The organism is Infirmifilum sp. NZ, from assembly GCF_022693705.1.
Taxonomy (GTDB): Archaea; Thermoproteota; Thermoprotei; order Thermofilales; family Thermofilaceae; genus Thermofilum.
This window is the reverse complement of the sequence record NZ_CP094288.1, coordinates 861865-1081104: the sequence shown is the minus strand read 5'-3', so window position 1 is coordinate 1081104 and position 219240 is coordinate 861865. Positions and strand designations below refer to the sequence as shown.

The following is a 219240-nucleotide window of genomic DNA, read 5'->3' as shown; positions in this document are numbered from 1 at the left end:
TTTATCACCCTCCGAACAAGCTCGCGGGCTTTGTCGGGATCAGCGTCCACCGATACGAAAGTCCTCCTCTCTAGGCGCTCGCGTATGCGAACATACTTATAAAGCACTCCGAGCGCTGCCATAGCCTTCTCAGGTGACTCGTAGCACGGTACACCGCTCTCGGTCAGCTGGCTACAGGCCTGACTGACCTCTTCACCACCTATAAATGAGGCCACGACTGTCTTACTTACTCCCGTTTCCCTTATCGCCCTAATTATGGCTTGAGCTATTTCTGAGGGGTTTGTTATAGCTGTATGGCAGTAGAGAACTGCAATCGCGTCAACGCGGGGGTCGAGAAGGAGATCCTTCATAGCTCCCATGTACTGCTCAGCGTCAGCCATTCCCGTTAGATCCACGGGGTTGAACACACTCCCGAAGGGGGGCATGTGTTTCCTGAGCTTCTCGGCGAGGTCACTGGGTATATCCATGAGCCTTATGCCCCATTTTTCAGCGGCATCTGTGGCCATTATCCCGGCGCCGCCGCCGTTCGTGAGAATTACTGTGTTTTCACCTGAGGGTAGCTGGCTTTTCGCGAGAGCTACAGCCCAGTCGAAGAGATCGATAAAGCTGTCAGCGAGAATAACACCGCTTTGCTTGAAGGCAGCTTCGTAAGCGGCGAAGCTACCCGCAAGAGACCCTGTGTGCGATTTTATCGCCCCAGCGGTTCTCGCCCCTCTTCCAGCCTTGAGAACTATGATCGGCTTTTTCCGCGCAACACGCCTAGCTACCTCCATGAAGCGCGGTCCGTTACTTATGCCTTCAAGGTAAGCGGTTATGACGCGCGTACTGTTATCCTCCTCGAAAAACTCGAGAAGGTCGACCTCGTCAACATCTGCTTTGTTGCCGAGGCTCACCAAGTCAGAGAGCCCTATGCCCTTAAGCTTGGTCCATCCGACAAGTGCTATTCCTAGCGCGCCGCTCTGAGTTATGAACGCCACTTCGCCGGGGTTGGGCAACCCCTGGCAAAAGCTGGCATTTACCTTCTTGACGGTATCGCATATCCCAACGATGTTCGGGCCCAGGAGGCGCATCCCGTATCTTTTCGCTATCTCAACAAGCTTGCTTTCGAGCTCGTAGTTACCTATCTCCTTGAAGCCGCTAGTTATCACTGCTACTGCCTTAACGCCTTTTTTCCCCGCCTCCTCTAGCACAGAGGGAACCGCAGGAGCGGGGACAACCACTACTGCCAGATCCACATCGTATGGAACATCAAGTATGGATGGGTAGCATTTCAAACCAAGTATCTCGTCCGCGTGGGGGTTGATTGGGTAGATCCGCTCCTTGGGGAAACCCCCCTCCAGTAGGTTCCTTACAACCTGATAGCCTATTTTTTCGGGATTTCGGGATGCACCGATGACGGCAACGGAGCGGGGACGTAGCAGGTACTCTAAGCCTTTTGACACTTAGCTTCACCAGCCATGCAATCGTTAAGTAACTTAAAGATTTTTATAAGCAAAGCCGGATAATTACTTTAACTTCTCAATTATGTTTTTTCAACAATCGTCGAAAAACAAACTGCTACTCCTTCCGAACGGTGAGAGGAGGTTTTTCTGGAACCAACCCTCCGGGGCGCCACATCACAACGAGTATAAGCAACGTTCCGAAGATGATGTACGAGAAGTAGTTCACGTCAAACGGTAACAGTACCTGTTGCTTAGCGAAAGTTATCGCTCTGTCGAGCGCGATGTACACGCCTGCACCTACGAGTGGACCGAATGGGTTTCCCCTGCCCCCAATTACGACCATGAGGATGACAATGAAAGTCTTCATTATTGTGAAGTCATCCGGGTTGACGGAGCCGACATAGAATGCATAGAGCACACCTGCAATCGCGGCCAGCATGGACCCGAGCATTAATACTGTGGCTCGGATCTTAACTATGTTCCTGCCAAGGCTCTGGGCTGCGACTTCATTATCCCTTATCGCGCGCAGGACTCTCCCAAAGGGAGATGTCGTCAGTTTGTAGTAAGACAGCCAAATTACAGCTAAGAACGTCACGGCTATTAAAAGCAGTGTAATGCTTCTAAGCTGAACAGGGAGAAATGCCAGAAAGTTCGGAATCCCAGCTCCAAATGTGCCGCCCACGAGCGGTTCATAGTTTCTCGCAAAGACTCTGACGAGCTCGCTGAACGCTATGAGAGTTATACCAAGGTAATCCTCGCGAAGGCGTAAGGCGGGATATGATGCTATGAGACCCAATAAGGCGGCTACAGGTATCGCTACAAGGAGAGGTACTACGAATACTATGATGCCTAACATTGGATTCAAAGCTATCTTCTCAGACACCATGGTCGCGTAAATCCAGCTTGTACTCTTGAAGTCTCCTTCCCACGTGGCCCCAATGAGCCATACACCGATGCGCGTGGCTAGCGCACCGACGGAGAAGGCGCCAACGGCATACATAGCAGACTTGGCAAAGTTAGGTATTCCTAGTTCTCCGTACTCTATTTCGACGGAGATTGCGAGTATGGCATAGACGGAGTACAGGACGCCGAGATCCATTAGAAACATGAGCAGGTCCACAGATGTCACCTCTTTCTACTCCACAACGAGGCAACTCCGCTGGGAGCGAGCAGTAAAGTCACTATTATGGCTATGAAGGAGACGGCAGGGCGGTAGGCCGTGCTCAACCCCAGGCTTGACAGGGCATACGTGAACAAAGTCTCGGAAAAGCCTATAATGTATGCACCGACAACACTCCCAGTAAGGCTTGTCAAGCCACCAACTGTAGCAGATGCGAATATCGAAAGAAGTAGCGTAAAACCAGTGTCAGGGTTAACGGGTATTCGGAACGGTAAAAACACTCCTGCCACAGCTCCCAATCCGCCTGAGAGCGCCCAACCCAGCGCGAACACCCTCCTAACATTTATTCCAAGAGTTTCCGCGAGCTGAGGATTTTCGATTGCAGCTCTCATCGCTATTCCTATCCTTGTCTTAAAGAGAAGGGTATACAGGGTCAGCAAGAGGAGCATTGTGGTTAGAGTTGATAGGACCAGTACCCCGGCGAGAGAAAAGCCCGCAAAGTCAAGTGTTACGTCCTTGAATATAAACCCCCTAGAGTACACCCGTAACGTGAGCTGGAGGAAATCCGCGTAAAGCTGCATTGATGCTCTTAGAATCATGTCGATAGCCATCGAAACTATCATCAGGGTGACGAGAGTTGATCGACCCCTCAGCTTGTCGAACACTAGAAAGTAGATGGCGGCGGCCACGGAGGCGCCTGCCGCGAAGGCAAGTGGGATGTGAACATAGGGGGAGAGTTGGGTCAAAACGCTGGCGGTGTAAGCCGAGTAAATACCTATAATCGCAAAGTCCCCCTGAGCGAAGTTCGAGACCTTAGAAGTTAAAAGAGCTAGAGCAAGCCCGATGGACAGGAGGGCAAGTAGGTTGCTGTATACCAACCCGTTAATAAAAACCTCTAGGAGCACCTGCACATTCAACCACCAAAAGACGCCTACAGCCCCAAGTAGAGTTTCCCCAACTCTCTGTTTTCCAACAACTCCGACGCTGCACCGTAGAACCTAGGCTGGCCTGAGACCAGCAGGAGAGCTCTGTCGCCGATCTCCAGCGCCTTCAAGGCATTTTGCTCTACAAGCACAATCGTGAGACCGTGCTCGTTTCTAAGAGCTTGTATCTGATTGAAAACCTGAGCCGCCAGCTTTGGTGAGAGAGCGGCCGTTGGTTCATCCATCATCAAGGCATGCGGATTTCTGAGGAGGTTCATAGCTAACGCCAGCATCTGGCGCTCACCCCCGCTGAGCGTTTTTGCTTTCCGTTTAAGGAGGCCTCGCAGAGCCGGAAGCATCTCTAGAACGTTCTCGAGGCGCTTCTCGAACTCCTCGCGAGGAAGGTTGTGAGCCGCCAGGACAAGGTTCTCGTAAACGGATAAGCTCTCGAATGTGTTTCCGAGCTGCGGAAGGTACGCGAGGCCCATGGTGGAGCGCTTGTGAGGTGGCAAACTGGTGATTTCGGCGCCGCTCAGCAACACTCGCCCTTTAAACACCCTCGCTAGGCCGAAAAGACCTTTGAGAAGCGTGCTTTTACCGCTCCCATTAGGACCCACAATTACGAAAATCTCCTTTTTGTGAACACTGAAGGAAACCCCGCTCACAATCTCCATTTTTCCATATCCAACCGCTAGATCCTCGACGTCCAGCAGGCTCAATCTCACCCACCTAGGTAGGCTTCGATAACCGCGGGGTTCTTGATGACTGTGTCGGGAGAGCCTTCGGCTATTACTTGACCCTGGTGCATCGCATAGACATAGTCTACGAATTTAAGAGCTATGTCTAGCCTGTGCTCCACGACAAGGAATGTAACCCCGAGCTCGTCACGCAACGTTCTGAGGTAACTCATAATCTCGTTAGCCAACGAGGGGTTCACTCCCGCAAGGGGTTCGTCTAAGATTATGAGCTGGGGGTCGCTCATGAGCACCCGCGCGAGCTCAAGGAGCTTCATCTGACCACCGCTTAGGTCGGATGCTGGAGCATCCCATAGGTGATCCAGGTTTAGAAGCTTCAGCACCTGAAACGCTCTGCCCACGTATTTCTTCTCCCTAAGCCTCCAGCTGTCGCTTAACAGTATCTCTAGCACTCGCTCCTCGTAGTACTCTCTCATCGGTACGAGAACGTTTTCCAAGACGCTTAGGCTTGTGAATAGTTGCGGTGTTTGGAACGTCCTAGCAAGGCCCAGACGGAACCTCTCGTGGGGTGACAGCCTCGTGATATCTTTCCCGTTGAAGTACACGCGGCCATCATCCGGCTGCAGTAATCCACCTATTACGTTTATCAGGGTGGACTTCCCGCTGCCATTCGGGCCAATAATCAGGGACAGATTTTTCGGCCCTACGCGGATGCTCACGTTGCTGAGAGCTGTAACACCGCCAAACCTCTTAGAGATATTACGCGTGGAAAGAATAGGAGAAATAAGCATCTTTAAAAGTCACCCGCCGCTCGCAATAGGGGTCCAGCTGTCTGTAGCACTGCTGTAAGTTGCCGCTAGCACCCACGTGTATCCGGTGTCCGTCTTAACGACCTTCCAGGCGGCGTAGTCTCCCGCTGACCTGTCTCCTGTTTGGTCTAGTGCTGTGTTTCCTGTTACTCCGTAGTAGTGCTGCGCCACTGTGGGGAGGGCTTTGGCGATGGCTTCCCCGCTGTACTGGCCTGCAGCCATCACCGAGAGGGCCACGAGCCAAGCAGCATCGTAACTATTCATGGAGTAAGCGTCTGGATCCTCCCCGAAGCGGGACCTGAACTTGGATATAAAGCTGCTCTGAAGCGGGTTCACGCCGGGCTGGAAAACGGTGCTGGTCAACCCGCCGAGAGAGACAAGCTGGGCCCCTATCTGCTGCGCCATCTTCGAAGCCCTCGCTGTGCCGTCTGTTCCGAACCACTTGAGCTTTGAGAGTGTGGGGTTTTGGGCGGCTGCCTGGATTACTTTTATGCCGTCGTCCTCGAAGCTGATGAGCACTACTGCGGTGGAGGGGCCGAGCTTGGAGGCGGCTTCGGCGAGCCTAGCGACCTCGCCCGAGACGTCCTGGGCGTTGGGGTCGAAGGCGACGGCCTCGACGCTGCCGCCGAGCTCCCGGAACCTGGCGGCGAACGCCTCGAACAGCCCCTTACCCCACGCGTCGTTCCTGTAGATCACCGCAGCCCCCCGGAAGCCGCTGCTGAACACCAGCCTAGCCAGCGCCCGCCCCTGGTACACGTCGCTAGGCACAACCCTAAACACGTAGTCGCCAGCAACAGCAAGCGAGGGTGCTGTGGAAGACTGGCTTATCACGACTATCTTGTTTGCGTCTGCGAACTGCTTGACTTGGCTTACTTCGCTGCTCGCCATGGGCCCTATGACGGCTTGTACTCCTTGGGCTGCGAGGGCCTGTATCTTGGCTCTAGCCTGCTCGGGGTTCGTGCCGGTGTCCTCGACGAGGAGCCTGAACCTGAAAGGCGACCCAACCTGCTCCGCGAAGGCATTAATATCCTCCACAGCAAGCTCGAGCGCGTGCTGGTTTCTTTTCCCGAAGGATGAGAGGTCACCGGTGAGGGGGAGGAGCGCACCGATCGGGACGGTTATAGTCTGCTGCGCGGCTGGGGTGGTGGGTCTTGGGGCGAGGAGGAAGCCTATGGCGGTTCCGATGATGAGCCCTATGATCAGCAGCGTTGCAAGTTTTATGGCTTCGCTCCTTTTTGAGGATTGTTGGGCCTGAGCCATTGAGCGTGTCTGAAAACTATATTTTTTAAGTTTTTTGATACGTTTGCCGAAAAGATGTTTGCTTGTCTTTATTTCATTAAAAAACTTTTCGTGATAATTGATATTTATATGCCTTAAATTCCTTAAAAGGGATTCACGGGAGAAGCGATATTCTTGTCTGGACATAACGCATAAATCTCCCCTAGCGTGGATCTAGTGCGGTGTTGTCTTGCTAGTTGATAGGTTTGGTCGCCCCCTGACGAACCTTCGAATATCGGTCACCGGCAGGTGCAACTACTCCTGCGTTTTTTGCCACAGGGAGGGGGAGGGGGAGGACCCCGATAAGCTCTCGGTTGAAGACATTGAACTCGTTTCACGGGCAGCGTACTCCTTAGGGGTGAAAACCTTCAAGCTAACAGGGGGAGAGCCCCTCGTCAGACCTGACATCGGCGAAATCGTCTCGAGAGTAAAGAGCTTAGGCGGCGACGTTGAGGTTTCCGCCACAACAAACGGTTTCTTTCTCCTCGAGCGTGCTGGAAAACTCCAGGAAGCGGGTCTCGACAGGCTGAACGTCAGTTTGCACGCTCTAAGCCCCCAAAGCTACAACCTGATGACCGGCGTAAACGGGAGCGAGAAGGTTTTCAAGGGGCTTAGCCTTGTGCACGACCTTGGACTGCCCGTGAAAATCAACTTCGTTATAACAAAGTACAACTTCGGCGAGCTACCGGGTGTTCTGGACTATGCCTCCAAGATGGGTTTCAACGTGAACGTCATAGAGCTCATCCCTGAGGGTAGAGGCAGGGAGAACTTCCAAGCGCTCTACTACCCCGTTGAGAAGCTATTACCCATGCTACGCGAGAGGGCCTCGAGGATTGAGAGGAAGCAGCTTCACAACAGGCCGGTCTTCGTCCTCGAGAGCGGTATAAGGGTAGAGGTGATAGCGAACTACTGTAACCCCTACTTCTGCATGGGGTGCACGCGGGTAAGGCTCACCCACGACGCGAAGCTTAAGCCCTGCCTCAACAGAAGCGACAACCTCGTCGACATCGATAGCATACTACACCACGAGGGGCTGAGCCAGGAGGAGAAGCTGGACAGGCTAGTGGAGGCCCTAAAGGCTGTTAACATGCTTCGCGAGCCCTTCTTTAGGATTGAGAACGGAAACTGCGTTTCTTATGATGGCAGAATATTGGGTAAATCTAGGGAAGTGTAGAATAGGTATAGGTGTCAAGGGAAAAAGCAGAAAAATACCTATTCGAGGTTCTCCGATAGGAATTCTGAAAGCATTTTCAGCTTTACGTTCACGCCGTATGCCTGTGTGGTCATGCTTAACGTGTGCATGCACCCAACGCAGGACGTGACGACCACCGAGGCCCCACTCTCCCTTATTTCGTCCACCTTGGCCTTGCCGGCCACAAGCATATCCTTGTAGAGCTTATCCAGGAACGCTTTCTCGGTTCCGCTTATGGGAATGCTTGTTCCCATAACTTTCTCCATCATCTGCTGCGTGGGCGGAACGATGCAGGCTATCGAACTCCCACCTCCACAGCACTTGCCGAAACTCCCGTGGCTTTTCAGCTTCACGAAGTCGCTTGATGCTTCGCTCAGCACGCGCACAGGCTCCTCGAGCAGGCCTCCGAAGCGCCCCATCTTGCAGGGGCTGTGCCAGGTGACTTTCCCCGCGGCCTTCTTGAACTTGAGCTTGCCCTGCTTAAGGGCCTCTTCGACCAGCTCCACTACGTGAACCACCTTGAATGTAGGCTTCTCGCCGATGATCCTGGGTAAGTCGAACCTGAAGAATGTGTAGGGGTAGCCGCCGTCGCTGAGGACGACGTACTCGGGGTTAATCTCCCTGATGTAATCGTAGATCCTCCTGGCGACGATAGCTGTGGCTTCGTCATCGCCAGCTAGGGAGCCGATCGGAGCCCTCATGGAAAGGGGTTTGTCGGGCATCGTCCAGTCGAGGTTCAGCTTCTTGAAGAGCTTGACAGCTCCGAAGACGGAGCCCGGAGTCATCATGACTTCCGCTAGGGAGGTTATGTACAGGTACTTGGCGTTCTTCTTGTTGAACTCGACCCCCTCTTCCTTCAGCTTACTCACGGCGTCCTCCCATATCCCCCGGAGACCCGCGTTCTCGAGCAGGGTGTTTGAGGCCTCTGCGTCGACCATGAGCTTCAGTAACGTCGGTATCCTGCCGGATTTAGCGAGGTACCCTCTCAGGACCTTTATCATCTCGCCGCTATGGATGCCGAAGGGGCACGTCGTGTAGCATAGACCGCAGTTAGTGCACCTGTATGCTTTTTCAACCCATTTGTCGAGCTCCTCCTTGCTCTTAGGAGCACCGGCGCCGAAGAGCCACGGGAACAGCTTCGGTACGATCTGCGCGTGCCGCCTGTAGATCTTCCTCAGGGGCTCCGCCTTCTCGACGGGGCCGTACTCTTCACCGGCAGCGGTGTAGGGGCAGTTGATCTCGCAGAGGCCGCAGTTAACGCAGTCCTCGAAGAAGTGGAGCATCACGGAGTCCAGGTGCCTGAGCGCGTAGGCCTCGGCGCTTCTAACCTTCTCCGCGTTAAACTCCTCCCAGCTCATAACGATCCCCTACTGAACTTGAGGTCGTACCACTCGTGGAGCTTGCCGTACCAGTAGCCGAAGACAAAGTGCCAGAACTTCGTGAATGGCAGAGTTGCTACCAGCAGTTCAGCTAGGGTGATGTGAACGCCGAGGACCGTCCTGTAGGTCCCTATCTCGCCAGAGGGTAGGTGGTGCGTGGCCATGAACCCCGAAACTAGGATTGCGAGGAGGAGTGCGAGGGCATACCAGTCGCCGACGCGGGCGTTGCCGAGCCTGTGGACTAGTCGGACGATCTTGTCGCCTATCTTGTAGCTGACACCAAGTATGGCCAGTATCGCCAGCAGGTCCCCGTTCAGTATGACTACAAGCGGCCCCCAGAGCGTGTTAACGAACCCCCAAGACATGTCGGAGGCTGGTATCACGCCTGAGGCAACTGTCAGGCTGGAGGAGGTTATGGACGAGGGTATGGCCAGCGGGCGTAGCACCGAGTAAAAGGGTATCCAGTACGAGAACATGGCCACGTGCTGCCCAAGCAGGAAGATTAGCGGTATCACCCCGAGGATGTGGAGTGCAACTAGCGCGCCAACGAAGTCCCCCTTCCTGTGCTTGAGCGTCTGGATCAGCGGGTCGACGAAGGCCATTACTAGCCCTACAGCCAGTTTCGTCAGCGGGCGCTGCCTCCTTGGAGCTGAGGGTCTCCTCTTCCAGAAGAACAGGTACCTGCCGAGCCTGTAGCCGACACCAAGTAGGAAGATCGCTACCACGATCGGGGGCGCGACGTAGATCGCGAAGTCTAGAATATCCATTGGGGCCTTTCACCTCACGATCATTTTCTTGATTGACTTCACCTTGCCCACTTGGATATGCACGGCGCACGCGATGCAGGGGTCGAAGCTCCTGATGGCCCTGACGAAGTCCAGGCCCTCCCACTGGTCGGGTGGGACCTCCTCCGTTACGACGCTGTTGGCGACGCTCTGCTCGAAGGGCGACATACCCCACTGGTCATGCGGAGAGACGTTCCCTGTTGTCGGTGCGTGTATCTGGTAGTTGACGATTCTCCCGCCTTCCTGGACGACCCAGTGCCTGACCGTGCCTCTTGGGGCCTCTGTGAAACCTACTCCGAATGTTCTGCGAGACGGCGCGGTCCATGGCCGGGACGTCTTGGTCCTCCCGCTTCTCACTAGCTCAACCGCCTTTAGCACGTTTTGCCACGCCGCGGCTGCATCGATTACGACGTTGAACGCTCTTGCTAGGACTCTCTGGAGCGTGGTCGAGTAGGGTGGGGCTTTCCACTCGAGCGTCATCTCCTCCACAACGCTAGGTGGCAGGTCGTCTGCCCCACCGCTCCTCGGCAGCGTCACTCTGAGCACACCGTTGCCACTGCCGAAGTCGCTGGGCTGGTAAGCCGTGGCCATGAGCCTCGCTATCGGGCCGACCTCGAAGGGTGTGACGGTGCCGTCCTTCCACACGAAGCGGACGGCGGCGGCCCAGTTGTACTTCCCATTCCAGTCCCTAGCCCCTGGCTTGGGTATCGTCACCTTGTTCCACGGGTGGTATGCTGGATCCTGCTTGCCCCACAGTAGCTTGTTGCCCTCGGGATCCGTCTCCGTGTAGAGTGGGAACTTTCCTTTCCAGTCGTCGTAGAAGGAGGCATTGACGTGCTCCATTATGCTCAGGTTGATCTCCTTGTAGCTCTTTGTCACGAGCTCGCCGTTCACGAACGCCCCCGGCTTGACGCTGCGCTTCTGCGCGGCCTTGTCGATGTTCTTGTAAACGTCTTCGGGGGTTTCCCCTAGCGACGAGTACTCTTCGGGGTCGTCGAAGAACCCGCTGCTTACCATGTTGTGCTTGCGGTAAGTGAGTCCCTGCTCCTTGTAGTTCTCCATCTCCTCGTAGAACCAAACTATGTCCTGCCACACTGCGTAAAGGAACTTCGCCCATGCTGTTAGCTTTGTGAGCCTGTAGGTGTAGCCTACCAGCAGGTACTCCGCGTTGGAGAGATCCGTCGAGATGCCGCCGGGGATGATCGTGCTCGGGTGGCTGTGCCTGCCGTAGATCAGCACGCCGCCCTCGCGGGCTATCCTCTGGTACTTCACGGTCAGCTGCCAGATCTTGCCCTCGATCGGGTTCAAGGCACGCATTATATCCGATATCTTGGCGAAGCCGTGAATGTCCCTGTGGGGCGCATCGGTCATCTGGGCGTCTGCCCAGACCTTCGGCGTTAGCTTCTTCACGACGAGCTCGCTGTAGTCCGGGCCTCCTAGCATGTTGAGGATAAGGGGGTGGTCGTAGAGGGGATCCGTCATCGCGAAAGCCATGTTTCGCAGAACCACTCCGAGCGGCTCTGGGACAACACCGTAGGCCATGTCCACCGCGTGCATCGAGGCATTAGCGTGGCTCGCCCCGCATACACCGCATATCCTAGACGTTATGTGGATGGCGTCCTCCGGCGGCCTCCCCCTTAGGAAAACCTCGAAGCCTCTGAACATCGTGGCGTATACCCATACGTTCTGGGGTTTCCTGGTCGTCGTGTCGACAAGCGCCCTGAGAGCAAGGTGCCCCTCAATCCGTGTGATGGGGTCTATAAATACCTCCTTAACGCTCATGGGATCTCACCCTTTCACCTCTTTACTAGCCTCCTCCTTCTTCTTCTCGATACTCTTAGAGACGCCGTAAGCCAGGCCCACCCCCGCGAGCAAGGCTGCTACAGCTGCCGCACTCTCAAGCCCCGTGGGCACACGCGGCGCCTGGAGAGGCTTGTAGAATGGCTCGTAGGCGTCGGTGAAGCCTGGCATCGTACAGCCTATGCAGACGCCCCCAGTCCTCGTAGGCCCACCGATTCCATTGACCCAGCCCAGCTTGTTCCACGGGCAGTTCGAGATCGGGCCCTTGCAGCCAACTGCATATAGGCACCTGTAGCTGTTCTCCCCAGGGTACTGCCTGAAGTCACCAGCTGCGTAGGAGCCAGCCCTGGGGCACTGCTCGTGAACGGTCTGACCGTATATGAACTTCGGCCTCCAGTACCTGTCGAGCTCGGGTAAGGGTAGCAGACCCTTAGCCCAAAGCACTAGACTCGCAAGAGCCCTCAGCTGTCCGTTCCCGTTTGCAGGGCACCCAGGCACCGCGACTGCTGGTCTGCAGTCCTGCCGTATCTCACCAGGCTTGAGAGTGCACTGGCCCGAGATGAACCTTCGGAACGGCTCAGCCTCAGGTAGGAGGTTTACGAGGCCCTTTATTCCCCTAATGGGGTCGTCGAAGAAGCCGACAGCGCCCGTCGGGCTATCGCTCCAGCTCGAAGAGGGCAAGCCTTGCACGCGATCGAGGACTTTGTTAGCTACCAGACCCCCGTACGACGCGCAGTTACCGACCGCGACGACAGCAACCGCGCGGGGTAGCAGCCTTCTCATCCACTCAACGCAAGATATCGGCTTCCCGTTTTCCTCGCCTATAAAGCAGTAGTAGTCGCTACCGGGCGGCCCTCCCGCTTTCTCATCTTGCGGGAAGCTCCCCTCGAGGACTAGGACGAAGGGATCGAGCTTGCCATTCGCCGCAGCGCGCGCGATGTCTAAAGCGCCCTCACCCCACTCCGGCATGACTGTTTCGTGAAAAGCGAGCTTCACGTTCCCTGGGCCCACGAGGTGGAAGGACCCTCCGAGGACGTCTATTAGGTCAGGCTCCGTTGCCTGTATCAGAGCAGTGGTGTTTCCGGCGCAGTCCTGCGCCTCGAACCACACAATGTTTATCGCACCGCTCTGTGCTTGGGCTGCGGCGAGCTTCACCAGTTCGTTCCAGTTAAGGGAAGCCAGGAGCGCTGTTGCCCCAGTTACTTTCAGGAAATCCCTACGGTTTAGGCTGAAACTGTTTAGCGGCATTTTACCGCCTTGCAAACTCAACTGAATAAAATCAATTATAAATCTTTGCAATCTGAAAAAATCTAATAAAGATTCCTTTGTTCGTATATCTACAAATGCTATTTTTTTAAAAAACAGAAATTAATCTAAAAATTGTTAAAAATCAAAAATGAAAATATATGTTAATTATATAACATATTAATTTAATTACTTGCGAGGTTTTTATGAGGGCTTGCCGGGATAACAATGGATGAGAAGAAGCAACATGCTTAATCTACTCGCTGAAACCGTTAAGGCTTTGAGGGCTCTGGACGACTCTATACGATCTGCGTTAGCCCAACCGGTTCTCGGTGCTGTAACCGAGCCGTTATACAGGCGGTTGACAACTTTCCCGGAGAAATCCCCGAACATTGAGGAGGAGAGAAAAGCTCTTGCTGAAAGTGGGTACGCTGAGCTTGTTCAGAAAATTTCGGAGTCGGGGTTTAAGGTTCTTTTAGGGTTCCTGTTTTACTACGGTGAAGACGGGGAGTCCGTGTATAAGGCCTTTGAAATTGCAACGAAGCTCCCAGAGTGCAGTCACGTCATAGTGGAGGATTTCTCAACAGATAGCCTTACGGTGTCTTTCATGCTTGAAAAGCACAGCCCAAACCTCGTGGAGATCTTAACCCTTAAGAGGAGGGGTAGAGCTCCGGGTGTTTACAGGTACACCGTAAGCTTGCAGAGGCCTAATGCAGATGAAGCGCCAGACGCTATCAGAGCGTCGCTGGAGGGCTCGCTCGACGTTGACCACTTGATAGAGGGCTTAAGAGCCTTCGCGCCTGTAAGGGAAGTGGTGATCATCGAGTGCGACCCAGGGGGGCAGGAGGCATCGTTCTGCACAGAAAAACTCCTCGAGGTTGTCAAGGAAGAGCGCAGAAAACGGTGCAACTCGCTTGACTAAACCTTACCTAGTGATAGGTATTGGAAACGAGATCTTTGGTGACGATGCGATAGGTCCTCTTCTGGCAGACGCGCTAGCAGAGTGCGGCGTTAACGCTATAGCCGCTGGGCTCGACGCTTTCACCACGGCTTCATACCTTGAGGGGGTTCCTCGAGTGGTTTTCATAGATGTTCTAGATGAGAGCTTCGGCTCTAAGGGAGAGGTTGTGAAGATAAGGCTCGACCCTCGCAGGCTCTCAGCATATGATATCGTCGACGCTGTAAACTGGGAGATAAGCGCGCACGTGGTTTCCCCTGCCCATATCGTAGCTCTAGGATATGCTTCGGGAAAATTCACAGGAGAAGCCTGGGTTATCGGCCCCGTTTCCGGAAACATTGATTTCGGGAGCCCCCCCTCTGAGGATGTGATCATAGCCGCAGAAAAAGTGGTCTCAGAGCTCGAGTCTTTGATCGGTGAAAGAATAGATAGGGGATGCCTACGGGAGAAGCTCGAAAGAAAGCTTGCCGAGCTTAAATCTCGCTTATTCGACTTCGTCAACCCTGCGCGCGAACTTCGGTAGGCCTCTTCTCTCGCGTCGCATCGGCCACCCTAGATCCTCTTCAATCCTCTCGACTCCGAGAGCCTTCTCCAGGATTATCCTGTGCTCGATGGAGGCTACGAGCTCCCTAGTGCGAACCACAACGTCGGGGTTCACGCTTATGCTATCTATGCCGTGCCTCACAAGGAACTCTGAGAACTCGGGGTAAACGCTAGGAGCCTGTCCGCATATCGAGACCGTACGGTAGCCGTAGGGCGAGTTGTGTGCTTTCTCGATGAGCATGGCTATGGCTGTGCGCACCGCTGGGTCTCTCTCGTCGAAGTACCTGGGATCTATCTTTGGAAGGATCGCAGAGTCCCTGTCCGTACCCAAGGTGAGCTGCGTCAGGTCGTTGCTTCCGATGGAGAAGCCGTCGAAGTACCTGGAGAACTCCTCCGCTAGGAAGATTATGCTCGGGACCTCCGCCATAGCCCATATCTTGAAGTCTTTGCTGCTCTCAAGCCCTTCCTCGGCAAGCAGCTTGATGAATTTCTCGGCTTCCCACAGTGTTCTGACGAAAGGCGCCATGACCCAGACGTTGCCAAGACCCATCTCGTCCCTGACCTTCTTGATTGCCTTAACCTCAAGCCTGAAGGCTTTCTCGTACTGAGGACTGATGTACCTACTTACGCCGCGCCAGCCGAGCATCGGGTTGTCCTCCTGAGGTTCGTACTTCTCCCCGCCTTTCAGCTGCCGGTACTCGTTAGTCTTGAAGTCGCTGAAGCGCACGACGACAGGTCTCGGGTAGATTTCACGTGCAACGAGAGCTATGCCCTCTGCCATCTTGTTTACTAAGACGTCGCCTCGACCTGATTCGAGGAGGTACAGCGGGTGCTCTCCCACGTAGCTTGCCATGATGAACTCTACCCTCATTAGACCAATGCCGTCGAAGGGCAGGTCCTTGTACTCCTTGATCTTCTCGGGAACACCCAGGTTCATGTATATCTTAGTACCGGTAATCGGCTTCCATACTATCTCGATGGGCGCGGCCGCCGCAGCTGCCTTCTCCTCCTTCTTCCCGCCCAGCAGTTCTTCTACTCTACCCTCGTAGACGACGCCGGTCCTTGCGTCTACGGTGTAATCCTTGCCGTCGACCATCAGCTTTGTAGCCTCTCTGGTCCCCACTATCGCGGGGATGCCCAGCTCCCTGCTCACTATCGCAGCGTGAGCGGTCATTCCGCCTTCATCCGTCACTATCGCGGCTGCGATTTTCATGTAAGGCACCCAGTCGGGGTCCGTCATTTTAGTGACCAGTATGTCTCCGGGTTGCATCTTGGCTTTAGCGTCCTCGAGAGTCAAGCAGATCTTAGCTCGCCCATACGCGACACCCGGGCTAGCGGCCAGCCCTTTAACCACGGGTTTAGCCTCGGCGACGCTCTTGACAGATACTGTGCCAGCGCCAGCGGCCTCCTTTACGCTCCAAACAGTCTCGGGCCTTGCCTGCACAATGAATACATTGTCCGGGAACGGGAGATCCCTGTCAACCGCCCACTCAATATCCATGGGCCTGCCGTAGTGCTGCTCGATCTTCAGTGCGAGTTCCGCGAGCCTCAGGACCTCCTCGTCAGTTAGCGAGGGCGCATTCCTCCTTTCCGGCTCAATCTCGCGCTCCACAGTCTTGCCAGTCTGAGGGTCTCTAACTAGCTCAACCTTCTTCTCGACAATGTTACGCTGAATGATCTGCATCGTCTTCTTGTCCACAACCCACTCGTCAGGCGTCACCTTCCCGCTGACCACGGCTTCTCCCAGCCCCCAGTGGCCCTCAATAACGATCTTGTCCCTGTCGCCGGTGACGGGGTGCAGCGTGAACATCACACCGGCAGACTTTGAGTTCACCATCTTCTGCACAGCCACGCTGATCAGGACTTTCTCGTGCTCGAACCCCTTGGACTCCCTGTAGAAAATAGCCCTTGGTGTGAAGAGGCTGGACCAGCACTTCCTGACCTTGTCGATGACGTCATCTTCGCCTCGTACGTTCAGGTACGTCTCCTGCTGGCCCGCAAAACTGGCGTCAGGTAAGTCCTCGGCAGTCGCGCTGCTCCTTACGGCTACGAACTCCTCCTTCTTGCCGACGCGCCGGCTGAGCTCGCGGTAAGCCCTCCTGATCTCCTCCTCAATGTCCTTAGGCATAGAAACGCTTTCAATGAGCTTTCTTATCTCCTTGCTAGCCTCCATGTAGTCCTCTGGCTTAGCGGCACCTGCGGGAACGCGGCTGCGCAGTATCTCGTAGATCTTGTCGCGAATCCCGGTCTCTTCAATAAACCTCTTGTAAGCGTATGCCGTCACCGCGAAGCCTGGAGGCACGGGTATTCCAGCGTTTATCATCTCACCGAGGTTAGCGTTCTTGCCGCCTACAATTGGTACATCCTCTTTGGACAGCTCCTCAAACCACAAAATTATCTTCGTTTTCTTCTCACTCATGTTCTCGTAAGTAGAAAGTTCATGACGATAAAAACCCAGCGTCATAAGTAGCAATACTATCCCTTTATCCTCACAAATAGTGCTTTTTAGATTTACAAGCATAGATGCCTTAAGGGATAGTGTGGTGCCTTTAAGGCTAGAAAATGCTAAAATAGTCGAGCAGAAAGGGTGTATATGCCCCCAATGACCGAAAGAGCCCCGAGAGGGGCAGGTGGGAGGGGGCATTTTTCAAGCGCTTGGCACCAGGCATTCGCAGAGCTTCTAACCATTAATTAGAGACAAGAGCCGGCACGCCCTTTTGAACCACCGACCTCGGGGTTATGAGCCCCGCGGGATACCTGGCTTCCCCACCCCGCTCCTGGTAGCGGGGGGTGGACTTTCAGGGCGTGCCGGCAGTATAGTTAATGCTAACTCCCAATTTAAATTTTTCAGTCGGGCTATCTCCGAGGAATAAAGCCGGTGACGGGCTCAAGGCAGATAAACAGTCGCTGTGAGGCGCCGGGGCCGGGATTCGAACCCGGGTTCCCTTTCGGGAAGCGGATTAGCAATCCGCCGCCTTGGGCCGCTCGGCCACCCCGGCTGATGATACGATAGACTCAACGTTAATAAATTTTCTCTTGTCGTATCGGGATCTCTTGTTGCTTCAAATTCCTACTATAAGAGTGCAAAACGGAGATATGCCTAGTGTCTAGGTTCCCAGGTTAGGTTAAATCGGGTAGAATCTGCACGGCGCGGCACTAAAGGAGAGGCGAGATTACCGGTGTTTTTCCGAACATACCGAGGTCTATCTCCTCGCCCTCGTCGGCCGGTGCCAGGATTAATCGCAAACCGATAGACTTCCTCTTAAGCTGGTGTACGCTCCAGAGGTCTCTTAGCGTGCCTAGCAGGACTGCGTCCTCGGAGGTTTCGGGGATCACTACCATGTCTAGCCCAGCGACACAGTACGTGGTGTAATTCAGTAGGTGGCTGAATCTGAGTTGACCCGTTCTCGCGAGCTCCTTTAGGCGGTTGTCCTCCGCAAGCGGAAGCATAACCTCGTTGAACCCGGTGGCTCTGACGTGGGATGTTAAAGTTTCCAGCCTCGCATTCAGCTCTCGTATTGCGGCAACTGTCCCCGGCAAAGTGAAAGTGACTCCGGATACCTCCTCGATGAGCGATGCCACGCTTCGATCCATCCAGGGTGAGAGCGAGAGATCTATGCCTGTAAAGTTATCGAAGCTTTCTTCTGCTTGTTTTTGCAACTCTAACAGCTCCGCTACTAGCTGGTCGCTCGGAGCCTCCCTTCTGAACTCCTCCACATAGAGTAGACTCATGGTAACCCCTCTTTTCACGCTTTGAGTGGCAGGGAAGTAGGGCGTTTGGAGCCGCGGTCCGAAGCTTACCGCAAAATGCGTTGCGAGGAGGTATGATTTCCCAGATATCTGCCTTAAAACCCCCACTATCTTCTGATCTTGGCCTGGAGCGTACTCCACCGAGAGGAAAAGCTTCGGGTACTCTTGCAAGGCTTCGGCTACTGTTGCGGGGTCCCAGTCGGTTAAGGGTACTCCCACGTAGTTTATGCTGGCGTTTTCCGCGAGTTCAACAACGACGTGCAGGGAGCGCTCTAATTCCCGCCGGGATACAGGAGGCAGGACGACCCTCCTGCTTAGGACCTTGTAGCTCCTTGTCTTGGTAAATGTATCGGTACTTTCGGCGAACCCGGTGATCGCTTGCTCGGCTTTATCCCTGGAGGCGAGGTCTTCTTCTATGAGGTGTAGCGCTACGGCGCGAATATCTATACTCGTCAAAGCGCCCCAACCTCGCGCAGGTGGTCTAGAAGAGCGTCCACGTCTTTAAATAGCCTGGTGGTGTAGTACTCGAAGAAGGGGCTGGATTCCTCGAAGGGGAATATGGCGTAGACATTCTTGTTGTGAGTATAACCGTACTTTATCTCGCTGAGAACCCCAGGTGACAGAACCTTCGTCGGGTAGAACACTATAATCATATCGCTCTGGTTTATCAGTTGGTAATCCCTCACTACAATTTGGTCTTTTATGTCGCCCACAGCGTCTAGTATCTCCTTCACCTTAATCTCCCCAACGCGCCCGTCAACTTCCACTTCAACCGTTTCTTTACCTTTAGCGACGGCTTCATAAGCCCAATCGATCAGAACAGAGTCCTCGATCGATATAGGGTCGAATACTACCACGCCGCTGTCTTTCAGCTTCTGCTTAACTTCGTCCTTCTCTTTCCACACCTCCGGGTTACCCTTTACGTGCGTGATCGGGTAGCTAAGATAGGCCTTCGGCAAGGGTTTACTCCCCGACTTACGCGCAGCCTCGACTTTGAATAGTATTCTTTCAAGCATGGATGGATCCTCACGGCGCGGAAATAGGTAGAAAGGCTTCCGCTGATATTCCGCAAGCATCCTAGTGATGAAAGCCTCCTCGTCCCTCCAGACAAGCACCTCCTTCAACGTGAGCCTTCCGCTCCAAGCGCTGTCGTGGAGAAGGTTCAGGTACACATTATGCGCATTATCGATCACGTTTATGTACACATCTGGGTTCAGAGCGTTCACGTAATGGAAGTTGAACGCGTGCATTAGGTGCTTTTTCCACCGAAAGCAGACGTGGGTACTTATGCTCACAGCACTCCCCGCTGAGCGGAGACCTTCAACCTCTTTCAGGATGTCCTCGAACGTCGCGGCCCTTAGGTAGTCTAACGCGAGGGGATCCATGTCAAGAATCTTACCGTCTGGAATCTGAATTCCCAGATCGCTGGATTTTTTATACATCCTTGTCCCCACGTCTATTATCTTCAACGCGTCGTTTCTCGACTGAACTTCTTTGAGTAGACTGAGGCGGCCGCTACCGCTAATGCCCGTTACGAACGAAACTAAGGCTTCACCGCTCATTCCCCGGCACCTCTCCCCTATTTGAGATTGAGCTTTTTAACTAAGGCTTCTCCCTCATTAGACAACCTGTAGCCTATCGTGGGTCTCCCTTCCACGTAAATTAGAGTAGGTATAATGAGTCGCTTTCCGCTCAGGTCCCCTACGGCCTTCACGAACGCGTCCTTTGGGAGGGAAGTAAGTGAGAGAACCGAGGCGTGATCTCCTTCACCCCCGAGGATCGCGAGAGCCCTCAGCACGGCCATGCTCTCGTTGCTGATGTTTAAAGCTATATCGACGGCTGGCTTTTCGTTGCTTGCCTCTGAGAGGGGCCGCTGTATGGTAGAGGGCGGCTTTGCAATCACGGGCGGGGCGCTAACTGCCGTGGGTCTTGGGGCGACCTCGACCTCCACCTTGGGTGCGACTCTAATGGGCTGAGGCAGTGCGTTGATCTCTTTTAGTTCGGTGTAAGCTGTTGAGTAGACCTCTTCGGGGTAGGTGTAGTACTTATTAATGTACGTGAAAACCTCCTTCGTCTCCTTTATACCCTTAACCTGCATCCACCGTAGCACTACACGCCTACGCTCAATCTCCCTGTAGAGATCCTCTACTCTCTTGCCTGTCCTCTCCGCGATGAGGCGCAGATGGTAGCTCTCCGCGACAACCCTATGGACATCCTTAGTCGGATCCCACCTCACAACCTCCCTGTACTTCTCGTAGTCCTCCACCTCCCAAACATGCTTTACTCTCCTGGCAAACCCCCCACTTGGGAGGATGGTCCTTTCGGTCATTATAGCGATATTCAGGGAGGGGATGTACGCCGGGGACACGTTCATGGGCGGGCTAGTGAGCCGTTTAACCGCTCGGTCGAGTGAGTCCGCGTGCATCGTGGACATGCCGCCGTGCCCCGTGCTCATGGCCTGGAAGAGCACGAAGGCTTCTTCGCCTCTCACCTCCCCCACGATGATGTAGTCTGGTCTGTACCTCAGTGACACCTTCACGAGGTCATAGAGCGATATCTCCCCCACTTTGGACTCCCCAAGCCCGTAGCTCTCCCTGCTGACCAGCTGAACCCAGTTCTCGTGTGGTAGGTTGAGCTCGGGGGTCTCTTCAATGGTCACGATCTTGAAACCTGGCTTGAAGAAGTTTGCGATCGCGTTCAGCAAAGTCGTCTTGCCAGCGGCGGTGGCGCCTATAACCATTAACGTCATTCTGTTCTCGAGCATAACCCAAAGGTAGGCCGCAGTCCAGTCGTCGAGGTTACCGCTCTCAATCATCTCTACGATGGAAAGCGGCTTCTCGCGGAACTTCCTTATTGTGAAGGTGCTCCCCCTCGGTGAGACCTCCTCGCCGTACGTCGCGGCCAGCCTGTGCCTACCGGGAAGCATGGCGTCAACTATGGGGAATGCCGCTGAAATGTGCTTCCCAGACATGTGCGCCAGTTTAACTATGAACTCACGGAGGTAGTCCCTGCTCCTGAAAACAATGTTGGTTGGTATGCTCTCGTAGTCCCTGTGCCACACATGTATGGCCCTGTCGACGCCGTCGCAGCTAATGTCCTCGAGCTTGTAGTCCCTCATGAGAACCTCTATCGGACCGTAGCCTACCAGGTCTCGCTCTATGTAGTACAGGATCTTACCCCAGCTCTCCTCGCTGATGCCCCTGAGCGACCCCTTGTATTTCTCGGCGAGCCTCCTGGCCTCTTCCACGACGTGCTGCCTAAGGTCGACGTCGAACGATGCGGGTGGTTCCAGCTCAACGCTGAGGATATCTATCAGCTTTTCCACGGCCTTCCTCTCCTCCTCTGTCAGCTGAACCTCTTCTACGAAGTAGGCCCGCTGGTTGCCTGCTTCGGGTATCTCCACGATCTTAACTTTAGCGAAGGGCTCCACCACCCAGTACTCGTCGATGACTTTGTAATCCTCCCTTACGGGCAAGTAGATTACGTTCTCCTCGACTTTTTCTTCAGCCGAGCCCCTGCTCTTAGCCTTCTTAGCTTTGCTTTTAGGCATTCTATCTCTTTTCCGCGTGGAACAGTATATATTACTAACCTTACCGGCTCCGCGCGAGCAGTAAACATTAATTTCAAGGGTTTCCCAGTATCATGATAGTATGGTTTCGCTAGACGGCTTTGCATATAGTGTTTTCGGCTGGGCTGGAGAGGCGCTCCTTAAGATGATGCCGAGCTTGAAGAACGACATCGCATCAGCGGACATGAAAGTCTACCCTCCAGCCTATGCCGCTAGGTGTATCCTGGTCTCGCTTATAGCTCTAGTATTAGGCTTCGCGTTTGATGCGCCGCTTGTCGTGATAATGAGCAGGTTAGGGGCGGGTGTGTTTCAGGTTGTCTCCCTCTCGATCATGGTCCCTCTACTCATCGCGTCCTTGACCTTCATTTTTCTCCTGTTCTATCCGAGGATTAAGGTCTCCTCCCGTCAGTCCAGGTTTGACCTTGAGATACCTTACCTCTCCGTGTATATCACGGTGATGGCTACCGGTGGGATCTCCCCGTACACGAGCTTCGAGAGGCTCGCGAAAGCGCCTAAGGTGCTTTTCCAGGAGATAAAAAAGGAGGCCACGCGCTTCTTCATAAGCGTGAAGGCGATGGGTATCGACCCTCTGACGGCTATAGAGGAGAGCGCTAAGAGAGTCCCCCACAACGGCTACAAGCAGCTCATGCTCGGCTACGCCGCAACACTTAGAGCAGGCGGGGATGTGATACACTATCTTCAGAGGCAGACCGAGGTCATGCTTCGAGAAAGGGTCGCCCAGGTCAAGACCGTTGGGGAGAGGATCGGGGCCCTTATGGAGTCCTACATGGCTGTCGTTCTCCTGAGCTCAATGACCCTGTACGTGCTCTATGTTGTGAACATGGCCCTGTCGCAGGCTGGGCTCGGGCTTCAGCAGGGAGCCTTCCAGTTCGTACTCGTCTCGTACATAGTGATGCCTATGCTCTCAGGGCTCTTCATCTACCTCGCTGACCTAATGCAACCTAAGTACCCTGTGTACGATAGCACCCCCTACTTGGTGTTCTTCGCAGCGGGTGTCCCGCTGACCGCCTTCCTTTTTGTCGCCACGACACTCCCGTTCCTTGCTCCTCCACCCCTGTCCACCGCCCTAAAAAGCGCCTTCGCGCCATTTACAGCGCTTGTGGAGGGGCTCACGAGGGCTCTGGGCATGGAAAAAGGGTATGAGGCCGGCGTGGGGATGGTGATCTCCCTCGGGATAGGTCTCCTCCCAGGCATGGTCGCCGACAACCTGTCGACGTTGAAGTTCGGTGGTATACAGTACGGCCTCACGAGATTCCTTCGGGACCTCGTGGAAGTGAGGAAAACCGGAATGGCCCCCGAGAGGTGCATCATAAACCTGAAGGACCGTGATTACGGGAGGTTCAGCCCGTACCTCAAAGAGATGGCTACACAGGTTGGCTGGGGGGTTTCTCTGAGCAAGATATTTCAGAGGTTCTCACGGGGGATGAAGAATTGGTTTGCGCTGATCTCAATGTTCCTGCTTGTTGAAAGCATCGAGGTTGGTGGCGGTACCCCGCAGACGCTCGAAGCACTGGCGAGCTACGCTGAGACGCTAGAGCAAGTGGAGAAGGAGAAACGGGCAGCTCTGAGGCCACTTATGCTAATGCCGTATGTTGGTGCTTTGATAATCACGGTAGTCGTGCTTATACTCATAAGCTTCATGGGATCGATGCTTAAGTTCGCCGGTCAGAGCATATCTACCGAGCAACTTATATCCATGTTCCTCCCGCCCGTGATCATCAACAGCTACATGATGGGCCTGGCAGCCGGCAAAATAGGCTCCGAGAGGGTTTCGGCAGGCTTCCTTCACGCGTTCCTGCTCCTCTTGGCGAACCTGGTGGCCATGATCATAGCACCGCAGATCACTGTGGGGTTGATGCCAAAAATTTAGCTGAGGGTTGTTGTGCCTTGGCAATAGTTATCGCGGGAACTCCCGGTGTTGGAAAGACTACCGTGGCTCGTCTCCTAGCCGAGCGCACCGGGAAGCCCTACGTTGATCTTGCAGAGGTTGTCAAGCGCGAGAAGTTCTACACCGCATACGATGCCGTGCGGGAATCGTACATCGTGGATGTCGAAAGACTAAGAGGATACTTAGAGAAGACGTTAACTTGCAACGAGATCATCGACACGCATGTGGTCGAGGCGCTCCCACCGAGCAAGGTGTCGGTAGCCATAGTCCTTAGATTGGATCCCCTAGTTCTTCGCGAGCGCTTGATTAAAAGGGGGTATCCTGACCTGAAGGTCCGCGAGAATGTTGAAGCCGAAATCCTTGACGCCGTGTTGATCTCCGCGGTGCAGAGCATAGGTGAGGAGAGAGTCTACGAGGTGGATACTACGGGGAAGTCCATTGCAGAAGTTACTGAAATAATTACACAAATTTTAACTAAAAACGGTAATTTATACAGACCTGGAGGCGTTAATTGGCTAGAAAAGTACTATTTTCTCATCGGGAAAGAGGGGGAATTATTTAAATTTTGAGAGTTGATGTGGATTTCGTAGGGAGATGACGGGGAGAAATCGCGGGGTGAGAGGAGGAGGCGTCGGCCGCCACCTGATAGTGGAGATGTTCGAATGCGACCCTGTGGCACTGGACAGTATCGATGTGATAAAGACGGCGCTGCTCGACTCAGCAGTGGCTTCAAATAGTACAGTTGTGAGCTTTGACTTCTACAGGTTCAAGCCTCACGGTGTCAGTGGGTACGTTCTCATAGCCGAGTCGCACATCTCCATACATACATGGCCTGAGTACGGTTATGCGGCCATTGACGTTTTCACATGCGGTGAGCACACAGACCCGTGGAAAGGTTTAGACATGCTGAGGGACCGGCTCAAGGCTAAAAAAATGACTGTGCTAGAAATAGTTCGGGGTGTAGGCATTGAGAGCTACGAGGGATACTGGGTACCACCCGAGAAGCGGAAAGAAGAGAGAGTAGTTGCCACAGCCCCTTAAAACGTCAAACATCATGTTTTCTTTCCCATATCTCCATGGCCCCTAGCCACTCCAGCACAGGGGGTTTCTTCACTTTTCGGTCCACGGCGAGGAAGAGATAATCCCCAGCGGGCAAAGCTTAGCGGGACCCCCCGTTTTGTTCCGACGAATAGCAGCCCGGCGAGTGACCTGTGCGGAGCGAGAAGAGAATGCGTCCGCGTCGCCGCTGACTAAAGACTTCTTAGGAGGACTATGTTCATTCTGCAAGGAAACTCCGACCAGTGAAGGGAGCAGATGAGCTAAGCACCGCCTGGGATAGCGAACGCATAACATTTTTATTGACCGTGAATTTTTCTTCAGGGAGAGAGTTATGAGAAAGTCTAAGGAGAAAGGCCGCTCAGGTTCGAAGAGGCCTCCAGAGTTGAAGAAGCCCGATTGGGTTGACGCTAGCCCAGAGCAGGTTGAGGGTCTCGTCGTCTCGCTCTACAGGAAGGGTTATCCCCCATCGATGATCGGCCTGATTTTACGCGATCAATATGGTATCCCTCTCGTTAAAGCCGTGACGGGTAAGAGCATTCTTCAGATCCTGCGTGAGCGTGGACTCGCCCCGGAGGTGCCGGAGGATTTAATGAACCTAATTAGGAAGGCTATCAGGATCAGGAAGCACCTAGAGGAGCACCCGAAGGATTATCACTCGAAAAGAGGTCTACAGCTGGTAGAGAGTAAAATCCACAGGCTTGCTAAGTACTACAAGAGGGAGGGGGTACTCCCACCTGACTGGAGATACGAGCCAGAAAAGATCGCTCTCTACACCTAGGTGAGTGTAAAATCTCTGGTCATCCTGCATGCTCAGTCATCTTGAGGTGTTCCTAAGCCATTCTCGCGAGTTTTTAATGTACTTGAGAGAAGCTGGAGAGCCAACGCTAGTAGTCTCGCACTACGATGCTGATGGACTCTCCTCAGCCTCCATCTTCGCCTGGGTGCTCCTGCAACTGGACGTGCCTTTCCAGCTAGTATTTGTCGAGCAGACGTACCCGGAGACCCTGGAGCAACTCCCCTTCAAGGATTATCCATCAATAATCTTTCTCGACTTGGGCAGCGGGTATAAGGGGCTGCTCAGAGAGCTTGCACCTAACAAGAGGATTATGATAGTCGACCATCATGTCCCCTCAACCCCAGACAGATGGAGGCAGCTCGTAGAGGTAAACCCCTACCTGGTAGGTGTTGAAGCCTCGACGCAAACGAGCTCCTCAACGCTCTCCTATGTTATAGCCTCTCGCACTCTCAACGCCGACGAGCGCCTAATTCCTGTTGCCATCGCTGGCGCGCTAGGCGATAGGCTGGATGTTGGGGAAAAATCGTCGCTAACTGGGCTCAACAGGGAGGTTTTAGAGGAGGGGAAACGCAAGGGGGTTATCGGCGAAACAGTATCCCTCAGACTTTTCGGGTCTAAGAGGAGGATACTCGTCGACGCGCTAGCCTCCACCCTTGACCCGTATATCCCTGGCTTATCGGGAAACCCTACAGCCTGCATAAAGTTCCTTGAGAGCATAGGAATCAATCCGCGGGATGGAGACACAGCGCGGCAGGTCGGCTCCTTAAGTCATAGTGAAATCAAACACCTGGCTTCAGAGCTCGTAAAGTACATGATAAGTCAGGGGGTTAACGTAAAAGAGGCCGAGAAAATTTTCGGGTATAACTACTATCTCCTCCGAGAGGCCGACTCAAGCCCCCTCAAGGATTTGAGGGAGTACGCGTACGTGCTCAATGCCTTAGGTAGACTGGATCAATACGGCACTGCGTTATCGTTGAACTTCGGACACCGGGGGATCTTCATCGTGAGGGCAGAAGAAAGTATAAAAGAGTACAGGAGAATTCTTGCAAGACAGCTGAGCAAAATTCTGGAACAGAAAGACTCCCCGTTCAGCTCCGGCCAAAATAGCGTAGTGTACCTGATTGATGAAGATCTGCCGAAAATCACAGGCCCCGTGAGTTCCATAATAGCCAGCGAGTTTGCTAATACGCTACGCGCAGCGGGTAAGAAAATTGTGGGCGTAGCCTCCCTGCTGAAAAGCGGGAAAGTTAAGATCTCGTTTAGGCGACTCGACGAATCGATCGATCTGGGTTCTCTACTGCAGAAGCTCGCAAAGGAGATGAACTTTACGGGTGGAGGCCACCCGGCTGCTGGAGGAGCGCTTGTCGATGAAAAGCTATTCGGAGAGCTGATCAAAAGGCTGTAGCACAGATGATCAGGAGGATAAAGCTCAAACTGATGCTCCCCCTATCTCTTGAGGCTTTCAGAGCCCTGCGACTAGACGATTTTAGTACCCCGTTAGTGCGGATAAACTCTAGGCACCACAATGGGAAAACCCTTTACGCCATATACTCTCACCCACGCAAGGTAGGCGAGGTTAAAGGGATAGTCAATGAAATCCTGCGCCTTTCCCGAATTCTCGAGACAATGGAGGCGGGCCCGCCGGGACTCGAACCCGGGACCTACGGCTCCGGAGGCCGCCACGCTTCCTAGCTACGCCACGGGCCCTCATGTAAACTTTTGGCCGGAGTCTTAAGTTTTTCACCCATTTTTGACCGTCCCGACACAATCACGGAGACGCGCTCTCTGCTCGAAATGATTGATAGCTTATAGAGTATTCTTGCTATAGCCCTAAAATTTTTTAACCGGTGTTACAACACTATATTTGGCGAAAAGTTATGAGCGAGCAGGTTTCAGAAGTCAAGCTAGATCACATTGATAAAAAAATACTTGAAATGCTTCAAGACAACGCTAAGACACCGTATTCGCAAATCGCGAGTCAGCTCGGAATATCTGAGGCGACTGTTCACCTTAGAATTAGGAAACTGGTCAACGCTGGTATTATAAAGAGGTTTCAAGCCGTCGTAGACCCTGAGAAAGTTGGGAAGAAAGTCACGGCCATTATAGCCGTGATAGCTATACCACAAAAGTACAACCAAGTTTTAAAGCAGCTCGAACGGATGCCCGAGGTCTACGAAATATACGATGTCACAGGAGAGTACTCGACGATACTGAAAGTAAGGGTGAGGAACAAGGAGGATCTGGCGAAGCTAATAGACGAGATAGGTGGCATCGACGGTGTCGAGAGCACGAAGACCATGTACGTGCTACGAGTGATTAAGGAGGATACTAGGATTAAAATAGACTGAGAGAGGCCGGAAAAACTAAAAAGTACCATTCCTCTCCTCTTACCTGTGGCTGAAGACGTCAAGAAAGCGATGAGTAGCATAGCCGAGTACATAGCTAAGGCCGCGAACGAGATAGATGGCGAAATGACCAACAGATTCCTCAAATTACTGACTTCAGCTTTAGCCAACAAAAACAAGATCTTGGTCGTGGGAGCGGGGCGAAGCGGGCTTGTTGCACGAGCTTTCGCCATGAGGCTCATGCACCTAGGCTTCGACGTCTACGTTGTGGGAGAGACCATTACCCCATCCGTTCGTGAAGGCGATATCCTGATCGCCGTTTCGGGTTCAGGAAGCACGCAGATCGTGCTCTCCGTAGCGTCCGCCGCTAAGAAGGCTAAGGCCTTAGTCGTCGCCGTAACATCGTTTGAGGACTCCCCCCTTGGTAAGCTGAGCGACTTCATAGTCAAGGTACCCGGGAGAACTAAGGTGGCTACAGAGACAGACTATTTCGCTAGGCAAGTTATGGGGCTCTACGAACCGCTGGCGCCACTGGGAACCTTATTCGAAGACACCGCAATGGTATTTTTCGACGGCGTGATATATGCGTTGATGAACCTTCTAGGTGTACGCGAGGAGGACTTGAAGAAAAGGCACGCGAACGTTGAAGGGCTATAATCCGCGTAATCATCATTTGCGCCCGCGCCGAGTAAGAACTAGTGGGTTTATGCCGTAAAGCTCGAAGAAGCTTCTCGCCTCCGGCTCTGCAGCTCTTTCGTCAAGGAGGAAAACTCTCACTCTGTCATGCTCAGATCTCACGCCTCTACCAATTATCTGGATGACTTTCATCAAGCCCGGGTACAAGAACACCTGCTTCCAGGCCCACTCTCTGTTTCCTGTGGAGGCTTCGAGGATCCTGACCAGGCGCTGATTAACAGGGGAAGGTGTCGGAACGGGTAAGCCGGCAATAACTATCGTGTCTACTAAGCTCTGCTTCATCAACTTAAACTCGACCCCCTCCGAAAACTTCCCCCAGGCAACAATCATCAGGAGGCACTTCTCGTTCTCGATCAGGAACTCCACCATTTCATCTAGGGTTGTATCGTGTCTCTCCATCAGTCTCGGTTTAGCCTTCAGGTACGGGAGCACCTCAATCATGAAAGAGTACGACGGAAAAACCACGAGCACATGTCTAGCATCGGGATCCTCGAAAACGGCTTCAATAGCTTGAGCGTAGCGCCTGTAAAGCTCGGCAGTTCTGAGGACATACCTGGACGATAACCCTGGTACGATTACTAATGTGACGTTTTCCCCCCAAGTAAACGGGTATGTTGCTTCAACGACGCGCTCCTTTTCGACACCAAGTAGCGCCGCGTAGTATTCCGCGGGAGGGAGCGTGGCAGACAGGAAGACGGCAGCCCTTACGCTATGAAAAACCCTCCTAGCGATCTTCGGTACGTTGTAGAAATACACTTTGAAGGCTTTACCCTCGCTGTCGTTTAACGCTAAGAGCACAGAATCACTTGGAAGGTTCTCGACACTTTTTATGAACTCCGCTACCTGCCACGTAGCGGACAACACTCCTATTTTTCTCTCAACGCTCAAGGCGAGCCTACTTAGGCTTGCTGAAGCCGGAGCTATCTCCAGGAACTTCTCAGCAGGGATTTCTGCCCCCTCGTCCGTCGCTGTCCTATCAAGAAGCGCCATCAGGGATTTTAAAGCCTCCCTGGTTTCCGCAACCTCGTCCCCGCCAAATCTCTGAACCTCTCCTATCGCAGAAGCTAAAACAGAGCCATTAAGTCTGCTACTTAAGCTATCCGAGATAAACGTAGGTAAGTTGTGGGCCTCGTCAATGACCAAAAGAGTCTCCGAGAGATTTACATGGCCTCTTTCCACTATAAGGTTAAAGAGCGCCGGGTTGAAAAAATACGAGTAGGAGGCTACGATCAATCTGGCTTTCTCCAAAGCCCTCAAGGCTATCTCGTATGGGCAGATGCCGCTTTCGCGCCCCATCCTCCTCATGAGTGGCGGCGTAAGAACCTGCGGTAGCTCGAGATTAGACGCGCCTTCACCATATGGGCACTCACCACTTGCTCGCTTCAACGAGCAAAACTTCATGAAGCGATTGTAATCCATGTCCGCTACAAGCTTGCTGGGGAAAAGGCAGAGATCCTTCCTGCTGACCAAAGCAACAGCAGTGATATCCACGCCTCTATCGGTAAGCCTCAGAGCCTCACGGATGGGAGCTTGAAACTGACTCTTCGTGTGCGCCAAGTACGCTATGCGTGGGACACCAGAGGCCAGAGCCCCAGCTAGTACTGCAGCGGTTTTTCCAAAGCCTACCGGGTAGCGGGCAATCAGCACTTTAGAAGCTGAGACGCTTTCGTAAACTAGTCTCGCTAGCTCTAGCTGACCGCTGCGCGGATGATCGTATGGAAAGACCTCCTTTATTCTCGCTATCACTTCTTCCATGAACTTGGAATGAGAATAGCTAACCTATGCCTTAAAACTTCTGCTCCAATCGTGATCTCCGCAGATATTGAGCCACGCGAAAATTATTGAAACACAGCTAGGATATAGCTCGAGGGGCAAGCTTGCTCCAGTCTCTCGTTCTTGCTTTAGTTAAAGCTGTCTTGAAGCACACCACGTTAGAGGGCTGTGAGCGGAGATTATATATTTGTGACGCACAATAGAGGTTTTTCGAAGAATGTATGGATGAGAAGCTCCTCAGGTATTTCAGGGAAATCTTGGGGGCTGTAACGTTAGCTGTACTTATAGCCAGCGCCTACTACTCCTACAAGGTCCTTGCGTATGTTCTGAACTGGGAGCCAGGCACACAGCAGATGTACACGTCCTACATGACCACATTAATTTACCTTCTTTTCACGTTAACGTCGCTCTTTCTGTTCTACGAAACTCTCAAGCGAGCGGCTGAGCAACGTGCTTAGAGAAGATGTCATCGTCGACTGGATAACGTCTGCTTTTAGAATTGAAAAAAGCGATGCTGTTGCGGTAGAAACCTCGGGTGCCGGAAGCTTAATCGTGAACGTCGACGCATTTGACTCAGAAATCCACTGGCCACCTCTTTTGAGCGCGTATATGGCTGGCCGCAGAGCCTACATAGCCTCAACGAGCGACGTGATCGTAAAAGGGGGTAAGCCTGTAGCCGTTCTCGTCTCCTTGAGAATACCCTTATCGTTCAGCATAAACACTGTGAAGAGTTTCGTTCTCGGCCTTGAGAGCGCCGCGTCCGAGCTTGGCGCGCGCTATCTAGGCGGTGATACCGACGTGGCTCAGGGTGGGTCATTCAGAGCTGAAGTGATTAGCATAGGGGTGCCTGCTGGCAAGATCCTTCACCGTAAAGGGGCTAAGCCCGGCGACCTACTCGCGATCTCGGGCTGCGTGGGCACTTCGAGTGTAGTGTTCAAAGCGCTAGCCGGTGAGCTGGACAGTCAGCTCCTAGAGAGCGCTCTAAGCGACTGGATGAGTCCGCAGTGGCCTCGCCTAGAGGCATGGTTCGAGGTAACCCGCTTCTTAAGCGCTTCGATCGATAACAGCGATGGTCTAGCTCTCACCCTGCACTACCTCGCCGAGAACTCCGGCGTGAGACTTGTACTCGACGAGATACCCATTTGCAGCATGCCTCTCGAGGTTTTAGGCAAGAGGGACGCCCTCGAAAGCTCCTTGTACCAAAGCGGAGAGGAGTACAACTTCGTCTTTACCTTCCCCAAAGAGTATGAATGGGTTGCCGAGACGCTTGGCGCCAAGATTGTAGGTAGGGTTGTGGAGGGGCGTGGGGTTTACTTGAACGGGTACGGTGAGGTTGTTAAAGCAGGCTGGATCAGCGGAGAGGGGTATTCTAGGAGAGCATGACGATTGCGGTGCTTATAGACGGGTACACGGATGAGCCTGCGGGCCTCGGCGTCCCACCCTATATCGACGTATACCCTCGATACGTTGCGGGCGCGATCTGGCACGCCGACAAAAACGCGAAGCTCTACTACTTCACGATCGACGCATACCGCTCAAACGAGACGAGCATCTCCAGCATAATCGCCAAAGCAGACCTCCTCATAGTTATCGGCGGTGTTGTCGTCCCTGGGCGATACCTCGGCGGCAAACCCATAACTCCCCAAGAGATAATCTCAATACCAAAGAAATACGAAAATCCCCTCAAGGTTCTCTGCGGCCCAGTAGCCCGCTTCGGGACCGCGTTGCGGGGTGGGGAAAGAGCAGTTCACCCGAAGGCTCTCGAGGAAGCATACGACCTCATCATCAGGGGGGATCCAGCGCATGTCATTTACGAACTACTCGTCGAGAAGAGTGTTGAAAAAGTGAATCCGTTCAAACTACCTTCTGACTACCGCTTGACGGATATATTCGCGGTGAAGGGGGCAAGAGTGGTGCTACAGCACCCCAACCTAGGGTTTAACTTGACGGCGGAGATAGAGACTTTCAGGGGCTGCCCTCGGTGGCTATCCGGCGGATGCTCGTTCTGCATCGAGCCACGCCTAGGTCGAGTAGTGTGGCGCGAGCAGGAAGCTATAGCCTCAGAAATCAGAGCTCTCTACGAGCTAGGTGTCCGAGCCTTTCGGCTCGGAAGGCAGAGCGACTTCCTGGCATACAAGGCTAAAGGCGTGAATGAGGTGGAGTACCCGGAGCCGGCCCCTGAGGAGCTCGAGAAGCTCCTCCAGGCGGTGAGGAGGGTCGCACCAAGCCTGGAAACATTACACATTGACAACGTGAATCCGATGACGATAGCTCTCCACGAGGAGAAGGCCGAGAGAGCAATCAAGATCATCATTAAGTATCACACTCCCGGTGACGTCGCGGCTTTTGGACTAGAGAGCGCTGACCCGATAGTATCTAGGGAGAATAACCTCGGGAACAGTGCGGAGGACGTTCTGAAGGCCGTCGAGGTCGTGAACCGCCTAGGTAAACGGAGGGGTTGGAACGGGCTGCCGGAGCTCTTACCTGGGTTAAACTTCGTGTTAGGCCTGAAGGGAGAAACGAAGAAGACCTTCGAGTACAATAGGGAGTTTCTTGAAGAAATCCTCAGGAGGGGGCTACTGGTGAGAAGGGTCAACATAAGGGAGGTCCTTCCCTTACCGGGCACGCCGATGTGGAATATAGGGGACAAGATAGCTAAGAGGCACAAGAAGTTCATTCTAAGCTTCAAGAGATGGGTTCGCGAGTACTTCGATGTTGAAATGATGCAAAGGCTTTTTCCAAAGGGAACAGTGATCAGGAGGTGCTGCATCGAGGCGATTGTTAATGGAAAATTCGTTGCGAGACCTACTGGGAGCTACCCGGTAACGGTATTTCTCGAGGAAGGGAAAGTAGGCTCAAGAGTGGACTGCGTTGTATACGACCATAAGGCTAGGAGCCTACTCGGCGCGAAAATGCCTCTGACTACGCGCAACAGGCGAGTGCTGGAGAAACTCTTCGGACGGGAGCTGGCTGAGAGAATCATTTCAGAAGGACTGGAAAAAACAAGCGATAACGTCAAATTCTACTTCATGAGAGCCACCCTAGCTAGGTGGTCCCCACTTGTGAGGTCCTCAGACCAGTGAAGGGAGCAGAGGAGCCAAGTGCGGTCACGAAGGCGGGAAGAGCACCCTCTGGATCTGCATGAGCTCGTGACCAGTTGTCTCGTTTCCGACCAGCGCACCCTTCGTGTTGGCAATTATCCCTGATCTAAGAAACATCCTCCCCCTGTTAACCGTGAGCAATCCCGCCTGGACTTTCAGTATTGACTGAAGCTCGGACACCTCCTCATCTGTCACGAACGGGGGTAGGGCTAGGGCCTTATTTGTCACGACTGCAAGGGAGCCCACGAAGGGACTTTCTCCAAGATACCTCGCCTCGCACTCGACGCTCAGCGTTTCTTCCACGGACTTGACAGCTTTCTCGGGCAAGAGTGGACTTACGACGCAACCCTTGTCGTTGACCAGAACGAGGTTCCCGATGCCCGTCTCTCTAACCTCTTCCAGGACGACTACGTTTAGCCCCATCTGCTTTATGGAGCTGAGCTCCGACTCGAGGACTGTGCGCGGCAGCACGACGCCGTTATTGTTGCCGCAAAGCAACACGCCGAGCAACCGGGAGCCGGCAACGGTTGCTCTAAGAGCCTCGACTTTGAGCGTTTCGACGACTTTCTCCTCGAACTTGCTTGGCGCATCAAAAGGTATCAGTGCGAACTCATCGTTGATGAAGACGAAGACGCCGATCTGAGGCGTTCCAAAAATTTCGGCGAGATCCACCGACATATCAAACGCTACTCTTTATGCTCTTCTTTGGCTTGCGATGGCAGGTCGACTTCGGCCTCTACAACCTCCCCTTCTTCAACACTGACTCTCACGTTTACCGTGACGCGCCTTGGAGGCTTCTCGATGCTCCTGCTCCAAATGAGCTCGTTCAGCCTGTTACCAACCTTCACACCACCCTTCACGTGGAAGTGCCTAGCAACCCACTCCCTAACAAGCCGCACTGCAACTTTGGCTCTCTTCTTCCTAGGCGCCCTATACGCGTCGCGTAAAGGAATGGTCGCCGTGAATACGTTCTCCCCTTCCGCTAACTTAGGCATACGGATACCACCTCGCTACAGTTGCATCCTGCTTCTACGCCAGTTACGACGGGGTTTCCTTCGCACTCTACCCAGGGTCTTAGCAATAACCCATATTGGAACTTGCTGGTTCTCCCGTACAGCCGCCGCCAGCCGTATTTTCTTCCCGAGTGGTTTATTGTGAGCCATGAGCCGACGCCCGATTCATAGAGATAGTTGCTAATAAAAGCTTTATCCAAAACCGACTCGGAAGCGTATCTCCTGTCTTGTCTCTGAGAGCCTTGACAGAATCCGCTTTAACGTTTCATCGTCAATCGGTAATCTGACGGAGCCGCTCTGTGCGAGCTGAATGAGCTGTATCTCAAGGGCCTCTACGAGTTCAGGTTTTACGAGCTTCAAGTTAGAGAGCCTTGAGCGCGCCTCCGGGGTCAGAATCCTCCGGAGGATCTCTTGGCGCTTAGCCTCCTCCGCCGCGCGCTGAGCCTCTGCTCTCTGAGCTTCAGCGAGCTTTTTCTGGTACTCCAGCATCTTCCTCTTCTTGATCTCCTCCAGCTCCGTGGATTCCTCGAACTCGCTCATAGCCACCAACAGTAGATGACTACAACAAGCTAAAAACTATTCTGAAACTACTACTCGACGTATTTCTTAAGCTCGGGCCTTTGCTCAGCTAACTTCTTGAACAGCGAAATGGCGATTCGGTCCACGAGCGAGCGCCCCTTATCCGTTACAACTCTGCCCCTAGGCGTCTTCGCGACGAGCCCCGCCGCCTCTAGCTGTTGCAGAGCCTTCCTTATAGCAGAGCCTCCGCCCTTCCTGAAGTGTTTACGCTTAACCGTGTTCTTACTCCTACCGCCGTACGCCGTGCGTAGCCGCTCAATGCCTACAGGACCGTATATGTAGACCTTTCTGAGGAGGGCGGCACACCTTTTATACCACCACTCAGGGTCGCTAGGAACCCTTTCGCGGCTAGGACCTGTCTTAGCATAGAAGGCCCACTCCGGCGGCTGCACCTCTTTCACGTTTTCTTTGAGGTACTTTGCGAGCTCCTCCACCAGCATGTTGGGCGGCACGAACTTCGCGTTAACCAGTTAAACCACCTTCTGTGTTCTCCTGGTGCTAGTCTTATAAAGTTATCCCCGAGCTCCAGTCAAACCTTTTAAACAGCGATACAACGCTTGATCGCGGTGCGTGACTGTGGATACTATCAGGGAGGGCGAGTGGGTACTCCTTTACTACGACGAGAGGAAAAGCTACGTGGTCCGCGTTGAGAGAGGTAAAGTTTTCCATACGACGCACGGTTCCATCGACCTTTCTACGCTCATTGGACTGCCTTACGGAGCTACCGTTGAAACTAACGTGGGCGAGAAGCTAATAGTTAGCAGGACCAGGTTCGTCGATAGGCTTGAGGGGCTGCAGCGCGTAACGCAGGTGATATACCCTAAAGACCTCGGCTATATACTGCTCGAAGCTGGTGTGGGTCCCGGTAGCAGGGTGGTCGAGGCGGGCACCGGTACCGGCTTCCTAGCCGCAACGCTGGCGTGGTACGTGCGGCCCAGCGGGCGCGTGTACACATACGAGGTGCGAAGGGACTTCTACGAGATTGCGCTTAAGAATTTCGAGGTCTTGGGGGTTCTCCCGTACATCACACCGAGAAACAAAGACATCAGAGACGGTATAGAGGAGAACGATCTGGACGCCGTTGTACTGGACATGCCGTCCCCCTGGGAAGTCGTAGAGGAGGCCGCCTCAAAGCTACTCAATGGAGGAACGCTCATCGCGTTTGTCCCAACAACTTCACAGGTTGAGAGAACGCTGCATAGCCTCAAAAAAACCGGTTTAAGGATGGTGGAGGTGACTGAAATAATGATGAGAAAGTACCAGCCGAAACCCGGCGAACTCCGTCCACAGAGTCTTGGCGTAACTCACACGGGTTACATTATAAGCTCCCGGAAGCTTTAAGCAAGCAGCGTTCGACGCCACAAAACCCTTTGTACCGCCCATTGTACCTAAGCTAGGTCGAAGAGAGGCGAGCTGAGCTCCGCCGGGGTAGTTGCCCTTAGAGCCAGGACGATGACCTAGGAGAAAACTGCAAGGATATGCTGGAACTTCAAGAAACAGCCTCTTTCCTGACGCTAAAGTCTAGGAAGAACCTGCTTTTCCATCCCGCTTTCTCCAGCTGACTACTCATGCGCAGAAGCACGCCTGGAGTAAAGGAGGCCAGAGCGGCATAGACCACGCGGCCTTTCTTCGTGAGCGTTACCAGTAGCACTGTTGATGTTCTTCCAGACCCTCCCGGCGGCTGCATGTGCACCACGTAGTTTGATGCAGCATACTCTTCGGGGGCTATACCGTATTCTCGAAGCCACCTGTAAACCTCATCAAAAAACGCTGCGTAGCGTTCACCGCTCCGCACCTTGCGGTAACCCGCAAGGGAGAGGTCGAGCCAGAATACCTCAGAGTCCTTGTTGACAGAGTACACCGCTAAGCTCTTGAGGCCTCGCACCCGCACAACAACACCTGCGCTCGAAAGCCCCCTGGACTAAATAAATCTATCCCGGTCCAACCTGGAAGAATAGCGATGGTAGCCCGGCGGGGATTCGAACCCCGGATCTGCGGGGCCAGAGCCCGCCATGCTTGACCGCTACACCACCGGGCTTTCGGGACTCAATAGCATAAACCTGGATTTAAACTTAGCTTTAGGAGCCGAGTGTTTCAGGGCACAACGTGATCTACCTTCCCCTATGTTTGCTGAGCAGTCAATGCTTCCTGCCGCGCTAACCTTGAAAAAGCGTGCCTCTAGCACTAGCTCATGCCAGTGGAAAACGTAGGGCGCCCACCACGCGGGTGTAAGTGAGGTGGAGTGGTTGGCTCAAAGTGCAGCAACTGAAAATGCGTTGCCGAAATTTCAAGCTAAAGCTTTTAAGTCCACCACGACTCATCACTAACGTCCAGGGCCCGTGGTCTAGCGGTTAGGATGTCGCCCTTACAAGGCGTCAAGCCTAGGAGCGGCGGAGGCCCCGGGTTCGAATCCCGGCGGGCCCACTTTTATAAGATTCAGTCCACGTTCTTACAGCAGGCGATGACGAGCCTTTGCGAGGTCTGAGGAGTGACGAGTCGAGCCCCGCGGAGCCAGTTTATCAGACGACGTGGGCTATTCCTTCACGGCCACAATTCCATATCCTCTCTCGACGCGAACTACCCTGAAACCAGCTTCCCGAAGCCTTGCGATAACTCCTCGCTGCAAGTCTACTCCCCTATGCTTGCCGGGGGCTCCCGTGTAGTGAAAGAGGCGCCCACCTCTCTTCAGAACCCTGCTCAACTTCCTGTAGAAATCCCGGCTGTAGAGCTCGGGGGCAAAGGGAAAAACAGGCGGATCGTGTAGGACAAAGTCAAACTCCCCCTCTGGCATCTCATCCAAAACATCAAAAGCGTCGCCTAATATCACCTCGACGTCTTCTAAATGCCTTGAGAAAGGATTGTGCTCGGCGATGTAGAGAACGTTAACGTCGACCTCCACAGTCTTTACCGAGGCACCGCGCCGCCAAGCCTCTATAGCGGTGTACCCTAGACCCGTGCATATGTCCAGACCCTTCTCACCCCGCTTAACTCTGAGCAAGCTGACCTTCCTTGCCGCATCCCTTGTTGGCGTAGTACCAACAATGTTGTGCATGTGCACTCCGTCGATCTCGAGCGTTGGAGCCACCCCCTCGCCCAGGTACCTCAGCTTGTAGTAATGCGCGCCTCTAACCTCGACCACATAAGGCTTCCCCGACGCGGGGAGGAATAGCAAACGGTCGCTCTCAGCAAGGAACGAAAGCGCGTCAACCCCCACGCGGAAAAGCCCGATTTCGGTCTCGAATACAGCCTCGCCTCCTTCAAGCCGAACGAGGGCCTTTCGCAGGCCGAAGTCGACTCTGACTGCACTTTCCCCGCGCAACACATCTGCTGCGGTGGCTGGAGTAACCGTAATACCAACCCGGGACCTGAATCTGTACAGAGCCATCTATTTTTCATAAAAGTGATGGAAAAGTTAATATTCCGTCTTTGGCAGAAAGAGTAGGAGCGGGGGTGCCCGAGCTAGGTCAAAGGGGGCGGACTGAGGCTCCGCTGGCGTCGGCCTGCCCGGGTTCGAATCCCGGCCCCCGCACTTTCTTCCGTAGCTAGTAACGAAGCTTTATATCCACTGTGCATGTGATCCCGAATAGGTGTCTGAGCGTGAGCGTATCGGGGCGGTTGCCCGTACCAGTTGACCCTGAACGGCTGGGAATAGTGGTGGGGCGCGACGGGTTGAACAAGAGGAAGGTAGAAGAGGCGTTTAACGTAAAGCTGCATGTTGATAGCGAAAAGGGTTTGGTTTTCGTGGAGCCCGGCGAGGGGGCTTCGATGTACAATGTCTTTAGAGCCAGGAAGGCCGTGGAGGCTCTCGCTCTGGGTTTCCCTCTTGAAGATGTTCTGCTGTTGGCTGACGACCTTTACGACTTCGAAGTTATAGACTTAAGCGAGGCTGCCAGGAACCAGTCGGATTTGAGTAGAATAAAGTCCCGCATTATAGGGGCCGAGGGCAAGTTCAAGAAAACCCTCGAGGAGGTTGTCGGCGTAAAAGTGGTTGTAGGCGACAAGGTCGTTGGACTTATAGGGGACTTCGAGCAGCTCAGGCTGGCTAAGGAGGCCATCTCGAGACTAGTCCGAGGCCAGTCGCACCAGACCGTGGTTAAATTCCTCGAAAGGGAGAGGTACGGGTTGAAGAGGCGCCGTGTTGACCTGTGGGAAAAGTGGAGCCAGGTTTGATTTATGAGCTACAAAAGGCCTGAGAAAGATTCAGAGCTCAGGGAGGTTCTCGAGGATGTCTTCGACTTCAGGACGGTCATGGCTGTATACAGGTTGATGAACAGGGGAATTCTCTCTAAGCTCTACGGCACCGTGTCCACTGGGAAAGAGGCCCGCGTTTATTGGGGGAAGACTCCGAGGGGGGAGGACGTTGCCGTGAAGATATACATGGTGTGGACAGCAGAGTTTAGGAAAAGCCGGATGAAATACATTCTCGGCGACCCGCGGTTCGAGAACGCTCCCCGTGACCCTGTAAAGCTCATTAGTACTTGGTGCAGGAAGGAGTTTAGGAACCTTAAGCGTGCACGCGAGGCGGGGCTTCCAGTTCCACGGCCGATAGCTTTTGAGGAAAATGTTCTCGTAATGGAATTCATTGGCAAGGATGGTGTACCATACCCCTTGCTCAAAGACCACCCACCGATCAATCCAGAGAAAGTGCTGAACTCTCTGAAGGAGTTTATAGCTAGGCTCTACTGGGATGCCGAGCTAGTTCACGCGGATCTCTCAGAATACAATGTGATGATCAGAGAAAATGATGAAATCGTCGTTATAGACTTCGGCTCCGCTGTTCTTAGGTCTCACCCGAACGCCTTAGACTTCCTGAGGAACGATATAAGAAACGTATATCGCTATGTGAGTGAGCTGGGCGTGAACCCCGGAGACCCCGACGAGTTCTTCAAGAAGGTTGTTTCAGGCTCCTTCTCCTAGCAGAGACGTAGCGTCCTCTCATCCTTATATCCTGCACCCTCTCAAGGACGCGCATCGTGAACTCCTCGCCTGCCACTGATCGGTAGCCCTGGAGGAAGTACTCTAGGAGCCGTGACGCGATCAGCGGGTGTGTGCTTTCGAAGACGCGTAAGAGAAGGTGTATATCGGTGCCGCGGTCCTCATCGCGATGGGAGAAGTATCCTAGCCCGAAGTCTATGAGCCACACATTGTCGCCTTGCACTATCAAGTTGCTGGTAGTGAGGTCTCCGTGAATGATTCCGTTAACGTGGAGTTTAGCGACCATTGAGCCTGCCTGCCTCATCAGCTCGTGCACTACCTCGTCATTGACACTCTCGTTGAGAATGTCCTTCAGCCTCCTCCCTTCCACGAAGCTGGTTACAAGGATTCCGTTAGAGGCATCCATGTAGACCACGTGCGGGACATTAACGCTCAGCAGTCCCGCTTTCGCGAGTAGACGCGCCTCGAGACTAGTCCTAGCTACCCGTAACCTAGCATCCAGCTGGGGGTGCCGGTAAGGCTTCGCGACGCGGTACTTCACCATTACCTTCTCGCCCGCGATTTCCCCTCTAACGAGAACCGCCTCAGCCCCCACAGCAACAACTGAGGCGTTCTCAAGCCCAAGCATTTCCCCTAATGTGCGGATCACTTCCTCCACGGTATTTCCACCTCGTCTAAACGCCAGAGAGGTCTAATCCTGCTCTCGTCCACATCGATGGTCACCCCGCTAGCGTATGCCAGCGCGCCCGTGTAGGCTATCATGGCCCCGTTGTCGCCGGCCAGCTCTCCGAGCACCCTGGCGAATCTAACGCCTCTCGACTCCGCCATGCTGCTCAGCTTTTTCGACAGAAGCTCGCTTCTGGCAACACCGCCTGTCAGAACGACCTCCTTTTTCCCCGTGTGAGCAAGGGCCCTCTCCGTCACCTCAACCAGCATCGAGTAAGCAGTCTCTACAAGGCTGAAGCACACATCCTCTAGCGGGTACCTCTTCTCCTTGTACAGCTTAATCGCGTAGGTTAAAAGCCCGCTGTACGAGAGATCCTGACCCTTAACCACGTAGGGCATCTCGATGTACTTAGAGCCGCGCTTCGCCAGCTCCTCTACTCTCGGCACACCCGGGAAACCTAGTCCGACCTCCCTCGCGAACGCGTCCAGGCAGTTCCCAAGAGGTATGTCCAATGTTTCCCCGAATACCCTGTATCTCCCCTCATTGAAGGCGGTAATTATGGTGTTTCCCCCAGCCACGTACACTACTACCGGGTCCCTTGTGCCTGTCGACAGCAGAGCGATCTCCACGTGCGCAACGGCGTGGTTGACGGGAACTAGGGGCTTCGCGAGCTTCAGAGCTAGGTACCTTGCAAGCGTTGCGCCAACCCTCAGGCAGGGACCCATGCCGGGACCAAGCGCCACGGCGACTGCGTCCAGGTCGCGGAGGCTCAGCCCGGCTTCTGCTAGAGCGCGGCGAAGAACGTCGACGGCGACCTTGCTGTGATGCTCCGCCGCATCGCTGGGTTTTATACCCCCGCTGGGTGGTACGTAGGTTCTGTTGACGTTAGCCAGAATGTCCCCGTTCTCCGAGGCTATGCCGACCCCAAATGTGTGAGCCGTCGATTCGATGCCTAGAACGAGGACCATCGAGAATCCACTAAACGAACTCCGTGTAGCCGCATTTCCCGCATGCCCAGCGCTCGACGGGCTTGAGGTGGTGGGCCATTATCGAGCCGCAACGTGGACATTTTTTGTTCTTTAACCTTATCGTCCCGGTTTTGTAATCGTACTCGTAAAGCTTGTGTACGTTCGCCAAAGCCCTCACCCTTGCTTCGGCTGGGGCTGCTCTTCCTTTAGGAGGCCGTTCCTCTTGAGTATGTATCTCGGTTCGAAGGCTCGGGCTCTGTCATCCGAGTTGTATATGTGCACGTAGGCTCGAGTTACGCAGGACCCATAGCTTGTGACAATCTTACGCACCACAACGACGTTAGTGCTGGGTAGCCCCAGTGTGTTTCGAAGCAAGTCCGCAATGTAGTGTCTCGTAGGGGTTCCCTGACCCCAATGCTCGACTTCGACCACGAGCTCTCTCCTAGGTATGACCGCGTTCGTTTTATCACTAACCACCTTTAGGGTACCTTGAGACATGCGAACTCCTCCGGCACATAACCACTCGATATTATAAAAGTTTTCCTGGACTGCCTTGTCGGCACCCCGACCGAAATCTTTTAATCTTCACTCTTAGAAATACACAGACGGTGGACCATATGAGCGAGTTTGACGAGTGGTTTAGGCGTGTCCGGAAACTGATGGACGAGTTCGACAAGATGTTTGAGGAGATGATTCGAGAACCCTTCATCGAGGGACGTGGCGGCAGCCGTGTAATAGGTCCCTACTACTACGGCTTCTCGGTGGAAATAGGTCCAGATGGCGTGCCGAAAGTCAGAGAGTGGGGGAACATTCGGCCGGGGCCGGTGAAGCCCGTAATCAGGGATGCAATTGAGCCGTTCACCGATGTGTTCGACGAGGGAGATTATTACCGCGTCATTGTTGACATCCCTGGTGTTGAGAAAGACCAAATAAACATCGAAGCAACGGAAAACTCGATGATCATCTCTACTAGCGGAGACCGGAAGTACTACAAGGAGATTACTTTCAAGGATGCCATTAAACCGGATACCGCTAAGGCACAGTACAAGAATGGTGTACTGACAATCACCGTGGAAAAGAAAGTTAAAAAAGAGAGGGAGAAGGGCGTCAAGATCAAGGTTGAATAACAGTATATTCTATTAACAGTATATTCTATATCTCTATTTCTACTTCTTCGCCAAGCGCTGGCATTAAGGCCTCCCGACCCTGCTCTTCCACGTAGTTTTTCATAGCCCTCTCTGCCTCAGCTTCCCCGTGCACTAAGAGAAATTTAGCGTTACTCTTGGAAATCTTTACAGTTTCGATCAGCTCACTTTTTCCGCAATGGGCTGAGAAGTCGAACCACTCAACCCTAGCCTTCACCATGCCTTTCTTTGTGGGCGACGCGAAGACCCCTGTCTCCAGCACTTGTCTCGCTGGCGTCTCCGGTATTGCAAAGCTAACGAATATGACGGCGTTCTTCTCTTTCTCCATGATCTTCTCCATGTAATACTCGCTGGGCCCGCCTTGCAGCATGCCCGCGGGGGACACTATGACCGAAGCTTCCTCAACGGCTTTTTTGCGGTCGTTCCAGTCCCTAACTTTAGTCGCCATGCCCACAGCTTTCTCGAAGAGCCCCGGATCCCGTAAGAGGTGACTGTCCTCGAGAATGAGATCATTTGCGGCTTTCGCCATTCCATCAACGTAAACTTTGTACGGGAAGTTATACTTGGCTAGAACGCAGAGTATTTCCTGGGCTCTACCCACGGCAAAAGCCGGAATGAGAACAGTACCACCCCCCTCGATGACTTCTGTGACTGTAGCGATGAACTCCCGTTCCACCCAATCCCTAGGGGGGTGATCAAACTCCGCGTAGGTGGATTCCGTAACCACGAGGTCGGCTTTCGAGAGAGCGGACTTATCACCCATCCTAAGCAGGCACGTATCGTGCAACGCATAGTCACCCGTGTAGACCACAGTGTAGCTACCCGTGTCGATACTGATCATTGCGCTACCCGGGATGTGGCCAGCATCCACTAGGCTGACTGTAACGCCGCCAAACTCGTATGACTCGTTAAACCCCTTAAGCACGGCGTTCTCCATCATTCCCTTAACTTCCGAGTACTCGTACGGCACGTAGTACTTTGATAGCTTAAGGAAATCTCTTATCAGGAGGTCTGAAAGGCTTAGGGTCAATGGCGTCGTCACTAACGGCGGGGAAGCCGAGACGTAGAGCAGGGGGAGCGCTCCGCTGTGATCTAAGTGCGCGTGGGAAAGGGACACGAAGCTAATCTCTTTCGGCTTCACTGGTAACGGGAACTGGGGCTCCTCTCCTTCAAGGCTTACGCCGTAATCCAGCAGTATCCTACTACCATCGTCGAGGGTGAGCAGGATCCCAGATCTACCCACCTCTTGCGCAGCTCCCAGTAGTTTTACTTTCAACAATCACCACCATCCGTTCCTAAACTTCGAATAGTGAATTAAAACTTTAGGCTCTAAGTCGCATGAGGTACGTTAATAAGACAACGCTTCCAGCACAATAGTGCTCGAGAGTCATGTCGTGCTTAGAAATATACTCCTCGCTTGAACTGCTCACAGCAACGGTCTATGAAAGCAGAGACTTTTTTGGACAGCCTGTCAGAGCCTTCGAGCTCGGTCTCAAGGAGTACCCTCCCGTTGTCTTAATCGGGGACTTCTACGGTTGCACTCGGGCCTCGGAGGTAATCGCCGACACTCTTTTGAAGTATATTGGAGACACACATGTCGTGGCTGTTCCATGCGTTTTTCCATCAATTAGCCAGGGACTGCTTTTTTTCTCGAGACTCCTCCTAGGTAGGGAGACTTCTTCGGTTGACGAATTCCTGAGGGATCTCGGGGATTTTAAACCGGTCTTTGAGGGGCAGGGAACCAGAGTACTTGAGCTTGGCAACCTCGTGTTAGTTGCGACCCACAGCGTCCAAGAACTCGAGCATATCAAGCGCCTCCAGCTTGGCGAGGATCGGGTGATCGTGGCTTTATTCCACGATGGATCCACGATGCTCGTCAAAGCTCCAGAGGAAGCTCTCCTCCGGCCGCTGAGGTCGCTACTCATAGATCAAATGGCCTTAGACCCTCTACTCGTCGTACACATGTCATGCTGGTCCGATGAGCTAATCTGCTTTGCCCTGAGCGAGAGGTGGTACGCTTCAGTAAGCGAGTTGCTCGAGATAGCTGTTAGTCAAGTAAACAGCGATGTGCTCTGTGACCCCTCAGTACCTGGGTATTACTCGCCGCGTAGAGGCGTCATCCTAACATCAGCAGTCTTTTCTGAGCAGTTGTTTCCTGGAGTACCAGCCATCGAGATCAGAGTTGGCACGAAAAATTACCTCGAGGCCTCGAAGTCACTATCCGCTATACTGAGCTCAGTTTACCTTCTCAGGGGGGTTTTAGATTCTTCATCTTAAAATTTATTTAACTTTAACCGGAAATGAATAGACGGAAGCATCTTGATCCCGTACGAATTTGAGGTAAAAGAATTGATCAGGAGAAGCGGGATACTCGTAGAGCCGCACTGCGTAGTTGATAAATCTAAACCCGAGAGCCTCAGTAATTGCTTGAGTTCAACAGATCCTCCCTACGTCGTCAAGGCGCAGGTGAGGGGCTGGGGGAGAGCCAAGGCAGGCTTAGTGAAATTTGTAGACAGCAGGGAAGAGGCGGAGAGAGCGGTGTTAGAGCTAATGTCGAGGGCTTTTGGAGGGAGCTCGATAAGGTATGTCGTTGTGTCTAAGAGGATGAATGTTCAGAAAGAGTTATACCTGTCGATGATGGTGGACTATACCCCTCCATATCTGCTACTTTTAGCCTCTAGAAGTGGCGGCATCGATGTGGAGACACAGGCTCTCGCAAGCGGCGTTTTGAAGATGAGGATTAACCCGTTCGAAGGGGTAAGGGAGTACATGGCGCGCCGTGTCGCCAAGTTTCTTGAGCTATCAGTCGATGAAACCCGTACAATCCTAGAGGGCATGTACTCCGCCGTATGGGAGTACAACCTGCACCTCCTAGAGCTTAACCCGCTCGCTCTAACCGATGAAGGGGTTGTGGCCCTGGACGCGAAGGCAATCGTGGATGACGATGCGCTTGACCTCAACCCTCGGCTCAGCGAAATCAGGGCTCGCTATGAGTCCGAGCTCTCTCTCGAAGAAAACACCGCTAGGAAAATGGGCTTTTCCCTAATCTTGCTGGACGGAGACATTGCGGTAATAGGGAACGGCGCGGGGCTGACCATGGCCACTATGGATGCTGTTGCGGCTCTCGGTGGTCGCCCAGGCGTGTTTCTTGATCTCGGCGGCGGCGCTAGCTCCGAGAGGGTCAAAACTGCTTTGATGCTTGTTCTCAACAGGGTGAACATTAAACGCGTGATCGTAAACATACTCGGCGGTATTACCCGTTGCGATGAAGTTGCACGTGGAGCCGTGGAAGCACTTAGAGAATCCGGAAGAAGAGATGTGAAGGTGGTTTTCAGGCTGTCGGGCTTCATGGAGGATGAAGGCAGAAAGATCCTCGAGGAGCAAGGTATTCGTGCTTTCAGGAACTTTGAAGAGGCTGTACGCGAGGTGGTTGGGTGATGGGCATCATCGTTGGCGAGAATACTAGGGTCCTTGTACAGGGTATAACTGGGCGACAAGGTGCACTCCACACAGGCGAAATGCTGAAGTACGGAACACGAGTGGTTGCAGGGGTTACACCCGGGAGGGGTGGTGGCGAGGTCCACGGTGTCCCGGTATACGACAGCGTGCAAGAGGCAGTTGAGCATCACCCTGAGGTAGATGTGTCCATAATCTTCGTCCCGGCCCCTGCCGCGCCGGACGCCGTGTACGAGGCCGTGGATGCCGGTTTGAGGAAGATCGTTGTGATCACGGAGCACATACCGGTGCACGAGACCCTCCGCTTTGTGCTGTACGCGCGCAGCCACGGCGCTCTGATCGTGGGGCCCAATACACCGGGTGTTATCACACCCCCTAAATGCAAGGTAGGAATAATGCCGGGCGAATACTTCAAGCCTGGCAACATCGGTCTCGTCTCGAGGAGCGGAACTCTCACCTACGAAGTCTCGCTTCACCTGATCGAGAGGGGGCTGGGGGTCTCGACGGCGGTGGGGATAGGCGGAGATCCCGTGACCGGCATAACATTCGAGGATGCATACAAACTCTTTGCTAATGATCCTGCCACAAAGGCCGTTGTTCTCGTCGGGGAGATAGGGGGCGACAAGGAGGAGCGATTCGCGGAGTTCTACTCAAAGCTACCCAGCAAAAAACCCGTCGTGGCTTTCATAGCCGGCAAGTACGCACCTCCAGGGAAGAAAATGGGGCACGCAGGTGCAATAGTCTACGGGGCTGCGGGAAGCTACACGAGCAAGGTTGAGGCTCTTACACGCGCGGGTATAAAGGTCGCCTCTTCACTCGAAGATCTCGCTGACATCGTCAAGGAAATACTATAAGCGTGCCGACTCTCTGCCCCTCCAGCGCCCTTTTTATGTTTTCTGGCGGGTAGCCGTTAAGCACTCTCGTTTCAATCCTGGACCGCTTTATTATTTGCAGTGTGAGGAGGTCGAAGAGCCTGTACTCGCCGGCCTTCTGGGGGTTAGCGAACATCTCGATAAGCCAGTCGACGTCCACTTCCTCGAGCAACTTCGCGCTAGGATCCTTCTTCGGGTCGGCTGTGAAGACGCCGTCGACGTCTGTGGCGATGATGAGGCGCGAGCGTGTAGCCTCCGCTACCAACGCTGAGACAGTTGTGGTGGACTGACCGGGCTGCAATCCTCCCGTAAATATTACGGGTAGGTCCGAGTAGTAGAGTTTCATGAGCTCCTCCAGCGAGGATGGCACAAGAGGAGGCTTGCCATAGTACATCGTGAAGAGAAGCGAGGCGTTCAGACGGGAAGCAATTATTCCCAACTGGTCCAATGCCGACTCATTGCTGCACACTTCGCGGGCAACCGTAATGTACCTTCTAGCAGTCGCGCCTCCTCCCACAACCACTATCTTTTTTGAGTCCCCCGTGTCTACCTCACTGAGAACCCTCAGAAAGGCTTTCAGGTAATCTGCTTTAAGCCTGCCAGTCTCATCGAAGAGAAGGCTTCCTCCGAGTTTTATAACCGTTCCTGTCATCCTTCCCACAAAGTACATCCCACGCTAAGACAAATAAAAACTTATTAATTCTCAACACTCCTCCCTTGATACGCTGGAAATTGAGTGATATCGAATGCGCGAAGATGTGGAACGCTACAAGCTCGAAAAACTGGTCGAGGAACTGAAGAAGAAGGAGGGGCGCGGCACAGAACTCGTCTCGCTGTACATCCCAGCGGGCCGTCCGATAGCCGATGTAATTAATACACTGAACTACGAGTACGCCACGGCGTCCAACATCAAAGACCGCACAACAAGGCACCACGTTCTCGACGCTCTAGCCACAATAATAAACCGCCTGAAGCTATTCCGCGAGACACCTCCAAACGGCTTAGTCGTCTTTGCAGGCTACACTGCTAGCGACGTGCCTGGCCGTGAAAAGATGGAGGTCTACCTTCTTGAGCCTCCCCAAAAGTTGAAGGTCTGGCTTTACCGATGCGACTCGCGGTTTTACACAGAAATACTCGAGGACATGATAAAGGTAAAAGACGTATATGCTTTAATACTTATTGAGAGAGATGAAGCCGCCATTGCACTTCTAAGAGGCAAGAGCCTCGAGATAGTCGACGAGCTTACTGCGGGAGTTCCGGGGAAGCACAGGGCAGGTGGCCAGTCCGCAAGGAGGTTCGAGAGGATAATAGAGCAGCTTGTACACGAGTTCTACAAACGGGTCGGTGAGCACGCGAATAAAATACTGCTACCTATAAAGGACGAGTTGAGGGGGATAATCATCGGGGGTCCAGGCCTCTCGAAGCAAGAGTTCGCCGAAGGCGATTACCTGCACTACGAGCTTAAGCAGAAGATAATAGGCATCTTCGACGTCGGCTATGGCGGCGCAGCTGGGGTGTACGAGCTCGTCGAGAGAGCTAAAGATCTACTCCGAGATGTTCAGTTCATGAAGGAGCGAGAGGCGGTGAACGAGTTTCTTTATCACTTATCGCGGGACACCGGCTTAGTCACATACGGTGAAGATGAGGTTCGTGAGGCACTGAAGGCCAACGCTGTGGAAAAGCTACTCATATCCGAGGGGCTTAACAAGATCCGGATCCATGCCGTATGCAAGGCCTGTAAGCACGAGTTCACAGTCACGGTTCAGAGAGACGCGCAGACGAGCATTAAGTGCCCCAAATGCGGTGGAGAAGTGGAAGTTATCGATGAAAAGGATCTCGTTGAGGAGCTCGCAGAGCTTGCGGAGCAAGGTGGGGCTGAGGTCGTCATTGTCTCGACGCAGTCGAGTGAAGGAAAGGAGTTCGTGAGAACATTTGGCGGGATAGGTGCGATTCTCCGCTACAGGTTACAGAAGTGAGAAAAGAGCTACCTGGTTTCTACGTGAGACGCAAGCGTGAGCTTGAATTAGCCTTGAACACGATACCGCCTCATCCTCGGCCACGGGTTGAGCTAGAGCAGTACGCAACTCCCTCCACTCTAGCTTCCACCCTCCTCTGGATCGCCGAGTTCCACTTCGGCGACATTTCGGGAAAAAAGGTGTTAGACCTTGGCTCGGGGACCGGTCGTCTCGGGATCGGGGCAGTCCTCCTAGGAGCCAGCGTCGCAACTCTACTCGATATCGACCCGGACTCCCTCGAGGTTGCTAAGAAGTGGTCTCAGGATGCTGGAGTGTACGCGTTCTTGGATCTCGTCGCAGCAGATGTTAACGAATTACCGTTTAGGGAAAACTTCTCGTTTGAAACGGTGATTCAAAACCCGCCTTTCGGAGTCCATAGAAAGGGTTCAGACGTGGCGTTTCTACGGTCTGCACTACGCTGTGCCCATGTCGTGTACTCTATCCACAAGGAGACGTCTCTCGAATACATTTTAAGTGTGGTGAGGCGTTGGGGGGCCCAAGCAACGGTCCTACACCGGGACCGAATTTGTCTCCCTCCGATGTTCGAGTGGCATCGGAAGCGTGTATACTGCTTTCGAGTTGCCGTCATAAGAGTAGAACGCTCTACGTGAGAAAGAAAACCAGCCTCGCCTTCGCATATGGAAGTCGAGGATAGAGCTTTTTCCAGTTTTAGTCCGCGAGGCCGGGCGCGGCCGGTGTAGCAACCTCCATCTGTGTAACAAAAACAACAACTTTAAGGGTGTGGATGTGAGAGAAAAGGGGAAAATATATGTCTTCAGGCGATGTTGTGGTTCCTGGCGACATCCTGGGAGTCGAGGAGGAGTACCTTGCTGGGAGCGGCGTGTATCTAGGCGAGGACGGATACTTAAAGTCGAAGCTGCTTGGTCGCGTGCACATGGATCAGCTTCACCACTTAATCGAAGTTAAGCCAAGCAAGGAGAGCCCACTACCTCTAAGGACGGGAGATGTTGTCTATGCGACGGTGGACCTCATACGGGACCCGGTTGCTTACCTAAAGATTTTCTACGTCGAGAATAGAGGCTCCGAGATTTACCCCCCGGTTTCCGGTGTTTTAACCATCTCGAACGTATCCACTAGTAGGGTAAAAACTCTCTATGAGGTGATTGGGTACGGCGACGTGCTTCGAGCCAGAGTTGACGAGCCTGGGGGTCCCCCTTACCTTCTCTCGATTAAAGGAAGGGAGTTCGGCGTGATAATAGCGCGATGCCCTAAGTGCCTTACGCCTCTGCGCCTCCGGGGCCTGCACCTAGTGTGTCCTTCTTGCCGGAGCCGGGCTAAGAGGAAGGTGAGCTCCAAGTACGTACTAAGAGGTTAGATGGTGGTGAGGGGTCGCACTCTTACACTAGTCTTCTCGACTCCCGAGGAGGCGGTTCAGTTTCTCAAAACTCTTGAAAGACTCCTGCCGGGCAGGAGCTTTCTGGGTGAATTAAAGGTTAACAAGGTAAAGATATTTGTTCCTGAGTCCGATGAAGCTGAAAAAACTATACATAAAATTAAGCAGCTCTACAACCAGCAAAGACACACGTACTCCTACGGTGTTGTCAAAAGCTACGACCTGTCCTCCGTGCTCACCTTAGCTAGGCTTGAGGCACCTATCCCTGCAACCCTCATCGTTGAGGCTCTCAAGATCCAGGGCTTTAAGGCCGCTCTCTCCGGTGATATTCTCAAGACGGACGCCACGCTCGACGGGATCATAAAAACCGTTGAGAGGCTCTCCGCGATATACAAGGAGACGCTCACCCTCACTGCGACTGCACAGACTCGACGCCTGATCTCCCTTTACGCTTTCGCCAAAGGCTTGCGAGTTGAAGATGCGGTAGATGATCTCTACAAGCTAGGTCTGTTGACAGAGACCTCCGGGAAAGTCACACTTAAGGTAAACTACTCGTCGGCGCTAAGCGCGCTACTTGGCTCACTAAAGAATTCGGCTTAACCCTCTGTCAAACAGCCTGTAGCGGAGCCTATCGTTGAAGCTTCTACGGAATTCCCGGACTGTGATCAGCTTCAGCCTGCGTTTGGATGGTTTTACAACAACTGTGCTCGAGTACTCCAAGCTCGTCGCGGTCTGGCCGTCGACTACGAGCAGTGATGGCCACGTCACAACCTGAATTTCCACAGGAGATTTGTATACCACAAGAGGCCGGATTAGCGGCGAGAGCGCTCCTGCAAACACAACTTCCAAAAGAGGGACGTCTAGCGGAGTGACAGCAGGGGCCCCATAGGAGAGCGCGTGCCCGGTGCTACCTGCTGGGGTTGAAACGATCACCCCGTCTGCTCTTAGATGATACAGCCTTTCACCAGCTACGGATATTTCAAGCTCGACGAGTCTGCCGGTGTGAGCCCACACTGCGACCTCGTTGAGAAAGACCGAGTTGATCCCCTTGACCTCGTACTCGCCAAGCTGGACTTCCTCCACTTGATAGTTGTTCTCGAAGAGCTGGGTGAATACCTTCTCGTAGTCCGCTACGTCGTGAAGCAGAAGAAAACCCACACTATCCTTGGTGAAACCCACTATGGGGGGCAGGTTACCGCTACTCTTATGAACAGTTCTGAGAAGCGTTCCATCACCTCCAACAATGACGGCCAAATCGGCTTTGTATGCCTCGCTTTCAGGTAGACTTTCCAGGCGAACGACGTGGCCGAGCACGGGATCTACAAAGACTTCAACATTGTTTTCTGATAGATATGAAATTATCCTTCTAACCCATGTCAGAAGCTCGGAGTCTGTGCCCCGCGACTTCAACCAGATTTTCATAATGTGATGTTTTGCATCCCGCCGGCAAAAATAATTGTTTAGGCGGTTTTTATCCTGAAGCTGTGCGGCTTATCCTCTTTATGTATTCGCTGAGAGGCTCCCGTATCACTATGCCTTTACCAGAGACTATGTCGAAAATGTACTTGCTCGGCTTCACGGGTGCCCATCTCGCCTTTCTAATGTACATTACTCGTTCGACGTTCCCGTATATTTCCTCTATACCGAGTACTATGATTCCAGATGCGAGAAATTCCTCTACTCCGAACCTACTCAGCTTCGTGCTTCCAGTCGGTATTTCGCTTGTCATTATTGTCGTGAGCTCGCCAGTTTTCTCGATGGCGAAAACCATCTCTCTTAAAAACTCCCTGGCATACAAGACATCCTCCTCTCTGCCCCCGTAAACGAGAGGGGCTATGGGGTCGATAACGAGCCTTTTAGCCCCTATCTTCTTGGCGGCAGCCAGTATCTGCTCTATTATGTAGCGCGGCTCGATGTGCTTTCTTTCCTCCCTCATGTATATCTTGCTGAAGTGCGTCCTCATATCGAGGAACATGAGCTTCCTTGAAGATATCAGGTCGCCGAGGTCCCAACCAAACAGTTTTAACCCCCTGAGAAGCTGGTTCGTCGGCTCGTCGATCGCGATGTACAGGCCCGGCTCCCCCCTTAAAGCGCCGTGAATCAGGAACTGTATCGAAAGTATTGTCTTTCCGCAGCCTGCTTCGCCGGCCACCAGATAGGTTTTTCCCCTTAGAAAACCCCCCGCCAGTATTTCATCGAGACCTGGGACACCCGTGGGGGCAAAAAGGTCAAGCCTCTGGGCTACAAGTCCGGGTGACGACAACGCGACATCATCCGAGTAAGGTTCCGAGTCATAGTATGGCATCTCCTGCGCGGGTTGCGGGAGAGCGGCCTGGGCGTACACGGGTTGCGCTACAGGGGTTTCAACCACGCTTTGCTGAGCAGCCTGAGTCGCAGGTGCCTCCGTTACGGGGGCTTTGTATACCTGGGGTTCACCGAACCTGCATGGAGGGTTGTACGGGTCCTGAACCTTGGTCTTCAGCTTTAAGCAGTACGACCGCGAAGCTATGTACAGCGGGCAGTTCAAACACGAACTTGGTTTACGTATACCGTTAGCCACGGCAGATCCCACGTTCTAGAATTTAGAAAACCCATCATATATATGTGTGTTTTTTAAATTTACTGTTCAATAGCGAGAAGCATTGAAAGAATACGCAGGAAAGTGTTCATGGTGGCCCTGAAGGATGATATAGTGCGGCTTTTAATGCATATTTTCAAAATCCCGCCCTCCAGCTTGATCGCAACCCGAGACTTATACCTGGAACCCCCTTGTTTTTCTGGGTATAGCACCCTTAAAAGAATCCCAATTTCGTCAGCAGAGCCCTCAACCTCGATGCATCCTCTGTACAAGACCCGCTCCCCCCTTCTTAACGTGTTTTACCAAAAGCTTGGGTCCAAGCTCTTCTCCTCGGTCCAGGAACTTGACCACTGCAATGAAGTCTCTACGTTTGACAGGTTCAAGCGCTACTACCCGTCTGTACGTGGAAAAACCCCTTATATCTTCGACTGTGTGGGCTCCTAGGTACACGGTGTTAAGGGCTAAGGCAAGTTCCTCTGCAAGCTCATCCTCAGCTCCCAGAGAAACCACAGGAGGCTTGACTTCAGGCAATGGAGGTCTGGCTTTAAGTCCCGCGAAAACAACTCCCCTGAGCACTAACGCCAACGCAGATATGGCCCCCTCCGCTGCGTCCACAATTAGTACTGCCCCAGGGTTCCCGTGTAAGCCACGCCACACTATAATCACCCGCTCCGCGTTCCTCGACCTCGCTAGCTCAACTACTTCCTCGAAGCTCATCCTCCCCCGATTGACCCTCACGGCTAAACCCAGACTCCAAGCTATCTCACGCGCCAGCCTGCGCACAGGAGGGGTTGCATGCCTGCTTGTCGTGACCAGATACACAGCTCCCTATTGCTCCTAGCAAGATCCTCTAGAAAAATTTATCAACTAAGAGGCCGGGTTGTAGCAGGGGCCCGTGGCGCAGTTAGGAAGCGCGGCGGCCACGCCGTAAGGCGCCGCAGTTCTAAGCGCTGGCGCGAAGCCAGCCGCAGGTCCCGGGTTCAAATCCCGGCGGGCCCGCTAGAATAATGATGTTGAACAAGCCATGGGCGATTGGTTCTATTTACACTAAGCAGGTTGATAATTGGGCGGAAGGTTCACTCTTGGTGCCCCACAACGGTGTGAAAGGTGTTCATCCTGCACGCCGGGCAGTAGATATACACTTTCTTGAACTCATAGAGATTGAAGCCAACGTCGATTACTTTTTCGGTCCCGCACACATCGCATCTTAAAGCCCACTTGGTCACACGCCTTCTCACACGTTTTCGTATTTTAAGGTTTCCCTCGATTTTTGACAGGAAAGTCAGTGGCTGCTCGCTATGCTCACCCTGTCGCCACGTTTCTATTTCATCATCCTTTTCCTCAACTCCTACCTGATGCTAATAAACTCTCCGCATGGTTTAGGCAGTGTGTCGCAACTCTTCGCCCCTGAATTGACACACGTAAGTTGTCGGCTCACGCTCTGAGTCTAAACACCTTAACCAATCCCGCTACACGCTATTTCCTCGGACCTATGGCATTTGCATGTCAGGAAGCTGAGGCATAAAGACTATGGGATCACCTCTACTTAAGGTAGTTTTACTACGTTAACACCTTCTAACTCCTTAACTGCCTCCTCAGCTTGAGTCGTGAGAATTACCTGGTCTATGCCTAGGGCCTTCGAGAGAGACTTCAGGAAAGTAACCTTTATCCTTTCGTCAACGTTCGGAAGAGGCTCATCAAGCATTATGAAGTCCACATTCCTTCGTATTTGGGAGTACACAGCTAGCAGAAGAGAGAGCACGACTAAGGTCTTCTGCCCGTCGCTTAACAGGTCGTTAAACCTGTACTTGGTCCCGCCAACTTCTACGAAGAGCTCGTAGTAGCTGGTTGGCATTAAACCCTTCCTTCTGCTTCTCTCAACAACCTCCAGCCTTACGCTTTTAACGATCTCCGACGAATAAACTGCACTTATTATCGCGTTCATCCTCCTGTTCAGCTCCTCTATCCGCTCACGCCTCAGCGCAGTCAGCACCTCGCGTGTCGCAGACTTCACCTTCTCGAGACGCTGGTAAAGTGCTTCAAGCCGGGCTACGCGGGCCTCGAGGCTACTGAGCCTCTCTTGTAGCCACCTAACCTGGTCTTGGATGCTTGACTCATCTAAGGCCCTGAGCTGAGCCTCAAGCTCATTTTTTCGCGAGAGCATTTTGCTGATTTTGTCCCTGATATCCAGGTACTCTCTGTACTTTGGCTCGTACCTAGCGAGCTCCTCTTCGAGCTTCCTTATCCTATCTTCCACTTTCGCGATCTCTGCAACAGCCTCTAGCTCAACCAGCCTCCGCCTCAGGTCCCGTACTCTCTCGTCTATTTTCGTAAGAACGGCCGAGAGCTCCCTGTAACCCCTCTCCTCCTCCTTAAGCTTCACTTCATCCTCCCTTATCTCTTCGCTTAAAGACTCCTTACGCTCTAGGTACTCCCTATACTTCTCGTACTCCAACTCGCGACTGACTAGCAGGACCTTAAGCGAGCGTATGTCGTCAAGCGCCTCCCGAAGCTCCTTCAACCTTTTCTCGTTCTCTGAGAGCTTCTTCTCGAGTTCAATAATCGATTTTGCAAGCTGCTCCATATCTGCCTTAATGCCCTCAACACCCTTCAAGTCGACCTGATGACCACATACAGGGCACTGAGCACTTCCTTTCCTCCCCGCGTCCTCAATCAAAGATTTCTTCAGCTGAAGCACGCTCCGGTATGTCTGAATTTTTCTCGATATTTCCTTGACATCCTGCTCCAACGACCTTACCCTTTCCTCAATTTCACTGAGCTCTCCGTACCTGCTCTCAAGCTCCTGGATCCTCTCTTCAGCCTCCTCGTACTCGGAAACACTTGGTTCGAGCTCTACGATAACTTTCTCAAGGGCTTCGAGCTCCGCTTTCTTCAGTTGCACTTCCCGGACCGACTCTTGGAAGTCCTCCCAAACCTTATCGTAATGATTCCACGCGGCGTCCACGATTTTCTCGAGGCTTAAGATCGCCTCTCCTACCTTCTCGCTGCTAACGGCGACAGACTCCAGCATGCTGAGGATGCTCTGCGGGGCTTTCAGTTTCTCCAGGACCTCTCCGAGCATCAACCTCAGATTCTCAGCCTCCTCAATGATTTTGTACAAGTCCACCTCTGAGGGCGGGTGCTTTACCCTCTCCTTGAGCTTGGAAAGATACGACCTCTCGTTCTCGAGCTCCTTCGCAAGGCTCTCGTACCTTTCAGCCTCCGCCCGAAGGCTCTCCGCCTTAGCAGAGAGCTCTTCTATCTGCCTCTCGATCCCCCTCAGCTCCTCCGAAATACTAGCCCTCCTCTCATTGAACGCTGAAAGACTCTTGACCGCTTCCTCGTATTCAGCCTGAACCGCCGAAAGCTCAGCCTTCGCCTGCTCCAGCGAGCTTCTAACCGTCCTCAAGGGTATGGACTCGAGAAATCTCCTGACGGCGTTAACTCCTAGCAGAATGTCCAAGGCCCTGCTGCGGGTCAGCGGCCTACCATACGCTAGCATGTGCACAAGCACATAGCTCACGGAAACTGAGCGAACGAACTCGTTGAAGTCTAACCCTAGCACTTCCTCTATGATTCCTTCGACCTTGCTCGCCCCCTCGAAAACATCCCCGCCCGGCGTCTCTAGGGCAACGCTCTCGGTGAGCCTGCCGTCCGATACGCTCAAACGCCTCCTCAAGCTGTAAACCCCTTCTCCAGCGACCTCGAAGGACAACTGCACAGAGGCCTCAGCACATCCGACGTTTACCAGGCTCTCTTTACGGCTAACCCCGAATCCGACGTAGAAGTCAGCGCCGAACAGTGCGAACTGAATGGCAGACAGGATGCTCGTCTTTCCGGCACCCACAGGACCCACGATAAGCGTAACCCCATCTTGGAAGTCAAAGACTCTTCGGCCCGAAAAACCGCGGAAACACTCTACTTCAAGCCTCCTCAGCTTCACTCCCAACGCTATCCTCCTCCAAGAGTTCCTGTATGATTCTCCGAACGCCAGCGCGCCCTTCCTTGGCGTATGCGTCAAGCAACCTCAGGGCTAACCTCAAGGCCTCTTGATCGCCAGCCAGCACTTTCTTGTACTCGTCGCGCAAAGCGTCCTCAATCCCGCGCCCCAGGTACCTCACTGACATGCTTCACTCCTGCTTGGCGCGCGCGCCTCTCATCCCCAGAACACTTAACCACGGGTTGTTTCTAACGAAATCGGGTAAATCCTCGCTCTTCACCGTCGGCTGCTGATCCACGCCCGGCAACGGCTCTGCCCCTGCGGGCCCAGGAGTCCCTGCTCTAGACACACTACTTTCGCCCATTGACCCAAGTGAGGTCTCCAGAGGCCTCCGAACTTCCTGAGCGGCTCGGCGGGCGGAAAGGACTGGAAGACTGTCGCTGCCTTGCGGTCTCACGGGCTTCCGCAACCTCGGGGTTCTCACCTCGATAACCTCACCTTGGTCCCTGACTCCGAGCAACCCCACGTTCATCTCCGAAACTATCTGCAAGGTGCGCCTGTTGACATGCACCAGCCTTTTACCAGGTAGGGCTATGTACACGTAGCTTGCATCGATCGACTCGCTCTCGTGCACCTCGTGAGTAACCTCTGCGTCGACTGCGCTCAGCGGGATCTTCGTCCCAATGTACTTTACCATGATCCTTTCGCCGCCCGGACCGGTGGCTGTGATCTCAGCTTTCCCGTCCGCGAATAGGATGTTATCCACACGTGCCCCCATATTCTTTTCAATGTAACTTTTAATGTAGTCAACATACATTATATCGTCTCGGCGCGCCATCACTCTACAGGTGAAAGACTCTTCGGGAACGTAAAAGGGTTTCGATCAGCTAGTAGTGAACCCCACGCCTGTACCAACCTTCCCTAGTTTTCCAGTCCCACTCAACCTCCTCGGGTAAAGCGATGCTGTAGACGATAGCACCCTTCCACACCGAGTACAGAGGATCTGAAACGAGGTGAACCCTGGAGCTGATGCCGACTTTGGCGAGCTCGAGCCTCAGCTTCTCCGCGCTGTCGACCGCTACATCCTCCAGGCCCTTGGGGACCTTCCATGAGAAGTTGCCCCCGCTGAGTATGAAGTCATTGTACAGGCTCGGCAGGAGCTCGACAGAAACCCTGCTGAGCGACACCTGGATCGCCTCTACGAGAGACGTGTCCCCGTGAACAATAGTCTCACCCACCACGGTGTCCTTCGGCCTAGGCATTCCCCGCTTGTAGTAGCTCTCAAACACCTCATGGCCAGGGTTGAACACTATCTCCCCTATTAGGAACCTCATCCAGCCGTTTCTCTCCAAATCAATCTGAAGCGTTGTGCCTGGGACCCTAAAAACCGTTCTAAACCTCTCAGGACTCGACTTCGCGACCTTGATGGCCTCGTCAAGGTCCCTTGGGACCAACCCAACAGCCTCCTTAAACATGCGCACGAACTTCTCTTCCCGTGCTCGGTCCCCGAACCCCAGGTCCTTGAGGATCTCCGCCGCCATAGCATCCGCCTCAGCCCCACCCCTGTTTAGGGCGACGATGGCGCTGCGGATCGGGTAAGCTGAGATCGGGGTTATCTGCGTGTTCCCGTGACCACTCTCAATGACCACGCACGTCACAGATTTCTCGGCGATGGCCACGGCTAGGGGCTGCGGGATTATTGTCACAGCCTTAACGAAGCGCCCCTCCTCGTCGAGCTTAGCGTGTATCTCAAAGAGCCTTTCATACATGTAGTCCGGGGCGATTGCCGACAGCGCCGCCGTGACGTAGAAGCCGTCGAAATCCCTGGCCTGAGGCCTCGAAACAATAAAGCCGTAGCGGGTAACCTCCTCTATTACCCTCCACGCCCGCTCGTCGCTCTTGTCCACGAGCCCGTCACGCATCGGGTAGACGAGATACCGAGACACGTCCTCGAGGCTACCAAGATACTTAACCACGTCAGGTCCCACGACAACCTCCTTCTCAATCCCGTAGATGCGCAACAGGGTTTTCGACTCGCTGAGGAAAAGCCCCCTGTTGTCTATAACCTGCGGCCTCTCGGCTAGAGGCCCAAACTTGAACTGGCTGGTCCCGTAGTCCTCCCCGTACGCGAACCTCTGCTTGTACATGCTAGTGCCCACAGCAACCCCTCAAGCTACTCCGCGCAACCCTTAAATAAATTCGCACATCTCAAGCCCCCGTGAGCGAGATACTGAAGGTAGAGTTCCGGAAGTTCGCCTCACAGATAGCGGAGGGAGAGATTCGCCGGGACCTAGCACCGCTGAATTTCGAGAACTTGAAGAAAGTCGGGAAAACTATAACCACCGCGATCAACAGAGGCGAATACATCATCTTAAACATCCCAGCAAAGCTAACTAACGAGGGGAGCCTTTACTCGGAGTTCAAGGAGGGAGACCTCCTCTTGGCCCCAGCCGCCTCCTCCATTATCATAGTCCTGAGGCCGTTCAGTGAGGCCAGGTTCAGAATGTACAAGGCAGGCGAGGTGAAGACCGGCATGAATGCGTTACGGCTTTTGAAGACTGGTGAAAGCGTCACAGTAGTGATAACCGAGGCGACACAGAATGTCTGAGTACACCACTGAGCAGATGCTACCTGTCAGACTCACAGCTATATCAGATCTGGCCCGGCTAGCAAGCAGCACAAGTGCCTTAGGGCACGTGACGTACATAGTTCACTTCGAGCGCGGAGGCAAGCACTACTACGGAGTCTTCGTAGTCTTCCGGGATTACTACAAGCTCTACGGGCTTCCAATGTTCTACTACGTGGAGCTCGACAAAGAGCTACCTGGAAACTACCTGCTCTTCCGCTCCGACGAAGCCGGCGAAGTGGTTGAGATAGCTAGAGGGACAAAACCCGGGTGGATAGCACTACCAATCGTAAACCTTGCACCTGAAAATCCCCAGTTCTCCAAGCTCCTCCCAATGCTTTAAATCGCCACTATTTAAGCAAACCGAGATCTGTAAAACGGAATGAGAAGCCAGAGAACAAGGCAGACTGCCAGCAACGACACCCTCCTCGCTACCTACAACTTATTCGACAAAACCTCGAGAGCGCTCATTGCAAGCCTTGAACTCCTGGAGCGCGACCTGACAAACTACGCGGTTGCGGCAATAAGCCTTCTCCTGATAAGCGCTCTACGCCTCAGCATAAGAAACCTACGCCTCTCGCTTAGGAAGGCGGACTGCGACAGGTCCCTAGCCGAGAGGATTACTTACGGCTACATTGCGCGCTACGTAGACCTCACATCGCATATCAAGGACGCGAGATCGGAAGCCCGAGCGAGAAAGCCTCAGATGGTCTTCGCACTCCTCGACGACGGGTTAAGGGACGTCGAGAGAGAACTCGCAGACTTTAATACAGAGATTGACTACATCATCGAGAAGAAAATCAAAGAAAACCAGCGCAGTGAATGATACTTATTTCTTGCGGGCGAGGACTATCTCGATGGTGGAGATCGTCCTCTTCTTGTCGCCTTCCCCGACCTGCTCGCTGCCGATCTTGATGGTCTCAACGTCAACCTCGTCCTTGAGGAACCTGCTCTTCACTATCTCAGCGACGTCGACTGCGCGGCTTATCGCACGGCCCCTGGCCTTTATCGCAACCCTCTTAGCACCCTGATTGAACTGTATCACGGCGGCAAGGACGTAGTTCATGACGTTCTTGTTCCCTATCAGCACGCTTCCTTCTTGGACGCTCATTTGCTTCACCGTTTTGGCAGAAGTCCCAATCAGCAGTGCATTAATAAACGTTACGCAATCTAGAACGAAGGCTTGAGCTCGAGCTCGTATCCGTACCGCCTAGCTATCCTCTCCAGCTTCCGGCGCGGCTTCCCCGCAAGGTAGTTGTAGTACTCCGCAGAGACCTGTATAACGACGATGGATGAGCTCGGATCGACCGTGATCTGGTACCCGTCATCACCGAGCATCTTGTAGAGAGCTCTCTCCATCGCCGACTTCATCTTATACTCCTCCATGCTGACCCTCGTAGCCGTCTTTTTGATCGGGACCACGAACGTCCTCTCACCGAACACGTAAAGCTCGTACTCAGGGTCGCCCGTCATGAAGTCCCGGACGACGACGACCGGACGCGCCAGATCCTCCTCCTTCAGGCCGTGAGGAATCTTAACCGTCGTCTCGAGCGAGTACACCTTTTCCACCTGCCCGTTCTTAATGTAAATAACCGTGTCGACGATCGACGGGATCATCCCGAGCTCGACCCTACCTATGAACCTTTGAACCGCGTCGATCGGGCTGGTGGCGTGCACGACGCCCACCATCCCCACTCCTGCGAGCCTTAGGTCAGCGTAGAGCTGGAAGTCCCGCGTGTCCCTCATCTCATCGAAGAACGTGTAGTCCGGCCTAGATAGGAGCAGGACGTCGTGTATCTCCTCAGACGTAGCGTAGTTTTTAGAGTACTGTGTTATCTCCACGGGGAGATGCATGTCCCTAGGAGACTCTATCGTCTTGACAACCTTACCCTTCCTGTAGTAGTACTCAGCCAGGGCCTGAGCGAAAGTCGTCTTGCCCATACCCGGTGCGCCAGCTATCAGGATCCCCTCGGCCTGCTTCTCGAGTCTCTCGACGAGCTTCCGCGGCAGGTTGTAGTCCTCCAGGCGGAGCCTCGCTACAGGCCTAACAGCCGTTATTTCAATCCCGTCGGAGAACGGCGGCTTCGTGATGACGATACGGTAAGTGTCCAGCTGCACGATCACAACACCCGTGCCTTCGTACTCCACGAACGCGGACTGGCTCTCGTTGCGCACCCTCTCAAAGATCTGCCTGACATAGTCCTCCAGCTCCTCCCTGCTCAGCGGCTCGTCTCGCAGCTCCACGAAGACCCATCTACCGGGCAAACCCCTCTTCGCGTAAGGCTTAGCCCCCTCCTTCAGGTGGACGGACATCGTGTCATTGTCGAAGAGCACATCAAGGAAGAACTTCTCAGCGCGGCTAGAGGGCAGGTGCAGAACCTTGACGCCCATAGCTGCGGCCGCCTTAGCCGAAACGTCGTCGCACGTCACTAGCGTCCCGCCATTCTCGAACGCCAGGAGCCTCGCCACAATATCCGGGTTCAGGTCCCTAGACGCTCGCAAGCCCTGCGGCAGGTCGTAGGAGTACTCAAGCTCGACAACCTCCTGAAGGTTGTCCACCGCCTCGCGCAGCAGACCGAGCTCCTTTAGGCCAGAGAGACCGCTACTCGCGCCTTTCCTAGCGAGCTCCTCGAAGTAGTTCAGAAGGCTTACGTGGATGATGATACGGCCAGCTAGCTTGCCCTCCGCGACGGCCTCGCGGAGAACCCCGCTAAGTATAGCTGACGTGTCCGGTATGTAGACCTCCTGCAGTGCCATTACTTATACTCGAAAACGTGACCAGCAGAGGGGTTTTAAAGATTTCGGTATACGGGAATGACAGTACCCCTTGACTTCCACTGGAAAACACTCCATCAAATCACCTAACTTGGAATAAACGAAGAAACCCCAACTCTTAATTCTTATACAAACACTCCACTGGAAATGAAGGGGTCTGAGAACGTTATACAGCGCTCAAGCTAAATATACATTTATACACGTCCAGTGCCGGGAGAATAAGGGGGTTTAAATAACCCCTCGATTTCCACTGGAGCCACTGGATCAAAAAGAATTATGTCAATAAAGCAATCATAGCGTATAATGAATCTCTGTTCACAATCAAGCGTACAATTCATACTGTTAATCTTAAAAAGAGGATTATTCTTCGTTATACAGCACGACCTCGAGGCGTATAATTTCAGGGTTTATGTTAAATAGACCCTTGAAGGCTGATTATACAGAGCATAATGGCGCCTAAGATCAAGATCGAAGACACCCTGAGCTCAGGCGAAAAGATCTCGCTCACCATCGAGGGTGGAGAGATCGACGAGCAGAAGATCCTCCAGATACTATCGATGCTCAAGAGCCTTAAAGAGACGCAGGAAGGCGCCATCGAGCAACCCGAGGAGGGCTCACTCAAGCAGAGGCTCTGGGGCCTGATAGTCGAGAATTTCGGCGACGGGACCTGGTTCTCGCTACGGGACCTGTACAACCTCGCCGTCCGCGAAATCCCGGATCTGCGTATAACCTCAGTCTCAACGTATGTTACGAGGCTGGTCCACGAGGGCAAGCTTCTGAAGCGCGGGACCAAACCCAATACCCGCTACAGGATAAAGGCCTTGGTGGTCGAGAAGGCCTAAAGCCTCTTCAGGAGCAGCTTAGCGATATCGCTCTTAGTTATGATCCCCACGACCTCCATGCCCTGCTCGACGAGAACCGCCGGCACACCCCGGCTGAGCATCCTCGCAACAACTCTCACCTTGGTCCCGCAGGGCACGAGCGGAAGAGGGTCAGACATCACGTCGCTCACCGTCAGGCGAGAAGCCCTCGCGTTCTCGCGTATGAACGCGCTCAGGACGTCGTCGTCGAAGAGCGTTCCCACGTTCTCGCGAGTATCGGGCTTAATGACCGGGAGTTGGCTGAACCCCCGCTCCCACATGATCCTCGTCGCCTCAACGAGCTCTGTGTCGGGAGTCACGTAGACGACAGGGGACGACATTATGTCGCAAGCCGTGAGCTCATCCTCAAGGTAGCTCTCCAGAGCCCTGTAGATCCTCAGGAGCGTCGAGACGCGTGGGTTCACCTTGCCTGACTCAATCCTCGCGATCAGGCTCTGGCTTACACCAGCGCGCTTCGCCACTTCGCTCTGAGTTAACCCGGCCTTCAGCCTCAGCAGCCGGAGCTCCTCGGGCGACGGGATGGGCATAGCAGAAACGAAATAATAGTCATAACTCATATGCATTTCGTCTCACCGCTCGCGGTTAGGTAGCTGAGTAAAGTTTATGAGCTTCGCAGAAAAAGTTGTGGGTGAAGGGCCGGTAGCTCAGCCAGGTAGAGCACCCGGCTCATAACCGGGGGGTCCCGGGTTCAAGTCCCGGCCGGCCCACGTGAGACTAGCCTTTTTCAGTTGGTTTGCCGGAAAAGAATGAAAGACAACAATCATGAGATGTGGGGGAGGGGACCTGGGAGATCCTCAGCCAACTGTTCTCAGTGCTTTCTTGAGCGAGTCGCTGAGTATCTCCAGCCCGACGTCTATCTCTTCCTTGGTGATGATGAGCGGGGGTGCTATGCGGATGGTGCTGACTCCGGCGCCGATCACGAGTAGCCCCGACTTGAAGGCGTTCTCCAGCGTGGCTTTGAGGAGCTCGGGGTTCGGGGAGCCGTCGGGCTTGACGAGCTCGACCCCGATCATCAGCCCCTTGCCCCTGACGTCGCCGATGGCCGGGACCTCCTCTTTGAGCTCGTTTAGCCTCCTCATCGCGTCCTCGCCGACGCGCGCCGCGTTCTCGAGGAGGCGCTCCTCCTCTATCACCTCTAGCGTCGCTATCGCGGCCGCGCAGCTGACGGGGTTCCCGCCGAACGTGCTGGCGTGGCTGCCCGGCGGCAGGTCCATGACGTCTTTCCTGCCCACGAGGACGCCTAGGGGGAGGCCTGAGGCGATCCCCTTTGCGATGGCCACCAGGTCGGGCTCGACGCCCCAGTGCTCGATGGCGAACCACTTGCCCGTGCGTCCTATGCCGGCCTGGACCTCGTCGTCGACGAGGAGTATGCCGTACTTGTCGGCGAGCTCCTTCAGCCGTTTGAAGAAGTCGGGCGGCGGGACTATGTAGCCGCCCTCGCCCGCGATGGGCTCGAAGACTATAGCCGCGACCTCCTCGGGTGGCACGTACTTCTTGAGTACCCACTCCTCGATGTAGTCCACGCACCAGAGGTTGCAGTCGGGGTACTTCTGCCTGAAGGGGCACCGGTAGCAGTACGGGTACGGCACGTGGACTACGCCCGGGACCAGCGGCGCGAACCCCCTCCTCTGGACGGGCTTGCTCGCCGTGAGCGAGAGGGCTCCCATAGTCCGCCCGTGGAAGGAGCCCGCGAACGCTATGATGTAGGGTCTGGTCCCCCTGAAGTGGCCGCGCGCAACCTTTATGGCGGCCTCGATCGCCTCGGCGCCGCTGTTCGCGTAGAATACCTTCTTCGGGAACGAGCCGGGGGTGATTTTCACGAGTTTTTCAGCTAGCTGGACCGGCGTCTCGTAGAGGAAGTCTGTGAGGGAGTAGTGTAGGAGGCGCTCGGCCTGCTCCTTTATGGCTTTCACGACCTTCGGGTGGGCGTGGCCCACGTTGGTGACACCGATGCCGGAGTTGAAGTCCAGGTACTTGTTACCGTCAACGTCCTCGAGCCAGACACCCTGGCCTCTCTTCGCGACGAAGGGGTACCAGCGTGCGAAGCTCTGCATTATCAGCTCGCTGTCCTTGGACGCCACCTCCCGGGCTTTGGGTCCAGGAGGTGTGATCCTGATCTCTGGTCTGGACACGGATTTAAGCGTTGATAGAAAAATATAAACTCTTCTGCAGTTTTATTGAATCGAATGTGAAATGGATGTATCATTTGACGTAATCTGGCTCGGGAGGGGCGGGCAGGGCGCTGTAACAGCTGCGATGCTGCTGGCGCAGGCCGCGGTCAACAGGGGGTTGTACGCGCTCGCAATACCCTTTTTCGGGGCGGAGAGGCGCGGAGCTCCTGTTTTCGCGTACAACAGGGTCTCCGGCGGGACGATCCACGTTAGGTCCCGCGTTGAACGGGGGGATGTTGTCGCGGTGCTGGACCCCTCGCTGGTCAAAATGTACAGCTTGGAGAGGTTAGCGAAGCCCGGGGGGAGCGTCGTGGTCAACGCCACCGGGTGTGAAGGCGTGAAGGGGGGCTTTAAAGGGTACTGGGTCGACGCTACGGGGATCGCGGAGGACCTGGGGCTCAGGGTCGCGGGGTGGGCGCTCGTCAACATGCCAATGCTCGGTGCCGTTGCCAGGGTCTCCAACCTTGTGGGGGAGTCTGAGCTCGAGGAAGCTGTCAAACAGCTCATTAAGGTCCACGTGGATAAGAACATTGAAGCCGTAAGGAGGGGGTGGAACGGTGTCGGGCAGTGTTGAGAGCCTGCTGAGCAGGCCTACTGTGGGCGCTGTGCCCGCCGGGACGTGGCGCACCGAGAGGCCTGTCGTCGACCAGTCCAAGTGCACGCGGTGCGGTATATGCTGGCTCTACTGCCCCGACGGCGTCATAGAGATCACGGAGCAGGGCGCTGTGATCGACTACGAGTACTGCAAGGGGTGCGGGATCTGCGCCGCCGAGTGCCCGGTTAAGGCGATCAGGATGGTGAGGGAGGTATGAGCAGGCTCCTGCTCACAGGTAACTACGCGGCGGCCTACGCCGTGCGGGACGCGGAGCCGGACGTGGTTTCAGCCTACCCGATAACGCCCCAGACGCCGATCATCGAGAAGATCGCGGAGTTCATCGAGAGCGGTGAGCTCAGCGCGAAGTTCGTGCGCGTGGAGTCCGAGCACAGCGCGATGGCCGCGCTCATCGGGGCGGCCAGCGTGGGGGCGCGGACCTACACTGCGACGTCTTCGCAGGGCCTCTTTTACATGTACGAGGTCGTGTGGTGGGCGTCGGGCGCCCGCTTACCCATCGTGATGGGTGTGGTGACCCGGGCGCTCGGGCCGCCCTGGAGCATCTGGACCGAGCACTCCGACTTCTACGCCCTCAGGGACAGTGGGTGGAATATGTTTTTCGCGTCCTCTGCGCAGGAGGTCTACGATTTCACGCTCATCTCCTACCGTGTGGCTGAGGACAGCAGGGTTCTGCTGCCGACCCTGGTCGGCTGGGACGCGTTCGAGGTCTCGCACACCTACGAGCCCGTAGCGCTCGCGGACATGGACAAGCTCAGGTCGTTTCTGCCGCCGAAGGGCTCCTGGAAACCCCTGCTGGAGGCCAGCGAGCCTGGGAGTCTCGGCAACTTGGCGTACCCGGACGAGTACATCAAGGTCAGGCTTGAGATGAGGAGGGCTAGCGAGAGGGCGAAAAACGCGGTTGAGGAGGCCCTGCGCCTGTACAGCTCCGTGACAGGGAGGAGCTACTGGTTCTTCGACTGCATCCTCTGCGAGGATGCCGACACGGTGTTCGTCGTTCAGGGCTCGGTGTTCGGCGAAGCTCTTCGCGCCGTTGAGGAGCTGCGCAGTCGAGGCGAGAAGGTGGGGCTCGTGAAGCTTTGGGTCTACAGGCCCTTCCCGTTCGGGGAGCTCGGCAGGGCCCTTGAGGGCGCGAAGAGGGTCGTCGTCCTGGCCAGAGCGTCCGTCTTCGGTAGCCTCAGCCCGCTGGGCGCTGACGTCGCGTCGGCGCTGAAGCTACGGGAAACTCAAGCCAAACTTTTCGACGTGGTGTTGGGTGTGGGTGGTGTGGACGTGAAGGCCGAGGACATCTTGGGAGTATACAGAAAAGTGCTCGATGATGGAGAAAGGAGCTTCTGGTGGGTGAGATAGGTTGGCGCACAGGGTTTTCCCACGTGAGGAGTACTTGCTTAAGGGGCACGCAGCCTGCCCGGGTTGCGGAGCAACCCTGCTGCTACGCCACGTGTTGAAGGCACTCGGCCCAGACACCTACCTCGTTATCCCGGCCTGTTGTACATCTGTTATAGCTGGTCCCCACCCGAGGAGCGCCTTTAAGGTTCCCGTCTTGCATATAGCCTTCGCCGCGAGTGCCGCCGCTGCCTCGGGGATGGTTGAGGCGTTGGACAGGCTCGGGAAGCCCGGCAACGTGGTCGTGTGGGCTGGTGACGGCGGGACGGTTGACATCGGCCTGCAGGCCCTGAGCGGTGCCGCGGAGAGGGGGCACAACATAATTTACATCTGCTACGATAACGAGGCCTACATGAACACCGGGATCCAGAAGTCAGGCTCGACGCCGTACAAGGCTTGGACGACAACGACGCCTCTCGGGAACCCCGGCTTCAAGAAGGATCTCCCCTCTATAATGGCCGCGCACAGGATTCCCTACGTCGCGACTATAAACCCCGCGTACCCTAACGACATACTCTACAAACTGAGAAAGGCCAGCGGCATCAAAGGAGGCTTGAAGTACATACACGCTTTCTCGCCGTGCCCACCGGGCTGGCGCTACGACCCATCGCTCACCGTAAAGATAGCGAGGCTTGCTGTGGAGACGGGCATATGGGTTCTCTACGAGGTTGAAGACGGCCGTTTCTCCCTGACGGGACCAAGCAGGAGCCTGATAAAGAAGGAGAACAGGAAGCCCGTTTCGGAGTACCTGAGAGTACAGGGGAGGTTTTCCCACCTGACTCAGGAAGACGTGGACGAAATACAGAGGCTTGTGGACGAGCAGTGGGAGAGGATTGAGGAGCTGATAAGCGAAGAGAAAAAGTAAATAAGCATCTTTCTCTCCTTCAAGAACCATGTCCAGTGGCGAAAAGATATACAGGTGCGTGAGGTGCGGGAGGGAGTTCAGCAGGGAAGAGCTGTTGATCCTCCCGGGTTTACGTTGCCCTTACTGCGGCTTCAGGGTGATTGAAAAGACCAGGCCGCCTATCCCGAAGCGTGTACGGGCTGTTTAGGGCGTAAAGAATAAAAGGTGGACCTGCGCGTAAATCCCCGCTAAACGGGTTGAAATGAGCGCGGAAATACTTGATAACATATTGAAAGGCGTTTTCAAGGAGCAGCAGGTAATCAAGATCAGAGTCGAGAAGCGCAAGGGTCACCGGGAAGTGACTGTTATCACGGGCCTCGACACTAAAGACCCGGATCTGCGTAAAATGGTTTCAGAGCTTAAGTCGCTGCTGGCCTGCGGGGGGACAATAAAAGACGACCACGTGGAGCTTCAGGGAGACCACAGGCACAAGGTCAAGGAGTTCTTGATCGCTAGGGGGTTCGCCGAAAGCAACATCATCGTCGAGTAACGCAACCTTAGTTTTTTATATTCGTTATTTTCACTTAAACTTGTATGAGTGATTCCGGTAAAATAGCAGAGGAGCTGGCAGAGGCTGTTGCGCGCCTCCAGAAGGAGCTCAATGATGCTTTGCGTAGTGTGTGGGCGAAGTACTCCTCGCTCTACCCCGATAGGCTCAGAGTTTACGATCCGCTCTACGACATTGAAGATAGAGGTGACAGCATCGCCGTCTACGTTGACGTGCCGGGCTTCAGGAAGAACGAGATTAAGATTCGCGTTACCGAAGACACGCTGGAGGTTATAGCTGATAAGTCGGAGGAGCGGGTTAAGGAAGAGAACGACAGGAAGTACATTCAGAGGGAGAGGCTCTATAAATCGATTTACAAGAAAATTCTCCTGCCCGTTAAGGTTAGACCCGAACAGGCGCGGGCGAGGCTCGAGGACGGTGTTCTAGTCGTTTTGCTGCCCAAGAGCGGCGCTGAGCGAGAGGTCGAGGTAAAGCTCGAGTAGCAAAAACCTTTTAAATTTACATGGAAGAAAAGCTGGGAGCTAGCATGCCTAAAGTATTCGACGTTGGGAGGATCTGCGTTAAAACCGCTGGGAGAGAAGCGGGCAGGAAGTGCGTAGTTGTCGACATTGTTGACGAGAACTTCGTGGTCGTCACGGGGCCCAAGTCCCTAACGGGAGTTAAGAGAAGGAGGGTCAACGTGAAGCACCTGGAACCCTTGCAGCATAAAATCGTTATAAACAAAGGAGCTACTGATGAGGAAGTGATAGCCGCACTCGAGAAGGCGGGCTTAAAGGACTTCATGAGAGAGATGATCAAGCCTGAAGTCGCGCCGGGCATAGTTTGATGTTACGTGGTGTTGTGTGGAAAAGTACCTCGGCTCGCCTAAACCGCGCGGGCTTCTTGTGAGGGGCGAGTCCCGCACAGACCCCAGCTACGGGTTCCAGTACGACCAGAGGCCCGTTGACGTCCTTCTGAAGTACTCTGTGATTAACCTGGACAAGCCTGTGGGACCTAGTAGCCATGAGGTAGTAGCGTGGATTCGTAAGATCCTAGGCATTGAGCGTGTGGCGCACGCAGGGACACTGGACCCGAAGGTCTCGGGGATTCTACCGATCACGTTGAACAACGCTATAAGGGTTCTACCGGTTCTCCTCCGAGAGGATAAGGAATACGTGTGTGTTATGCGCCTTCACGGGGACGTTGACCGCGAGAAGCTGGAGAGGACTGTAAAGATGTTCGTGGGGCCGATCTACCAGCGACCCCCGCTCAGATCCGCTGTGAAAAGGTCGCTTCGCATAAGGAGGATCTACGGCATCCGTCTCCTAGAAGTCGACGGTAGGAACGTCCTCCTGCAGGTCTGGTGCGAGGCTGGGACCTACATGCGGAAGCTCTGCCACGATATCGGCGAGGTTTTAGGCGTAGGGGCCCACATGCAGGAGCTCAGGCGCATAAGGTCCGGTAGCCTGACAGAGGAGAAGAACCTAGCCACGCTCCACGATGTCGTGGACTCATTTATTCTGTGGAAGGAGCACGGCATCGAGGAATATCTGAGGAGGGTCTTCATACCTGTTGAGGAAGCGGTGCAGCATCTCCCAAAGGTCTGGGTGCGTGACACCGCGGTTGACGCGCTCTGTCACGGAGCTCCGCTAACGGTTCCCGGGATCGTCAAACTCGAGGACGGTATACGCGTTGGCGATCACGTTGGGATCTTCACGCTTAAAGGTGAGCTGGTGGCTATAGGAACAGCGAGTATGACCAGTAGCCAGATGATGTCCAGCAGGAGCGGCGTCGCGGTAGAGGTGGATCATGTAGTTATGGAGCCAGGAACATACCCGAAGGCCTGGAAAAGCTCAAAGGCCTCCCAGTAGACCTCATCGAGAAGGCCACTTTTGGCCTCTGCTTTTCAAGGTGTAGTTTGCAGAACCCGCTCGCAGAGTAGCGCCAGCGTCCCCCTGGGAAAAACGCGATGCTATTGGCCGCAAAGCCTGTCCAGTTTAATATTGAGGATCGCGATCGTTACGTCGACCGGCTTTGGCAAGGCTGTGATGGTTATACTCGGAGCACCCACGGTTAAGGCTAGCTTGTGCGGGATGAGCACCGTGAGGGTCTCCGGACATCCGCGCAGCGCGGTTTCGAGCGGTGAGCCGTTACGCGCCACGACATAGTCCACGCGTTCTTCAAAGGTCGAGGTGCGCTCTAGAAAAACTCCGTCGTGTAACCGGGATTTCTTCACCCCACGCTCCACGGCGACCTCAATTTTTTTGATTAATCCCAGCAGTGAGCGCTCATCTACGTGCACGTGCCTTAACTTTTCCCCTAAAAACGTTACCAGATAGTCCCCATTGTCTAAGTGGATGGCGAGAGTGACGTTTCGACGTATACCGTGTGAAAGGTAAAACGCGGACGAGATAGTCCTGGCGAGTAGCGGCTTTTCATCGCGAAGGATCGAGCTGGGTGCCGAAACAACGATCCGTCTCTTCAGGCTGGGAACCCCGCTATGCGTCTTCGAGACCTGTAGAGTTGCCTCATCAGCTTCTTCATCTGATTATAAGACTCAAGTAGCCTTTTGACATCTCTGACCGTGGTTCCTGATCCGCGGGCGATCCTAAGCATGCGGGACCTGTCTATTATCTCGGGTCTGAGAAGCTCCTCCTCGGTCATTGAGTTCATGATGGCTATCCATTTACCCAGTTCCTCCTCACCGCCCTCGAGTGAGCCCTTGACCGGTAAAGGCGGTCCGCCGAACATCTCCAAGACCTTTGAAAGCGGCCCCAGTTTTCTGAGCTCGAGGAGCTGTTCGCGAAGGTCTAGTAGTGTGATCTTACCTGTTGCGATCAATTTAGCTCTCTCCCTTTCCCGCTCTTCAGCCGCTTTGAACCTTCTGAGGATACCCTCTAGGTCGGGCATTCCTAGTAGCCTGGCTACGAACTTGTGGGGGTCGAACGCCTCGAAATCATCTAGCTTCTCGCCGGTGCCGATAAAGGCCACGCGGGCGCCCGTTTGCGCCACAGCCGAAAGCGCGCCGCCGCCCTTGGCCGAGCCATCTAGCTTTGTTACAATGACGTGCCCCAGAGGTACTACCTCCTTGAAAGCTCTGGCCTGCTTGGCCACGTCCTTTCCTTGAGTCGCGTCGACAACCAAAATTACGTCGTCAGGCCTGAGCTTACTGTATATTTCGGAGACCTCTTGCATAAGAGCTTCCTCGTCCTTGTGGCGCCCCGCCGTGTCTATTACGAAAACCTGGATATTCTTCTCCGCGAGCAGCTTCACCCCCTCTTCTACTACGCGGACGGGGTCCTTGGACTGCGGGTCACCGTAGAACTCGACGCCTATCGCGTCAGCAAGCTGCCGGAGCTGATCGTAGGCACCGGGCCTGTACGTGTCAGCGGCAATTAAACCAACCTTATACCCACTTTCCTTCAGGTACTTGGCTAGCTTCGCTGCCGTCGTCGTCTTCCCGGAACCCTCGATACCGACCAGCATGATTCTGAACGGGACTCTCTCGACGGTGTAGGGGGTAGCGGCCTCGCCTCCCAGAAGCGACACGAGCTCGTCGTAGAGGATCTTTATTAGCACCTCGCGCTTGCTGAAGCCCGGAGGCACCTCCTGGGAGAAAAACTTCTTCTTGACCCGTTCAGATACTTCGAGCACGAGTTTAACATCCACGTCAGCCCTGAGGAGAACTCTCTGTAGCTCCCGGATTATAGCGTCGACCTCTTTAGTGTCCAGGAGAACAGAGTTCTTTATCTTCTCGAGCACGCCTAAAAGACCGCTACGCAACGACTCCATTACCTTTCTCCTCGAAAACAGCCAGATTAATTTTTAGGTATTACGCCCTTCGTTGTTTTTAGGTGAGTTTCGACAGCGAATCCCGGATTCTGCCGGCCACTTGGTCGGTGAGCCTGCCCTCCCACTCTACAAACTCCACCGTCGTGAAGCCGTAGGATCGGAGACGCTCCGCAATCTTCTTACCGGCAACGCCTCCCCACCCGTACGGTGAGAGCACAAGGAAGGGGAGATTCTTCCGGTAGGACAGCTTTTCGCCGATCAGATCCACCAGGAACCTCATCAGCGGCTGTGCATCGGACTCGTAGGTGGCGGCCCCGAGAACCACTAGCCTCGACTGAGCCATGCTCGCTAAGGCCTCGGCAATACTGTCTCGGGTCTCGTCGGAGAACCGGTATACCGCGACCTCCACGCCTCTCTCCCTGAGCGCTTGCTTTACGGCCTCGACGGCCGGCTCAGTGCCGCCGTACATGGTCACATAGGTGATCGTTACTCTATTCCCCAGTTGATCACCACTGAGCCTAGCGTACAGGCTTAGTACCCAGTTGATGTTACGCCGCCATATTGTCCCGTGGCCCGGAGCAATCACGCGAGGGCTAATCGATAGCTCCTCCATTTTTCTAAGCGCGCGGCCAACGAAGGGAGCATAGTGGCCAATCACTGTGACGAAGTACTTGGTTATCGCCTGCTCGAGTGCGGCGAGGTCAGCATCGTCGTCGAAGAGGGGTGGTAGAGAGTAGCTCCCGAACGCATCGCATGTCAGGAGAACGCCCTCCTCCTCCAAGAACGTCGCGGATGTTTCGGGCCAGTGTAGCCAGGGGATGTGAATGAACCTGGCTTTTGTTCCTAGATCGAGAGGGGAGTTGTCAGGTATTGGCCTAAACCTGCTCACGCCGTAGAAGCTGGAGAGCATTTTGCCTGCTAGGGGGTGTCCCATGAAGACCGCCTTCTCGTTAACTCTAAGTAGCGCTGGGATGCTTCCCGAGTGGTCAGGCTCGAGGTGGTGCACCACCACCTCCGTTATGTCGCGTGGGCTCACGATTTTTTCGATACTTTCAAGAAGCAGGGTGGAGTAGCTGGACTTCCACCCGTCGAAAAGAACCACGTGATCGCCCTTAAGGAGAAGGTAAGCGTTGTAGGATATACGCTCCGGGATCTCCCATAGAGCTTCGAAGTACCGGATCTTCTCATCGTCCACGCGGAGAACGTAGAGATCGCGCGTGACCTCAGCAACGTGGGTTCTTACGCTCATTGTGAGTATTTAGCAAGACGTTCGTAATATTTGTTGCCGAGGGGGTGAAGGCTGGGTCTATGTACCGTAAGGCGCTGGTAGCTCGAGCGGTCTAGCAGACTGCGAGGGCACGAGCGCTTCGTGGGGTTCAAGGAGGCAAAGGCGGCAGGGTATGCTACCCTAACCCGTGCTGGGGCAATAAGGTTATATCCTCAAGCGGGCTATGGGGGTTGGGTGGGGGTATGGCTCAGGAGATGCCTCCTCAGATAAGGAATGCCATTGAAATTCTCAAGCAGATTGCTGATGACAGGGGGGTTCCGAGAAACATCAGGAGAGTGGCCACAGAGTCTATAGAGATCCTTATGGATCCGAAAATGTCCACTGGGCTCAGAGCGGCAACGGTTATCTCGAAGCTGGATGAGATATCAACCGACCCTAACATGCCGCTGTTCGCGCGCACTAAAATCTGGCAGGTAACATCCCTGCTCGAGCAGGTTAAGGATTAATGAGGATTCGCCGGTTACGTAGCGGAAGCATCGTATACGGGGAGTTGCCGGCGGGTTGCAAGCTCTGCCAAGAGGGCTTAAAAACCGTTGTTTTTTTAACAGGTATGTGCCCGCTCCGTTGCTTTTACTGCCCCCTCAGCACTGAGCGGAAAAACAGGGACATTGTGTACGTTAATGAGGTTCAAACGGGGGAGGACATGCTTGAGAAAACCCTGAGGGCCGAGGTTCTCAGATCCGCCTCGAGAGGAGCAAGCCTCACGGGCGGGGAGCCGCTGTCGCGCCTCAAGAGAGCTGTGAGTGTGATAAATTACTTAAAAAGCGTTTTCGGTGCGGGCTTCCACGTGCACCTGTACACAAGCGGGGTCCTGCTCACGCGGGAGAACTTAAGGAGCCTTGTTGACGCGGGCCTCGACGAGCTGAGGATCCACGCCCCCCTTGAAGTGCTAGAGGAGAAGATCAAGCTGGCGAAGGAGTACGCCGATCAGCTTGATCTCGGGCTCGAATACCCCGCTCTCCCGGGTGGCGATGAAAGCCTCTTAAAGGTGGTGGATCTGGCAGAGAAGCACGAGCTGCAGTTTGTGAACTTAAACGAGCTTGAATTCACCGAAACCAACTACTCTTCTCTCCTGTTAAGAGGCTTCAGGATGTCGAAGGACTACAGGAGCGCCGAGGGCAGCAGTGCCACCGCTCTGAAAGTAATAGCCGCTGTGGAGGAGAAAGGCTACAGCGTAACGGTCCACTTCTGCCCCGTGGCGGTGAAGGACTACCAGCAGACGGGCCTCAGGTACTACCGAACAGCCACCATGATCGCGAGACCCTACCAACTCGTGACCGATGAGGGAACCACGCTTGAGGTCGAGTACCACGAGCTTAAACCCGGGTTTAGTGAGATTGCGAGCATGTACCCGAGGGGTGTTCTGCACTTCTTCCTAGGCGACCTCGTAAACAGGGGGAAAGTGATCGAGAGAAGCCCCCTTCTCAACGGCATGATTATAGAGGAAACGCCCCTCGGGAAATAGTAGCAGTTAAGAGCAGTGGTGCCGGGGCCGGGATTTGAACCCGGGACCTCTCGGTTTCTGCAGGCGGGAGACTTCAGCCGAGCGCTCTCCCAGCTGAGCTACCCCGGCTTGTCTACAAGGTTGTTGCAACCGGGGAATAAATGGGTTTCGCCGACGGTGTTCCACCTCTCCTTGAGTTCGTTAGGTGGACCAAAACCCTCGCAAACTTTTAAGTTACTGTGAGGATTCGGTGAGCTCGATGGCTATTATCTCACCGTTCGACTACCTCAAGGAGAAAGTCAGAGAGTACGTCGCAAGGTTGGGTGATGCGGCGGAAATACCAGTGAGTCTAAGCGCCGTGGAGGTTACTAGGCCGCTTAAGCGTTACGGCGATCTGTCTGTCCCACTTTTCAGACTGTACAAGGAGGTTGGCCTGCCAGCAGACCTTGTGCGCAGTAAGCTCGGAGAGGCCTTGAATAGAGTGGAGCACCCCCTGCTTGCCCCAAGGGGGATCGTCGGAGACTTCCTAAATCTGAACGTTAACGTCAAGGAGTACGCCCCAGTGGTTCTGGATCCCATCTTAGAGCTTGGTCCCCGGTACGGGGAGCTTCCGAGCGAGAAAACTGAGAGGATAATTGTCGAGTTTGTGAGCGCTAACCCGATTCATCCGCTTCACATTGGTCATCTGAGGAACGCTGTTCTGGGGGACTCATTGGTTAGGTTGCTGAGATCCCGCGGCCACGAGGTTCGGGCGCACTTCTACGTTGATGACGTGGGGCTTCAGGTGGCGTACGCCGTTTACGGCTTCCGGTATGTGAAGGATCTTAGGTACACGGAGAAACCGGACTACTTCGTTGGCGCGGTATACACCATGGTGAACCTGATGATCGAGGTGCGGAAACTTAGGGAAGAGGTTTCGCGGGAGGAAGACCCCAAGCGCGTGGCAGAGCTTAACAGCAAGATAGACGAGTACGTGGCAAGGCTCCAGGAATACAGCGAAAAGTACCCTGATGCTTTCAATAGACTCGCAGAAGCCATCAAATCGAGCACAGAGCCTGAGGGAGAGATAAGGGCTATTAACAGAGGCTATGAGGAAGGAGAACCTTGGGCTGTAAAGCTTACACGAGAGACGATCAACACCTGCTTGGAGGGCATCAGGCAGACGCTCAATAGGCTCGGCGTGGTGTTCGACAGCTGGGACTGGGAGAGCGAAATAACCGTATGGAGCGGCGCCACGGAGGAGGTTATCAGAAAACTGAGCGAGACGGGGCTCGTTGATAGGAAGGACGGAGCCTTGGTGTTCCGGGCAGACAAGCTGGCCGAGTCCACAGAGGTCCGCGATGCCGCCGCGATACCTCAGGGCTTTGTTGTCACGCCTCTAACTCTTAAAAGGTCGGATGGGACAACCCTCTACACGACAAGAGATATCGCCTACTCCATCTGGAAGCTATCGAGGGCTGACAGGGTCATAAACGTTATAGCGACCCAGCAGAGCCTAGCGCAGGCCCAGCTGAGGCTTGCACTTTACGCGCTGGGATACAGGGATATCGGGAGGAGGCTGATACACTACGCCTACGAGATGGTTGTACTGCCGGGGGTGAGGATGACCAGCAGAAGGGGTGTCTACGTGACTGCAGACGAGATCATAACAGAAGCCGTTAACAGAGCACGCGATGAGATACGTAAGAGAGGGCTAGGTAGCGAGAGAGACGCTGAGAAGATAGGTATAGGGGCTTTGAAGTTCTTCTTCCTAAGCCAAACGCCCAACCGCACGATCACCTTCAATTGGGAGCGTGTCCTGGACTTTGAACAGAACAGCGGGCCCTTTGTGCAGTACTCGTATGTGCGGGCATTAAGTATACTCAGGAAGGCAGAGGAGCAGGGGATGCCCAGCCCGAAGGGCGACCCGAGGCTTCTCGGAGAGGAGGAGAAAAGCGTGGTGCTGGCGCTTGGAGAGTTTCCATCTGTGGTGAGAGAGGCCGCCGACAGTCTGAGACCTGATCTGGTAACACTTTACCTCAACAACCTCGCTGCCGAGTTCAACAAGTACTACGACACAACTCCCGTGCTGAAGGCTCCGGAGGGGAAGCGCGAGGCAAGGCTGGTGCTCGTGAAATCGGTCGCCCAGGTTCTCTACAATGGAATGAGCCTCCTCGGCATCGAGCCACCAGAGCGTATGTGAAATCGGTCGCTCCCAGCTCCACGCTGGAGTCTTCCACAGTTACTGTGACTACAAGGTCCCGATCCCCCGCTCGAGCGCCCACCCGCGATTTCTCCTCCAGAGCCGCGGGAGGCAAGGGGAAGCATGGATCGAAAGATGCCAGAGAGAATGTAATATAAACTCGCGGCGACTGAAAGCATGGGTGTCGTCATGGATAAGGAGTTCGAGGAGGCTATCAAGAGGCAACCTCTCGTGAACATAGGCACCGCCGGTCACGTAGACCACGGTAAGACAACGCTCATCCAGGCCCTCACCGGCATCTGGGCGTCGCAGCACTCAGAGGAGCTGAAGAGAGGCATTACTTTGAAAATAGGGTACGCCGACACCGCAATATACCAGTGCCCTAAGTGCCCACCACCCCAGAAGTATTACACTTCGGCAAATCTACCTGAGGACATGAAGTGTAAATACTGTGGGACGCCGCTAGAGTACGTCAGAAAGGTTTCATTCGTAGACGTTCCAGGGCACGAGATGCTCATGTCTATAATGCTCGCAGGCTCCGCGATGATGGACGCGGCTCTTCTGGTAATAGACGCGACCAAGGAGTGTCCTCAACCACAAACCAGGGAGCACTTCACCGCACTTGACATTATAGGAGTACGGAGGCTAATCGTCGTCCAGAACAAGATAGACGTCGTCAGCAAGGAGAGAGCCCGGGAGAGTTACCAGGAGATAAAAAGATTCCTAGAGGGTACATGGGCTGAAGATGCCCCGATTATCCCGATCTCAGCGCTGCACAAAGTTAACATAGACGCGCTGGTGTGGGCTCTCGAAAAGTACGTACCGATCCCTAAGCGCGATCCCACACTCCCGCCGAGGATGCTTGTGGCTAGGTCGTTCGATGTGAATAAACCGGGTACGCCCGTGAAAGATCTTGTAGGCGGTGTCCTAGGCGGAACAATAGTCCAGGGAAAATTCAGGGTCGGAGATGAGGTTGAGATACGGCCAGGCCTGAAGGTGAAGAAGGGGAACCAGGAGATCTACCAGCCCCTCTACACGACCATAACCTCGCTGAAGTCCGGAAACGAGCCGCTTGAAGTCGCATACCCAGGCGGGCTCATAGCCATAGGGACCGAACTTGATCCAAGCATAACAAAGGCGGACAACCTCATCGGGAACGTTGTGGGCAAACCTGGAACACTTCCAGAGCCCCTTTACGACGTGGAGGTAGAGGTTCACCTGCTCGAGAGAGTCGTGGGCACGGACCAGCCCCTCAAAGTCGAACCCCTAAAAACAAACGAGGCTGTTATGTTGAACGTGGGGACTTCCCTATCGGTCGGCCTTGTGACCTCGGCGCGGTCCGACAGCGCCCACATAAAACTCAAAATCCCCATTGTAGCCGACAAGGGTGCACGCGTAGCGATATCAAGGCAGATAGCTGGGAGGTGGAGGCTCATAGGCTATGGTTTCATTCGCTAGCACAACTCTCCGCGCCTGCGAACACCTCGCGGAACTTAACTAGCCTCTGGTAAGTGTCGTTGAGCGCCTCCGGTATCACCTTCGTATCGGCTATTATTGGCATGAAGTTCGTATCTCCGTTCCACCGCGGGACTATGTGGATGTGCACGTGCGTCTCAAGGCCAGCTCCAGCAGTCCTGCCTAGGTTCACACCTATGTTAAACCCGTCAGGCGCCAGCGCCTTTTTGAGCATCTCTACAGACAGCTTCACCGCCTTCATTAAAACGCACAGCTCGCGGTCGTTGAGAAGGCTGAAGTCCGGCACGTGCTTCGTCGGGGCTACGAGTAGGTGCCCAGTGTTGTAGGGAAAACTGTTCATCAGAACGATCACATCCTTGTTCTTGTAAACCACTAGGCTCCCACCATCCTCGCGGGAAGCCTTGCAGATGAAGCACTCCCTATCGCGCTCAAGCTTCGCGTACTCAATGTACTTCATCCGCCACGGTGCCCACAGTACGTCCACCACCTGACACCTCTCTTAGCTTATCAAGCACCAGCCCAGCATATTTTTCTGTAACGCCTCCCCAGATCTCCCTCTGAACATCGAGGAGGAGAGCTGGAGACGAGAGAAGCCTTTCAGACCCCTCACTCAGAATCCTCGCTAGCCTTTCAGCGGCAACGCGGTACATTTCGAGACGCGCGTTTGGGAACCTGTCTAAGCGCCTCAGCTCCTCAAACACCTCCAGGTCTACGACCCCCCTGGCCCCACTCTCAGGCGTCCAGACAACGTCCACGTGCACGTCAAGGTACCAAAGAGAAGGGGGTGACAGCGTGGCGTCAAGAGGCGTATTCAGGTTCACGTAGATTCCTTTGAGCTTTTCCGACGCACTGAAGTACTGGTGCACAAGGAACCTCGAAAACGGGAACGTGAGTGTCACCACGAGATCTCCCGTTTCCTTCTTCACACCCAGCCCGTCGTAGAAACCTTCAGACTGTATCCTCCTCTCGAGCTGTAAGAAGCCGTCGCCACGCACCCGAACCGCTGCGTACCACGTGAAGCCCCGACTTGCGGGTTTCTCGTGGACGACCTTAACCTGCCCGCGAGAGATCAAGCTTAACAGACTCTCAAGGTACAGCACAAACGCGTCTTCCGATGATCCGCGAGCCTCCACCTCATCGATCGCTCTGCTCAGCGCCTCGTCCCCTAGGGATTTCACTATGTGGTGCCCCCTGGCTGTCCGAAGCACAGCGTTACGCAGGCTATCCGCCGCAAACGTGTCCTCAGGCTCGAAGTACACGAAAGCTATGGCCTCACCCTCCCTGACGAGCCTCGGCTCCTGAATCTCCTCGACGGCGGCCTTCAGCCTCCTCGCTTCCTCTACAAGCCTCTCCAGCTCCTCCGCAACAGCAAGCACGCCCGCGTCCTTAGCAGCGCTCCTGAACCTAACACCCCAGCCCTCAGGTGCCGTCCGGGAGGCGAGAGACAGTAGTTCCAGTGCGAGCTCAGGATCCCTTATGTGCTCGCTCAGCGAGTGGTGGGACCCTTCAATCACACGCACGTACCGACCTGAAACGGCGACCCCCTCCTCGAGGAGCGGGCTAGAGGGGCTCGGCTTAACGACGTGAGCTGTAACAAGGTCACCTGTCCTGTGGCCGCGCCTGCTCCTAAGGAACCCCCTCACCCCATAGGGGAGCTCGACCAAGTATCCGCCGCCTGCTTGCTCAATCACTCTCACCCGGTAGAGTGTGAAGGGACCATGCTCAATGACAACAGCGAGTGCACCTCGAAAGTACGCCTTGATAAGCGAGTAAACCTGCATCGCTAGACCATGCTCGCCGACAACAATGAGCCCCTTGTGGTGCTCCATATCCTTCACCGTGACCAATGTGCCGTTTCTCGAGAACCTGAGCCAAGGTATCCTGCTCTTTATCTGCTCTGTGACGTCGCTGAACGTATAGCCGGCGTTGTCCAGCAAGCCAGCGAGAGCGGTCGAGTAGATACCCCTCAGCCTTATCATTCCTCTAGAGTGAAGGCGCGGCTGGGATAAATGTTATGTTTTACTTCCGATATCGTATAAAATGCGCCAAGGCTTGTGAAGGCGCGGGTTTCTGCCGAGCGGGTACCTGCGAGTGTAGCCGCACTTAAGGCACGTGACAGCTATGTATTTCATCTTCCCCTTGCGCTTCACCCTAACGCGCATCGTGGTTCCCGGGACTAGGAAGGCGCCGCATTTCCTGCAGACTCTCGCCTTCAAAAACTCTGGGTACCTCAGCCTTGCCTTACGGGCAATAGCGAGCGCCAGCTCACCGTATCTGTCTGCGAGCTCCGGCTCCACAACATAGACCTTGCCCGCAAACTCAAGTAGCCGCGAGATGCGCTGGAGTGCCAAATCTTTTAACTCGCCGCGCCTCTTCATCGCGGTTTTTAGAATGAAGAGGATAAGTCTTATACTTGGCGACGCGGCGCTGGAGCTCGTGCCTCCCGAGATCAGAAATCACCCAGCAGTGCTCAACAACGCGAGGAGGAGGGGGAAGAGCCCTGCGGAGATCCTGCTCGACAAGTCAATCCACTACCACGCCATGAAGAAGCTCAAGAACCACGAGAAGCGAGGGCGTCCCGACATCGTGCACACGTGTCTCCTCAACGCGCACAGCAGCCGCCTGAACGAGGCGGGGTTGCTTGAAGTACTGATACACACAGTGAACGGAGAGGTTACAGAGATTAACCCCGCGACGAGGATCCCGCGCAACTACCTCCGTTTCACGGGCGTTATGGAGCAGCTGCTCGTGTACGGGAGGGTCCCGCCTAAAGGGGATATTGTACTTATGCGTAAGCTGGACACGGGCCTCAGCGATGCGCTTAGGGAGAGAGGTGTTAGCTACGTCGCGCTTTTGAGTGAGAAAGGGTCCCCCACCACTCCAAGGAAGCTATCCGAGCTACTGATGCAGTTCGAGAGGCCTGCCCTCATAGTGGGCGCTTTCCCGCACGGCGACTTCTCCGAGGATCTATACCGGGTAGCAAACGAGTCGTTCTCGTTGGGCGGTAAGGCTTACGACGCATGGTACATTGTAGCCCGCACGATCGCAAGCCTGGAAGATGCGCTGGGGCTGTGGGAATGAGGGTTATCGAGATAGACGAGAAGCGTAGCAGGCTTCGGCTTGTCGTAGAGACCACCGAGGATCTGTACTACCTGCTTCTTCTGATTAGGAGGGGTGACGTCGTGTACGCGTGGACTACACGCCAGCTTCGCATAGAGCGCGAAACAGGAGTCGAGAAGGGGGAACGCGTAAAGGTATACGTGGGGATCGAGGCTGAGAAGGTGAGCTACAGCAAGTTCACGAAGTCTATGAGGTTGACAGGAAGAGTCACGGATGCTCCTGAGGACGTCCACATGAAGGGTAGCTACCACACCCTGAGTTTAAGCGTCGGGGACGAGGTCCTCATAGTTAAAAAGAACGGAATAGGGGCTTTCGACAGAGACGTTCTAAGAAGGGCGTCATCACTCATAAAAAAAGTCCTGGTAATATCGGTAGGGGACGACGAGATAACCGTGGGCATCTTGTCCCCGGTAGGCGTCGAGGTACGAAGCAACATACCTTACTACTCCAGGCGCGGCGACAGAGAAACGAGCATTAGGGAATCCGTGCTCCCCGCGCTGACAAGGCAGATGGAGCTTTTGAAGAGCCACTATCGAGTAGAGGAGTACGACGAGGTAGTGGTTCTAACCACCGAGAGGTTGCTGAGCTCCGTAGAAGAGGCTCTTGAGGAGGCAGGCATCAAGGCTAGAGTGATCAAAGTGAGCGAGGGGGGTGAGGCTGGCGTGTACGAGCTACTGAGAAGACAGGACTTGAGGCCGTTGTTCACCGAGATCCGTTCCGTCGTAGAGGCCGAGGAGGCGGAAAAGCTGATAGATGAATTATTCAAGGGCTCCGGAAGGGTCATCGTGGGGCTGGAGGCAGTGGAAAAGGTGAGCGAATGGGGTGTCGTCGAAGAAGTGGTAATCGTGGATGAGCTCTTCTTCGACGACACCTCAAGGGAAAGGGTTTTCGGGCTTCTAGACAAGCTATCATCGGCCAGGTTCATCCTAGTGGACTCCGAGAGCGAGGTGGGCAGGATGCTGAAAAAGCTTGGGGGAGTGATGGCCCGGCTGTACTATGCTTTAGAAAAAACGTAGATCCACGAGGTCAGACCACCCTCGTTTATCTCGATGCACTTCTCAGCATTCAACCTGCTAAATCTTTGAATAAGCTCTCTGTGAGGTGTGAGAACCACCAATCGACCCCCCTCCGCGAGCACCTTCTCGGCTAAGCTGAAGAGAGCCGCGTATACTCTCTCTAGCCCGCCTACAGGCCTCTCGCGGAGCCCGAACGGCGGATTTGTGACTATCGCATTCACTGCCACGTTTTCCCGTAGAGCGGGGCTCGCTACGTCTTGGGCGTAGAGGTGAGGGGTAAGTCCTACGGCCAGCGCGTTCTCCCTGGCACCGAGAAGCGACGCAACGCTGATGTCAGCACAGATGGCCTCCCTGTGGGTGTTAAGGCTGAGGCACTCCAGCACTATGGTTCCGCTCCCGCAGAACGGGTCAACCAGCATACCTGTAGACCCGGCGAGGCGGCACATGGCGTAGGCTATTATCGGGTTCAAAGCAGACCTATGGATCCACCTGCGGTAAGGCCGATCCCTCAAGCTCGAGAAGGGCGTTAGATCTACACCGACCCTGTAGGTCCCCATCTCGTACTCGGCATAGAAAACGATGTCTGGTACGTCGAGCTGAACTTGTAGTCCCAGCTTTTCCGAGAGCAACGTGCCCAAATCGCGCGCAAGGTCTAGCGAGGTAAAAGGTGCTTCTTTCGTCACGCGCTCGGCACGAACAGCGAAGGTCTTCAGACCCTTTGATAGCTCCTTCATTGCGTCCAGAGAAGCCTCGGCCGTTGCCCTAAGGGTGTCGCCCTCCCCGAGAATGAGCCTCACATTCTCGATCGAGCGCATCGACAGTATCCTGGCGAGAGGCTCCTCAATTTCCGCGAAGACTCTACCAGACAGAGGGGTATAAGCCGTCTCAACCTGTCCGAGTAGTTCTGCTAGCTCCTCCCGCACTATGAACTCGAGACCGGGCACCGTGGTGAGGAGTAGTTTCATGACGAACCCTTACTCAACGCGACGAGTGCTTTAAAGAAGTGCTTCCTGGCGAGCTCCTTTGCACGGGTGGAATCGCTGACGCCGAACGTGTTCCAGTACGAGAGGTAGAACACGCCCGCGAGGATCCTGTAGACCATGTTGTCGAGCGTGGATTTCTCAACGATTAGCGTGTTCGAGGCTGGATCCACATCGAGACCCTCCATAAAGCCCAGTTTCGGCTTGTAAAGGCGGTCTACGACGACTACCAGAGTGTTGGGTGGGGACAGACCCTCCTGCGATGCTATAGACTCCGCCAACTCTACGATCCGCGAAGCGAGCGATTTCTGCTCGCGGGACATCGTTTCTTCAACGATAGTAGGGGAGGGCGGCCATAATAGCGTTATGCGAGCGCTCTCGGCGCTAACTTTTCAACGACTTCGTCTAGATCTTCAAGACCTCTGATGGTCACTTTCTCGTAGTTCTTTGCGAGGATCCAAAGCGGGCTCTCACGGGTAACGGAGAATTTCACACCGTGTTTCGTTCGCCCAACCTCCTGTATGTAGCCTCTCTCTTTCAGCCTCTCGAGAACGTCCTTTATCAAAGTGAGCACTACCGGATGCGACTCTATCCCGGCTAGTACCGCTATCTTCTTCGAGTTGAAGGTGATCATACCTCCTTTTGTGCGCCTGATCATGTCGATGACTGTTAGAATCACTCTTCGACTGAATTCCTCATAGTCTCGGTAAATAGTTGGTGCGACCACGCTGAAAAGGAGGCATGATCCTATTTTTTCACCGTACATTTAAAAAAGGGACTAATTCGAAAGTATTCCTTTTAGAGTACGGTATCCTTACTTGGGAAGAGCGAAAGGCTGAGTTCCTGTTTTTGCTCCAATCAGAGTAAAGTGAGTTCACGAAACTCTGGGGCAATGTAATTTAGCAGGTTTAACTGGTTAACGGTTAGGTATGGGTAGACGAGGGAGAAAATCCGAGGATGTTAGCAGGATCTTAGACGCGCTCGCGAGCCCAGTGAGGGTGGAGATTTTAAAGCTGCTGGAAAGGTCTCCCATGCGGTACAACGACATAGCTAGGAGTGTGGGGGCGACGCCGGCCGGGCTAGCTTACCATATGAAGAAGCTTGAGCAGGGAAAGCTTATCGAGCACAATGGTGATGTCTACGAGATTACTCCACTGGGGAAAAGCGCGCTTTCGATTATCGGGAACATCGAGATAGCAGCTGCTAGTGATGTGAGTGTTTTAGTGAGGCAAGGGTACGCTCTCCCCCTTCGGCACTACGTTGAGTCTTTTCTGAGCTCGCGAGGCGTGGTGGCGTCAGGTAGCTGTAGCCAACAGAGGATTCTAAGAACGTTGATCGAGGAGCTGGAGGCCGCTGGCTACGCCTCGGGTTTTATACCTCAGTCAGTGGTGGATGCCTCACTCTACTGGATACTTGCCAGGAACCGGTGCATGGGTGAAGCAGCGCGCCCCTTGAGCCCCACCGGGAGGGAGGGCGGCGCATATTCCCAGAGCTTAGACGTTCTGACGGAGTCAGGCCTCCTAGAAATTGTCGCGTCGAACCTTCTCCTTCTGAACGTGAATTGGGCCAGTGGGGTTGCGTCACTTTATCTACCTTCTCCGAGCCTGTCCACGCTGAAGCTCGTGCTTAAAAGAAGGGAGTTTTTCCCGGAGGTTGTCGTGGATTTCGCGTCGAGCGTAAGCAGCGATGCGGAGAAGGTCATAGACATCTTGCTGGTGTCCGATGCCGTGTTGCCGGTAACTTACCTTGTGGATGCATCGGGTGACGAGAAGCTTCTGCACATATTGCTTGAGAGAATAGCAGGTGACCTCCCGTTTGCGAACTCTCTTCTTGTCGTCTACAATTGGGAGAGAATCGGCGACGACGCGCTCCAGATGATAGCGAAGCTTGTGAACAACGGGGCTCCAGTTGTCTTTACCAGTGGTAGCGTCTTCCCGTCTCAGCTTCTGTATGCATTAATGCGTAGCGAGAGTCCGATCCTTCACTTGGGAACGGCAACCTTCCCTATGCCCTTCGTGCTAAGTAAGGCCTACAAGAGCACGGACTTCCTCATGGAAACCGAGCGGCAGCTAGAGAAGATTGTCCAGCACTTGAGGAGGCAGAGCGCCGGCGCTGCAAGGGTGCTAGAGTCAGGAGGTCATCAGCATGTGGAGCACTTGTTTCACGTATCGCTTGCGGGGTTTGAAGGAGGGCTTCTTCGGCAAGTGCCGGTACCGAGGGAGTTGCTCTCAGAGCCTGAGAGGTACAAACGGATCATAACGGAGCGGATAATGAGAGAGTACTACTCGGTCTCAGAGCACAAGATGTTAGCTGATACGAGCGTGGTAAGCACGCTCTACACTCCCAGTAGCTTTTTAACGATGCTGGTAGCACTCTACCTAAACCCCTTGCACCTCCACGTAAACCCTCTTGGTCCACTATCTTTGAACAGAGACTTACGCACAAAGCAAGAGCTCCTGGAGCTTGAAGCCGGCATACAGGGCCTTCTGGGAAGCAAGGCCAGCATCCTGGAGATCCGCGTCAGCAAGATTGCAACGATGCAACTTAAGGAGCTTTTAACAGCTCTACACAGTAAAGGCATACGTCAGTTTACAATCACAATTTTAGGGCTGCACATCTGCAACGTCTGCGGTAACGTGCTGCAGGTGAAAGTCTCGAGATGCCCGAAGTGTTACTCACCGAACATCTCAGGGCTTGCGAGACCAGGATTAAGGTACCTGCGTAGAGACGAGTTAGATGCCTGGACGCTGGAAGAGCTGGATCAGCGCCTGATTTTCTCATCTTAACCGCGCTTGTGGGCTTCGGGGGAATATAGAAATCAGCGTTTTTAATCAGGGATTCGAGGATTTAGTGCAACCGTCAAGAACGTCGTTCACGTAGGCAATGCAGTGGCTTGCAAGGTAGGGTGTTTTTCCCAGACTTATCTTAACGTCAACCAACTTCTCAGAGGATCGGAGGAAGTGGTCAGGAAAGCCTAAATGATCGCCGACAACAAAAGCTGTTTTCCTTCCACAAAGGTCAGGAATGCGTGAGATGTCTTCACCGTTCTCGATGAGAAGAGCCAGCTTGAAGCCCATCTCCTTAACTTTCACTAGGAGTTTCGCCGCATCGAGGCGGCATGTCTCAGCGGTACTCGAAAAGCCTTTGAGGGCGCTGAGTATCTCGGATCCCAGTGCTTTCTCGCTAAGCTCCACATTAGCCGGGCGGAGGAAGAGTGTCACAGGAGGGTTGGGTGGGCCGTTTAAAACTGCTATGAAGGCGGCGTCTCGTCGAGGTACCCCGAGGTCCCAGAGTGCGTATATGGCGCACCTCGCAACGACGTCCATTCTGCCGCCCTCCGTTGTTAATGTTTCCTCGGTAAAAGTAGGCGCAGTTGCAGCTGTGTTTGAGTAGAGAATAAATACGCGGTTGTATTCGCTTAGAAGAAGTTCCATTTGATGTTTTCCTTCTTGCGTTCCTCCTCTGGTCTGATCTTGATTATTCCCCGGTGTATGGCGCACCGAAGGCAAAGGTACTTCGTCACCGTGTACTGCGGGATTACAGCACCTTTGTCCCTCAGTTCCTTCAGTAATTGCGGGTCAACGGCCACGACGGGCTTCGTTATCTTAACGGCCTTCGACCTGGGTATCAGCGCACCGCATTCGTCGCACTGCACGAGATCCTCTTTACCTTTACCGCCTTTATGGCGTCCGCGAGACTTCCTCTTCTTAGGCATACATCCAGCCCTTCCAGCTAAAATACTGGACTAATATAAATCATTCTCTTCTCCAGGCGCAGCCGGAATTTGATTATCGAGACGCCGATTGCAAGATTTTCTAGTCGCTGAGGCTTAGCGCAGAGTTTACCTTGTGCTCAGGTATCCTTAAAGCCTCAACGGCGATTTCCCTTATGAACCGGTCGGGCGGAGCTGCTCTCTCAGCATTTAGGCGAACACACATAGCGTGCTTAAGGGTTTCTTTCTCGATTCGGTTCCTCACCTTGCCAGCAGCTATCTCCTCGGCCAGCCTGTATGCTATGTAAAATCGCTTAAACCCCTGTATGTTCTTATCCAGCTCGGGGAACTCCTTCTCGAAGCTTGTGAGAACGGCTATGAACCTCTCTTCGGGCATGAAGCCTAGAATCACCGCGGTCATTGCAAGGCGGAGTACGCGGAAGACCATGTTCTCGTCAAGCGTTCCGAACACTTCGAGCATGCTCTTCCTCGGGCTGTCACCCTGTAAAACTCTCTCAATGACTTTATCGCTTTTAAGCTCGATGCTGAAAAGGTGCGAGTATCTCTCAAGCTCTTCATCGAGGCCTAAACCGTACTTGCCGACAAGGTATATCGTCGCCAGCTCCTTGTCGTATATGTCGATCTTCGTCTTTCCACGGATCGGCTCGAGCCTGTTCTCCTCGTATACTTCGCGAACAAAACGGACGATCTCGCTCCTGCTTGAGAAAGAGCCCTCGAGAATTTCGCCCCAGATGTTAATGGCTACTTCAATTCGCTTTTTGTGGAGCTCTTGCAACCCTGTTCACCGACGATCCCCACTAGCCAGCCGTTTCAACCACGATACGTGTTGGTAGGGGTATCTTTGAGGCTGCTCTCCTCAGGGCTTCCTTGGCGTGTTCCAGGTTCTTGGAGTCCACCTTGACTATTATTATGGGCTGATTGGTTTCAACCCTAGCAGCCCTACCCACAGGTGTGCCGAAGGACAGCCTCATGCCGTCCTGAAGCCTGTCAGCGCCTGCCATTGCCATCATCTTGTTCTCACGCAGGATGTGGTGCGGGTAAACAGCTATCCTCATGAAGTAGTTCGTGTCTCCGACTTTCGATGAGAGGTACTTGTTGGCGTGCTGTCTAGCGGCCTCGAGCGCGTTGGCTCTGATCTGGCCGGGCTTGAGGACTACAAGTTTGAGGGTGGTGTTAAAGTTCCCCTGAGCGTTGCCTAGGTCAAACTTCGGTATAAGTACTGGGGGATTGCTCTTAATGTACTCGAGCCTTGTGTAAGGTGGCGTGCCAAAGTGCCTGTAACACCTGCCAGGTCTCAGCGGCATGCTATATCACCTACGCCCCTAAACGCATTTAGAAAGTGGTGATATAAGCTTTCCTATGCTTCCTGAGCGTGTGCCCGTTCTCCGCAATTTTTAATTTTCCTTAAGCTATCACCGAAGAAGCCGAGCATCACCCTCAGCTCGAGGGCGGAGAACATTGTTTCGGCAACGAGGCGCCTTACTATGAGCTTCGCTTTTTCGCGTCTGGCGTCGTTGTAGCCCAGCTCTAGCCCTAAGAGGTCGATGTACTCGAGAAGCTTCTCGACCTCCTCTCTCCTTGGACGCTCGACCCTCGGCTTGGGGACTCGCACCAGAGCATTGAATATCTCGTAGAAGACGATCACCGCCGCGTGAGAAGCGTTCAAGGAGGGGTAGTCCGGGTTAGCCTCTATGGTGACCACCAGGTCGCAGAGTGAAAGTTCCTCGTTCGTCAACCCCCAGTCTTCGCGGCCGATAACTATGGCGCGGCGGCCAGTACTCCCAGCGATTATCTCGGCGGCCTCACGGGGCGATAAGTATCTCCTGAGGACGCCGCTTCCCTTCACACCTGTGGTGCATGCCACGAGGTCAAACTCCTTAATGGCTTCCTCGAAGCTGTCGACGACCCTAGCTTTCTCAATAACGTCTGCTCCGTGCATCGCGTACCTTATGCTCTCAACCCCCAATGAGCACCTTGGCTTCACGAGAAGGAGCTCCGAGAGGCAGAAGTTCTTCATACAGCGGGCTATATAGCCGATATTCTGCTCATAAAGCGGCTGCACGAATATGACGCCTATGTCCTTTAACCTCTCACAAGGACTGTTAGCTGAGTACACACGTGCTATTCTCGTAACAGTAGTGCTTTAAAGGTTTTCCAGGCCACCGGCCGCGCCTGGCTCATCTACCCCTTCACTGATCCAGGGCCCTAGCGGAATATTCATGGGCTCCGCGCCTTCGGCCCGCCCTGCCAGGTAGAGGTAGCGCATGTCGCTGACAACAGCCTCCCTGACGAGACCGGCTGAGCGAAGCCTCTTCAGCGCCGAGGCGAGGCTCGACGTCCGGGATGGTTTAATCTTAGCGGTGATCGCGCTCGCGCTGTGTCTCTTGCTCCTTTTTCTGACTTGGGAGCCGAGCCGGAGGTTAAACTTTTTTAATCGAGGAGAAGTGAGCTCTAGGCTTTTGAATGACGGATTCGAAGTTTGAGGGGTTCAGGAAGGGTTACAAGTGGCTCTTTAGGCTACCGGGAACCAGTTTGATGCTCTCCGCAACTGCCGGCATCTTTATGCTTGAGCTCCTCCTTGCCCTAGCGGTCGGCTATGATGTGCGGCTTTTTCTCACAAGCGCTTTTACTACAGGCTTGCCTTACTTGGTATCGGTACTCGCTGACCGGAGTGTGTTAACCCCGAGAAGGGCTCTAGGCTTTTTCCTAGTGTATCTCCTTTTACTGCTGCCACTCATTCTTCTTAAAAAGCCGCCTGTTGCCGCGTCGACGGTCACGGTTCTCTTGTCTTTCCTCGTGTTCATCGCCGTGGCCAGGAGGCGCGCACTCATCCTGTATCTGTCTGTCTACCTAGCGCTCACGTATCTCTTCGCTCCGACTTACGCATACGCCTCCCTAACGGTACTCGTTCTCTATGCTCTGCTGGTGCTCCCGGTTCTTCTCACCATCGATAAAAGGGTGAGGCAGGTTGCCAGTGTTGGGGGGCTTAGATACCTCAGAGGCTTCCTCAGGTACACGCTCTCGGGGGAGAAGGACGAGGTGGAGGAGTGCATTAAAGCCTCCTCTACTAGAAAGACCGTTCCTATTCACGTCTTCATTTTCAGGAGTGGAAGCGAGGTGATAGGCAGGCTCGTTGTATCCGGGGTTCACCCGGGACCTTTGAGAACCCTAGGAAGTAGCACGCTTCCAGAAAAAGTCGTCACGAAGTGCCCTCCGACCCTCTTTCTCAAGGCACCGGCGGGTCATGGGGAGAATTTAGCTGTGAGCAGTGAAGTTGACAGAGTAGCGGAAGAAGTCTGCGGTGCCCTGCCCCTCAAGGAGCTTCCGTCCACTGTCCGTCTCGGCCTGGCTCAAGGGAAGCTTGTTAGTAGCCTAGCAATAAGACTCCCAGGGGTCTCTCTGTGCCTCTTAGACCCGCAGGTCCCCATGGAGGACTTGCCGCCATCCCTCAGAGAAGAGTTCGAGCGAAAGGGGATAGTTCTCGCGGATCTGCACAACATGATCAGTGAAGACTACCTGCAGTTGCCGGAGTCCCCGGACAGTGCACCCGAGCTCTACTTGGAGGTGCTGCGAACTATACAAGAATCGCTGGAGGCAAGCGTGGCCGAAGGGCAACTTAAAGCGGGCTTCGCGTGGATCGGCTTCAGTGACGGCGTCAGTATTGGGAAAGCTGGCATCGCGTGCTTGGCTGTAGAGGTGGGGGGTAAGACTGTCGGAGTTATTAGCTTTGATGGAAATAACATGACGCCCAAACTCAAGGCTAGGCTCCTCCAAGAGGTTGGCAAGCGCGTCGACTACCTTCTCGTGGGGACCACGGATACGCACGTACTAACAGGCGTGTTCCAGGGGGTCGACTACTACCCTGTCGGGACCTTTAACGAGGAGGCTCTCTTGGAGAGAAGCATGAAGTGCTTGGAGGAGGCTAAGAACAGCATGAGGGAATGCAGCGTACTCTACGGAGTCCACCCGGTGAGTTCCTTCTTCATGGATAACACCAAGCTGAAGGGGTTATCGGCGGCTACAAGGCTCAACGTCAGGGATGGTTTAATCTTAGCGGTGATCGCGCTCGCACTGTACCCCTTGCTCCTTTTTCTGACTTGAGAACCGGAGAAATTATCCGCGGATAAATTATCCTTAGGAGAAATTTACCCGTGCCTACCTTACTCCGCACTTTTCGTATGTGTAGCATGCGAAGAGAAATTCCATCACCAGCTTAGCGGCTAAAAGAGAAGTTATCTCATTGCAGTCAACTAGAGGGTTTACTTCGACTACGTCGAAGCCCACGACTTCTTGGGCATGGCTCACTGCAACCCGCAGAGCGGAAGCGACCTCCTGAGGGGCGAGTCCCATGGGTTCAGGTGTGCCTGTTCCTGGTGCGTAAGCTGGGTCCACTGCGTCAATGTCGAGGGAAATGTACACATTCTCCGAGCTCTCCACCAGCTCCCGTAGCTCTCCGGCGTTCCTGACGATTTTAACTCTGCTGCTAGATCTTGTGTAGTCGTACTCCTCCCTCGAGAAAGCGCGCGGAGAGTAGTAGGCAACGGAGACACTACCCGACGTCTCAAGTAACCTCCTCATAACCGTCGCGTGGGAGAACCGCACACCCCAAGGCCACTCGTCCCTGAGATCCATGTGCGCGTCGAAGACCAAAACAAGCAGCTCCTTGGATCTTGCAGCGAGCGTCGATACCACGGGAAAGGTTACAGAGTGGTCTCCCCCGATGACGATGGGCAGCTTCCCGCTATCACGCAGCTCCTCTACAACTTTTGTTGTAAAGTTCTGCATCACAGCGTAGTCCGTCACCACTGGCAGGTCTCCCGCGTCGTGATAGCCGATTTCCTCCACGCTGATTCCCAGCTCGGGTGAGAAGGTCTCGAGCTCCACGGACACCTCGCGCACCTTCCTTGGGGCGAACCTCTGACCTGGGATGCGTGAGGCTGCGCCGTCGAAGGGTATTCCTAGCACGACGATGCCGTCCTCGGGTTTACCTTCGCGGCCGAAGAGAGGCGGTGTCACCGGAGTGAGGTAGAATCTGAGGTTCACGGTCGAATCACTTTTCAGCTACAACGTAGTCTATGCTTCTGATCACTGTGGCATGCTTCTCAAGTGTTCTTTCAATCTCCTTGATATCTATGCCTGTCCCGCTAATGCTGATTTTCAGGGTTTCTGTCTTGACGTCGACCTCTGCCACATTGATTTCAACCCTGCTTACCTTCTCGAGGCTGATCAGGGATCGCGCGATATCCACTACTGTGACGTCACGGGGCTTGAGGGCATCGATCAGCATGCGCGTTATCGACGGCTCTTTGCTCACACCCTTGTTAGAGCAAGGACAGTTTAAAAAACTAGTGTCGGCCCAGGATTATGTCCAGTAGCAGTATCGCAAGCCCTGAGGCTAGCACGGTTAGCGTATACCTCAGCCTCCCCCCGCCGGCGATCTCGGCTAGCCAGACTCCGAGGAAGACCAGCGACGCGAAGGTCATAGCTAGGGCTGCTACGAGTGCCAGCGGAGGTGCGATGACTCCGATGTGTGCGAGTAGGTAGGGCATGAGGGATAAGAGCACTGGCGCCGGGGTGCTCAAAGCGTTCACTGCGCTTACGATGAGCCCAGCTACGTAGACCTGCCGCCTACCGAGTGTTATGAAGAGGTGCTTTTCAAGCTCCCTCAGCTCCATTCTGAGCTCAGCGCTCTCCACGAGGAACGCTCCCATGAAGCCCGAAATAGCGGACGATGTCCCTATTACCAGTCCGCTCAGCACGGTTTCCCAGGGCGGTAGCCCGAGAAGCGTGGAGGTCGTGAGGACGCCCAAGGCCAGGAGAGCGCCATCGTACAGGTTTATCGCAATGTAACGTCTCAAAACCCTTGGCAGCAGGCCGGCGGTTACAGGCGTGTGCACTTTAGAGTATACAAGCTCGTGAAGCCGCCTCAGCAGCTCCATATGGAAAAAAGCGGTGAGATAACTTAATAACCTTGGCGCACTGTGCGTGCATTGTGAGTAAAAAGCCGTATCCTCACAACACGGACATTAAGGAGATCATACTCGAGGTTCTCTCCAAGCACCCACTCGTAAAGCCGGAGGAGTTCGTGGATCGCGTTAAGGAGGCGCTGGAGGAGAAGGGCTTCTTCGTGGGGCTCGTGACAGCTAAGCGCGTTTGGAAGGTTTATGAGGACATGGTCAAGGGGGGAGACATTTACGACTATCTGGGCGTCGTTCAAAGGGGCGGGTCAGGCGATAGGGGCGAAAACGTTTTTTAGTTTTAAACCTTTGAGTGGGGTGGTGGCTCTCCATTGCTAGCAGGCTTAAATTCCCAGGCGTCGACGAGAAGAAGAGGGACTTTCTGAAAAGCGTTGAAGCGAAGTGGCAGAGGCGCTGGGCCGAGCTTAGAGTTTTCGAGGCGGATCCCGAACCCGGGAAGCCCAAGTTCTTCGTGACGTTTCCGTATCCCTACATTAACTCGTACCCCCACCTGGGGACAGCATACACAGTACTCAGGGTCGACATCGCAGCCCGCTTCAAGAGGATGAGGGGATACAACGTTCTCTTCGCTCAAGGCTGGCACGCGACAGGTGGGCCTATAGTTGCTGCGGCTCTGAGGGTTAGGGAGGGTGATCCGAAGCAGATAAGCATACTCAAATCCATGGGCATCAGCGAGGAGGATATTCCAAAGTTTAAAGACCCGGAATACTGGGTGTGCTTCTTCTCTAGGGGCTTCAAAGAGGATTTCAGCAGGTACGGGTTGTCGATCGACTGGAGGCGTGAGTTCTTCACAACTTACCTTAACCCCCCTTACAACAAGTTCATACAGTGGCAGTACACGGTTCTCAGGGAGAAGGGGCTCATAACAAAGGGCTCTCACCCTGTTGTCTGGTGCCCCAAGGAGAAGAAGGTAGTGGGAGACCACGACAGGCCCGATGAGTACGCGGGCATAGGGCCAGAAGAGGTTGTCATAATCAAGTTCAGCGGCGAGGACGGCCTAGTGTACCCCTGTATGACGTATAGGCCCGAGACCGTGTGGGGTGCTGTGAACATCTGGGTAAATCCAGATGCCGAGTATATCATAGCCGACGTAGACGGGGAAAAGTGGGTTCTGGGACAGTACGGTGCTGAAGAGCTTCAAGACCAGGGTCACACCGTCCGCGTCGTAGGGCGCGTCAAAGGGGCAGAGCTTGTCGGGCGCTACGCGCTGAATCCTGTCACGGGCTGGAGAGTCCCGGTTTTGCCAGCTGTGTTTGTCGCGCACGACATCGGGACAGGCGTCGTGATGTCCGTACCTGCGCACGCTCCATTCGACTGGGTAGCCCTTGAGGACTTGAAGAGAGACCCGCACCTTCTCGACAAATACGGTTTGGACCCCGCTGTACTGGAGGCGGTGCACCCCGTGGGCCTGATCGAGCTGGAGGGATACGGACCGTATCCTGCGGAAACAGCGGTCAGGAAGCACGGGGCTAGGTATCAAGGTGAGACAGAGAAGCTGGAGGAGGCAACGCGGGAGGTGTACTCGAAGGAGTTCTACAACGGGGTTCTGAAGGCTGAAGTTTACGGCCAGAGATGGGGCGGCAGGAGGGTGTTTGAGGTCAAGGAGGAGGTCATAGACCACTTGGTTGGCTTGGGAGTTGCTGTGAGGCACTTCACCCTCCCAAGGCCTGTTTTCTGCAGGTGCGGATCTCGCACGCACGTGAAGATCGTCGAGGATCAGTGGTTCCTCAGGTACAGCGACAGGGAGTGGAAGATGAAGGCCCACGAATGCATCGACAAGATGGTATTCCTGCCGCCAGAGATAAGGCAGGAGTTTCACAGACTCGTAGACTGGTACGAGGACTGGGCTTGCACGCATGAACGCGAGCTCGGCACACCACTACCGTGGGATGACAAGTGGGTTCTCGAGTCCTTAAGCGACTCGACGATCTACATGGCGTACTACACTATCGCGAAGTACCTTCAGCACCCCGAAGACCACGGCTTGAGATGGGAAAAGCTCGACAACGCGTTTTTCGACTACATCTTCCTGGGGAAGGGGAGCGCCGAAGAAGTCGCGAGCAGGCTCGGGGTCAGCGCCGACCTCGTCAAGAGGATGCGGGAAGAGTTCCTGTACTGGTACCCGGTGGACCTCAGGGTTTCGGGCAAGGACCTGGTACCGAACCACCTCGTGTTCTTCATCATGCACCACGTGGCCATCTTCCCCCCGGAGCACTGGCCGAGGGGGATCGCCGTGAACGGGTGGATCAACGTCGCGGGAGAGAAGATGTCCAAGTCGAAGGGGAACTTCATCCTGCTCAGGGAGGCTCTGGAGTACTGGGGTGCGGATGCCACGCGCCTCACCAACGCCTATGCTGGCAACACAGGCCTCGATGACGGGAACTTCGAGCCGGAGTTCGCCTCCAGGGCGGTTGATCTTCTTTACGAGTGGTACTCTTTCGCCACTGAGAACTACGGCAGGGGCGACGACGAGAGGAAGTTCATAGACGAGTGGTTCGAGAGCGTTCTCAACCGCACGTTGAAGTACGTTGGAGAGGAGTACGAGAAGCTCAACACGAAGAACGTCGTGACGGAGGGCTTCTTCAACCTCCAGAACTCCTTCAAGTGGTACTTGAGGCGCAGGGGGGCTCCAAACAGGGAGCTTCTCAAGCGCTTCATCGAGGTTCAAACCCTTATACTCGCTCCCATAACTCCTCACGTCGCTGAAGAGATATGGGAGAAGATCGGGAAGAGCACGCTCATAGTGAAGGAGCGCTGGCCGGAACCGGAGCTCGACAAGATAAACGAAGAGATCGAGAAGGCGGAGAAGATAGTTCAGAGAGTGCTTGAGGACATACAGGAGCTCCTCAGAGTGGTGAAAAGCGAGAACGTGCGCGAAGTGGCACTGGTCCTCCCAGCGCGGTGGAAGTACGACTTTCTCACTCAGGTAAAGCAGGGTGTCGGTGTCTACGGAAAAGTTCAGCTCGCGATACGCGAGGCCCTGAAGAACCTTCCTCAGGATACCAGGAGAGAGGCGTCTAAGCTTGTGGAGGTTATCGCCAAGAACGCCGAGGTCCTGGACCTCCTGGTTAGTCCGGCGATTGAGGAGAGGGCCTTAAGAGACGCGGTGACTTTCTTCGAGCAGATGACGGGCCTTAAAGTAAGGGTCTTGAGCGAGGAGGAGGCTGAAGGCATGGCTAAGGCGCACCTCGCCCTTCCAGCCAGGCCAGCGATCATCCTCCTTTAAGTCCATTAGGTTTTTATCGACATTGAAGGTAGTATTAGGAGGGCGAATGACTTAAGCGTTGACAACCGATGAGTGATGACAAGGAGGTGACACGACGCCCCCGAAAATGGGCCCGTGGCGCAGTTAGGAAGCGCGGCGGCCTTCGGAGCCGTAGGTCCCGGGTTCGAGTCCCGGCGGGCCCGCCAGTCGAGGCGAATGAGGTCGTGACTTTCAAGTGAATGTTAGGGCCGGTTAGCTACTACGGTTATGCGTATATGCATAAAATTTGTGAGTCACGAGAGTATGATTGTTAGCGCCCCTCAAATGTATGTGGAGTGGGGCCGCCGGGATTTGAACCCGGGACCACCTGGGTTCCCGCCTAGAGATCCCGAATCCTGCGGCACGCGTGCCGTGCCAGGCATCCTACCAGGCTGGACTACGGCCCCTGATGGGAGTAGTACAAGTGCCTGGTTTTAAAGCGTTTCTATGAGCAGCTTGCTTGCCTGTGGGCTTGAAAAAACGTTTATATTGTGTCGAGTAGTCGGAGATGAGGTTGGGGTATGCCTACGTGGCGATATAGTGTCGAGTTGGACCCTTCAAGGACGGCGAAAGCCTCGCTCAGGGATGTAAGCATGTCTTACAAGGCCACCGTCGAGACTCTGAGGCTGATCAGGGGCAAGAAGCTCAGTGAGGCTAAGAAGATATTGGAAGAGATAGCTTCAATGAAAAGGCCTGTGCCCTTCAGAAAGTTCAACGGGAAGGTTGGGCACAAGAGGGGGATTGGTGGCCCCGGAAGGTACCCGGTGAAAGTTGCTAAGAAGCTTTTGGCCCTGCTGGATAACCTGGAGAACAACGCGGAGTTTAAGGGTCTAGACGTGGAGAATCTATGGATAGTTCATGCAGCCGCGCATCAGAGCTTCAAGATCAGGAATTACCTTCCAAGGGCCTTTGGAAGGGCGACGCCATACTACGACCAGCTAGTTCACGTTGAAGTGATTGGCGAGGAGCGGACTTAAAGGTGGTCAAATGTCGTCCACAGCGCATAAGGCTGTGAAGCAAGGCCTCCAGTACATGATGCTTCACGAGTACATCCAGAGGCAGTTCGCGAAGGCAAACTACGTGCACACTCAGTTCTTCAAGACGCCGATAGGCACGAAAGTTATCATCTACGCGGGAGTACCCGGGATGGTCATAGGTAGGCGAGGTGCCAACATTAAGGCTTTGGCTGAGGTGTTGGAGAAGGAGTTTGGTCTCGAAAACCCCCAGATCGACGTCGTGGAGGTGCCTAACCAGGACCTCAACGCCAAGATAATGGCCTACAGGATTGCTAGAGCCCTGGTTAGGGGTGTGAAGTTCCGGAGGGCTGCGATGGTCGCCCTCAACAGGATTATGGCTGCGGGCGCGCGGGGCGCTGAAGTCGTTATAAGCGGTAAGCTGACAAGCCAGAGGCACAGAACGGAGCGCTTCACGAGAGGGTATCTACCTAAGTCAGGTGAACCAGGGGAGGAGCTGGTCGATGAAGCCTGCGTGCACGTGCTCCTGAAGCTCGGGATGTATGGTGTGAAGGTACGCATCATGAGGCCTGAAAGAATGCCCGACAGCATCGAGCTAAAAGCTCCTCAGGCAGCGGTGGAAGAGGTCCGTAAAGGTTAAAATGGTGATACGTGAGGGTGGTTTTATGCCTAAGGGGCTAATGAGCATTGACGAAATAAGGGGCATGAGCCCGGAAGACCGGAGGAAAAAGCTCGCTGAGCTGAGGGCAGAGCTCGCACGGCTGAAGGCTCAAGCGATGAGAGGGTCTCTGGAGAAACCAGCTCTTATAAGGAAGACGAAGAGAACCATCGCGATGATCCTCACCGTTGAAAGGGAAGAGGCTCGAAAGAAGCAGTAGGTAGTATCTTCTGTTCAGCAGCTTATAGGAGCTCTTTCAGCGATGGAAGTTCTCGGAGTGGTTGCGTGTCCGGTCAAGGATGGGGTGGATGAGACAGGCTAGCGTCGATAACTTTAAAGATGAATTATTGGAAGCATGGCAGAAAACATGAGGATAACCCCGAGGAATATTTTGCGCCATGAATTGATAGGACTGCAAGCAGAGGTTGTAGAGGCTAGTAATCCAAGCCTTATTGGGATAAAGGGGTTGGTGCTCGACGAAACTAGAAATACGCTGGTTATAGGTGAGCCTGGGGGTGAGAAGAGAACTGTCCTGAAGTTTCAGGCAGTCTTCCGCTTTACATTGCCTGATGGTACTAAGGTTCCGGTGGACGGTAGGTTTCTTATGGGAAGACCTGAAGAGAGGATGAAGAAGGTTTACCGCGCATGGTAGGGTCTCGCACCGCAAAAATTTAAAAACCGGTTGCATAGAGTGAGAGAGGTGTGTGTTGGGCATGGCTAAGAGGCATGTAGGTATTCCGGGGCTAAACCCTCCCGAGAAGAAGTGCGATGACCCCCTCTGCCCTTGGCATGGCACCCTTTCGGTCAGAGGACAACTGCTTAGGGTCAGAGTTGAGGACTTGAAAATGAACAGGGCAGCTGTCGTTGTACACGAGTACCTTCACTACAACCCGAAGTACAAGAGGTACGAGCGCCGCAGGACGAAAAAGCACGTCCGAGTGCCTCCCTGCATAGACGTTAAACCTGGAGATGAAGTGATAATAGGTGAAACGCGGCCGCTTGCGAAGTCTATATCATTTGTGGTGCTCGGTAAGGCCTGAGGTGGTATGAGTGGCGAAGAGAGGTCCTAAGACGGTTGGAGTGTCCTATAGGCTCGGCCTCACCCCAGGCGTTTTCATGGAGAGCCTCGTAAAGGTTGCGGATAACTCCGGTGCAACGCTTGCAAAGGTCATAGGTGTTCCTCACTATAAGGCTGTGTGGAGGAGGATTCCGGGAGCAGCTGTAGGCGATGTCGTTGCGGTTTCAATTCGTGCCGGTAAGCCTGAGCTCAGAAAGCAGGTCATGAGAGCTATAGTTATCAGGCAGAGGAGGCCCTACAGAAGAGCAGACGGAACGTGGATAGCATTCGAGGATAACGCTGTCGTGATCATAACGCCCGAGGGGGAGCCGAAAGGGACTGAGATAAGGGGGCCTCTGGCTAAGGAGGCAGCTGAGAGGTGGCCTAAGCTACCTCCAATGGCCTCAATAATAATTTAGGCGTGAAACACTCTTGGGCGCTCGCCTGAGGGCGGAAGTCGTTCTCGCTTTTCTTGCGCGTTACCTTTCACAGCATGGTTTAGTGAAAATCTCGGATATCTCTGAGGGGGCTGGAGTCGATCGCGAGTTCGTCGAAGAGATTCTCAGGAATCTGCGCGTGAACGTTGAGGACGGGGTTATCAGGGAGCCGCTTGAAGCCTTTCTGATTAAAGCCTGGCGGGCAGGCTACGACGTGGTTTCGCTGGCCCTGAACTCGGGTTGGAGTGATTTAGAAGCGCTCGTATCTTACGTGCTTCGCGAAGCGGGCTACAGTACGTACAGGACAGTCAGGTTTAAGTTCAGGGGTCGGAGGTTCGAAGTCGACGTGCTTGCATTTAAAAAGGGACTGTCGCTCTGCGTCGACTGCAAGCGGTGGAAGCGCCTGCGTGAAGGCATGCTACGGAGAGCCGCGGACGCCCAGCACGAGAGGTGCAGCGTTTTGTCCAAAGCGCTGGAAGCAGGCATCTTAGCCTACGACATACAACCGGGAGAGTACAGAATGATACCGGTGGTGGTTTCGCTCTACGAGCCTGAAGTGCCCGTTTACTCGAACTCGGTAATAACAAGTCTGAGAGGGTTAGCTGACCTCGCCTCAGAAGATACTATATATGCGCTTATGACAGCTGGGGTTCAGCCAATAAGCTTCACGGTGCAAAGGCGAATCCGGCTCCTTTAAAGACAAGAGAAAAAAATTAATACCCTAAGGACTCTTAAGGCACGGCGGGGGCCGGTAGCTCAGCTAGGTAGAGCGGCGGTCGGACTTAAACGCCGGGTCGAAGCTCTTAACCCGTAGGTCCCGGGTTCGAATCCCGGCCGGCCCGCTTTATAAAACAAGCTGTTTTCACACCCTATCCCTTGGGTCAGCCCTGGATCGCAAAAATCCCTGCCCTGCGTTGCTTGCCGTGATCCCTTATGGGACCCGCCGGGGCGCGGCTGCTCGAAGATCCTGGCGGTGCGCCGCCCATGTAGAGCAACTCCGAGGCCGGTAAAGGATGACAGCGACTTTAATGGAGGCCGGTGGGGCAGAAAAGAGGTGCTCTCGCTGGAAGCCTACTAGGTATGAACGACTGGAGTCGATGAAGATAAATATCCAGCATACCATTTGCGTGAAGATGTCATACGGGGACTACAGCGTTACCCCATGGGAGGCTAAAGGTAAGATAGATTACGATAAGCTTGTGGAGGAGTTCGGTGTTGAGAAGATAAGCGAGCCTCTCCTAGAGCAGATAAGAAAGATCACCGGGGATCTTCACCCTCTGCTTCGCAGAAGGTTCTTCTTCGCGCACCGCGACCTCGGACTAGTACTCGAGGATTACTTGAGCGGGAGGGGGTTCTTCCTCTACACTGGCCGAGCTCCGAGTAAGGCACCTATGCACATAGCGCACATCGTCCCCTTTATCATGACGAGATGGCTTCAGGAGAAGTTCAACGTGAACGTATATATCGAGATACCCGACGAGGAGAAGTTCCTCGCCAAGAAAGTGGAATCGCTAGAGGAGGTGGAGCCTTACGTGAAGCAGGACATCCTGAACATCGCAGCTCTAGGCTTCGACGAGAACAAGACCTTCATATTCAGAGACTCCGAGTACATAGGCAGAATGTATAAGCCTGCAGTCCTGGTGGCACGCCACATAAACTTTTCAACGGCTCGTGCGGTCTTCGGCTTCGACGGAGAGACAAGCATAGGGCTGATTTTCTACCCAGCTCTTCAAATAGTACCAACGCTCTTTGAGAAGAAGCGCCCCCTGATACCCTGTGGCATCGACCAGGACCCCTACTTCAGGCTCCAGCGCGACATCGCGCCGCGGTTAAATAGGTTTAAAACCTCCGAGATCCTGGCTAAGCTCGCGTGGGGGCTCACGGGACCCGAGAGCAAGATGTCCGCGTCTGAACCGGAAACCGCTATAATGCTGAATGACTCTCCAGAAGCTGTAAAGAGGAAGATCATGAATGCTTTCACCGGCGGGCGCGCCACCGTAGAGGAGCAACGGAAGCTCGGTGGCGCGCCCGAGGTCTGCACGGTTTTTCACTGGTACACTCTACTCTTTGAAGAGGATGATAAGAAGCTAGAAGAAAGGTACTGGGCGTGCAAAACCGGCAAGCTTCTGTGCGGTGAGTGTAAGGCCGAGCTGGTAAAGAGGATAAACAACTTTCTTTCACTGCACAGCAAACGGGTGGCTGACGCTGAGAGGAAGGTATCTAAATTCATGTATGATGGCAAACTCGCCAGCGAGATGTGGAACTGGGAATTCAAGACTTAGCTTTCCCCAAAGGCGCATCTCCCTTACCTTGCAACAGGGAGTTTCCGCGAATTACCTATTGTGTCCATCGCCAGTTTAATTGTGAGAAAGTGCCCCGGCCGGGATTTGAACCCGGGATCCTCGGCTTTCTCCGGGTATTGTGCCTCGAAAGGCCGATATCCTTTCGGCCCTCGCGCAGGTTGACCGGGCTAGACGACCGGGGCTTCGCTTTTCTTGAAATGCCGAGAGTTGATAAATCTTCCGTCGGTCTTCGGCAGGTGAGAAAGCGTAAGTTTAAGCTAGGCTAACTAGGAGTTTTTCAAAGTGGCGCCGGGGCCGGGATTCGAACCCGGGCACCCCAGAGGGGTAATGGCTTTCTGAGGACTCCAGGCCATCGCCTTGGTCCGCTCGGCCACCCCGGCTTCTGGTTTGAAAAAGCGGTGACAGATATAAAGACATCGCCGAGAGATGCGTTTAACTTCTGACAAGATTTTAGTGGTTAGCCATTACTTCCGCGGAGTGCAATATGGTCGGTAACCCCAAGCATTTTTTTATCTGAAGAGGCTCTGTGGCGAAGGGGGAGGCTATGAAAAACATTGTTCTTTTCATAGGTCCGGCGGGTAGCGGAAAGACGACACTGACGGCCTCGCTTGGACGTTGGCTCTGGAGCAAGATGCTCACGCCTACAGCGTACATCAACCTAGATCCAGGAGCAGAGTCCCTTCCCTATAAGCCTGACATAGACATACGACAGTACGTGACCACGGAGAAGGTAATGAGGGAGTATGGTCTCGGACCCAACGGTGCACTGATAAAGAGCATTGAGATAGCCTGTAGCTATCTCCGCGAAATTGCTGAAAGAACCTCAAAGCTCCCAGCTCCGTACATACTTGTCGACACGCCAGGGCAAATGGAGCTCTTCCTTTTCAGGGAGTTTGGACCGAGGTTTATCAGAGAATTCAAGCAGGTGGGTTACATCATAGGAGTTGTCATATTGGATCCCACACTCACGAGGAAAGCTCAAGACGTCACCTCTCTCAAGCTTCTCTCACTCATCGCGAGCCTGAGGTTGGGCGTGGACGTTATCCCGGTTATCAACAAGGCTGACCTCGTTGAAGGGGACTTTAGGTTATTTAAGGACAACGAGTACCTACGATTGAAAGTCAGAGAAACGGGTGAAGGAATAATCGGCGAAATATCCGAGAGAATACTGGAACTGCTTGATGACTACAAGCTCGCCACGAGAATACCTCTCCTCTCAGCAACCACTGGCGTTGGACTGGAAGAGCTTTACGACATGCTTCACGAAATCTTCTGCGCGTGCGGTGACCTGACCTAGATCGACAGGAGGGTTTTCAGTATGGGATCCGACGCCAGCCCCTCCTCCACGTTCTTCATCGGGACGCCGATTGATACTACCTTTGTCCTGCCATAGCGACCCAGACTGATTACCCTGGCGTTGATGATTCCCACGACGTCAAGCTCGTTGATGACGTCGCTTATCCTTCGCGACGTAACAGGTTCCATGCCGATTTTTGATACAAGCTCCTTGTACTTATCATACACGAGACCAGTCGTTATGAGCTTTGTCCCGCCGTCTTTTGAGAGGAGGTAAATCGCTGCAAGCACGAGCTTTACGTGAAGAGGCATCGTTTTTATGATATCTACTGCTAGGTTCTTCTCGATCTCGTTTCTCGCCTTGTCTACATGAACCTCCGTGATCTTGTCCGCGCCCTCCCTCTCAGCTATATCGGCGGCTTTCAGGAGGATGTCCAAAGCCAACCTACAGTCCCCATTCTGTCTTGCTGCTATAGCAGCTACCTTCTTTAGTATTTCATCGTCGACAACACCGTCCTTCAGAGCCTCTCGAGCTCTGCGCCGCAAGATGTCCTCGAGCTGCACTGCGTTGTAGGGTGGAAATACAAGCTCCTCCTCGCCGAGGCTACTTTTGACGCGCGCGTCGAGAAACTCGGTGAACTTTAAGTCGTTCGTTATGCCTATGACGCTTACCTTAGAGTTTACGAGCTCCTCGTTTATACGGGTCAAGAAGTAGAGTACATCATCGCCGTTCCTTTTTACAAGGTTATCAACCTCGTCCAGGACAACCACGTATATGCCACGGCGGCGTTCGAGCCCCTGCACCAGTCTCTTCATGACTTCTCCGAGTGCAAGACCCGTAAAGGGAACTTTTACTCCCAAGTGCTTCGCTAGCTCGGCTAAGACGCGGTAGCTCGTGTTATTCTGGCGACAGTTTATGTAGACGAAGTCTACCTTGTTTTGGGCTTTTTCCTTTATCTTCCTGAGAACATACTTAGTAACTGCGGTCTTCCCCGTACCTGTAAGCCCGTAGATAAAGATGTTTGAGGGACGCGAGCCGGTGAGTGCCGGAGCCAGAATTTTGGCTAAAGTTACTATCTGATCATCCCTGTGCGGCAGCTCTTCGGGAACGTAGTCCGGGAGCAGCTTCTCTCTATCTTTGAATATCCTCGACTCCAGGTACTGATGGAAGATCTCCTCGATAGACATAATCCACCCAACTCTGCTCTATCCACTACTAATTTGCAAAATGCACATTTTCCGGCAAACGTTTAAAATCGATACAGTTGGAATACGATGGTAATAGAAAACCATCCACCGGAACCTCTGGTTGAGAGTCAGGCGATGTCTTTATATCTTGTCACCGCTTTTTCAAACCAGAAGCCGGGGTGGCCGAGCGGACCAAGGCGGTGGACTCGAGATCTCGGCGTGAAATCCACTGCCCCTCTGGGGTGCCCGGGTTCGAATCCCGGCCCCGGCGCTCCACGTAACATCCTTATGTAGCTCCGAAGATCCTGAGTTTATCCGCTCTAGGAAAGTAGGGTAAGGTGAACGCAAAAAGGTTTTAAAGCCTGATGAGCAGAGAAATGCAGGCATGAAGTATGGAGGGAGCGGTTGATCTGCTAGCAGAGAGCGTTGGAAAAAGCGTACTCGTGAAGCTTAAAGGCGGACGCGAGATAAGGGGTATTCTCAAGGGCTACGACCATCACCTCAACCTAGTTTTGGAAAACGCTGAAGAGATTAGAAGCAACAGGACGAGGCAGTACGGCATAATCGTTGTAAGAGGCGATAATGTAGTTCTCATTAGCCCTGCGCCTGCGTAGAGGTGAGCTCTAGTGGTCAAAGGAACTACATCGTTTGGTAAGAAGGGGCGCGGAAAGACACACATCAGATGTCGGAGGTGCGGACACCACAGCTTTAACGTAGCTAAAGGTTACTGTGCACACTGTGGGTTCGGCCGATCGAAGAGAATCCGAAACTACAGCTGGAAGAACAAAAAACCGATTACGAGGCTACGCTTGCCCGCGAAATAGCAGTTTCACCTTGTAGAGTGTTATAGCGACGAGCGCTGTTGTCCCGACGTCTTCCTCTACATCCTTAGGGCTCACGTTCTCGCCCATCTTTAGCTCGCGGAGAGAGAGTCCCGGCTCACTGCCCCCGAAGACTAGCAGCACTTTATCGCTCTCCCCAGTCTCCTTTAAGACCTGAGCAAGAACATCTTCTAAGTTACTGCCCCCGTACTTAGAAGGCATCACGAGGAGCACTTTTCTGGGTTCTAAGAGTTCGATGGCTTCAGCCAGATCCGCTAAAACCATGAAGCTTCGTCCGAGTTTGTACGCTACTTTTTGGGCCTCCGGAACTCCCACCTGAGCCGCAGCGCCCACGGCCTTCGTCACGACGAAGTAGTTGAAACCTAGCCCGTAGACTGTCCGCGCAACCTCAGCAAGGCGCTGAGAGCTCGAGGTGTTATGGAGCACGGGTATTATAATAGGCGTTCGCGATCACCGAGTCTGTGTACTCCATCCTAAATTTAAGGCTCTTGTTGCTCTGCACATAGCTGAGTGAAACGATGCTTAATTGCTTAATTTATCCACAAAGTACTAGCCAAAGCGCACTCCTACATTGTGAAAAGCGCAGGAGTGAAGAGGGTTGAGCAAACTCTTAATAGTCCCCTTCTCTACTGTATAACTGGCCCGGCGGGAGCCCCGGGGGGCTAGCCCTCCCCTGTGACCGCAAACGGGCTCACGGCGGGGGGCGTTAACCTCCGAGGGCGCCTGAAAGCCCCTCGCGCCCGGGCCGCGCACCTACGGGTGCGCTCCGGGTCCGCGGGACACCCCGCTCCGTGCTAATCCCCTCGTAGGAGGGGTGAAGCACGGGAAGGCCGAAGCGGGTTAGGCCCGGGAGGGAGCGGCCCTAAGGCCGGCGGGGTGTGTTCGCGGGTGCTCGGGGTGAGAGGTAGGTGCGGAGGACCGGCGCAGGGGGCGCAGGCCACCTCGGGGGGATGCCGCCGGGCCCCTCGCGGCATCCCCTACCATTTTCAATCGAAAAGCCGTTTTAGGCAGGTGTTTGGGATGTAAAGTTTAAACCGGTGTTTATACAGTTATTAATCGGCGCGGTGGCCTACCGGGCGGGCGCCGGCCGGCCTCGGCGACGGGCCGGCTGTGGAACCCCCTCCCCTCCGTGGCTCGCGGCCGCGCAAGCGGCACGGCGAAACGCCGTGGGAGGGCGAAGGCACCTAGGTCGTATGGAAATGAACTCCTCGCCGGGAGGGATGACGGCCTAGGCAGGCGTGGGATGCCCTCCCCGCGGGGCAGGGTCAAACAGGCCCCATGAAAGGCCACGGTGAGGGCCGGGTGGACCCCTAGACAGATCCCGCCTAAACAGAAGAGGGGGTACGAGTAGGCCACCGCGCCGCATTTAAAACTTACTCGTGCTCTGAAACCATGGGTATGTTCAGGCTGCTGGACCTCTTCGCGGGTGCTGGGGGCTTCTCGAGGGGATTCAAGGAAGAGGGCTTCAGGATAGAGTTGGGAGTGGAGAACATGCCTGTTATAGCCGAGACATACGCGGCTAACTTCCCAGAAGCCAAAGTTTTGGCCTCGGATATCCGCGAAGTCCACTCCTCCGAGATTTTGAAGCTCCTGGGAGGCAGACCCGACGTCGTGATAGGTGGTCCACCGTGCGAGGGCTTCACACGCGCTAATCCACGGCGGAGAGAGGATCCTTACGAGAGGCTCTACGATGACCCGCTCGGCTCCCTCGTTCTGCATTTCATAAGAATAGTCGGTGACCTCGAGCCGAAGGTTTTCGTTATGGAGAATGTCCCAGGGATCGTGGACGACGGTTTAGACGTACTCCTTAGGAGGGAGTTCGCCGCTGTGGGCTTCAGCAAAATCTACTTCAACATTCTGAGGGCTGAGGACTACGGCACGCCCTCCCACCGAACTCGCATTTTCATCTCCAACATACCGATCAACCCCCCTAAGGGGAGAAAGGTCGTCGTCTTCGAGGCGATTAAAGATTTACCGCCGCCCGACGTCTACCACGGGATACCGAACCACGAGCCGGTACCACTGGGCCCGCGTAGGCTTAAGCGAATCTCAAAGCTTAAATGGGGCGAACCCCTCGTGAGGTACAGGGGCTACAAGGGGAGAGTGCTCCATAACATAATTAGGCTTCACCCGTACCGCGTCGCCCCGACTGTCATGGGGTCTTCGCGCTTTGTACACCCGTTCGAGGACAGGCTTCTCACGGTCAGAGAGCAAGCGCGCCTGATGGGTTTCCCGGACTACCATGTTTTTCTCGGTGGAAGAGACCTCCAGTTCAACCAGGTAGGGGAAGCTGTGCCGGTCCCACTGGCGAGAGCTATAGCGCGGGAGGTCAAAAAATACCTTGTGAGCGAGGCGTAGCCATTTTTCAATGAAAAATGATATAAATTGTACCGCGTGACGGGGATTTGGTGTTTTATGTACAAGCTGATAGTGTTTGAGGACGTGATAAGAATACCTCCGCGGCTCTTCGGTAAACCGCTGAGAGAAGCAGCCTTGGAAATACTTAGGGAGAGCTTTGAGGGCAGGGTGCTTGAAGGCATCGGGCTCGTAGTCTCCGTGCTCGATGCTGAGGCATCCGAGGAGGGATACCTGACCTTCGGCGACGGGAGCTCTTACCACCAGGCCCGCTTCACGGCATTAGTGTTTAGCGCTGTAAACCAGGAGGTCGTCGAAGGGGAGGTCGTACTAGTGGAGAACATAGGAATCACCGTTAGGCTCGGGGCTGTTGATGGTTTTGTCCACAAATCTCAGGTTTTTCCGACAAGAGACGTTATGTACGATAGGGATCAAGGCATCGTCATAGCCGAAAGCGGTAAGAGGATAATCAGAAGAGGGGACATCGTTCGGGCGCGCGTCATAGGCGTCGGCTACGACGAGCAGAGAGGGGTCATGCGCGTGCGCCTGACGATGCGTCAGCCTTACCTCGGGAAACTCGAGTACGTCAAAGAGCTAATAGAGAGGGCTCGGGGTGAGAAGCAAGGTGCCTAAGAGAAAGCTGCCTCTAAAAGCCTGCACAAACTGCAAGGCGCTTCTGAACGACGACGTGGAAGTTTGCCCGGTGTGCGGGGGACGCGAATTCTCTGACGACTGGGACGGCTTCGTGGCTGTTGTGGACGTCGAGAACTCGCAGGTGGCCAAACTGCTAGGCATCCGGAAGCCCGGAATCTACGCCTTGAAGGTGCGCTAGGAATGGCAGTCGACAGGTCCCTACTTCTATCACGCCCGGTGGAAGACCTAACCCTGCTCGACGCAGCCGAGGATGCTGCCAGGCTGGTCAAACTGCTCGAGAAAGTGGGCGGCTTCTCCACCAGGTACGTTGTGAAGAGCGTGGAGACCCTGCTCGAGATGTACAGAAGCGGGGCTACAGTTTTTCTAAGCTTCCCAGCAAACTTGGTAGCAACCGGGCTCAGAGGTCTCATAGCGGACTTCATCGAGCACGGGTTAGCGCAAGCGGTGATCACCACCGGTGGCACGTACGACCACGATATAGCGAGGGGGCAGGGCTACAAGTACTACGTCGGCGAGTTTGAGTACGATGACGCTTTCCTGCTAGAGCTGGAAATCCACAGGCTGGGGAACATCCTCATACCCTTCGAGAACTACGGTCCTCCTATCGAGGGCTTCACCCACATAATGCTGGAGGAGCTAGTGAGAATTAAGCAGGAGTGGTCCCCCAGCGAGCTCGCGCTCGAGGCGGGAAGGAGGCTCACCGATGAAAACTCCATTTTGAGGCAGGCCTTTCGGAAAGGTGTCCCCGTGTTTGCGCCGGGCCTGGTTGATTCCGCCTTCGGGACCGCTATATACACCTTCAATGAGAAGAGCAGGTCGAGCTCCGAGGTGAAGCCGGTACAGCTCAACGTCGTAGCAGATATGGGGAAAATAGCTGAGATGGTCTTCGCGGCTGAGAAGCTGGGTGGGATAATGCTCGGCGGGGGCATCTCGAAGCATCACCTCATCTGGTGGGCGCAGTTCCGAGAGGGCCTTGACTACGCCGTCGCGATAACCTCGGCGCCCGAGTGGGACGGTAGCTTGAGCGGGGCTAGAACGCGCGAGGCTATAAGCTGGGGTAAGGTGAAGCCAAAGGCCGCACACGTTACCGTCCCCGGAGACGCGACGCTGATCTTCCCGGTAATTGCAGGCTACGTGGCGAAGGAAATGGGTGTGGTTTAATGAACATCCTGGTACCCGTCGTGGGACTTTTCATCTCCTTCCTACTAGTCAGGCTGACAGCGGAGCCGCTGATCAGCTACCTTAGAGCCCGAGGCCTCGTGCGGCCGGACGCTCACAAGCCCGGGAGCCCGGAGGTTGCTCATAGTGGCGGTGTGATCCTCTTCCTCGGCGTCTCCGTGGCTGTTGCCCTAGCAGCACTGGCCGCCGAGCCCACGGCTTCCGCTAGGGTGCTGGTGGCCTTCGCGAGCGCGGCCATATGCTTCGCCGTGGGGCTCGTCGACGACATTAAGATACTGAGAGGCCCTGTGAAGACGCTCCTAAGCATCCTCGGGATACTACCAATACTCGTGGTCGGCGTCACTAGCCCGGGTCTGATAGAGTGGGGTAGGCCCGAGCTACCCCTGATCGGGAGGTTGAGGCTCACCATAATATACTGGGCCCTCATGCCTATCTCAGTCGCGGGCGCTGCGAACGTCGTGAACATGCTGGACGTGATGAACGGAGTGGTCCCGGGAACCTCCATTGTTATCTTTTCAGCGCTCGCCCTCATCGGCGCTATCTTGAACAGAGAGGCGACCCTTACCCTCTCGCTCATCACGCTGGGAGCTCTACTCGCCTACTACAGGTACAACGCCTACCCCGCGAGAGTTTTCAACGGGGACAGCGGGAGCCTTTTTCTCGGAGCTCTCATCGGAGCACTAGCGGTCGTTGACCACCTCGAGTTCGTAGCCTTGACGCTCCTACTTCCGCACATTCTCAACGGCTTCTTCATCCTGGTGAGTTTCAGGGGGTTCAGGGAGCACCGCGAGGTGAGGAAGAGACCTATCTTAGTCGATAGCGACGGGACCCTGCGCGCGAACAGCGACCCAGAGGCCCCCCTATCCCTGACGCGCCTCATACTAGCCGTGGGAGGCCCCTCGAGCGAGCGGGAGGTGGCTAAAGCCTACGTCGCGATCGAGATCTTCGCAGCGGCCCTAGCTGTTCTCTCGGCTCTTCTCACACCGACGCGGTGATACGTGTGAGGCTGGGGAGAGTCCTCGTCGTCGTGGGCATCATTATTCTCGCAACCTGGCTGATACTCTTAGCGATAGTCGTGGCGGCCGAGTCGGTGGCAAGGCTCTTCACCGGAGTGTACAGGAGCGTCGTGGGCCTGGGCGTTTTTCTGGCATTCTTGGCGTTAGCGGTGGCGTTAGCGGAGGCTTTAAGAGTAAGGTTTCTACCGAAGCTCATCTCCGCCCGAGCTTAGTCTTCCAGAGGAGAGTGCTGGAGAGCCTCACCCCTCCAACCGTTAGTATCTCAACGGCGTATATCCGTAAGGGCGGTAGGCCTTTAATTCGCCTCAAGATATTGATCAGGAAAGCACCGTGCAGCGTTTCCTCCGACACGAAAATGCAGTCGGCCTCCCCGTCGTCCACCGCTGGCCCGTACACATCGTGGATCTCGACAACTTCCACGCCTAAGCCGGGGCTCACCTCGCTGAGGTACCTCAGGACAGCGTCCACGCGCTCCCGGAAGGGCTCAACAGGGTGGCCCTTACTCCTAGCCAGCTCGTCCGCAGTCACACCCACAAGCAGGCTCTCAGAGCGCTCAGCCGCGAATCCGAGGAGCAGCTTGTGGCCTTCATGGAGCAGGGAGAAGGTTCCGCCGACCACACCCTTCCTGCAGGGCTTCCCGGAAGCTTTCGCCACATGTGCTAAAGCATAGCGTAGCTTTTGACCTTTGCCTCACTAATGTCTTCGAACAGGAGTGTCTGAGACGATCCAAGGGTAAAAATGGAGTATAGATCAGATGTTTAGGGGGTCAACTTGACTCCATAGCCGTAAACTTCCACGACACACATGATTGTTGATTAGGAGAACTATGGTGAGAATCAAAAGTCAAAAATGGGGGTGAACCCATTAAGGAGTGAGATTGCGGCAACCCCATGGTGGGCCCTGTGAGCGGTGAGGTCATACGCACGGAGGGGCTAACGAGGGTTTACAAAGTCCTAAGCCGGGGGTTCTACGACCCAGGTGTTTACTACGAGACGCTGGGAGGGAGGTTCCTGTACGAGGTGCTCATGCGCGCCGTCGTGGGGGAGGTTGAGGTCCGCGCGCTGGACGGGGTCTCGATAAGGGTTAGGAAGGGCGAGTTTGTCTGCCTTCTGGGCCCGAACGGCTCTGGGAAGACCACGCTGATCAAGATCCTTGCGACCTTAATCCCTCCGACTAGTGGAAGGGCCGAGGTCATGGGCTACGACGTCGAGAAGGATAGAGACGAGGTCGTTAAGCACGTCACCTACATACCCTCTGTGATGGGGGCGACCGCGTGGGCCCAGCTCAGGCTCACTGTGAGGCAGAACCTGAGGATAATGTCGCGGCTCTTCGGCATAGACCTCGAGGAAGTCCTGGGGGCGGCCAGGAGGCTAGGACTCTCGGAGGTGATGGACAGGCCTCTGGGGTCCCTGTCGACTGGGCAGCAAGCCAGGGTCGGCTTGCTCATCGGGATCCTCAGGAGGACCCCCGTTTACCTGCTCGACGAGCCGATGATGGGCTTGAGCCCTGAGGCCGTGAGGACGGTCAAGGACTACCTAGGCAAGCTGAACAGGGAGTTCGGCGTCACGATACTCTACGCCACCCACCACCCCCTGGAGATCCAGGAGGAGGCCAGCAGGGTTATCATTCTTAGGAACGGCAGGGTCGTAGCGGATGGGGGAGTCGAGGAGCTGATAAAGCGGGCGAAGGTTGAGGAGTCCGTGCAGATGGAGGTCTACAACGCGTACTTCGACCTGAGGCATGCGCTGGAGGGGTTGAGGGAGCTCGGAGTGAGGTATGTAAGCCTCAGGGGTCTGAGTCCCGAGGAGGGCAGGTACGAGGTAGCGCTGGGGGTTGAAAACGCGGATGAGGTGTTGCCCAGGTTGCTGGAGAGGCTTGTATCAGAGGGGGCTAAGATCGTCAGGCTGAAGGTGAAGAGAGCGAACCTCGAGGACGCGTACCTTTACTACGTGGGTGGGACAGGTGGCTAGGACGCCACGCCTGCTGGAGGCTGCCAAGGTCAACCTGAGGCACTTGGCTACCTTCTACTACGAGGAGATATCAAACATTGCGGTCTGGTGGGTTTGGAACATCCCATTCCAGCTCCTTCAAGTGGTCTTCACGTTGCTCCTCTTCAAATACTATGCCCTGGCCTTCGGGGGGTCGAGCAGTCTCTATGGAGGCAACTTCATGGCGTTCATAATCTCAGGGCTTATGGTTAACGCGCTCCTGGACAGCGCCCTCACAGTTTACTATGAGGCTATAGGGGCCCTCTACCTAGGCAGAGTGGGGCTGGGAGGAGTCCACCTCTCGAGGAGGGATTACCTACAGCTAGCTGGAGTATCACCGCTCACCTTCGTATTCGCCAGGGTCAGCTGGAGGTTCCTTATGGAGGCAGTGATGTTCGCCCTGTACCTGGTTATCGGGGTAGCGTTTTTCAACTTCCCGGTCTCTACGTGGGGGGACCCCGCTCTCGCTGCGGGAATAATCCTGCTCGGCGTGATCGCCTGCAGCGGCCTAGGCTTAATCTCCGCCTCGATGTACTGGATCGCCGGCTCCTACAGGGGGGTCGAGCCCATCTCCTGGTTTGTAAGGCTGGCGGTCCCTCTGGTGGCGGGGGTCTACGTACCTACCGAGGTCCTGCCCCACGAGCTAAGGCTGCTAGGGAGCATGCTACCTCAGACCTACGTGATCGGCGCAGTCAGGGAGGTGATGCTTAGGGGGGCGAAGCTACCTGAGGTTGCACCCAGCCTAGCAGTGCTGGCTTTTCAGGCAGCAGTACTGGTCCCCCTCGGCCTCCTACTCCTTAGGTTCTCCCTCTCGCTCGCCAGGAAAAGGGCCACAATGTACTGACCGCTCACGCGCGTTTCACTCCTTCAAATTACGTGCGCCCTCGCGATGCAGTCCACCCGCTTTGCTGAAAGAGCGCTCGGATCGTGTCAGTGACGCGCATTAGTCAAGCACTTAGAGGTCCTTAGCCCCTTGTCGCATGTTTGAGGCAGATCTACTTCGGACTCAATATGTAACCTCATGAGTCCCTGACTCGTGGCATTACGTCTAGGGCTCTAGATACATGATTAGAGTACCTAGCGAGGGGTCCCCCGCCGGGAAACTTGCAGTAGTAGTTAAAAAACTGTCTTGAACCAGAAACCATGGACACTGATCCTCAGACGGCTTTTGACAATGAAGTTACTCAACTCACTATAATGTTTATATTATTTATATTAAAACGCCTCTTTGGCTCTTTCTTGGAGACTTGCCGTGAGATGGAGCGAGCTACCGAGGTCAGCTAGGTACTACATTCTTTACCATGCCATGGTGGCGCCGCTCCTCTTCACGTGGTATATGGTACCCTATGACTTCCTCGAAGAGGGATACACTGTGCTGGAGCTGGGAATACTCCTCACAGCCGTGAATGTTTTCTCGATACCGGCGAAGTTCCTGGTTGGCAGGTACTTCACGTTCCACGATGTAAAGAAGGGGTTGCTGCTCATCGACGTGCTGGAATCTACGTCGCTACTCCTCCTCTACTTTGCTACGGGAAGCATGGTTCCGCTCTTTGTGGGGGTCTCGCTCCTTGTATCGAACGTAGCCGCAACACTGTACCCGCTCTACCAGGCGTACGAGAGGGCAGTTTACCCTGAGGACAGGATGAAGGAGGCTCTTGTGTGGCACATGAGCCTGCCGGAGGCCGCGGCAGTGCTTAGCTACCCATTCTTGGGCTATGTGTTCGGCGTGCTGTGTCCGAGCTTAGACTGCGTCAGGAACGGCTTCCTGGTCTTCGCGGCGGTTGACATGATGCTGGCCCTGTATATCCTGAGGTTTTTCCAGCCAGTAGTTCTGAGAGAGGAGGAAGAAAACGCGTCCATACTGGAGGATCTCAAAGCCCTAGTCCAGGTGCTCAGAGGTAAGCTAAGGCTGTACTTCGCGGTCAACGTGCTGTACCTGCTGGCTTGGCGGCTCGTCCCAACCTTCGTCGTTGTAAATTACATCGTTGAGGAGTATGGCGGGAACCTCTTCCATGTAGCACTGCTGGAGGCATCGGTAAGCCTTGCCACTGTAGCCTCAATGTTCGTCGTAAACGAAATACCGGAGCGCCACGGCTTCCATACAATGATGCTTTCCGTCATAGGCGCGGCTATCGCAACGCTCATATTTTACGCGAAGCCACCCTTCGAAATACTGCTCCTCCTCGGCTTCGCTGCGAGAATGTTTGATTCGGCGTGGTTTGTCTTTAACAGGAACTGGCTCTTCAAAACAGTATCTAGGGAAGAGGCGGCTCTGATCTCCGCGGGTGTATCGGCGTTGAACTCCACGATGTTCTTAGCAATGCCCTTAGTTACGGGCACGCTTGCTGCGATATCCCCGAGCTTGCCATACCTTGCAGGGTTCCTACTGATGGTTTCTACACTACCACTCTTATTAAAGGCGTCAAAGACGAGAAAGAACGGATAGTATGATAGTTTGGTTATCGGCAATCTGCAGGGAGATCTGCCTTTACTTCAGGGAGTCTGTGGAGAAGTAACTCAGCACTCAAGATCTCTTTCATTCTCCCTCCTCATGTAGATTCGAAGGGAGTCGCGGCCTGCCTGGGTCATCACTGTTCATTGCAGTGGCAGGGTTTTATTTAAAACTCGCCTGTACCTGCGCCATCCTTCAAACGAAGTGCTTGCTTTCGCAGCAAATATAAGGTGAAAACCAGAGTCTTCAAGAGAGCAGCGGGTAGTTGCAGGCGTGCTGTAAGGTTGCTCCTTTAGCTTCTTACGCGCATTATCTTATAGCGGCCCATAACCTCCCATACCTCCACTTCTGCCCCCTCCGACAGCTTGCTCTTGATTTCCTCCTCTGCGGGCATGGGGACCTCAAACGTGCTGTAGTCATCCAGGCTCATCAGCTGTAGGTAGTCTCCGGTGATCGACACAACCTGCGCGTTGAACTTCCTTATCATCGGCACGTCGACCTTAGCGTCTGTCGGGACCACGATGCTCCTCTTGGCCCCGTCGAAGAAGCCTATGCCGACTATCCTCGCTTTAGCCGAGCCGTGCTTCCCGGTCTTGCTCTTCTCAACCTCCACGACCTTGCAGGGCTCCCCGTCGATGACTATGAAAGACCCAACCTTAATGTTTCCAGCCTCCTCCGGGCGCGTGCTCATAGTCTCACATGCGTGAACTAGGCTTTAAGCTTAAAAACTTATGCTACTGCACACGGCTGTTAGCGTTTAGAAAACGAAGACTTTTAGCCTGGGCTCGACGGGCTCCAGGTACTTTCTCAGCACGCTTGGCACCTTCACGTAACCGTCAGGTGTCTGGTAGTTTTCAACTATCGCCGTTATCGTTCGCTGGATAGCTAGCGCGGTGCTGTTCAGCGTGTGGACGTACCCCTTGCTCGGCGCGCCTTTCACCTCCGCGTACCTAATGTTGAGCCTGTAGCTCTGCCAATCAGTGCAGTTGCTGCAGGAGACCATCTCCCTGTACTTCCCCTGAGCCGGCATCCAGGCCTCGAGGTCGTACTTCTTCGCGGCTACCACGCCTAGGTCGCCTGAAGCGATGTTGACCACCCTGTAGGGGATGCCTAGGCCCTGCCACAGCTCCTCGGCGTTTTTGATCAGTTTCTCGTGCCACTCCCAGGACTCGTCGGGGTGCGAGAAAACGAACTGCTCCACCTTGTTGAAGTGGTGTACGCGGAATATGCCTTTCATGTCTTTCCCGTGAGCCCCGGCTTCCTTGCGGAAAGAGGGGCTAATGCCAGCGTAGAGGAGGGGGAGGTCTTTCTCGGCAATAACGTCGTTCGCGTGTAAAGCGGCTATGGGGTGCTCGGCTGTGCCTATCAGGTAGAGATCCTCGTTTTCTATCTTGTACACCATGTCCCTGAAGTCGTCGAAGCTGATCACCCCCTCAAGCACTCCCTGCTTAAGCATTAGGGGCGGCTGGAGTATGGTGAAGCCTTTCTTGGCCAGGCACTCGAGAGCGTACATCGTAAGGGCTATATCCAGCCAAACAAGGTCATCGAACGCGTAGTAAAACCGGGAGCCGGCAACCTCAGACGCTTTCTCCGTGCTGGTAAGCCCTTTACCCTCTAGGAAGTCCGCGTGCCCGACGGGTTTCCAGTCGGTGACCTCGTACTCGACGTTGAACCCCTTCTCCCTCGTCTCCCTGAGGAACGCCTCGAGGAACTCTCGGGGCACGCGCGGCTTGCCCCAGTAGCGCACCGGAACGTTGAACGTCTCGTCAGGGCCTATAGGCACACTCTCGTGGATGATATTAGGGATCCTCCTGAGGATGCTCTCCCTCTCGCTCTCCAGGGACGACAGCTCCCTCTCGATAGCCTGCAGCTTTTCACGGAGCCTCCGGGCCTCGCTTACAGCCCTCTCCCTCTCTTGGGCCGGTAGCTTACCTATCTGCTCGGACACCTTGTTCAGCTCGTGCCGAGCTTCATCGTACTCTCGCTTCTTTGCGCGCCACATCTCGTCGAGCTTCAGCGCCTCATCTACAAGAGAAGGATCCATGAACCGCGCCTTTAAGTTCCACCTGAGCTTTTCAGGATCGTTTCTCAAGTAGTAGAGTATTGACCACATCCCGCTCAACAACTCTTGGCAGGGGTGTTTTTAAGTAGTTAACGCCGGAGCGCTACTCAGCCCTGTCAGGGTTTTCTGTCGTAAAAGAGAGAAATCTTTAGAGAGTGCTAGGTGGAATGGACGTGAAAAATATAAGACGTTTTTACAATACACACTATTGTGGGAGTGGTTATGGCGGAGAGACGTCGTGGAGTAAAAGGACTTGGGATAGAGTCTTTGCCGTATAGGATAAAGATGTACTCCAACAATCAGGTCCTCGTGCCGGCCAGCCTCGTGAGAAAGCTCGGGTTGCGGGACGTCGTTGAGGCTCAGGTGACGATAAGGTATGCCGGCTTGGAGCACACGTTTACGGCGAGGCTTCTTAAGACGAAGTACACGGATTCCAGGCAGTTCACCTTGCCTAAGGAGTTGCGCGAAAAACTCTCCATACCGCCGGGCGCTGAGGTAGAAGTCGTGAGTATAAAGCCGCTCAAGGTGCATGAGTGAGTATCATACGACGCCAAAGGGCTCCTCTGCCTGCTGGCGACCCTGGAGAGATGCGACGATGAGTAGCGCGCCCATAACGAAGTTGAAAAGCTCTGATACAGAGCTAGCGATGAGCCCCACTAGCTGTTCCTTTTCACCAGCAGCGTAAATGGGTGAAACATACTTCAGCGTGCTCAGAGACCCCTTAACGTAGGAGATTATGTTTTCATAGTTCTTGAGTATGCTCTCGCCAACTTTAACCAGCTCTGGGTCGTTTAGCATGCCGACTATTTCCTCTCTCGCTATCTTTAAGAGGTTCTCAAGAGTTTGTAAACCCAGAGGTATCGCTGAGTCGTAGTCTTTCCTTGCAAGGTACTCACTGAATTTCTGAGTGTACTCTTTCATCATCTCACTAAGCGCGACAACCGATGTCATCTTTATTTTCACCAGAAAGGCAATAAATTGCAAGATAGGTTTTTCGTCGTTATTTAGCTCTAGGAGTACCTGGGCGAACCAGGTCGCGCGCCGTAGGCTGGTAGGACTTGTCGATAGTGCTGAGCCCATGAAAACCGGGAGAGGGATCTCGGGTCAGTGAAGGGGGCCAGTGAGGGCAGAAAAGGAGGAGCCGTGCAAATTGGGCCAATATGTTTTTAAACGCATGAGTCTTCCTTTTTTCCTAGTGGTGGCTTTGATAACTAAGAGTGACGTGGAGAAGAAGCTCAAGAGCATGTTCAAGGACGCTCAATTCGAGGTTCAGGTTAACGGTAAGAGCGTGAAGGTTGCCGTTGACGGGGTAGGGGAGACGCCGGGCGAGCTTTTTACAAAGATCGGAGAGTTTGTAGAGTCGCTCACGCGGTTGACGGGCAACAGGGACGTGGACGTCATCGTCAGCATGCAGGGATCAGCTTTCGGAGTTGAAATTGAGATATATTAGAACTTGCACTCCCTGATTTTTTCCTTAAGCCACGCTACTCTGTCTTCAACAAGGCTCACAATGTCTTCACTGCTGGCGGTGCGTTCATCGCCGACAAGGAATGGGCTGGCGTCGCCACCGGCTATTCTAGAAAGCACTAGCGCCCAGACCCTGGACACGGTAGATGGAACGTACCCCCCTCCGCCCGTTACGAGCACTGGAGTACCGCTAGCCGCGTACCTTGACACAAATGATGCAAAGTGCATGTAAGAGTGCTCAGTGTAGTTTAGGTCCGTTAGAGGATCACCCCTGTGGCCGTCAACGCCAGATTGAATGATGAGGAAACCCGGTCTATACGCGTCGATCAGAGGGGTTATTACTTCCTCGAGAACCCTGACGAAGACGTCGTCGCCCGAGCCGAGGGGTACAGGTATGTTAAAGTTCCTGCAATAACCCGCCCCCTCGCCCAGCTCGTCGATCCAGCCGGTCCCGGGGTAAAAGCCGTACCCGTAGCCGTGAACGCTGATCTTAAGCACGTCGGTGGAGTAGAGTATCTGCTGAGTGCCATCCCCGTGGTGGGCATCTATGTCGATTATGGCTACCCGCTCAACGCCACGCTCGCGAAGCCACAGCGCAGTCACTGCTAAGTCATTGAAAACACAGAAGCCTCCCGCGCTTCGCCTCCGCGCGTGGTGGAAGCCACCGTTAGGGTTAAACCCAACTCCCCCCTCCAGGAGAAGCCTGCGAGCCAGCGTGAGCGTTGCGGCTGTTGTCATTAAAGCGTCCTCAAACACACCTGGGTAAGCAGGCGTGTCACCGTAATCGAGAAGACCCTTACCTTCGGTGGACTTACGCTTCACGAACTCGATGTAATCTCTATCATGCGCCCTCAGCAGCTCTTCCTCGCCTATAGGTGAGGGCTCTACGCGCTGAACAGCCAGACTTTCTTCGAGCTGCGGCAACCTCTCGCTGTAAAACAGCTTTATCCTGGTGATCCACGCGTCCCGTAGAGAGGGCGGAGTAAAAGCGATCTGTTTGAGCTCCTCCGCGTAAGCCACGAAGACCCGCATTAAGTGTCTAGGTGCGTTCTATGGCTAATTAACTTTGCCAGCTCGGTTGAGCGAGGAAGCGGATACCGCTGGCCCCAAGTCCTAAAGGCTCTTATTGCTTAAGGTTTATTATACTTGAACCATGTTTTAGTGCTTGAACGTCAATGAGCGATAGCATCTACGAGGTGCGTTGGCACGGTCGAGGAGGGCAGGGTGTTGTGACTTCCAGCGAGCTACTCGCGTTGTCGGCACTAAAGGAGGGTAAGTACGTGTACCACGCGCCAGAGTTCGGCCCTGAAAGGCGGGGGGCGCCCGTCAGGGCATACACGAGGATCAGTGATCAACCCATAGAGCTGCACTCAAGCATATACAACCCCGACGCTGTGGTAGTGATCGACCCCTCTCTCCACAACGAGGTGCAGTATATAACGCAGGGGCTTAAAAGCGGCGGGCTCATAGTCCTGAACTCGCAGAAGCCTCCTGAAGGCTTGCTGAAAATTGCCAGGGAGCTCGGGGCAAAAGTGTGGCTCGTCGATGCCTACGGCATCGCGATGGCGATATTTGGCAGGCCATTCTACAACACTCCGATGCTTGGTGCATTCGCCCGGGCGAGCGAGGTCGTGAAGCTCGAGACCGTACTCGGTGTTATCGCGGAGAGGTTCGGCAGGGACCCGAAGCTCGCTGAAAGCAATGCTGTTGCTGTGAAGAAAGCGTACGAGATGGTGAAGGAGTATGAGTGGTGAGAGCTTAGTCTTGAAGATCAAATCGTGGAGGGATCTCCCTCTAGGGGGGATAATACCCGAGCCGAAAACGAGCCTCTATAACAAGACCGGGAACTGGCGGGCGATGAAGCCGGTCCTGGACAACGGCAAGTGCATAAAGTGCTTGCTGTGCTGGATTCACTGCCCGGAGCCAGCCATACTGAGAGGGGACGACGACTCCGTTCAGATAGATTACGATTACTGTAAGGGGTGCGGGATATGCGCGAACGTTTGCCCGGTTCACGCGATAGAGATGAGGCTTGAGGTGTAAAGCATGAGAGGTAAGCTTGTTGGGATGAACGGCGATAGAGCGGTAGCTTACGCCGTGAAGCAGGCAGAGGTAGACGTCATATCAGCCTACCCAATTACGCCGCAGACAATAATTGTTGAAACTCTTGCGGAGTACGTGAACAACGGCGAGTTAGACGCGGCTTTTATTCCCGTGGAGAGCGAGCACACAGCTTTATCTGCAGCTGTGGGGGCGTCGCTAGCTGGTGCAAGGGTCTTCACCGCCACATCCAGTCAGGGGCTAGCGCTAATGTACGAGATCCTATGGATAGCAGCGGGTCTCAGAACGACGATTGTGATGGCGATGGGCAACCGCGCCTTATCACCCAATATAAACATCCACTGCTCTCACGATGATGCTTACGCGGCGCGCGACACTGGCTGGTTGCAGTTCTTCGCGGAAAACGTTCAGGAAGCCTACGATCTGACGCTGGTGTCGTTCAGAATCTCTGAGGATCGGAGGGTTCTCTTCCCCAGCATTGTGAACCTTGATGGCTTCATCTTGACTCATGCTCTTGAGGGGCTATACGTGCTTGAAGACTCTGACGTGAAGGCGTTCCTGCCAAAGAAAGAGCCTGTGAACCCCATCGACCCGGACAAACCTGCTACCTATGGGCCTCTGGACCTCTTCGACTGGTACATGGAGCACAAGCGTAATCAGTTTGAGTCTCTAGAGTCGGTGAGGCCAGTTATAAGGGAGGTCTTTGAGGAGTACGGCGAACTAACCGGTAGGAGGTATGCGCCGGTCAAAACATTCAACGTCGAAGGGTCAGACGTGGTTCTCATGGTCCTGGGTAGCTCTGCTGGCACTGTGAGGTACGCTATCAGGAGGCTCGCCGAGAGGGGAAAGAAGGTGGGGGTAGTGAGCCTGACACAGTACAGACCGTTCCCAGCCAGGGAGCTCCGTGAAGCTCTGAGAGGGGCCTCGGTGGTCGCGGTTATGGATCGTAGTGTCAGCTTTGGTAGCCCTGGAGCACAGCTGTTCATGGACGTGTCTGCGTCGCTTGTTAACTCTAAAGCGAAGCCGCTATTGTACAACGTTATATATGGTCTTGGCGGTAGGGACCTCACGCCGGCGCACGTTGAAAGGATCGTCGAGATCTCGGAGGCCGTTTTAAAGAAGGGTGAAGCTCCGGAAAGCCCTATATGGGTGGGGTTGAGAGGTGAGGAGTAGTGAGTGAGGCGAGGTTCATTAGGACTTTAAAGGAAATTCCAAGAGCAGAGTACTTTGCTCCAGGTCATAGGCTGTGCGCTGGATGCGGCATACCTCAGGTAGTCAGGATGGCTTTAAAAGCCGTGCCGGATCCCAAGGTGGTTGTTAACGCCACGGGATGCCTGGAGGTCGCTACCACTATATTCCCCTATACAAGCTGGGGGGTTCCATGGGTCCACGTAGCCTTTGAGAACTCGGCGGCAGTAGCCAGTGGCATTGAATCTGCGTTTAAGATTCTAAGTAAGAAGTACGGCAAGAAGAAGCCTAAAGTCATTGTCTTCGCCGGCGACGGCGGTACGTTCGATATAGGATTCCAGGCTTTGAGCGGTGCACTCGAGAGGGGGCATGACCTCATATACATATGCTACGACAACGAGGCCTACATGAACACTGGGATCCAGAGGAGCGGGGCAACACCCAAGGGAGCCCACACCACCACCAGCCCCTCTGGGAAAGTGATACCCGGGAAGCTTGAGAGGAAGAAGAACCTCATTGAGATAGCGATCGCGCACGGGGTCCCATATGCCGCCACGATGAACCCAGCCTTTCCAGTCGACATGTACAACAAGCTCGTTAAGGCCGCTTCCTTCAGCGGTCCCGTAGTGCTACACTACTTCAGCCCGTGTCCAACTGGCTGGTACTTTGACCCCTCAAGGAGTATCGAGGTCGCAAGGCTGGCCGTCCAGACGCGGATATGGCCGCTCTACGAGTACGAGAATGGCAAGATAAGGATCACAGTTCCCGTGAAGGAACCGAAACCCATAGAGGACTATTTCAAGCTTCAGGGTAGGTTCCGACATCTGCTAGAGCCGCAGAACAGGTGGCTCCTCGAGGAAATCAAGAGAGACATCGAGGAGAACTGGAACCGCCTGGTTAAGCTTGCCTCCCAATCCTAAAACACTATTTTTTTAAAGCTTTCTCTTAAACTACTTCTCACGAGGAAAGTGGAGGAGAACATACACGCGATCTTCCGTGAGGCGTGCCCCAACTGCGGTGGTCCTATAACCGACACCAGGTTGAACCAAAGGCTACCCTGCCACGTTTGTCTCCCCTCTTCAAAGAGCCCCCGTGGACTCGAGGAGCCAGTAGACTTAGAAAGCTACAGGAGCTTTCTGGCCTCAGTTGTAAGGCTCTTGAAGGAAACGGAAAAAACCAAAAGGCTGGGTGATGTGCTTAGAATTGAGGAGGAGCTCTCAGAGTTCACCTCATTCTTCGAAAAGGCCTTAGCCAGCAAACCTTGGTCTGCGCAGGTGACCTGGGCCAGGAGAGTGATTAAAGGATCAAGCTTCGCTGTCCTTGCCCCAACGGGTGTCGGTAAAACCGTTTTCGGCATGATCATGGCCCTTTACATGGCCTCCAAAGGCCGACGCGCTTACCTTATCCTCCCCACAACAACCTTGCTGAACCAGGTCTACAAGAAGACCCTCCTGTTCTCAGATCGCGTTGGAGTGAACAAGGACTCTATAGTCACCTATCACTCGGGGCTCTCCCAAAAGGAGCGCGAAGAGGCACTTGAGAGGATAGCAAGGGGAGAGTTCTCACTGCTCTTATCAACCTCAAACTTCCTATCGCACCACTTTGACAAGCTCTCCTCTATGAGTTTCGACTTCATATTTGTAGACGACGTCGACTCGGTTCTGAGGTCATCTAAAAACATAGAGAGAATACTGACTCTACTCGGCTTTTCCCAGGAAGAGATCTCAACGGCGTTCGAGATCGTGATGCTTAAGGGAAAGCTCGCATACTCTCAGCGCAACAGGAAACAGAGTGAAGAAGTGACAAAAGAGCTGGAAGAGCTGCAGAGGAAGCTAAGCACGATGCTAGCGAGTAAGGGGAGAAGGGGCATTTTGGTGGTATCTACAGCTACAGGTAGGGCGCGGGGAGTTAGGGTGAAACTGTTCCGTGAGCTTCTAGGATTTGAGGTGGGTACGAGGAGCGAGCAGCTGAGGAATGTACTAGATGTTTACGCATTAGTTATAGATGGAAAACCTACCGAGAGCGCTTTAGAAATAATCACGAAGTTGGGCTCAGGGGGCCTAGTGTTTTTCCCGATGGGAACACCGGAGGAGGAGCTCGCGAGCGTCGCGTCGGAGCTTCGGTCGCGTGGGATAAGAGCGGAGTACGTTTACCGCAGAGTGAAAAAAGGTGTATTGGAGCAGTTCAGCGAAGGGGGGTTAGACGTCATCATAGGGATAGCGAGCTACTACGGTTTGCTCGTCAGGGGTCTCGATCTTCCCCATGTTGTAAAGTATGCGGTGTTCGTTGGTGTTCCCAGGTTCAAGTTCAGATTAAAGCCAGAAGAGTTAACACCATCTAGGCTTCTTCAGCTGGCTTCAAACATATCGCAGATCTCAGAGAAGGGCGACAGAGCCGAGATAGATAGGCTCATAGCCAGCGTGAGGAACAGGTTGCTTCAGCTGGACGCTAACCAGTATAGGCAGGTGCAGGAGCTCTACGCCCGCGGCGATGCGAGCGGCAGGTTCTCGACCCTTGTCCGGAGCCTCCTTAGATTGAGATCTATCGTGGAGAAGTATCTTTCGGATAGAGAGGTTCTGGAGAGGCTGTCTGCTGAAACGGCGGTGAAGCTTGTAGAGGAGAACGGAGAGCTATACGTGCTCATACCCGACATCTTCACGTATGTGCAGGCTTCAGGTAGAACGTCGAGACTATACGCCGGCGGGATCTCGAAGGGGTTATCGATAGTTGTCGAGCAAGACCAGGTTCTCCTGGAGAAATTCATGAGATCTATGAGGTTTTATTCAGGGGATTCTCAATGGAGAAGGATCGACGAGATTAATCTTGAGGAGGTTATCCAAGAGATTTCAAAGGAAAGAGATTTCATTCGTAGGGTCCTTGCAGGGGATGTTTCCGGGGCTGTGACCAAAGACCTCGTGAAGTCTACCCTCGTCGTCGTCGAGTCTCCTACTAAGGCGAGAACCATCGCATCGTTCTTCGGTAAGCCTACTAAGCGTAAGTTTAACGGCATAATATCTTACGAAACGTCAACTGGAGACAGGATTCTGCAGATTGTGGCATCCCAGGGTCACGTATTTGACCTCATCACGTCGGCGGAGTTCTTTTTCAGAGGCTTCGGCGACAATAAGTACGGAGTTCTTGTTAATGCGGAGAGAAAAGCGTTCGTCCCAGTGTTCACCTCCATTAAGCGGTGCCTGGACTGCGGGCGTCAGTTCACAGACTTCAAAGCTGACGGTAACACGTACAACTTTAAGGGCAAGGGGTCCAGCACTAGGGTGTGCCCCTACTGCGGCAGCCAGCGGGTTTTAGACAAGCTAGACATCGTGAGAAGCTTGCAAGAGCTAGCGTCGGAAGTGGACGAAGTGCTCTTGGCCACGGACCCGGATACCGAGGGTGAGAAGATAGCGTGGGACGTGTACCTGGTGCTGAAACCGTTTACACGCGTTTTAAAACGCATAGAATTCCACGAGGTTACCCGTAGGGCCTTCGAGGAAGCGCTGAGAAGCCCCCGAGAAATAAACATGAACCTTGTAGAGTCCCAGCTTGTTCGCCGCATCGAGGACAGGTGGCTTGGCTTTGCTTTAAGCAAGAAGCTTCACGAGAAGTATGGGTCGCGCTGGCTGTCGGCCGGTAGAGTGCAGACGCCGGTCTTAGGGTGGATAATCCAGAGGTACCGTGATTCGTTAAGAAGCATAAAGCCCGTCTTCCGGGTCACGCTTGAGAACGACGTCTACCTAATAGTCGAGGATGTCCAGCTAAACGGTAAGCGCCCGAGCGTTATTGCGAAGGAGCTTCAAGGGAGCGAAGTTACGGTGGAGAAGAAGGCGGCTGTAGAGAAGCTACTGAACCCGCCGCCCCCCTACACCACGGACGCCATGCTTAGAGATGCCAATGAAGTTCTCGGGATGAATGCCGACGTGGCGATGAGGATCGCGCAGCAGCTCTTCGAGAGCGGTCTGATAACCTACCATAGAACGGATAGCACCAGGGTTTCAGATGCAGGTTTGCAGGTAGCGAGAACCTACCTATCGGAGAAGTTTGGGGCAGAGTTCTTTGTCCCGCGCCGATGGGGGACTGAGGGGGCGCACGAGTGTATTCGACCGACAAGACCCTTAGACGCGGAGACGCTTTCGACCATGATACAGCAGGGTATACTGCAGCTACCCATCCCTCTGACAAGGCAGCACTTTGCGCTCTACCGACTAATATTTGCCAGGTTTATGGCGAGCCAGATGCCTCCTGCTAGGGTGATAGAAGAAACCGTAGAGGTCTCGTCGGCGTACTTCGTAAAGACGTACGGTTTTGTGTCAGAGGTCTTGGAGGAAGGCTTCCTGAAGATGCTTCCCTTACGGCAGAACTTCAGGCTGAGCCCTGGAAAATACAGGATTGTCAGCGTAGACTACAGGAGAAGACCCACTGTGCCGCTTTACTCTCAGGCCGATGTAATCGCGTTGATGAAGGAGAGGAACATCGGGAGGCCTTCAACCTACGCGGAGATAATCAAGAAGCTTTTCATCAGAAACTACGTCATCGAAGTTAAGGGAGGAAAGCTCGTGCCGACTAAACTTGGAATAAGCGTTTACACGAGTTTGAATGAAAGCTTCGGGGACCTTGTGTCAGAGGAGACTACCAAGAAGGTTTTGGAGAAAATGGACGAGGTGGAAAACGGCTTAAGAGACTATAGAGAGATTCTCTACGAGTTCTACAACGATCTCATGCGCATCGAGAGCACGCCCCTGAAGGTCTGAAAGGAGGGGGTCTACTTGAGGAGAGCTCTTTACATCGGGCGTTTTCAGCCATTCCATCTAGGCCACTATAAAGCAATAGAGTGGATACTCTCCCGCGAGGATGAAGTGATAGTCGGGATAGGTAGCGCTCAGACAAGCTTCGAGCCAAGGAACCCCTTCACCGCCGGGGAAAGGGCGCTCATGATCTGGAGCACCCTCAGGGGTTCAGGCATGATCGAAAGGGTTATAGTCACCATGATTCCAGACACGATTTCGGAGCACTCCAGGTGGGTGTGCAACGTAAGGACGTTTTCCCCTAGCTTTCAAGTAGCTTACACGAACGACGAGCTCTCACGGATGTTGCTGGAGGCGTCGGGGATTCCTGTGGAAGAAATACCCTTTTTCGAGAGGGAGAAGTACTCCGGGACGAGGATAAGGCAGCTTATGGCTCAGCGGAACCCAGCATGGCGCGCCCTCGTTCCGGTGCAGACAGCTGAGGTCATCGACGCAATCAAAGGAGAAGAAAGAGTTCATAGGCTTTACAAGCTGGCTGGCCTGGTATAGCTCGAAAGCGGTTGAATGTGGGAAAGCGGGTCGACCTGAAAGTGCGGCCGCCGGGATTTGAACCCGGGATCTGCGGCGTGGAAGGCCGCCATCCTTCCAGACTAGACCACGGCCGCTACTATGATCCCTACTTTGTCTCAATATTTATTCTTTCTCCTCCCTAGATTTGCCCGCTAAAGAGTTAAACTATGTATTCTCGGTGCACACATACTCCCCCTTTGGAACTCTCTTTGAGATTTTCTGGAGCTTTGGCTCCCTGCGGTTTAAAGTGAGTTGAGCAGGGGATAGGTAATGAGACGATACATGTGGGTGTAACAGACTGTCATGGCTCGTGTAGCTCCTCTGCGCAATCAGAGGCAGACCGTCTCTGTACCTTCTCAGGTTCAGGAGCAGACACAAGCACTTAGCTTCTTTATGCGAAAATTCTTAAATAGCACCTTGCAGATTAATTTAATTAATGCCTACGGCTTATGTTCTGATAAACTGTGATATTGGTAAAGAGCGCGCGGTGATAGAGGAGCTGAAAAAGGTGCCAGGTGTAGTTGAGGCAAACCTCCTCTACGGTGTCTACGATATAATCGTGAAGATTGCAGGTAGCGATGAAAAAGAGATACGGGAGGTTATCCTCACCAGAATACGCATGCTGCCGGGGGTTAAAAGAACATTAACAATGCCTGTTGTTGAAGTATAGCTACTGCTAATCTACTCTTCAGAGCCGGCTCTAAGCCGACTGGCACTACACAGTTTGCGGTAACTTGCGAATAAGGGGCTCTATCTTTGAGCCTGTACGGAAATTTTTTATAGTAGTTTAACACCCCCTCCTCGAATCAGCCCCCATTATATTTCAATCCCTAAACAGCCGTTATGCACATGAAGTGCGAGGTCTGCGGCGGAGAGGTTGTCTTGGACCCGAGGGGCTACTACGTTTGCTCCCAGTGCGGCCTTGTGGTCGAGATAAGCCTGGACTCCACGGTTCCCGAGCATGAAATAGTTACACACAGGAGGTCTCGCAGCGAGGATTTTCACCTGGAAAGGCTGAACCTCATCATTACAGGCCAACTCGAGGACTACAGGCTCTGGAGAATTCTCAGCAAGGTCTCGAGCGCTCTCAACCTCAGTCCCGATGCGAGAAAAAGGATCCTGGAGGATTATAAGCGCTTCACCATCTTCCTTAGTAGACAGAAAGATGCGGGATTTAGGAAGACCGCTATCCTGGCGCTTTTGCTCTACCTGGAGTCAAAGAGGCGCAACCCGTCGGTGAACCTGCGAGACTTCGTTAAGACGCTTCGCGCTCAGGGTTTAAAGCTGAGGGTTCGAGACGTGCTTCACCTCTTACCCTTCGCCCGACAGTTTGGGCTAATCTCCAGCGAGTGGGATGCCGACCTCGACGGCTTGATGGGAAACATCGCTGACCCAAACCTGCGGGAAGTTGTCAAAAAGCATGCAAAACTAATACTTTCCCGCATCAGGAGGTACGCTGTGGGGAGGAGTAGGAGGAACGTTGCCGCCGCAGTAGCCGTTATAGTGCTACGAAAGCTTGGCGTGGAAAGAGACCTCTACTACTTCGCGAAGTCGCTCCGCGTGCCCTACTCGTCGCTGCGCAGCAACGTGGATTTTGTTACATCAGTGCTGCTCGAAGTAGGTCTCGAGAAGTACCTCGGCTAATCTCTTGAAAAACGGTGTGCACGGGATAGCGCAGACGAATCCTTTCCAGTGCCCGTAGACAACCCAGCCCGCGTTAAGTCTGCACTCTCTTATGGCCACAAGCGACAGGAGATCCTCCTCCCCCTCCACGGCAACTCTCGCTCTGCCTTCAGCGGGCGTTAACCTAACAGCCTGGCTCACCGCGCTGTAGCACTCAGGGGTTATCGTTCCAGGGCTGTTCCTGCACTTATACTCAGCCTCGATCCCGGGTCCCCCCAGTTCCACTCTACGGCGAGTCTTTCCGTCAACTATCGCCACATTAGTGTACGCGTAGGTCCCGAAGTTGCTGGAAACGACGTCGCCGACTGTGATTATAAAGGGCTTACCGCCCATCCCCACCATCCTGCTCAGATTAAACAGCGTTCTCACGGAATCAGGAGGGTCTTCAAATATCATGAACCCCCAACCGTACGCGAGCATCGCTCGCCCCTCTTCACGAAGCACGAGCACGCGCTGAGGCTGCACACCCACCTCGTAGCAATTGTGCTTTTTAGCTTTTCCCGAAACTCAGGTACACGTTGCCGCACCAAGCGCAATACCCGGTAAGCGGTCCGCGGGCCGAGCAGGGATGATGAGGAGTTAAGAGGGCGATGTGAGCAGAAAATGAGAAGTTCACATGTACTGCTCGACCACTAGCTTACACTCCCCCGGTCCAGTTTGCAGCAAGATTAGCTGTGAGTTGAGCACGAGAATAAACGAGGGAAAACTTAAAAAGAGCCGTGCCAAGTACAAATCTGAGTAGCTGAGGCCCGGGTGGTGTAGCCTGGTTAACACGCCGGCCTGTGGAGCCGGTGAACCCGAGTTCAAATCTCGGCCCGGGCCCCTCCAGTCGAAAGCTTGATATTGCCTCGAATAATGAGCGGGAGGAAGGCATGCTGTGTCCGAGTGTTGGAGGAACTTAAAGCAACTCCACCTGCGTAAGCGTCTAGGGCAGCATATATTGGTGGATGAGCGGTACATAGAGCTGTTTACCGACGCGGTGGGCGAAGCGCGAGTAGTGTATGAGATAGGTTGCGGGCTAGGTAGCTTAACCTTGAAGCTAGCAAAACGAGTGGAGTACGTTTTTTGTAGCGAAATAGACCCTAACATGGTGTTTCTCCTAAAAGAGTGTGTAAAAGAGGTAGGTAACGCCGACATAGTTTTATCAGACGCCACCAAACTCGCGCTGAGTAGGAGCAGGCACGTTGTGGTGTCCAACACTCCATTTAACTTATCGTCAGAGATAGTGCTCTTGTTATGCAGGGATGAGGCCCTGGAGTACGCTATTCTCGGTGTGCAGCGGGAAGTCGGGGAGAGGTTGCTGGCTCAGCCAATGTCGAGGAATTACGGCAGGCTCTCGATTGTGGCGCAACTGTGCTTCAGCATCGATGAGCTGTTTATAATCCCGAGCCGAGCCTACGTTCCAAGGCCCAAGGTGGAAACAATGGTGGTTAGGATGGTTCCAACCAGGATGTTTCCCCCAAGCTTCCTAGAGCACCTTGAAGCGTTTACTCAAAAAGTATTTCCTTACAGGAGGAAAAAGCTTCAAACAGGGCTGTCGATAGGTTTGGGCATCAGCAAGGAGCAGGCGCGGGAGATACTCTCACAGGCGGGAATAGACCCTGATAAAAGGGTTTATGAGACCTCTCCCTGGGATTTTGTCAAAATCGTTAAGCACCTATCCTTTCAATCCTAGCGCCTTCAGCTCCTCAGGTGCGAAAGTGCGGCCAGCCTCTGTCCTAGGCAGGTAGGCGCCACCCGCGAATGTGTAACCGCACTTTTTGCACGACCATATGCCGACGCTAATTCTTTTGAGAGTGCCAACGCTCTGGCAACGTGGGCACCTGTGCTTGGCCTTCATCTTGTGCTCGATGGCTGCGACTTTCTTCCTAAGCGTGGATCCATAGCGGGCTCCGAACCTGCCAGCCCTTCCGACCACTTTCGTGTGCTTACCCATAGCTTAAACACCACACGCCGAATCCTATCTCTCAATAAATTCTTTATGCTCTTCCTTTTCTCTCTTCGCGAGTTCCGTGACTTTTCCCATGATCCCTACATTGGCTTTAGGATGCCATGGGACTCGCGCCCGGCTCATCCACCTCTTCACTTATCCGAGGCCCCATGTCGGGTGTTCATGGGCTCCGCGTCTTCGGCCTGCCCTGCCAGCTTGCTTGGGTCTGCGGCGGGGCTTTGCCCGGCGTCTCGGCAGCCGCCCCATCACGCAGTCCCAGACCTCGGCGCATATCTCGACTATCGCCGCTAAGCGCGAGAGGGGGTTATGAGCCACGTAAGCTGTGCTCGACTAGGCCACGCCAATGCTTCGCGCTCGGAGATAATCTGTGCCAGCGCTGGACAAGAAGGAAAGATTGAGGTAAGCATAAGTGGGGACCGGAAAAAGAGATGCTACTTATGCAGACTGTTGAACCGGTAAAGGCGGAAGCAATGGAAACAGTTTCTTTGCTGCCTCCAGAGCTAGGTCTCTGGCTTTGAGCAGTTCGCTCGGCTTCAAGGAACCTTCGCCGCTCTTTTGAATAGCGCATATTTTCCCGTCCTCTGTTATGCTGAATGTAATCTTCGTGTCACTGGCTATTTCCTCCTCCAGCGACGGGTCGACAACAAGGTACTCTCCTATCTTAGCAACCGTTACGAACACGACTCTGCTTTTTACAGGTAACGGGATCTTTTCGTCGAGAATGGATATTCTCCCGTTCTCGACATTGGTCTTTGGGATCTTTGCATTGAGAAGAGCACTCATCGCGGCTAAACCTGCAGCGTCGAGTATGTTCCCGGCGTGGTCCAAGGGATAAATATCTATGAATACGGACCAAACCTTAGAGCCCGGTATTATCGCCAGCTTTGATAGCTCTATCACTCCCGCGCTTCTAAGCCCTCTGTCAATAACTCTTGCCAGCTCAATGTCTTCTTCTCCCGGGGGCCCAGGCTCGAAGAGGGGTGAAGCAAGTGGTGAAAGTTCAGCGTTGACTATCAACACTCCCTCATCAGGAGTATCGCTAAAGGGATTCCCTATGCTCAACTTCACTCCGGCTATGACTTTCGTGTCGCCAAGCCTGGCTATAGAGGAACCTTCAGCCTTGGTAATCACGCCGTTTTCTAGGCTCAATTGTCTAATCTCCTCGGGTTTTCGGCCGTCAAGCCGCACCCCTTTCCTAAGCGAAGCTACCAGCAGCTCTTTTTTAACAACCGGCAGAATCCTCAGCCTTGAAACAGCATCACTCATCTTTCCCCACCTCTAGTCTTACAGCCTCATATTTACTTTTAAGCGCCTTAACCTGCTCTTCGTAGATTCTCTTGATCGCTCTCGAGGCCATGGCCACAGCCTGCTCAACCTCCTGCGGGCTGTATACACCATCGGCCTGTATGAGGGTAATTTCTCCCACTTTCGGCATCATAGCGATAGGCATATCGCCGTCACCGTACTGATCCTCGAGGCCGTTGATGTCGAGCACGAGGATGTCGCCGATTTTTCCAACAGCAATAGCCGCGACAAGATCTCTCATAGCTATCCCGGCGTCAGCCAGCGCCACTGAAGCAGCAATAATGCTGGCTGTCCTCGTGCCGCCGTCAGCCTCCAATACGTTGATGAAAACATCAATCGCGGTCCTTGGATACTCATTGAGGAAAATTGCCGGTGCAAGAGCCTCGCGAATGACCTTTGAAAGCTCTATCTCGCGGCGCGTAGGTTGAGGGCTCTTCCTATCCGCGACGCTGAAGGGTAACATCGCGTACCTGCACCTCAGAAGAGCCCTATCGCTCAGCGCCTCATGTCTAGGTGTGACCTCTCGAGGGCCGTAGACGGCGGCAACAACCTTGTTGTTTCCTAGTTCCACGTATGCGGAGCCGTCCGCATTTTTTAAAACACCGGTTTCAACCCTCAGCGGCCGCATCTCATCTGGTAAGCGACCATCCGTCCTCCTACCGTTCTCGTCGATCAGTTTCACATTTTTCGCCTTTGTCATTCTCTCAACCTCGACTCTATAAACTCCCTGATTCTATCTGTGAGACCGGTTATATGGGCTTCTGCCTCGATCTTCTTTATTGCAAGCACAGCTATCTCCTCTTTTAAGGGATCATCGCCGACGACCACTATCCTGCCATTCTGGCCGACGATGAGCCTTACTCCTAGCATTTCCTCGATTAGCGACACCATGGATCCCTTCCTTCCGATTATCCTGGCAACCTTCTGAGGGCTTATCTCCACGAGGGAGCCCTTGGGTATCTTTCCAAGTTTGGATTCCTTGATGCTGATGACAGGGTCCTTTGTGTAATCGAAAGATACCACCTTTGCAAGGATAAGATCACCCTCGTCAAGTATCTTGGCCAGCTCGTTTCTAGATATGTTAACTGGTTTTGACGTAACCTCGCTAACGGGGAGGATGGCCTCATAGGGAGAGTTTATGTCGACGATCCAGTTAGTGAGTCCCACCTCGACGACCTTCCCGACGACTCTGTGCCCTTCAACTGGAATATATTTGCCCTTGAGTGGAATGACCCTCACAATTTTGCGGTCTGGATCGATGTAAACAACGCCGAGGACCTTGGAGAAAAACTTCTTGTTGACGCGGTACACGTGGCCTTCTATGCTGAATTTACCCTGCTCGCCGATGGGGTCCCCCGGGATGACAATTTGCCTGTCTTTCACGTACAAGGTCATCTGCTCACACCTGCTCTGTTCGTAGCAACCTAACCTCTCCCTGGCCTCTCGTGAGGCTTGCGACTAGCTCCATGAGAGATGATTGCATCCCGGCAGGTATCTCGAGCTCAGCATTCAGCGAGCCGTCGGAGGAGTAGCTTTCCCGCAGGATTTTGCCGAATTTGGAAAGCGCGCTGTGGGCTTTCCCTACGTAGGGTGCCGGGATGTTAACAGCCATTATTGCTCTTGCCACCTTTAGCGGCAGGATCATTCGCAGGGCTTTTATTACGTCATTCACCTGCACTTCGACTGGTTTAAAGGGGTCGATGCTCACCTTTGCTTCCTCGAGCGCGAGTTCAATTCTCTTGGGGGGAATAGGGGTGTTCGTCCTGGGGTCAATCGTGTTACGCGACAGGAACTCAATTATCTGGCGCCTCTTCGACTCGATGAGCTCGCGGCGCTGTTCGGCTGTCAGCAGGAGCTCTCCTTTCTTTATAATAGTCTCAGCTATCGCGTAGGGATCCAAAGTACCGAAAACCCTCTTGAGGTCAACTTCTGAAGCCTTTAGCCCTTGTTTCGCGTCGGAGTAAATGAATTCTCCCTCGACAACCTCCCTAACGTTGATCTTTTCGCCGTTTTTCAGCGCCCAGGCCTTCTCGGCGTCGACGAATATTTCAAACCTCTTTCCACCTTTCTCGAGCCTCGCAATGCTTAGTTTCTTCTTCGACATAACGGCCTCAAAAAAGCAAAAGCAGGGTTTGTAAATAAATACTTGTGTGCCTAAAGCTTTGCGATGAGGGCGCTTACCTCGCTTGGGCTGAATATCTTGAAGCTTTTCTCGTATATGTCTATTTTGGCTAGCTCTATGTTCTCGGCCGTGAAGCCCTCCTCCATGGCCTCCCTCAGACCCCGCAGTGCAAGTAGCACTGCCTCGTCTATCTTCATATCTTCGTGGTACTCCTTTGTGAAGAGATCCAGCGCCTTCTGGGCACCTGCTCCTATAGCCCTAGCTTTACATCTCAAGTAGGTTCCACCGGGATCTGTTTGGATGAGATGCGGCCCCTTCCTATCGATGCCTGCAAAGAGAAAAGCTACGCCAAAAGGTCTAACGCCGCCGTGCTGGGTGTACACCTGCTTGATGTCGCAGATGCGTTTTACAAGAAGCTCTATGGGTACGGGTTCGCCGTAAACCAAGCGGTGGGTTTGAGCGTAGACGCGGGCCTGGTCAATTAGGACGCGGGCGTCCCCGAATAGCCCAGCGAAAGCCACGCCGACGTGATCGTCTATCTTCTTTATCTTCTCGGTGCCCTCTACAAGGGGGGATGCGCTACGCTTCTCGACCGCCAGCACGACACCGTCGGAGGCCTTGACCCCGAGAGCCGTCATCCCCCTCTTCACCGCTTCGTATGCGTACTCGACCTGGTAGAGCCTGCCCTCGGGGCTGAATATCGTTATAGCCCTGTCATACCCAGCCATGGGTGCTGCTGGGAACATCCAATCACCCACCTTTTAACGGAGAGGCCCTTAATAACATTGTTGCCTCTCCTCGAGCCTCATCAGCGAGATGAAAAAGCCAGGGGTGTCGTTGTACACGGGGTCGAACACGGTCCCCTCTATCCCCAGTAAAGGTTTACGCAGAAGAAGAGGAGGGTTAATCCTGAGTGGCCTAAAACCTAATTTCATCGAGAAAAGCACATTCATCTCGTTCTCGTGCGGTGTTAGAGTACAGGTGGTGTAGAGTAGTAGCCCCCCTTTCCTTAGAACCTTAGCAGCCTCGGTAATGAACTGACGCTGGTACTCTGCAAGCCTGTGAACGTCAGCACTATCCCTCGTGTAGCGCAGCTTCGGCCTCACACCTAGAGTGGTACAAGGGGGGTCCAGTATAACGGCATCAACACTACCTGTGTCTAGGACGTCCGTGATGTACCGGGAGTCGTATTGAATTGTTTTAACGGATTTGAGCCCCATTCGGGCCGCGTTCTCATCAATGACCCTAACCTTCCTAGCCGACCTGTCCACAGCGATAACCTCCCCCTTATCCTCCATGAGGATAGCTGCGTGGGTCGCTTTCCCGCCTGGAGAAGCGCACATATCCAATACTCTCCAACCAGGCTCGGGATTCAGAAGCCTAACCGCAACCATGCTTGGCAGGCTCTGATGGTACACTAAGCCCTCCTTATGCAGTGGATGTTCCCGCAGCGAAGGAGCTTTAAACACGGAATTCAACACCCTCACCGCGATCCCCCGTCTTTCCCTGAATATCTCATCGGGGCTTATCTCTAGGACCCCAGACGCAACTGGTTGCCCGCTCGGGGTCACCACCGTGACGAAATCGCCTTTTTCAGCTCCTATAACCCTCTGGACTCCCGGCGCGTAAACGTTTGCCCCGACGTAAACGCTCTCGGCAGTGTTCCAATCTACCACCACTCTCCCCCTGTATAAATGGACACTGTTGGGTCCTGTGACTCGCGCGTAGATAGCTTCTCTAACAGCTGGATGCATGTGGACTTCGTAGCCCTCCTCTCTCAGCCTCGACACAACCTCCACAGGATCCGCTTTCAGGAGGTTCACGCGGAAAAAGTACCGAGAACCTGGACGACGAAGAGCCTCCTCTAACGCATCGATGTAAGCAGGGTCATAAAACCTCGAAAGATACCTTCTCATCCCCTCGCGTATCAACCTTTCCTGCGCAGACACGAAGCCCAACAGAGAGCGTCCTTATAAACCGCTACGACGTCAGAGGTACTCCTGATCGTCACCCCTCTGTCGGCGTTTTTTCATCATCAATCATAGGGGTGTAGCAGATGCACTTATGCTTTTACATTATGCATGCTTTGAAATAGATCGTATGACAGGGAGCGTTGACTAGTCTAGGTATAGGTCGAGACCGCTCAGGGTGCGCTCGTGTGGAACCTCGACTTCTTCATCGGCGGAAAGTTGCTTTTTGATTGCTTTTGCGAGTGCTTTTCCGATTCCAGGAACTCTGGCCAGTTGCTCCTCGGAAGCTGCGACCAGGTCTATTAGAGATCTGTAGCCGTGGCTGTAGAGGCTTCGAGCCCTCACACGCCCAATACCTTTAAGGGATACGAGCTCTAGAAGCTCTTCCTTGACTCCGTGCTCGATTCGCTTGCTGAGCACACCGAGGTTGACGGAGTGGGCGCTGTATCCCGAAAGTCTAGCTATTTCTGCGAGAGCAAAAGCGATCCACTGAGCTGTGAGCGTGATGGAGTATATGTCGCCCGGCCCCACATCGTACCTGTCCACAATCACATCTTCTGGAACCTCGTTTATCCAGTCCTCGAGGAGTAAAGCGGTCTTAAACTGCTGGAGGAAAAACTCATACTCAACCTCGTCGTCCGGGGTCTCGAAGCCCAGCTCCCCGGCCTTCGCCTTTAACTTTTCCTCCAGCCACTCCTCGTCTCCACGCCTTACGTGGACGGTCTGGGCGTCGGGGGTCCTCGAAATAAGGAACAGGTACGCTATAGCGCTAGCGCTTTCTCGTGCCTTAAAGAACTCGAGACCTTGAACTGCTGTCAATGGGTCGATGTAGAGCTCAGCTACCCTTATACCGAGCTGAGTGGGAACGATGTTCTCTCCGTTTATCTCCAAAAAGCCGGCGCTGGCGAGCCTCTTGAGGACGAGCTTAGCCCGCTCGACTATGTAAAAGTAGTCCTTGTTCTGATGCGAATAAAAGGAACTAGTGAGGAACCTCTCAAGCTGGGAGATGTTCCTGACCTGATCTGAGGTAGCTATAATTGACAGAATGTGAGAACGAAGAATCGGCTCCGAGGAAAGCTGCGACTGCAACCTCTCAGGCTTCGCGTTTATGTACTCATTGAACAAGAACTCCAGCTCCTGCAGGGAACGTGCAATGAGAATTGCCTCGCCCTCCTCGTCATAGCGGGGCCTCCCCGCGCGACCTGCCATCTGCTTGTACTCCATGACCGGTATTTTCTCGTAGTAGCCCATCTCCACGTTAAACCTTCTATAGTCGGTTATCACCACTCGTCTCGCAGGGAGATTTACACCTGCGGCAAGGGTGGGGGTCGCTACCACAACCTTGATTAAGCGATCCCTAAAGAGTTTCTCAACAACGCTTCTAGCCTCCGATCCAAGCCCGGCGTGGTGGAATGCGACGCCCCTCGGCAGCAAGGCTAGAAGTTCGAGAGTCACCTTGTCGGCGTAAATCGATTTAAGTTTAGCTATAACATCCCGAACAGCGCGGGACTCTTGGGGCTTCATGAACTTGAGGGTTACAGCGGCCAGCTTCTTCGCGTCGCTAACTGCCGATCGGCGGGTAGGGCTAAACACGAGCATCTGACCTTCGTCTCTAAGGGTGTCGTGCGCCAAGTCGTACAACGGGCTTCCGCGATCTTCAAGGGATACGGAAGAACCATCGCTGTAGAACACTTCACCGTTGTAGTACACACCTTCCTTGAGTGGTACAGGCCTCCAATCCACCCTCACAGGCTTAGCCTGCAACCACTCCGCGAGCTCCTCGAGGTTTCCGATCGTCGCGCTGAGGCCGAGTAACTGCGGCTTCCTAGGCATGAGCTTCACTCTCGTAAGAAAAACCTCGAGCGTCGCTCCACGTCTGTCAGAACCGAGAAGGTGTATTTCATCCGCCACTATTAGGGTGAGTCTGTCGAACCACTTGGCCTTGTGGCGTAGGAGGCTGTCGGCCTTCTCGTTTGTGGTCACTATAACGTCGTACTTCTCGAGCCACGGGTCGTCGCTGTCGAAGTCTCCTGTGCTTATCGCCGTCTTGTAACCGAATGCGCCGAAAAACGTGCTGAACTCGTCGTATTTCTCAGAAGCTAAAGCCCGCAAAGGAGCCATATAGAGCGCTTTCCCACCTTTCGTTAGCGCCTTCAACATGGCTAGCTCGGCCACGAGTGTTTTACCGGAAGCTGTTGGTGCGGATAGGACAATGTCCTGGCCGTCCAGGACCCCGCTTTTTATAGCCTCTACCTGCGTGGGGTAGAGCTGGGTTAAGCCTAGCCTCTTAACTAAGGTTTCTACGATGCTCTGTGGGAAGTACTCCAGGAGTAGGTCTAGTTGAGCGCTCATTTCCTAGCTTCCCGTCAAAGGTTAACGGGCTTAATACATCCTTTTCTAGGCTCCATCAACTCTCCACTTTCAGTGAATTTCTCGATAACCTCTTTGGCAAAGCGTTCATCGATCCCTTTCGCCGCCACCTCTTTCATCACGTCTTCGATGCTTACGCATTCACCGTTGTTCTCCCTAACAAGGAACTTTATCGTGTCTAGGACAGCTATGAGCTTCTCCCTTTGAGACTTAGGTTGACCGGTCATGATCGTGTCGATGTCTATCGTGCGCGTCGTTGTGTCGATGCCAACGTTTCTCAGGAAGTATTCCATCAGTTCTATTGCTACGTCCGCGTCTTCGCTGGTGACGATAGTCCTGAGATGAAGCCTAGCCCTCGCCTCAGCCAGTCGTATTAGGGCCTCCAGCTGCCTCGGAGTTATGGCGATTGGGGAGTTCGGGTCCTCGCTCCTCGCCCTCATCGCAACATAGTAGTCTACAATCTTCTGCTTGGCTTCCGGCGATAGCTTCGGCCTGACGTTTTTCCGGGCATAGGCTATGTACTTCTTCAGCAGATCCGCTGGGATCGTCTTGCTGAGTAAATCAGGGTAAGTTTCACCGTGGAAGTCCACGACGTACTGGGCGAGCTCCTTGTCTCTCTCTCGGTCGGGGACATCCTTTATAACGAATATCAGATCGAATCTCGAGAGGATGGTTACTGGCAGGTCTATGTTCTCGGATATGTTCCTTCCAGGCAGGTATCTCCCAAACACGGGGTTTGCGGCTGCTAGGATGGAGGCGCGGGCATTGAGGGTCGCTACAATACCTGCTTTTGCAATGCTCACGGTTTGCTGCTCCATTGCTTCGTGAATGCTAACCCGGTCCCTAGCTTCCATCTTGTCGAACTCATCTATACAAGCTACGCCGCCGTCCGCTAGAACCAGGGCACCAGCTTCGAGGTAGAATTCCCCAGAGTTCTTCTCACGGACAACCGCAGCGGTAAGACCGGCTGCCGAAGCCCCCTTACCGGACGTGTATATTCCTCTGGGGGCTAGGCCGGCAACATACCTGAGGAGCTGGCTCTTAGCGGTTCCAGGGTCGCCTATCAAGAGAACGTGTATGTCGCCCCTGACCCTTACGCCGTCGGGGTAGATTTTGGGCACGCCGCCAAACAGCAGTAGTGCAATTGCTCTTTTGATCTCTTTATAACCGTATATGGATGGGGCTATGGAGTTGAGCACGAGCTCCTCTATATCGCTCCTCCTGGACAGCTCAAGGATTTTTTTCTCGTCCTCGGGTGTAATCTCGACGTCTAAACTTTCCTTCGTTGCAACCTCAATGTAATTTGCCTCGATGTATGAGTGGAAGATTGGAGGAGTACTTTTTAGGAGCTTTTTGTCCTCCTCTACTCTCACGAATCCGATGACCGTGGCTCTGTCGCCTGGACGCACGATATCGGCAAGGTCTTCACGAACCACTACCTCGATGGATCTGGGTAGCTGACCCGGAGGAAGCTCCTCGGGCTTCTCCTGTAGCACAAACTTCTGGATGTCCGCAAAGGTACTCTTCTCCACCTCTAGGACAAACCCCTGGGATTTTCTTCCCTCCTCCTCGCACCTTGGGCAAACAGACGGTTTCGTGAACCCCTCTGGCTCCTGCTTAACAGAGACTTCGAAGCCACACGTCTTGCACTTAAAAACACCCTCTATCAGCTCCTGCTTAACTGGAGAGATTTTCGTGACGATCCCCTCTACGGCTAGGAACTTCCCCAGGTGTTTAGCCCGTATATCCCTTATCTTGACGTGAAGGTTCTCGGGCAGACCTCTTACTCTAACATGGAAGTTTTTAACCCGCTGTGCATACTCTGCGTTTTCGATGGCCATGACCTCGTACACGGCCTTCGAAGCCGCCTCGAGAAAAGTTGCGGGCGTTTCTATCAATGCGTCAGCGAGGGTTTTATCGTAGCTCAGTATATCCTCGAAGTCCACGACGAGCGAGATGCTGTTCTCGGCGCTCATCCGCCTGATGAGCTCTCGATACTTCTCACGGCCATCTGCGCTCCTGAAGTCCTTGAAAAACTCTATTATCTGCTCAACGAGGGGGATGCTTTGGACTACAACCTGCGCTCCCATGTCTAAGCAACCCCTACGAGCTTTCTCATCGATTCAACCCAGGAGTTTATCGCGTTGCAAAGCTGCGCGTAGAGGACTTGTTCCTCGAGCGTCATGTTTTTCATCTTCTCTCTTTCGGGATGCTGGCTCGCCAGCGCTAGCCTCACAATCTTCTTCAGCCTGAGACTCAGGAGATCCGAGAACAGGATCCTCACGGACTTCAATTCCGCCTCTTTAGCCCGGTTCCCCCTTTCGACCTCGCTTTTAAGGTAAGAAACATATAACCTCAGCTTTAGGTAGAAGCCTTCCTCCAATGGCAGTAACCCCTCGGACTTCTCCTCGTTCCAGCACACCTTCTTCATGTTCTGGACCTCAGACATGGATTCGAAATCTATCTGGGCTATGCCCTTGGAGATCAGCTCCATCGCGTAGACGTAGGGTAACCTCGTTTTTGCACCTTGCTTAAGCTTAAGCTCTAACCCGGCTATGTTCTCCGTGCTATCCTTGATCACCACCAACGGCACTTCTACATTCGAGTAGAAGAGGGTCTCAGCAAGCTCCGCGACAATCACGGTATATGCTTCAGCATCCACTCCTATCAATTTTTCACTCTGAAAACACCGAAAGTAAAATGTAGTTATACTGTAGTAAAACTGTATTACCGAGTGGCAAGCTTCCTTGCCTCACGCTCTGTTTCCCGCAGGAGAACTATGTCCCCAACTCTCACAGGCCCTCGAACGTTTCTGGTGAGAATCCTGCCCTTGTCTCTGCCTTCGAGCACGCGCACTCTGACCTGTGTCACTTCTCCGGTCACGCCCGTCCTTCCAATGATCTGCACAACCTCTGCAGGAGTAGCGTCGCTCCACTTATCAGCCATGTTTTTCCCAGAATCCCACTTGTAGCACGCCGCTTTTAAAATTTACTATAGAGAGCAGGTAGAAAAACCTTAGGCTGATACCTTCAGCTTGTTAACCTCCTGTGCTATCTCGTCCACCAGCCCTTTAGCCTCCCCGGGTTCTATTATCGCCGCTGCGGAAGCAGCCACGTTGATGCCAGCAGCCTTGCCAAGCCTTTCCTTCGACGGTACGTAGACATAAGGTATCTTCTTTTCCTCACACAGTAGTGGCAGGTGTGCAACAATTTCCGGTGGATCCACGTCCTCTGCAATTAGGACGAGCACTGCTTGCCCGCGCTCGACGGCTTTCGTTGTTTCATTAACACCTTTCCTTATCTTCCCCCCCTTCTCTCTTGCAGTTGAAAGAGCCTGGTATGCTTTCTCGGCTAATTCGGGCGGTACTTCAAACTTCACGTAAAACGGCTTTTTCGACATATCGCTCACCGATCGCTCATCTTTTCGCCACCACTAGCTCTCCCCCAGCTTATAAGTTTTTTGATTTTTTTTCTAGGTGACAGAAACTGCTCTCGCAGAACCCTCGATTCAAGCAGCTCCCTGCATCGAGTCAACCCGAATGCGGCAAAACTATATAAAGCCGCGAGGAAACCCTTCCTAGATGATGAGTTTGCCGAGTGCCTAGCGGTGACGAGCCATTCATGAACTGAATTTTTAAGTGATTCTAAGGGAATTCTATCTCGCTGGCCAGCTTCAGCTTGAACTTGAGGAGTTTTCTAAGGTATTCCTTCTCATTTTCTGTTAGATCGCTAGAGTACTTCTCCAGCAGAAGGTTAATCTCGTCTACGGGTATATCGGTATAGAGGTAGTCTCCCTCATCTACCTGCCTGCCCACCATGGCCTTGCTCCTAATTGATATGGCAACCTCGGCGCCCTCTTCAGCCGACTCCAACACCCGGTCATGCTCTCTTATCTGCATCACGTCGCCTATTTCTCTACCATCCCTTGTGATCAACCTAACGCCGGGTCTTAGCCTGCCAGCAACGACGCGAACGCCTACTATTATGGGATCCCTTCGCCTGAAGACGTATCCCGGAAGTATTTGGACGACCGCGGGTGGAGTGATTTTTTCGAAGAGCTTTTTCTTTTCAAGCTGTCTCTGCTCAAGGTGCCATTTCATGTAGTCCTCCACCAGTCTGTAAATTATGCGCTCTGTGAAAATCGGAACACCTTTCTGCGCCGCCTCCTCGCGAGCCTCCGGGGAAACCTTGACATTGAAAGCGAGTATCGCAGCTAAGGCCGGGTCAAGGCTTTTAACGAAGCTGGCCTCAACAACATCTCTCTTGGCGACAGGGCCGACATCGGCAAGCCTGACCGGTATGTTGTTCTTCTTCAAGTACCCAACGAGAGCCTCGAGTGTCCCCAGGGTGTCTGCCTTCACGACAACCCCTGCGATGTCTCTTTGAAACCTCGTGGCCTGAACCTCCTCCTGAACCTCTTTGACAGCCTGGCTCACACTCTCCTCGTTCGGAACAACTATCAAGGGAGCACCCGGAACACTGGCGTCAAGCCCCTCCGCCACAACCTTAACTCCTGCCGCGGCGAATACTTTGTCGACCTCAAGAAAGCGGTCCTCGGGTGAGCGCATCTCGTCGAGAGGCTTTGGCATCAGAAGGAGCCTCACGCGGGTAATTATGGGTTTCTCGAGACCCCCAACGACCACAAGATCTCCCTTCTTCAGCACTCCATCGTACACTATCACTGTGGCAGTTGTCCCCAAACCAACCTCCTCTTTGAGCTCCAGGACGACGCCACGGGCGGGAGCCACCTTTGCGATTAGCCTCTTTATGAGGAAGCGTTGCGACAACCCTGCCAAAACCAGCAGGAGGTCGGGAAGTCCCTCACCGGTCAAGGCACTTACGGGAACGAGCGCCAGCACTTTGGTGAAATCCTTTATCCTGTCGTACCTGTCTGCGCGGAACCCTATAGACCTGAACTGCTCAATGATGTACGAGAGGTTCTCCTCGAGCCTCAAAACCGCGTTTTCATCCTGCAGCCTCACTGACTCTATGAAAGGCCTATCCGGGTTGCTCTTCCAGCCGGGTATCCTATCGATCTTGTTCACGGCGACGACGAAGGGAACGCGCTTGCTTCTGAGAATCTCAATAGACTCGAACGTTTGCGGCTCTAAACCCCTCTGAACGTCCACTACCAGGATAGCTATGTCCGCGATGCTTCCCCCCCGTGACCGCAGGTTGGAGAAGGCCTCGTGACCTGGTGTATCGATAACGAGAAAGCCGGGTATCTTTATCTCCACCCGTAGCTGGCTGAGGAGGGGGCCCGAGATCTCCTCGAGAGCCTTCCACGGAAGGAATGAAGCCCCTATGTGCTGTGTCATCGTTCCCGGTTCTCGCCTCGCGACAGCTGTGCCCCTGATCTTATCCAGGAGAGTAGTTTTTCCCGCATCTACATGTCCGAGTACGACAACAATAGGAGCCCTAATATAGCTGTCATGAGAAGCCTCCATTGCGAACCACGTTATATCCCGCGTAAGTTACAGCATTTTGAATCAGATAATCCCTACTGCGCGCTCTTTATAACCCACTTTGTCCTCCTCGGGTTCCTGTGTAGCTTCACAGCGCTTTTGAAGCACTTAGAAGAGCAGTACCTTTCCACAGTGCCGTCTAGTCGTACGTACATTAACCCCTCTCCAGGCTTGATAGGCCTCTTGCAGAAGTTGCAATACACCATCTTTGGCATAGCCAAGCACCTGACGCTCACACGCAACCATCAATATATTGTTTACGCGGTCATCAGGCGTGTCCGCGGTGAAGAACAAGCAAGGTTTTAAGCCTTAAGACGTAGTAGTATACCCGGCGATGATTAGACTGACCTGAGCGGAAAGATGAAGAAATGCACCTATTATGAGCTACTTTGTTGCTGTTCTGAGCTCTCGTTCTGTAAAGGCCTAACGAGTTGGAAGGTTGCTATCGTAAGGTCTTCAGGCTTTCTGATAATCTCGCCCACTCTAACACCAATCAGCGTTTTAACGCCCTTTGAAAAGGCCGTGTCTACGAGCCTTTGAGTTATTATCCCGTCCAGTACAATATGCGCGACACCGTCGAGGTCCTTTAACTTGTCCACGACCTCTTTCACTGGCACACGCGCTATCTCCCTCCACTCACTGTCGTACATCACAGCCTCAAGCGTGCCCTTCAGTTGCTCGATCGCGTTCACGACTTCCTGAGGGACGAAAACCTCTTTTGCTACCGGAGGGTTGTTCTTCGCGGCTTTGATCAGTTTTGACGGAGGTATTACAACCTCCGCTTTAACCTCCTTTGTCTGCCTCCTCTCCCTCTCTAAACTCTCCAAGAACTCCTTCGCGGGCACCTTGTTTTGGAGGGCTCGTGCGATCTCCTTACCTGTTAGCTCTTCAACCTCGCGGCCGCTTGGTGCTCTGGCGATGAAGTCGATGTCTAAGACGTTGAGCGCGTTTCTGGCTATGAGCTCACCGCCTCTGTCGCCGTCCACGAAAAGGATGACCTCCTTCTTCTTTTTGCAGAGCTCCTTTAGACTGGCGGGCACCGTCGCTCCGCCTATCGCTATCACGTTCCTGTACCCATGCTTAAGCAGGTTGAGGACGTCAGCCCTACCCTCGACGATAATGAGTGTATCAGAGGTATCAACCTCTGGGCCCGCGGGGAGCCTCTCCTCTCCCCACTCTATAACCTCGGCTGTCCTTACCCTTTCGAGAAGCTCCTCTACGAGCTCCTTAGACTCGGGAACTGTGCTGGCCAGCTTCTTGTATAGCTCTACCGCGCGCTCAATGATTTTGCGCCTTTTCTCAGCCCTTACATCTTCTATGTCGACGATCTCCGTAACCGCGTTGTAGGGTCCAACCTTGTCTATGCTCTCGATAGTGGCGGCGATTATGGCTGTCTCGGCCATGTCTAAGTTTGAGGGGATCTCGATCTCCGCGATCAGCTTGCCGTCCTGCTCCCGCGTGCTTACCTCTATCCTTCCAATCCTACCAACTTTTTGCAACTCTCTAAGGTCGAGCTCCCGCCCTAGTAGCCCCTCGCTGTGTCCAAATATAGCGCCGATTATGTCGTGCTTCTCTACGACCCCTGATACCGTCATTCGGGCTTTGATCACGTACTTAGCAGTTACAGGTAACCCACCCATTTTCACTTCACCCAGTGTTTGATGAGCGTGAAAACTGCACGCTGTACCCGCCAGTTAACACACCTTTTCATAGCTTCAGACGGTACACCGTCTTACGCTCGAGGTGCTCTCTGCTGGCGGAATACGCGTGCAGTCTCACTCCGGTAATGCAGGACGAGACTATAAAGTTTTTCGTTATACTTGAACGTAACGATGTTATATACAATAGCAACAAGATTATTCTTCATTGCACCCTTGTTTTGCATGTGGTTCTCCATGACTCCGAGAAATCACGGTAGAGCCGGGGCCGGGATTCGAACCCGGGGTAAAATCGGGTTTCACCGGCTAGGTACCACTGCAGCCCGACGCGTGTCAGGCCTCATAGGCCTCTTGACCACTCGGCCACCCCGGCCCTCACGCCTAAATGAGGGCTTTATGGCTAATAAATTTTCCCTTAGGCGAAAACCTTATCCTCCACTTCCCAGCATCACTCATGTGAAGTTTTCGCGAGAGATATACGATGAAGTTCACGGCTTTATCGACTTGACGGAAACTGAGGAAAGGCTTCTCCACCACTGCGCTCTCGCACGGCTCAGCCGCATTAAGCAGCTGGGACCGGCGTACCACGTCTATCCATCTGCCACGCACACGCGTCTATCCCACTCGCTCGGGGCGATGCACCTATCAGATAGGTTATTCGTCTCGGCTGTAGGCGAAGACACGTATGGCAGGCAACTAGTTCGTCTGGCCGGCCTCCTCCATGATGTGGGTCACATGCCGTTCTCCCACGCGCTCCCAGGCGACCACGAGAGGTTCACCCGAGAGATTATAAGTAGCATGCTGGGGGACGAGGTCGCCGAGTATTTTCCTGAGCTCTTGGAAATCCTGAGCGGCAGGCACAAGTATTCGCCGATTATAGCCTCGGAGATCGACGCGGACCGGCTCGACTATCTTTTGCGGGACGCTCACCACCTCGGCTTGCCATACCGCATGGTTGACCTCGAGCGCTTGCTCAGAAGCGCGAGGCTAGTGAGGGTCAACGGTGCGTGGGAGCTTGTTTTTAAAGCCAGCGCAGAGACCGCAGTGGAAGCCCTGCTGCTGACGCGGCTGGAGCTTTTCCGGCGGGTTTATTTCCACAAACACGTGTCGGGCTTTGAGGCCCTCCTGGCGAGAATTTACCAGGAGATGCCTGAGAGGAGCATTGTTGAGCCACCGAAAGAGCTTATCGTGAGCGGGAGGTGGTGCTACTTCGACGACTGCACACTGATAGAGATCATGAAGAATCTTTCCAGGAGTGGGGGCTGGCTAGCGGAGGCCTCGCGCATGTTCCTTAGAGGAGAGTTCCTGCACATGGTCTTCGAGGCACCCTACGCGTCGGGTGTCACGCTCGACGAGCTTAGCGATGTCGTGGCCAAGTGCCCTGCCCCCGAGGAATGGGTTTTCCTCCATACCCCCAAGCTTGTCCCAATGAAAGACCCCTCGAGAGTAATGCTTGATCTGGACGGGGAAGTGAAGCGGGCCGCGGAGCTGCAGGGGAGTCTGCTGGAGAAGCTAGCGGGCTACGTCTACACTGCAATTAGGGTGTATACGAGAGCAGAGTACGCAGAGAGCCTCAGAGGGTGCTTGAAAAAATCACTGAGAGAGCTTTAGCCTTATCGCCCTAGGTTGCAGCCTGATGAAGTCCCACGGGTGAGGGGGTTGCTGCTCTCCTAGGTACTTCCTCAGATCGAGACCGGCACCGGCTACAGCCTTGCGCCATGATCCAAGCCCCCCACCTATCCTAGCCCACTCGGCTAGCGCTTTTCCGACGTGCGCATCGCCACGCGAGATGACCGTTTGAATCAGGGCAAGCCTCGGGTCGTAGGCTCTCACGTCTGCGAGCCCGGCAAGCCTCCTCCTGAGGTACTGTATCCGCCTCCTAGCTTCCTCCAGGCCCACGAATGCCTGGTCTTGTAGGGGTGTGTGGGGTTTAGGCACGAACGGGCTAACCGTGATCTTGAGCTCTCTCTCACCCTTAAAGCCGCTGGCGCCGGAAAGCCTGAGTATGTAGGAGACAGTCTCGTCGAGGCTGCCCTCGTCCTCCCCCGGCAGGCCCACCATTAGGTAGACCTTGAGCCCTGTGAAGCCCAACTTTCTAGCTGTTTGCGCAACTTCGGTGACCCTTTCTAGGCTAAGGTACTTGCCTATCCGCATGGCGAGCTCCTTAGACCCTGTCTCCGGAGCTACCGTCAAGGTCTTCTGGCCCCCAAGCCTTATCATCTCCAGCCGCTTCTCGTTAAGCGTCTCCGCCCGCAGGCTCGGCACTGAGAATTCGAAGCCCTCTTCGACGAGAGCCTCGAGTATATTGTCTGCCCTGCTGTGGTCGAAGAAGGAGAGGCTCACGAGCTTCACAAAGGACGACCCGTTAGCCTCGCGGCCCTCGAGCGCTATGCCGATAACATCTCCAACATCTCTCTCCCTCACCACGTTGAATATCCTACCCTCGAGGCAGAACCTGCAGCCTCTGAAGCAGCCCCGGCTTGTCTCAATCGCCGTGCGCCTCCTCCAGTTACGGTCCTGAGCGGGCTGGAATTGAGCGACTGGATGGAACTCCCGTAGGAGGCTTCGAGCGAAGATAAACGAGACCTCCTCACCTTCGTGGAGCTCGGGGACGTAGAAACCCCTATCAGGAGCAAGGCTATCTAGAAGTGCCTTCCTCTCATCTCGAGTGCTCCTGAGAGCGTCTAGGAATGAAGGCACGATCTCCTCTATCTCCCCGACTGCGAGGACGTCGATGTACTCGGACAGGGGTGTGGGGTTCGCGATAACGGGAGGGCCTCCAGCCATGAAGAGCGGCTTATCTCTTTCGCGGGATCTTAGAGGTAGCGCTGAGGCTAAGATGAAGCGTAAGATGTTGGCAAAGTCTAGCTCGTAGTGCACGGAGATGAGCACCACGTCGAATGATCTCAGGGGGGATTGGCTCTCGAGGCTAACCACCCGCGGTGATCCGTCGTCGTTAAGCACGAACCGCTCGGCGATGACGTCCTCCTGCGAGTTGAGGTAGTAGTACAGCATCTGGAAAGCCAGTGAGTCGGCGGCTACGCGGTAGAAAGAAGGGTAAATCAACCCCACTTTAAGCATCCCTCTCCGGTACCGCTTGCGCACGGCGTTGATCTCTGCTACATCCAAGCCCGATTCACTTATTAACGTGGAAGGACGCAGAAGAATTAATGCTTAACCGTAAGAAGCAAGTTCAACCACCCGTAGAGGAGGAGCAAGTTGAGCCTGTTCCGGTCCAGGAGGAGATAGTGCAGGAGCAACACGTAGACCTTGTGCGAGGCAGAGCGGGTTACGAGCTCGTGAAAACAGGGATTGAGGGCCTCGACGAGAGGGTTGGCGGGCTCCTGCGGGGGAGGTCTTACCTTGTCACGGGCGAGACAGGCACGGGCAAGACGCTCTTCTCGATGACTTTCTTGATAAAAGGTGCTATGATGGGTGAGCCAGGAATCTACGTGCTGGTCGACGAGGACTACGAGGACTTCGCAAAAGGAGCCTACGATTTCGGCTGGGACATCGAGTCGCTCATAAGCCAGGGGCTCCTCAGCGTCCTCACCCTAATGCCCGATTTCGTCGAGAAGCTAAAGAACAAGCCTGCAAGCGTCGTAGTGGATTCCATAGTGAGCGGCATCCTAAGCGAGGCCGTGAGAATAAAGGCTAGGAGGCTCGTCATCGATCCGATAGCCCCGCTTATGGTGAATGAGGGAGACGTCGCGTGGGCGCGCGAGTATATTAAGAGCCTTATCATAAACCTCGAAAAGAGGATCGGAACAACCAACATCATAGTCTCAGAGATACCCACTGGAAGCACAGCCCTAAGCCGCTTCGGCGTGGAGGAGTTTCTGGCTGCAGGCGTCTTCGTGCTGGGGCTCGAGAGAGTCAAGAACACTTTCTACCGCACCCTCTTCATAAGGAAGATGAGATGGCGCCCCGTCCCCCCCGATATCTTCGTTTTCGATATAGTGCAGGGTAAAGGAATTGTTGTGAGGGACAAGCTATCCAAAATAGTAGCGACGAGTCAGCCCTGATGTCACAACTCACCAGTCGTAAATACCAACCCTCATCATCCACGAACGATAGGCTGCTCGGTTTTAAACATTTACTGGTCGACCCCCCCTTCTAGCCCCGCCCCGTCGCTCTCTGGCTGGTCAAGGGGTGGAGGTACGAGGAGGTAATGTTAAGGTTTTTATCATTACTACTCGAAACTCCTCACGAGGTTGCAGTGAAGCGGATATCGGTCAAGGTTCACAGTAGCGGTGGCTACACCGTCGTAGCGATGTGCGACGAGGATTTGCTGGGTAGCGAGGTCAACCACGGTAGAGTAAAGATCAGGTTTACGGAGGAGTTCTTTGGGGGGATTCTAGTCGACTCGAACTCTCCTGAGCTTGAAAGTTTGCTTGCGCGCGCGGACAGCATCACGGCCTTCGGTAAGACATGCATCGAGTACCTTGCCAGGATTTTTCCAACAGTGCCCGAAGCTGTGCTCGAGGTGGGCGGCATCCCTTACATACAGATTTTCAGAATGCCGTTCGAATAGTCCGGCGAAGACCGGCGAGCTTGAGCCACTCTCCTGCGACGCTTTCTCATGACCTGCTTCTCACCTAGACCATCTCTACACTGCCAGGTGCGGATGTAGATATTCACATAAGTTGTGACGGCTAAGCGCTGAAGATGGCTACGCACTCACTTGAAAATATCTGCCTCATATCTTCGATCTACGGGAAATAGGGCAAGGCTTGGTGGAATGCGTGGAGGAGGTGAGGGCAAAGCTAAAAAGCACTAACCCGGAAAGTATCACTGCTACAATCATGCAAAGAATGCTGATTTGCCCAGTCTGCGGCAGGCGTGTCGACAAGCTGGTAGAAGGTGTTTGCGAAGAGTGCTACCGCAGAGAGCACCCGCTCGCCGAGCCTAAAGTAAAGCGCTTAGAGGTGGAGGTTTGCAGGAGCTGTGGGGCGCTGAGATTCAGGAAAGGTAAGTGGCACTCCGACGTCGGGGATCTGGAGGTCGAAATCGCTCGGGAAGCTTCGAGGCTTCTGAGGTTTAGAGGCTATGTCAGCGGGGTCGAGGCCGAGTTATCTAAAGACCTCTCGCTGCTGACGCTCAAGGTTAGGGGTAAAGCTCTTCCGGGGCTCGCCGGCGAGTACGTAGAGGAGTACGTACTCGGTGTCTCGGTTGCGAGAACTATCTGTGAGGCTTGTCTAGGTCAGGTCTCCAAGAAGAAGGCCGCTCTTGTTCAGGTGAGGGCTAAGGACAGGAAATTTTCCCAGTCAGAGCTCCGGGAGCTGGCTAAGCAGGTTGAAGAAGGAATTTCGGAGCTCGCCTTAAGGGACTCTAGCGTTATTCCCGTGGAGGTTGAAGAGAAGCCGGAGGGGCTTGACATCTACTTCTCAAGTTACAGTGCAGCCAGGCGGGTTGCTGAATTGCTGTCACGCAGGATGTACGTCGAGGTCCTAGAGACAGCTAAGCTCATAGGTATCGATGACAGCGGGCGGGAGAAGTACAAGAGAACAATAAGGCTCCTGCTCCCGAGCTTCAAGGCGGGTGATGTGGTGAGGTTCAATGGTGGCGTCTTCTACGTGCTTGGTGTGACTGCTAGGCACGTAGAGTTGCTGAACCTTGAAAGCTACGCGGTCACGCGCCTCTACCTGAGTCATGAGTTCACCTCAAGAGTGGAGGTTCTAGCGCACGTTGACGAGCTACCGGAAGCTATCGCCGTATCTACCCACGGCGACTTCATTCAGATTATGGAGCTGGGGTCCTACAGAACATTGGAAGTGCGCTTAATCTCGCCAGACGCCGCCGAGCTCTTGACCAGCCAAGAAAGGCTGAAGATATATTGGGAGGGAGAGAAGGCTTATATTATACCGATCCAAGGTACTCATCGAGGAGCAGCTCGATCGCGTGCCTAACGAGCTCGGAGATCGAGGAGTACAGTCCTTGTTCAACGAGCCTCTGCATCTCTTCGTGCTCCTTCTGAGTGATCCGGAAGTTTACCTTTACTAGATCTCTCGAGTGGGAAGATCTGCCCACGAGGTAGCTTGCACAGTCGTAGTTATAAAGCCTTCACACTTGCAAAAAGCTTTTTAAGTGCACCTCGAGGCGATAACGAGGTTTAGTATGCCTGAGTTCAAGCTGGTAATCTCTGACCCTGCAACCGGTAAGGCTGAGCAGGTGGAAGTGAAGGGAGACCAGGCCGCTAGACTCATAGGGCTTAAAATCGGAGATATAGTAGATGGAGCTCTCATCGGCAGGCCGGGCGTTAAGTTGCAGATAAGGGGTGGCTCTGGAAGGGCGGGCGAGCCCATGAGGCCGGACATTCCCGGAGCGAGGAAGGGTTATTTTCTCCTCTCAGGGCCCCCAGGCTACCGGCCGAGGGAGAAGGGCGAGCGCAGGCGCAAATACGTTAGGGGTAATACCATCACAGACGACATAGTTCAGATAAACCTCGTTGTCTTGCACGGTGAAGAGGCCACTCAAAAGAACTAAATATTTATAAGCTTGGGAAACGTCAGCACCTCATATGAGTAAAGAAAAAGACGCCGATGCCCGCGGCGAAGAAGAAGCAGAAATCCCGCTACCCGACGGGCAGACAACGCTTTTATGTGTTATCCAGCAGCTGCTAGGCTTCGACAGGGCTAGGGTCTTCTGCAGCGACGGCAAGGTTAGGCTCTGCAGAATTCCCGGGAAGTTTAAAAAGAGGATGTGGATGAGGGTTGGGGATGTTGTTCTCGTGGCGCCGTGGGATTTTCAGCCTGATAGAGGAGACATACTCTACCGATACACGTCCACGGAGCTTCAAAGGCTTGAGAGAAAGGGCCTGCTCAAAGAACTCCACGAACTGCTAGGATAGGCTTTTGATGAGCTTGGCTAACTCGATGGCGAGGTTCCTAGGTACGCCTGTGAACCGCCTCACCTCTAACCCTTTTTGGAAAACTATCACAGTTGGTAGACCGTAGACCTCAAACCTCTCTACCGCCCTCTTATCCCTGTCGACATCTATCCTCAGGAACGCGACATCCGTACTTGACCGGAACGCTTTAGAGACCTGGTCGAGCACCTCCTCGACAGCTTTGCAGGGGATACACCACTCCGCGTAGAAGTCTAAAACCACCACTCTCATGCTTCTGAGGTAATTCTCGGCCTGCTCCACGCTCACATCCAGCAGCCCCACATCCAAGCACCAGAATATATAACGATGTGCCGCCTTGAAAAGAATAACTGTGGGTACGCACCTTACACCCATAATCCCCCGCCTGAGAATAGGCCTAAGCGGGATTAGGGGTAAGACTCTGGTCGTGGACGCTCTAAACGCTATTTACCAGTTTCTCGCGTTGATCCGCCGACCCGACGGCGAGCCTCTCGAGAACAAGGAAAGAAAGGTCACTTCGCACCTTGTAGGCCTCGCCTCCCGTTTCTCAAAGCTCGCAGTCGATTACCACTGTGACTTCATCTTCGTCTTTGACGGTCCACCGCTACCTCTAAAGCAGCGTGAGCTTGCAAAGAGAAGACTCATCCGGGAAAAAGCCGAGAAGGAGATGCGGGAATTGCTGGCCAGAGGCGAGTACGAGAAAGCGTTCTCGAAGGCCGTCGTAGCCGTGAAGGTTGATGAGTGGGTGATAGAGAGCTCTAAGAAACTCGTCAAGCTTATGGGGTGGCCTGTAGTGGACGCTCCGGCCGACGCAGAGGCTCAGGCCGCTTACATGGTATCTAAGGGCGACGCGTGGGCTGTAGCCACTCTCGACTGGGACGCTCTGCTTTACGGCTCCCCACGCCTACTCCGCTACCTAACCCTTACGGGTACAGAGTGGTTGCCAAGCAAGGGGGTGGCGAGGAGGCTCGAACCCGAGCTCGTGGAGCTTGAGGGCGTACTCCAGAGGTTGGGTATATCGAGGCGCCAGCTCGTCGAAATAGCGATCCTGGTGGGCACTGACTACAGTGAAGGGGTGAAGGGGGTTGGCCCGAAAAAGGCCCTCCAATTGATAAAGAGGTACGGGAGCATTGACCAGCTACCTAGAAGCATCAGGGAGAAGCTAGCGGGCTACGAGGAGGTTCTCGAGATCTTCCTCAACCCGCCCGTCAAAGAGAGCTACAGTCTAGAGTTTCAGGAGCCGGCTTACGACGAACTTGAACGCTTCCTAGTGGACGAGAACTCGTTCTCCGAGAGTAGAGTGAGAACCTTAATCGAGCGGCTTAGGATAGTTTGGGGTAGGAGGAGCCAGCTGACGCTCAACGGTTTCGCGTAGAACGCGAAAAGATAAGCTTGCCCGCTGCTCCTGTAAAATAGAGGAAGCAGGGTTTTAATGAACTCCCTACGTGTGTAGCTCCCACTTTACTTTCGAGAGCAGCTTCTGATCCCCAACGTGGTGAGGTAATTGGAATTAGCTTGGGAAAGCCCGAGGATGACAAAAAGAACTCTGAGAGCGGCGTTGAGAAAATATAGTGGAACAGGATTGGAAAAGCGGGTTAGTGCGCGGTGGCTTTGACATTCAGTGACCTTGTGAAGGTGGCTAAGCAGGTCGAGGAGAAGAGAAGCAGGATTGAGAAAGTTAGGGTGCTGACCAGCTTCTTTCAAGGGCTGACTCCGGAAGAGGCGGCTCTCGCGGCGAGGTTTCTTGCGGGGTTTGTTTTCCCGGAGGGGGATGAGCGCGAGTTAGGTGTGGGTTATGCTACCATAATTAATGCTATTCGGCAATTGAGGAACAGCAGGATTGCACCGCTCATGAGAGAGCCTCCGACCCTTCAGGAAGTGTACTCTACCTTAGACAGGATCTCAAAGGCGAGCGGCGAGGGGGCCAGAGAGAGGAAGCTTATACTTCTCCGCGGCCTCTTCTCGAGGATGAGCGAGGAAGAGGTGGAATACCTCCTAAGGATGCTCTTTGGCGAGGTTAGAATAGGTGCTAACGTCGGGGTTATTTTAGAGTCTTTGGCCAAGGTGGGAGGCTACACAGGGGAGGAGATTAGAAGGGGGTACATGTTACTAGGGGATTTGGGTGAGCTAGCTAGGAGAGTCGTCGCCCGTGAAGACATCAGGAGTGTGAGTTTAGAGATTTTCAGGCCCGTTAAGCCCATGCTCGCGGACATGGCGTACAGTCCGCTAGAGGTTTTACGAGAACACTCGGGCTACACTTCAGCAGAGTTCAAGTACGATGGTGTTCGGGTGCAAGTACACGTCAAGAACGGTAGGGTTGAGATCTTCTCGAGGCGAATGCACAGGATAACGGAGTTTCTTCCAGACGTTGTTGACAAGGTGCGTGAGCACGTGAAAGCGGAATCGGCAGTGGTGGACGGCGAGGCCGTGGGGGTAGTTGCAGGCAGGCCTGTAGCCTTCCAGGAGCTGGCCCGCAGGTTTCGAAGGAAAAACGAGCTGAGAAGCTTCCTCAGGAGTGTCCCGTTTCAGGTCTACTTCTTTGACATACTTTACCTGAACGGCAGAATGCTGATCGACGAGCCTTACGTTACGCGTAGAAACCTTCTGGAGGACGCGCTGGAAGGAGAGCTTCTCGCAAGGCAGAAGTTTGTCTCGAGTGTGGAGGAGCTGGAAGCCTTCTACGAGGAGGCGGTTAGAGAAGGCCACGAGGGCGTTGTGTGCAAGCAACCGGGGTCGAACTACGAGCCGGGCGTGCGTGGAAAGAAGTGGTTGAAGCTGAAAAAAGTCGACACGGTTGACTGCGTGATAGTTGCCGCTGAGTGGGGGCACGGGAGGCGTGCCGGGTGGCTCAGCGACTACTACTTAGCAGTTAGAGATGAGAACACAGGAGGCTTCGTCGTCGTCGGAAAGACCTTCAAAGGATTAACCGACGCTGAGTTTGAGGAAATGACCAGGAAGCTGTTGGAGCTGAAGACGCGTGAAGAGGGGTGGGTTGTCCACGTGAAGCCGCAGATTGTGGTCGAGGTGGACTACTCGGAGATACAGAGAAGTCCGAGGTATAGCTCGGGGCTTGCCTTGAGGTTCGCGAGGATCAGGAGAATAAGGCCAGACAAGAGCCCCGACGACATCACGACACTGCAGGAGCTCTGGCGCAGGTACCACGAGCAGAGGAAGGCAAGGATTATCAGCGATGCTTAAAGGCCGCACCTGGCTCATCTGCCCCCTTCACTTTTCCGAGGGCCCCTTTGCGGGGTGGTCATGGGTCCCCTTGCGGGGGCCGCCCCGGTTGGGCGGCCTTCAGCTCGTGTTGCCGCGGGCACATCCCCTCATCGCGCCGCGCGCGGCACTCGGCAAGCAGCCCATCCCCGTGGGTGTCGCCGTGCCGGGAACTGGGGCCGGGGCCTGGCGCCTCGCTGTGCCTGTCTGACTGGGCTTAGCTGAGAAGTCGTCCGGCGAGTAAGTGGTCAAGGTAAACGGGGAATCATTAATGTCTGTCTACGTCGGGCTACTCGGCAGTGTAGTGCCCAGGCTTATGCCGTACGCCGCTTTCAGCACGACGCTCCTTGTAGTGTACTCCCTCCTAGCGAGGCTCCTGATAGACAGCATTGTTTTAGCCGGAGTCCCCACCGCCTTGCTCTGGATGGAGGGCGTAAGGCTAGAGAGGCCAGCCAAGCGGTTAGTCTCTAGGTATTAGTGCCGTATATGCATAATCGCCCCTCTTTTTCCTTGACTAGTTTTCCAGTCAAAAAACTAAATATCCCTTAATCGCGGTTAGCCCTTGTAGTGCTTATGTCCTCGCCCGAGGAACTCCTCAGGGTCCTGAAGGATCCCACGCGAAGGAGGATCGTCAGGCTCTTGGCGGAGAAGGGGCCTTTGGAGTACAGCGAAATAATGAGGGAGCTGGGTCTCACCAGCACGGGGAGGCTAAACTACCACCTGAACGCGATGAGAGAGCTGCTGGAGAAGGATGAGCTGGGGCGCTACAGGTTAAACAGGAGGGGGCTCCTGGCCTACCAGCTCCTGAGGGAGTACGAGAGCGGTAAGGGAGAGTACACGATTGGCGTACACCCGCTTGCGTTATTGGTAGAATCGCTACCAGCGTTCATAGTCGGTGTGGTCATACTTTTCTTTCTACTAAGCCAGGGATTTTTCGCTGTTAATCCTCTCTTTTTGGTAGCGCTGATAGCCATAATTGCAGTGGTTCTGCTCAGACTGGCATACGGACTCGCGGGGAAGCCATTCCCGTACCTAAAAGTCAGAAGAGATTAGTCCAGAACCATGGTATGAGGAAATCATACCTAGTACGAGGAGATTCATACCCGCCTTATTTACCAGTCGTAGATCGTCCCTTGACGATATTCAGACGCGAGAGGAGTTGGGTGAAGAGCGAGCTGAGTAGGTGGAGAGGTAGGCTGTCTACCTAGAGGGGTTCCTCGAGAACTGCAGGAGGAGGGTCAAGGAGCTCGAGAAGGAGAGGAGAAGGCTGCTGAGAGAGCCAAAGAGGCTCTACCTGGAGTTCTCGCCCAATAGCGTCACGGACGACCCTTTCGAGATGATGTACCGCATAAGAGTAGCCTGGAGAGCTAGCAAGGAGAGGCTGAGGAGCGCGAGCTTTGAGGGCGGGTGCAGAGGGGAAGACCCGTCGAGGTTTTTTTCAATGCGCTTGCGAGCGATCCGGAGCTCAGAGAACTTGCGAAGGAAAACAGCTACCACTTCGCAACCCTAGTGGGCCTCGCCTGCACACACCTCTCGGCGGAGTCCCCCTAAGGGAGGCTTGCTTCCTCGAGGGCCTTGAGAGGTGGCTCACCATTGGGGGCAAGGTGCCATTTTCGACCAGGCGGCTCCTGGTTGCCGTCCCTCGCCTTCAGGCTCGCCGTAAACCCCTGCGAGGTCTTAAAGAATGCTCACCAGCGTGCCGAGAAGGAAAGGGGGTACAAACACATCTCACTGTTGGCGGCTCTCTGCGCCCTAGAGATCTCAGAGGGGAGCTTGAGGGGTACCTAGACGAGGCGGCCTTCTTGGCATCATTTGCATTCGGTGCGATACCGCTACAGTTAGAGAAGTCTGCCTCGCCTCGTATAAAGGGTAGTACTCAAGGAGCTTGTGTGGAGGCTCGTGGAGGAGAGTCGGCGACTCGAGGCAGTAGCCGTAGCCTACAGCGCGATGAGGCGGGAGGCTAGGCTGGCCTCCGAGCTCCTGCAGACCGTAAAGCGGGAGGCTGGTGGCTTGGAGAGGCTCGACCTGCCCGCTTTACGAGGACGCAGAAGCACTCGATAGAATGGGGGTTATAAGCGTTCACATATGCTGTGCCAGCAAAAACCCAAACTGCACAGTTGCTGCGCGAACACTCTCCTGCAACTTCTTCCCAACCCGCGGGGAAACAGGGGAATCGGTGGGTCAAACACGGGAGGAAATCAGGGAAAAACTAAAAGCACCACTGCTACGACTTCTATGCCGTGATAGGCGCTAAGGGAAGGGGTCGAACGGGCCGATGCTTAAAGTGGGTAGAGTGGCTATAACGCCGATCGCGGACGAAAGCCTAGGAGTGCGCTCGATGAGTCTATACGTTGAGACTCCAGACGCGAGGATTCTCTTCGACGCTGGGATAAGCCTCGGACCGCTTCGTTACGGTCTGCCACCGCACCCGGAGGAGTTCAGGTCTCTGAGAAGGCTCAGAGAGAAGATCGTGGAGTACGCGGGTAAGGCTGATGTTGTTACGGTGTCGCACTACCACCGGGACCACTACACACCACCCTATAAGTCGCTTTACGAGTGCACCGATGAGGAGACATTCCTAGAGGTCTACTCCGGTAAAACGTTGCTTGCGAAGTCACCAACCTCTAGCATAAACTTCAACCAGAAGCGTCGAGCCCAGCAGTTTTTCAAAGCTCTCGAAGAATCGAAGAGCGGTGCTAGGGTGGTCCTCGCGGACGCGGGGAGACTGCAAGTAGGCGACACGCTTCTCGAAAGCTTTATCGCAGTTCACGGGGATGAGAAACTGGGTTGGGTTGCCTGCTTCAAGTTGTACGTCGGGGGTGAGGCAATTCTGGCTTACATGCCTGACGTCCAAGGACCCGTCTCCGATGAAGCGCTGGTGGTTTTGCTAAATGAGAGCTTCAAAGTGGCCATAATCGGTGGTCCCCCGACCTACCTAGGAGACAAGGGCAAGGACAAGTTAAGCAAAGGGTTAGAGAACCTCGCAAAGGCTTTAAGGGTGAAGAGAATCAACATCGTATCGCATCACATACTCCGCGACCCGAACTGGCGAACTGTTATTGACGAGATCTCACCGGCAGTGGATATCCATCTCTACAGTGAGATAGCCGGGCTGAGCTTCACGCCTCTCGAGGCCCACAGAAAGCTACTCTACGAGACAGACCCACCCCCGCAGTCGTACCTAGAGGCATTAAGGAAAAAGCGGATACGTTGCGAAGATCTTGGCGTTTGAGGGGCCGGGAACGGAGCCTGTAACTTCTTCAGCAATGCCTCGCTGATCTACCCCCGCGGATTCGATGCCTACGATGGGTCTCCCACGCGCTTTTAGGCTACCATGGTCTGTCTTTTATCCCCAGAACGTACGCCACTGCATTGGTGACTAGATGAATAAGAGGCGTTAGAACAACAACCACCACAACGTATTCCAGTGGCGGTGGCTTGTAAAGCCAGTAGGCGAGCACCGATCCCGCCACAAAGTCTAGTTGGTCTAAAAGAGGAGCGGGGTCTCCTGGTCTTAGACCCAGCCTCCTTTTGACGAACGCACCTACTAGGTCGCCTGTTAGTGCCCCGATGGACATCACAAAGGCAGACAAGAGGTCATGCAGCCCGAAAAGCTGCAGCAGGGCTCCACCTGCAGTCCCCGCGGCAACCCCGCCCAGGAAACCCTCAATAGATTTGTTGTCTCCTAAAACCCTCCTTCCGTCTGTGAATGTGGCCCCAAAGTCAAGGGGGTGCGGACGGTAACCAGCCCGCCGGATAACATGAACGGTTAGAACTGGGGCCCCGTTGGCAAAGTAGGCCGGGAGAATCCACACGATAGCATCCACTATTACGTGCACGACACAAAAATTACGAGATGATTAAAAAACTTCAGCTTTTACGGAGCTTATTGATATACTCCTCGATGCTCTTCGAACCCGAGAGCACCCCTTTTTCCGTGACTAATAGTGGAACCTCTGAGGTCCCGTACTCAAGAAGTAACCAACCCCTAAGGCTGTTTTTCGAAACGTCAACCACCTCGATCAAGCCGGAAAGACCGTTTTCAGCCAGCTTTGCTAGCAGGCGCTTCGACTCTTCACTCCCATCAACGAAGAGTACACCTACGTTGCCATTCTCCCTGACCATCACCACCTCACACCCCGCAGTCGAGTCTTTACGTTAACCATTCGAAACCCGCACACTACAGTTGAAATATAACTGTAGAGCAACAAAAACCCTTGCCGAATAAGCTGAAAGTGAAAACCTCCGAAAAGTGGACCGGCCGGGATTCGAACCCGGGACCACCGCCGCTCTCGGAGCCCCTCGAATCCGCGCCCTTGCGAAGGCGGCATCCTCCCACTAGACGACCGGCCCCCAACGGGAGCTTGCAATGCTATCTTAAAAAGTTTGCCACAAAACACCAGAGCTGTCCAGTTACTCCTGCTGCTCTTCGCTCCTCTTTCTCCGCTCTCACCCGCCCCTTAAACTGGTTGTTACACTTCTCAAGCCAAGTCGTGCTCGAACGCCCCCTCCATGACCTCTATAAACCCTTGATGAATGGGAGAAAGTAGTGTTGAACACGAAAGAAGTATACTGTAACGTGTTCCTCCTACAGCGCCGTTGTGGACAAAAAGTTTTTGAGGAAGTTGGAGGTGAAGAACGAGAGACCTATGATTGCTAGGACATTCGAAATCCGTGGCGAGATGAAACTCCGGCTCGGAGCGCGGCAGGGTTTCAGAATCTACGTCCGTGCAGTTAAGGAGAGTGAGGCCATGGAAAAGGTTTACAGTGTTTTAGGCAGCAGGCACAAGGTTACACGAAACCACATTAAAATACACAGCGTGAAGGAGGTTAGTGTAGACGAGATCGAGGACAACTACATTAAGAGCTTGGCTTCCTCAGACAAAGTCGTGGTTTATACGCGCTAGGCTTTTTGGTAGCGATCGCTTTTATGGGCGCTTTGCCACGTTTTTGCCTTGGCTTCTCGTAGGGTTTGCTTAAGTTGACCGGCCCCGCGTGGGCGCTATGAGCCTTGGTAAACACCTGAAAGCGCTAGCACGTAGAGCGGATAGGCGGAGATTTTTGCCCAGTTCCTCCCACGCTCACTAAGCTACTTGCTGGGCGCCACAGAAAGTCTCGATGGGGTCTGGAACACGTGAAGGGGGTTTCCACGCATGGGCTATATTAACGAAAAGCCTTATTAGTGCTCTGCCGTCACAAGCGACGAGAGGGTTCATATGAGCTCTAAGCAGGAAAGAGCAAGTCTAGCTGAGGAGTATGGTTTGCTTACTCAGCTAGCGGAGGAGCTTCAAAAGGAGATATCGCTTGCCCAGAATCTCCTCGTGGAGGTTGATTCAACAGTTGCGACTCTGAAGAACATAAGCTCGCTTGGCGACTCGCGTGAGATCCTCATACCTATATCGACGGGTGTCTATGCCAGGGCTATTATAAACAGGCAGGACAAGTTCCTCGTATCCATCGGGTCCAACATCCTCGTTGAGAAAGACCTTAACGACACGTTGGAGTTTCTGAAGCAAAGAAGGGATGAGTTGCAGCAGCTCATCGAGAGAAGAGTTGATGAGCTCAACAAGATTCTCCAGAGACTACAACAGTTGCAGGCCGCGTTAAGGTAGCCCGCAATGCAGCAAGGGCTTTCACGGGTTTTCAGGGAGTTTGTCAGATCCTTGGCGTATAAGGAAATAACTCCTGAAAGCTTTGACGATGCTTCATCTAAGCTTCTGCTAGAGCTCGTGGAGAACAACGTAGCCCTTGAGGTCGCGGAGGGCCTTATTGCTCAGCTTCGGGAAAGGGTGGTGGGGCGAAGCGTTAAACGTGGGAGTAGCATTGCGGAGTTCATCCGGGAAGAGCTTAAAGCCGTTTTGCTGAATGTTTTTGAAAGAGCTGGGGTTTTCGACCTCGAGCGTGAGGTTTCGGTCAGGAAAGGCGGAGCTGAGCCGTACAAGGTTGTTTTCCTGGGACCGAACGGCCACGGAAAAACCACCACGATCGGAAAACTTGCTTACCGTCTGAGGTTAAAGGGCTACAGGGTAGTGATCGCAGCCGCCGATACATTCAGAGCTGGGGCTATCGAGCAGGTGTCCCAGATCGCGAACATGTCCGGGGCGTTCCTTGTGAACCTAGGTTACGGCGCCGATCCGGCTGCGGTTGCCTATGAGGCTGTCGAGAGGGCCAGAAGGCAAGGGTTCGACGTTGTACTAGTGGACACAGCTGGGCGGATGCACACTAGGAAAAACCTGATGGATGAGATGAGGAAGATAATCAGGGTGGTTGAGCCGGACTTTAGGGTTTTCGTTGGAGACGCGCTCACCGGGAACGATGCGGTGGAGATGGCTAGGACGTTTTTTGAAGAAGTGGGTTTTGATGGCAGTATAGTTACAAAGTTCGATGCTGACACCAAGGGGGGCGTAGTGTTATCGATCGTGTATACTACGGGTAGGCCTATCCTGTACGTCGGGACCGGTCAGAGGCTCGAAGACCTGCATCCATTTGACTACAGGAACTTCGTTGACTCCCTGCTCGACTAGATTTTTATACTCCTGCCGGGGGGAGAGTTTGTGTCTAAAAGAGATTTTCTGACCCTAAAGGATTATACTGCCGAAGAAATTAGGCTCCTGATCGATGACGCCATCCTGTTAAAGAGGTTGAGGCAGAAAGGTAGGGCGGTGCTTCCGTTTCTCTCAGGATTCAACGTCGCTCTGATATTTGAGAAACCCTCAACGAGAACAAGGGCCTCCTTCTCGGTAGCTGTGTATGAGCTTGGGGGGCTACCTATAACCTACTCTGCTCAGGAGCTTCAGCTTTCTCGCGGGGAGCCTGTAAGGGATGTTGCGAGGGTTTTATCGAGGTATCACCACGCCATTGCCGCTAGGGTTTTCAGGCACTCCGACCTCGAAGAGCTGGCCAGGTTCTCTCGTGTTCCTGTGATAAATATGCTCAGCGACCTCTACCACCCCTTGCAAGCCCTGGCTGACTACATGACGATTAAGGAAAAGAAAGGGCGAGTAGACGGGGTAAGGGTAGCTTTCATCGGTGATGGGAGGGATAATGTCTTCAACTCGCTTGCAATAGCGGGGGTGAAGCTCGGCGCGAGGATCAGAGTTGCCTCACCGAAGGCCTACGAGCCAGATCCCGAGGTTCTCGGGGACGACGTTTACTCGAAGATAGAGATCTACGAGGATCCCGCTGAGGCTGTGAGAGACGTGGACGTCGTTTACACGGACGTCTTCGTGAGCATGGGTCAGGAGAAGGAGCGAGAGGAGAGGCTCAAGGCGTTCTTGCCACGGTATCAGGTGAACTCAGACCTTTTGAAAAAAGTGGGCAGGGATGATTACATCGTGATGCACTGCCTGCCTGCGCACCGCGGTGAAGAGATAACCGACGACGTCATCGAGAGCGGCAACAGCGTGGTTTTTGACCAGGCAGAGAACAGGCTGCATACCTCGAAGGCCGTGCTCTTGTACCTGCTCAACCCGCACTGGTCTAGGAGCCTCTAGCCTTAACGAAAGTGTCCACGTAGAATCTTCCGAAAGCGTGAGCGGATACTCTGCCTTGAAGCTCCCTCAGGAGTTTGCACTCAGTCATGAGAGTTGCCTTTAAATGGTTGCTGCTGTAGGCCTCCTCTATTTCCTGAAGCGACGTAGAGTAGAGGGGGTAGGCAACGCGGGTTGTCGCCTCGAGGGTGAGCCCAGCTAGGTTGCCTCTGAGTACTTCCCTGAGAAAGTAGCAAGCGAGGTCGTCAGCGGTGAATGGTAGCAGGAAAAGGGCTTGAGGGTAATCCTCACTAAGGGAAGCTACGGCGAGCTTCACATCTGTGTATGTGGTGAAGCCCCCATCGATGCTTCTGCTAGAAGCTACCTGATTTGAGCGGAGCGCCAACTCACGGAACGCGTCCGGGCTTCCACCTAGGTGGAGGTGATGCATTTCAACGTTGTACTCCTGCTCCACGCTTATGGCTAACTCCAAAAGGAGAAGTGACTGGAGGTTCTCGAGCGTCACGAGAACCAGGGTGTCATCTGGCCTGGGGTTGAAAGCCCGGAGGGATCGCGTAAACCTTTTCTTCAGGGTGGTGTAAGAGCCCACGATCATAGGGCGAGCGCGTTGGTTAAAAAAGCAGTCTTTAGCGTTACAGGGTGCACTAAGGCAGAGCTGGAAGCCGCGTTAAAGCGAGCATTAGGCTTTAGCAACATAGTGCCCATAGAGACTGTGAACGGTGTAGTGAGCGTGCAACTTAAGGTAAGAAGCGTCGTGAAGAGCTTGAACTGCTGGGAACTTAAGCTATCTCTCACCCACCAGGGCGGTTGGCTGTGGGGGGAGACGTTCGAGGTTTGTGCCGAAGAAGACGGCTCCGCACTTCAAGTCGCGTTTTCCAGGAAGAAAGGCGTTGGGCGTATAAGCGCGGACGTCTTTGGGTTCTGGATACTGGAGATCATTAAAAGTGAAAATCCTAACGTCGAGGCAAGCATCACTCACAGGTTCTGAAGTTGCCTTCGACTGAGCATCTCTTTCGAGCTCTCACAGGGTTCCGAACGGCTCAGGGTATTCTTGCTTTTTCAAACATCCAGCTCGGCTTGCTTAGCGGCCTTGTGGCGTCAATGCCGAGCTTAGAGGTTATGAGGGATTTTTGATCAGCCGACGGGTCGAGGCTGCTGCCCCGGGCCCCTCTAATGATGACTAAATCCTCGTCTGGCTGCATCCTGGTCGCAATAGCCCACTCGACGTCTTCCGGGTTGTCTGGATCGACGTCGCCATCAACGACGATGGCTATCTTTAGGGAGGGGTGCGCCGCAAATGCGGCCAGTATAGCGTTTTTTGCGTCACCTTCGGTGCTCTTGTCTATGCTTACTACAGCGTAGAGCCATCCGCCGCCGGAAGGAGGTAGCCTAACTTTGTGAACCTTGGGGACAACCTTGCTCACGCCGTCCCATATCGCGACTTCCCTCGGGAAACCCATGAGGAGGGTGTGCTCGTAACCCGAGGGGAGTATGGAGTAAAAGTACGGAGTTTGCCTCGTGAGAATCTCATGAACCAGGAAAACAGGCTCCTCGCGCACCCCATCGTAGGTGCCGAGAATGTCCACGAAAGGACCCTCCTTCGAGCGCTTACCGGGCAAGAACTCGCCGAGTATAACTACTTCAGACGGGACCGGCAGCACTACACCCTCGAGGAGGTCTGAGGTGCCAGCTAGCCCTCCACCGGCTAAGGTGTTGGCGACCTCTACCTCGTAAATACCGTAGGGCGGACTGCACGCAGCCGCCACGTAAACTGCAGGTGGTGCTCCAACCAGGATCGCTGCGGGAAGCGCGATGCCTCTCTTCTCGGCCTGGGTGAACATGTAATAAAGATGGCGTGGAACGAGCCTCACCGCCAGGTGGTTCTCGTCTAGGATCATAGCCCTGTGTATGCTCGCGTTGACGGCCCTGCCGCCAACCTCCTTGGCGATGAATACCCCTGCCGTTATGTAGTAACCCCCATCTTTCTCGAAGAACTTGGGTACCGGTAGCCTGAGGAGGTCGTCACCGAGCGACACTAACGAGGGGGTCGTCAGGTTGCTTATCTGAAGCGGGGAGGACATGGCTCTGGCCATCTTCGAGTAAGCCTCGGCGTCATCGCGGACTCCGAGGACCTCGAACAAGGCTTTACGGCTGGCGAGGAGGTTAGACACGACAAGTCCACGCTCGGTGTCGGCCACCACCGGGGTTGGCTGGCTGTCTCTTATGAATCTAGCAACCTCGAACTCCAGCTCGAGCTTACGCTGAGACTCTATTATCTCGCTCTGAGAGCGGTAGAACTGTAACAAGGCGCGCAGGTCTAGTGCGGCGTTCTGCACAGGAGGCGATGCTTCCCGCATCATCCTTCCGCTCGCTTCACCACTTTAATGTCATCCGCGCTGATCGTTACAGGTAACACGTACACGGCCTCTGCGAGCTCCACTTTAACTTCGTTTCTTGCCGGGTCCACGCTGATGATTTTTCCCCTCATTCCGGCGAAGGGGCCTCTAATTATCTCAACAAGATCACCCACTCTGACGGCCTCGACCACGGGTTTGGGCTTTATGAACGACTCCATTTCGCTGAAGCTAATGGCTCCCCTTACAGCCCCCCTCACGTGCTTCATACCGGCCACGAGCCGCTGGGCTTCGTAGAGGGCTCTGCACTCTATGAAGAGAAGCCCCTTCACGCCCGGCACAACAACTATGGAGTCTACGTTGTATTGTCCCTTGCTAGCTCTGTTGTACAGGAGGTGCGCAACGTTGTACTCCTGCCCTGCCGTGACGCGGAACGCGTAGAAGCGCGTTGCTTTCGTTGCGGAAGCTTGTTCCACGTAGCTCACCTATAGCTCGCTTCGAGATCTCAGGTAGAGCGCAGTGAAGAGAATAACAACCCCGACGACTAGACCTCCCAAAAGCGCGTACTCGCGCGGTATAGCCTGTATACTGGCGAACTCGAGCATGGAACCTGCCAGCTGGAAGAAGAAGCCCATCGTGCCTAGTATCCCGAGACCGAGGAGGACTACTCTTAAGGTCAGCTTGTACTCCTCTCTCGATGGCTTAGTGGCGAGCTTTAGGACCTTCACCCAGTCGTCTAAAACGTCGAGCACTTTCACGTAGAGCCACCCTCTCCTCCCATACGCGCGCATGCCATAAAAACCTTTTTGGATGATGGGATGCAGAGGAAGCTTCCCGCGAGTAATGTTTAAATAGACCCCCATTAACCACTAAAACTGCGGCCGTGGACACCGGCGGCTCGCCTGGATTAGCGGGAGAGGATCCCTCTCCCAATGAAAAGGCGGCCTCCGTCCACGGCTACACAGTGCTTCCCCGAGAAAACTGGCGCCGGCCGCTGAGGGGGCGCCTGCACTCTCGGGGAAAAGAAAGTGAGGCGCGGTGCGCAGGCTAATCTAGGTGCTCCACCCGCTCGCGGCCAGACTCCGGTTGATCCTGCCGGACCCGACTGCTATCGGGGTGGGGCTAACCCATGGAAGTCTAGGAGCCGGGGCTACGGCCGGCTCCGGCGGACGGCTCAGTAGCACGTGGCTAACCTACCCTCGGGAGGGGGATAACCCCGGGAAACTGGGGATAATCCCCCATAGGTGCAGACTCCTGGAATGGGTCTGCGCCGAAAGGGCTGCAGCGCCATGCCCGCTGCAGCCGCCCGAGGATGGGGCTGCGGCCCATCAGGTAGTTGGCGGGGTAACGGCCCGCCAAGCCGATAACGGGTGGGGGCCGTGAGAGCGGGAGCCCCGAGATGGGCACTGAGACAAGGGCCCAGGCCCTACGGGGCGCACCAGGGGCGAAACTTCCGCAATGCGGGAAACCGTGACGGAGTCACCCCGAGTGCCACCCGATGAGGGTGGCTTTTGCCCGGTCTAAAAAGCCGGGCGAATAAGCGGGGGGCAAGCCTGGTGTCAGCCGCCGCGGTAATACCAGCCCCGCGAGTGGTCGGGACGATTATTGGGCCTAAAGCGTCCGTAGCCGGCCCGGTAAGTCCCCCTTTAAAGCCCACGGCTCAACCGTGGGAGCGGGGGGATACTGCCGGGCTAGGGGGCGGGAGAGGCCGGGGGTACTCCTGGGGTAGGGGCGAAATCCTATAATCCCAGGAGGACCACCAGTGGCGAAGGCGCCCGGCTGGAACGCGCCCGACGGTGAGGGACGAAAGCTGGGGGAGCAAAGGGGATTAGATACCCCCGTAGTCCCAGCTGTAAACGATGCGGGCTAGGTGTTGGGCGGGCCTCGAGCTCGCCCAGTGTCGTAGGGAAGCCGTTAAGCCCGCCGCCTGGGGAGTACGGCCGCAAGGCTGAAACTTAAAGGAATTGGCGGGGGAGCACCACAAGGGGTGAAGCTTGCGGTTTAATTGGAGTCAACGCCGGAAACCTTACCGGGGGCGACAGCAGGATGAAGGCCAGGCTGACGACCTTGCCAGACGAGCTGAGAGGAGGTGCATGGCCGTCGCCGGCTCGTGCCGTGAGGTGTCCTGTTAAGTCAGGGAACGAGCGAGACCCCCACCCCTAGTTGCTACCCGGCCTTTCGGGGTCGGGGCACTCTAGGGGGACTGCCGGCGATAAGCCGGAGGAAGGTGGGGGCTACGGCAGGTCAGTATGCCCCGAAACCCCCGGGCTACACGCGAGCTGCAATGGCGGGGACAGCGGGTTCCGACCCCGAAAGGGGGAGGTAATCCCGTAAACCCCGCCTCAGTAGGAATCGAGGGCTGCAACTCGCCCTCGTGAACGTGGAATCCCTAGTAACCGCGTGTCACCAACGCGCGGTGAATACGTCCCTGCTCCTTGCACACACCGCCCGTCGCTCCACCCGAGGGAGGCCCAGGTGAGGCCTCTCGCCGAAGAGGTGGGAGGTCGAACCTGGGCCTCCCAAGGGGGGAGAAGTCGTAACAAGGTGGCCGTAGGGGAACCTGCGGCCGGATCACCTCCTTATTGATCCGGTCGAAAAGCCTGCGCACCGCGCCTCACGCTAATCTGGGATGCAACCCAGGAGGCTCAGCCTCCTGGGTGAAGGGCGTGAGCCCCATGCGAGCGCATGGGGATAATGAGCGCCGCGTAGGAGTGTGCAGATCAGGCTCACACCAGTAGACGGCTCGAAGCCGCTCGGTGGATGGCTCGGCTCGGGCGCCGAGGAAGGCCGTGGCAAGCGGCGATACGCCCCGGGTAGCCGCAGGCAGGCTTTGATCCGGGGATCGCCGAATGGGACCTCCTGCTACGGGCGAAAAGCCCGTAGCGCTCGGGAAACCCTCTTGGGGAGTACCGAGCGGGAACCCCCCCAACGGAAACATCTTAGTAGGGGGAGGAGAAGAAACCAACTGGGATCCCCTGAGTAGGGGCGACCGAAAGGGGGAGAGCCCAAACCGAACTCCCAGGCGAGGAGCCTGGGCGGATGTGGTGTTGCAGGGCCCCGCGCCCTCCCGGTCTCGGGTAGCCGAAGTGGGCTGGAAAGCCCCGCCGCAGAGGGTGACAGCCCCGTAGGCGAAACCCGAGGGGGAGACGGCGGGTGTCCCTGAGTACCACGGCTTGGTTTTGCCGTGGGAAGCTGGGGGGCACCGACCTCCAAGGCTAAATACGTCCCGAGACCGATAGCGAACTAAGTACCGTGAGGGAAAGCTGAAAAGTACCCCGGAAGGGGGGTGAAAAGAGCCTGAAACCGAGCGGCTACAGGTGGCGTGGCCCGAAAGGGTCGATCCTCCCTGAAGGAAACCCGGGCGACCGGGGAGTACGAGGGGAGGGGACCGGGGTCACGCCTTACGTCTAGAAACACGGGCCGGGGAGTTCACGGCTGTGGCGAGCCTAAGGGGCTCTAACCCCGAAGGCGTAGGGAAACCGACATGCCCGTAGCCGGTCGCAAGACCGGTGTGGGGCGGGGTCTGAAAGGGCCCGGAGTCACAGCCGTGAGACCAGAAACCGAGCGATCTAGGCCGGGGCAGGGTGAAGCCCGGCGAAAGCCGGGTGGAGGCCCGCAGGGGTTCTGACGTGCAATTCGTTCCTCTGACCTCGGCCTAGGGGCAAAAGACCAATCAAGCTCGGTGATAGCTGGTTCCCCCCAAAGCGGGTCCCAGCCCGGCCCGCCCGGAGGTGGCCGATCGGGTAGGGCACCGATTGGGGGTTTAGGGGCCGAAAGGCCCCGGCTCCCTTTCGAACCCCGAACCGGTCGGCACCGTAGAAGGGCGGAGACGGGTTCTGGCGGATAAGCCGCCAGGCCGAGAGGGGAACAACCCAGACCGGGGTTAAGGCCCCCAAGTGCCGGCTAAAGTGTCAAGCCAGAAGGGTGTCCCCCGCCTTAGACAGCGGGGCCGTAGGCTTAGAAGCAGCCATCGGCTAAGAAGTGCGTAACAGCTTACCCGCCGAGGCGGGGGGCCCCGAAGATTAGCGGGACTAAGCCGGCCGCCGAGACCCCGGGGCACCCCGCATTGCGGGGTGATCCGGTAGGGGGGCGTCCGGGTGGACTAGAAGCCGGGCCGTGAGGTCCGGTGGATCCGCTCGGAATGAAAATCCCGGCGGTAGTAAGAGCGCAAGAGGGGTGAGAATCCCCTCCGCCGAAAGGGCAAGGGTTCCTCAGCAACGGTCGTCGGCTGAGGGTTAGCCGGTCCTAAGGTGGCCCTTAACCTGGTGCCACCGAAAGGGAAAGGGGTTAATATTCCCCTGCCGTGGGGGTACGCTTCGCGGCAACGCAAGGCCCCGCTCCTGACGCCTCGGGATAGGGGAGTAGGGCCGCCGCCCTATCCAAGCGCTGAAGCCCGCGGAGTGCCGTCATGGCGAGAAGCGGGTGAAGGCGCGATGGGCCTGCCGTTAGGCAGGTTCCCCCGACTCCTGGGGCCCGTGAAAAGGGAGCGGGGAAGGACCCCCCACGACCGTACCGAGAACCGACACAGGTGCCCCTGGGTGAGAAGCCCAAGGCGTGGCGGGGTAACCCGGGCTAGGGAACTCGGCAAATTGGCCCCGTAACTTCGGGAGAAGGGGTGCCTGCGGTCTTGGGGCACACCCCTGGGACCGCAGGTCGCAGTGACAAGGGGGACCCGACTGTTTAATAAAAACATAGGTCCCCGCGAGCCCGAAAGGGTGAGTACGGGGGCTGAATCCTGGCCACTGGCGGTACGTGAAACCCGGGTACAACCGGGCGAAGCGCCGCTGAAGGCCGGGAGTAACTCTGACTCTCTTAAGGTAGCCAAATGCCTTGCCGGGTAAGTTCCGGCGCGCATGAATGGATCAACGAGGTCCCCACTGTCCCAGCCCGGGACCCGCTGAACCCGCAACCAGGTGCAGAGTCCTGGGAGTCCCGGTGGGGCGAGAAGACCCCGTGGAGCTTCACAGCAGCCTGGCGTTGGGATACGGCTGCGGGTGCGTAGCGTAGGCGGGAGCGATGAAACCAGTCCTCCGGGGCTGGTGGATGCGACCATGAAACACCGCTCACCCGTGGCTGTATCCCTAACCCTGGGGCAATCCTGGGGGACAGCGCCAGGTGGGCTGTTCGGCTGGGGCGGCACACCCCTGAAAAGGTATCAGGGGTGCCCAAAGCTCGGCTCAGGCGGGTCAGAACTCCGCCGTAGAGGGCAAGGCCAAAAGCCGGGCTGACTGCGCCCTTAAACGCATGGGGCGCAGGCGGGAAACCGGGGCCTAGCGAACGCTCGTGCCCCCTTCGGTGGGGGCCGGGCATGACAGAAAAGTTACCCCGGGAATAACCGGCTCGTCGCGGGCGAGAGTTCACATCGACCCCGCGGTTTGGTACCCAGACGTCGTCTCTTCCTAGCTTGGCCCTGCAGCAGGGGCCAAGAGTGGGGCTGCTCGCCCATTAAAAGGGAACGTGAGATGGGTTTAGACCGTCGCGAGACAGGTCGGACTCTACCTGCCGGGACCGTTGGCCGCCTGAGGGGATGGTCCGCTCAGTACGAGAGGAACGGCGGGCCGCGGCCTCTAGTCTACCGGTTGTCCGGCAGGGCACTGCCGGGCAGCCACGCCGCAAGGGGTAACCGCTGAAGGCATCTAAGCGGGAAACCCACCCCGAGACGAGGCGGCCGCTCTCGGCCGCATGGGGCCTCGGCGACGAGGCTCCTGGCCGAGACGAGGGCACCCGTAGAAGACGGGGTTGATGGGGTGGCGGTGTATGCACCGAGGGCTCTGCCCGAGGTGCGAGCCGGCCACTCCCAATAGCCCGAGGCTGTCTACTGGTGTGAGCCTGAGCACAAAACTCCTACGCGGCGCGATATTTTTCCAATATTTTTATTTCCGTTTGTCTTCTTCGAGGTTGTCATCTCACTTGCATTGACATCTTCGTTTATTGTTGAACACCTCTTATGCAGATAACAGATTTTAACCCCAGGGGTTAGGTAATGTTTGATGAAGCTGTTTGAAATCGGTGTGGGTCGCTACCCTCCCGCTCTTTTCCTGAAGCCTGATTCGAAGCTTCTCGAGGTACTTATTGGAATGGCATCGAAGCGTGTCAGGCACTGCCCGCTGGTGGACAATGATGGTAAGCTTGTTGGTATGATATCTGTCCGCGATCTTGTGGACTTCTTGGGAGGTAGGAGGTTTAAAGACATTGTTGTCGGGACTTACAGCGGCGATATATACAAAGCCTTAGAAGAGACTGATGCCTTATCGCTAAGTTACAAGCCTCCATTCGTCTACATGGACGCTGGCCTCAAGGATATTGTTGAAACTATGCTTTACCGAGGCGTCGGCGCTTTGGCCGTGGTGAACAGGGACGGCGTGTTGGTGGGCATCATCTCGGAGCGGCACATAATTTCTCTTTTCGCTGACGTGGAGACTCATGTTAAGGTGAAGGAGATAATGACTAAGCCTTTCGCCAGCCTTACGCCCAGCGATAACATCAGGATGGGTCTTCAGCTTATGAGCGAGAGGAGAGTCAGGCGCATACCGCTCATAGCCGGAGGCGAGCTACAGGGTATAGTCACGGTCAAAGATATTCTAGGCTTCCTCGCCTCGGATGATGTGCTAAAAGCCCTTCGGGCCGGTGATGCCCAGAGGGTCTATGAAACACCTTTAGCCTACATCGCCAGTAGGCCTGTGGTAACGGTGAGCCCTGAGGACGATGTGGGTGTGGCGGTGAAGAGGATGAAGGAGCGCGGGATCGGAGCGGTTGTTGTTGTCTCCGCTGAGAAGAAACCGGTTGGGATATTGACTGAGCGAGACATCATGACGCGATTACCGCAGGTGAAAGGCGTTGAAACGTTTGTCGATGAGCTACAGCAGAAGATCTACGCCTCCAGGGTAACCTTCTAGCGCAAGAATTATATTTTCCCCAGAGTTGTCTTGAAACACAGAGCCGGGGTCGCCTAGCCTGGTCTAGGGCGCCGGACTCATAATCCGGTACATACCCCTGCCTAGGGGTATGCGGGAGTTTCCCGGGTTCGAATCCCGGCCCCGGCACTATCTGTATTGTTTTTTCTTCAACAGCTTGGCATGCGAGAATGACATTAGCGTAAACTCCATGGTCCCCCGTTCTCCGCGAAACTACCTGGCGCGAGTCTTTGCGGTGCACAATAAAAAGCATTCACCTTACTGCTCCTCCTTTTCTGCCTTCCACTGGCCCCCTTAGGCTCTTCGTCATCCTTGCTCGGCTTCAGTGTTGCGTTGCCAACGACAGCCTCCTTCACGAAGCCCGCTGAGCGGAGCCTCTCCAGCGCAACGGTGATGTACCCCGGTTGCGGGTGCCGAAGGCTCTGGTGATGGGCCTGGGGGCTGCCTTAGGTGCTAAAGCATCCCCGTCAGCTCGGTTAGCTCGAGCAACTTGGCCACGATTTGTTGTGGGCTACACGGAGGTGCTCATAGATCCAGTAGCTCAAGGGTCGGAAAATGAGGAGAAGATGGGAGCCAGGTGCGGCCGCCGGGATTTGAACCCGGGTTCTGCGGCTTGGGAGGCCGCCATCCTACCAGACTAGACTACGGCCGCTACCTCTCTCACTCCCTCTATATTTACGGAACCTCTATTTATTTTTGTTCTTTAGTTTCCTGTATTGAGGCAATCCGAGTACCTCTGGTTGAGGGCTATCTTCCTTTTTTGAAGAGGAATAGATGCAAAAGTAAATATAGGAGGCTTCGGAAAAAACGTCGGGTGGGGGAGTTGAGTCTAACCGGCGTTGAAAGGTTCTTACTAGCGTACATCTATTACGAGTACGGCGGCAAGATATATTATCAATCTGGGAGCAGTGCACCTGAGGAATACCTAGCTGAGTTCATTACGGAGGAGTTTTTGCCTAGGAAGAACCCGAACTTTGCGCGCGTTGTGGGGGGCTTCGCGGAAGCCATACGTGGTTTGAGGGATAAGGGCTACATCACGATGACCGGTTACGAGGTCAATTTAACTGAAGACGGTAAGAGGGAGGCGTCGAAAGTACCGCAGGAGGAGTACAAGGAGCTGAAGAAGCGCTTCACAAAAGTCTAGGGTTCGTGTGGGGATAGATCTGAGTTGAAAGCCTCAATAGGCTACCGGGATCATTCATTAATGTACGGCTATAAACACGTATTCTTCACGGGTTGAGTCAAACTTGCGTTGAACTAGCCCCTTCTCTATTAGGGATGTTAACGCTCTGTAAAATGAGGCGGGGTTGACTCCTCTTTTCTTGCTCCATTCATAGAGCTGGCTTCTTGTCAGACCGGAGGGTTCTTGCTTAATGCGTTGAAGCAGGAGTTTTTCCACTTCTTCTGTAAGGAGAGCTTCTTCTCGAGATGCAGGGCGAGAACCCGCGGCAGCTTGGGGTTGTTCCTCCTGGCTCGAGAAAAACTTCATCAAATCGACTCCTTGAGGCTGTTTTTCCTCTTTTTTCCTCTTCTCCGGCATGGAGAGACACCCTGAATTTCTTCACGAGAACTTGCTATTATTGTTTTTTGGCTATGTTCAGTAGGATTTTCCTGTCCGCGAATAGCTTCCTCTTAAACTTCGAGATTTCCTCCTCTGTTACAGCTCTTAGCAGGACAGCCGAGATGTATATCTGCTCCCTGTACTCCCTGAGAACTCCGAAAACGAGAACCTTGGAGTCCTTCTTAAGGCCCTCGAGGAGGTCTCCCACCCCCTGAGTGTCCCAAACCCTTACGGTTACCTGGCCGCTCTCCAGTGCGAGGGTAATGTCCGTGTAGGTGCTACCACGCTGTATACTGGTCACAAAACCTATTGTGCAGAGCTTCCTCGTCTTAACTTCCACCTCTCCGAGAGACAGCTTTAAAAAAGCTACAGGACCTTCCCGAACGACGTTCTCAGGGCTAACTTCCTTAGGAAGCACCCTGACGTACCCGTTTAGCAACACATTGTTATGCACTCTTTTCGGCTTTTATTTTTCACAGCTTTAATTCAACGTGAAATCCCTCAAAGTGAACCTGTCAAAGTATTTGCCCTCCGTGCTCCGGATACCCGAGAGCCACATTCTTATCGTGGGGCCTACGGGCAGCGGCAAGACAAACACCGCGAAAGTTCTGGTTGAGGAGTACTTTAAAAAAGGTGTAAAAGTGCTGATACTGGATTGGCACGGAGAGTACAAAGGGCTTAAACGCTATGTTCCGGGCGAGAACTTCTCGATGAATATCCTGGAAAGAGGTGAGACTCTAAAGCATGATCCTGAGTTCGTTGTGGATCTATTCTCACAGGTATTTCAGCTCTCAGAGCCTCAGTGGTATCTTCTTCAGCGTAGCCTTCGCGAGATTAAACCACCGCTCAAACTCTCAACTCTAATTGCCGCAATAGAGGAGCAACCCGTCAAGGACTGGAAAGACTACGACATTAAGGCTGCTTTGCTAAGGCGGCTGGCAATTCTGAACGACGGGGTCCTAGGGCAGGTCTTAAACGGGGATGACCCTCCATACTTTCTCTTCGATGAAAGTGCCGTGGTTGACCTAAGTGTTATGCCTTTAAGGTACAGAGTCCTCCTAGTCCTTGTTCTGCTAAGGCACTTGTACGACTTCGCCGTTTACTACAGAGGCGTTTCAAACCGCATTGTGCACGTGACCGTTATTGAAGAAGCATGGAATGTTGTGCCGTACAAAGCGAAGTGGGAAGCCCCCTCGATCGGCGAGCGCCTCTTCCTGGAGCTTCGAAAGTTCGGGGAACAGCTTGTGGCTGTAACACAGAGGGTAGATGATGTTTCCGAGCGAGTTTTGAGGAACTGCCAGCTAATACTCATTCATAATCCCAACCCCCAGGACTTGATGAAGCTCGGCCTCCAAAGAGAGGAAATAGGCGAGGCACGCCTAGCCTCCCGAAAAGGCGTTGTCTATGCGATTTCTCCCGGTCGCGTTAGAAAGATTAGGGTAAGGCGGTCGGAGTGGCTTTAAGAGCGTGAAAAGTAAAAATATATTACAAGCCATCGTTTTTCCCAGGGTGTCTTGATGCAAAGGAAGGAGCGCAGGCTGAGGCTTAGAAGGCGTGACGAGGTACCTGAAGGTAAGGCTTACATGAATCCGTCAATGATGGCGGAGCTGGGGATATCATCAGCCATCGAGGTTGTGATAGCGGGCAAGAAGAAGCTGTATTTCCAGGCTCAACCCAACGATAAAGTGCCGCCGAACGAAGTGTGGTGTAACACCGACGAGCTTAAAATGCAGGGCGTCGCAGATTACACGATAGCCACGGTCAGGGCTAGAGCGGGTGGTTAGCGGTGTCCAATGTGTCTATAGCGGACGCAAGGCTGATCTCTATACTTCGCCGGGAGCTCACTATCGCTCAGGAAATCCTCGGTGACATTCGCAGAGTGCTTAAAAGTCTGAGCGACCCCGCGCAACGGGAGGAGCAGAAGAGGCTCCTAGAGCACGCTCAGACAGCTAAAAACCAGACAAAGGATCTTCAGACAGAGTACCTAACCTACCTCTCCAAGATCTCGCGCGTGCTTGAACATAAGGAGGAGTGGGTCAGAATAGGCTCACGCATAATGGAGGTTATAGACAAGCTGAGCGGCATAACTTACAGGCTGAGCTTCCTCATTGAGCGAAACTGGGTTGTGCCAGCACACATTCAGGCAGGCCTTCTGGACATGTGCCAGGAACTCGAGCAGATGCTCAGCGCAATGGATGATCTTCTTAACAGGCTTCAGTCCAGCCCCCCTCAAGCACTGGAGGATATAAGAAGGATCTCAGACTATGAGAACAAAATTGACGGCCTCTATCGTAATACGATCTTCAGCATCCTTGATTCAAACGTGTCAAGCAGCACGTCGCTTCTTTTGTTGAGCATCGCAGAGATGCTTGAAGACAGCTCCGACACGATTTATGAGCTAACGAGCAACGCTCACATACTTCTAATAGACTTCCTTTAAGCCCCCTCACATATCTTTGTAGCCTTGCCTAGCCCATGAAATCGAACAAAGTCTGCTGCCTTTTGCCCGTGTAGAAGTGCTCTTCTTTTATCCCGAAGTACTCTAGGATTCGTAGCGCGGCTGGCACGATCTGCCTTTTAACGTAGTACTCTACATCCACCTCCGAGTTGCTTTTAACGAGGAAAAACGGTAGGGCTTTCTCCGAGACCCGTTCCCCTCCCTTTACTATGACATAGCCGATCTTCGATCCCTTACCGACTTTCCAACCGGCGCTCACCATCACTTTAGCCGCTCTAACGTGCGGGGCGTCCACCTCGTACTCGTCGAGACTTTTTGAAAGTGTCTTCCATATGATTAGCTTCGAGATAGGTATCTTGCCCAACTCGAGATCCCTTATGATCGCTCGCACGTACTCAACGGCCTTCCACGGATCCCCTTCGCGTAACACGATCTCAATGACTTTTTCCTGTATTTCCTTAGATATTTCCGCCCAGTCACCGCGCACCGCCTCCAACCCGACCACGTCTATTCTTCCGTCTTCTAGTAGACCGCAGTACCGCTTTTTCGCCTCCGTGAAGAAAACTTTCGAGTAAACTTTGTCGATCTTTATTTCGAACCCTAGCTCCTTTTCAACAAACCTTATGAGCTCTTCTACTTTACCCCGGTCGTATTTGACGAACAGGCTGTCGGTATCTCCGTAAAGCACGTAAAGGCCTATCTTCTGAGCGTAGGCGAGTGCGCTCTTAATTAGCTCGCGGCCCCAGGCCGTTGTTGCCTCTGCGACCTCGCGCATATACCACCTAGCTAGGCTCCAACCGCTATACCCATATGTAGCGTTGGTCACTACCTTTATCGCCTTTTGCCTTTCGTCCAAAATCCTGTACATCTCGCTTTTTGGGTCCAAGTGCTTCATCTGATCCCTTATTTGACGCCTTGCTTCAAGTAGGCTTGATAGCACTTTTGCGTAGAAGCCTGGTGGGTTTTTCCTGAACCTGTGGCCAACCTCGGGGGCTGTGTAAACCTCGTCGGGGTGAACATCAACTCCCGGAGGCACGAACGTGTCAGGGGACACATTGTACTTTATCATTATGTTCGGGTACATTGAAGAGAAGTCGAGCACCGCTATATTCTCGTGTACGCCCGGCTTCGGCTTCAAGACTATGGCTCCCCGGTACGTTTCCTCGGGGCGCTCCTTAACATTGGGAACAAGCTCTCCGTAAAGGAAGGCCTGACGGATTAGGTGCCACTCTACCCGATTACCAACAGATGCGGCGAACACTTGGTCGAGAGGAAGCCCGACCAAGCTCGATAACTGCACCGCGAAGGGTAGAACAACCTCAGCGAGCTTAAACGTGCTAACAGCGTCGTCGCGGTTGTAACGCCTCAGCAAGTCTCTCTTTGATGGATCATCCCAGTATTCGTAAATCGATAGTGGATCTATTAGAATGCGCTCACTCTTCTTAACGACTCCAAGGTAGTCGGCCACGTTTTCTAAGGTCTTGACCTTTACCTCGGGGATCTCGCTTGCGTAGTCGTACAGATCTATGTTTGCCCTTCCAACAATGCTGTAGTGACCATATACACTCTGGGCGGGCTCTCCAGCGCCTCGAGACACATCGAGCCTCATCCTCGACCTGTGCGCGCGTGCAAGCAAGTATGGCCAGTCGAAGCGATTGCTGTTATAGCCAACAATAACATCGGGGTCTTGAGAGAGGAGGTCGTTCGCAAACTCGCGGATAAGCCTCTCGTCATCATTTCCATCAGCCTCAAAGGTTTCGACTCCCTCGCGGGTAGCTCTACTGATTAAAATCACGGGGTCACGGTCTGGGTTCGGCTCTCCAAACTTATTGTAGCACTCAATGTCGAAGGCGTATATCTTAAGATTCGGGAGCCTCTGTTCATCAATGGGTTTCGGAGGTTCAACTGCGAGATACGCCCTGTCGACTCTCCACTCGCGGCTCCTCTCTAACTCTTTAACCTTAACGATATGCCACGAGCTAGGCTTAACGCCGGTGTCGATCATGTAACGCATATAGAACCTGATATCGGCCTCGAGGACTTCTTCAACGCCTATTGCCTTGGGTACGAGCTCTCTTGCTCTAGGCACGTCTCGAGGATCCGCCAGCACAACTTTGACAGCCTCGACAGGTGTTCCGTAGTATTTCCTCTCGACCTTCTCAACCGAAAGGGTCTTAACCCCACTTAGGCTCGAAAGCACTCTTCTCAAAAAATCGTCTGTCACTTTTCTCTGGGAAGGGAGAACGTAGAAATAAGGTCTGAAGCTGCGATCTATTACGACTATCCGCTCACCGCTCTCGGAAACCCCCCAAAGGCGAACCTCTGGAATACCTCCTACAACCTCGTAGTTCACATCGAGTATCCAGAAAACCTCTTCACTAGCCATTAATACTCAGGGAATTATAAGGAGGAGTGAGCCTAAAAACCTAGTGCAAAGGCCACGCTAGGGATTTCTCTGACGTCCCCTTACTCGATATCGTCAAGACGTCAATCCCATCCCCGCTTGCAGCATCACGCTTCATCGCGGCCTCAACCGCCCTTATGGCTAACTTCTCTGCGTCTTCCACCGACATGGAACTGGAGTAGTTACTCTCAATGATGCTTATAGCCAACTGTGTTCCAGATCCGAGAGCCACATAATCATCCTCAATGATCGCTCCGATTGGGTCTAGGGAGTACAGGTGTGATCCTGTCTCGTCTATTCCTCCAACGATCAGTTCTGCGTAGTAAGGGAAGAGTCTCCTTTCATAGAGGACGTAGGAGAGCAGTTTGGCGGCTGTCCACACGCTAGGGGCTATACCTGCGTCTAGCTCGTAGATCCTCATCTCGGCTTCAACGATCCTTGCAAGAGTCTGCATGTCGGCCATTAAACCTGCGCTTGCAAGTCCCATTCTGTCAAGTATTCTGTACACCTTTTTCCCAGACTTGCTCATCAAGTACAATCCATAGGAGACTCTCTTTTCTGCCGCTAACACAACTCCATCAGCTACTCTAACACCCACCGTCGTTCCAGGTAAGACTTCAACAGCAGACGTTTGAACCACCTTGTTCACAAGCAAAAAGTAAGCTATAAGCGTGTCGAAAGTCTCAGGCACTGGGTCCGCAACATTTTGAAGGTGCAAGGAAAAAGGAACTGGAAAGCCCCGTTTCGGGCTTCGCTGAGCCCCTAAAGCCCTCTTGGCTGCATCCGGCACATGCGCCCCCTCAACGGCCAGCCCCTCTCTTCGAGGCAATCATGAGTCGCCGTAACGGTATATTAGCCCTACGAGTTTGAGGCCGTGGTAGAAACTTTTTAAAGGGAGTTTCCCCTAAGTAAAACAGGATTCATGGAGGAACAGAGAGTCCACCTTAGATTGCCAAAACGGGAATACTGCTTAGATAGTATAGTGATTCTGGGAAACGAGAGGGTGATTATAACCAAGGAGGTCAACGACGCCTCGACGATCTCACCGAGCACTGCAGGTGTTCTGAAAAGCATGGCAAACTTTTTAGATGCTCTTCCGATCGTGTTGGCGGAAAGGATCGATAACGAAAAGCTTGAGGAAAACATAGTTTATTCACGCCACAACCTTCCCGTTTTGAGTCAAGACACGTTTAAATCGATGGTTTCTGGAGCTGAAATCCCATTGATCTACCTTTCTCACGGAGGCATCTATGTGAAAATTAAAGGATCAAAACTTAGGGAGATGCGCGAGAAAAGGGGGATTAGTCGTGGTGAACTGGCGAGAATGGTCGGAGTTACAAGCAGGACCATAATTAACTACGAGGAAGGCCGAAGCGACGTTAGCCTAGATGTGGCGCTAAAACTTGAGGAGATGTTCGGCGACGAGATCTTTGAGAAAGCCTCAGCGGACTCCTTGAAGGAAATCTTCAACGACAAGATTAAGGCACCTAGGATGGAGCCGAGAGATGCCTTATTGCGCTCTCTCTTCAGAGAGCTCAGAGAGCACGGTTTTATCGATTTCCTATTCAACAAGGCTCCATTCGACGCTGGGGTTAAGTACGTTAGAGAAAGTACGCAGGTTAAGGTTGCGATAAAGAAGGATCCAACGTCAGAAGAAGTGGATATTGCCCGCATGGTGTCGGAGAGCACGAAAACTAGGCTCATAGTGGTGTCAGCCGGCGAACGGGACGATGCCCCTGGTGAGAGCCTAATGTTCGTGTATTCGAAGAGCCCGGATAAGATAAGGGATGTTATCCTGGGTTTTCTGAGAAAAACCGCGTCTGGCGCACCTGCTCCCTCGTAGTTCAGCGTGACAAGAAATGAAGACTTTCATCCATCCATAAAAGTTAACGGCGACTTGCCTCATGAGCGAGCCCTGCCCGCTGACCGAAAGTAGAGAGGGGAAGGCCGTTATACGTCACTGCGATCTAAAATCGTATGCAAACAGCAGGGGCTTCGTGGATCCGGCATGGGCTCCAGTCTTCTACAACCCTCGTATGAAGTGCTCCAGGGATCTTTCAACGGTAATTCTCTCGGCGTATGTTAAACTATCAGCGAGAAAGGAGGTTTCTGTAATCGATGTTATGTCGGGCACAGGTGTTCGCGGAATACGCTATGTTCTCGAGGTTCCAGGTGTATCACAGGTTATACTTAATGACGTTGACCCGAAGGCCGCCCTCCTAGCTCGGGAAAATGTGGCTTTGAACGGTGTCACGGATGTTGTAAAGGTTTTTAGTAAAGAGGCTCACGAAATTTTAGCCTCTACGAAAGCCGAAGTGGTAGACCTTGATCCATTTGGTACGCCTGCACCCTTCATACACCCCGCTTTAAGAGCGGTCAGGCATGGAGGACTCCTGTGCGCTACTGCCACGGATTTGCCCCCGCTTTTAGGGATTTATCCCTCGGCCTGTATAAGAAAGTACTTTTCGAAAGCACTAGAGGCTGAGTTCTCTCGAGAGCAGGCCGTGAGAGTGCTGCTCTACTTTATTGCCCGCGAAGCGGCAAAGCTTGGGCGGGTTATAAGGCCTTTTTACTCCTATTATCTCGACCACCACATTAGAGTCTGCGTGATCGTTGAGAAGAAGGAGAGAAGCGGTTTCCTGGAGGAAAACTTGGGCTTTATCCTCTATAACCCTAAGACTCTCGAGCGTCGGCTCGTAGTTCTGTCACAAGCCTCCGAAATGTGCGGTGGACGTCTGGCAGGCGGTGGGTGGGTAGTTGGAGGCCCCGTGTGGATCGGAGAACTGTGGGATTCGGAAGCCTCCCAGGAGATCTCCCGGGAATACATGGCTCGTCAAGCTGAGCTGAACCTTTGCAGGAAAGGATTATCCGTAGCTACAAAGATAGACCAGGAGCGGGATAAGCCTCCACTGTACTACACTACCGAGAATGTCGCCTCGACTTATAAGCTGGCTGAGGAGCGCTCAGCTCGACAGCTGGTCGAACAACTAGCACTGAAAGGGTACCCCTCCTCTCTAACTCACTTCGACGAAAAGGGCTTTAGAACCACAGCGAATGTAGCTGACATACTCGAGGCATGGCAAGCTCGATAGAGCAACAATTTCTGCAGATCGAGGGTAAGTGGTCGCATCGCCACGGTCATGTCCCACAGAAGGCATCTAAGGCTCCGCGTCGATCAGGCCTAAGCATCCTTGAAGTGTCCCTGCCGCACAGCATTTCCTCGACGCTGTAGCCGAGCCAGCACGCCTTGAGCCACCTGGCCATGCGATCCCAGATCCCGCCGCTTACCTCCGCCATTATGCTGGAGTGCGTGCTGAAGATTAATCTTCACACTCAGTGTGACAACTGCGAGCCTGGCTTACGAGTGCTGCTCGTGCACTTGCCTTTCCCCCTTCCTAACCCTCGGGATAAGAGAAAGCTTGGGTTAAACATGGGAAGAGACAATAGAAAAGCTAAAAAGCACCGTTGATACACGTCTCCAGGGTGTTCATGGGCTACCAGAAGTATCTAGCTGAAATCTGGAAAAGGCCGATGAGCGGTGAGCACGGTAAGCTGATGAAGGAAAGGCTGATTCTCTGGAGAAAAGAGCCGAGCGTGGTAAGGGTAGAGAAGCCGACTCGAATAAACAGAGCCAGGGCACTTGGGTATAAGGCTAAGCAGGGTTATGTCATCGTCAGGGTTCGTGTCAGAAAGGGCGGCCTTAACAGGCCCCGGCCAGATAGCGGTAGAAGGCCTAAAAGAATGGGCGTCTACGGGTACAGTCCTCACAAAAGTGCGCAGTGGATAGCTGAGGAGAGGGCAGCTAGAAAATTCCCCAACCTTGTCGTGCTAGGCTCTTACTGGGTAGGCGAGGACGGAATGTACAAGTGGTACGAGGTCGTTATGGCGGACCCCAACCACCCTGTGGTGAAGTCGGACCTCGAGAGAAGGTGGATCTCCGGCTTTAAAACGCGGAAGGATTATAGAGTTACCCGTGAGAAGCTCCTCAAGATTCTGGAGAAGGCTAAGCTAGAAGAGCAGGCTGGCGAGGAGACCAATAGCCAATGAGTAGATCGCGACTCGCAGTCTCCGTTGAGTTTTCGTGTTCTGTTCACGCGACTGAAGAAGAAGAACGCGTTCTTCGGGCTTTAATTAATTTGCTACCGGAAGAGCTAAGGAGTGTCAGCGACCTTCCCATGACGAAGCATGTGACGCACGGCTTCTACGGTAACCCTATTCTGCTCATCAGAGTGATTTACGGTGAGCAGGAGGCTGATAAAATCGCTCTACACATTTTTTCGTCAATGCCGAGTAAGGACACGCAGAGTGTTCTTCAGGACTTTCAATCGCGCTTCGCTAAGGGTAGGCTGTACCTGCGCTTCGACAAGCAGGAAGCCTACCGTGGTTCCATTAAACTCAGTAGCGGGGATGAAGTCATAAAATGTGTGATAAAGTTAAAGCCGAACATTCGGAGAAGCGAAGACTTGGAGAGGGTTCTGAAGGAGCAGGGAGTACGGTTATGAGCTCGCGTAAGAGGAGATACCACGATGTATTTTGTGGCAGGATCGAAACCCCCTCCAGAGAAGTTCTTGAAAACCTTTACATGCATGCGAAAGAGGTTGGTTACTACGCCTGTATTCCCAGCTTTTGTATCACACCAAAATTAGACACAAAAACCCTCCAGGATGCCGTGGTAAAGTTACGCTCCATGATAGATGACCTGCAAAGCGTGGGATACCGAGTATACCTCCGTTGCCACTTCACCGGTTTAGGGCAGGTAGAGATGAAGAAAATGCTTCCTCGTATCAGAGGTTACTGCGACCTAGTATCGGTTGAAGCTATATCGAGAGAGATTGCTGCATTTTCCAGTAGGGATCGTAGGGTAGATATCGTCACAATGCAACCCCTAATATCACCGAAGCTGTATAAAGGAGACATCGAGTACATCCTGAGATACGGAAAATTCGTAGAAGTGATAGCATCATCTCTCTTAGCGGAGGACGCCCAAGTTCTCGCCAAAAATATCTCGTCAATTAGAAGTCTACTGAGCAATTTCTCTCGAAAAAAGGTCCCAGTGCTTATTTCGAGCGGCGATAAGGGGATAAAGGATCCGCGCTCCCTCATAGCCTTCGCCGAGCTCGTCCTGAACCTGGACGGCACGTTCGTGGCTACCTCTATTTCAAAGATTATTGAGCAGCGTTTAAACGAGAACGTTGAGAAAAGACTGGGGATTCGACCGGTGGAAGGTGTGAGGGTAGAGGGTAAAGCAGGGTGAGGGAAAACAAGTACAGGTACCTTGTTGTAAGAAGCAGAAACGTTAGAGCCTCGACCAGGGAGGTGGAAGAACGCGTGAAAAATTACGTTCTTCTCCTATTTGGGGTTAGCGGTCTCTCACGGACGCTTCCAAAAGTCGTGTACGCGACAGGCAATGGTGTTTTCGTTCTACGGGTCAAGCGTGAGGGCGTAAAGCTTCTCCGAGCATCGCTCTTGCTTGACGCTGAGTGTTCGTTTATCGTCGTTAAGACAACCGGTACATCTAGGAAAGCTATGAGGATAGCTGTGAGCATCCCGCCGGTAAAACAATAATAGTTAAGCTGGGATTTTTGAGGCGTGAAGCCTCGAACAGACCTGGTGGTGGTCTCCGGAAGCGGTTGTACCAGGCTTGCAATGGAGCTCTCTAGACACCTTGCGGCTACGTTTAAGCCTCTGGTCACGAGAGAGTTTCCGGACGGAGAGCTCTACGTGCGCGTGCCGCAGGAAGTTCGCGGAGAGAGGGTAGCACTAGCCATATGCTCGGGCCGAAGGCCCAACGATGCACTCATTGAGGCGGTACTCGCCGTGAAAACCCTTACGAGGGTCGGTGCTCGCGAGGTGATTCTGATAATGCCGTACTTCCCGTACGCTAGACAGGATCAGGAGTTCAGTCCTGGGGAAGCTGTGAGCCTGAGCATCGTCGCAGAGCTCTTGGAGGCGCTGGGCATCTCCGCGTTGGTAACTGTCGACATGCACCTGCACAGGGTTAAGAGCATTGGAGAGGTATTCAGGATTAAAGCCATTAACGTGTCAGGCATGGGGGAGCTAGCACGCTACGTGAGCAAAAACTACGGTGAAGGGTTTACTGTTGTAGCCCCTGATGAGGAAGCGCGTCAGTGGGCCGAGATTTTCTCGAAGGAGATCGGTGCCGATTACCTTGTGTTGGAGAAGGAAAGAAAAGGGGATGAGGATGTAAGAATAAGGGGCGAGGTAAGCAAGGTAAAGAAGGCGGTGATAGTGGACGACATCATTAGCACTGGCACTACTATAGCAGCCGCGGCTCTAACTTTAAGGGAATACGGCGTTGAAGAAATAATCGCCGCATGCACCCATGGGCTCTTCGTTGCAGGGGCTGAGGCTAAGATTGTGTCAGCCGGAGTTAAAGACATAGTAGCAACAGATAGCGTGGCAAATCAGTTCGCCAGGGTAAGTGTCGCGGTGCCGATTGCCAATGCATTGATTGATATGTCTCCGTAACGAGCAGCCAATACCGGAAGGTTTTATTCGCGGCATGCGGCATCTTTTTACTAGATGAGGACTCGCATGCTGGAGTGGGGGAGAGTTGTTGAGGACATAAGAACGGGGAGAATACACAGCTCGACGGAGGTCGTATTTTACGCGATGGACAAAATGCTGGAGGCTCTCACACTCGAGAAGAGACTCGATAAATTCGCTGAGCTGGCGCTGCACATTGTGAGAGCACGACCCACTTCTGCCCTTCTCGCTAACAGCATACGTGAGCTCGCTAAAACTGTACTCGAGTACAGTGGTGAGTCGCCGGAATCCGTTCTCGAAAAAGCGTCGTCGAAGGTTGCGGAAATCAAGGAGAGGATCAAGGCAACCGTCGAGGAAACCTCCTCCATAGCCGAGAAACGTCTAGAGGATGGCGACACTGTTCTGACCGCCTCGTACAGCGTGTTCGTGAAAAAAACTATCGAGAAAGCGATCAAAGGCGGGAAGGAGATCAGGGTGATCGTGACCGAGTCGAGGCCTGGTAGCGAGGGAGTTAGGCTTGCGGCAGAGCTTGCTGGTATTGGTTGCGACGTGACACTCATCGTCGACTCCGCAGTGCGCTATGTTATGAAGAACGTGGATAAGGTTCTGCTGAGCTCCGAGAGCGTGACGGCCAACGGTGCTAACGTCAACAAAGTCGGCTCCAGCCAGATAGCACTGGCCGCTCACGAGGCGCGCGTCAGGGTCTTCGTCGTCACATCAACTTTAAAATTCAGCCCCGAGACCCTCGTTGGAGGGCTCGTCGAGATCCCTGAGGCAGACACCACTGAGATCAAAAACTACTTGGCACAGAGAGGGATCGAGGGCGTAAAAGTAAGGGCTCCGCTATTCGACGTAACACCGCCAGAATACATTGACGCGATAATAACGGAGAAGGGCCTCGTAGCCCCGTCTTTTGTGATAATGACTGTCCGTGACCTATACGGATGGCCGCCCAAACCGACCCCTCTGGAAAACCTTCTCACTGCGCTGGCCAAGGTAGGGACTTATGGCGGTTGATGGGATACCCGAAGAAGCTGAGCGCATAGCCAGCGACATCAGGGACATGAGGGTGAGGGGCGCTGGCAGAATCGCTAGAGCTGGTGCACTAGCCCTGCGGATATCGGCTGAGAAGTACTCCGGGGACTCTCTGGAAGACTTCAAGAGGTACATGAAGTCCGTAGCCGACTACATCGTTAGAACGAGGCCTACAGCCGTCTCGCTCCCCAACGCCGTCAGCTACGTTATTTCACCGTTATTTAGATTAAACGTCGCGCAAAGCGTAGAAGAGGCCAAAAAAGTAGTAGTAGAGCGGGCTAACAGCTTCATTGCTTACTCCGAAAGAGCTGTAGAGGCAATAGCGGAAATAGGAAGTAGACTGTTGCACGACGACGAGGTTGTGCTGACTCACTGCAATAGCCAGGCAGTTGTGTCGATAATAAGCGAGGCCTTCAGGCAGGGTAAGAGGGTTAAAGTTATAGCAACGGAAACACGGCCGCTCTTCCAAGGCTACATAACAGCTAGGATGCTAGCAGATAAAGGCGTGGAAGTTACAATTATCCCCGACTCCGCTGTTAGGAGTATCATAAAGGATGTGGACAAAGTGATTGTTGGCGCTGATACGGTGACCGCTAACGGCGCCGTTGTAAACAAAATAGGAACGAGCCTGATAGCTCTTATAGCGCGCGAAAGAGGAGCAGACTTCTACGTGGCGACAGAGACTTACAAGTTTAGTCCTTACACTGTGTGGGGTGAGCCCGTAGTCATAGAGGAGAGATCGCCCGCTGAGGTGCTTCCTGGAACTTTTCTGGCCAAAAACCCGAGGCTCAAGGTGCTCAACCCCTCGTTCGACGTAACTCCTCCTTCACTGGTGACCGCGATAATCACCGAAATAGGTTTAATACCTCCACAGGCCTCGTTCCTCGTTTTAGAGGAGATGTATAGCAGGGAGGCTGTTCACGATACCGTTCGTAGTGTCGAGGAAGATGCATGATTGACATTTGTTAATGTGTTGGCGTGAGTTATCAGCTAAATCCTGGAATACAACTTGTTGAGCAAAACGAATATTTCGTATTACGCGTCGTGAAGCTCTGTATTCTTAGAGATCTAATAGAGTCGAGAGGCAGCGTTTTCGAGCAATCTTAGGGGCAAAAACTTTTTTGCCCTATGAGATTACGTTTTATGGCTAGTTTCGGAACCTTAAAATTACGCAAAATCACCTGGAGCGAGCTCTTCTACGATACCTTAGAGTTGGCTAAGAAAATAGCTTTCGCCGGCTTTCATCCAGAGCTTCTAGTAGTCGTTGCCAGAGGAGGTTTAGTCGTAGGCAGATTACTGTCCGACTTCCTGTCGATACGCAGGATCGCCAACGTCTCTGTACGGCTCTACGAAGGCATTGGAACTGCAGCGAAAGAGCCAATCTTGGAAGGCTCCATCAATAGTGATGAGGTACAAGGCAAACCCGTCCTCGTGGTCGACGATATTGTTGACAGCGGGACTACCCTAAGTTTCGTTTTAAAATACATCTCGGCACATAATCCAGGAGAGGTTAGAAGCGCTGCTCTCTATGTAAAGCCTTGGGCGAAAACTCGGCCTGACTTTTTCGTGCGCGTGATAGAAGAGTGGGCGGTATTCCCCTACGAAATCCGAGAAACACTTGAAAGCATACCCAACGAGTACAGGTCGCTTCTAGGCATTGATTCAAAGGTGATAGAGGACATTAAAAACATCGTCGAGAACTCGAAGCGATAAACAGCACACCTATTGGGAGCGCGCCTCAAATGACCGCTTTCCCAAGCTCGAACCTCCTGCACAACACGTGGCAAGAACGCTTTCCTCCAGTGCTGACCCCAAAAGCTCCGCCCCTTAACCAGGCTGGGATTATACGTGATGGATTAAGCATGCGAGGAACCTCTGGACGTGGAACGGCGCAACGTTTTAAAGGGCCGCGGCGGGATCTAGACTGGGAAAGAGCGCATATAGAGCAGAACGGTGGCTGAAGTGGACTTTGCAACGATCTTCACAAAGCTCATCAATGAGATGTTAAACGCCGACCTAGAAATTTTGGAACAGGACTTCTACGAGAAAGTTGTAGAGTACTTACGCAGAGAGAGTGCTGTGGAGCATACGGTTAAAATTGCTCTTTCAACCTTAAGGGCTCTTTTCCTCATCAGACTAATTAAGGAGATCAGCCTCATCTATCGAGGGAGTTTCCAGCAGAATGTTAATTCACTTCCGCGTCTTGAGAGAGAGGTGCTTGAGAAAGTTATCTCGGCTTTAGAGACCTTCAACGCTAATCCCCAGGTGTATCAAAGAACAGAGGAGAAGGAGAGGGTCTCGGTCGCCGGCAGAAGTGCAGGGAGCACCCAAGCGAGAAAGAGGGAAGAAAAGACTCTAGTGTTCTTCCTACAACCTTATCCTAAGATCGTCGACCACGACTTAAGCCTAGGGCCATTCGGCAAAGGGGATGTCGCTTACCTGCCTAAAAGGCTAGCTAAGGAGCTGGTTGCCTCAGGATACGCGGAGGAGATCCCCGGCGAGTTGAAAGGGTAATATTTATCAGGATATACTTGGTACCAGTACCGTGGCCTCAGAAGATAGCTTTCCAGCATATGAAGAGCTACTTGAACGGGCATACAAGCTGTTACCAAGGCGGAGACCTAAGAGTTCTGGCGAAAGGTTCACTTTACCGAGGTTTGAGGTAACCATCTCCGGCAAGAGGGTCTACATAACGAATTTTAAGAACGTTGCAGAGCTTCTGAACAGAGAACCTCAGGTTCTATTACGCTATATCCTTAAGGAAACGGCCCTCCCAGGGTACTACGAGGAGGGTGTTGCCGTTATTCAAGGCGAAACATCGCCACAGCTCCTAAATAAGCTCCTTGAAAGGTTCTTTAATGACTATGTGAAGTGCCCGGTCTGTGGGAGCCCAGATACTCTGCTCGTCAAGGAAAAGAAACTTATGTCGATCAAATGCATGGCGTGTGGAGCCATCTCGCCTGTAAAACCATTCTAGGAGCCTATATCCCCTTTTGTTCCCCACAGTCTCCCTTAATCTTACTCACCATCCCCTGTCTTTGGGGTATCTCGAGGTTGGTATTGCTAGCAAGCCTCCTGTCCGCGGTTATCGGGGTTGCCGGAGAGCGCCGCTAAGCGCGGAGACCAACCGCGGGCTGGGTTTCTCTCTAGCCAGCTACTCTGCCCACGCCGTGCCTCTTGGAGGCCGCACTGACTTGTCGTTTTCTCAAACAGCTCCCGGAACCTTTTTCTTCGGGAAATAGTCTCAACACGGGGGAGTGCTGGAACCAAGTTGTGCTCGAAATTTTCCGCCTCAACCTTGATAGGGCAAGGAGAAGTGCGAGTCGAGGGCTTCGAATATCTTTTCGATGTTCTGCTTTTTCTCAGCCGACACGTGTATGAAATCAGCGGAAGCGAAGACTCTCTCAAGTTTCTCGACGTGCTCTTTGGTAGCGATGTCTATCTTGTTGGCAATTTTAACAATCTTTATACCAGGAAAGTTGAGGGATAGCTGGTCGTAAACTGTTTTTTGAAACTCAAGTGGAAAACCACATGACTCGGTCGGGTCGACCACGAAGAATATTAAGGACGCGATATGCCTAATAGCAAGTACCGCCTGCTTCTCGACTTTATTCTTCTCTTCGAGTGGCGTATCCAAAAGCCCGGGAGTATCCACTAGCTGTATCTTTAAGCCTTTGCGTTCGAGGACACCTACTATAAGCTCTCTGGTCGTAAAAGGGTAGGGACTCACCTTGGGCTTGGCTCTCGTTAGCGCCCGTAGCAGGGTGGATTTGCCGACGTTAGGGGCTCCGGCGATCACTACGGTAGGAAGCTTAACGTCGAGCTCTGGCAGCGTCAGAAACGCTTGCTGTGCTAGCTTAATTTCTTTTAAGCACTTATCGAGTGTCTCCAGAACCGAGAGTGTTCTTCCGAAAAAACTTCTGCGCGCCAGTAATACCTCCTTTGGGCTCTCCGACGATTTAACCCTTCTTGCCTCCTCTCGAAAAATTTTAAGCAGAATTTTCCGCGAGGAGTTTAACCTAGAGAGGCATACCTTATAGTCATTTACATTAACGCTAAGGAGTAGTAATTCGCGGAAAAGAGGATGAAGGTCTTCGATAAAGGGGCACGTCTCGATTACTCTTCCGAAATACACATCCAGGAACCTGTGAGCTCTCTCAATGCACCTCAGGCTGTCTTTTTTTATCACCTCTAGTTTTTTCCCGCTCCGAGCAGGTGGAGGGCGTCGTTTACACTCTTCAACTGCTCTATCGAAGAGAACATGAGGATCTGGGTTGACTAGTACCATCCTTTTCTTTAAATGTTCGATATCCACTGTTGTCACAGCGTGCTTATAGCTTCTGGGCAACGACGAAGGCATGCGCCTCGTCGTATGGTTCGAGGTGTAAAGATTCCTTAACTTTGTACCCGCGGCGTTCTAGCTCATCCATTTCCCTTTTGTAGGTCTCAGACGGTGCTTTTGTTACGTCGATGCTCATCGCTTTTATTGCCATCATGATCCACCCACCCTTCTTTAGAAACATGTCAGCGTTGTCTGCAACGTACTTGCTTTGGAAGGGTTGAGCTATGTCGGCGTAAATGACGTCTACCGCCTCAACGAAGTGTGCATACTTCGATGGAAACCTGGCGTCTGCTAGGAGTGGTATCACGTTGCTCCTGTGGACGGCAACTTTCTCGATGAACTCTCTCATCACCCTTGGAGCAAACTCTACTCCGTATAGAACACCCGATGGCCCAATAATGTCCGAAACGTGGCTTGGAGTGGTGCCTGATGCCACCCCTAAGTATAGCACCTTGGTACCTGGTTTAATGGGATTCGTCTTTAGGCCTTTGTATATTGCTCCAGCAAGCTTGCTTCTATAGGGATTCCAGATCCTGTACTCCTTGCCTCCAATGCTGACAAGTTGCTCCCCGTAGACCTTGATTCCAGGCGCTAGGTTAATCGTAGCAAGCTTGCTGCTCCCGTCCTCAAAGTCTACCACGTAGACTCCGGGAAACTCCTCATGTTCTCTAACTTTCAGCGCTCTGATCATCTTCTACCACCCTTATGGTGTTTACCACCCTTTCTAGCTTTAGTGGTTTTTTCAGGTTTAGCTGGGGGTTTGGCGTATAGCGTTTTTATCTCTTCAACCCTCTTCTCAAGATCTTCCCTGAGCTCGTCAGCGCGGTACTCACCGGAAAATGCATCTATGCGTGCTGCTATAGCTAGTTTGGCAGCTAAGGCTCGAGCGATTTTTCCCCTTTGCCACTTCGGGGATTTATGGATCAAGGGGTGCTGGAAAATTACGCCGTGCTTAGGCGGCTTTGCACCGTACCTTAGCGCCCTGAAAAGCGCCTTTTCAGCCCCCAGAACCTGGATTGTGCTGGCAGGCAGCTTGGCAAGCTTATCCAAGCCACCAGCTAGTGAAATGAGCCTCGCTCCCAGCAACGAGCCTACAAGTCCCCTGATGTTCGGTGCGACTTCGTACATTGCCTCGTCGATGTACCTCTCAAGGCTACGTCTAACTGCATAGAGTCTGAGACCTGTGTCTGATATAAGGCGGATCGCCTCGAGGTCAAATTCCGTGAGGTCTGCTCCCATGCTGGACTTAGCTGCGTTCGCTATCTTCTCAGCTAGGTCCTCCTTCAATCCAATTTCGAGTAGCTTCTCCTTAGTTATCTTGTCTCTGAATCCTATGTTGCTGACGATTCTGAAATAGTCTTCATGCTCATCTACAAGCTCATCTAGCTCTGGGAAGTGCAGGCTGTACCACTCTCGAACCCTAGAGGCGAACAGATTGATTGTCTTGTTTACATCATCCAGCGCGTTGATCGCTTGGGCGACGAACAGGTCCCGCTTTTCGGCAACTTCCTTAACCTTTAACCGAGTTAGCTGAAGCGTCAACTCGTGGAGCAAACTGTAATATTTTTGTGCGCTCACTCCGAGAGACGTCTCGATGAGATTTGCTATGTTTTCCCTAGCTTTTAGCATTACCTCGTTTCCAGCTGCAGGTACTACCTTAACATCTTTTAGCTTAGATGAGATGAACCTCCCCAGATCGCTGTCCTCAACGACCAGCTCGTCTCCGGGTTCAACGCTTCTTGCAATAAACTCCAGGATCTCTTCTGGTAATTTTCCTTGTTCCATATCGTAGAGGAGCTCAAGATATCTTTCTCGGGAGATATCATCTCTGTACAGCTTGTAGAACGTTTTAGCCTCTCCCCCCTCATCGAGCAAGTATACAGCAAGGGGGTTTAGCAACAAGTATGCTTTAGCCATGGTGCCACTCTGGAGATTAACGATGGCATAATATAAATAATTCTCCGCACTTTGAGGCGAAATCGATTTAGGTGCGTAACTCCCTGTCTTCTGAGAGTTTCTATGAGGCCTATAGGCAAGGTGAGGCTGTTTACGCGGAACAAAAACCTCTTGGTAGAGGCCAAAGAAGTTCCGGTACCTGGGGAAAAGGTTTACGATGAGAAAATGGCGGTAGTAGGCTATGTCTATGATGTAATAGGGCCTGTTAACTCGCCGTTTGTTCTGGTCAAAGTAGATGAGAGCCGATGGAAGCCGGAAGCCTTTATCGGGAAGGTTCTCTACTGGAAGGGAAATCCAAGACACGCGGGCAAGAAGAGAGCCGGGGAGGGCCGTGGCAGGAAATAGATGCCCGAATTGCGGTACAACAACTCCTCCCATGTTTAACCCGGAAACTGGTGAGTACGTTTGCCCTGTTTGTGGCTATATTTACGGTCCTGTCGCAGAGCCGCTAAAGCCTCGGTCCCAGGAAGAGTACTTGAGGAAGGTCCACAGTGAAAGAATGCCCAAGAACCCGGACACAACTCCAAGGGCTATAAGCATCAAACACTTATTAGGGAGCCGAGAACTATCCCGCGAATCCAGCAAGAACAGAGAGTACTCTTCTTACCTTTCGCAGGTCCAAAGAGAGTTCAACATCCCAGGTTACGTCATGACAGAAGTTGAGCGACTGTTCGGAGAAATAAGGAAAGCTGGTGGTCTGAAAGGCAGAAGCCACAAGCTCATCATCGCAACTCTACTTTTTTACGTCCTGAAGAGATACCCGAACGTCACCTTGACGCAGAACCAGCTAGAGAGAATAGCTGGTGCAGATGTCAGAAAGGTTTACCGAACGTACCGGGTACTCGTTAAAGAAGGCTACATTCAACCTGCCAAGACCAGGGCCGTGCGCAAACCAAGTGAGCACTTGCCATCCATCTTAAGCAGGTTGAGAATTGAAAGTCAACGTAGTGGTAAAAGAGAGAACCCTCTCAGCGATATGCCGATGCATGTTCTAGCGAAAACTGCTGATAGCCTAGCGAAGATACTTCAGGGGGTTAAGCCATCAGGAGTTGCCGGTGCAACGGTCTATCTTTTTATTAAAATGCTGGGATTTAAGCTTAGCCAAGATATCGTCGCAAAGTCGGCCAATGTTTCTACACTCACTATCAGGAGGGTCTTGAAACAGATTACTGAAGAGGCCGAGTTAACTGTGGGTATATGAGATCCAGGTAACTAAGTAAACGTTTTTAAGGACATAACTTTAAATAAGGAGTGGCATAAGGCTTCATGCACGCGCAACGAAACTCGCTTGGACGTACGGTGACTATATGACAATAGTCGACGAGGACATTCAGGCATTGCGGCAGCAATTCCATGAGCTCAGAAGAAAGCTTCAAGAGCTGGATGCGAAAATCTCAGAGACGCGCTCAAATAGAGATATTGCCAACAGTGAGGTGAAAAAACTCTCGGCCGAGATTAAAAACCTCCGTGAACAATTCTTACAGCTCCGTCAGCAGCTCTCCCAGCTTATAGAGAAAAAGAAGGAACTCTACGATAGGCTTGTCTCTACGCGCGAGGAGCGAAAGAAGCTCATCGACGAGTTGAACAAAGCCCGTGAAGAGTTAAAGAAACTCAACGGCGAGTATAAGGCACTTAGAAGCTTCCTGGGATCTAAGAACTACGATGAAGACGAGCTTAGAAGCAGAATAGAGCAACTAGAGTGGCAGTACCAAACAATGACTCTGCCCCCCGAGGTTGAAAAGGTCATAATAAACAAGATCAGAAGCCTGGAATCCATTTACGTTAATGTAAAACACCTCAATGAACTTAGGGCAAAGATTGAGGAAACTAGGCAACGCATTCCTCAACTGAAAGAGCAGATAGCGCAGGTTAGCGAGCAGCTTAAACAGATCGTGTCAGAGTATCTGAAGGTGAAGGAGGAGGTGCAGAAGCTGAAAGCTCAGCGCGATGAGCTGTTCCAGAAGATTCAAAACCTTCGCCAGGAGAGAGACAGCATTAGGGAGAAAGCAAACGCTTACCACCAGGAGCTTCTAACGCTCCTCCAAGAAGAGAGAGCGGTACGCGAGGAGCTGGAGAGAGTCTCAGTGCTACTGAAAGCTAAGGAGCTTTCACAGCACCTGGAGGAGCGTAAGAAACTGCTCTATGGAAAGGCCTTAGAGGCTTACGAAAAGTACAAGAGAGGAGAAGCGCTATCCTTGGATGAGTTTAAACTCCTCTTCGAGTTTAATATGCTGAACCGCAACTTACAGGAGCAGTGATGCCTTCAAATTCTTACTAGTTTTCCTGTCTCCACTCAAGCTCTCTGAACCTAACTCTGAATTGTGGGCCCAAAGCTGTGAGAGTGCCGGAGCGGTGCTTGTCTGATTCAATCATATCATAATTGTTTATCTGACTTCTAGTCAGCACTCAAAAGCCGCAACGTTAATTTTTCAGCGTAGGGGCAACTCCTTTTGTATGGCAAAACCATACTCCTTGCAAATCGCTATCGACGTTACAGACGAAGCTCAGGCTCTAAAAATTGCAAGCACCGTGAACAGTGCTTGCCGTAGTGGAGCTCTCAGCTGTGAGAGGCTAATAGTCGAGGCAGGAACCCCTCTTGTTAAACTTTTTGGGCTGTCCATACTCCCGAAGCTGAAGCTCTCATCTCCAGGCACCCATTTGATGGCTGACTTGAAAATAGCTGACGTGGGAAGGCTAGAGGCCTCTTTGGCCTTTGACTTCTTTGCCGACAGCGTGTCGGTTCTCGCTATGGCTCCAAGATCCACCATTAGGTCCGTTTTAGAAGTCGCTATGGAGCGTAGCAAGAGCGTCGTCGTCGATTTTATAGGTGTCACAGACCTAAAAGCGCGTGCCGATGTAGTTACGTCGCTTGTGCGTAACTTATCTTTCCCGGAGGATAAGCTTGTGTTCGAGTTCCACCGGGGCATTGACGAAGAAAGGGGGAGGTCGGCTGAGGAGTTCTTCAAGGATATAGTGGGTGTGGTGGAGTACATTAGGGGGATTCTACCGGCTTCTAAGGTGGCCGTTGCAGGAGGCTTAACCCCGCAACTCGTGCGAGAAGTCAGAGCATTAATCGACGCTGATATCTACGTTGTAGGTAGATACATTACGTCGAACCCCTCACTAGAGCGCATCCTTGAATTTTTTGACTAATCCCTAACGGTTAACTCGAAATCTTCACCACCCATGTATATTTGCTGTAGGTGGAAGTAAACTTCTTCGAAGTTTTGGCTTTTCTTCGCAGAAACCATCACTACGGGAATAATGTCGAGGAAGTCTAGGAGCAAGCGAGTAACGCTCCTTGAGAAGTGCGCGTCGTAATCCCTGGGCATCCTGGAAATTTCCTCTTCAAGCATCTCCGGATTCGAGAGCCACTCGGAGACTCTCTGTCTATCGGCATCGCTAAGCACGTCCATCTTGTTTAGCAGAACTACGAGTGGTAGTCTTAAGCGGTAGAATGCAGAAGCAGCGAGAAATATCTGAGATACTAGGTTGTAAGGATCCGAAGAAAGGGAGGCGTCTAAAATGAATACCGAAGCGCACCTCCGGCTAGGCTTACAAAGGGAGTTAATGATTATACCACCGCTTTGCCGGAATGTGAAGAGCTCCATTTGACCCGGCGTGTCTATGAGAACGTAGCCCTCCGGAGCATCGTCTATGCTCCTGTCCAGTGAAGGAAGATGCTCTATAGACATATCGACCGCGGCGATAATAGCTCCGTTGGGACCAAGTCCATACTCCTCTAAAACTTCCCGCACGAAAACATGTTCCCTTATGTCTACGTCCGGAACGTACTCTAAATTTTCGACCGCTGGGTCTAAATTGACGATTGTGACTGGCGCTCCTTGGCTTTGCAGCCAGTCTCGAAAACTGGCTGTGAAGGTGGATTTACCGGATCCTGCAGGTCCAATTATAAAGACTAGCATCTGCATGCTTTTCAAGCTTTAAAAACGGGCAAGTAATAAATTCAGGTTTTTCGCCCTATGTGATTAGGGCGAGTTGATTAATGCCATCGAGGTCAAAGATTTCACTGAGCGAGGAGAACATCGAAAAAATGGAAGAGTCGTCGGTGCAGTTTGAAGTATTGGAGAGAAAAACTCTGGAGATCGTGAGAGAGGCCGGAGAGAAGGGAGTGCTTCAAAAAGACCTTTGGAAGAAGCTGGGTTTGGACAGTAGGAAGGGTCTCAAGATTGTTCGAAAACTCGAAGAGCAGGGCTTAATCCTGAGAGAGCAGGTCGTTCTACGTGGGAGGAAAACGTATGTCATCAGACCTGCTACCTTGCTTCAAAAGGAGACTACACTACCGGACTTTCTCGACGAAATTCCCTGCTTTTTCTGCCCAAACCTGGCAAAGTGTGCGAGCGGTGAAGTAGATTTCCTCGAGTGCCCAATCCTCAGGAGGTGGCTGACTAATGGCTGAACGGTTTTTAAGGATCTTCGTCGCCGTAAAGATCACCAGACCCGAGCTAGTCTCGCGTGTAAAGAGCTTTCAAGAGGAGCTGGAGAGAGCTGGGCTGAAAGCCAAGTTTGTTGAAACGGAAAACCTGCACATAACTCTACAATTTATCGGAGAGATTCCTCGCGAAAAGGTTCAAGGCATCGAGAGTAAACTTAGGGAGGTTAAAGCAAGCTCTTTCTCGATGGAGCTCCAAGGCGTGGGGGCTTTCCCAAACCCCAAGAATCCGAGGGTCATCTGGATCGGAGTAGGGAGAGGGTCAGAAGAGCTCTCAAGGCTTGCTCAAGAAGTTTATAAAGCCGTTACCGCTGCCGGCGTTAAGCTTGAGAGGGAGGACTTCCAGCCACACCTTACAATAGCTAGAGTTAAGGCACCACTAGGCGGTGAGGTTCGAAAAATAATCGAAAAGAACTCATCTATGTTTTTCGGCGAGCAGGATGTGACAAAGTTCTACCTGATCAAAAGTGTCCTCACCCCGAGAGGTCCCGTATACACTGATCTGGCCGAATTCCAGCTTCTCCCGGTGTATTAACAGAATGGGTCACGAGTTGTGTATCGACAGCAGCGAAGTGGCTTGCCTGTCAAAACACTTATCGAGGCTTGAACCATCAGAGGAGCAGAAAGAAAGAATCTCGAGGCTAGTAGAGCGCGCTGTGAGAGAATTACATCATGTGGTTGAAGAATCGGGTCTTAAGCCGCTCGTGCGTGAGATTTCAATACATGGATCTTTTGCCAGGGACACGTGGCTACCCGAGGACACCGACGTCGACGTGTTTGTTCTTTTTGACGAAAGCCTGGGTCTTGAAGAGTTGCATAAATCCGTTGAGACCCTGAGCACTGAGCTTGCCCAGAGACTAGGGGCTGAGCTAGAAGTCCGTTTCGCCTCGCACCCGTACTTCATCATCAAATACCGGGGGGTAGAGCTGGAGCTTGTACCGGCCTATAAGGTAGAAAGCCCTCAGAGGATCAAATCAGCAGTAGACAGGACGCCCTTCCACACAGAGTACATCATCTCACAGATATCAAGAAATCCTGCCCTTAAAAGGGATATTCGCTTGTTTAAAGCTTTACTGCGGCGCTTGAACATCTACGGCGCGGAAATCGAAGTTAAGGGATTTTCCGGATACCTCGCAGAAGTTCTTATAGTGCACTACGGGGGACTTATTCCTCTCTTGTGCGCGGCCTCTAAGTGGATTCCTTGGAGGGTCGTGATCCCAGAGACGGCTTACAGACTGCGCGGCACCGCACCGTTAGTCGTACTAGATCCAGTAGATCCCCGTCGTAACGCCGCTGCCGCAGTCGGAGTAGATCAGCTCTCAAAGCTTATTTTGTTCGCAAACGTCTTCAAGCACTGCCCTGCCATCTTGTGTTGTGTACTGGAGGGCGTCGAGGAAGAAGCAGAGTATGCTCCTGATGAAAACAGCATAGTGTTGCAGCTAGTTAAGCACCCGACTCTCGCGCCTGACGCCCTGGCCGGGAAATTAAACAGAGTGCTCGATGCTGTCACCAACACACTGAGAAGGAACGGGTTCAGCGTTCTGAGAAAGCTTCACCTGAAGCTGAATGAAAAGCATCTGCTAGTTTTGCAACTTGAATCCCTGGAGCTACCCCTATGGGAGAAGAAGGTCGGGCCGCCGGTATGGCATGAGAACGTGTTAAGATTCCTGGAAAAGTGGGCGTCCAATAAGCCAGCGCCCTTCATAGAGGGCGATAGGGTCGTTGCAGTAGCGCCTAGGAAGAACCGTAATGCTATTGAGATTATAAAGGAGGTATTGAAGGTATATAAGGGGTTCGAGTGGGAGATTAGTAAAGCATGCGACTACATACAGAAGCTTCCAATGCCAGAAAAGCGTGAATTACTAAAGCGCTTGGCGGGGTATGAGCCTTGGATTCTGTGCTTAAAGAGGTGCATGGCTGGAGCCGAGTTCTAGTGTACCCCTCCCTTGATGCAGATGCAATAGTGCGAAGAGTTGTAGAGATGAAACTACTGGGCGTGCGGCGCCTCATAGAGGAGGGTCGTGTGGACATTTTCGGTAAAAAAGTGCTGGGAAAGGGAACAGTAGGCATCGTAGTGAAAGCGGTTTTTTCAGGAGGCTTTTACGTCGCCGTAAAGATAAGGAGAACCGATGCTTCGCGTGAAACCTTACTGAAGGAGGCACGGATACTTCAATTGGTGAACAGCGTAAAAGTCGGTCCACTGCTCAGAGCGTTCTCCAGGAATTTTCTCGTCTGGGACTACGTGGACGGTATACCTCTTGACGAGTGGGTGGTTACCGCGTCCGTCTCTGAACTTAGGAGGGTTATGAGGCTCGTTCTAGAGCAGCTATGGAGGCTCGACACAATAGGAGTATCTCACAATGAGCTTTCGAGGTTCAAAGACCACATACTTGTTGGGAAAAACGGAACTCCCGTCATAGTGGATTTCGAGTCGGCGACTACGGGTAAGTATCACTCAAATCTGCCTCAATTTCTCAGCTTCCTTTTGAATGAAAAGTCAAAGATAGCTGAGATCGTTTTATCTAAGTTATCCTTCAGTACAAAGCGGGATGAACTCATCGAGGTCCTACGATGTTACAAAAAGGGAACTGCGGGGGTTGAAGATATTCTCAACCTACTCAGGCTCTAGCCACTGACTTACCTCCTCTTTCCAGCTCCAGCTCAAGAGAAGGGCGACTCTGAACCGCTCTGCAACCCAGGTTAAGCGAGAGGCCTAAATTGCCACTACCGCTTTTATCCCCTTGAAACACACTTGAGGGGGAGTTGCCGGAGGCGGTTCCCGATTATGTAACCTCTACTTGATTGTCTCTATAACGACGTAGGTTCGCGTCTCGCGCACCCCCTCAAGTGTGTTTATCCTGTTGAGAACCTCTTCGAGGAGTGGTTGTGATACATGAATGATTACGTCAACGTCGCCTGTAACTCTGTAGACTTTTTCAACGGGAAGGTTGCTGAGAGCAGAGTAGATGTGTAGCCTCTTCGACGGCTCTATCCTTAGTACAATGATGGCCTCGCCGCTTTGCCTCCCCAGCAGTTGCACCGCTCTTTCGGTTAGATCTATAAAGCCTCGCCCTGTTCGCAGAAACCCCAGTTCTCGGAGCTTTTTAAGGTGCATGTTCAAAGCCTGCCTAGAGATACCGAGCTCCTTTGCAATGCTACTCTGGGTATCTGTGACTGTGAAAACCCTAAGAGGTTTACTTTTTTTAAACAAATATCTCAATAGTTCAATTTGTTTCTCGCTCAGTGTTTTTGAACTCACATCTAATCTTGTGTAGATGTAAAATATATTCTTTACATCATTTTTACAAACGTCTCATATGGTAATCTAAATCACTCGCGTGTGGGGTGTGAGGTAAGCGGGGGTATTTCTATTTTTAAATATTGGAACTCTCGAACTACAATGTAGCTAATCAATAATACCCGGGTCCGTCCCTGAATGAATAATTTTTTATCCATGATGATCCTCCTCTACACCGTGAGCGTTACAGTACCGTTTGTTCCAAGCCCGGTAGAAGTTATAAGAAAGGCTTTTGAGATAGCCAAACTGAAGCCTGGTGAGCTCGTATTAGACCCGGGGTGCGGAGACGGGCGCTCGCTAGTTATTGCTACAAAAGAGTTTGGAGCGAGAGGCGTGGGCATCGAGATCAGGAAAGATCTGCTTGAGACTGCTATGAGGAATATTATCGCGGCTGGAGTGCAGGACAGAGTACTCCTCATCCATGGGAGCTTTTACGACGTTAAATTTCCCCAGGCAGACGTCGTTTTTCTGTACCTTTTAACATCCGTTAATGAGCGCCTACGTCCAAAGCTCGAGCGCGAGCTGAAGCCAAACACGCGCATAGTCTCGCATGACTTTGAAGTAACTGGATGGAAGCCTGTAGAGAGCATCACCGTCGAGGAAGGTGGCAGAACGCATAAAATTTACTACTACATTGTCGGTGAAAGTAGGCGGTAACCTCATGCCCGAGGAGCTCTCGATTTCGATTGAAAACATGTCTCAGACTACGCTAGAAGTCAGGGTCTCGGGCGAGGGGCATACTTTGCTTAACATGCTAGTGGATGAGCTAAACAGAAACCCTCATGTTACTGCATCATACAGAGTGGACCACCCACTACTCGGGGTGGCGCATCTCCTTATAAGAACCGACGGAACTCTTACCCCCTTAGACGCCCTCCGAGTGGCTGTAGATTCATTGAGAAAGAAGCTCGAAGCGATGCGTGAGCAGATACGGGCTCAGACAAGCTGAGAAGGATCCTGACAGACAAGGATCTGGCTAAACTAGGCGACGCGTTTATAAACTTCGTAACATCTGCGGCTCTATCCCTAGCATCTGGGAAAGCCCAGGGAATCAAGACCCCAAGAAAAACGCTTAGAGAGGCCTATAAGCTCTCAGCACTGACCAACATCAAGTTACCACACGACTGGGACCCTGCAGAGAGCGTGGAAGCGCTGCTGAGCTATGCATGGTTAAACAACTGCTTGTCAAGTGAGCAGGCTGTGGAGTTCCTGTATAAAGCTTTAACTTCAGGTAAAGCCCTAGAGGTAGCTATAGCTCTGCTGATCGATCGAGCCCTAAGCGCTTGCCTGAGCAGAGGCTGAGTAAAGCACCCTCCTTTTATAGTTCCTGAGGTTCCTCCTCCTCGGTATGAGGTTCTTCTTTGGTTTTGGAGGTATCTTCGGAGTAGCGTTTCTGACTTTTCCAGCCTTAGTGAGGCTACCGTGAGATGGCATAACCCTACCCAGCTCAGTCAAAGCTATCGACAAATATAAGCGTTTCCACTAGGCAGGCACGAGCTCAAGCGACAGCGTTTGAAGAGCTACATATGAGACACCATCGAGTGAAACCTTTTAACTGGGAAGCTGTCTTCGTTGATGCAGAGTCCTCATGGCAGTAGCTGGCTACGGTCGGAGGGTCAGTGAGCTCCTCGCCAGCGCAGGAGCAGGTATCTTCGACGTAGTTCTCGTTAGGCTAAAAGACGGCGTCACGTTTAGAGGCATCGTCCTTCCTCGTCCTCAAGTGGGAGAACAAGACTTTCTCGTTTTAAAGCTTGACAATGGGTATAATATCGGAATTGCCGCAGATCGTATAACTGAGGTGAAGTTAATTGAGACGAGCGGCAGAGTAGGGCTCACAGCGGAAAAGGTTACACGGGAGACTAAAGCTGAGGGAAAGGTACACTTTATAGGCACCGGCGGCACCATAGCGTCGAGGGTCGACTATGCCACCGGTGCTGTTTACCCGTATTTCTCTGCCGAGGATCTGTACGCGATGATACCGGAGCTCGCGGACATAGCTGTGGTGACGAGCGAAACAATTTTCAGCATTTTCAGCGAAGATATGACCCCTCATCACTGGTCGGAGCTAGCTAAGAAGATAGGCGAAGCCTTCGCCTCGAAATCACCCTCGGGTGTAGTTGTTGCTCATGGAACAGACACCATGCACTACTCCTCATCGGCTATGGCATTCGCCGTTCAGAAGGCACCGGGACCGATAGTGTTTACAGGCGCTCAAAGATCTTCGGACAGGCCATCAAGCGACTCCGCACTCAACGTGATAGGAGCGGCAATTACCGCCGTTAAAGCCCCCTTCGCGGAGTCAGTGCTGGTGATGCATGGGTCCGTGAGCGACGAAGTGCTTCTTGTTCATAGAGGCGTGAGGGCTAGGAAAATGCACACAAGTAGAAGAGACGCCTTCATAAGCGTGAACAGCCTACCTTTAGCCAAAGTTAACCCGTTCACAAGGGAGATCGATGTTCTTCAACCCGAGTACAAAAAGCGGGCAGAGGAGGTCGAAGTCTACCCCGAGTTCAGCGAGAAGGTAGCGTTGGTGAAGTTCTACCCTGGAATGTCATCCTCTCTGCTCGAGTTCTACAGAGAAGAAGGCTACGTAGGTCTGGTGATCGAAGGCACGGGATTGGGTCACGTAAACAGCAAACTCATCGACACCATACGCTCTCTCGTGAAGGACGGGGTGATGGTGGTAATGGCGTCTCAGTGCCTCTGGGGGTCGGTGAACCTTAACGTCTACAGGACTGGTGTGGAGCTTCTGAAAGCGGGAGTGGTACCGGCTGGGAACATGCTACCTGAAACGGCCTACGTTAAGCTTAGCTGGATTTTCGGCCAAACAAGCGACCTTGAAGAAGCCCAAAGACTCTTCAAAACGAGGATAGCATACGAGTTCTCCGAGAGGAACGAGTACAGGCACTACCCAGGGGCGATGGGGTGGTGGTAAGTATGGCAAGCCTCCCTCGCATCAAGTGCGGCATAGAAATACACCAAATGCTCGATACGGAAAGAAAACTCTTCTGCGCGTGCCCCACAGTGGTCAAGAAAGAGAAAGCAGACTACAGCTTTGTCCGCAGACTGCGGCTCGCGCGAAGCGAGATAGGTGAAGTAGACCCCGCAGCGCTGTTCGAATTCGAAAAGGGTCTAAGCTTTGTTTATGAAGGGTATCACGAGAACACATGTCTCGTTGAGATGGACGAAGAGCCGCCCCATCAGCCTAACTGGGAAGCTCTGGAGCTAGCCCTCAAGTTCGCCCTGCTCGTGAGAGCCCATGTAGTGGATGAGATTCACGTTATGAGGAAGATTGTGATCGACGGCTCTAACACGACGGGCTTCCAGCGGACAATGCTCGTAGCGGTCGACGGGCACATAAGCGTTAACGGTAAAGAGGTGCCGATAGAGACCATATGCCTCGAAGAGGATGCCGCGAGGAAAATGGAGGAGGATCCCGCCCGCAGGACAGTGACCTATAGGTTAGATCGGCTTGGAATACCGCTAATAGAGGTAGCAACAGGACCAGTTATCGAGACGCCGGAGGAGGCTAGGGAAGTGGCGCACTACATAGGACTTTTGCTCAGGTCGCTGGGCCGCGTAAAGAGGGGGCTGGGAACAATAAGGCAGGACCTTAACATCTCCATCGAAGGAGGAGCCAGGGTTGAGATTAAAGGTGTTCAGTATCTCGACCTGATTCCAATAGTTGTCGCGAACGAGGCGCAGCGGCAGAAAAAGCTCCTGGAGATCAGGGACGAATTAAAGAGAAGAGGTTTGTCAGAGGATGATATACTTTTCTCCCCAGTAGACGTTACAGGAGTTTTCAAAAACACTAAGTCGAAGGTTGCTAGGAGCGCGCTTGAGAAAGGTGGTGTTGCTCTCGCATTGAAGCTGAAAGGCTTTAAAGGCATACTTGGGACCGAGATCCAGCCCGGTAGGCGCTTCGGCACGGAGCTAGCAGACAGGGCGCGCTACTGGGGTAAAGTCGGGGGTATATTCCACAGCGATGAGCTTCCAGCGTACGGTATAACGAAGGAGGAAGTGGAGGAGGTAAAGAGAGCTCTGGGAGCCGGTGATGAGGACGCATTTGTGCTCATTTTTGACGAGAAAGAGAAGGCATACAAAGCGTTAGAGGCGGTTTACGCTAGAATACTTGAGGCGTTTCAAGGAGTTCCCGAGGAGACTCGGGCTGCGAATCCAGATGGCACGACAAGGTTCATGAGACCTAGGCCCGGGAAAGCCCGGATGTATCCAGAAACCGATGTGAGGCCGATCAGGATTCCAAGAGAGCTACTTTCGCAGTTGGCAGAAGAGCTGCCCGAGCCTCCGGAGAAGACACTTGAGAGATTGAAAAGAGAGTATCGTCTCTCAGAGGATCTCGCGCAGCAATTATTTGACTCGGAACACCTATTCCTCTTCGAGGAGCTTGTAAAGAAGACGGGAGCCCCCCCAGTTCTGGTTGCAACAGTTCTGACAAATACGCTACGAAGCCTTAGGAGGGAGGGAGTTCAGGTGGAAAACATCGACGAGGACCATATTCTACAATTGATGAAGGCTGTTGCAGAGGGCAAAGTTGCTAAAGAGGCGATACCAGATATCTTGAGAGCTATTGCCGAGAACCCTGAGCTCAGCTTCGATGCAGTTGTTGAAAAGCTTTCACTACACTCGTTAACGGTAAAGGAACTCGAGAAGCTCGTTGATCAGGTGATCTCTGAGAAGATGCCATTAATCCGAGAGAAAGGCGAAAGGGCCTTCAGCCCGATAATGGGCGAGGTTATGGGGAAGGTCAGGGGCAGAATAGATGGTAAGCTGGTAGCCGAGGTCGTTAGGAAGAAATTGCAGGATGTTATCTCTTCTTAATCTCTCCCCTAAGTTCCTTTAGTTTTTCAGCGATTTTCTTAATGACGACACTTTTCCTTTCGGATGTTTTTACGATCACCCTACCTCCGCTCTCAAACCAAAAAGCTGGGAATTTCGCGTCTTGGTCGATCGAGACTACGCTGAAGCCGGCTCTTTCAGCAGCCCGAGCGATCTCCTCCAAACGGGGCTTCTCCACGGAAAGGCTCTTGGGTACGCGCCGACCCTTGTCACGGGGCAACGCTGAGTCGAAGTAGGCCGCCCAGATAATTTTTCCCTCTTTTTTCCTCATGAGCCTTCAACGAGAACGGCGTTTACTACACCGTCCTGGCCCGGGCGTGACGTGACTATAGCTTTACCCAACTCTGTCTGAATGATTGCTCCCCGCGTTATTACACCTCTCCTGGCGAGGTTCCTGTTGGACGGGTTGTCTATTACTTTAAGGACTTTAACCCTAGCAGTCTTCTTTTGGCTAGGGATGTAGACGTTGGCGACACTCACCGTTTTAACCTTTAATTTGCAGTTACCGCCCCTCGCGCGCACAATCTTGACTTCCGTTACTTCACTGACGGTTGGATTTAGGGGATAGCGGCCGCTCAGGTATTTTCTTTTTACCTTCACGTGCTTACCCTTAAGTCCTCCACTTATCTTTCTGAGATCGTTGCCGTGGTATACCCCCATGCCTTTCCCCTCTACACTACTCTGAGCACTTTTTAAGCCTTTCTAGCTCATTGACACGCTCTTCATGATATATCGAAAAAGTCCCTGTGAAGCTTGCCGCATCGGTCAACTTTATGCTACGACGTTGATGACCGCTGACAACCAGGTCAACTTTTTAAGGTGGCGGCGCTACTTACCCCGGGTGGCTAGTGCTTTATGAGAATAACTACTCGCGGAAGAGTCCAGATAGTCCTCAACAGAGAGTTCAAAGCGTCTAGGCTCATAACGGGCTTCCATGGCATAGGGCATGTTGGCTGGATAGCGGTAAAGCACCTTGTGGAGAAGGCTGGAGCCGTAAGAGTAGGGCACGTTATCTCGCCTTATATGCAGCCGTTCGTCTCGGTGAAAAACGGTATAAGAACCCCGTACGAGCTCTATGTCGCTGGGGAAACCCTGTACTTTCTCCCGAATGTACCACTAAGTGACAAGGACGTTAGTTTGGTTACGCGAACGCTGTCTGAGGAGGTCATCGAGAACGGTGTCACCGAAGCTGTACTTTTCGGAGGCCTCGATAACAGGTTCAAGCAAGACGACAGCATAAGGCTCGCACCTACCACAGCGTTCTATGAGGCTCGAAAGGAACTGTTCCTCGGGCAAAAGTACAGGTTGATGGAAGAGGGCCTAGGCGTAGTAGGACCACTCGCGATAATTCTATCCATATTTGAGTCCCGCGAGCTACCTGCTGTCGCTATTCTCCCCTATGCCGCCCCGGATAGACCTGACCCAAGGGCTGCGGCTGAGGCGTTAAGAGCCTACAGCGAGCTCTTCAACAGCGCAGTGAGTGTCGAGGAACTTATAAGGGAGGGTGAGCTCGTGGAGCGAGAGCTGGAAGAGCTGGAGAATAAGATTAAGCAGATGGCTAAAGAGAGGGAGCCTCCACACTACTACGTATAAGGGTTTTCACAGTTTTTACGGACTTCTCCACATTCTCAGAGGTTCTCACATGGTCCCTAAGTGCGGAATAGTAGTCCTTTAACTTGACAGGCATCGTTATCACATTCTCCCCAGATAGTCTCGCAGCGAGCTTCGACACGAAGCTCTGCGGCAAGGAGTGGTAGACTAGGACGAGCCCCCGATACTCGTTGTTCAGAATGAACCAAACCACATCCTCTCTAATCTCTCCCTCAGCTTCCTCGAACACCATGCTACTGGCTTCGTACTGAGACAACGGGTAAAAACCATCGAGTTCGATCGGGATTATCGAGAACGCGCCGGAGAGCACGGCAATGTCGCATTGTGCGAATAGCTCCGGCTTATCGTTTAGAATCTCCTTTACGAGCCCGAACCTCGTGAAGGGTTTGTGAGGTGTTTCCTCGAATAGAAGAAGTACATCGCTTCTACCTCTAAATCTGTACTTTAACCTGTTGATGTGACGCACTACCTCAGGTCTGTACCTGCTGGTTCTGTCGTAGAAGAATATGCCCTGCACATGGGAGCGTGTAACGGGGTGAACTTTAGTTATAAACTCGCTATACTTGATGTACGTCTTGAAGGCATCAGCAAGGGCCGGGTGGCTCCGAGACTTCTCTTCTACGAGCTCCCAGAGCCTGCCCTCATGGATAGCTTGCCTTATTCTCTTCAGTTCAAGCTGGATGACGTAGAGGTTATGCTCTGCAATCAACCTTACACGTTCCTGTTTCGGCATCTCTTTTAGCTCCTCTGCGGTGTATTTGGAGCACACAGGGCACGTGCAGGGGAGCTCATCGACTTCCTCTAGCCTGAGCGTGCCTCTTGGGGTGAGGAGCCTATCGTTTCGCGCGTACAGCGCGTAGGACGCTGAGTCAAAGATGTCAACACCCATGGCCACGGCAAGCGGCATAATGATAGGGTGTCCTGCCCCGAATAAGTGAAGCGGGGCGCTCCAAGGCAAGTTGAGCCTAGCAGTCATGACAAGCTTAGCAACCTCTGAGTACTCGTATTGCTCCATGAACTGCGTGGGGCCTCCAACGGCAAAAATGTCCGCGTCTTCTCGTGAAGCCTGAGACGCCGAGTACGCGACGATGCTGGCGTGAATACCACCCTGTATCGGGGCGACGAGAAGCATACCCTTTCGGTCGACCTTTGAGGCCTCCCGGAGCCTCCTAAGAGTCTCCTCGACCTCCTCGCGGGCCTGAGTGTAGGGCGTGTCGCGCCTAGTAGGTATGTCGAGAATGACCCCGATGTCGGAGCCTATCTCAACTTGGTATGTGAAGATCTCCAAGGGATCTACGTCCACTCTTCCGTACACAAGTAGCTGGTAGGCTCCCGAGTCAGTGTACACCGGGCCGTCCACCCCGAGTATGCCGTGGACCGTAAGCTCCTTGGCTAGCTCACCATAGTTTCTCTTGATTATGTAAGCATTTGTTATCAGCAGTGGGAACCCCATCTCCACGATATCCTTAGGCGGTACGAGCTGCTTCCCAGGGTTAATCACGGGTGCCAGGGTCGGCGTCTCCACTACACCTTTCCTCGTGTGAAGCTTACCCTTACGCCCCATCAGGTCTATCTCTTCTATCTCGAAGACCTCAGACCAGACCACGTGTTCTCAATCAGAAAACAGGGCCTAAATTATAACATTCCCCCCCTCGCGCAACGGCGAAGGCCAAGCCGTCGAGCAGGCTTGCGAAAATGCTTTAACACCCACGTAGCACGTGCTCGTAGGCATAGCCTTCCACACTTTCTCACTCTGAGCATTGAAAGGCTGTAGGCTGTGTGGTAGAAACGCTTCTCCAGATTGTCGGGGAATGAAGAGTACGGCTACTATAGAGCGTTGGGCAGGCATCAAGCGCTCACCCGGGTTTTATTGCATTGGCTTAGGGTGGTTCGAGGTGGCGACGAGGTAGGAAGTTTATAAAAATGATTTGGGCAGAAAAGAGGGGAGCAGTAAGGTAATCTGGGAGTCATTACGCGAAGAAGGGCGCAAACCTTTAAAACTACACATCGTGTTGATGGTTGTGCTCGGCACAATTGCGGGCATCGAATCGCTCAAGTATGCGGACGTTGTTCGCATAAAAATCGAGGCGGCAGAGGGCTTAGCCGTAGTAGAGTTGCCTGTGAAAATTTTGAGGGAAGCCGGTGTTGAACCGGCCCAGGGTATGCAGGTTGAATTGAGAGTCGACGCTACGCCCTCTGACATCGAGAGCTGGGACATAGTGCTAGGTGCAGAAGTGTACTCTAGACAAGAGCCGCAAAATGCTCTTCTCGCCTCCGCCGGCGGCTTACAAGTCGTTTTTCCAGAGAGTATTGCCAAAGATACGGCTGGCGTGGGTAGCAAAGTCTACATCAAGCTAAGGTTTCCAAAGGGATAAAGGCAGCAGCTCTCTTTTTTTAAGTCTGAGCACAAGGTCATGCAGGCTTCGTGCCTAGACAAGGCTTACCTGTAAACTCTCAGCTCGGCTGTTAACCGAGGAACAATAAATATAAGGTGGTGAAACGGGAGCATATGGTGACGCGGCTGCTCTATGGTTGACGTAAAGGTGCTTGAGGCACTATTAGAGTGGACCCGCTCGAATAACGCCGTGATAGATGTCTACTTTCAGGAAACCGGTTACAGGCTGAGGATAGATAGAATGTTTAGAGCCGTTGACCCCGGTGGAAACATAGTACCTTGGGCTAGAGCTTTCGGGACGAAAAAGCTCTCAGACCTCTTTGACACGTTCAAGGTTAAGCAAGTGAGCCTTAGACGCGGGGATACCCAGCAGACCTTCCGAAGTTTAGAGGAGTTGCTGAAAAACGTTCGCGTCTAGCTCGGACACCTGAGGGTAGTATGCACTTAAGGTACGCTCTGCTAGTAACACTGGTAGGGGCTCTGGCATTTTCCCAGCCTATTCTGAGTGTAAAGTACTTGCTCGTGACGAGCCTGTACGTTGAAGGGCAAGGTGTTGTGGATCGAGAAGTGTTCTCACGCGTCTTCCTTATTGCCCTGTCCATACCTGGATGGCAGAACCTATCGTCAGCTACGCTCTACGTCGACTCAAGGAAAACCAGCTTCACCCTCGAGCGGGACCCTCAGGGAAACATCTACGCGTACCCTGGCGACCTCGAGTACTCAGGAAGCATAAACATAACACTTGTTCAAGAGGTAGAAGTTGCAAGCCCCCCTTTCCGCCGTATAGCGGATCTGCCAGAAGTTGTGGATGTTGTAGCTCCATCGCTAAGCGAGACGGCTAAGTCGCAATTCTGGGGTTGCAACTCCTCATTGAAGAAATTCGCCGATGTAGTAAGCCTCGCCAAGAGCCTGGGCTCCTCTTCTGCTTCTGGCAGAGACTTCATCATAAACGCGGCGGACTGGATTCGCAGAAACGTAAAATATACTTCGGATACACGGGGAGGGGTTAAATGCCCAGCAGAAACTCTGTCGACCTTAGAGGGAGCGTGCGGCGACTTACACGCTCTTTTCACGGCTTTACTGAGGATTAAAGGGATAAACTCTTACCTCGCTTACGCGCTTGTATACTCCCCACAAGCTAACTTAACAATAAGAGAAGGTAAGTGGTTTTATCAATTGAGAGGAGCCGAGCCGCACATTTTCAGCATGGTAGAATCTCGCGGAGAAAGCTTCCCAGTCGACTTAACTGCCAATACAGAGAACGACCCCCGGAGGCTCGTGAGAGGTTCCGCAGTAAATCAGCTTGACTCGCTGATAGTTCTAGCTTGGATTAAGCGGGGGGATCCCAACGACTTCCTCGCGATACCGGCGCCGACGGGAGCAAGCAAGATAAGCTTGGCGTTCAGAGTAGCACGCGAGAGCCTAAGCCTCGGAGATAACGTCTTGCTGCTCCTGGCAGTTTTGTTAGCGGTGGCACTGGCGCTAAGGAAAGAAAAGTCTACTTGAGTGGGGTGCCGCAGAACGGACATATTATGTGCAGGTCGCCATAAGGTAGCTCGCGGCCGCACTTGGGGCATCTTTTCACATCAGCCTGAGCGACGGGTGGCGTAGCTTGAAGCTCTACTGCTCGTGGCTGCGCGGCGGCGATTGGGGCTGGAGCGGGTACCACTGCTCTAGGTTGCCGGGTCACAGGAGGAGCCTGGGCTCTCACAACCTGAGGCGGACGAAGGATTGGGGATGAGGGCTGGGCCTCCTGTACCTGGACGGGGCGGGTAGCTTTAGGCTGATACGCTTGTGCAACAGGGGCTTGGGGCTGAACGGCTCCAACCTGGGGAGTGGGTGGGCTCTGCCGTACCAAACCGCTAAGTCTCATGTAGAGCTTAAACGCGTAAGCCTCCTCTAGAAAAATGATAGCGAGGAACAGTCCTGCAGCTGAAGCGGAAGTAGAGAGCAAGATAAAAACAGCCTGAACGTTATCCCCTCCTACTTTTAAGAACACCAAAGCTGCTGCAATGAGTGGTGCCACTATTGCGAATACGCCCGCTATATAAGCTAGCATCTTTTTCTTGCTGAACTCCGCGTCGACAGGGTCGACTGTTTTCTGTTTTACCTGCTTGCTCTGTTTTGGCAAGCTTGCTCACTGTGGAAGGGGTATTACGGCTATTAATGTTGTGCGGCTAAAAGCCTCTTCACGACTGCTTGCTCACCCTCGATCTCTATTTCAGCCATTGTGCTTTCGGCTATGGTTTTCAAGATGTCCTCATCGTCTAATACTAACCTGGGGGAGGAGAGCTTCACCTCCAGCCCAAGTGCATCGGCAAGTTCTTGAAGCGTGTAGGCTATGTCCCGCACTTTGCTCTTAACATCGACCACCGAGTCTAAGGCGTCCAGCAGGTGCTTCTGAACCTGCAGGAGTGCTTTCTTCTGCCCCTCGCTCAACTCGCTACTGCTGAGTAGGTCCTCCACAATCTCAAGGGCTTTTATGACGTGAGACCTCATACAGTACAAAATCTCTCTAACAGTGCTACAAAACGTGAAACCTAGCTCGGGGGATGAGCTTCGACCCTCATACGGAAATCACACAGACGTATTACTTCCCCTACGGAACCTAAGCGCTCCGAGGCGTTGACCGCAAACGTGTAACTAGCGCCTCAGCTTGAGAAGATTGGTTACCCTATAGATGGCTGGGGGGTGTATAGACGGCACTATCCTTAACGTCCTATATTTGCCCGACCTGGCCAGCTCGGGGTATTCGAGTTTTACAAGTGCACTAATAACATCGTGAGCTGATGTGCGGCGCGCGGCCTCTACGTCTGCTGATAACTCAGCGTTGTGTAAAAGCTTTAAGAAAACAGCCGTAAAAAACGCGAGGTAGGCTAGCAATACTCCAATTGGAAGTTGCGCTACGGACAGCAAGTACGATCTGAAGATGTACTCTAAACTCGCTACTGTAAATAGCTTGAGAGAGTCTTTATGCTTTAGGTGAGCCAGCTCGTGGGCGAGCACCGCTTCAAGCTCGCGTTCGTTCAAGTCCAAAAGCAGTCCTGCAGTGACATAGACTTTCGAAAAGGAGGGTAAGAAGCCTAAAGTGTAAGCGTTTCTGCTACCCGACGGTGTGACGCAGAGTTTAACCTTAAAGCCGTACTTTTCACGAAGGCGAGAGAGAATTGCCCCCAGGTTGAGCTCCTTTAAGCTTATCCTCTTGAAATCTATGCCAACGTCGTGGAGCACGCGTTCTGCAGTGTCGACGGATAAGTCAGCGCTCTTCGTGAGAATGTGCTTGACTACCGCTATTGTCAGAAGATCTTCTTCTCTGATCTCTTCGACTACCACGCGTAGAAGCGTAACTCGCCGGCAGCACTTAGGGATTTCAAGGCATCTAACCCGGAGGCTCAAAAGAGGAGCAAAAAGCAGCATCGTGAATGTAACCAGGATGGTGATGAGGCTGACCTCAAAGAGGCTTTTAATTCCTAGAAGCATGAGGAAGAGAGGCGTGAGTGTAGTTATGAATAGGTAAACTGCCAGAGCCCAGCTCCTCAGCCTTTGAAGCAATCCCTTGCCCAACACATCTGGGCTAATGGGGAGCTGTTCCCCGTCTGTGAGCAAAAGCACGACCTCTGGAACTGGATTACACTTCGAGGCGAAGTATCCGAGCATTCTGTTCTTAAATTCCATCACGGCGTCAAGGCTCTCCGAGCAGGCCTCAACGGCGCCTCCACTGTACTCGATGAAAACCTCTCTAGCAGCTTTCTCGGCGCGAAATCCATTCTCCCCTTCTCTTTCAACGCTGTAGCCTACCTGCTTGACAGCTGTTACAAAGTCAGCGACAGAAAAATCCTCATCAAGACAGATGAGAGGGATAAAGAATAATATGCATTTATTCCAGTGCCGGCTCATTATCTTCTCCGGGAAAGTCTCAGCCTATCTCTATCTCTGCCGTGTCTTTCTCCTTTCTAGGTCGGAAGAAGAGCGCGGCCGTCACTGCAGTTGCGGCAGACACTGCTGCTACCTCTGTTGCGGTCACAGGCCCGACGAATGGGAGGTCAAGCAGTATGCCAGTGTTGAGGTCCACTGCCTGGTCTCCGTCAAGGGTGACCTTTACTGTGCTTGTGATTCTCTTGTACTGTGCCGTTACCGTGTATGTACCCCTTGGGAGTTGTGTGAATACCGCGCTTCCCGAAGCGTCACTCTCGAGGCTTTGCGAGTAGTTCCCGTTGCTCACCGTGACTACAGCTCCCGCGACAGGACCCCCCAGGGCATTCTTAACGTGCACAGTCATTGTGTAGACTTTGCACTCGATGTTGAACTCTGTGTCCATTAGGGTTCCCAGAGTGAAGGCCGTCAGCGTCGCGCCCTTGAATGCAGCGGATACCGAGTACACTCCTGGAGCGTAGACGTTAAGCTGGGCTGAGCCGTCAGCCCCGCTCACAGCGTTGATGCTCAAGGGACCAGACATGGAGACCTGGACGCCCGGCACAGGGTTGCCCTTGGGATCTTTGAAGATCATCTTTATGGGTTTCCAAGCTATGGAGATGAAGTATTCACCCTCCTCAACGCTATCTCCGTTCTTCACCTGGACGGCAGCCTCGTTCTTCTCAAGCACGATGGTCCTCCATGTGCCGAGCCAGTCTGCTGTGTAGTTTTCGATATCATCGAACTTCTGACCGCTGGGGACTGTGACCGAGGTAATCGTGGCTATTGGGGGCACCTGGACCACCAGGTAAGCTGCGTAGGCATCCGCGATATCCTTCTTATTGATGGTAGCAGTGAGACCTCTAGGTGTCCACGTCCCTACTTCCCGGTAGTAGACAGGAATTATCATAGCCTGGATGTCATGACCCTCGTTGTTGACTATCTTGGCGGTAGTTCCGTAGACGATGAAAGCTTTGATCCAGTAGTGCATCAGGAACGGCGGTATCAGCAGTGAGGCGCCCCGAACCTCGAACTCCTCGCTTCTCTCGAAGGCGAGGTCGATAAGATTTCCCTCAACGGTAGCGCTATTCGTGAGAGGACCAGGGGCAACGGAGTACAGCACAACTATGAAACCGAGCGGATTCCACCCGGCCTTGCCCCTTATAGAGTAGCTCTTGAATGTCTTTGCCGGGATAGTGGTCTCCGTGAAGCGGTCCTCTATGACTAGGAAGGCGTTGGGAAGCTTGTACTCCTCACCCTGCGAAAACTCGATCGTGTATTTGCCATACCCAATCGAAGAGACATCTATCTCAACATGCTTCGGATCGACCTTGAAAGCCCCAGCGGGGACGGCTGCCTGAACGTCTATTTGGGTCAAATCGTTCCCGAAGGGGTCGATCACGGTCTTAACTGCATACGGTGCGTAGTTGTCTATAGTTACCCTAACCGAAACACTGAGCCCAGTGTCTTTGAATTCGCTTGTATCCACGGTGATGTTGTCCTGTAAGGGCATCCACGTTGTTTTCCTAAAGACTGTGACGAGCCGAGCCTTCACCGTACCGTTAAAGCCGTTGGAGCCGAGGACTACTTCTCCGGAGTAGGAAGTCACGGACGTCAGTCTGCCCATGCTCTCGCTGACCTTATCGTACTTTACGGGAACTATCTGTGGAGGCGCCTTCCCCTCGAAAATCACGCTGAAGGACTCGAGGACGTAGCCTGGGGGAGTGGCGGTGCTTGAGAGCGTTATAACGCTTTTGCTCCCGAAATCCAGCTCGGCACCTTCTTCCGTCCTAAGTATGTAATCAAGCTTGACGTAGAAGACTTGACTACCTTTATCTGCGAGTGCTACAAGTGCAACGTTAAGAGCCAGCAGTAGCAGTAACATGACCCCGACTATTCTCATGCTGTCTCGAACAAACATCCTACCATATCCTTCAAATTTAAGGTTCAGACAATCTTTAGCAGTAGAATTCCACAAAGACCTTTTTCTTACGTTTGTATTATCCACGGTGATCTTCACCTCTCTGGGCGGTGGCAGGGTGCGGGGCAACAACTAGCGAGCCGGAACCCGCCCTTTATTTTAAAATTGTCTCACAAATGTGCCCTAGGAGCGAAGCGCCGGGGCCGGGATTTGAACCCGGGACCGCCCGGTTAACAGCCGGGCGCTCCACCTGGCTGAGCTACCCCGGCTCAGACTATAGCTTCAACGACCTTCTATTTAAATAAATTTTCTCTGGGGAAGTCAGATTCTCGAGAAACGCCTACCTGCGCAGGAGAATAGTCGCCCGTCTAACAGGTTATCGCAGATCACTCGTCCCGGAGGTTTGCGCTGCTGTTGCCTTCGGCTTTTCTTCAAGTTAGGGCTAACTGGGAAAGAGCCGCGGCTTAGGCACAGTTGATTGTAGTGCTCGGCGGGAATAGGGATTTCAAGCTGTTAAGATATAATGAAGGCTTAGAACCCGAGATCGTATTGCTATTGAATTCTTGTGGGGGTGCGGAAGAGATATTAGTTAGTTTTTAAAAGAGGAAACAGGGGTGAAGGCCTCAGTGCCGAGAGTGCTCTCTGAGAAGAACTTGACGCTCGCTGAGCTGCGGGAACTGCTTGAGAAGGTTGAGCAGACAAGGGAGCTCACGGGCCTTGAGCGATACACGGTGGAGTACGCCAGGAAATTCGCCAAAATCGAGGATCCCGCTAAATCGCGCCGGGTAGTGGAGGAGCTGATGAAGACCTTCGACCTTCCGGAGGACATTGCAGTGCAGCTAGTGAATATCAAGCCAAGGGATCCGGGTGAGGTTCGTCTAGTGCTTTCCCCGCTTAATAAACTGTTCTCGGAGGAAGATTACAGGCGAATCATTGAGATGGTCAATGAGTAGTTTAAGGCGTTTTTAGAGCGGTGTGAAGCACGTGTCTGGGCGTGATTTTCGAAAACCCCTCAAACCACCAGAGAATCAAGTCTATATACTGGATGTCTTACCCTATGGGGATCCCGTACGGGGGATCTCCCATCCCTTGGTTCAGAGCATAGGGGATGAAAAGTTTCTGCTCATTGAACTGAGACCGGAAATCGGCGTGCTTTCAAGTTTACGACCTGGTGAGAAGCTGGACCTGGCTACGGGTGTTGAGGCCAAGGTCGTTCACTTCCTTCGAGTAATAAGGTACGAGGATCTCACTGGTAATGCTAAGGCCATACTGAAGGACGTTGTCACAAGTATAGTGCTTAGCAAAGAAAAAGTCTTCGTAGAATTCTTTAACAGAGCTCAGCCGCTCTCGAAGAAAGCCCACGAGTTGGAGCTCTTGAAGGGTATTGGGAAGAAAACTCTCTGGAAGATACTCGAGGAGCGTAGCAGAAAGCCTTTCGACTCCTTTGCGGAAATTGAAAAGAGGGTTGGGATAAAACCCGTTGAACTGATCGTTAACAGGATCCTAGAGGAAATCAGCGAGCCTCAAACACACTATCTCTTTGTGAATCCGCCATATGGTCCCGCTCGTGTCGGTGATGCGCTGCAAAGGCGGGAGCGTTACAAGCCTTTTTAACTAACGTAGCCGGTAACGAAGAGTTATGGTAATCGATAAAGCCCGCCAGATGCTGGAGAATGGCTACGTCCTTTGCGACTGGTGCCTAGGTCGGCTTTTCGGGCTTAGGGGCTCCGGCATAAGCAATGCAGACAGAGGCCGTGCAATAAAGACGCTTTTATTCATGGAGGCTTACAAGAGCTCACCCCGCGAAGTAGACGTGAATCTTCTGAGGGCACTTGCTGAAAGCGGGTACGAGCCGGCCCGCAACGCTCTCGCTAGCCTAGGGCTGGAGGCTCCTTCTCATTCGCAGTGTTATTTATGTGGAGGAGTCTCGTCCAGGTACGAAGAACTAGCAGAGCGCGCTTATAATGTAGCCGGCGAGTACGAGTTCTCGACGTTTCTTGTGGGCGTCCGCCTGCCCTACCGGTTGATCAAAAAGGAAGAGGAACTGTGGCGTCGCTTCGAGCTAAGAGACGCCGAGTCCCTGAAAAACGAAATCAGTAGGGAAGTTGGTAAGATTTTCTCCAAAAAAACGGGGAAGCAATACGATCCGGAGAGACCCGACATCCTTCTAATCATAGACCTCGAGGGCGACGGAATTGAAGTACACCCCAGGCCGGTCTTTATATGCGGAAGATATCGGAAGCTTGTGCGAGGGCTCCCCCAGAATCCCTGGCCATTCTCCGATGAAAGGATAAAATTCAACACATCGATAGAAGAGCTGATCGCGAAGCCCACGCTATCGCTATTCGAGGCTCATGACGCTAAGTTTCACGCAGCCGGTCGTGAGGACATCGATGTGAGGACGCTTGGTAAGGGTCGGCCCTTCGTTTTAGAGGTCCGCAAACCTAAAAAACGCTTCGTGGACCTCAGGAAGCTCGAGGAAATCATAAACTCCTCGGCACAATCCCTCATAGAAGTGCATGCTCTGAGCTACTGCGATAAGGACAGTGTCAAGAAGCTAAAAGGCCTCGCGGAGGTTGCCAGAAAAGTCTACAGGGCTATCGTCACCTTTATGGAACCCGTTACGGATGAGGACATTGAGAGAATAAATGCAGCTTTCAAAGAAACGGTGGTTGAGCAGCGTACACCTCTCAGGGTGCTTCATAGGAGAGCGGATAGGCTGAGGAGGAAGGTAGTTTACAAGGTAGTAGCAAGAAAGCTTTCCGAACACGACGTGGAGATAATAATCGAGGCCCAGGGTGGCTTTTACATAAAAGAGTTTATTCACGGTGATCAAGGGAGGACAAACCCGAGCATTGCGGGACTTATAGGCAAAAACGTTGAAAGAATCGAGCTTGACGTAATAGATATTGATTAATGGTGAATTATTCCCTTTAAGTGCTCCCGGTTTTTGCCTCCTCGGCTCTCCCTAAGAACGGCACAATGTGCTCTGGAGTCGTAATGATTTTCTTAGTCTTCCCGCCAACCTGCACTTCGATGACGTACGCTCTTCCCCTCTGCTCCACGACCTTACCAACTTTTCCCTGATACCTACGGTGGGGCGCCGTCTCGATAAAAGTGGGATTAACGTCTATGACAACTAATTCTCCTTGACTGTATTCGCGCATTAGCCGGCTCAGACCCCTATAGCCCCTGGTTCTTGGTGTGTGCCTGAACATTTTCCTGCTTCGTGTCCTATACCCGTGAGAGTGCCTCATCCATCAACCCCTTCTCACAAGCCACACTTCAATTTATAACGTTTTCTATAGGCAACCCTTAAGATAGTGAGAAGGTGCGGGGGCCGGGATTCGAACCCGGGCAGGCCGACGCCAGCGGAGGTCTTATCCTTTGTGGGATCCTAAGTCCGCCCCCTTTGTCCTAGCTCGGGCACCCCCGCGCATCGAGCAACAATTCTTTAGAGGAAGTAAAATACTTTTCCACGCACCGGTCCTTAGGTCACATGCCCTCTATTTGTCTGATGTACTCCTCCTCGTCAGTCGTTGTTATCTCCTGCCTCAGACTGAGCTGGGCCTCAATCATCTTCTTGCGCTTTATCTGCCTCGTAACATAGCCTGCGATCTGGTTCCGTAGCTTCTTTGAAGGTACGTGAAGTAGTTCGGCCACTTTAGCCTTGTTGTACTCGAAGTCTGTTGTAAAGCTGTCACCGAATTTTTCCACAAGCATTCGAGCTGTCCTCTTAACCAGTTTTATCCTGACGTTTCCCATCCAGCACCCTTTTTCGGATACCTTGAGGCGCGTTTAAATACATTTCCTTGCTAAGCGTCCGCTCGGTAATAGCCTAAGAGGAACACTTTTGGTAAAATCTCTTTACGCCCTAACAGTGAATAAATTTTTA

General features: G+C 53.6%; 243 protein-coding genes, 22 tRNA genes and 2 rRNA genes (1 of these 267 only partly in view). 146 read left to right on the top strand and 121 right to left on the bottom strand.

Annotated elements, in window-relative coordinates; translation table 11 throughout:
• The 6 genes from acs to MOV14_RS05920 all read right to left on the bottom strand — a co-directional run.
• On the bottom strand, positions 1-1442 hold the 5' portion of the coding sequence (acs, locus tag MOV14_RS05945; RefSeq protein WP_318536418.1) for an acetate--CoA ligase alpha subunit. The gene continues 673 nt to the left of window position 1, outside the view; the window shows 1442 of its 2115 coding nt (coding positions 1-1442); its start codon is at positions 1440-1442; its stop codon lies beyond the left edge, outside the window.
• Positions 1443-1557: 115 nt separating this feature from the next.
• Positions 1558-2550 (bottom strand): branched-chain amino acid ABC transporter permease, encoded by a 993-nt coding sequence (locus tag MOV14_RS05940; protein ID WP_318536417.1) that lies wholly within the window; start codon positions 2548-2550, stop codon positions 1558-1560.
• A gap of 17 nt (positions 2551-2567) precedes the next feature.
• On the bottom strand, positions 2568-3473 hold the full coding sequence (locus tag MOV14_RS05935) for a branched-chain amino acid ABC transporter permease (protein ID WP_318536416.1): 906 nt from the start codon (positions 3471-3473) through the stop codon (positions 2568-2570).
• 20 nt (positions 3474-3493) lie between these two features.
• Positions 3494-4210 carry a branched-chain amino acid ABC transporter ATP-binding protein gene (locus MOV14_RS05930; RefSeq protein ID WP_442786677.1) on the bottom strand — a complete coding sequence of 239 codons (717 nt, stop codon included), beginning with the start codon at positions 4208-4210 and terminating at the stop codon, positions 3494-3496.
• Positions 4207-4971: an ABC transporter ATP-binding protein gene (locus MOV14_RS05925; protein WP_318536414.1), complete on the bottom strand. Its 765-nt coding sequence runs from the start codon at positions 4969-4971 to the stop codon at positions 4207-4209. Before MOV14_RS05925 ends, MOV14_RS05930 begins: the two co-directional genes overlap by 4 nt.
• Before the next feature lie 9 nt (positions 4972-4980).
• Complete coding sequence (locus MOV14_RS05920) at positions 4981-6249, bottom strand: ABC transporter substrate-binding protein (RefSeq protein WP_318536413.1); 1269 nt, start codon at positions 6247-6249, stop codon at positions 4981-4983.
• A 208-nt stretch (positions 6250-6457) separates the two neighbouring features.
• On the opposite strand from MOV14_RS05920, the gene moaA reads away from it, so the two are divergent.
• A complete protein-coding gene (moaA, locus tag MOV14_RS05915) occupies positions 6458-7441 on the top strand; it encodes a GTP 3',8-cyclase MoaA (RefSeq protein ID WP_318536412.1) in 984 nt (327 codons plus the stop codon).
• A 38-nt stretch (positions 7442-7479) separates the two neighbouring features.
• Here moaA and MOV14_RS05910 read toward each other — a convergent pair whose 3' ends face one another.
• The 4 genes from MOV14_RS05910 to MOV14_RS05895 are packed head-to-tail and all read right to left on the bottom strand — an operon-like array spanning position 7480 to position 12671.
• Positions 7480-8817: a (Fe-S)-binding protein gene (locus tag MOV14_RS05910; RefSeq protein ID WP_318536411.1), complete on the bottom strand. Its 1338-nt coding sequence runs from the start codon at positions 8815-8817 to the stop codon at positions 7480-7482.
• A complete protein-coding gene (locus MOV14_RS05905; protein WP_318536410.1) occupies positions 8814-9605 on the bottom strand; it encodes a hypothetical protein in 792 nt (263 codons plus the stop codon). Before MOV14_RS05905 ends, MOV14_RS05910 begins: the two co-directional genes overlap by 4 nt.
• 9 nt (positions 9606-9614) lie before the next feature.
• Positions 9615-11405: a nickel-dependent hydrogenase large subunit gene (locus MOV14_RS05900; RefSeq protein ID WP_318536409.1), complete on the bottom strand. Its 1791-nt coding sequence runs from the start codon at positions 11403-11405 to the stop codon at positions 9615-9617.
• Positions 11406-11411: 6 nt separating this feature from the next.
• Positions 11412-12671 carry a hyaluronate lyase gene (locus MOV14_RS05895; RefSeq protein ID WP_318536408.1) on the bottom strand — a complete coding sequence of 420 codons (1260 nt, stop codon included), beginning with the start codon at positions 12669-12671 and terminating at the stop codon, positions 11412-11414.
• A 229-nt stretch (positions 12672-12900) separates the two neighbouring features.
• Here MOV14_RS05895 and MOV14_RS05890 point away from each other — a divergent pair, with 229 nt between their 5' ends.
• Positions 12901-13590, top strand: a complete 690-nt coding sequence (locus MOV14_RS05890) for a hypothetical protein (protein ID WP_318536407.1) — start codon at positions 12901-12903, stop codon at positions 13588-13590.
• On the top strand, positions 13583-14149 hold the full coding sequence (locus tag MOV14_RS05885; protein WP_318536406.1) for a hydrogenase maturation protease: 567 nt from the start codon (positions 13583-13585) through the stop codon (positions 14147-14149). The genes MOV14_RS05890 and MOV14_RS05885 overlap by 8 nt, the downstream gene beginning before the upstream one ends.
• Here MOV14_RS05885 and ppsA read toward each other — a convergent pair.
• The 5 genes from ppsA to MOV14_RS05860 all read right to left on the bottom strand — a co-directional run bounded on the left by ppsA (position 14111) and on the right by MOV14_RS05860 (position 21469).
• Positions 14111-16588, bottom strand: coding sequence for a phosphoenolpyruvate synthase (ppsA, locus tag MOV14_RS05880; protein WP_318536405.1), 2478 nt, complete (start codon positions 16586-16588; stop codon positions 14111-14113). The genes MOV14_RS05885 and ppsA overlap by 39 nt on opposite strands.
• Positions 16589-17084: 496 nt before the next feature.
• Positions 17085-17168: transfer RNA gene (locus MOV14_RS05875), tRNA-Ser, on the bottom strand.
• Between the two features lie 157 nt (positions 17169-17325).
• Positions 17326-18375: a DUF711 family protein gene (locus MOV14_RS05870; protein WP_318536404.1), complete on the bottom strand. Its 1050-nt coding sequence runs from the start codon at positions 18373-18375 to the stop codon at positions 17326-17328.
• Complete coding sequence (locus tag MOV14_RS05865; RefSeq protein WP_318536403.1) at positions 18372-19481, bottom strand: hypothetical protein; 1110 nt, start codon at positions 19479-19481, stop codon at positions 18372-18374. Before MOV14_RS05865 ends, MOV14_RS05870 begins: the two co-directional genes overlap by 4 nt.
• A gap of 17 nt (positions 19482-19498) precedes the next feature.
• Entirely contained in the window at positions 19499-21469 is a 1971-nt protein-coding gene (locus MOV14_RS05860) for a type II/IV secretion system ATPase subunit (RefSeq protein WP_318536402.1), read from the bottom strand.
• Positions 21470-21569: 100 nt separating this feature from the next.
• Between MOV14_RS05860 and MOV14_RS05855 the strand changes: the two genes are divergently transcribed.
• The 5 genes from MOV14_RS05855 (at position 21570) to MOV14_RS05835 (ending at position 26656) form a co-directional block, all read left to right on the top strand.
• A complete protein-coding gene (locus MOV14_RS05855) occupies positions 21570-23378 on the top strand; it encodes a type II secretion system F family protein (protein WP_318536401.1) in 1809 nt (602 codons plus the stop codon).
• Positions 23379-23395: 17 nt separating this feature from the next.
• Entirely contained in the window at positions 23396-23965 is a 570-nt protein-coding gene (locus MOV14_RS05850) for an adenylate kinase family protein (protein ID WP_318536400.1), read from the top strand.
• A gap of 25 nt (positions 23966-23990) precedes the next feature.
• Positions 23991-24437, top strand: coding sequence for an adenosylmethionine decarboxylase (speD, locus tag MOV14_RS05845; protein ID WP_318536399.1), 447 nt, complete (start codon positions 23991-23993; stop codon positions 24435-24437).
• A gap of 349 nt (positions 24438-24786) precedes the next feature.
• Positions 24787-25233 (top strand): 30S ribosomal protein S15, encoded by a 447-nt coding sequence (locus tag MOV14_RS05840; protein WP_318536398.1) that lies wholly within the window; start codon positions 24787-24789, stop codon positions 25231-25233.
• A gap of 76 nt (positions 25234-25309) precedes the next feature.
• Positions 25310-26656 (top strand): DHH family phosphoesterase, encoded by a 1347-nt coding sequence (locus MOV14_RS05835; protein ID WP_318536397.1) that lies wholly within the window; start codon positions 25310-25312, stop codon positions 26654-26656.
• Between the two features lie 228 nt (positions 26657-26884).
• On the opposite strand, the gene MOV14_RS05830 is transcribed toward MOV14_RS05835, so the two are convergent.
• A tRNA-Arg gene (locus tag MOV14_RS05830) sits at positions 26885-26958 on the bottom strand.
• Positions 26959-27128: 170 nt separating this feature from the next.
• Here MOV14_RS05830 and MOV14_RS05825 point away from each other — a divergent pair.
• The gene (locus MOV14_RS05825; protein ID WP_318536396.1) at positions 27129-27599 is read left to right on the top strand and encodes an Lrp/AsnC family transcriptional regulator; all 471 of its coding nucleotides are present in this window, start codon (positions 27129-27131) and stop codon (positions 27597-27599) included.
• A gap of 45 nt (positions 27600-27644) precedes the next feature.
• Positions 27645-28253 (top strand): 6-phospho-3-hexuloisomerase, encoded by a 609-nt coding sequence (gene hxlB / locus MOV14_RS05820; protein WP_318536395.1) that lies wholly within the window; start codon positions 27645-27647, stop codon positions 28251-28253.
• Positions 28254-28265: 12 nt separating this feature from the next.
• On the opposite strand, the gene MOV14_RS05815 is transcribed toward hxlB, so the two are convergent.
• Positions 28266-30047: an ATP-dependent DNA helicase gene (locus tag MOV14_RS05815; protein ID WP_318536394.1), complete on the bottom strand. Its 1782-nt coding sequence runs from the start codon at positions 30045-30047 to the stop codon at positions 28266-28268.
• A gap of 239 nt (positions 30048-30286) precedes the next feature.
• Between MOV14_RS05815 and MOV14_RS05810 the strand changes: the two genes are divergently transcribed.
• Genes MOV14_RS05810 through MOV14_RS05800 form a run of 3 tightly spaced genes read left to right on the top strand, consistent with a single transcriptional unit; the run spans position 30287 to position 33148 of the window.
• The gene (locus MOV14_RS05810; RefSeq protein WP_318536393.1) at positions 30287-30523 is read left to right on the top strand and encodes a hypothetical protein; all 237 of its coding nucleotides are present in this window, start codon (positions 30287-30289) and stop codon (positions 30521-30523) included.
• Complete coding sequence (locus MOV14_RS05805) at positions 30516-31448, top strand: thiamine-phosphate kinase (protein WP_318536392.1); 933 nt, start codon at positions 30516-30518, stop codon at positions 31446-31448. Before MOV14_RS05810 ends, MOV14_RS05805 begins: the two co-directional genes overlap by 8 nt.
• Entirely contained in the window at positions 31445-33148 is a 1704-nt protein-coding gene (locus MOV14_RS05800; RefSeq protein WP_318536391.1) for a radical SAM protein, read from the top strand. The genes MOV14_RS05805 and MOV14_RS05800 overlap by 4 nt, the downstream gene beginning before the upstream one ends.
• A gap of 24 nt (positions 33149-33172) precedes the next feature.
• On the opposite strand, the gene MOV14_RS05795 is transcribed toward MOV14_RS05800, so the two are convergent.
• Genes MOV14_RS05795 through MOV14_RS05775 form a run of 5 tightly spaced genes read right to left on the bottom strand, consistent with a single transcriptional unit; the run spans position 33173 to position 35228 of the window.
• Entirely contained in the window at positions 33173-33844 is a 672-nt protein-coding gene (locus MOV14_RS05795; protein WP_318536390.1) for a translation initiation factor IF-6, read from the bottom strand.
• Positions 33845-33852: 8 nt separating this feature from the next.
• A complete protein-coding gene (locus tag MOV14_RS05790; protein ID WP_318536389.1) occupies positions 33853-34161 on the bottom strand; it encodes a 50S ribosomal protein L31e in 309 nt (102 codons plus the stop codon).
• A gap of 15 nt (positions 34162-34176) precedes the next feature.
• On the bottom strand, positions 34177-34329 hold the full coding sequence (locus MOV14_RS05785; protein ID WP_318536388.1) for a 50S ribosomal protein L39e: 153 nt from the start codon (positions 34327-34329) through the stop codon (positions 34177-34179).
• A 42-nt stretch (positions 34330-34371) separates the two neighbouring features.
• On the bottom strand, positions 34372-34719 hold the full coding sequence (locus tag MOV14_RS05780; RefSeq protein ID WP_318536387.1) for a DNA-binding protein: 348 nt from the start codon (positions 34717-34719) through the stop codon (positions 34372-34374).
• Positions 34720-34769: 50 nt separating this feature from the next.
• Positions 34770-35228, bottom strand: coding sequence for a 30S ribosomal protein S19e (locus MOV14_RS05775; RefSeq protein WP_326403764.1), 459 nt, complete (start codon positions 35226-35228; stop codon positions 34770-34772).
• A 100-nt stretch (positions 35229-35328) separates the two neighbouring features.
• Here MOV14_RS05775 and MOV14_RS05770 point away from each other — a divergent pair, with 100 nt between their 5' ends.
• On the top strand, positions 35329-36099 hold the full coding sequence (locus MOV14_RS05770; RefSeq protein ID WP_318536385.1) for a tRNA (adenine-N1)-methyltransferase: 771 nt from the start codon (positions 35329-35331) through the stop codon (positions 36097-36099).
• Positions 36100-36247: 148 nt separating this feature from the next.
• Here MOV14_RS05770 and MOV14_RS05765 read toward each other — a convergent pair whose 3' ends face one another.
• Both MOV14_RS05765 and MOV14_RS05760 read right to left on the bottom strand, forming a co-directional pair.
• Positions 36248-36649, bottom strand: coding sequence for a hypothetical protein (locus MOV14_RS05765; protein WP_318536384.1), 402 nt, complete (start codon positions 36647-36649; stop codon positions 36248-36250).
• A 70-nt stretch (positions 36650-36719) separates the two neighbouring features.
• Positions 36720-36796 (bottom strand) — tRNA-Gln (locus MOV14_RS05760).
• Positions 36797-37091: 295 nt separating this feature from the next.
• Between MOV14_RS05760 and MOV14_RS05755 the strand changes: the two genes are divergently transcribed.
• A tRNA-Val gene (locus MOV14_RS05755) sits at positions 37092-37182 on the top strand.
• A 109-nt stretch (positions 37183-37291) separates the two neighbouring features.
• Here MOV14_RS05755 and MOV14_RS05750 read toward each other — a convergent pair.
• A complete protein-coding gene (locus MOV14_RS05750) occupies positions 37292-38143 on the bottom strand; it encodes a methyltransferase domain-containing protein (RefSeq protein WP_318536383.1) in 852 nt (283 codons plus the stop codon).
• Positions 38144-38202: 59 nt separating this feature from the next.
• On the opposite strand from MOV14_RS05750, the gene MOV14_RS05745 reads away from it, so the two are divergent.
• The 3 genes from MOV14_RS05745 to MOV14_RS05735 all read left to right on the top strand — a co-directional run bounded on the left by MOV14_RS05745 (position 38203) and on the right by MOV14_RS05735 (position 39675).
• Positions 38203-38287 (top strand) — tRNA-Leu (locus MOV14_RS05745).
• Between the two features lie 68 nt (positions 38288-38355).
• Complete coding sequence (locus MOV14_RS05740; protein ID WP_318536382.1) at positions 38356-38928, top strand: KH domain-containing protein; 573 nt, start codon at positions 38356-38358, stop codon at positions 38926-38928.
• 3 nt (positions 38929-38931) lie between these two features.
• On the top strand, positions 38932-39675 hold the full coding sequence (locus tag MOV14_RS05735) for a serine protein kinase RIO (protein WP_318536381.1): 744 nt from the start codon (positions 38932-38934) through the stop codon (positions 39673-39675).
• On the opposite strand, the gene MOV14_RS05730 is transcribed toward MOV14_RS05735, so the two are convergent.
• From MOV14_RS05730 to MOV14_RS05715, 4 genes are read right to left on the bottom strand one after another with little or no spacing between them, the layout of a single operon-like run.
• Positions 39644-40351 (bottom strand): Kae1-associated kinase Bud32, encoded by a 708-nt coding sequence (locus MOV14_RS05730; protein WP_318536380.1) that lies wholly within the window; start codon positions 40349-40351, stop codon positions 39644-39646. The two genes, MOV14_RS05735 and MOV14_RS05730, sit on opposite strands and share 32 nt — an antisense overlap.
• A complete protein-coding gene (gene kae1 / locus MOV14_RS05725) occupies positions 40339-41328 on the bottom strand; it encodes a KEOPS complex N(6)-L-threonylcarbamoyladenine synthase Kae1 (protein WP_318536379.1) in 990 nt (329 codons plus the stop codon). Before kae1 ends, MOV14_RS05730 begins: the two co-directional genes overlap by 13 nt.
• Positions 41329-41338: 10 nt before the next feature.
• The gene (locus tag MOV14_RS05720) at positions 41339-41497 is read right to left on the bottom strand and encodes a 30S ribosomal protein S27ae (protein ID WP_318536378.1); all 159 of its coding nucleotides are present in this window, start codon (positions 41495-41497) and stop codon (positions 41339-41341) included.
• A gap of 5 nt (positions 41498-41502) precedes the next feature.
• Positions 41503-41826: a 30S ribosomal protein S24e gene (locus MOV14_RS05715; protein WP_318536377.1), complete on the bottom strand. Its 324-nt coding sequence runs from the start codon at positions 41824-41826 to the stop codon at positions 41503-41505.
• 119 nt (positions 41827-41945) lie between these two features.
• Here MOV14_RS05715 and hsp20 point away from each other — a divergent pair, with 119 nt between their 5' ends.
• A complete protein-coding gene (gene hsp20 / locus MOV14_RS05710; protein WP_318536376.1) occupies positions 41946-42455 on the top strand; it encodes an archaeal heat shock protein Hsp20 in 510 nt (169 codons plus the stop codon).
• A gap of 25 nt (positions 42456-42480) precedes the next feature.
• Here the strand turns inward: hsp20 and MOV14_RS05705 are convergent, their stop codons facing one another.
• Complete coding sequence (locus MOV14_RS05705) at positions 42481-43749, bottom strand: MBL fold metallo-hydrolase (protein ID WP_318536375.1); 1269 nt, start codon at positions 43747-43749, stop codon at positions 42481-42483.
• Between the two features lie 113 nt (positions 43750-43862).
• Here MOV14_RS05705 and MOV14_RS05700 point away from each other — a divergent pair, with 113 nt between their 5' ends.
• Genes MOV14_RS05700 through sucD form a run of 3 tightly spaced genes read left to right on the top strand, consistent with a single transcriptional unit; the run spans position 43863 to position 46783 of the window.
• Entirely contained in the window at positions 43863-44750 is an 888-nt protein-coding gene (locus MOV14_RS05700) for a hypothetical protein (protein ID WP_318536374.1), read from the top strand.
• Positions 44751-44792: 42 nt separating this feature from the next.
• Positions 44793-45911, top strand: coding sequence for a succinate--CoA ligase subunit beta (locus MOV14_RS05695; protein WP_318536373.1), 1119 nt, complete (start codon positions 44793-44795; stop codon positions 45909-45911).
• Positions 45911-46783 (top strand): succinate--CoA ligase subunit alpha, encoded by an 873-nt coding sequence (gene sucD, locus MOV14_RS05690; RefSeq protein ID WP_318536372.1) that lies wholly within the window; start codon positions 45911-45913, stop codon positions 46781-46783. Before MOV14_RS05695 ends, sucD begins: the two co-directional genes overlap by 1 nt.
• On the opposite strand, the gene pyrH is transcribed toward sucD, so the two are convergent.
• Positions 46767-47471 carry a UMP kinase gene (pyrH, locus tag MOV14_RS05685; protein ID WP_318536371.1) on the bottom strand — a complete coding sequence of 235 codons (705 nt, stop codon included), beginning with the start codon at positions 47469-47471 and terminating at the stop codon, positions 46767-46769. The genes sucD and pyrH overlap by 17 nt on opposite strands.
• A gap of 76 nt (positions 47472-47547) precedes the next feature.
• On the opposite strand from pyrH, the gene prf1 reads away from it, so the two are divergent.
• The 4 genes from prf1 (at position 47548) to MOV14_RS05665 (ending at position 50770) form a co-directional block, all read left to right on the top strand.
• Complete coding sequence (gene prf1 / locus MOV14_RS05680) at positions 47548-48777, top strand: peptide chain release factor aRF-1 (protein WP_318536370.1); 1230 nt, start codon at positions 47548-47550, stop codon at positions 48775-48777.
• Positions 48774-49427, top strand: coding sequence for an METTL5 family protein (locus MOV14_RS05675; protein ID WP_318536369.1), 654 nt, complete (start codon positions 48774-48776; stop codon positions 49425-49427). Before prf1 ends, MOV14_RS05675 begins: the two co-directional genes overlap by 4 nt.
• Positions 49428-49585: 158 nt before the next feature.
• Complete coding sequence (locus MOV14_RS05670) at positions 49586-50152, top strand: exosome complex RNA-binding protein Csl4 (protein WP_318536368.1); 567 nt, start codon at positions 49586-49588, stop codon at positions 50150-50152.
• A 6-nt stretch (positions 50153-50158) separates the two neighbouring features.
• Positions 50159-50770, top strand: a complete 612-nt coding sequence (locus tag MOV14_RS05665) for a DUF2067 domain-containing protein (RefSeq protein WP_318536367.1) — start codon at positions 50159-50161, stop codon at positions 50768-50770.
• Here MOV14_RS05665 and MOV14_RS05660 read toward each other — a convergent pair.
• From MOV14_RS05660 to MOV14_RS05650, 4 genes are read right to left on the bottom strand one after another with little or no spacing between them, the layout of a single operon-like run.
• The gene (locus tag MOV14_RS05660) at positions 50753-51592 is read right to left on the bottom strand and encodes an NAD(+)/NADH kinase (RefSeq protein WP_318536366.1); all 840 of its coding nucleotides are present in this window, start codon (positions 51590-51592) and stop codon (positions 50753-50755) included. The genes MOV14_RS05665 and MOV14_RS05660 overlap by 18 nt on opposite strands.
• Positions 51593-51641: 49 nt before the next feature.
• Complete coding sequence (locus tag MOV14_RS05655) at positions 51642-52730, bottom strand: ATPase domain-containing protein (RefSeq protein ID WP_318536365.1); 1089 nt, start codon at positions 52728-52730, stop codon at positions 51642-51644.
• 59 nt (positions 52731-52789) lie between these two features.
• Entirely contained in the window at positions 52790-53020 is a 231-nt protein-coding gene (locus tag MOV14_RS10025; protein WP_442786676.1) for a KEOPS complex subunit Pcc1, read from the bottom strand.
• Positions 52995-53570, bottom strand: coding sequence for a hypothetical protein (locus tag MOV14_RS05650; RefSeq protein ID WP_318536364.1), 576 nt, complete (start codon positions 53568-53570; stop codon positions 52995-52997). The genes MOV14_RS10025 and MOV14_RS05650 overlap by 26 nt, the downstream gene beginning before the upstream one ends.
• 67 nt (positions 53571-53637) lie before the next feature.
• On the opposite strand from MOV14_RS05650, the gene MOV14_RS05645 reads away from it, so the two are divergent.
• Positions 53638-53747: transfer RNA gene (locus tag MOV14_RS05645), tRNA-Arg, on the top strand.
• A 77-nt stretch (positions 53748-53824) separates the two neighbouring features.
• On the opposite strand, the gene MOV14_RS05640 is transcribed toward MOV14_RS05645, so the two are convergent.
• The 5 genes from MOV14_RS05640 to MOV14_RS05620 form a co-directional block, all read right to left on the bottom strand.
• Entirely contained in the window at positions 53825-53974 is a 150-nt protein-coding gene (locus tag MOV14_RS05640; protein WP_318536363.1) for a hypothetical protein, read from the bottom strand.
• A 320-nt stretch (positions 53975-54294) separates the two neighbouring features.
• Positions 54295-56691 carry an AAA family ATPase gene (locus MOV14_RS05635; RefSeq protein ID WP_318538140.1) on the bottom strand — a complete coding sequence of 799 codons (2397 nt, stop codon included), beginning with the start codon at positions 56689-56691 and terminating at the stop codon, positions 54295-54297.
• On the bottom strand, positions 56672-56875 hold the full coding sequence (locus MOV14_RS05630; RefSeq protein ID WP_318536362.1) for a hypothetical protein: 204 nt from the start codon (positions 56873-56875) through the stop codon (positions 56672-56674). The genes MOV14_RS05635 and MOV14_RS05630 overlap by 20 nt, the downstream gene beginning before the upstream one ends.
• 3 nt (positions 56876-56878) lie before the next feature.
• A complete protein-coding gene (locus MOV14_RS05625; RefSeq protein WP_318536361.1) occupies positions 56879-57526 on the bottom strand; it encodes a hypothetical protein in 648 nt (215 codons plus the stop codon).
• Positions 57527-57575: 49 nt separating this feature from the next.
• Positions 57576-58847 carry a hypothetical protein gene (locus MOV14_RS05620; protein ID WP_318536360.1) on the bottom strand — a complete coding sequence of 424 codons (1272 nt, stop codon included), beginning with the start codon at positions 58845-58847 and terminating at the stop codon, positions 57576-57578.
• A gap of 59 nt (positions 58848-58906) precedes the next feature.
• Between MOV14_RS05620 and MOV14_RS05615 the strand changes: the two genes are divergently transcribed.
• The 3 genes from MOV14_RS05615 to MOV14_RS05605 are packed head-to-tail and all read left to right on the top strand — an operon-like array spanning position 58907 to position 60140.
• Entirely contained in the window at positions 58907-59296 is a 390-nt protein-coding gene (locus MOV14_RS05615; protein WP_318536359.1) for a hypothetical protein, read from the top strand.
• Complete coding sequence (locus MOV14_RS05610) at positions 59289-59657, top strand: cren protein (RefSeq protein WP_318536358.1); 369 nt, start codon at positions 59289-59291, stop codon at positions 59655-59657. The genes MOV14_RS05615 and MOV14_RS05610 overlap by 8 nt, the downstream gene beginning before the upstream one ends.
• Before the next feature lie 39 nt (positions 59658-59696).
• Positions 59697-60140 (top strand): hypothetical protein, encoded by a 444-nt coding sequence (locus MOV14_RS05605; protein WP_318536357.1) that lies wholly within the window; start codon positions 59697-59699, stop codon positions 60138-60140.
• 3 nt (positions 60141-60143) lie between these two features.
• On the opposite strand, the gene albA is transcribed toward MOV14_RS05605, so the two are convergent.
• The gene (gene albA, locus MOV14_RS05600; RefSeq protein ID WP_318536356.1) at positions 60144-60425 is read right to left on the bottom strand and encodes a DNA-binding protein Alba; all 282 of its coding nucleotides are present in this window, start codon (positions 60423-60425) and stop codon (positions 60144-60146) included.
• 59 nt (positions 60426-60484) lie between these two features.
• A complete protein-coding gene (locus MOV14_RS05595; RefSeq protein WP_318536355.1) occupies positions 60485-62071 on the bottom strand; it encodes a PINc/VapC family ATPase in 1587 nt (528 codons plus the stop codon).
• A 467-nt stretch (positions 62072-62538) separates the two neighbouring features.
• On the opposite strand from MOV14_RS05595, the gene MOV14_RS05590 reads away from it, so the two are divergent.
• The gene (locus MOV14_RS05590) at positions 62539-62931 is read left to right on the top strand and encodes a hypothetical protein (protein WP_318536354.1); all 393 of its coding nucleotides are present in this window, start codon (positions 62539-62541) and stop codon (positions 62929-62931) included.
• Here the strand turns inward: MOV14_RS05590 and MOV14_RS05585 are convergent.
• The gene (locus MOV14_RS05585; protein WP_318536353.1) at positions 62928-63497 is read right to left on the bottom strand and encodes a CBS domain-containing protein; all 570 of its coding nucleotides are present in this window, start codon (positions 63495-63497) and stop codon (positions 62928-62930) included. The genes MOV14_RS05590 and MOV14_RS05585 overlap by 4 nt on opposite strands.
• A gap of 106 nt (positions 63498-63603) precedes the next feature.
• On the opposite strand from MOV14_RS05585, the gene MOV14_RS05580 reads away from it, so the two are divergent.
• A tRNA-Ile gene (locus tag MOV14_RS05580) sits at positions 63604-63677 on the top strand.
• 87 nt (positions 63678-63764) lie between these two features.
• Here the strand turns inward: MOV14_RS05580 and MOV14_RS05575 are convergent.
• Positions 63765-65102 (bottom strand): acetyl ornithine aminotransferase family protein, encoded by a 1338-nt coding sequence (locus MOV14_RS05575; RefSeq protein WP_318536352.1) that lies wholly within the window; start codon positions 65100-65102, stop codon positions 63765-63767.
• Between the two features lie 61 nt (positions 65103-65163).
• On the opposite strand from MOV14_RS05575, the gene MOV14_RS05570 reads away from it, so the two are divergent.
• Genes MOV14_RS05570 through MOV14_RS05530 form a run of 9 tightly spaced genes read left to right on the top strand, consistent with a single transcriptional unit; the run spans position 65164 to position 70399 of the window.
• Positions 65164-65715 carry a 2-oxoacid:acceptor oxidoreductase family protein gene (locus tag MOV14_RS05570; protein ID WP_318536351.1) on the top strand — a complete coding sequence of 184 codons (552 nt, stop codon included), beginning with the start codon at positions 65164-65166 and terminating at the stop codon, positions 65713-65715.
• Positions 65699-65953: a 4Fe-4S binding protein gene (locus MOV14_RS05565; RefSeq protein ID WP_318536350.1), complete on the top strand. Its 255-nt coding sequence runs from the start codon at positions 65699-65701 to the stop codon at positions 65951-65953. Before MOV14_RS05570 ends, MOV14_RS05565 begins: the two co-directional genes overlap by 17 nt.
• Positions 65950-67101: a pyruvate ferredoxin oxidoreductase gene (locus MOV14_RS05560; RefSeq protein WP_318536349.1), complete on the top strand. Its 1152-nt coding sequence runs from the start codon at positions 65950-65952 to the stop codon at positions 67099-67101. The genes MOV14_RS05565 and MOV14_RS05560 overlap by 4 nt, the downstream gene beginning before the upstream one ends.
• 1 nt (position 67102) lies before the next feature.
• The gene (locus MOV14_RS05555; protein WP_318536348.1) at positions 67103-68002 is read left to right on the top strand and encodes a 3-methyl-2-oxobutanoate dehydrogenase subunit beta; all 900 of its coding nucleotides are present in this window, start codon (positions 67103-67105) and stop codon (positions 68000-68002) included.
• 28 nt (positions 68003-68030) lie between these two features.
• Positions 68031-68189, top strand: a complete 159-nt coding sequence (locus MOV14_RS05550; protein WP_318536347.1) for a DNA-directed RNA polymerase subunit P — start codon at positions 68031-68033, stop codon at positions 68187-68189.
• A 54-nt stretch (positions 68190-68243) separates the two neighbouring features.
• A complete protein-coding gene (yciH, locus tag MOV14_RS05545) occupies positions 68244-68531 on the top strand; it encodes a stress response translation initiation inhibitor YciH (protein WP_318536346.1) in 288 nt (95 codons plus the stop codon).
• 44 nt (positions 68532-68575) lie between these two features.
• Entirely contained in the window at positions 68576-69031 is a 456-nt protein-coding gene (locus tag MOV14_RS05540; protein WP_318536345.1) for an Hsp20/alpha crystallin family protein, read from the top strand.
• 44 nt (positions 69032-69075) lie between these two features.
• Complete coding sequence (locus MOV14_RS05535; RefSeq protein WP_318536344.1) at positions 69076-69375, top strand: 50S ribosomal protein L14e; 300 nt, start codon at positions 69076-69078, stop codon at positions 69373-69375.
• A 16-nt stretch (positions 69376-69391) separates the two neighbouring features.
• Positions 69392-70399: an RNA-guided pseudouridylation complex pseudouridine synthase subunit Cbf5 gene (locus MOV14_RS05530; RefSeq protein WP_318536343.1), complete on the top strand. Its 1008-nt coding sequence runs from the start codon at positions 69392-69394 to the stop codon at positions 70397-70399.
• A gap of 101 nt (positions 70400-70500) precedes the next feature.
• Here the strand turns inward: MOV14_RS05530 and MOV14_RS05525 are convergent, their stop codons facing one another.
• From MOV14_RS05525 to MOV14_RS05515, 3 genes are read right to left on the bottom strand one after another with little or no spacing between them, the layout of a single operon-like run.
• Positions 70501-70977, bottom strand: a complete 477-nt coding sequence (locus tag MOV14_RS05525; RefSeq protein WP_326403763.1) for a hypothetical protein — start codon at positions 70975-70977, stop codon at positions 70501-70503.
• Positions 70978-71009: 32 nt separating this feature from the next.
• Positions 71010-72320: a signal recognition particle receptor subunit alpha gene (locus MOV14_RS05520; RefSeq protein WP_318536342.1), complete on the bottom strand. Its 1311-nt coding sequence runs from the start codon at positions 72318-72320 to the stop codon at positions 71010-71012.
• A 58-nt stretch (positions 72321-72378) separates the two neighbouring features.
• Entirely contained in the window at positions 72379-73569 is a 1191-nt protein-coding gene (locus MOV14_RS05515; RefSeq protein ID WP_318536341.1) for an FprA family A-type flavoprotein, read from the bottom strand.
• Positions 73570-73790: 221 nt separating this feature from the next.
• On the opposite strand from MOV14_RS05515, the gene MOV14_RS05510 reads away from it, so the two are divergent.
• Both MOV14_RS05510 and MOV14_RS05505 read left to right on the top strand, forming a co-directional pair.
• A complete protein-coding gene (locus tag MOV14_RS05510) occupies positions 73791-74054 on the top strand; it encodes a UPF0147 family protein (protein WP_318536340.1) in 264 nt (87 codons plus the stop codon).
• The gene (locus MOV14_RS05505; protein ID WP_326403606.1) at positions 74054-75073 is read left to right on the top strand and encodes a radical SAM protein; all 1020 of its coding nucleotides are present in this window, start codon (positions 74054-74056) and stop codon (positions 75071-75073) included. The genes MOV14_RS05510 and MOV14_RS05505 overlap by 1 nt, the downstream gene beginning before the upstream one ends.
• Positions 75074-75089: 16 nt before the next feature.
• Here MOV14_RS05505 and MOV14_RS05500 read toward each other — a convergent pair.
• Positions 75090-75181: transfer RNA gene (locus MOV14_RS05500), tRNA-Phe, on the bottom strand.
• Between the two features lie 130 nt (positions 75182-75311).
• Between MOV14_RS05500 and MOV14_RS05495 the strand changes: the two genes are divergently transcribed.
• A complete protein-coding gene (locus tag MOV14_RS05495; protein WP_318536338.1) occupies positions 75312-77234 on the top strand; it encodes an arginine--tRNA ligase in 1923 nt (640 codons plus the stop codon).
• A 189-nt stretch (positions 77235-77423) separates the two neighbouring features.
• A complete protein-coding gene (locus MOV14_RS05490) occupies positions 77424-78692 on the top strand; it encodes a translation initiation factor IF-2 subunit gamma (RefSeq protein ID WP_318536337.1) in 1269 nt (422 codons plus the stop codon).
• Here the strand turns inward: MOV14_RS05490 and MOV14_RS05485 are convergent.
• Genes MOV14_RS05485 through MOV14_RS05475 form a run of 3 tightly spaced genes read right to left on the bottom strand, consistent with a single transcriptional unit; the run spans position 78682 to position 81061 of the window.
• The gene (locus MOV14_RS05485; protein ID WP_318536336.1) at positions 78682-79194 is read right to left on the bottom strand and encodes an HIT family protein; all 513 of its coding nucleotides are present in this window, start codon (positions 79192-79194) and stop codon (positions 78682-78684) included. The genes MOV14_RS05490 and MOV14_RS05485 overlap by 11 nt on opposite strands.
• Positions 79154-80689: a DUF402 domain-containing protein gene (locus tag MOV14_RS05480; protein ID WP_318536335.1), complete on the bottom strand. Its 1536-nt coding sequence runs from the start codon at positions 80687-80689 to the stop codon at positions 79154-79156. Before MOV14_RS05480 ends, MOV14_RS05485 begins: the two co-directional genes overlap by 41 nt.
• 33 nt (positions 80690-80722) lie before the next feature.
• Positions 80723-81061: a ribonuclease P protein component 4 gene (locus MOV14_RS05475; protein ID WP_318536334.1), complete on the bottom strand. Its 339-nt coding sequence runs from the start codon at positions 81059-81061 to the stop codon at positions 80723-80725.
• A 40-nt stretch (positions 81062-81101) separates the two neighbouring features.
• On the opposite strand from MOV14_RS05475, the gene MOV14_RS05470 reads away from it, so the two are divergent.
• A complete protein-coding gene (locus tag MOV14_RS05470; protein WP_318536333.1) occupies positions 81102-81791 on the top strand; it encodes a 16S rRNA methyltransferase in 690 nt (229 codons plus the stop codon).
• Positions 81788-82846, top strand: coding sequence for a hypothetical protein (locus MOV14_RS05465; protein WP_318536332.1), 1059 nt, complete (start codon positions 81788-81790; stop codon positions 82844-82846). The genes MOV14_RS05470 and MOV14_RS05465 overlap by 4 nt, the downstream gene beginning before the upstream one ends.
• On the opposite strand, the gene MOV14_RS05460 is transcribed toward MOV14_RS05465, so the two are convergent.
• From MOV14_RS05460 to MOV14_RS05450, 3 genes are read right to left on the bottom strand one after another with little or no spacing between them, the layout of a single operon-like run.
• On the bottom strand, positions 82825-83811 hold the full coding sequence (locus MOV14_RS05460; protein ID WP_318536331.1) for a THUMP domain-containing class I SAM-dependent methyltransferase: 987 nt from the start codon (positions 83809-83811) through the stop codon (positions 82825-82827). The genes MOV14_RS05465 and MOV14_RS05460 overlap by 22 nt on opposite strands.
• Complete coding sequence (locus MOV14_RS05455; protein WP_318536330.1) at positions 83808-84149, bottom strand: hypothetical protein; 342 nt, start codon at positions 84147-84149, stop codon at positions 83808-83810. Before MOV14_RS05455 ends, MOV14_RS05460 begins: the two co-directional genes overlap by 4 nt.
• A 41-nt stretch (positions 84150-84190) precedes the next feature.
• Positions 84191-84505 carry a hypothetical protein gene (locus tag MOV14_RS05450; protein ID WP_318536329.1) on the bottom strand — a complete coding sequence of 105 codons (315 nt, stop codon included), beginning with the start codon at positions 84503-84505 and terminating at the stop codon, positions 84191-84193.
• Positions 84506-84755: 250 nt separating this feature from the next.
• Here MOV14_RS05450 and MOV14_RS05445 point away from each other — a divergent pair, with 250 nt between their 5' ends.
• The gene (locus MOV14_RS05445; RefSeq protein WP_318536328.1) at positions 84756-86612 is read left to right on the top strand and encodes an ArsR/SmtB family transcription factor; all 1857 of its coding nucleotides are present in this window, start codon (positions 84756-84758) and stop codon (positions 86610-86612) included.
• Between the two features lie 45 nt (positions 86613-86657).
• Here the strand turns inward: MOV14_RS05445 and MOV14_RS05440 are convergent, their stop codons facing one another.
• From MOV14_RS05440 to MOV14_RS05420, 5 genes are all read right to left on the bottom strand, one after another.
• Positions 86658-87260 carry a hypothetical protein gene (locus tag MOV14_RS05440; RefSeq protein ID WP_318536327.1) on the bottom strand — a complete coding sequence of 201 codons (603 nt, stop codon included), beginning with the start codon at positions 87258-87260 and terminating at the stop codon, positions 86658-86660.
• Positions 87245-87541, bottom strand: a complete 297-nt coding sequence (locus MOV14_RS05435) for a 30S ribosomal protein S26e (protein WP_318536326.1) — start codon at positions 87539-87541, stop codon at positions 87245-87247. The genes MOV14_RS05440 and MOV14_RS05435 overlap by 16 nt, the downstream gene beginning before the upstream one ends.
• Positions 87542-87641: 100 nt before the next feature.
• Positions 87642-88334, bottom strand: a complete 693-nt coding sequence (locus MOV14_RS05430; RefSeq protein ID WP_318536325.1) for a DUF2192 domain-containing protein — start codon at positions 88332-88334, stop codon at positions 87642-87644.
• Positions 88335-88356: 22 nt separating this feature from the next.
• The gene (locus MOV14_RS05425) at positions 88357-88863 is read right to left on the bottom strand and encodes a 50S ribosomal protein L16 (protein WP_318536324.1); all 507 of its coding nucleotides are present in this window, start codon (positions 88861-88863) and stop codon (positions 88357-88359) included.
• A 53-nt stretch (positions 88864-88916) separates the two neighbouring features.
• A complete protein-coding gene (locus tag MOV14_RS05420) occupies positions 88917-89675 on the bottom strand; it encodes an RNA methyltransferase (RefSeq protein ID WP_326403604.1) in 759 nt (252 codons plus the stop codon).
• Positions 89676-90022: 347 nt separating this feature from the next.
• Here MOV14_RS05420 and MOV14_RS05415 point away from each other — a divergent pair, with 347 nt between their 5' ends.
• Complete coding sequence (locus MOV14_RS05415) at positions 90023-91660, top strand: DUF2070 family protein (protein WP_318536323.1); 1638 nt, start codon at positions 90023-90025, stop codon at positions 91658-91660.
• A 54-nt stretch (positions 91661-91714) separates the two neighbouring features.
• Here the strand turns inward: MOV14_RS05415 and speB are convergent, their stop codons facing one another.
• The 3 genes from speB to MOV14_RS05400 are packed head-to-tail and all read right to left on the bottom strand — an operon-like array spanning position 91715 to position 93498.
• Positions 91715-92602 (bottom strand): agmatinase, encoded by an 888-nt coding sequence (gene speB, locus MOV14_RS05410; RefSeq protein ID WP_318536322.1) that lies wholly within the window; start codon positions 92600-92602, stop codon positions 91715-91717.
• Positions 92603-92609: 7 nt separating this feature from the next.
• On the bottom strand, positions 92610-92873 hold the full coding sequence (locus MOV14_RS05405) for a DUF211 domain-containing protein (protein WP_318536321.1): 264 nt from the start codon (positions 92871-92873) through the stop codon (positions 92610-92612).
• Between the two features lie 31 nt (positions 92874-92904).
• Positions 92905-93498, bottom strand: coding sequence for a hypothetical protein (locus MOV14_RS05400; protein ID WP_318536320.1), 594 nt, complete (start codon positions 93496-93498; stop codon positions 92905-92907).
• Positions 93499-93551: 53 nt separating this feature from the next.
• Between MOV14_RS05400 and MOV14_RS05395 the strand changes: the two genes are divergently transcribed.
• From MOV14_RS05395 to MOV14_RS05385, 3 genes are all read left to right on the top strand, one after another.
• Positions 93552-93815, top strand: a complete 264-nt coding sequence (locus MOV14_RS05395; RefSeq protein WP_318536319.1) for a hypothetical protein — start codon at positions 93552-93554, stop codon at positions 93813-93815.
• A 14-nt stretch (positions 93816-93829) separates the two neighbouring features.
• A complete protein-coding gene (leuS, locus tag MOV14_RS05390) occupies positions 93830-96763 on the top strand; it encodes a leucine--tRNA ligase (RefSeq protein ID WP_318536318.1) in 2934 nt (977 codons plus the stop codon).
• Positions 96764-96871: 108 nt separating this feature from the next.
• Positions 96872-96948: transfer RNA gene (locus MOV14_RS05385), tRNA-Arg, on the top strand.
• Positions 96949-97078: 130 nt separating this feature from the next.
• On the opposite strand, the gene MOV14_RS05380 is transcribed toward MOV14_RS05385, so the two are convergent.
• A tRNA-Pro gene (locus MOV14_RS05380) sits at positions 97079-97188 on the bottom strand.
• 114 nt (positions 97189-97302) lie between these two features.
• Here MOV14_RS05380 and MOV14_RS05375 point away from each other — a divergent pair.
• From MOV14_RS05375 to MOV14_RS05335, 9 genes are all read left to right on the top strand, one after another.
• Positions 97303-97758 (top strand): 50S ribosomal protein L22, encoded by a 456-nt coding sequence (locus tag MOV14_RS05375; RefSeq protein ID WP_318536317.1) that lies wholly within the window; start codon positions 97303-97305, stop codon positions 97756-97758.
• Positions 97759-97768: 10 nt separating this feature from the next.
• Positions 97769-98395: a 30S ribosomal protein S3 gene (locus tag MOV14_RS05370; RefSeq protein ID WP_318536316.1), complete on the top strand. Its 627-nt coding sequence runs from the start codon at positions 97769-97771 to the stop codon at positions 98393-98395.
• Positions 98396-98420: 25 nt separating this feature from the next.
• Positions 98421-98633: a 50S ribosomal protein L29 gene (gene rpmC / locus MOV14_RS05365; protein WP_318536315.1), complete on the top strand. Its 213-nt coding sequence runs from the start codon at positions 98421-98423 to the stop codon at positions 98631-98633.
• A 135-nt stretch (positions 98634-98768) separates the two neighbouring features.
• On the top strand, positions 98769-99065 hold the full coding sequence (rnp1, locus tag MOV14_RS05360; protein WP_318536314.1) for a ribonuclease P protein component 1: 297 nt from the start codon (positions 98769-98771) through the stop codon (positions 99063-99065).
• Positions 99066-99126: 61 nt separating this feature from the next.
• A complete protein-coding gene (locus MOV14_RS05355) occupies positions 99127-99453 on the top strand; it encodes a 30S ribosomal protein S17 (RefSeq protein WP_318538137.1) in 327 nt (108 codons plus the stop codon).
• A 10-nt stretch (positions 99454-99463) separates the two neighbouring features.
• Positions 99464-99889: a 50S ribosomal protein L14 gene (gene rpl14p, locus MOV14_RS05350; RefSeq protein WP_318536313.1), complete on the top strand. Its 426-nt coding sequence runs from the start codon at positions 99464-99466 to the stop codon at positions 99887-99889.
• A gap of 82 nt (positions 99890-99971) precedes the next feature.
• Positions 99972-100604, top strand: a complete 633-nt coding sequence (locus MOV14_RS05345) for a restriction endonuclease (RefSeq protein ID WP_318536312.1) — start codon at positions 99972-99974, stop codon at positions 100602-100604.
• A gap of 48 nt (positions 100605-100652) precedes the next feature.
• A tRNA-Lys gene (locus MOV14_RS05340) sits at positions 100653-100749 on the top strand.
• Positions 100750-101040: 291 nt separating this feature from the next.
• Positions 101041-102189, top strand: a complete 1149-nt coding sequence (locus MOV14_RS05335) for a tryptophan--tRNA ligase (protein ID WP_318536311.1) — start codon at positions 101041-101043, stop codon at positions 102187-102189.
• 90 nt (positions 102190-102279) lie between these two features.
• Here MOV14_RS05335 and MOV14_RS05330 read toward each other — a convergent pair.
• Together MOV14_RS05330 and MOV14_RS05325 are read right to left on the bottom strand one after the other, a co-directional pair.
• Positions 102280-102392: transfer RNA gene (locus MOV14_RS05330), tRNA-Glu, on the bottom strand.
• A gap of 101 nt (positions 102393-102493) precedes the next feature.
• Positions 102494-102590: transfer RNA gene (locus tag MOV14_RS05325), tRNA-Ser, on the bottom strand.
• 164 nt (positions 102591-102754) lie between these two features.
• On the opposite strand from MOV14_RS05325, the gene MOV14_RS05320 reads away from it, so the two are divergent.
• A complete protein-coding gene (locus MOV14_RS05320) occupies positions 102755-103507 on the top strand; it encodes an ATP/GTP-binding protein (protein WP_318536310.1) in 753 nt (250 codons plus the stop codon).
• Here MOV14_RS05320 and MOV14_RS05315 read toward each other — a convergent pair.
• A complete protein-coding gene (locus MOV14_RS05315; RefSeq protein ID WP_318536309.1) occupies positions 103504-104694 on the bottom strand; it encodes a Cdc6/Cdc18 family protein in 1191 nt (396 codons plus the stop codon). The two genes, MOV14_RS05320 and MOV14_RS05315, sit on opposite strands and share 4 nt — an antisense overlap.
• 173 nt (positions 104695-104867) lie before the next feature.
• Here MOV14_RS05315 and MOV14_RS05310 point away from each other — a divergent pair.
• The 3 genes from MOV14_RS05310 to MOV14_RS05300 all read left to right on the top strand — a co-directional run bounded on the left by MOV14_RS05310 (position 104868) and on the right by MOV14_RS05300 (position 105518).
• Positions 104868-104965, top strand: a tRNA-Ser gene (locus MOV14_RS05310).
• Between the two features lie 121 nt (positions 104966-105086).
• Positions 105087-105308: an LSm family protein gene (locus tag MOV14_RS05305; protein ID WP_318536308.1), complete on the top strand. Its 222-nt coding sequence runs from the start codon at positions 105087-105089 to the stop codon at positions 105306-105308.
• Between the two features lie 12 nt (positions 105309-105320).
• Positions 105321-105518 carry a 50S ribosomal protein L37e gene (locus MOV14_RS05300; RefSeq protein ID WP_318536307.1) on the top strand — a complete coding sequence of 66 codons (198 nt, stop codon included), beginning with the start codon at positions 105321-105323 and terminating at the stop codon, positions 105516-105518.
• Here the strand turns inward: MOV14_RS05300 and MOV14_RS05295 are convergent.
• Complete coding sequence (locus MOV14_RS05295; protein ID WP_318536306.1) at positions 105498-105962, bottom strand: RecB-family nuclease; 465 nt, start codon at positions 105960-105962, stop codon at positions 105498-105500. The two genes, MOV14_RS05300 and MOV14_RS05295, sit on opposite strands and share 21 nt — an antisense overlap.
• Positions 105963-106934: 972 nt before the next feature.
• On the opposite strand from MOV14_RS05295, the gene MOV14_RS05285 reads away from it, so the two are divergent.
• From MOV14_RS05285 to MOV14_RS05260, 6 genes are read left to right on the top strand one after another with little or no spacing between them, the layout of a single operon-like run.
• Positions 106935-107894: a DNA cytosine methyltransferase gene (locus MOV14_RS05285; RefSeq protein ID WP_318536305.1), complete on the top strand. Its 960-nt coding sequence runs from the start codon at positions 106935-106937 to the stop codon at positions 107892-107894.
• Positions 107895-107951: 57 nt separating this feature from the next.
• Positions 107952-108524: a DNA-directed RNA polymerase gene (locus MOV14_RS05280; RefSeq protein WP_318536304.1), complete on the top strand. Its 573-nt coding sequence runs from the start codon at positions 107952-107954 to the stop codon at positions 108522-108524.
• Positions 108517-108723 (top strand): transcription elongation factor subunit Spt4, encoded by a 207-nt coding sequence (gene spt4, locus MOV14_RS05275; RefSeq protein ID WP_318536303.1) that lies wholly within the window; start codon positions 108517-108519, stop codon positions 108721-108723. The genes MOV14_RS05280 and spt4 overlap by 8 nt, the downstream gene beginning before the upstream one ends.
• 2 nt (positions 108724-108725) lie before the next feature.
• The gene (locus tag MOV14_RS05270) at positions 108726-109706 is read left to right on the top strand and encodes a deoxyhypusine synthase (protein ID WP_318536302.1); all 981 of its coding nucleotides are present in this window, start codon (positions 108726-108728) and stop codon (positions 109704-109706) included.
• The gene (locus MOV14_RS05265; RefSeq protein WP_318536301.1) at positions 109706-110719 is read left to right on the top strand and encodes an MraY family glycosyltransferase; all 1014 of its coding nucleotides are present in this window, start codon (positions 109706-109708) and stop codon (positions 110717-110719) included. The genes MOV14_RS05270 and MOV14_RS05265 overlap by 1 nt, the downstream gene beginning before the upstream one ends.
• A gap of 5 nt (positions 110720-110724) precedes the next feature.
• Positions 110725-110952: a hypothetical protein gene (locus MOV14_RS05260; RefSeq protein WP_318536300.1), complete on the top strand. Its 228-nt coding sequence runs from the start codon at positions 110725-110727 to the stop codon at positions 110950-110952.
• Here the strand turns inward: MOV14_RS05260 and MOV14_RS05255 are convergent.
• Complete coding sequence (locus MOV14_RS05255; protein WP_318536299.1) at positions 110933-111394, bottom strand: pantetheine-phosphate adenylyltransferase; 462 nt, start codon at positions 111392-111394, stop codon at positions 110933-110935. The genes MOV14_RS05260 and MOV14_RS05255 overlap by 20 nt on opposite strands.
• 248 nt (positions 111395-111642) lie before the next feature.
• Here MOV14_RS05255 and MOV14_RS05250 point away from each other — a divergent pair, with 248 nt between their 5' ends.
• The 3 genes from MOV14_RS05250 to MOV14_RS05240 all read left to right on the top strand — a co-directional run bounded on the left by MOV14_RS05250 (position 111643) and on the right by MOV14_RS05240 (position 115174).
• Positions 111643-112710: an ABC transporter ATP-binding protein gene (locus tag MOV14_RS05250; RefSeq protein WP_318536298.1), complete on the top strand. Its 1068-nt coding sequence runs from the start codon at positions 111643-111645 to the stop codon at positions 112708-112710.
• Complete coding sequence (locus MOV14_RS05245) at positions 112703-113572, top strand: ABC transporter permease (protein WP_318536297.1); 870 nt, start codon at positions 112703-112705, stop codon at positions 113570-113572. Before MOV14_RS05250 ends, MOV14_RS05245 begins: the two co-directional genes overlap by 8 nt.
• A gap of 408 nt (positions 113573-113980) precedes the next feature.
• The gene (locus tag MOV14_RS05240) at positions 113981-115174 is read left to right on the top strand and encodes an MFS transporter (protein WP_318536296.1); all 1194 of its coding nucleotides are present in this window, start codon (positions 113981-113983) and stop codon (positions 115172-115174) included.
• A 298-nt stretch (positions 115175-115472) separates the two neighbouring features.
• Here the strand turns inward: MOV14_RS05240 and MOV14_RS05235 are convergent, their stop codons facing one another.
• Positions 115473-115871: a translation initiation factor IF-5A gene (locus tag MOV14_RS05235; RefSeq protein WP_318536295.1), complete on the bottom strand. Its 399-nt coding sequence runs from the start codon at positions 115869-115871 to the stop codon at positions 115473-115475.
• 66 nt (positions 115872-115937) lie between these two features.
• Positions 115938-117293, bottom strand: coding sequence for a serine--tRNA ligase (gene serS, locus MOV14_RS05230; protein WP_318536294.1), 1356 nt, complete (start codon positions 117291-117293; stop codon positions 115938-115940).
• A gap of 159 nt (positions 117294-117452) precedes the next feature.
• Here serS and MOV14_RS05225 point away from each other — a divergent pair, with 159 nt between their 5' ends.
• On the top strand, positions 117453-117779 hold the full coding sequence (locus tag MOV14_RS05225; protein WP_318536293.1) for an AbrB/MazE/SpoVT family DNA-binding domain-containing protein: 327 nt from the start codon (positions 117453-117455) through the stop codon (positions 117777-117779).
• Between the two features lie 3 nt (positions 117780-117782).
• On the opposite strand, the gene MOV14_RS05220 is transcribed toward MOV14_RS05225, so the two are convergent.
• Positions 117783-118193, bottom strand: coding sequence for a hypothetical protein (locus MOV14_RS05220; protein WP_318536292.1), 411 nt, complete (start codon positions 118191-118193; stop codon positions 117783-117785).
• Between the two features lie 253 nt (positions 118194-118446).
• Between MOV14_RS05220 and MOV14_RS05215 the strand changes: the two genes are divergently transcribed.
• Entirely contained in the window at positions 118447-118692 is a 246-nt protein-coding gene (locus MOV14_RS05215) for a hypothetical protein (protein ID WP_318536291.1), read from the top strand.
• On the opposite strand, the gene MOV14_RS05210 is transcribed toward MOV14_RS05215, so the two are convergent.
• Complete coding sequence (locus MOV14_RS05210; protein ID WP_318536290.1) at positions 118689-119741, bottom strand: hypothetical protein; 1053 nt, start codon at positions 119739-119741, stop codon at positions 118689-118691. The genes MOV14_RS05215 and MOV14_RS05210 overlap by 4 nt on opposite strands.
• 155 nt (positions 119742-119896) lie before the next feature.
• Between MOV14_RS05210 and MOV14_RS05205 the strand changes: the two genes are divergently transcribed.
• From MOV14_RS05205 to MOV14_RS05180, 6 genes are read left to right on the top strand one after another with little or no spacing between them, the layout of a single operon-like run.
• Positions 119897-120463 carry a 2-oxoacid:acceptor oxidoreductase family protein gene (locus tag MOV14_RS05205; RefSeq protein WP_442786702.1) on the top strand — a complete coding sequence of 189 codons (567 nt, stop codon included), beginning with the start codon at positions 119897-119899 and terminating at the stop codon, positions 120461-120463.
• 10 nt (positions 120464-120473) lie between these two features.
• Positions 120474-120752 carry a pyruvate synthase subunit PorD gene (gene porD / locus MOV14_RS05200; protein WP_442786701.1) on the top strand — a complete coding sequence of 93 codons (279 nt, stop codon included), beginning with the start codon at positions 120474-120476 and terminating at the stop codon, positions 120750-120752.
• A gap of 3 nt (positions 120753-120755) precedes the next feature.
• Positions 120756-121943 carry a pyruvate ferredoxin oxidoreductase gene (gene porA, locus MOV14_RS05195; RefSeq protein ID WP_318536287.1) on the top strand — a complete coding sequence of 396 codons (1188 nt, stop codon included), beginning with the start codon at positions 120756-120758 and terminating at the stop codon, positions 121941-121943.
• A complete protein-coding gene (locus MOV14_RS05190; RefSeq protein WP_318536286.1) occupies positions 121943-122878 on the top strand; it encodes a thiamine pyrophosphate-dependent enzyme in 936 nt (311 codons plus the stop codon). The genes porA and MOV14_RS05190 overlap by 1 nt, the downstream gene beginning before the upstream one ends.
• 48 nt (positions 122879-122926) lie before the next feature.
• A complete protein-coding gene (gene rgy / locus MOV14_RS05185) occupies positions 122927-126706 on the top strand; it encodes a reverse gyrase (protein WP_318536285.1) in 3780 nt (1259 codons plus the stop codon).
• 15 nt (positions 126707-126721) lie between these two features.
• Positions 126722-127249 (top strand): nicotinamide-nucleotide adenylyltransferase, encoded by a 528-nt coding sequence (locus MOV14_RS05180; protein ID WP_318536284.1) that lies wholly within the window; start codon positions 126722-126724, stop codon positions 127247-127249.
• Positions 127250-127291: 42 nt separating this feature from the next.
• Here MOV14_RS05180 and MOV14_RS05175 read toward each other — a convergent pair.
• Positions 127292-127365 (bottom strand) — tRNA-Gly (locus MOV14_RS05175).
• Between the two features lie 341 nt (positions 127366-127706).
• Between MOV14_RS05175 and MOV14_RS05170 the strand changes: the two genes are divergently transcribed.
• Both MOV14_RS05170 and MOV14_RS05165 read left to right on the top strand, forming a co-directional pair.
• The gene (locus MOV14_RS05170) at positions 127707-127940 is read left to right on the top strand and encodes an Lrp/AsnC family transcriptional regulator (RefSeq protein WP_326403599.1); all 234 of its coding nucleotides are present in this window, start codon (positions 127707-127709) and stop codon (positions 127938-127940) included.
• A 179-nt stretch (positions 127941-128119) separates the two neighbouring features.
• Positions 128120-128914, top strand: coding sequence for a TFIIB-type zinc ribbon-containing protein (locus MOV14_RS05165; RefSeq protein WP_318536282.1), 795 nt, complete (start codon positions 128120-128122; stop codon positions 128912-128914).
• Here the strand turns inward: MOV14_RS05165 and MOV14_RS05160 are convergent.
• Entirely contained in the window at positions 128873-129418 is a 546-nt protein-coding gene (locus MOV14_RS05160) for a GTP-dependent dephospho-CoA kinase family protein (RefSeq protein ID WP_318536281.1), read from the bottom strand. The two genes, MOV14_RS05165 and MOV14_RS05160, sit on opposite strands and share 42 nt — an antisense overlap.
• A 282-nt stretch (positions 129419-129700) precedes the next feature.
• Between MOV14_RS05160 and MOV14_RS05155 the strand changes: the two genes are divergently transcribed.
• Positions 129701-129775: transfer RNA gene (locus MOV14_RS05155), tRNA-His, on the top strand.
• A gap of 55 nt (positions 129776-129830) precedes the next feature.
• Positions 129831-130628, top strand: coding sequence for a 16S rRNA (adenine(1518)-N(6)/adenine(1519)-N(6))-dimethyltransferase RsmA (gene rsmA / locus MOV14_RS05150; RefSeq protein WP_326403598.1), 798 nt, complete (start codon positions 129831-129833; stop codon positions 130626-130628).
• Here the strand turns inward: rsmA and MOV14_RS05145 are convergent.
• The 16 genes from MOV14_RS05145 to MOV14_RS05070 all read right to left on the bottom strand — a co-directional run bounded on the left by MOV14_RS05145 (position 130611) and on the right by MOV14_RS05070 (position 146166).
• Complete coding sequence (locus tag MOV14_RS05145; protein ID WP_318536279.1) at positions 130611-130889, bottom strand: 50S ribosomal protein L37ae; 279 nt, start codon at positions 130887-130889, stop codon at positions 130611-130613. The genes rsmA and MOV14_RS05145 overlap by 18 nt on opposite strands.
• Positions 130890-131339: 450 nt before the next feature.
• Complete coding sequence (gene rrp42 / locus MOV14_RS05140) at positions 131340-132170, bottom strand: exosome complex protein Rrp42 (protein WP_318536278.1); 831 nt, start codon at positions 132168-132170, stop codon at positions 131340-131342.
• Positions 132163-132909 carry an exosome complex exonuclease Rrp41 gene (rrp41, locus tag MOV14_RS05135; protein ID WP_318536277.1) on the bottom strand — a complete coding sequence of 249 codons (747 nt, stop codon included), beginning with the start codon at positions 132907-132909 and terminating at the stop codon, positions 132163-132165. The genes rrp42 and rrp41 overlap by 8 nt, the downstream gene beginning before the upstream one ends.
• Positions 132906-133604 (bottom strand): exosome complex RNA-binding protein Rrp4, encoded by a 699-nt coding sequence (gene rrp4 / locus MOV14_RS05130; RefSeq protein ID WP_318536276.1) that lies wholly within the window; start codon positions 133602-133604, stop codon positions 132906-132908. Before rrp4 ends, rrp41 begins: the two co-directional genes overlap by 4 nt.
• 4 nt (positions 133605-133608) lie before the next feature.
• Entirely contained in the window at positions 133609-134313 is a 705-nt protein-coding gene (locus tag MOV14_RS05125) for a ribosome assembly factor SBDS (protein WP_318536275.1), read from the bottom strand.
• A gap of 50 nt (positions 134314-134363) precedes the next feature.
• The gene (gene psmA / locus MOV14_RS05120) at positions 134364-135077 is read right to left on the bottom strand and encodes an archaeal proteasome endopeptidase complex subunit alpha (RefSeq protein ID WP_318536274.1); all 714 of its coding nucleotides are present in this window, start codon (positions 135075-135077) and stop codon (positions 134364-134366) included.
• A gap of 30 nt (positions 135078-135107) precedes the next feature.
• Complete coding sequence (locus MOV14_RS05115; protein WP_318536273.1) at positions 135108-136280, bottom strand: PUA domain-containing protein; 1173 nt, start codon at positions 136278-136280, stop codon at positions 135108-135110.
• Positions 136281-136448: 168 nt separating this feature from the next.
• The gene (locus MOV14_RS05110; protein ID WP_318536272.1) at positions 136449-138653 is read right to left on the bottom strand and encodes a DEAD/DEAH box helicase; all 2205 of its coding nucleotides are present in this window, start codon (positions 138651-138653) and stop codon (positions 136449-136451) included.
• 14 nt (positions 138654-138667) lie between these two features.
• The gene (gene mcm / locus MOV14_RS05105) at positions 138668-140761 is read right to left on the bottom strand and encodes a minichromosome maintenance protein MCM (protein ID WP_318536271.1); all 2094 of its coding nucleotides are present in this window, start codon (positions 140759-140761) and stop codon (positions 138668-138670) included.
• 2 nt (positions 140762-140763) lie between these two features.
• Positions 140764-141333, bottom strand: a complete 570-nt coding sequence (locus tag MOV14_RS05100; protein ID WP_326403762.1) for a hypothetical protein — start codon at positions 141331-141333, stop codon at positions 140764-140766.
• A 65-nt stretch (positions 141334-141398) separates the two neighbouring features.
• The gene (locus tag MOV14_RS05095; RefSeq protein ID WP_052884948.1) at positions 141399-141617 is read right to left on the bottom strand and encodes a 30S ribosomal protein S28e; all 219 of its coding nucleotides are present in this window, start codon (positions 141615-141617) and stop codon (positions 141399-141401) included.
• A gap of 69 nt (positions 141618-141686) precedes the next feature.
• Positions 141687-142070, bottom strand: a complete 384-nt coding sequence (rpl7ae, locus tag MOV14_RS05090) for a 50S ribosomal protein L7Ae (RefSeq protein ID WP_318536269.1) — start codon at positions 142068-142070, stop codon at positions 141687-141689.
• Between the two features lie 244 nt (positions 142071-142314).
• Positions 142315-144117 carry a translation initiation factor IF-2 gene (gene infB, locus MOV14_RS05085; protein WP_318536268.1) on the bottom strand — a complete coding sequence of 601 codons (1803 nt, stop codon included), beginning with the start codon at positions 144115-144117 and terminating at the stop codon, positions 142315-142317.
• Positions 144118-144170: 53 nt separating this feature from the next.
• Positions 144171-144350, bottom strand: a complete 180-nt coding sequence (locus MOV14_RS05080; RefSeq protein ID WP_318536267.1) for a 50S ribosomal protein L24e — start codon at positions 144348-144350, stop codon at positions 144171-144173.
• Positions 144351-144512: 162 nt separating this feature from the next.
• On the bottom strand, positions 144513-145775 hold the full coding sequence (gene dnaG, locus MOV14_RS05075) for a DNA primase DnaG (RefSeq protein ID WP_318536266.1): 1263 nt from the start codon (positions 145773-145775) through the stop codon (positions 144513-144515).
• Between the two features lie 278 nt (positions 145776-146053).
• Positions 146054-146166, bottom strand: a tRNA-Cys gene (locus MOV14_RS05070).
• A gap of 83 nt (positions 146167-146249) precedes the next feature.
• Here MOV14_RS05070 and MOV14_RS05065 point away from each other — a divergent pair.
• Positions 146250-147404: an HD domain-containing protein gene (locus MOV14_RS05065; RefSeq protein ID WP_318536265.1), complete on the top strand. Its 1155-nt coding sequence runs from the start codon at positions 146250-146252 to the stop codon at positions 147402-147404.
• Here the strand turns inward: MOV14_RS05065 and MOV14_RS05060 are convergent.
• Positions 147387-148922 (bottom strand): B12-binding domain-containing radical SAM protein, encoded by a 1536-nt coding sequence (locus MOV14_RS05060; protein ID WP_318536264.1) that lies wholly within the window; start codon positions 148920-148922, stop codon positions 147387-147389. The genes MOV14_RS05065 and MOV14_RS05060 overlap by 18 nt on opposite strands.
• Before the next feature lie 41 nt (positions 148923-148963).
• Here MOV14_RS05060 and MOV14_RS05055 point away from each other — a divergent pair, with 41 nt between their 5' ends.
• The 5 genes from MOV14_RS05055 (at position 148964) to MOV14_RS05035 (ending at position 152643) form a co-directional block, all read left to right on the top strand.
• Positions 148964-149818: an ATPase domain-containing protein gene (locus MOV14_RS05055; RefSeq protein ID WP_318536263.1), complete on the top strand. Its 855-nt coding sequence runs from the start codon at positions 148964-148966 to the stop codon at positions 149816-149818.
• A 194-nt stretch (positions 149819-150012) separates the two neighbouring features.
• On the top strand, positions 150013-150327 hold the full coding sequence (locus MOV14_RS05050) for a DUF424 domain-containing protein (RefSeq protein ID WP_318536262.1): 315 nt from the start codon (positions 150013-150015) through the stop codon (positions 150325-150327).
• Positions 150328-150538: 211 nt separating this feature from the next.
• The gene (locus MOV14_RS05045) at positions 150539-151702 is read left to right on the top strand and encodes an NMD3-related protein (RefSeq protein WP_318536261.1); all 1164 of its coding nucleotides are present in this window, start codon (positions 150539-150541) and stop codon (positions 151700-151702) included.
• A 208-nt stretch (positions 151703-151910) separates the two neighbouring features.
• A complete protein-coding gene (locus tag MOV14_RS05040) occupies positions 151911-152279 on the top strand; it encodes a 30S ribosomal protein S6e (protein WP_318536260.1) in 369 nt (122 codons plus the stop codon).
• A 34-nt stretch (positions 152280-152313) separates the two neighbouring features.
• Positions 152314-152643, top strand: a complete 330-nt coding sequence (locus MOV14_RS05035; protein ID WP_318536259.1) for a translation initiation factor aIF-1A — start codon at positions 152314-152316, stop codon at positions 152641-152643.
• On the opposite strand, the gene MOV14_RS05030 is transcribed toward MOV14_RS05035, so the two are convergent.
• Complete coding sequence (locus tag MOV14_RS05030; protein WP_318536258.1) at positions 152635-152964, bottom strand: thioredoxin family protein; 330 nt, start codon at positions 152962-152964, stop codon at positions 152635-152637. The genes MOV14_RS05035 and MOV14_RS05030 overlap by 9 nt on opposite strands.
• Before the next feature lie 49 nt (positions 152965-153013).
• On the opposite strand from MOV14_RS05030, the gene fen reads away from it, so the two are divergent.
• The 8 genes from fen to MOV14_RS04990 all read left to right on the top strand — a co-directional run bounded on the left by fen (position 153014) and on the right by MOV14_RS04990 (position 159109).
• Positions 153014-154036 (top strand): flap endonuclease-1, encoded by a 1023-nt coding sequence (fen, locus tag MOV14_RS05025; RefSeq protein WP_318536257.1) that lies wholly within the window; start codon positions 153014-153016, stop codon positions 154034-154036.
• Positions 154037-154266: 230 nt separating this feature from the next.
• Positions 154267-155859 (top strand): ATP-dependent DNA ligase, encoded by a 1593-nt coding sequence (locus MOV14_RS05020; protein ID WP_318536256.1) that lies wholly within the window; start codon positions 154267-154269, stop codon positions 155857-155859.
• 289 nt (positions 155860-156148) lie between these two features.
• On the top strand, positions 156149-156355 hold the full coding sequence (locus tag MOV14_RS05015) for a hypothetical protein (protein ID WP_318536255.1): 207 nt from the start codon (positions 156149-156151) through the stop codon (positions 156353-156355).
• A 95-nt stretch (positions 156356-156450) separates the two neighbouring features.
• A complete protein-coding gene (locus MOV14_RS05010; protein ID WP_318536254.1) occupies positions 156451-156930 on the top strand; it encodes an ArsR/SmtB family transcription factor in 480 nt (159 codons plus the stop codon).
• A 354-nt stretch (positions 156931-157284) separates the two neighbouring features.
• Positions 157285-157428: a hypothetical protein gene (locus MOV14_RS05005; RefSeq protein WP_318536253.1), complete on the top strand. Its 144-nt coding sequence runs from the start codon at positions 157285-157287 to the stop codon at positions 157426-157428.
• An 81-nt stretch (positions 157429-157509) separates the two neighbouring features.
• The gene (locus tag MOV14_RS05000) at positions 157510-157665 is read left to right on the top strand and encodes a hypothetical protein (protein WP_318536252.1); all 156 of its coding nucleotides are present in this window, start codon (positions 157510-157512) and stop codon (positions 157663-157665) included.
• Between the two features lie 111 nt (positions 157666-157776).
• A complete protein-coding gene (locus MOV14_RS04995) occupies positions 157777-157938 on the top strand; it encodes a hypothetical protein (RefSeq protein WP_318536251.1) in 162 nt (53 codons plus the stop codon).
• A 214-nt stretch (positions 157939-158152) separates the two neighbouring features.
• On the top strand, positions 158153-159109 hold the full coding sequence (locus tag MOV14_RS04990) for an MBL fold metallo-hydrolase (protein ID WP_318536250.1): 957 nt from the start codon (positions 158153-158155) through the stop codon (positions 159107-159109).
• A 97-nt stretch (positions 159110-159206) separates the two neighbouring features.
• On the opposite strand, the gene MOV14_RS04985 is transcribed toward MOV14_RS04990, so the two are convergent.
• From MOV14_RS04985 to MOV14_RS04975, 3 genes are all read right to left on the bottom strand, one after another.
• Entirely contained in the window at positions 159207-159716 is a 510-nt protein-coding gene (locus tag MOV14_RS04985; RefSeq protein ID WP_318536249.1) for a CDP-2,3-bis-(O-geranylgeranyl)-sn-glycerol synthase, read from the bottom strand.
• 31 nt (positions 159717-159747) lie between these two features.
• Entirely contained in the window at positions 159748-160002 is a 255-nt protein-coding gene (locus MOV14_RS04980) for a glutathione S-transferase N-terminal domain-containing protein (protein WP_318538136.1), read from the bottom strand.
• Between the two features lie 128 nt (positions 160003-160130).
• Positions 160131-160230 (bottom strand) — tRNA-Ala (locus tag MOV14_RS04975).
• 248 nt (positions 160231-160478) lie between these two features.
• Between MOV14_RS04975 and rpl18a the strand changes: the two genes are divergently transcribed.
• From rpl18a to argF, 4 genes are all read left to right on the top strand, one after another.
• Positions 160479-160784 (top strand): 50S ribosomal protein L18Ae, encoded by a 306-nt coding sequence (gene rpl18a / locus MOV14_RS04970; RefSeq protein WP_318536248.1) that lies wholly within the window; start codon positions 160479-160481, stop codon positions 160782-160784.
• Between the two features lie 309 nt (positions 160785-161093).
• Positions 161094-161489 (top strand): prefoldin subunit alpha, encoded by a 396-nt coding sequence (gene pfdA, locus MOV14_RS04965; protein WP_318536247.1) that lies wholly within the window; start codon positions 161094-161096, stop codon positions 161487-161489.
• A gap of 6 nt (positions 161490-161495) precedes the next feature.
• Positions 161496-162401, top strand: coding sequence for a signal recognition particle-docking protein FtsY (gene ftsY / locus MOV14_RS04960; protein WP_318536246.1), 906 nt, complete (start codon positions 161496-161498; stop codon positions 162399-162401).
• Positions 162402-162431: 30 nt separating this feature from the next.
• Positions 162432-163370, top strand: a complete 939-nt coding sequence (gene argF / locus MOV14_RS04955) for an ornithine carbamoyltransferase (protein ID WP_318536245.1) — start codon at positions 162432-162434, stop codon at positions 163368-163370.
• On the opposite strand, the gene MOV14_RS04950 is transcribed toward argF, so the two are convergent.
• The gene (locus MOV14_RS04950) at positions 163357-163962 is read right to left on the bottom strand and encodes a hypothetical protein (protein WP_318536244.1); all 606 of its coding nucleotides are present in this window, start codon (positions 163960-163962) and stop codon (positions 163357-163359) included. The genes argF and MOV14_RS04950 overlap by 14 nt on opposite strands.
• A 12-nt stretch (positions 163963-163974) precedes the next feature.
• Between MOV14_RS04950 and MOV14_RS04945 the strand changes: the two genes are divergently transcribed.
• Positions 163975-164355 (top strand): hypothetical protein, encoded by a 381-nt coding sequence (locus tag MOV14_RS04945; RefSeq protein ID WP_318536243.1) that lies wholly within the window; start codon positions 163975-163977, stop codon positions 164353-164355.
• A gap of 52 nt (positions 164356-164407) precedes the next feature.
• Here the strand turns inward: MOV14_RS04945 and MOV14_RS04940 are convergent, their stop codons facing one another.
• The 3 genes from MOV14_RS04940 to MOV14_RS04930 are packed head-to-tail and all read right to left on the bottom strand — an operon-like array spanning position 164408 to position 166479.
• Positions 164408-165727, bottom strand: a complete 1320-nt coding sequence (locus MOV14_RS04940; protein WP_318536242.1) for a UbiD family decarboxylase — start codon at positions 165725-165727, stop codon at positions 164408-164410.
• Positions 165724-166197: a transcription elongation factor Spt5 gene (locus tag MOV14_RS04935; RefSeq protein ID WP_318536241.1), complete on the bottom strand. Its 474-nt coding sequence runs from the start codon at positions 166195-166197 to the stop codon at positions 165724-165726. Before MOV14_RS04935 ends, MOV14_RS04940 begins: the two co-directional genes overlap by 4 nt.
• 9 nt (positions 166198-166206) lie before the next feature.
• A complete protein-coding gene (locus tag MOV14_RS04930) occupies positions 166207-166479 on the bottom strand; it encodes a SecE/sec61-gamma family protein translocase subunit (protein ID WP_318536240.1) in 273 nt (90 codons plus the stop codon).
• A 321-nt stretch (positions 166480-166800) separates the two neighbouring features.
• Between MOV14_RS04930 and MOV14_RS04925 the strand changes: the two genes are divergently transcribed.
• The 4 genes from MOV14_RS04925 (at position 166801) to MOV14_RS04910 (ending at position 172764) form a co-directional block, all read left to right on the top strand.
• Positions 166801-168301: ribosomal RNA gene (locus MOV14_RS04925) — 16S ribosomal RNA — on the top strand.
• Between the two features lie 152 nt (positions 168302-168453).
• Positions 168454-171542: ribosomal RNA gene (locus MOV14_RS04920) — 23S ribosomal RNA — on the top strand.
• The 16S and 23S rRNA genes sit together here, the layout of an rRNA operon.
• Before the next feature lie 169 nt (positions 171543-171711).
• On the top strand, positions 171712-172617 hold the full coding sequence (locus MOV14_RS04915; RefSeq protein WP_318538108.1) for a CBS domain-containing protein: 906 nt from the start codon (positions 171712-171714) through the stop codon (positions 172615-172617).
• Between the two features lie 42 nt (positions 172618-172659).
• Positions 172660-172764 (top strand) — tRNA-Met (locus tag MOV14_RS04910).
• A 449-nt stretch (positions 172765-173213) separates the two neighbouring features.
• Here the strand turns inward: MOV14_RS04910 and MOV14_RS04905 are convergent.
• Positions 173214-173287 (bottom strand) — tRNA-Gly (locus MOV14_RS04905).
• Between the two features lie 171 nt (positions 173288-173458).
• Between MOV14_RS04905 and MOV14_RS04900 the strand changes: the two genes are divergently transcribed.
• A complete protein-coding gene (locus MOV14_RS04900; protein WP_318538107.1) occupies positions 173459-173779 on the top strand; it encodes a hypothetical protein in 321 nt (106 codons plus the stop codon).
• 57 nt (positions 173780-173836) lie between these two features.
• On the opposite strand, the gene MOV14_RS04895 is transcribed toward MOV14_RS04900, so the two are convergent.
• Together MOV14_RS04895 and MOV14_RS04890 are read right to left on the bottom strand one after the other, a co-directional pair.
• Entirely contained in the window at positions 173837-174175 is a 339-nt protein-coding gene (locus MOV14_RS04895) for a hypothetical protein (protein WP_318538106.1), read from the bottom strand.
• 37 nt (positions 174176-174212) lie between these two features.
• Complete coding sequence (locus tag MOV14_RS04890; RefSeq protein WP_318538105.1) at positions 174213-174638, bottom strand: OB-fold nucleic acid binding domain-containing protein; 426 nt, start codon at positions 174636-174638, stop codon at positions 174213-174215.
• A gap of 49 nt (positions 174639-174687) precedes the next feature.
• Between MOV14_RS04890 and MOV14_RS04885 the strand changes: the two genes are divergently transcribed.
• The 3 genes from MOV14_RS04885 to MOV14_RS04875 are packed head-to-tail and all read left to right on the top strand — an operon-like array spanning position 174688 to position 176636.
• On the top strand, positions 174688-175659 hold the full coding sequence (locus MOV14_RS04885) for an ATP-binding protein (protein ID WP_318538104.1): 972 nt from the start codon (positions 174688-174690) through the stop codon (positions 175657-175659).
• 54 nt (positions 175660-175713) lie between these two features.
• Positions 175714-175980, top strand: a complete 267-nt coding sequence (locus tag MOV14_RS04880) for a hypothetical protein (RefSeq protein ID WP_318538103.1) — start codon at positions 175714-175716, stop codon at positions 175978-175980.
• 2 nt (positions 175981-175982) lie between these two features.
• Entirely contained in the window at positions 175983-176636 is a 654-nt protein-coding gene (locus MOV14_RS04875; protein ID WP_318538102.1) for a hypothetical protein, read from the top strand.
• Positions 176637-176664: 28 nt separating this feature from the next.
• Here MOV14_RS04875 and MOV14_RS04870 read toward each other — a convergent pair whose 3' ends face one another.
• Complete coding sequence (locus MOV14_RS04870) at positions 176665-179040, bottom strand: DNA-directed DNA polymerase (RefSeq protein WP_318538101.1); 2376 nt, start codon at positions 179038-179040, stop codon at positions 176665-176667.
• Between the two features lie 40 nt (positions 179041-179080).
• A complete protein-coding gene (gene psmB, locus MOV14_RS04865) occupies positions 179081-179848 on the bottom strand; it encodes an archaeal proteasome endopeptidase complex subunit beta (RefSeq protein WP_318538100.1) in 768 nt (255 codons plus the stop codon).
• A 132-nt stretch (positions 179849-179980) separates the two neighbouring features.
• Here psmB and MOV14_RS04860 point away from each other — a divergent pair, with 132 nt between their 5' ends.
• Complete coding sequence (locus tag MOV14_RS04860) at positions 179981-180901, top strand: helix-turn-helix domain-containing protein (RefSeq protein WP_318538099.1); 921 nt, start codon at positions 179981-179983, stop codon at positions 180899-180901.
• Positions 180902-180962: 61 nt separating this feature from the next.
• Positions 180963-182150: a 50S ribosomal protein L11 methyltransferase gene (locus tag MOV14_RS04855; RefSeq protein WP_318538098.1), complete on the top strand. Its 1188-nt coding sequence runs from the start codon at positions 180963-180965 to the stop codon at positions 182148-182150.
• 46 nt (positions 182151-182196) lie between these two features.
• On the opposite strand, the gene MOV14_RS04850 is transcribed toward MOV14_RS04855, so the two are convergent.
• A complete protein-coding gene (locus MOV14_RS04850) occupies positions 182197-182355 on the bottom strand; it encodes a hypothetical protein (RefSeq protein WP_318538097.1) in 159 nt (52 codons plus the stop codon).
• Between the two features lie 192 nt (positions 182356-182547).
• Between MOV14_RS04850 and MOV14_RS04845 the strand changes: the two genes are divergently transcribed.
• The 10 genes from MOV14_RS04845 to MOV14_RS04800 all read left to right on the top strand — a co-directional run bounded on the left by MOV14_RS04845 (position 182548) and on the right by MOV14_RS04800 (position 189577).
• Positions 182548-183105, top strand: coding sequence for a 50S ribosomal protein L15e (locus tag MOV14_RS04845; RefSeq protein ID WP_318538096.1), 558 nt, complete (start codon positions 182548-182550; stop codon positions 183103-183105).
• Positions 183102-183560, top strand: coding sequence for an RNA-binding domain-containing protein (locus MOV14_RS04840; RefSeq protein WP_318538095.1), 459 nt, complete (start codon positions 183102-183104; stop codon positions 183558-183560). Before MOV14_RS04845 ends, MOV14_RS04840 begins: the two co-directional genes overlap by 4 nt.
• A complete protein-coding gene (locus MOV14_RS04835) occupies positions 183557-184312 on the top strand; it encodes an RNase P subunit p30 family protein (protein ID WP_318538094.1) in 756 nt (251 codons plus the stop codon). Before MOV14_RS04840 ends, MOV14_RS04835 begins: the two co-directional genes overlap by 4 nt.
• Positions 184309-184623: an Rpp14/Pop5 family protein gene (locus tag MOV14_RS04830; RefSeq protein WP_318538093.1), complete on the top strand. Its 315-nt coding sequence runs from the start codon at positions 184309-184311 to the stop codon at positions 184621-184623. Before MOV14_RS04835 ends, MOV14_RS04830 begins: the two co-directional genes overlap by 4 nt.
• 24 nt (positions 184624-184647) lie before the next feature.
• Positions 184648-185547: a ribose-phosphate diphosphokinase gene (locus tag MOV14_RS04825; protein ID WP_318538092.1), complete on the top strand. Its 900-nt coding sequence runs from the start codon at positions 184648-184650 to the stop codon at positions 185545-185547.
• Between the two features lie 54 nt (positions 185548-185601).
• Positions 185602-186582, top strand: a complete 981-nt coding sequence (locus tag MOV14_RS04820) for a translation initiation factor eIF-2B (RefSeq protein WP_318538091.1) — start codon at positions 185602-185604, stop codon at positions 186580-186582.
• On the top strand, positions 186572-187555 hold the full coding sequence (locus tag MOV14_RS04815) for a ribose 1,5-bisphosphate isomerase (RefSeq protein WP_318538090.1): 984 nt from the start codon (positions 186572-186574) through the stop codon (positions 187553-187555). The genes MOV14_RS04820 and MOV14_RS04815 overlap by 11 nt, the downstream gene beginning before the upstream one ends.
• Positions 187556-187743: 188 nt before the next feature.
• Positions 187744-188313 carry a phosphoribosyltransferase gene (locus MOV14_RS04810; RefSeq protein ID WP_318538089.1) on the top strand — a complete coding sequence of 190 codons (570 nt, stop codon included), beginning with the start codon at positions 187744-187746 and terminating at the stop codon, positions 188311-188313.
• 240 nt (positions 188314-188553) lie between these two features.
• The gene (locus MOV14_RS04805) at positions 188554-189114 is read left to right on the top strand and encodes a DNA replication complex subunit Gins51 (RefSeq protein ID WP_318538088.1); all 561 of its coding nucleotides are present in this window, start codon (positions 188554-188556) and stop codon (positions 189112-189114) included.
• A 31-nt stretch (positions 189115-189145) separates the two neighbouring features.
• Positions 189146-189577 carry a translation initiation factor IF-2 subunit beta gene (locus MOV14_RS04800; RefSeq protein WP_318538087.1) on the top strand — a complete coding sequence of 144 codons (432 nt, stop codon included), beginning with the start codon at positions 189146-189148 and terminating at the stop codon, positions 189575-189577.
• Positions 189578-189892: 315 nt separating this feature from the next.
• Here MOV14_RS04800 and MOV14_RS04795 read toward each other — a convergent pair whose 3' ends face one another.
• Genes MOV14_RS04795 through MOV14_RS04785 form a run of 3 tightly spaced genes read right to left on the bottom strand, consistent with a single transcriptional unit; the run spans position 189893 to position 192859 of the window.
• On the bottom strand, positions 189893-190960 hold the full coding sequence (locus MOV14_RS04795; protein ID WP_318538086.1) for an NOG1 family protein: 1068 nt from the start codon (positions 190958-190960) through the stop codon (positions 189893-189895).
• On the bottom strand, positions 190932-191633 hold the full coding sequence (locus tag MOV14_RS04790; protein ID WP_318538085.1) for a fibrillarin-like rRNA/tRNA 2'-O-methyltransferase: 702 nt from the start codon (positions 191631-191633) through the stop codon (positions 190932-190934). The genes MOV14_RS04795 and MOV14_RS04790 overlap by 29 nt, the downstream gene beginning before the upstream one ends.
• Positions 191630-192859: a C/D box methylation guide ribonucleoprotein complex aNOP56 subunit gene (locus MOV14_RS04785; protein ID WP_318538084.1), complete on the bottom strand. Its 1230-nt coding sequence runs from the start codon at positions 192857-192859 to the stop codon at positions 191630-191632. The genes MOV14_RS04790 and MOV14_RS04785 overlap by 4 nt, the downstream gene beginning before the upstream one ends.
• 102 nt (positions 192860-192961) lie before the next feature.
• Between MOV14_RS04785 and MOV14_RS04780 the strand changes: the two genes are divergently transcribed.
• From MOV14_RS04780 to MOV14_RS04765, 4 genes are all read left to right on the top strand, one after another.
• Positions 192962-193243, top strand: a complete 282-nt coding sequence (locus MOV14_RS04780; RefSeq protein WP_318538083.1) for an H/ACA ribonucleoprotein complex subunit GAR1 — start codon at positions 192962-192964, stop codon at positions 193241-193243.
• On the top strand, positions 193230-194099 hold the full coding sequence (locus MOV14_RS04775; protein ID WP_318538082.1) for a transcription initiation factor IIB family protein: 870 nt from the start codon (positions 193230-193232) through the stop codon (positions 194097-194099). Before MOV14_RS04780 ends, MOV14_RS04775 begins: the two co-directional genes overlap by 14 nt.
• A gap of 106 nt (positions 194100-194205) precedes the next feature.
• On the top strand, positions 194206-195156 hold the full coding sequence (locus tag MOV14_RS04770; RefSeq protein WP_318538081.1) for a coiled-coil protein: 951 nt from the start codon (positions 194206-194208) through the stop codon (positions 195154-195156).
• Positions 195157-195352: 196 nt separating this feature from the next.
• Positions 195353-196051 carry an orotidine 5'-phosphate decarboxylase / HUMPS family protein gene (locus MOV14_RS04765; protein ID WP_318538080.1) on the top strand — a complete coding sequence of 233 codons (699 nt, stop codon included), beginning with the start codon at positions 195353-195355 and terminating at the stop codon, positions 196049-196051.
• Here MOV14_RS04765 and MOV14_RS04760 read toward each other — a convergent pair.
• Positions 196048-196830, bottom strand: a complete 783-nt coding sequence (locus tag MOV14_RS04760) for an ATP/GTP-binding protein (RefSeq protein WP_318538079.1) — start codon at positions 196828-196830, stop codon at positions 196048-196050. The two genes, MOV14_RS04765 and MOV14_RS04760, sit on opposite strands and share 4 nt — an antisense overlap.
• Before the next feature lie 74 nt (positions 196831-196904).
• On the opposite strand from MOV14_RS04760, the gene MOV14_RS04755 reads away from it, so the two are divergent.
• From MOV14_RS04755 to MOV14_RS04740, 4 genes are read left to right on the top strand one after another with little or no spacing between them, the layout of a single operon-like run.
• The gene (locus MOV14_RS04755; protein WP_318538078.1) at positions 196905-197318 is read left to right on the top strand and encodes a hypothetical protein; all 414 of its coding nucleotides are present in this window, start codon (positions 196905-196907) and stop codon (positions 197316-197318) included.
• The gene (thpR, locus tag MOV14_RS04750) at positions 197311-197886 is read left to right on the top strand and encodes an RNA 2',3'-cyclic phosphodiesterase (protein WP_318538077.1); all 576 of its coding nucleotides are present in this window, start codon (positions 197311-197313) and stop codon (positions 197884-197886) included. Before MOV14_RS04755 ends, thpR begins: the two co-directional genes overlap by 8 nt.
• A 4-nt stretch (positions 197887-197890) precedes the next feature.
• Positions 197891-199285, top strand: coding sequence for a CCA tRNA nucleotidyltransferase (gene cca, locus MOV14_RS04745; protein ID WP_318538076.1), 1395 nt, complete (start codon positions 197891-197893; stop codon positions 199283-199285).
• On the top strand, positions 199249-199980 hold the full coding sequence (locus MOV14_RS04740; RefSeq protein ID WP_318538075.1) for a hypothetical protein: 732 nt from the start codon (positions 199249-199251) through the stop codon (positions 199978-199980). Before cca ends, MOV14_RS04740 begins: the two co-directional genes overlap by 37 nt.
• Positions 199981-200145: 165 nt before the next feature.
• On the opposite strand, the gene MOV14_RS04735 is transcribed toward MOV14_RS04740, so the two are convergent.
• The gene (locus MOV14_RS04735) at positions 200146-200562 is read right to left on the bottom strand and encodes an Lrp/AsnC family transcriptional regulator (RefSeq protein ID WP_318538074.1); all 417 of its coding nucleotides are present in this window, start codon (positions 200560-200562) and stop codon (positions 200146-200148) included.
• Positions 200563-200826: 264 nt separating this feature from the next.
• On the opposite strand from MOV14_RS04735, the gene MOV14_RS04730 reads away from it, so the two are divergent.
• From MOV14_RS04730 to MOV14_RS10020, 3 genes are read left to right on the top strand one after another with little or no spacing between them, the layout of a single operon-like run.
• Complete coding sequence (locus MOV14_RS04730) at positions 200827-201306, top strand: SAM-dependent methyltransferase (protein WP_318538073.1); 480 nt, start codon at positions 200827-200829, stop codon at positions 201304-201306.
• 4 nt (positions 201307-201310) lie between these two features.
• Positions 201311-201598 (top strand): RpoL/Rpb11 RNA polymerase subunit family protein, encoded by a 288-nt coding sequence (locus MOV14_RS04725; RefSeq protein WP_318538072.1) that lies wholly within the window; start codon positions 201311-201313, stop codon positions 201596-201598.
• Positions 201595-201951: a ribonuclease III family protein gene (locus MOV14_RS10020; RefSeq protein WP_442786700.1), complete on the top strand. Its 357-nt coding sequence runs from the start codon at positions 201595-201597 to the stop codon at positions 201949-201951. Before MOV14_RS04725 ends, MOV14_RS10020 begins: the two co-directional genes overlap by 4 nt.
• Here MOV14_RS10020 and MOV14_RS04720 read toward each other — a convergent pair.
• Complete coding sequence (locus tag MOV14_RS04720; protein WP_318538071.1) at positions 201925-202083, bottom strand: 30S ribosomal protein S30e; 159 nt, start codon at positions 202081-202083, stop codon at positions 201925-201927. The two genes, MOV14_RS10020 and MOV14_RS04720, sit on opposite strands and share 27 nt — an antisense overlap.
• 154 nt (positions 202084-202237) lie before the next feature.
• Here MOV14_RS04720 and gatD point away from each other — a divergent pair, with 154 nt between their 5' ends.
• Both gatD and gatE read left to right on the top strand, forming a co-directional pair.
• Positions 202238-203584, top strand: a complete 1347-nt coding sequence (gene gatD / locus MOV14_RS04715) for a Glu-tRNA(Gln) amidotransferase subunit GatD (RefSeq protein ID WP_318538070.1) — start codon at positions 202238-202240, stop codon at positions 203582-203584.
• Between the two features lie 2 nt (positions 203585-203586).
• On the top strand, positions 203587-205488 hold the full coding sequence (gene gatE, locus MOV14_RS04710) for a Glu-tRNA(Gln) amidotransferase subunit GatE (protein WP_318538069.1): 1902 nt from the start codon (positions 203587-203589) through the stop codon (positions 205486-205488).
• Here gatE and MOV14_RS04705 read toward each other — a convergent pair.
• Positions 205475-205777 carry a signal recognition particle subunit SRP19/SEC65 family protein gene (locus MOV14_RS04705; RefSeq protein ID WP_318538068.1) on the bottom strand — a complete coding sequence of 101 codons (303 nt, stop codon included), beginning with the start codon at positions 205775-205777 and terminating at the stop codon, positions 205475-205477. The two genes, gatE and MOV14_RS04705, sit on opposite strands and share 14 nt — an antisense overlap.
• Positions 205774-206166 carry a 30S ribosomal protein S8e gene (locus tag MOV14_RS04700; protein WP_318538067.1) on the bottom strand — a complete coding sequence of 131 codons (393 nt, stop codon included), beginning with the start codon at positions 206164-206166 and terminating at the stop codon, positions 205774-205776. The genes MOV14_RS04705 and MOV14_RS04700 overlap by 4 nt, the downstream gene beginning before the upstream one ends.
• Before the next feature lie 195 nt (positions 206167-206361).
• Between MOV14_RS04700 and MOV14_RS04695 the strand changes: the two genes are divergently transcribed.
• Positions 206362-207099 (top strand): proteasome assembly chaperone family protein, encoded by a 738-nt coding sequence (locus MOV14_RS04695; protein WP_318538066.1) that lies wholly within the window; start codon positions 206362-206364, stop codon positions 207097-207099.
• On the opposite strand, the gene tgtA is transcribed toward MOV14_RS04695, so the two are convergent.
• A complete protein-coding gene (gene tgtA / locus MOV14_RS04690; RefSeq protein ID WP_318538065.1) occupies positions 207065-208723 on the bottom strand; it encodes a tRNA guanosine(15) transglycosylase TgtA in 1659 nt (552 codons plus the stop codon). The genes MOV14_RS04695 and tgtA overlap by 35 nt on opposite strands.
• Before the next feature lie 322 nt (positions 208724-209045).
• Between tgtA and MOV14_RS04685 the strand changes: the two genes are divergently transcribed.
• From MOV14_RS04685 to MOV14_RS09955, 4 genes are all read left to right on the top strand, one after another.
• On the top strand, positions 209046-209492 hold the full coding sequence (locus MOV14_RS04685) for a hypothetical protein (RefSeq protein ID WP_318538064.1): 447 nt from the start codon (positions 209046-209048) through the stop codon (positions 209490-209492).
• Positions 209493-209645: 153 nt separating this feature from the next.
• A complete protein-coding gene (locus MOV14_RS04680) occupies positions 209646-209930 on the top strand; it encodes a hypothetical protein (protein WP_318538063.1) in 285 nt (94 codons plus the stop codon).
• Positions 209931-209950: 20 nt separating this feature from the next.
• Positions 209951-211018 (top strand): transglutaminase-like domain-containing protein, encoded by a 1068-nt coding sequence (locus MOV14_RS04675; protein WP_318538062.1) that lies wholly within the window; start codon positions 209951-209953, stop codon positions 211016-211018.
• 106 nt (positions 211019-211124) lie between these two features.
• Positions 211125-211253, top strand: coding sequence for a hypothetical protein (locus MOV14_RS09955; RefSeq protein ID WP_326403756.1), 129 nt, complete (start codon positions 211125-211127; stop codon positions 211251-211253).
• A 422-nt stretch (positions 211254-211675) separates the two neighbouring features.
• Here the strand turns inward: MOV14_RS09955 and MOV14_RS04670 are convergent, their stop codons facing one another.
• The 4 genes from MOV14_RS04670 to MOV14_RS04655 all read right to left on the bottom strand — a co-directional run bounded on the left by MOV14_RS04670 (position 211676) and on the right by MOV14_RS04655 (position 215614).
• Positions 211676-212011 (bottom strand): hypothetical protein, encoded by a 336-nt coding sequence (locus tag MOV14_RS04670; RefSeq protein ID WP_318538061.1) that lies wholly within the window; start codon positions 212009-212011, stop codon positions 211676-211678.
• Positions 212012-212155: 144 nt separating this feature from the next.
• Entirely contained in the window at positions 212156-213409 is a 1254-nt protein-coding gene (locus MOV14_RS04665) for a M48 family metallopeptidase (RefSeq protein WP_318538060.1), read from the bottom strand.
• A 19-nt stretch (positions 213410-213428) separates the two neighbouring features.
• Positions 213429-215345, bottom strand: a complete 1917-nt coding sequence (locus tag MOV14_RS04660; protein ID WP_318538059.1) for a carboxypeptidase-like regulatory domain-containing protein — start codon at positions 215343-215345, stop codon at positions 213429-213431.
• Positions 215346-215540: 195 nt separating this feature from the next.
• Positions 215541-215614, bottom strand: a tRNA-Asn gene (locus MOV14_RS04655).
• A gap of 357 nt (positions 215615-215971) precedes the next feature.
• Here MOV14_RS04655 and MOV14_RS04650 point away from each other — a divergent pair.
• The 3 genes from MOV14_RS04650 to MOV14_RS04640 are packed head-to-tail and all read left to right on the top strand — an operon-like array spanning position 215972 to position 218262.
• Positions 215972-216298, top strand: coding sequence for an RNA polymerase Rpb4 family protein (locus MOV14_RS04650; RefSeq protein ID WP_318538058.1), 327 nt, complete (start codon positions 215972-215974; stop codon positions 216296-216298).
• Positions 216299-216329: 31 nt separating this feature from the next.
• The gene (locus MOV14_RS04645) at positions 216330-216959 is read left to right on the top strand and encodes a DUF655 domain-containing protein (RefSeq protein WP_318538057.1); all 630 of its coding nucleotides are present in this window, start codon (positions 216330-216332) and stop codon (positions 216957-216959) included.
• Between the two features lie 25 nt (positions 216960-216984).
• On the top strand, positions 216985-218262 hold the full coding sequence (locus tag MOV14_RS04640) for a tRNA pseudouridine(54/55) synthase Pus10 (RefSeq protein WP_318538056.1): 1278 nt from the start codon (positions 216985-216987) through the stop codon (positions 218260-218262).
• Positions 218263-218278: 16 nt separating this feature from the next.
• On the opposite strand, the gene MOV14_RS04635 is transcribed toward MOV14_RS04640, so the two are convergent.
• The 3 genes from MOV14_RS04635 to MOV14_RS04625 all read right to left on the bottom strand — a co-directional run bounded on the left by MOV14_RS04635 (position 218279) and on the right by MOV14_RS04625 (position 219110).
• Positions 218279-218602, bottom strand: a complete 324-nt coding sequence (locus MOV14_RS04635; protein WP_326403755.1) for a 50S ribosomal protein L21e — start codon at positions 218600-218602, stop codon at positions 218279-218281.
• 75 nt (positions 218603-218677) lie between these two features.
• Positions 218678-218781 (bottom strand) — tRNA-Leu (locus tag MOV14_RS04630).
• Between the two features lie 59 nt (positions 218782-218840).
• Positions 218841-219110: a 30S ribosomal protein S17e gene (locus tag MOV14_RS04625; RefSeq protein WP_318538055.1), complete on the bottom strand. Its 270-nt coding sequence runs from the start codon at positions 219108-219110 to the stop codon at positions 218841-218843.
• Positions 219111-219240: the final 130 nt, after the last annotated feature.

Excerpts from the sequence above, each read along its gene's own strand:
- MOV14_RS05470 (WP_318536333.1), top strand. The coding sequence starts at position 81,102 with ATGAAGAGGATAAGTCTTATACTTGGCGACGCGGCGCTGGAGCTCGTG.
- MOV14_RS05815 (WP_318536394.1), bottom strand. The coding sequence starts at position 30,047 with ATGGAAGAAGTGATAGCGAGAATAAAGGAGGTCTTTCCATACGATCAT.
- porA (WP_318536287.1), top strand. The coding sequence starts at position 120,756 with ATGAGAGGTAAGCTTGTTGGGATGAACGGCGATAGAGCGGTAGCTTAC.
- MOV14_RS04720 (WP_318538071.1), bottom strand. The coding sequence starts at position 202,083 with ATGCCATCTCACGGTAGCCTCACTAAGGCTGGAAAAGTCAGAAACGCT.
- MOV14_RS05445 (WP_318536328.1), top strand. The coding sequence starts at position 84,756 with ATGGGTAGACGAGGGAGAAAATCCGAGGATGTTAGCAGGATCTTAGAC.
- MOV14_RS05235 (WP_318536295.1), bottom strand. The coding sequence starts at position 115,871 with ATGAGCACGCGCCCGGAGGAGGCTGGAAACATTAAGGTTGGGTCTTTC.
- MOV14_RS05855 (WP_318536401.1), top strand. The coding sequence starts at position 21,570 with ATGGTTTCGCTAGACGGCTTTGCATATAGTGTTTTCGGCTGGGCTGGA.
- MOV14_RS05560 (WP_318536349.1), top strand. The coding sequence starts at position 65,950 with ATGAGCAGGCTCCTGCTCACAGGTAACTACGCGGCGGCCTACGCCGTG.
- MOV14_RS05315 (WP_318536309.1), bottom strand. The coding sequence starts at position 104,694 with ATGTCTATCGAGGAGATCTTCCATCAGTACCTGGAGTCGAGGATATTC.
- MOV14_RS05860 (WP_318536402.1), bottom strand. The coding sequence starts at position 21,469 with ATGCCTAAAAGCAAAGCTAAGAAGGCTAAGAGCAGGGGCTCGGCTGAA.
- MOV14_RS04635 (WP_326403755.1), bottom strand. The coding sequence starts at position 218,602 with ATGAGGCACTCTCACGGGTATAGGACACGAAGCAGGAAAATGTTCAGG.
- cca (WP_318538076.1), top strand. The coding sequence starts at position 197,891 with ATGGGTCACGAGTTGTGTATCGACAGCAGCGAAGTGGCTTGCCTGTCA.
- MOV14_RS05940 (WP_318536417.1), bottom strand. The coding sequence starts at position 2,550 with ATGTTTCTAATGGATCTCGGCGTCCTGTACTCCGTCTATGCCATACTC.
- MOV14_RS05825 (WP_318536396.1), top strand. The coding sequence starts at position 27,129 with ATGAGCGAGCAGGTTTCAGAAGTCAAGCTAGATCACATTGATAAAAAA.
- MOV14_RS05400 (WP_318536320.1), bottom strand. The coding sequence starts at position 93,498 with ATGGAGCTGCTGAGGCGGCTTCACGAGCTTGTATACTCTAAAGTGCAC.
- MOV14_RS05035 (WP_318536259.1), top strand. The coding sequence starts at position 152,314 with ATGAGTAAAGAAAAAGACGCCGATGCCCGCGGCGAAGAAGAAGCAGAA.
- MOV14_RS04980 (WP_318538136.1), bottom strand. The coding sequence starts at position 160,002 with ATGGTCAGGGAGAATGGCAACGTAGGTGTACTCTTCGTTGATGGGAGT.
- MOV14_RS05425 (WP_318536324.1), bottom strand. The coding sequence starts at position 88,863 with ATGCCGCTGAGACCTGGCAGGTGTTACAGGCACTTTGGCACGCCACCT.
- ftsY (WP_318536246.1), top strand. The coding sequence starts at position 161,496 with ATGCAGCAAGGGCTTTCACGGGTTTTCAGGGAGTTTGTCAGATCCTTG.
- MOV14_RS05590 (WP_318536354.1), top strand. The coding sequence starts at position 62,539 with ATGGCGCCTAAGATCAAGATCGAAGACACCCTGAGCTCAGGCGAAAAG.
- MOV14_RS05055 (WP_318536263.1), top strand. The coding sequence starts at position 148,964 with ATGCTTAACCGTAAGAAGCAAGTTCAACCACCCGTAGAGGAGGAGCAA.
- MOV14_RS04850 (WP_318538097.1), bottom strand. The coding sequence starts at position 182,355 with ATGGCGGAGGTAAGCGGCGGGATCTGGGATCGCATGGCCAGGTGGCTC.
- MOV14_RS05285 (WP_318536305.1), top strand. The coding sequence starts at position 106,935 with ATGTTCAGGCTGCTGGACCTCTTCGCGGGTGCTGGGGGCTTCTCGAGG.
- pfdA (WP_318536247.1), top strand. The coding sequence starts at position 161,094 with ATGAGCTCTAAGCAGGAAAGAGCAAGTCTAGCTGAGGAGTATGGTTTG.
- MOV14_RS04950 (WP_318536244.1), bottom strand. The coding sequence starts at position 163,962 with ATGATCGTGGGCTCTTACACCACCCTGAAGAAAAGGTTTACGCGATCC.
- rrp4 (WP_318536276.1), bottom strand. The coding sequence starts at position 133,604 with ATGACCTTGTACGTGAAAGACAGGCAAATTGTCATCCCGGGGGACCCC.
- MOV14_RS05595 (WP_318536355.1), bottom strand. The coding sequence starts at position 62,071 with ATGGCACTGCAGGAGGTCTACATACCGGACACGTCAGCTATACTTAGC.
- MOV14_RS05630 (WP_318536362.1), bottom strand. The coding sequence starts at position 56,875 with ATGTCAGTGAGGTACCTGGGGCGCGGGATTGAGGACGCTTTGCGCGAC.
- MOV14_RS05490 (WP_318536337.1), top strand. The coding sequence starts at position 77,424 with ATGGATAAGGAGTTCGAGGAGGCTATCAAGAGGCAACCTCTCGTGAAC.
- yciH (WP_318536346.1), top strand. The coding sequence starts at position 68,244 with ATGAGCGCGGAAATACTTGATAACATATTGAAAGGCGTTTTCAAGGAG.
- MOV14_RS04755 (WP_318538078.1), top strand. The coding sequence starts at position 196,905 with ATGCCATCGAGGTCAAAGATTTCACTGAGCGAGGAGAACATCGAAAAA.
- MOV14_RS05415 (WP_318536323.1), top strand. The coding sequence starts at position 90,023 with ATGACGGATTCGAAGTTTGAGGGGTTCAGGAAGGGTTACAAGTGGCTC.
- MOV14_RS05125 (WP_318536275.1), bottom strand. The coding sequence starts at position 134,313 with ATGTCGAAGAAGAAACTAAGCATTGCGAGGCTCGAGAAAGGTGGAAAG.
- MOV14_RS05920 (WP_318536413.1), bottom strand. The coding sequence starts at position 6,249 with ATGGCTCAGGCCCAACAATCCTCAAAAAGGAGCGAAGCCATAAAACTT.
- MOV14_RS04665 (WP_318538060.1), bottom strand. The coding sequence starts at position 213,409 with ATGAGCCGGCACTGGAATAAATGCATATTATTCTTTATCCCTCTCATC.
- MOV14_RS05010 (WP_318536254.1), top strand. The coding sequence starts at position 156,451 with ATGTCCTCGCCCGAGGAACTCCTCAGGGTCCTGAAGGATCCCACGCGA.
- MOV14_RS04700 (WP_318538067.1), bottom strand. The coding sequence starts at position 206,166 with ATGGGGGTATACCACGGCAACGATCTCAGAAAGATAAGTGGAGGACTT.
- albA (WP_318536356.1), bottom strand. The coding sequence starts at position 60,425 with ATGAGCGTCCAAGAAGGAAGCGTGCTGATAGGGAACAAGAACGTCATG.
- MOV14_RS05895 (WP_318536408.1), bottom strand. The coding sequence starts at position 12,671 with ATGCCGCTAAACAGTTTCAGCCTAAACCGTAGGGATTTCCTGAAAGTA.
- serS (WP_318536294.1), bottom strand. The coding sequence starts at position 117,293 with ATGTGGTCAATACTCTACTACTTGAGAAACGATCCTGAAAAGCTCAGG.
- MOV14_RS04780 (WP_318538083.1), top strand. The coding sequence starts at position 192,962 with ATGAGGCCTATAGGCAAGGTGAGGCTGTTTACGCGGAACAAAAACCTC.
- MOV14_RS05510 (WP_318536340.1), top strand. The coding sequence starts at position 73,791 with ATGGCTCAGGAGATGCCTCCTCAGATAAGGAATGCCATTGAAATTCTC.
- MOV14_RS05095 (WP_052884948.1), bottom strand. The coding sequence starts at position 141,617 with ATGGCTGATAAGTGGAGCGACGCTACTCCTGCAGAGGTTGTGCAGATC.
- MOV14_RS05835 (WP_318536397.1), top strand. The coding sequence starts at position 25,310 with ATGTACTTGAGAGAAGCTGGAGAGCCAACGCTAGTAGTCTCGCACTAC.
- infB (WP_318536268.1), bottom strand. The coding sequence starts at position 144,117 with ATGGAGGCTTCTCATGACAGCTATATTAGGGCTCCTATTGTTGTCGTA.
- MOV14_RS04680 (WP_318538063.1), top strand. The coding sequence starts at position 209,646 with ATGGTTGACGTAAAGGTGCTTGAGGCACTATTAGAGTGGACCCGCTCG.
- MOV14_RS05305 (WP_318536308.1), top strand. The coding sequence starts at position 105,087 with ATGGAGGGAGCGGTTGATCTGCTAGCAGAGAGCGTTGGAAAAAGCGTA.
- MOV14_RS05370 (WP_318536316.1), top strand. The coding sequence starts at position 97,769 with ATGTCGTCCACAGCGCATAAGGCTGTGAAGCAAGGCCTCCAGTACATG.
- MOV14_RS05570 (WP_318536351.1), top strand. The coding sequence starts at position 65,164 with ATGGATGTATCATTTGACGTAATCTGGCTCGGGAGGGGCGGGCAGGGC.
- MOV14_RS05840 (WP_318536398.1), top strand. The coding sequence starts at position 24,787 with ATGAGAAAGTCTAAGGAGAAAGGCCGCTCAGGTTCGAAGAGGCCTCCA.
- MOV14_RS05460 (WP_318536331.1), bottom strand. The coding sequence starts at position 83,811 with ATGAAACTACTCCTCACCACGGTGCCCGGTCTCGAGTTCATAGTGCGG.
- MOV14_RS05715 (WP_318536377.1), bottom strand. The coding sequence starts at position 41,826 with ATGTCTCAAGGTACCCTAAAGGTGGTTAGTGATAAAACGAACGCGGTC.
- rrp42 (WP_318536278.1), bottom strand. The coding sequence starts at position 132,170 with ATGAGTGATGCTGTTTCAAGGCTGAGGATTCTGCCGGTTGTTAAAAAA.
- MOV14_RS05265 (WP_318536301.1), top strand. The coding sequence starts at position 109,706 with ATGAACATCCTGGTACCCGTCGTGGGACTTTTCATCTCCTTCCTACTA.
- MOV14_RS05440 (WP_318536327.1), bottom strand. The coding sequence starts at position 87,260 with ATGGAACTTCTTCTAAGCGAATACAACCGCGTATTTATTCTCTACTCA.
- MOV14_RS05700 (WP_318536374.1), top strand. The coding sequence starts at position 43,863 with ATGTCGTGCTTAGAAATATACTCCTCGCTTGAACTGCTCACAGCAACG.
- pyrH (WP_318536371.1), bottom strand. The coding sequence starts at position 47,471 with ATGTACTTTGTGGGAAGGATGACAGGAACGGTTATAAAACTCGGAGGA.
- kae1 (WP_318536379.1), bottom strand. The coding sequence starts at position 41,328 with ATGGTCCTCGTTCTAGGCATCGAATCGACGGCTCACACATTTGGGGTC.
- rpmC (WP_318536315.1), top strand. The coding sequence starts at position 98,421 with ATGCCTAAGGGGCTAATGAGCATTGACGAAATAAGGGGCATGAGCCCG.
- MOV14_RS04695 (WP_318538066.1), top strand. The coding sequence starts at position 206,362 with ATGAGAATAACTACTCGCGGAAGAGTCCAGATAGTCCTCAACAGAGAG.
- MOV14_RS04860 (WP_318538099.1), top strand. The coding sequence starts at position 179,981 with ATGGAGGAACAGAGAGTCCACCTTAGATTGCCAAAACGGGAATACTGC.
- MOV14_RS04990 (WP_318536250.1), top strand. The coding sequence starts at position 158,153 with ATGCTTAAAGTGGGTAGAGTGGCTATAACGCCGATCGCGGACGAAAGC.
- MOV14_RS05660 (WP_318536366.1), bottom strand. The coding sequence starts at position 51,592 with ATGAAAATCTGGTTGAAGTCGCGGGGCACAGACTCCGAGCTTCTGACA.
- MOV14_RS05280 (WP_318536304.1), top strand. The coding sequence starts at position 107,952 with ATGTACAAGCTGATAGTGTTTGAGGACGTGATAAGAATACCTCCGCGG.
- MOV14_RS05040 (WP_318536260.1), top strand. The coding sequence starts at position 151,911 with ATGCCTGAGTTCAAGCTGGTAATCTCTGACCCTGCAACCGGTAAGGCT.
- MOV14_RS05865 (WP_318536403.1), bottom strand. The coding sequence starts at position 19,481 with ATGAGCGGTGAAGCCTTAGTTTCGTTCGTAACGGGCATTAGCGGTAGC.
- MOV14_RS05145 (WP_318536279.1), bottom strand. The coding sequence starts at position 130,889 with ATGGGTAAGCACACGAAAGTGGTCGGAAGGGCTGGCAGGTTCGGAGCC.
- MOV14_RS05535 (WP_318536344.1), top strand. The coding sequence starts at position 69,076 with ATGCCTAAAGTATTCGACGTTGGGAGGATCTGCGTTAAAACCGCTGGG.
- MOV14_RS05355 (WP_318538137.1), top strand. The coding sequence starts at position 99,127 with ATGGCTAAGAGGCATGTAGGTATTCCGGGGCTAAACCCTCCCGAGAAG.
- MOV14_RS04640 (WP_318538056.1), top strand. The coding sequence starts at position 216,985 with ATGGTAATCGATAAAGCCCGCCAGATGCTGGAGAATGGCTACGTCCTT.
- MOV14_RS04725 (WP_318538072.1), top strand. The coding sequence starts at position 201,311 with ATGCCCGAGGAGCTCTCGATTTCGATTGAAAACATGTCTCAGACTACG.
- MOV14_RS04705 (WP_318538068.1), bottom strand. The coding sequence starts at position 205,777 with ATGAGGAAAAAAGAGGGAAAAATTATCTGGGCGGCCTACTTCGACTCA.
- MOV14_RS04810 (WP_318538089.1), top strand. The coding sequence starts at position 187,744 with ATGGCTAGTTTCGGAACCTTAAAATTACGCAAAATCACCTGGAGCGAG.
- MOV14_RS05080 (WP_318536267.1), bottom strand. The coding sequence starts at position 144,350 with ATGCCAAAGATGGTGTATTGCAACTTCTGCAAGAGGCCTATCAAGCCT.
- MOV14_RS05670 (WP_318536368.1), top strand. The coding sequence starts at position 49,586 with ATGTCTTCAGGCGATGTTGTGGTTCCTGGCGACATCCTGGGAGTCGAG.
- MOV14_RS05015 (WP_318536255.1), top strand. The coding sequence starts at position 156,149 with ATGTCTGTCTACGTCGGGCTACTCGGCAGTGTAGTGCCCAGGCTTATG.
- gatE (WP_318538069.1), top strand. The coding sequence starts at position 203,587 with ATGGCAAGCCTCCCTCGCATCAAGTGCGGCATAGAAATACACCAAATG.
- MOV14_RS05605 (WP_318536357.1), top strand. The coding sequence starts at position 59,697 with ATGAGAAGCCAGAGAACAAGGCAGACTGCCAGCAACGACACCCTCCTC.
- MOV14_RS05540 (WP_318536345.1), top strand. The coding sequence starts at position 68,576 with ATGAGTGATTCCGGTAAAATAGCAGAGGAGCTGGCAGAGGCTGTTGCG.
- MOV14_RS05165 (WP_318536282.1), top strand. The coding sequence starts at position 128,120 with ATGAAGTGCGAGGTCTGCGGCGGAGAGGTTGTCTTGGACCCGAGGGGC.
- mcm (WP_318536271.1), bottom strand. The coding sequence starts at position 140,761 with ATGGGAGCGCAGGTTGTAGTCCAAAGCATCCCCCTCGTTGAGCAGATA.
- MOV14_RS05110 (WP_318536272.1), bottom strand. The coding sequence starts at position 138,653 with ATGAGCGCTCAACTAGACCTACTCCTGGAGTACTTCCCACAGAGCATC.
- MOV14_RS05170 (WP_326403599.1), top strand. The coding sequence starts at position 127,707 with ATGCCTACGGCTTATGTTCTGATAAACTGTGATATTGGTAAAGAGCGC.
- MOV14_RS05320 (WP_318536310.1), top strand. The coding sequence starts at position 102,755 with ATGAAAAACATTGTTCTTTTCATAGGTCCGGCGGGTAGCGGAAAGACG.
- MOV14_RS05550 (WP_318536347.1), top strand. The coding sequence starts at position 68,031 with ATGTCCAGTGGCGAAAAGATATACAGGTGCGTGAGGTGCGGGAGGGAG.
- MOV14_RS05790 (WP_318536389.1), bottom strand. The coding sequence starts at position 34,161 with ATGCCTAAGTTAGCGGAAGGGGAGAACGTATTCACGGCGACCATTCCT.
- MOV14_RS05435 (WP_318536326.1), bottom strand. The coding sequence starts at position 87,541 with ATGCCTAAGAAGAGGAAGTCTCGCGGACGCCATAAAGGCGGTAAAGGT.
- psmA (WP_318536274.1), bottom strand. The coding sequence starts at position 135,077 with ATGTTCCCAGCAGCACCCATGGCTGGGTATGACAGGGCTATAACGATA.
- MOV14_RS05610 (WP_318536358.1), top strand. The coding sequence starts at position 59,289 with ATGTCTGAGTACACCACTGAGCAGATGCTACCTGTCAGACTCACAGCT.
- MOV14_RS04820 (WP_318538091.1), top strand. The coding sequence starts at position 185,602 with ATGAGGACTCGCATGCTGGAGTGGGGGAGAGTTGTTGAGGACATAAGA.
- MOV14_RS04940 (WP_318536242.1), bottom strand. The coding sequence starts at position 165,727 with ATGATGCGGGAAGCATCGCCTCCTGTGCAGAACGCCGCACTAGACCTG.
- MOV14_RS04670 (WP_318538061.1), bottom strand. The coding sequence starts at position 212,011 with ATGAGGTCTCACGTCATAAAAGCCCTTGAGATTGTGGAGGACCTACTC.
- MOV14_RS05210 (WP_318536290.1), bottom strand. The coding sequence starts at position 119,741 with ATGCGGGTCTTCGTGGCTTACGCGGAGGAGCTCAAACAGATCGCTTTT.
- MOV14_RS04760 (WP_318538079.1), bottom strand. The coding sequence starts at position 196,830 with ATGCAGATGCTAGTCTTTATAATTGGACCTGCAGGATCCGGTAAATCC.
- MOV14_RS04815 (WP_318538090.1), top strand. The coding sequence starts at position 186,572 with ATGGCGGTTGATGGGATACCCGAAGAAGCTGAGCGCATAGCCAGCGAC.
- MOV14_RS05810 (WP_318536393.1), top strand. The coding sequence starts at position 30,287 with ATGGATGAGAAGCTCCTCAGGTATTTCAGGGAAATCTTGGGGGCTGTA.
- MOV14_RS05465 (WP_318536332.1), top strand. The coding sequence starts at position 81,788 with ATGAGGGTTATCGAGATAGACGAGAAGCGTAGCAGGCTTCGGCTTGTC.
- speD (WP_318536399.1), top strand. The coding sequence starts at position 23,991 with ATGACGGGGAGAAATCGCGGGGTGAGAGGAGGAGGCGTCGGCCGCCAC.
- sucD (WP_318536372.1), top strand. The coding sequence starts at position 45,911 with ATGGGCATCATCGTTGGCGAGAATACTAGGGTCCTTGTACAGGGTATA.
- MOV14_RS05335 (WP_318536311.1), top strand. The coding sequence starts at position 101,041 with ATGTCATACGGGGACTACAGCGTTACCCCATGGGAGGCTAAAGGTAAG.
- MOV14_RS05625 (WP_318536361.1), bottom strand. The coding sequence starts at position 57,526 with ATGGCGCGCCGAGACGATATAATGTATGTTGACTACATTAAAAGTTAC.
- thpR (WP_318538077.1), top strand. The coding sequence starts at position 197,311 with ATGGCTGAACGGTTTTTAAGGATCTTCGTCGCCGTAAAGATCACCAGA.
- MOV14_RS04915 (WP_318538108.1), top strand. The coding sequence starts at position 171,712 with ATGAAGCTGTTTGAAATCGGTGTGGGTCGCTACCCTCCCGCTCTTTTC.
- MOV14_RS04855 (WP_318538098.1), top strand. The coding sequence starts at position 180,963 with ATGAGCGAGCCCTGCCCGCTGACCGAAAGTAGAGAGGGGAAGGCCGTT.
- MOV14_RS05585 (WP_318536353.1), bottom strand. The coding sequence starts at position 63,497 with ATGCCCATCCCGTCGCCCGAGGAGCTCCGGCTGCTGAGGCTGAAGGCC.
- MOV14_RS04845 (WP_318538096.1), top strand. The coding sequence starts at position 182,548 with ATGGGCTACCAGAAGTATCTAGCTGAAATCTGGAAAAGGCCGATGAGC.
- MOV14_RS04880 (WP_318538103.1), top strand. The coding sequence starts at position 175,714 with ATGCAAAGGAAGGAGCGCAGGCTGAGGCTTAGAAGGCGTGACGAGGTA.
- MOV14_RS05735 (WP_318536381.1), top strand. The coding sequence starts at position 38,932 with ATGAGCTACAAAAGGCCTGAGAAAGATTCAGAGCTCAGGGAGGTTCTC.
- rpl7ae (WP_318536269.1), bottom strand. The coding sequence starts at position 142,070 with ATGTCGAAAAAGCCGTTTTACGTGAAGTTTGAAGTACCGCCCGAATTA.
- MOV14_RS05795 (WP_318536390.1), bottom strand. The coding sequence starts at position 33,844 with ATGTCGGTGGATCTCGCCGAAATTTTTGGAACGCCTCAGATCGGCGTC.
- dnaG (WP_318536266.1), bottom strand. The coding sequence starts at position 145,775 with ATGGGTGGGTTACCTGTAACTGCTAAGTACGTGATCAAAGCCCGAATG.
- MOV14_RS05515 (WP_318536341.1), bottom strand. The coding sequence starts at position 73,569 with ATGAGCGTAAGAACCCACGTTGCTGAGGTCACGCGCGATCTCTACGTT.
- MOV14_RS04675 (WP_318538062.1), top strand. The coding sequence starts at position 209,951 with ATGCACTTAAGGTACGCTCTGCTAGTAACACTGGTAGGGGCTCTGGCA.
- MOV14_RS04790 (WP_318538085.1), bottom strand. The coding sequence starts at position 191,633 with ATGATCAGAGCGCTGAAAGTTAGAGAACATGAGGAGTTTCCCGGAGTC.
- MOV14_RS04765 (WP_318538080.1), top strand. The coding sequence starts at position 195,353 with ATGGCAAAACCATACTCCTTGCAAATCGCTATCGACGTTACAGACGAA.
- MOV14_RS04835 (WP_318538094.1), top strand. The coding sequence starts at position 183,557 with ATGAGCTCGCGTAAGAGGAGATACCACGATGTATTTTGTGGCAGGATC.
- MOV14_RS05750 (WP_318536383.1), bottom strand. The coding sequence starts at position 38,143 with ATGGCTCTGTACAGATTCAGGTCCCGGGTTGGTATTACGGTTACTCCA.
- MOV14_RS04870 (WP_318538101.1), bottom strand. The coding sequence starts at position 179,040 with ATGGCTAGTGAAGAGGTTTTCTGGATACTCGATGTGAACTACGAGGTT.
- MOV14_RS04840 (WP_318538095.1), top strand. The coding sequence starts at position 183,102 with ATGAGTAGATCGCGACTCGCAGTCTCCGTTGAGTTTTCGTGTTCTGTT.
- MOV14_RS05455 (WP_318536330.1), bottom strand. The coding sequence starts at position 84,149 with ATGTCCCGCGAGCAGAAATCGCTCGCTTCGCGGATCGTAGAGTTGGCG.
- MOV14_RS04625 (WP_318538055.1), bottom strand. The coding sequence starts at position 219,110 with ATGGGAAACGTCAGGATAAAACTGGTTAAGAGGACAGCTCGAATGCTT.
- MOV14_RS05800 (WP_318536391.1), top strand. The coding sequence starts at position 31,445 with ATGACGATTGCGGTGCTTATAGACGGGTACACGGATGAGCCTGCGGGC.
- MOV14_RS05905 (WP_318536410.1), bottom strand. The coding sequence starts at position 9,605 with ATGGATATTCTAGACTTCGCGATCTACGTCGCGCCCCCGATCGTGGTA.
- MOV14_RS05220 (WP_318536292.1), bottom strand. The coding sequence starts at position 118,193 with ATGACATCGGTTGTCGCGCTTAGTGAGATGATGAAAGAGTACACTCAG.
- MOV14_RS05925 (WP_318536414.1), bottom strand. The coding sequence starts at position 4,971 with ATGCTTATTTCTCCTATTCTTTCCACGCGTAATATCTCTAAGAGGTTT.
- MOV14_RS05900 (WP_318536409.1), bottom strand. The coding sequence starts at position 11,405 with ATGAGCGTTAAGGAGGTATTTATAGACCCCATCACACGGATTGAGGGG.
- MOV14_RS05270 (WP_318536302.1), top strand. The coding sequence starts at position 108,726 with ATGGCAGTCGACAGGTCCCTACTTCTATCACGCCCGGTGGAAGACCTA.
- gatD (WP_318538070.1), top strand. The coding sequence starts at position 202,238 with ATGGCAGTAGCTGGCTACGGTCGGAGGGTCAGTGAGCTCCTCGCCAGC.
- MOV14_RS04785 (WP_318538084.1), bottom strand. The coding sequence starts at position 192,859 with ATGGCTAAAGCATACTTGTTGCTAAACCCCCTTGCTGTATACTTGCTC.
- ppsA (WP_318536405.1), bottom strand. The coding sequence starts at position 16,588 with ATGAGTGAGAAGAAAACGAAGATAATTTTGTGGTTTGAGGAGCTGTCC.
- MOV14_RS05780 (WP_318536387.1), bottom strand. The coding sequence starts at position 34,719 with ATGAGCGAGTTCGAGGAATCCACGGAGCTGGAGGAGATCAAGAAGAGG.
- hsp20 (WP_318536376.1), top strand. The coding sequence starts at position 41,946 with ATGAGCGAGTTTGACGAGTGGTTTAGGCGTGTCCGGAAACTGATGGAC.
- MOV14_RS05520 (WP_318536342.1), bottom strand. The coding sequence starts at position 72,320 with ATGGAGTCGTTGCGTAGCGGTCTTTTAGGCGTGCTCGAGAAGATAAAG.
- MOV14_RS04660 (WP_318538059.1), bottom strand. The coding sequence starts at position 215,345 with ATGTTTGTTCGAGACAGCATGAGAATAGTCGGGGTCATGTTACTGCTA.
- MOV14_RS05375 (WP_318536317.1), top strand. The coding sequence starts at position 97,303 with ATGCCTACGTGGCGATATAGTGTCGAGTTGGACCCTTCAAGGACGGCG.
- MOV14_RS05785 (WP_318536388.1), bottom strand. The coding sequence starts at position 34,329 with ATGGCTCACAATAAACCACTCGGGAAGAAAATACGGCTGGCGGCGGCT.
- MOV14_RS04895 (WP_318538106.1), bottom strand. The coding sequence starts at position 174,175 with ATGCCGGAGAAGAGGAAAAAAGAGGAAAAACAGCCTCAAGGAGTCGAT.
- MOV14_RS05495 (WP_318536338.1), top strand. The coding sequence starts at position 75,312 with ATGGCTATTATCTCACCGTTCGACTACCTCAAGGAGAAAGTCAGAGAG.
- prf1 (WP_318536370.1), top strand. The coding sequence starts at position 47,548 with ATGCGCGAAGATGTGGAACGCTACAAGCTCGAAAAACTGGTCGAGGAA.
- MOV14_RS04795 (WP_318538086.1), bottom strand. The coding sequence starts at position 190,960 with ATGCCTTCGTCGTTGCCCAGAAGCTATAAGCACGCTGTGACAACAGTG.
- MOV14_RS04770 (WP_318538081.1), top strand. The coding sequence starts at position 194,206 with ATGACAATAGTCGACGAGGACATTCAGGCATTGCGGCAGCAATTCCAT.
- MOV14_RS05480 (WP_318536335.1), bottom strand. The coding sequence starts at position 80,689 with ATGATAAGGCTGAGGGGTATCTACTCGACCGCTCTCGCTGGCTTGCTG.
- MOV14_RS05505 (WP_326403606.1), top strand. The coding sequence starts at position 74,054 with ATGAGGATTCGCCGGTTACGTAGCGGAAGCATCGTATACGGGGAGTTG.
- rrp41 (WP_318536277.1), bottom strand. The coding sequence starts at position 132,909 with ATGACAAAGGCGAAAAATGTGAAACTGATCGACGAGAACGGTAGGAGG.
- MOV14_RS05890 (WP_318536407.1), top strand. The coding sequence starts at position 12,901 with ATGAGAAGAAGCAACATGCTTAATCTACTCGCTGAAACCGTTAAGGCT.
- rnp1 (WP_318536314.1), top strand. The coding sequence starts at position 98,769 with ATGGCAGAAAACATGAGGATAACCCCGAGGAATATTTTGCGCCATGAA.
- MOV14_RS05910 (WP_318536411.1), bottom strand. The coding sequence starts at position 8,817 with ATGAGCTGGGAGGAGTTTAACGCGGAGAAGGTTAGAAGCGCCGAGGCC.